The 228509-nt window shown below is 63.9% G+C and carries 218 protein-coding genes, 2 tRNA genes and 2 pseudogenes (2 of these 222 running past the window's edge); 101 read left to right on the forward strand and 121 right to left on the reverse strand.

Annotation, left to right across the window (positions count from 1 at the left end; genetic code table 11):
• Positions 1 to 994, forward strand: the 3' portion of a protein-coding gene (gene metH / locus EV687_RS03850; RefSeq protein WP_122226519.1) for a methionine synthase. It extends 1754 nt beyond the left edge of the window; 994 of the gene's 2748 nt are visible here — the last part of the coding sequence; its start codon lies off the left edge, out of view; the stop codon is at positions 992 to 994.
• A gap of 165 nt (positions 995 to 1159) precedes the next feature.
• Positions 1160 to 3349: a PhoX family protein gene (locus tag EV687_RS03855; RefSeq protein ID WP_122226520.1), complete on the forward strand. Its 2190-nt coding sequence runs from the start codon at positions 1160 to 1162 to the stop codon at positions 3347 to 3349.
• A gap of 237 nt (positions 3350 to 3586) precedes the next feature.
• On the opposite strand, the gene EV687_RS03860 is transcribed toward EV687_RS03855, so the two are convergent.
• The 9 genes from EV687_RS03860 to EV687_RS03900 form a co-directional block, all read right to left on the reverse strand.
• Positions 3587 to 4003, reverse strand: coding sequence for a F0F1 ATP synthase subunit epsilon (locus EV687_RS03860; protein ID WP_122226521.1), 417 nt, complete (start codon positions 4001 to 4003; stop codon positions 3587 to 3589).
• 70 nt (positions 4004 to 4073) lie between these two features.
• Positions 4074 to 5480 (reverse strand): F0F1 ATP synthase subunit beta, encoded by a 1407-nt coding sequence (gene atpD, locus EV687_RS03865; RefSeq protein WP_122226522.1) that lies wholly within the window; start codon positions 5478 to 5480, stop codon positions 4074 to 4076.
• Positions 5481 to 5505: 25 nt separating this feature from the next.
• The gene (gene atpG, locus EV687_RS03870) at positions 5506 to 6372 is read right to left on the reverse strand and encodes a F0F1 ATP synthase subunit gamma (RefSeq protein WP_122226523.1); all 867 of its coding nucleotides are present in this window, start codon (positions 6370 to 6372) and stop codon (positions 5506 to 5508) included.
• Positions 6373 to 6405: 33 nt separating this feature from the next.
• Positions 6406 to 7959 carry a F0F1 ATP synthase subunit alpha gene (atpA, locus tag EV687_RS03875; protein ID WP_122226524.1) on the reverse strand — a complete coding sequence of 518 codons (1554 nt, stop codon included), beginning with the start codon at positions 7957 to 7959 and terminating at the stop codon, positions 6406 to 6408.
• 43 nt (positions 7960 to 8002) lie between these two features.
• Positions 8003 to 8536 carry a F0F1 ATP synthase subunit delta gene (locus EV687_RS03880; RefSeq protein ID WP_122226525.1) on the reverse strand — a complete coding sequence of 178 codons (534 nt, stop codon included), beginning with the start codon at positions 8534 to 8536 and terminating at the stop codon, positions 8003 to 8005.
• A 14-nt stretch (positions 8537 to 8550) separates the two neighbouring features.
• Positions 8551 to 9021: a F0F1 ATP synthase subunit B gene (locus EV687_RS03885; protein ID WP_122226526.1), complete on the reverse strand. Its 471-nt coding sequence runs from the start codon at positions 9019 to 9021 to the stop codon at positions 8551 to 8553.
• A 33-nt stretch (positions 9022 to 9054) separates the two neighbouring features.
• Positions 9055 to 9309: a F0F1 ATP synthase subunit C gene (atpE, locus tag EV687_RS03890; protein ID WP_122227178.1), complete on the reverse strand. Its 255-nt coding sequence runs from the start codon at positions 9307 to 9309 to the stop codon at positions 9055 to 9057.
• A gap of 117 nt (positions 9310 to 9426) precedes the next feature.
• Positions 9427 to 10305 carry a F0F1 ATP synthase subunit A gene (gene atpB, locus EV687_RS03895; RefSeq protein WP_122226527.1) on the reverse strand — a complete coding sequence of 293 codons (879 nt, stop codon included), beginning with the start codon at positions 10303 to 10305 and terminating at the stop codon, positions 9427 to 9429.
• Positions 10306 to 10308: 3 nt separating this feature from the next.
• The gene (locus tag EV687_RS03900) at positions 10309 to 10797 is read right to left on the reverse strand and encodes an ATP synthase subunit I (protein WP_122226528.1); all 489 of its coding nucleotides are present in this window, start codon (positions 10795 to 10797) and stop codon (positions 10309 to 10311) included.
• Between the two features lie 261 nt (positions 10798 to 11058).
• On the opposite strand from EV687_RS03900, the gene EV687_RS03905 reads away from it, so the two are divergent.
• The 4 genes from EV687_RS03905 (at position 11059) to lipA (ending at position 14253) form a co-directional block, all read left to right on the forward strand.
• The gene (locus EV687_RS03905) at positions 11059 to 11367 is read left to right on the forward strand and encodes a YbeD family protein (RefSeq protein ID WP_122226529.1); all 309 of its coding nucleotides are present in this window, start codon (positions 11059 to 11061) and stop codon (positions 11365 to 11367) included.
• Positions 11368 to 11391: 24 nt separating this feature from the next.
• The gene (lplAB, locus tag EV687_RS03910; RefSeq protein ID WP_122226530.1) at positions 11392 to 12441 is read left to right on the forward strand and encodes a lipoate-protein ligase LplAB; all 1050 of its coding nucleotides are present in this window, start codon (positions 11392 to 11394) and stop codon (positions 12439 to 12441) included.
• Between the two features lie 73 nt (positions 12442 to 12514).
• Complete coding sequence (gene lipB, locus EV687_RS03915) at positions 12515 to 13210, forward strand: lipoyl(octanoyl) transferase LipB (protein WP_122226531.1); 696 nt, start codon at positions 12515 to 12517, stop codon at positions 13208 to 13210.
• A 47-nt stretch (positions 13211 to 13257) separates the two neighbouring features.
• A complete protein-coding gene (gene lipA, locus EV687_RS03920; protein ID WP_122226532.1) occupies positions 13258 to 14253 on the forward strand; it encodes a lipoyl synthase in 996 nt (331 codons plus the stop codon).
• Between the two features lie 102 nt (positions 14254 to 14355).
• On the opposite strand, the pseudogene EV687_RS03925 reads toward lipA, so the two are convergent.
• Positions 14356 to 14727, reverse strand: a pseudogene (locus EV687_RS03925) (imelysin family protein); the annotation flags it as partial.
• A gap of 338 nt (positions 14728 to 15065) precedes the next feature.
• Between EV687_RS03925 and EV687_RS03930 the strand changes: the two are divergent.
• Together EV687_RS03930 and EV687_RS03935 are read left to right on the forward strand one after the other, a co-directional pair.
• Entirely contained in the window at positions 15066 to 15401 is a 336-nt protein-coding gene (locus EV687_RS03930; protein ID WP_122226533.1) for a YegP family protein, read from the forward strand.
• A gap of 180 nt (positions 15402 to 15581) precedes the next feature.
• A complete protein-coding gene (locus EV687_RS03935; protein ID WP_122226534.1) occupies positions 15582 to 17330 on the forward strand; it encodes an alkaline phosphatase D family protein in 1749 nt (582 codons plus the stop codon).
• A 7-nt stretch (positions 17331 to 17337) separates the two neighbouring features.
• Here EV687_RS03935 and EV687_RS03940 read toward each other — a convergent pair whose 3' ends face one another.
• Positions 17338 to 17748 carry a thioredoxin family protein gene (locus EV687_RS03940; protein WP_162846539.1) on the reverse strand — a complete coding sequence of 137 codons (411 nt, stop codon included), beginning with the start codon at positions 17746 to 17748 and terminating at the stop codon, positions 17338 to 17340.
• A complete protein-coding gene (locus EV687_RS03945; protein WP_162846540.1) occupies positions 17741 to 20314 on the reverse strand; it encodes a DNA translocase FtsK in 2574 nt (857 codons plus the stop codon). The genes EV687_RS03940 and EV687_RS03945 overlap by 8 nt, the downstream gene beginning before the upstream one ends.
• Positions 20315 to 20551: 237 nt before the next feature.
• Between EV687_RS03945 and trxB the strand changes: the two genes are divergently transcribed.
• Positions 20552 to 21514, forward strand: a complete 963-nt coding sequence (gene trxB / locus EV687_RS03950; RefSeq protein ID WP_122226537.1) for a thioredoxin-disulfide reductase — start codon at positions 20552 to 20554, stop codon at positions 21512 to 21514.
• A gap of 145 nt (positions 21515 to 21659) precedes the next feature.
• On the forward strand, positions 21660 to 22316 hold the full coding sequence (nth, locus tag EV687_RS03955) for an endonuclease III (protein WP_122226538.1): 657 nt from the start codon (positions 21660 to 21662) through the stop codon (positions 22314 to 22316).
• Positions 22317 to 22377: 61 nt separating this feature from the next.
• Here the strand turns inward: nth and EV687_RS03960 are convergent, their stop codons facing one another.
• Positions 22378 to 23370, reverse strand: a complete 993-nt coding sequence (locus tag EV687_RS03960) for an AEC family transporter (protein WP_122227180.1) — start codon at positions 23368 to 23370, stop codon at positions 22378 to 22380.
• A gap of 211 nt (positions 23371 to 23581) precedes the next feature.
• Between EV687_RS03960 and recQ the strand changes: the two genes are divergently transcribed.
• The 5 genes from recQ (at position 23582) to EV687_RS03985 (ending at position 30346) form a co-directional block, all read left to right on the forward strand.
• Positions 23582 to 25462 (forward strand): DNA helicase RecQ, encoded by a 1881-nt coding sequence (gene recQ, locus EV687_RS03965; protein WP_242612456.1) that lies wholly within the window; start codon positions 23582 to 23584, stop codon positions 25460 to 25462.
• 196 nt (positions 25463 to 25658) lie between these two features.
• Positions 25659 to 26666 (forward strand): dioxygenase family protein, encoded by a 1008-nt coding sequence (locus EV687_RS03970; RefSeq protein ID WP_162846541.1) that lies wholly within the window; start codon positions 25659 to 25661, stop codon positions 26664 to 26666.
• A gap of 398 nt (positions 26667 to 27064) precedes the next feature.
• A complete protein-coding gene (locus tag EV687_RS03975; RefSeq protein WP_122226540.1) occupies positions 27065 to 27784 on the forward strand; it encodes a Crp/Fnr family transcriptional regulator in 720 nt (239 codons plus the stop codon).
• 70 nt (positions 27785 to 27854) lie between these two features.
• The gene (locus EV687_RS03980; RefSeq protein WP_122226541.1) at positions 27855 to 28946 is read left to right on the forward strand and encodes a phosphotransferase; all 1092 of its coding nucleotides are present in this window, start codon (positions 27855 to 27857) and stop codon (positions 28944 to 28946) included.
• A gap of 116 nt (positions 28947 to 29062) precedes the next feature.
• Complete coding sequence (locus EV687_RS03985; RefSeq protein WP_122226542.1) at positions 29063 to 30346, forward strand: acyl-CoA dehydrogenase family protein; 1284 nt, start codon at positions 29063 to 29065, stop codon at positions 30344 to 30346.
• On the opposite strand, the gene EV687_RS03990 is transcribed toward EV687_RS03985, so the two are convergent.
• The 6 genes from EV687_RS03990 to EV687_RS04015 form a co-directional block, all read right to left on the reverse strand.
• Entirely contained in the window at positions 30330 to 30917 is a 588-nt protein-coding gene (locus EV687_RS03990) for an ureidoglycolate lyase (RefSeq protein WP_122227184.1), read from the reverse strand. The two genes, EV687_RS03985 and EV687_RS03990, sit on opposite strands and share 17 nt — an antisense overlap.
• A 57-nt stretch (positions 30918 to 30974) precedes the next feature.
• Positions 30975 to 31712 (reverse strand): amino acid ABC transporter ATP-binding protein, encoded by a 738-nt coding sequence (locus tag EV687_RS03995; RefSeq protein WP_122226543.1) that lies wholly within the window; start codon positions 31710 to 31712, stop codon positions 30975 to 30977.
• Positions 31699 to 32352 carry an amino acid ABC transporter permease gene (locus EV687_RS04000; RefSeq protein ID WP_122226544.1) on the reverse strand — a complete coding sequence of 218 codons (654 nt, stop codon included), beginning with the start codon at positions 32350 to 32352 and terminating at the stop codon, positions 31699 to 31701. The genes EV687_RS03995 and EV687_RS04000 overlap by 14 nt, the downstream gene beginning before the upstream one ends.
• Positions 32349 to 33065, reverse strand: coding sequence for an amino acid ABC transporter permease (locus tag EV687_RS04005; RefSeq protein WP_122226545.1), 717 nt, complete (start codon positions 33063 to 33065; stop codon positions 32349 to 32351). Before EV687_RS04005 ends, EV687_RS04000 begins: the two co-directional genes overlap by 4 nt.
• A gap of 99 nt (positions 33066 to 33164) precedes the next feature.
• A complete protein-coding gene (locus tag EV687_RS04010) occupies positions 33165 to 33965 on the reverse strand; it encodes a transporter substrate-binding domain-containing protein (protein WP_122226546.1) in 801 nt (266 codons plus the stop codon).
• Between the two features lie 54 nt (positions 33966 to 34019).
• On the reverse strand, positions 34020 to 34748 hold the full coding sequence (locus tag EV687_RS04015) for a FadR/GntR family transcriptional regulator (RefSeq protein ID WP_122226547.1): 729 nt from the start codon (positions 34746 to 34748) through the stop codon (positions 34020 to 34022).
• 299 nt (positions 34749 to 35047) lie between these two features.
• Between EV687_RS04015 and trmL the strand changes: the two genes are divergently transcribed.
• Positions 35048 to 35530 carry a tRNA (uridine(34)/cytosine(34)/5-carboxymethylaminomethyluridine(34)-2'-O)-methyltransferase TrmL gene (gene trmL, locus EV687_RS04020; protein ID WP_122226548.1) on the forward strand — a complete coding sequence of 161 codons (483 nt, stop codon included), beginning with the start codon at positions 35048 to 35050 and terminating at the stop codon, positions 35528 to 35530.
• 85 nt (positions 35531 to 35615) lie between these two features.
• Here trmL and EV687_RS04025 read toward each other — a convergent pair whose 3' ends face one another.
• Positions 35616 to 36704 carry an endonuclease/exonuclease/phosphatase family protein gene (locus tag EV687_RS04025; RefSeq protein ID WP_122226549.1) on the reverse strand — a complete coding sequence of 363 codons (1089 nt, stop codon included), beginning with the start codon at positions 36702 to 36704 and terminating at the stop codon, positions 35616 to 35618.
• Between the two features lie 127 nt (positions 36705 to 36831).
• Here EV687_RS04025 and smc point away from each other — a divergent pair, with 127 nt between their 5' ends.
• Both smc and EV687_RS04035 read left to right on the forward strand, forming a co-directional pair.
• A complete protein-coding gene (smc, locus tag EV687_RS04030; RefSeq protein ID WP_122226550.1) occupies positions 36832 to 40371 on the forward strand; it encodes a chromosome segregation protein SMC in 3540 nt (1179 codons plus the stop codon).
• 37 nt (positions 40372 to 40408) lie between these two features.
• Positions 40409 to 40747 carry a hypothetical protein gene (locus tag EV687_RS04035; RefSeq protein WP_130466436.1) on the forward strand — a complete coding sequence of 113 codons (339 nt, stop codon included), beginning with the start codon at positions 40409 to 40411 and terminating at the stop codon, positions 40745 to 40747.
• A 115-nt stretch (positions 40748 to 40862) separates the two neighbouring features.
• Here EV687_RS04035 and EV687_RS04040 read toward each other — a convergent pair whose 3' ends face one another.
• The 3 genes from EV687_RS04040 to EV687_RS04050 form a co-directional block, all read right to left on the reverse strand.
• Positions 40863 to 41825 carry an alpha-E domain-containing protein gene (locus tag EV687_RS04040; RefSeq protein ID WP_122226552.1) on the reverse strand — a complete coding sequence of 321 codons (963 nt, stop codon included), beginning with the start codon at positions 41823 to 41825 and terminating at the stop codon, positions 40863 to 40865.
• 20 nt (positions 41826 to 41845) lie between these two features.
• On the reverse strand, positions 41846 to 43324 hold the full coding sequence (locus EV687_RS04045; RefSeq protein ID WP_122226553.1) for a circularly permuted type 2 ATP-grasp protein: 1479 nt from the start codon (positions 43322 to 43324) through the stop codon (positions 41846 to 41848).
• Between the two features lie 103 nt (positions 43325 to 43427).
• On the reverse strand, positions 43428 to 46106 hold the full coding sequence (locus tag EV687_RS04050) for a ComEC/Rec2 family competence protein (protein ID WP_122226554.1): 2679 nt from the start codon (positions 46104 to 46106) through the stop codon (positions 43428 to 43430).
• Positions 46107 to 46202: 96 nt separating this feature from the next.
• Between EV687_RS04050 and EV687_RS04055 the strand changes: the two genes are divergently transcribed.
• Entirely contained in the window at positions 46203 to 46661 is a 459-nt protein-coding gene (locus EV687_RS04055) for a RidA family protein (RefSeq protein WP_122226555.1), read from the forward strand.
• A 37-nt stretch (positions 46662 to 46698) separates the two neighbouring features.
• Here EV687_RS04055 and EV687_RS04060 read toward each other — a convergent pair whose 3' ends face one another.
• The 3 genes from EV687_RS04060 to EV687_RS04070 form a co-directional block, all read right to left on the reverse strand.
• Positions 46699 to 48372 carry an ABC transporter permease gene (locus EV687_RS04060; RefSeq protein ID WP_122226556.1) on the reverse strand — a complete coding sequence of 558 codons (1674 nt, stop codon included), beginning with the start codon at positions 48370 to 48372 and terminating at the stop codon, positions 46699 to 46701.
• Between the two features lie 90 nt (positions 48373 to 48462).
• On the reverse strand, positions 48463 to 49437 hold the full coding sequence (locus EV687_RS04065) for an ABC transporter substrate-binding protein (RefSeq protein ID WP_122227186.1): 975 nt from the start codon (positions 49435 to 49437) through the stop codon (positions 48463 to 48465).
• A gap of 161 nt (positions 49438 to 49598) precedes the next feature.
• A complete protein-coding gene (locus EV687_RS04070) occupies positions 49599 to 50741 on the reverse strand; it encodes an ABC transporter ATP-binding protein (protein WP_122226557.1) in 1143 nt (380 codons plus the stop codon).
• Positions 50742 to 50968: 227 nt separating this feature from the next.
• On the opposite strand from EV687_RS04070, the gene EV687_RS04075 reads away from it, so the two are divergent.
• The 3 genes from EV687_RS04075 (at position 50969) to EV687_RS04085 (ending at position 54610) form a co-directional block, all read left to right on the forward strand.
• Positions 50969 to 51226 carry a type B 50S ribosomal protein L31 gene (locus tag EV687_RS04075; RefSeq protein WP_122226558.1) on the forward strand — a complete coding sequence of 86 codons (258 nt, stop codon included), beginning with the start codon at positions 50969 to 50971 and terminating at the stop codon, positions 51224 to 51226.
• Positions 51227 to 51379: 153 nt separating this feature from the next.
• Positions 51380 to 53179 carry a hypothetical protein gene (locus EV687_RS04080; RefSeq protein ID WP_122226559.1) on the forward strand — a complete coding sequence of 600 codons (1800 nt, stop codon included), beginning with the start codon at positions 51380 to 51382 and terminating at the stop codon, positions 53177 to 53179.
• A 36-nt stretch (positions 53180 to 53215) separates the two neighbouring features.
• Entirely contained in the window at positions 53216 to 54610 is a 1395-nt protein-coding gene (locus tag EV687_RS04085) for an MATE family efflux transporter (RefSeq protein ID WP_242612457.1), read from the forward strand.
• Positions 54611 to 54661: 51 nt separating this feature from the next.
• Here EV687_RS04085 and EV687_RS19130 read toward each other — a convergent pair whose 3' ends face one another.
• The 7 genes from EV687_RS19130 to pstS form a co-directional block, all read right to left on the reverse strand.
• Entirely contained in the window at positions 54662 to 56176 is a 1515-nt protein-coding gene (locus EV687_RS19130) for an ATP-binding protein (protein ID WP_242612458.1), read from the reverse strand.
• A 110-nt stretch (positions 56177 to 56286) separates the two neighbouring features.
• Entirely contained in the window at positions 56287 to 57003 is a 717-nt protein-coding gene (gene phoB / locus EV687_RS04095) for a phosphate regulon transcriptional regulator PhoB (RefSeq protein ID WP_122226560.1), read from the reverse strand.
• 43 nt (positions 57004 to 57046) lie between these two features.
• On the reverse strand, positions 57047 to 57748 hold the full coding sequence (gene phoU, locus EV687_RS04100; RefSeq protein WP_122226561.1) for a phosphate signaling complex protein PhoU: 702 nt from the start codon (positions 57746 to 57748) through the stop codon (positions 57047 to 57049).
• A gap of 32 nt (positions 57749 to 57780) precedes the next feature.
• The gene (gene pstB / locus EV687_RS04105; protein ID WP_122226562.1) at positions 57781 to 58563 is read right to left on the reverse strand and encodes a phosphate ABC transporter ATP-binding protein PstB; all 783 of its coding nucleotides are present in this window, start codon (positions 58561 to 58563) and stop codon (positions 57781 to 57783) included.
• Positions 58564 to 58630: 67 nt separating this feature from the next.
• Entirely contained in the window at positions 58631 to 59521 is an 891-nt protein-coding gene (pstA, locus tag EV687_RS04110) for a phosphate ABC transporter permease PstA (protein WP_122226563.1), read from the reverse strand.
• On the reverse strand, positions 59518 to 60540 hold the full coding sequence (gene pstC, locus EV687_RS04115; RefSeq protein WP_122226564.1) for a phosphate ABC transporter permease PstC: 1023 nt from the start codon (positions 60538 to 60540) through the stop codon (positions 59518 to 59520). The genes pstA and pstC overlap by 4 nt, the downstream gene beginning before the upstream one ends.
• Before the next feature lie 305 nt (positions 60541 to 60845).
• Positions 60846 to 61886 (reverse strand): phosphate ABC transporter substrate-binding protein PstS, encoded by a 1041-nt coding sequence (pstS, locus tag EV687_RS04120; RefSeq protein ID WP_122226565.1) that lies wholly within the window; start codon positions 61884 to 61886, stop codon positions 60846 to 60848.
• Between the two features lie 549 nt (positions 61887 to 62435).
• Here pstS and iscR point away from each other — a divergent pair.
• From iscR to fdx, 7 genes are all read left to right on the forward strand, one after another.
• Positions 62436 to 62972: a Fe-S cluster assembly transcriptional regulator IscR gene (gene iscR / locus EV687_RS04125; RefSeq protein ID WP_122226566.1), complete on the forward strand. Its 537-nt coding sequence runs from the start codon at positions 62436 to 62438 to the stop codon at positions 62970 to 62972.
• A gap of 51 nt (positions 62973 to 63023) precedes the next feature.
• A complete protein-coding gene (locus EV687_RS04130; RefSeq protein WP_122226567.1) occupies positions 63024 to 64238 on the forward strand; it encodes an IscS subfamily cysteine desulfurase in 1215 nt (404 codons plus the stop codon).
• A 136-nt stretch (positions 64239 to 64374) separates the two neighbouring features.
• A complete protein-coding gene (iscU, locus tag EV687_RS04135; RefSeq protein WP_122226568.1) occupies positions 64375 to 64773 on the forward strand; it encodes a Fe-S cluster assembly scaffold IscU in 399 nt (132 codons plus the stop codon).
• Between the two features lie 136 nt (positions 64774 to 64909).
• A complete protein-coding gene (gene iscA, locus EV687_RS04140) occupies positions 64910 to 65233 on the forward strand; it encodes an iron-sulfur cluster assembly protein IscA (protein WP_122226569.1) in 324 nt (107 codons plus the stop codon).
• A 108-nt stretch (positions 65234 to 65341) separates the two neighbouring features.
• Positions 65342 to 65863, forward strand: a complete 522-nt coding sequence (hscB, locus tag EV687_RS04145) for a Fe-S protein assembly co-chaperone HscB (RefSeq protein ID WP_122226570.1) — start codon at positions 65342 to 65344, stop codon at positions 65861 to 65863.
• Positions 65864 to 65949: 86 nt separating this feature from the next.
• On the forward strand, positions 65950 to 67821 hold the full coding sequence (gene hscA / locus EV687_RS04150) for a Fe-S protein assembly chaperone HscA (protein ID WP_122226571.1): 1872 nt from the start codon (positions 65950 to 65952) through the stop codon (positions 67819 to 67821).
• 58 nt (positions 67822 to 67879) lie between these two features.
• The gene (gene fdx / locus EV687_RS04155; RefSeq protein WP_122226572.1) at positions 67880 to 68218 is read left to right on the forward strand and encodes an ISC system 2Fe-2S type ferredoxin; all 339 of its coding nucleotides are present in this window, start codon (positions 67880 to 67882) and stop codon (positions 68216 to 68218) included.
• A 50-nt stretch (positions 68219 to 68268) separates the two neighbouring features.
• Here the strand turns inward: fdx and EV687_RS04160 are convergent, their stop codons facing one another.
• On the reverse strand, positions 68269 to 69753 hold the full coding sequence (locus EV687_RS04160; RefSeq protein WP_122226573.1) for an NAD(P)H-hydrate dehydratase: 1485 nt from the start codon (positions 69751 to 69753) through the stop codon (positions 68269 to 68271).
• A gap of 143 nt (positions 69754 to 69896) precedes the next feature.
• On the opposite strand from EV687_RS04160, the gene EV687_RS04165 reads away from it, so the two are divergent.
• The 5 genes from EV687_RS04165 (at position 69897) to argF (ending at position 73994) form a co-directional block, all read left to right on the forward strand.
• Positions 69897 to 70463 carry a YggT family protein gene (locus EV687_RS04165; protein WP_122226574.1) on the forward strand — a complete coding sequence of 189 codons (567 nt, stop codon included), beginning with the start codon at positions 69897 to 69899 and terminating at the stop codon, positions 70461 to 70463.
• A 71-nt stretch (positions 70464 to 70534) separates the two neighbouring features.
• Positions 70535 to 70951, forward strand: coding sequence for a lactoylglutathione lyase (gene gloA, locus EV687_RS04170; protein ID WP_122226575.1), 417 nt, complete (start codon positions 70535 to 70537; stop codon positions 70949 to 70951).
• Between the two features lie 19 nt (positions 70952 to 70970).
• Positions 70971 to 71627: a pyridoxamine 5'-phosphate oxidase gene (gene pdxH / locus EV687_RS04175; RefSeq protein WP_207226372.1), complete on the forward strand. Its 657-nt coding sequence runs from the start codon at positions 70971 to 70973 to the stop codon at positions 71625 to 71627.
• A gap of 182 nt (positions 71628 to 71809) precedes the next feature.
• Positions 71810 to 73012: an aspartate aminotransferase family protein gene (locus tag EV687_RS04180; protein ID WP_122226577.1), complete on the forward strand. Its 1203-nt coding sequence runs from the start codon at positions 71810 to 71812 to the stop codon at positions 73010 to 73012.
• 49 nt (positions 73013 to 73061) lie between these two features.
• Positions 73062 to 73994, forward strand: coding sequence for an ornithine carbamoyltransferase (gene argF, locus EV687_RS04185; protein ID WP_122226578.1), 933 nt, complete (start codon positions 73062 to 73064; stop codon positions 73992 to 73994).
• A gap of 92 nt (positions 73995 to 74086) precedes the next feature.
• On the opposite strand, the gene cutA is transcribed toward argF, so the two are convergent.
• On the reverse strand, positions 74087 to 74416 hold the full coding sequence (gene cutA, locus EV687_RS04190) for a divalent-cation tolerance protein CutA (protein WP_162846542.1): 330 nt from the start codon (positions 74414 to 74416) through the stop codon (positions 74087 to 74089).
• A 252-nt stretch (positions 74417 to 74668) separates the two neighbouring features.
• Here cutA and EV687_RS04195 point away from each other — a divergent pair, with 252 nt between their 5' ends.
• The 4 genes from EV687_RS04195 to EV687_RS04210 are packed head-to-tail and all read left to right on the forward strand — an operon-like array spanning position 74669 to position 78722.
• Positions 74669 to 75961 (forward strand): MFS transporter, encoded by a 1293-nt coding sequence (locus EV687_RS04195; RefSeq protein WP_122226580.1) that lies wholly within the window; start codon positions 74669 to 74671, stop codon positions 75959 to 75961.
• A gap of 39 nt (positions 75962 to 76000) precedes the next feature.
• Positions 76001 to 76696, forward strand: a complete 696-nt coding sequence (locus EV687_RS04200) for an isochorismatase family protein (protein ID WP_122226581.1) — start codon at positions 76001 to 76003, stop codon at positions 76694 to 76696.
• On the forward strand, positions 76687 to 77448 hold the full coding sequence (locus EV687_RS04205; protein WP_122226582.1) for a 2,3-dihydro-2,3-dihydroxybenzoate dehydrogenase: 762 nt from the start codon (positions 76687 to 76689) through the stop codon (positions 77446 to 77448). The genes EV687_RS04200 and EV687_RS04205 overlap by 10 nt, the downstream gene beginning before the upstream one ends.
• Positions 77449 to 77468: 20 nt before the next feature.
• Positions 77469 to 78722 carry an isochorismate synthase gene (locus EV687_RS04210; protein WP_165392809.1) on the forward strand — a complete coding sequence of 418 codons (1254 nt, stop codon included), beginning with the start codon at positions 77469 to 77471 and terminating at the stop codon, positions 78720 to 78722.
• Positions 78723 to 78908: 186 nt separating this feature from the next.
• Here EV687_RS04210 and EV687_RS04215 read toward each other — a convergent pair whose 3' ends face one another.
• Both EV687_RS04215 and EV687_RS04220 read right to left on the reverse strand, forming a co-directional pair.
• A complete protein-coding gene (locus tag EV687_RS04215) occupies positions 78909 to 80423 on the reverse strand; it encodes a tripartite tricarboxylate transporter permease (RefSeq protein ID WP_122226584.1) in 1515 nt (504 codons plus the stop codon).
• Positions 80424 to 80441: 18 nt separating this feature from the next.
• A complete protein-coding gene (locus EV687_RS04220; RefSeq protein ID WP_122227192.1) occupies positions 80442 to 80933 on the reverse strand; it encodes a tripartite tricarboxylate transporter TctB family protein in 492 nt (163 codons plus the stop codon).
• Positions 80934 to 81202: 269 nt separating this feature from the next.
• Here EV687_RS04220 and EV687_RS04225 point away from each other — a divergent pair, with 269 nt between their 5' ends.
• On the forward strand, positions 81203 to 82546 hold the full coding sequence (locus tag EV687_RS04225) for a glycerate kinase type-2 family protein (protein ID WP_207226373.1): 1344 nt from the start codon (positions 81203 to 81205) through the stop codon (positions 82544 to 82546).
• Between the two features lie 193 nt (positions 82547 to 82739).
• On the forward strand, positions 82740 to 84890 hold the full coding sequence (locus EV687_RS04230) for a GGDEF domain-containing protein (RefSeq protein ID WP_162846544.1): 2151 nt from the start codon (positions 82740 to 82742) through the stop codon (positions 84888 to 84890).
• A 62-nt stretch (positions 84891 to 84952) separates the two neighbouring features.
• On the opposite strand, the gene EV687_RS04235 is transcribed toward EV687_RS04230, so the two are convergent.
• Positions 84953 to 85567 carry an isochorismatase family protein gene (locus EV687_RS04235; RefSeq protein WP_122226587.1) on the reverse strand — a complete coding sequence of 205 codons (615 nt, stop codon included), beginning with the start codon at positions 85565 to 85567 and terminating at the stop codon, positions 84953 to 84955.
• Positions 85568 to 86094: 527 nt separating this feature from the next.
• On the opposite strand from EV687_RS04235, the gene EV687_RS04240 reads away from it, so the two are divergent.
• Positions 86095 to 86532: a C40 family peptidase gene (locus tag EV687_RS04240; protein ID WP_122227194.1), complete on the forward strand. Its 438-nt coding sequence runs from the start codon at positions 86095 to 86097 to the stop codon at positions 86530 to 86532.
• Between the two features lie 131 nt (positions 86533 to 86663).
• Here EV687_RS04240 and phaR read toward each other — a convergent pair whose 3' ends face one another.
• The 3 genes from phaR to EV687_RS04255 form a co-directional block, all read right to left on the reverse strand.
• The gene (gene phaR, locus EV687_RS04245; RefSeq protein ID WP_122226588.1) at positions 86664 to 87230 is read right to left on the reverse strand and encodes a polyhydroxyalkanoate synthesis repressor PhaR; all 567 of its coding nucleotides are present in this window, start codon (positions 87228 to 87230) and stop codon (positions 86664 to 86666) included.
• A 249-nt stretch (positions 87231 to 87479) separates the two neighbouring features.
• The gene (locus EV687_RS04250) at positions 87480 to 87926 is read right to left on the reverse strand and encodes a gamma-butyrobetaine hydroxylase family protein (protein WP_122226589.1); all 447 of its coding nucleotides are present in this window, start codon (positions 87924 to 87926) and stop codon (positions 87480 to 87482) included.
• 16 nt (positions 87927 to 87942) lie between these two features.
• Positions 87943 to 88404 carry an HIT family protein gene (locus tag EV687_RS04255; RefSeq protein ID WP_242612460.1) on the reverse strand — a complete coding sequence of 154 codons (462 nt, stop codon included), beginning with the start codon at positions 88402 to 88404 and terminating at the stop codon, positions 87943 to 87945.
• Positions 88405 to 88568: 164 nt separating this feature from the next.
• Between EV687_RS04255 and tgt the strand changes: the two genes are divergently transcribed.
• On the forward strand, positions 88569 to 89741 hold the full coding sequence (tgt, locus tag EV687_RS04260) for a tRNA guanosine(34) transglycosylase Tgt (protein WP_122226591.1): 1173 nt from the start codon (positions 88569 to 88571) through the stop codon (positions 89739 to 89741).
• A 57-nt stretch (positions 89742 to 89798) separates the two neighbouring features.
• On the opposite strand, the gene EV687_RS04265 is transcribed toward tgt, so the two are convergent.
• The 8 genes from EV687_RS04265 to mltG all read right to left on the reverse strand — a co-directional run bounded on the left by EV687_RS04265 (position 89799) and on the right by mltG (position 97571).
• Positions 89799 to 90404, reverse strand: coding sequence for a hypothetical protein (locus EV687_RS04265; RefSeq protein ID WP_122226592.1), 606 nt, complete (start codon positions 90402 to 90404; stop codon positions 89799 to 89801).
• A gap of 79 nt (positions 90405 to 90483) precedes the next feature.
• Positions 90484 to 92478, reverse strand: coding sequence for a DNA topoisomerase IV subunit B (locus EV687_RS04270; protein ID WP_122226593.1), 1995 nt, complete (start codon positions 92476 to 92478; stop codon positions 90484 to 90486).
• Positions 92479 to 92540: 62 nt separating this feature from the next.
• Positions 92541 to 93326 carry an ankyrin repeat domain-containing protein gene (locus tag EV687_RS04275; protein ID WP_122226594.1) on the reverse strand — a complete coding sequence of 262 codons (786 nt, stop codon included), beginning with the start codon at positions 93324 to 93326 and terminating at the stop codon, positions 92541 to 92543.
• The gene (locus EV687_RS04280) at positions 93323 to 94129 is read right to left on the reverse strand and encodes a TatD family hydrolase (RefSeq protein ID WP_122226595.1); all 807 of its coding nucleotides are present in this window, start codon (positions 94127 to 94129) and stop codon (positions 93323 to 93325) included. Before EV687_RS04280 ends, EV687_RS04275 begins: the two co-directional genes overlap by 4 nt.
• Before the next feature lie 119 nt (positions 94130 to 94248).
• Positions 94249 to 94617: a PilZ domain-containing protein gene (locus tag EV687_RS04285; RefSeq protein WP_122226596.1), complete on the reverse strand. Its 369-nt coding sequence runs from the start codon at positions 94615 to 94617 to the stop codon at positions 94249 to 94251.
• Between the two features lie 35 nt (positions 94618 to 94652).
• Positions 94653 to 95714, reverse strand: coding sequence for a DNA polymerase III subunit delta' (locus EV687_RS04290; protein ID WP_122227196.1), 1062 nt, complete (start codon positions 95712 to 95714; stop codon positions 94653 to 94655).
• Between the two features lie 87 nt (positions 95715 to 95801).
• A complete protein-coding gene (gene tmk, locus EV687_RS04295) occupies positions 95802 to 96554 on the reverse strand; it encodes a dTMP kinase (protein ID WP_122226597.1) in 753 nt (250 codons plus the stop codon).
• A gap of 24 nt (positions 96555 to 96578) precedes the next feature.
• Positions 96579 to 97571, reverse strand: a complete 993-nt coding sequence (gene mltG / locus EV687_RS04300) for an endolytic transglycosylase MltG (protein WP_242612513.1) — start codon at positions 97569 to 97571, stop codon at positions 96579 to 96581.
• Between the two features lie 139 nt (positions 97572 to 97710).
• Here mltG and ygfZ point away from each other — a divergent pair, with 139 nt between their 5' ends.
• Together ygfZ and EV687_RS04310 are read left to right on the forward strand one after the other, a co-directional pair.
• Positions 97711 to 98751 (forward strand): CAF17-like 4Fe-4S cluster assembly/insertion protein YgfZ, encoded by a 1041-nt coding sequence (gene ygfZ, locus EV687_RS04305; protein ID WP_122226599.1) that lies wholly within the window; start codon positions 97711 to 97713, stop codon positions 98749 to 98751.
• A gap of 227 nt (positions 98752 to 98978) precedes the next feature.
• Positions 98979 to 100928 (forward strand): hypothetical protein, encoded by a 1950-nt coding sequence (locus EV687_RS04310; protein ID WP_130466437.1) that lies wholly within the window; start codon positions 98979 to 98981, stop codon positions 100926 to 100928.
• A gap of 34 nt (positions 100929 to 100962) precedes the next feature.
• On the opposite strand, the gene EV687_RS04315 is transcribed toward EV687_RS04310, so the two are convergent.
• Both EV687_RS04315 and EV687_RS04320 read right to left on the reverse strand, forming a co-directional pair.
• Positions 100963 to 101811, reverse strand: coding sequence for a SirB1 family protein (locus tag EV687_RS04315; RefSeq protein ID WP_122226601.1), 849 nt, complete (start codon positions 101809 to 101811; stop codon positions 100963 to 100965).
• 189 nt (positions 101812 to 102000) lie between these two features.
• Positions 102001 to 102888, reverse strand: a complete 888-nt coding sequence (locus tag EV687_RS04320) for a LysR family transcriptional regulator (RefSeq protein WP_122226602.1) — start codon at positions 102886 to 102888, stop codon at positions 102001 to 102003.
• Between the two features lie 142 nt (positions 102889 to 103030).
• Here EV687_RS04320 and EV687_RS04325 point away from each other — a divergent pair, with 142 nt between their 5' ends.
• A complete protein-coding gene (locus EV687_RS04325; protein ID WP_242612462.1) occupies positions 103031 to 104284 on the forward strand; it encodes an MFS transporter in 1254 nt (417 codons plus the stop codon).
• A 32-nt stretch (positions 104285 to 104316) separates the two neighbouring features.
• Here the strand turns inward: EV687_RS04325 and murJ are convergent, their stop codons facing one another.
• Both murJ and EV687_RS04335 read right to left on the reverse strand, forming a co-directional pair.
• Complete coding sequence (murJ, locus tag EV687_RS04330; protein ID WP_122226604.1) at positions 104317 to 105882, reverse strand: murein biosynthesis integral membrane protein MurJ; 1566 nt, start codon at positions 105880 to 105882, stop codon at positions 104317 to 104319.
• Positions 105883 to 106008: 126 nt separating this feature from the next.
• Positions 106009 to 106809, reverse strand: a complete 801-nt coding sequence (locus EV687_RS04335) for a TrmH family RNA methyltransferase (RefSeq protein ID WP_122226605.1) — start codon at positions 106807 to 106809, stop codon at positions 106009 to 106011.
• A gap of 234 nt (positions 106810 to 107043) precedes the next feature.
• On the opposite strand from EV687_RS04335, the gene EV687_RS04340 reads away from it, so the two are divergent.
• From EV687_RS04340 to EV687_RS04350, 3 genes are all read left to right on the forward strand, one after another.
• Positions 107044 to 107880, forward strand: coding sequence for a proteasome-type protease (locus EV687_RS04340; RefSeq protein ID WP_122226606.1), 837 nt, complete (start codon positions 107044 to 107046; stop codon positions 107878 to 107880).
• 24 nt (positions 107881 to 107904) lie between these two features.
• Positions 107905 to 108735, forward strand: a complete 831-nt coding sequence (locus EV687_RS04345) for an alpha/beta fold hydrolase (protein ID WP_122226607.1) — start codon at positions 107905 to 107907, stop codon at positions 108733 to 108735.
• 48 nt (positions 108736 to 108783) lie between these two features.
• A tRNA-Met gene (locus EV687_RS04350) sits at positions 108784 to 108860 on the forward strand.
• 117 nt (positions 108861 to 108977) lie between these two features.
• Here the strand turns inward: EV687_RS04350 and EV687_RS04355 are convergent.
• From EV687_RS04355 to EV687_RS04455, 22 genes are all read right to left on the reverse strand, one after another.
• Positions 108978 to 109451, reverse strand: coding sequence for a hypothetical protein (locus EV687_RS04355; RefSeq protein ID WP_122226608.1), 474 nt, complete (start codon positions 109449 to 109451; stop codon positions 108978 to 108980).
• Positions 109448 to 110083, reverse strand: coding sequence for a glycoside hydrolase family protein (locus EV687_RS04360; protein ID WP_122226609.1), 636 nt, complete (start codon positions 110081 to 110083; stop codon positions 109448 to 109450). Before EV687_RS04360 ends, EV687_RS04355 begins: the two co-directional genes overlap by 4 nt.
• Positions 110080 to 110385, reverse strand: a complete 306-nt coding sequence (locus EV687_RS04365) for a hypothetical protein (RefSeq protein ID WP_130466438.1) — start codon at positions 110383 to 110385, stop codon at positions 110080 to 110082. The genes EV687_RS04360 and EV687_RS04365 overlap by 4 nt, the downstream gene beginning before the upstream one ends.
• Before the next feature lie 100 nt (positions 110386 to 110485).
• A complete protein-coding gene (locus EV687_RS04370; protein ID WP_122226611.1) occupies positions 110486 to 112354 on the reverse strand; it encodes a hypothetical protein in 1869 nt (622 codons plus the stop codon).
• On the reverse strand, positions 112354 to 113508 hold the full coding sequence (locus EV687_RS19020; RefSeq protein ID WP_170164184.1) for a hypothetical protein: 1155 nt from the start codon (positions 113506 to 113508) through the stop codon (positions 112354 to 112356). Before EV687_RS19020 ends, EV687_RS04370 begins: the two co-directional genes overlap by 1 nt.
• On the reverse strand, positions 113501 to 116086 hold the full coding sequence (locus EV687_RS04380) for a hypothetical protein (RefSeq protein ID WP_122226612.1): 2586 nt from the start codon (positions 116084 to 116086) through the stop codon (positions 113501 to 113503). The genes EV687_RS19020 and EV687_RS04380 overlap by 8 nt, the downstream gene beginning before the upstream one ends.
• Complete coding sequence (locus EV687_RS04385; protein ID WP_122226613.1) at positions 116086 to 116676, reverse strand: hypothetical protein; 591 nt, start codon at positions 116674 to 116676, stop codon at positions 116086 to 116088. The genes EV687_RS04380 and EV687_RS04385 overlap by 1 nt, the downstream gene beginning before the upstream one ends.
• Positions 116677 to 116744: 68 nt before the next feature.
• Positions 116745 to 117932, reverse strand: coding sequence for a hypothetical protein (locus tag EV687_RS04390; RefSeq protein ID WP_122226614.1), 1188 nt, complete (start codon positions 117930 to 117932; stop codon positions 116745 to 116747).
• Positions 117914 to 120784, reverse strand: coding sequence for a hypothetical protein (locus EV687_RS04395; protein ID WP_122226615.1), 2871 nt, complete (start codon positions 120782 to 120784; stop codon positions 117914 to 117916). Before EV687_RS04395 ends, EV687_RS04390 begins: the two co-directional genes overlap by 19 nt.
• A 1-nt stretch (position 120785) precedes the next feature.
• Positions 120786 to 121145 carry a hypothetical protein gene (locus tag EV687_RS04400; RefSeq protein WP_122226616.1) on the reverse strand — a complete coding sequence of 120 codons (360 nt, stop codon included), beginning with the start codon at positions 121143 to 121145 and terminating at the stop codon, positions 120786 to 120788.
• A complete protein-coding gene (locus tag EV687_RS04405) occupies positions 121136 to 122101 on the reverse strand; it encodes a hypothetical protein (RefSeq protein WP_130466439.1) in 966 nt (321 codons plus the stop codon). Before EV687_RS04405 ends, EV687_RS04400 begins: the two co-directional genes overlap by 10 nt.
• Positions 122101 to 122727 carry a hypothetical protein gene (locus tag EV687_RS04410; protein ID WP_122226617.1) on the reverse strand — a complete coding sequence of 209 codons (627 nt, stop codon included), beginning with the start codon at positions 122725 to 122727 and terminating at the stop codon, positions 122101 to 122103. The genes EV687_RS04405 and EV687_RS04410 overlap by 1 nt, the downstream gene beginning before the upstream one ends.
• 4 nt (positions 122728 to 122731) lie before the next feature.
• Positions 122732 to 123139 (reverse strand): hypothetical protein, encoded by a 408-nt coding sequence (locus EV687_RS04415; protein WP_122226618.1) that lies wholly within the window; start codon positions 123137 to 123139, stop codon positions 122732 to 122734.
• A 68-nt stretch (positions 123140 to 123207) separates the two neighbouring features.
• Positions 123208 to 123660, reverse strand: coding sequence for a hypothetical protein (locus EV687_RS04420; RefSeq protein ID WP_122226619.1), 453 nt, complete (start codon positions 123658 to 123660; stop codon positions 123208 to 123210).
• Complete coding sequence (locus EV687_RS04425) at positions 123653 to 123850, reverse strand: hypothetical protein (protein WP_130466440.1); 198 nt, start codon at positions 123848 to 123850, stop codon at positions 123653 to 123655. Before EV687_RS04425 ends, EV687_RS04420 begins: the two co-directional genes overlap by 8 nt.
• Before the next feature lie 48 nt (positions 123851 to 123898).
• Entirely contained in the window at positions 123899 to 133963 is a 10065-nt protein-coding gene (locus EV687_RS04430) for a PLxRFG domain-containing protein (protein ID WP_130466441.1), read from the reverse strand.
• Positions 133964 to 134256: 293 nt separating this feature from the next.
• Positions 134257 to 134460, reverse strand: a complete 204-nt coding sequence (locus tag EV687_RS04435) for a hypothetical protein (protein WP_130466442.1) — start codon at positions 134458 to 134460, stop codon at positions 134257 to 134259.
• Positions 134461 to 134526: 66 nt separating this feature from the next.
• Positions 134527 to 135024, reverse strand: a complete 498-nt coding sequence (locus EV687_RS04440) for a hypothetical protein (RefSeq protein WP_130466443.1) — start codon at positions 135022 to 135024, stop codon at positions 134527 to 134529.
• 88 nt (positions 135025 to 135112) lie between these two features.
• Positions 135113 to 135562, reverse strand: a complete 450-nt coding sequence (locus EV687_RS04445) for a type II toxin-antitoxin system YafO family toxin (protein WP_122226624.1) — start codon at positions 135560 to 135562, stop codon at positions 135113 to 135115.
• Between the two features lie 11 nt (positions 135563 to 135573).
• On the reverse strand, positions 135574 to 136182 hold the full coding sequence (locus tag EV687_RS04450) for a hypothetical protein (protein ID WP_130466444.1): 609 nt from the start codon (positions 136180 to 136182) through the stop codon (positions 135574 to 135576).
• Positions 136183 to 136584: 402 nt separating this feature from the next.
• Positions 136585 to 136974 (reverse strand): hypothetical protein, encoded by a 390-nt coding sequence (locus EV687_RS18885; protein ID WP_147474983.1) that lies wholly within the window; start codon positions 136972 to 136974, stop codon positions 136585 to 136587.
• Positions 136975 to 137793 carry a hypothetical protein gene (locus EV687_RS04455; protein WP_122226625.1) on the reverse strand — a complete coding sequence of 273 codons (819 nt, stop codon included), beginning with the start codon at positions 137791 to 137793 and terminating at the stop codon, positions 136975 to 136977.
• On the opposite strand from EV687_RS04455, the gene EV687_RS04460 reads away from it, so the two are divergent.
• Positions 137792 to 138649, forward strand: a complete 858-nt coding sequence (locus tag EV687_RS04460) for a hypothetical protein (protein ID WP_122226626.1) — start codon at positions 137792 to 137794, stop codon at positions 138647 to 138649. The two genes, EV687_RS04455 and EV687_RS04460, sit on opposite strands and share 2 nt — an antisense overlap.
• On the opposite strand, the gene EV687_RS04465 is transcribed toward EV687_RS04460, so the two are convergent.
• From EV687_RS04465 to EV687_RS04545, 17 genes are all read right to left on the reverse strand, one after another.
• Positions 138646 to 140856, reverse strand: a complete 2211-nt coding sequence (locus EV687_RS04465) for a hypothetical protein (RefSeq protein WP_130466445.1) — start codon at positions 140854 to 140856, stop codon at positions 138646 to 138648. The genes EV687_RS04460 and EV687_RS04465 overlap by 4 nt on opposite strands.
• Positions 140857 to 140883: 27 nt before the next feature.
• On the reverse strand, positions 140884 to 141561 hold the full coding sequence (locus EV687_RS04470) for a phage adaptor protein (protein WP_122226629.1): 678 nt from the start codon (positions 141559 to 141561) through the stop codon (positions 140884 to 140886).
• Positions 141561 to 141971 carry a hypothetical protein gene (locus EV687_RS04475; RefSeq protein ID WP_122226630.1) on the reverse strand — a complete coding sequence of 137 codons (411 nt, stop codon included), beginning with the start codon at positions 141969 to 141971 and terminating at the stop codon, positions 141561 to 141563. The genes EV687_RS04470 and EV687_RS04475 overlap by 1 nt, the downstream gene beginning before the upstream one ends.
• Before the next feature lie 42 nt (positions 141972 to 142013).
• The gene (locus EV687_RS04480; RefSeq protein ID WP_122226631.1) at positions 142014 to 142493 is read right to left on the reverse strand and encodes a hypothetical protein; all 480 of its coding nucleotides are present in this window, start codon (positions 142491 to 142493) and stop codon (positions 142014 to 142016) included.
• Between the two features lie 72 nt (positions 142494 to 142565).
• Positions 142566 to 143867 (reverse strand): phage capsid family protein, encoded by a 1302-nt coding sequence (locus EV687_RS04485; RefSeq protein WP_122227202.1) that lies wholly within the window; start codon positions 143865 to 143867, stop codon positions 142566 to 142568.
• A gap of 61 nt (positions 143868 to 143928) precedes the next feature.
• A complete protein-coding gene (locus EV687_RS04490) occupies positions 143929 to 144924 on the reverse strand; it encodes a hypothetical protein (RefSeq protein ID WP_130466446.1) in 996 nt (331 codons plus the stop codon).
• 191 nt (positions 144925 to 145115) lie between these two features.
• Positions 145116 to 147365, reverse strand: a complete 2250-nt coding sequence (locus tag EV687_RS04495) for a portal protein (protein WP_242612463.1) — start codon at positions 147363 to 147365, stop codon at positions 145116 to 145118.
• 13 nt (positions 147366 to 147378) lie between these two features.
• Complete coding sequence (locus EV687_RS04500) at positions 147379 to 148689, reverse strand: phage terminase large subunit (RefSeq protein WP_122226634.1); 1311 nt, start codon at positions 148687 to 148689, stop codon at positions 147379 to 147381.
• The gene (locus EV687_RS04505) at positions 148686 to 149243 is read right to left on the reverse strand and encodes a helix-turn-helix domain-containing protein (protein ID WP_122226635.1); all 558 of its coding nucleotides are present in this window, start codon (positions 149241 to 149243) and stop codon (positions 148686 to 148688) included. Before EV687_RS04505 ends, EV687_RS04500 begins: the two co-directional genes overlap by 4 nt.
• Positions 149244 to 149450: 207 nt before the next feature.
• On the reverse strand, positions 149451 to 149978 hold the full coding sequence (locus EV687_RS04510) for a hypothetical protein (RefSeq protein ID WP_122226636.1): 528 nt from the start codon (positions 149976 to 149978) through the stop codon (positions 149451 to 149453).
• On the reverse strand, positions 149979 to 150599 hold the full coding sequence (locus EV687_RS04515; RefSeq protein WP_122226637.1) for a recombination protein NinG: 621 nt from the start codon (positions 150597 to 150599) through the stop codon (positions 149979 to 149981).
• The gene (locus tag EV687_RS04520) at positions 150539 to 150979 is read right to left on the reverse strand and encodes a recombination protein NinB (protein ID WP_122226638.1); all 441 of its coding nucleotides are present in this window, start codon (positions 150977 to 150979) and stop codon (positions 150539 to 150541) included. Before EV687_RS04520 ends, EV687_RS04515 begins: the two co-directional genes overlap by 61 nt.
• Entirely contained in the window at positions 150976 to 151695 is a 720-nt protein-coding gene (locus EV687_RS04525; protein WP_130466447.1) for a hypothetical protein, read from the reverse strand. Before EV687_RS04525 ends, EV687_RS04520 begins: the two co-directional genes overlap by 4 nt.
• A gap of 109 nt (positions 151696 to 151804) precedes the next feature.
• Positions 151805 to 152581: an ATP-binding protein gene (locus EV687_RS04530; protein WP_122226640.1), complete on the reverse strand. Its 777-nt coding sequence runs from the start codon at positions 152579 to 152581 to the stop codon at positions 151805 to 151807.
• Complete coding sequence (locus EV687_RS19025; protein ID WP_207226374.1) at positions 152578 to 153480, reverse strand: hypothetical protein; 903 nt, start codon at positions 153478 to 153480, stop codon at positions 152578 to 152580. Before EV687_RS19025 ends, EV687_RS04530 begins: the two co-directional genes overlap by 4 nt.
• 2 nt (positions 153481 to 153482) lie before the next feature.
• Positions 153483 to 154226, reverse strand: coding sequence for a hypothetical protein (locus EV687_RS04540; RefSeq protein ID WP_122226641.1), 744 nt, complete (start codon positions 154224 to 154226; stop codon positions 153483 to 153485).
• Positions 154223 to 154525: a hypothetical protein gene (locus EV687_RS04545; RefSeq protein WP_122226642.1), complete on the reverse strand. Its 303-nt coding sequence runs from the start codon at positions 154523 to 154525 to the stop codon at positions 154223 to 154225. Before EV687_RS04545 ends, EV687_RS04540 begins: the two co-directional genes overlap by 4 nt.
• A gap of 27 nt (positions 154526 to 154552) precedes the next feature.
• Here EV687_RS04545 and EV687_RS18890 point away from each other — a divergent pair, with 27 nt between their 5' ends.
• Positions 154553 to 154693 carry a hypothetical protein gene (locus tag EV687_RS18890; RefSeq protein ID WP_162846545.1) on the forward strand — a complete coding sequence of 47 codons (141 nt, stop codon included), beginning with the start codon at positions 154553 to 154555 and terminating at the stop codon, positions 154691 to 154693.
• Between the two features lie 217 nt (positions 154694 to 154910).
• Here the strand turns inward: EV687_RS18890 and EV687_RS04550 are convergent, their stop codons facing one another.
• Positions 154911 to 155477, reverse strand: coding sequence for a hypothetical protein (locus EV687_RS04550; RefSeq protein ID WP_130466448.1), 567 nt, complete (start codon positions 155475 to 155477; stop codon positions 154911 to 154913).
• A gap of 74 nt (positions 155478 to 155551) precedes the next feature.
• Between EV687_RS04550 and EV687_RS04555 the strand changes: the two genes are divergently transcribed.
• The gene (locus tag EV687_RS04555; protein WP_122226643.1) at positions 155552 to 155830 is read left to right on the forward strand and encodes a hypothetical protein; all 279 of its coding nucleotides are present in this window, start codon (positions 155552 to 155554) and stop codon (positions 155828 to 155830) included.
• Positions 155831 to 155889: 59 nt separating this feature from the next.
• On the opposite strand, the gene EV687_RS04560 is transcribed toward EV687_RS04555, so the two are convergent.
• Positions 155890 to 156132, reverse strand: coding sequence for a helix-turn-helix transcriptional regulator (locus EV687_RS04560; protein ID WP_122226644.1), 243 nt, complete (start codon positions 156130 to 156132; stop codon positions 155890 to 155892).
• Between the two features lie 82 nt (positions 156133 to 156214).
• Here EV687_RS04560 and EV687_RS04565 point away from each other — a divergent pair, with 82 nt between their 5' ends.
• The 4 genes from EV687_RS04565 (at position 156215) to EV687_RS04580 (ending at position 158543) form a co-directional block, all read left to right on the forward strand.
• Positions 156215 to 156964, forward strand: coding sequence for a S24 family peptidase (locus EV687_RS04565; RefSeq protein WP_122226645.1), 750 nt, complete (start codon positions 156215 to 156217; stop codon positions 156962 to 156964).
• A complete protein-coding gene (locus tag EV687_RS04570; RefSeq protein ID WP_122226646.1) occupies positions 156964 to 157404 on the forward strand; it encodes a thermonuclease family protein in 441 nt (146 codons plus the stop codon). The genes EV687_RS04565 and EV687_RS04570 overlap by 1 nt, the downstream gene beginning before the upstream one ends.
• 166 nt (positions 157405 to 157570) lie before the next feature.
• Positions 157571 to 158149 (forward strand): Panacea domain-containing protein, encoded by a 579-nt coding sequence (locus EV687_RS04575; RefSeq protein ID WP_122227204.1) that lies wholly within the window; start codon positions 157571 to 157573, stop codon positions 158147 to 158149.
• 91 nt (positions 158150 to 158240) lie between these two features.
• Positions 158241 to 158543, forward strand: a complete 303-nt coding sequence (locus tag EV687_RS04580) for a hypothetical protein (protein ID WP_122226647.1) — start codon at positions 158241 to 158243, stop codon at positions 158541 to 158543.
• Between the two features lie 99 nt (positions 158544 to 158642).
• Here the strand turns inward: EV687_RS04580 and EV687_RS04585 are convergent, their stop codons facing one another.
• Both EV687_RS04585 and EV687_RS04590 read right to left on the reverse strand, forming a co-directional pair.
• Entirely contained in the window at positions 158643 to 158843 is a 201-nt protein-coding gene (locus EV687_RS04585; protein WP_122226648.1) for a hypothetical protein, read from the reverse strand.
• A 430-nt stretch (positions 158844 to 159273) separates the two neighbouring features.
• Complete coding sequence (locus EV687_RS04590; protein ID WP_122226649.1) at positions 159274 to 159663, reverse strand: hypothetical protein; 390 nt, start codon at positions 159661 to 159663, stop codon at positions 159274 to 159276.
• On the opposite strand from EV687_RS04590, the gene EV687_RS04595 reads away from it, so the two are divergent.
• The 19 genes from EV687_RS04595 (at position 159662) to EV687_RS04670 (ending at position 171909) form a co-directional block, all read left to right on the forward strand.
• Entirely contained in the window at positions 159662 to 159853 is a 192-nt protein-coding gene (locus EV687_RS04595; protein ID WP_122226650.1) for a DUF1508 domain-containing protein, read from the forward strand. The genes EV687_RS04590 and EV687_RS04595 overlap by 2 nt on opposite strands.
• 189 nt (positions 159854 to 160042) lie before the next feature.
• On the forward strand, positions 160043 to 160531 hold the full coding sequence (locus EV687_RS04600) for an HNH endonuclease (protein WP_162846546.1): 489 nt from the start codon (positions 160043 to 160045) through the stop codon (positions 160529 to 160531).
• Positions 160532 to 161076: 545 nt separating this feature from the next.
• On the forward strand, positions 161077 to 161328 hold the full coding sequence (locus EV687_RS04605; protein WP_122226652.1) for a hypothetical protein: 252 nt from the start codon (positions 161077 to 161079) through the stop codon (positions 161326 to 161328).
• A 23-nt stretch (positions 161329 to 161351) separates the two neighbouring features.
• Positions 161352 to 161627, forward strand: coding sequence for a hypothetical protein (locus tag EV687_RS04610; protein ID WP_130466449.1), 276 nt, complete (start codon positions 161352 to 161354; stop codon positions 161625 to 161627).
• A gap of 180 nt (positions 161628 to 161807) precedes the next feature.
• Positions 161808 to 162137 (forward strand): hypothetical protein, encoded by a 330-nt coding sequence (locus EV687_RS04615; protein WP_130466450.1) that lies wholly within the window; start codon positions 161808 to 161810, stop codon positions 162135 to 162137.
• A 144-nt stretch (positions 162138 to 162281) separates the two neighbouring features.
• Positions 162282 to 162381: transfer RNA gene (locus EV687_RS18895), tRNA-Ile, on the forward strand.
• 292 nt (positions 162382 to 162673) lie between these two features.
• Complete coding sequence (locus EV687_RS04620) at positions 162674 to 163033, forward strand: hypothetical protein (RefSeq protein ID WP_122226655.1); 360 nt, start codon at positions 162674 to 162676, stop codon at positions 163031 to 163033.
• Between the two features lie 408 nt (positions 163034 to 163441).
• A complete protein-coding gene (locus EV687_RS04625) occupies positions 163442 to 163648 on the forward strand; it encodes a hypothetical protein (RefSeq protein WP_130466451.1) in 207 nt (68 codons plus the stop codon).
• The gene (locus tag EV687_RS04630) at positions 163645 to 163974 is read left to right on the forward strand and encodes a hypothetical protein (protein ID WP_130466452.1); all 330 of its coding nucleotides are present in this window, start codon (positions 163645 to 163647) and stop codon (positions 163972 to 163974) included. The genes EV687_RS04625 and EV687_RS04630 overlap by 4 nt, the downstream gene beginning before the upstream one ends.
• A gap of 12 nt (positions 163975 to 163986) precedes the next feature.
• Complete coding sequence (locus EV687_RS18900) at positions 163987 to 164139, forward strand: hypothetical protein (protein WP_162846547.1); 153 nt, start codon at positions 163987 to 163989, stop codon at positions 164137 to 164139.
• Positions 164136 to 164297, forward strand: a complete 162-nt coding sequence (locus tag EV687_RS18905) for a hypothetical protein (protein ID WP_162846548.1) — start codon at positions 164136 to 164138, stop codon at positions 164295 to 164297. Before EV687_RS18900 ends, EV687_RS18905 begins: the two co-directional genes overlap by 4 nt.
• Positions 164294 to 165751 carry a hypothetical protein gene (locus EV687_RS04635; RefSeq protein WP_130466453.1) on the forward strand — a complete coding sequence of 486 codons (1458 nt, stop codon included), beginning with the start codon at positions 164294 to 164296 and terminating at the stop codon, positions 165749 to 165751. Before EV687_RS18905 ends, EV687_RS04635 begins: the two co-directional genes overlap by 4 nt.
• A complete protein-coding gene (locus EV687_RS04640; protein ID WP_122226658.1) occupies positions 165748 to 166503 on the forward strand; it encodes a phosphoadenosine phosphosulfate reductase family protein in 756 nt (251 codons plus the stop codon). Before EV687_RS04635 ends, EV687_RS04640 begins: the two co-directional genes overlap by 4 nt.
• Positions 166491 to 167444, forward strand: a complete 954-nt coding sequence (locus EV687_RS04645; protein WP_242612465.1) for a dATP/dGTP pyrophosphohydrolase domain-containing protein — start codon at positions 166491 to 166493, stop codon at positions 167442 to 167444. Before EV687_RS04640 ends, EV687_RS04645 begins: the two co-directional genes overlap by 13 nt.
• Positions 167441 to 167863 (forward strand): hypothetical protein, encoded by a 423-nt coding sequence (locus EV687_RS04650; protein WP_122226659.1) that lies wholly within the window; start codon positions 167441 to 167443, stop codon positions 167861 to 167863. Before EV687_RS04645 ends, EV687_RS04650 begins: the two co-directional genes overlap by 4 nt.
• A 169-nt stretch (positions 167864 to 168032) precedes the next feature.
• Positions 168033 to 169004: a YqaJ viral recombinase family nuclease gene (locus EV687_RS04655; protein WP_162846549.1), complete on the forward strand. Its 972-nt coding sequence runs from the start codon at positions 168033 to 168035 to the stop codon at positions 169002 to 169004.
• A gap of 2 nt (positions 169005 to 169006) precedes the next feature.
• Positions 169007 to 169873 (forward strand): recombination protein RecT, encoded by an 867-nt coding sequence (gene recT, locus EV687_RS04660; protein ID WP_122226661.1) that lies wholly within the window; start codon positions 169007 to 169009, stop codon positions 169871 to 169873.
• Between the two features lie 80 nt (positions 169874 to 169953).
• Positions 169954 to 170847 carry a recombination-associated protein RdgC gene (locus EV687_RS04665; RefSeq protein WP_122226662.1) on the forward strand — a complete coding sequence of 298 codons (894 nt, stop codon included), beginning with the start codon at positions 169954 to 169956 and terminating at the stop codon, positions 170845 to 170847.
• A 57-nt stretch (positions 170848 to 170904) separates the two neighbouring features.
• Positions 170905 to 171909: a translocation/assembly module TamB domain-containing protein gene (locus EV687_RS04670; protein WP_207226375.1), complete on the forward strand. Its 1005-nt coding sequence runs from the start codon at positions 170905 to 170907 to the stop codon at positions 171907 to 171909.
• A gap of 20 nt (positions 171910 to 171929) precedes the next feature.
• Here the strand turns inward: EV687_RS04670 and EV687_RS18910 are convergent, their stop codons facing one another.
• Positions 171930 to 172067 (reverse strand): hypothetical protein, encoded by a 138-nt coding sequence (locus tag EV687_RS18910; protein WP_162846550.1) that lies wholly within the window; start codon positions 172065 to 172067, stop codon positions 171930 to 171932.
• 308 nt (positions 172068 to 172375) lie between these two features.
• Between EV687_RS18910 and EV687_RS04675 the strand changes: the two genes are divergently transcribed.
• The 9 genes and pseudogenes from EV687_RS04675 (at position 172376) to EV687_RS04720 (ending at position 178735) form a co-directional block, all read left to right on the forward strand.
• Positions 172376 to 172873: a class I SAM-dependent methyltransferase gene (locus tag EV687_RS04675; RefSeq protein WP_242612466.1), complete on the forward strand. Its 498-nt coding sequence runs from the start codon at positions 172376 to 172378 to the stop codon at positions 172871 to 172873.
• A gap of 28 nt (positions 172874 to 172901) precedes the next feature.
• A complete protein-coding gene (locus tag EV687_RS04680) occupies positions 172902 to 173828 on the forward strand; it encodes a UvrB/UvrC motif-containing protein (RefSeq protein WP_122226666.1) in 927 nt (308 codons plus the stop codon).
• A gap of 12 nt (positions 173829 to 173840) precedes the next feature.
• Positions 173841 to 174152: a DUF551 domain-containing protein gene (locus EV687_RS04685; protein ID WP_162846551.1), complete on the forward strand. Its 312-nt coding sequence runs from the start codon at positions 173841 to 173843 to the stop codon at positions 174150 to 174152.
• Positions 174153 to 174453: 301 nt separating this feature from the next.
• A complete protein-coding gene (locus EV687_RS04695) occupies positions 174454 to 174678 on the forward strand; it encodes a hypothetical protein (RefSeq protein ID WP_130466455.1) in 225 nt (74 codons plus the stop codon).
• A 59-nt stretch (positions 174679 to 174737) separates the two neighbouring features.
• Positions 174738 to 174947, forward strand: coding sequence for a DUF4224 domain-containing protein (locus EV687_RS04700; protein ID WP_122227208.1), 210 nt, complete (start codon positions 174738 to 174740; stop codon positions 174945 to 174947).
• A complete protein-coding gene (locus EV687_RS04705; RefSeq protein ID WP_122226670.1) occupies positions 174947 to 176041 on the forward strand; it encodes a tyrosine-type recombinase/integrase in 1095 nt (364 codons plus the stop codon). Before EV687_RS04700 ends, EV687_RS04705 begins: the two co-directional genes overlap by 1 nt.
• 802 nt (positions 176042 to 176843) lie before the next feature.
• Complete coding sequence (nrdF, locus tag EV687_RS04710) at positions 176844 to 177797, forward strand: class 1b ribonucleoside-diphosphate reductase subunit beta (RefSeq protein WP_122226671.1); 954 nt, start codon at positions 176844 to 176846, stop codon at positions 177795 to 177797.
• A gap of 120 nt (positions 177798 to 177917) precedes the next feature.
• A pseudogene (locus EV687_RS19325) lies at positions 177918 to 178064 on the forward strand (superoxide dismutase [Fe]); the annotation flags it as partial.
• Between the two features lie 143 nt (positions 178065 to 178207).
• The gene (locus EV687_RS04720) at positions 178208 to 178735 is read left to right on the forward strand and encodes a hypothetical protein (RefSeq protein WP_242612467.1); all 528 of its coding nucleotides are present in this window, start codon (positions 178208 to 178210) and stop codon (positions 178733 to 178735) included.
• 122 nt (positions 178736 to 178857) lie between these two features.
• Here the strand turns inward: EV687_RS04720 and bfr are convergent, their stop codons facing one another.
• Positions 178858 to 179337 carry a bacterioferritin gene (gene bfr, locus EV687_RS04725; RefSeq protein WP_122226672.1) on the reverse strand — a complete coding sequence of 160 codons (480 nt, stop codon included), beginning with the start codon at positions 179335 to 179337 and terminating at the stop codon, positions 178858 to 178860.
• Positions 179338 to 179721: 384 nt separating this feature from the next.
• Here bfr and dapD point away from each other — a divergent pair, with 384 nt between their 5' ends.
• The 4 genes from dapD (at position 179722) to prmB (ending at position 184181) form a co-directional block, all read left to right on the forward strand.
• Entirely contained in the window at positions 179722 to 180546 is an 825-nt protein-coding gene (dapD, locus tag EV687_RS04730; RefSeq protein ID WP_122226673.1) for a 2,3,4,5-tetrahydropyridine-2,6-dicarboxylate N-succinyltransferase, read from the forward strand.
• Positions 180547 to 180667: 121 nt separating this feature from the next.
• The gene (locus EV687_RS04735; protein WP_122226674.1) at positions 180668 to 181834 is read left to right on the forward strand and encodes a PilT/PilU family type 4a pilus ATPase; all 1167 of its coding nucleotides are present in this window, start codon (positions 180668 to 180670) and stop codon (positions 181832 to 181834) included.
• Between the two features lie 275 nt (positions 181835 to 182109).
• Positions 182110 to 183258, forward strand: a complete 1149-nt coding sequence (gene dapE, locus EV687_RS04740) for a succinyl-diaminopimelate desuccinylase (RefSeq protein ID WP_207226397.1) — start codon at positions 182110 to 182112, stop codon at positions 183256 to 183258.
• Between the two features lie 23 nt (positions 183259 to 183281).
• Positions 183282 to 184181, forward strand: coding sequence for a 50S ribosomal protein L3 N(5)-glutamine methyltransferase (prmB, locus tag EV687_RS04745; RefSeq protein WP_122226675.1), 900 nt, complete (start codon positions 183282 to 183284; stop codon positions 184179 to 184181).
• 59 nt (positions 184182 to 184240) lie between these two features.
• On the opposite strand, the gene EV687_RS04750 is transcribed toward prmB, so the two are convergent.
• Positions 184241 to 185632, reverse strand: coding sequence for a M23 family metallopeptidase (locus EV687_RS04750; RefSeq protein ID WP_242612468.1), 1392 nt, complete (start codon positions 185630 to 185632; stop codon positions 184241 to 184243).
• 313 nt (positions 185633 to 185945) lie between these two features.
• Between EV687_RS04750 and tyrS the strand changes: the two genes are divergently transcribed.
• Together tyrS and EV687_RS04760 are read left to right on the forward strand one after the other, a co-directional pair.
• Positions 185946 to 187157 (forward strand): tyrosine--tRNA ligase, encoded by a 1212-nt coding sequence (gene tyrS / locus EV687_RS04755; RefSeq protein ID WP_423201062.1) that lies wholly within the window; start codon positions 185946 to 185948, stop codon positions 187155 to 187157.
• A 15-nt stretch (positions 187158 to 187172) separates the two neighbouring features.
• Complete coding sequence (locus EV687_RS04760; protein ID WP_122226678.1) at positions 187173 to 187559, forward strand: nuclear transport factor 2 family protein; 387 nt, start codon at positions 187173 to 187175, stop codon at positions 187557 to 187559.
• A 163-nt stretch (positions 187560 to 187722) separates the two neighbouring features.
• Here EV687_RS04760 and serA read toward each other — a convergent pair whose 3' ends face one another.
• Positions 187723 to 188952, reverse strand: coding sequence for a phosphoglycerate dehydrogenase (gene serA / locus EV687_RS04765; protein WP_122226679.1), 1230 nt, complete (start codon positions 188950 to 188952; stop codon positions 187723 to 187725).
• A gap of 311 nt (positions 188953 to 189263) precedes the next feature.
• Between serA and ugpB the strand changes: the two genes are divergently transcribed.
• Positions 189264 to 190568 (forward strand): sn-glycerol-3-phosphate ABC transporter substrate-binding protein UgpB, encoded by a 1305-nt coding sequence (gene ugpB / locus EV687_RS04770; protein ID WP_122226680.1) that lies wholly within the window; start codon positions 189264 to 189266, stop codon positions 190566 to 190568.
• Positions 190569 to 190697: 129 nt separating this feature from the next.
• Here the strand turns inward: ugpB and EV687_RS04775 are convergent, their stop codons facing one another.
• On the reverse strand, positions 190698 to 191885 hold the full coding sequence (locus EV687_RS04775; protein WP_122226681.1) for an aminotransferase-like domain-containing protein: 1188 nt from the start codon (positions 191883 to 191885) through the stop codon (positions 190698 to 190700).
• Positions 191886 to 192047: 162 nt separating this feature from the next.
• On the opposite strand from EV687_RS04775, the gene panB reads away from it, so the two are divergent.
• Together panB and panC are read left to right on the forward strand one after the other, a co-directional pair.
• Positions 192048 to 192950, forward strand: a complete 903-nt coding sequence (gene panB, locus EV687_RS04780; RefSeq protein ID WP_122226682.1) for a 3-methyl-2-oxobutanoate hydroxymethyltransferase — start codon at positions 192048 to 192050, stop codon at positions 192948 to 192950.
• A gap of 125 nt (positions 192951 to 193075) precedes the next feature.
• On the forward strand, positions 193076 to 193912 hold the full coding sequence (panC, locus tag EV687_RS04785) for a pantoate--beta-alanine ligase (protein ID WP_122226683.1): 837 nt from the start codon (positions 193076 to 193078) through the stop codon (positions 193910 to 193912).
• Positions 193913 to 193951: 39 nt separating this feature from the next.
• Here the strand turns inward: panC and tolA are convergent, their stop codons facing one another.
• Genes tolA through ybgC form a run of 4 tightly spaced genes read right to left on the reverse strand, consistent with a single transcriptional unit; the run spans position 193952 to position 196674 of the window.
• The gene (gene tolA / locus EV687_RS04790) at positions 193952 to 195016 is read right to left on the reverse strand and encodes a cell envelope integrity protein TolA (RefSeq protein ID WP_122226684.1); all 1065 of its coding nucleotides are present in this window, start codon (positions 195014 to 195016) and stop codon (positions 193952 to 193954) included.
• A 47-nt stretch (positions 195017 to 195063) separates the two neighbouring features.
• Positions 195064 to 195504: an ExbD/TolR family protein gene (locus EV687_RS04795; RefSeq protein ID WP_122226685.1), complete on the reverse strand. Its 441-nt coding sequence runs from the start codon at positions 195502 to 195504 to the stop codon at positions 195064 to 195066.
• A gap of 34 nt (positions 195505 to 195538) precedes the next feature.
• Positions 195539 to 196240, reverse strand: a complete 702-nt coding sequence (tolQ, locus tag EV687_RS04800) for a protein TolQ (RefSeq protein WP_122226686.1) — start codon at positions 196238 to 196240, stop codon at positions 195539 to 195541.
• Positions 196237 to 196674, reverse strand: coding sequence for a tol-pal system-associated acyl-CoA thioesterase (ybgC, locus tag EV687_RS04805; protein ID WP_122227216.1), 438 nt, complete (start codon positions 196672 to 196674; stop codon positions 196237 to 196239). The genes tolQ and ybgC overlap by 4 nt, the downstream gene beginning before the upstream one ends.
• Before the next feature lie 229 nt (positions 196675 to 196903).
• On the opposite strand from ybgC, the gene purT reads away from it, so the two are divergent.
• Genes purT through EV687_RS04820 form a run of 3 tightly spaced genes read left to right on the forward strand, consistent with a single transcriptional unit; the run spans position 196904 to position 199909 of the window.
• Positions 196904 to 198136 carry a formate-dependent phosphoribosylglycinamide formyltransferase gene (purT, locus tag EV687_RS04810; RefSeq protein WP_122227218.1) on the forward strand — a complete coding sequence of 411 codons (1233 nt, stop codon included), beginning with the start codon at positions 196904 to 196906 and terminating at the stop codon, positions 198134 to 198136.
• 43 nt (positions 198137 to 198179) lie between these two features.
• Positions 198180 to 198953: a sterol desaturase family protein gene (locus tag EV687_RS04815; RefSeq protein WP_122226687.1), complete on the forward strand. Its 774-nt coding sequence runs from the start codon at positions 198180 to 198182 to the stop codon at positions 198951 to 198953.
• A complete protein-coding gene (locus EV687_RS04820; RefSeq protein WP_122226688.1) occupies positions 198950 to 199909 on the forward strand; it encodes a fatty acid desaturase in 960 nt (319 codons plus the stop codon). Before EV687_RS04815 ends, EV687_RS04820 begins: the two co-directional genes overlap by 4 nt.
• A gap of 37 nt (positions 199910 to 199946) precedes the next feature.
• Here the strand turns inward: EV687_RS04820 and EV687_RS04825 are convergent, their stop codons facing one another.
• Positions 199947 to 200867 (reverse strand): LysR family transcriptional regulator, encoded by a 921-nt coding sequence (locus EV687_RS04825; RefSeq protein ID WP_122226689.1) that lies wholly within the window; start codon positions 200865 to 200867, stop codon positions 199947 to 199949.
• A 134-nt stretch (positions 200868 to 201001) separates the two neighbouring features.
• Between EV687_RS04825 and EV687_RS04830 the strand changes: the two genes are divergently transcribed.
• The 3 genes from EV687_RS04830 to EV687_RS04840 all read left to right on the forward strand — a co-directional run bounded on the left by EV687_RS04830 (position 201002) and on the right by EV687_RS04840 (position 204368).
• Positions 201002 to 202096, forward strand: coding sequence for a tartrate dehydrogenase (locus tag EV687_RS04830; RefSeq protein ID WP_122226690.1), 1095 nt, complete (start codon positions 201002 to 201004; stop codon positions 202094 to 202096).
• 188 nt (positions 202097 to 202284) lie between these two features.
• Positions 202285 to 203280, forward strand: a complete 996-nt coding sequence (locus EV687_RS04835) for a tripartite tricarboxylate transporter substrate binding protein (protein WP_122226691.1) — start codon at positions 202285 to 202287, stop codon at positions 203278 to 203280.
• 62 nt (positions 203281 to 203342) lie between these two features.
• Positions 203343 to 204368: an alpha/beta fold hydrolase gene (locus EV687_RS04840; protein WP_122226692.1), complete on the forward strand. Its 1026-nt coding sequence runs from the start codon at positions 203343 to 203345 to the stop codon at positions 204366 to 204368.
• 118 nt (positions 204369 to 204486) lie between these two features.
• Here EV687_RS04840 and typA read toward each other — a convergent pair whose 3' ends face one another.
• The 6 genes from typA to rimP all read right to left on the reverse strand — a co-directional run bounded on the left by typA (position 204487) and on the right by rimP (position 212830).
• Positions 204487 to 206319 (reverse strand): translational GTPase TypA, encoded by a 1833-nt coding sequence (typA, locus tag EV687_RS04845; protein WP_122226693.1) that lies wholly within the window; start codon positions 206317 to 206319, stop codon positions 204487 to 204489.
• 54 nt (positions 206320 to 206373) lie between these two features.
• Positions 206374 to 207348, reverse strand: a complete 975-nt coding sequence (gene truB, locus EV687_RS04850) for a tRNA pseudouridine(55) synthase TruB (RefSeq protein ID WP_122226694.1) — start codon at positions 207346 to 207348, stop codon at positions 206374 to 206376.
• A 3-nt stretch (positions 207349 to 207351) separates the two neighbouring features.
• Positions 207352 to 207732 carry a 30S ribosome-binding factor RbfA gene (gene rbfA / locus EV687_RS04855; protein WP_122226695.1) on the reverse strand — a complete coding sequence of 127 codons (381 nt, stop codon included), beginning with the start codon at positions 207730 to 207732 and terminating at the stop codon, positions 207352 to 207354.
• 24 nt (positions 207733 to 207756) lie between these two features.
• Positions 207757 to 210600: a translation initiation factor IF-2 gene (gene infB / locus EV687_RS04860; protein ID WP_122226696.1), complete on the reverse strand. Its 2844-nt coding sequence runs from the start codon at positions 210598 to 210600 to the stop codon at positions 207757 to 207759.
• Positions 210601 to 210626: 26 nt separating this feature from the next.
• Positions 210627 to 212129 carry a transcription termination factor NusA gene (gene nusA / locus EV687_RS04865; RefSeq protein ID WP_122226697.1) on the reverse strand — a complete coding sequence of 501 codons (1503 nt, stop codon included), beginning with the start codon at positions 212127 to 212129 and terminating at the stop codon, positions 210627 to 210629.
• A gap of 86 nt (positions 212130 to 212215) precedes the next feature.
• Positions 212216 to 212830 (reverse strand): ribosome maturation factor RimP, encoded by a 615-nt coding sequence (rimP, locus tag EV687_RS04870; protein WP_122226698.1) that lies wholly within the window; start codon positions 212828 to 212830, stop codon positions 212216 to 212218.
• A 488-nt stretch (positions 212831 to 213318) separates the two neighbouring features.
• On the opposite strand from rimP, the gene EV687_RS04875 reads away from it, so the two are divergent.
• The gene (locus tag EV687_RS04875; RefSeq protein WP_122226699.1) at positions 213319 to 213978 is read left to right on the forward strand and encodes a DUF2889 domain-containing protein; all 660 of its coding nucleotides are present in this window, start codon (positions 213319 to 213321) and stop codon (positions 213976 to 213978) included.
• A 31-nt stretch (positions 213979 to 214009) separates the two neighbouring features.
• Here the strand turns inward: EV687_RS04875 and EV687_RS04880 are convergent, their stop codons facing one another.
• The 3 genes from EV687_RS04880 to EV687_RS04890 all read right to left on the reverse strand — a co-directional run bounded on the left by EV687_RS04880 (position 214010) and on the right by EV687_RS04890 (position 220405).
• Positions 214010 to 215248 (reverse strand): sugar transporter, encoded by a 1239-nt coding sequence (locus EV687_RS04880; protein ID WP_162846552.1) that lies wholly within the window; start codon positions 215246 to 215248, stop codon positions 214010 to 214012.
• A gap of 213 nt (positions 215249 to 215461) precedes the next feature.
• Positions 215462 to 218038 (reverse strand): cyanophycin synthetase, encoded by a 2577-nt coding sequence (cphA, locus tag EV687_RS04885; protein ID WP_122226701.1) that lies wholly within the window; start codon positions 218036 to 218038, stop codon positions 215462 to 215464.
• A 75-nt stretch (positions 218039 to 218113) separates the two neighbouring features.
• Positions 218114 to 220405, reverse strand: coding sequence for a cyanophycin synthetase (locus tag EV687_RS04890; RefSeq protein WP_122226702.1), 2292 nt, complete (start codon positions 220403 to 220405; stop codon positions 218114 to 218116).
• 291 nt (positions 220406 to 220696) lie between these two features.
• Between EV687_RS04890 and EV687_RS04895 the strand changes: the two genes are divergently transcribed.
• Complete coding sequence (locus EV687_RS04895; RefSeq protein ID WP_122227220.1) at positions 220697 to 223081, forward strand: cyanophycin metabolism-associated ABC transporter; 2385 nt, start codon at positions 220697 to 220699, stop codon at positions 223079 to 223081.
• The gene (locus EV687_RS04900; RefSeq protein WP_242612469.1) at positions 223078 to 223629 is read left to right on the forward strand and encodes a cyanophycin metabolism-associated DUF1854 family protein; all 552 of its coding nucleotides are present in this window, start codon (positions 223078 to 223080) and stop codon (positions 223627 to 223629) included. Before EV687_RS04895 ends, EV687_RS04900 begins: the two co-directional genes overlap by 4 nt.
• A gap of 91 nt (positions 223630 to 223720) precedes the next feature.
• Here EV687_RS04900 and hisC read toward each other — a convergent pair whose 3' ends face one another.
• From hisC to rimM, 6 genes are all read right to left on the reverse strand, one after another.
• Positions 223721 to 224806, reverse strand: coding sequence for a histidinol-phosphate transaminase (hisC, locus tag EV687_RS04905; protein WP_122226703.1), 1086 nt, complete (start codon positions 224804 to 224806; stop codon positions 223721 to 223723).
• A 143-nt stretch (positions 224807 to 224949) separates the two neighbouring features.
• A complete protein-coding gene (locus EV687_RS04910; RefSeq protein WP_122226704.1) occupies positions 224950 to 225984 on the reverse strand; it encodes a CobD/CbiB family protein in 1035 nt (344 codons plus the stop codon).
• 15 nt (positions 225985 to 225999) lie between these two features.
• On the reverse strand, positions 226000 to 226776 hold the full coding sequence (locus EV687_RS04915) for a CoA pyrophosphatase (RefSeq protein ID WP_122226705.1): 777 nt from the start codon (positions 226774 to 226776) through the stop codon (positions 226000 to 226002).
• 154 nt (positions 226777 to 226930) lie between these two features.
• A complete protein-coding gene (gene rplS / locus EV687_RS04920; protein WP_122226706.1) occupies positions 226931 to 227314 on the reverse strand; it encodes a 50S ribosomal protein L19 in 384 nt (127 codons plus the stop codon).
• A 127-nt stretch (positions 227315 to 227441) separates the two neighbouring features.
• The gene (trmD, locus tag EV687_RS04925; RefSeq protein WP_122226707.1) at positions 227442 to 228230 is read right to left on the reverse strand and encodes a tRNA (guanosine(37)-N1)-methyltransferase TrmD; all 789 of its coding nucleotides are present in this window, start codon (positions 228228 to 228230) and stop codon (positions 227442 to 227444) included.
• 121 nt (positions 228231 to 228351) lie between these two features.
• Positions 228352 to 228509 carry the end of a ribosome maturation factor RimM gene (gene rimM, locus EV687_RS04930; RefSeq protein WP_122226708.1) on the reverse strand. It continues 562 nt past the right edge of the window, so the window shows 158 of its 720 coding nt (coding positions 563–720); its start codon lies off the right edge, out of view; it ends in the stop codon at positions 228352 to 228354.

Below are 228509 nucleotides of genomic sequence, written 5' to 3' on the forward strand. Positions count from 1 at the left end.
GCTTGAGCTGTGGCCGCTGGCCAAGGCACGGGCCAACAAGACGCCGATCGACTGGCAGGCCTATCGGCCCACGGTGCCCCGCGCGCTGGGCCGGCGCATCTTCAGGAACCTTGATCTGGCCGAGTTGGAGCCCTTCATTGACTGGGGCCCGTTCTTCCAGACCTGGGACTTGGCTGGCCCCTTCCCCGCCATTCTGGAAGACGAAATCGTGGGCGAAGAAGCCACCCGGGTCTTTGCCGATGGCCAGGCCATGCTGCGCAGAATCATCGAAGGCCGCTGGCTCAAGGCCAGTGGCGTGGTCGGGCTGTACCCGGCCAACGTCGTGGGCGACGACGACATCGAGATCTATGCCGATGAATCGCGCGAGAAAGTGCTGATGACCTGGTATGGCCTGCGTCAGCAGGCCCCCAAGCAGGCCATCAATGGCGTGATGCGCCCGAGCCGCTGCCTTGCCGACTTCGTTGCGCCCAAGGCGTCCGGCGTGGCGGACTATGTCGGCCTGTTCGCCGTCACCGCCGGGCTCGACATGGAGAAGAAGGAGCAGGAATTCCAGCGCTCGCTGGACGACTACTCCGGCATCATGTTCAAGGCCCTGGCCGACCGCCTGGCGGAGGCCTTTGCCGAGTACCTGCACTGGCGCGTGCGCACCGACTTGTGGGGCTACGCCAGCGGCGAATCGCTCGGCAACGATGAGCTCATCGCCGAGAAGTACCAAGGCATCCGCCCTGCCCCGGGCTACCCCGCCTGCCCGGACCACAGTGCCAAGACACCGCTGTTCGAGACCCTGCAGGCCGGCGAGATCGGCATGAGCCTGACAGAGAGCCTGGCAATGTGGCCGGCGTCGAGCGTCAGCGGCTTCTACATCGCCCATCCCGAGAGCACCTATTTCACGCTCGGCAAGATCGGCGAGGACCAATTCCAGGACATAGTCCGGCGCCGCGGCATGGACGAGGCAAGCCTGCGGCAGCTGCTGGCACCGGTGCTGGCGGATTGAGATCGGGGCCGCGCCCGCTCGCGGTCCTTTTTGATTTCATATTCTCATTCATTTCATCGCTTCGTCATATTCGCTTCATACAGTGCGGCGCTGAGCATGCCGGGACTGGACACGCCAGCCCGCATGGTCCGTCGCAACGAAATGAACCACGAAGGAAGTAACACGATGACTGAGAAAGTCGCGCTTGGCATGCCTGCCATCGATCCGGACGAGATCGGCCACAACCGCACCGGGAACCTCTCCCTCAACGACATCGCCGCCGCCCGCATGAGCCGCCGCCGCCTGCTTGGCTGGGGTCTCGCCAGCGGCGGTGCCGCCCTGCTGGCCGCCTGTGGCGGCGACAGCGATGACGATGCCGTCACGCCCGTCAACCCCGATACGCCAAGCGGCCTCAAGCTCGGCTTCAATCCGGTTGCCAAGCACCTGAACGACGTGGTGACCGTGCCGGCCGGCTACACCGCCACCGTGTTGTATCGCCTCGGCGATCCGATTGCCAGCGACGTGGCGGCCTACCGCAACGACGGCTCCGATGACGCTCGCACATATGAGTACCGCGCCGGCGATCATCACGACGGCATGACCTTCTTCGGCATCGATGCTGCCGGCAAGTGGCACCCGAGCGCCAGCGACCGCGGACTGCTGGTGATGAACCACGAAGCCATCACGCCGATCTTCCTGCACCCCACGGGCCAGACCACCGAGGGCAGCGGTACCCAGGCGCGCCGCAGCAGCGCCGATGAGGTGCTGCGCGAGTTCTATCTGCATGGCGTCAGCGTGATCGAGGTGAGCAAGAACGCCTCCGGTCAATGGTCCTACGACCAGGCCTCGTTGTTCAACCGCCGCGTGCACACGCTGACCGAGATGAAGCTGTCCGGCCCGGTTGCCGGCACCGATCATGTCAGGACCAAGTACTCGCCCAACGGGGCCTATACCCGGGGCACCGTCAACAATTGCGCCAACGGCACCACGCCATGGGGTACCTACCTGACCTGCGAGGAAAACTGGGCCGGCTACTTCCGCCTGGTCAACAAGGATGGCCACGGCGCACGCGAACTGGCCAGCTTCGGCCGTTACGGCGTCAACGGCGCCGGCCGTGAACTGTGGGCCACCGTTGCCGACGAGGACCTGTACAACCGCTGGAATGCCGAGGTGCGTGGCGCCAGCGCCACGCAGGACTACCGCAACGGGCCATTCACCTATGGCTGGGTGGTCGAGATTGATCCGTTCAACCCGAACAGCACGCCCAAGAAGCGCACCGCGCTGGGCCGTTTCGGCCACGAGGGCGCGGCGCTGGGGCCGGTCGAGGCCGGCAAGCCGCTGGTCTGGTACATGGGCGACGACTCGCGCAGCGAATACCTGTACAAGTTCGTCTCCGACGCCGTCTGGGATCCGGCCGACATCGGAAAGGGCACGGCCGCCGGCGACAAGTACATGGACAAGGGCAGGCTCTACGTCGCCAGGTTCAATGAGGACGGCAGCGGCGAGTGGTTGCATCTGACGCTGGCCAACGCAGCCATCAGCGGCTACGCCGGCTACACCTTCGCCGACGAGGCCGACGTCTACATCAACGCGCGTTTCGCCGCCGACGCCTTGGGCGCCACCAAGATGGACCGCCCCGAGTGGACCTCCATCAACCCCAATACCGGGGACGTCTACCTGACGCTGACCAACAGCAACGCCAGCCATCGTCCGGTCGATGGCACCAATGCCGCCAACCCCCGCTCGTACAACGACCCGAAGGATGGCAAGGACCAGAAGGGCAACCCGAACGGCCACATCGTGCGCTTCGCCGATACCGGCAAGAATCCCGCCGCCACCAGCTTCCAGTGGGATGTGTACCTGTTCGGCGCGCGTTCGACCGCGCCGGAGAATGTCAACATATCGGCGCTGAGCGATGCCAACGACTTCTCCAGCCCCGATGGCCTGTGGTTCAGCGAAGCCAATCCCGGCCTGCTGTGGCTGGAAACCGACGACGGCGCCTATACCGACGTGACCAACTGCATGCTGCTGGCCGCGCTGCCCGGCGAGGTCGGCGATGGCAGTGCCGCAACCATCACCAACAGCGATGGCGAAAAGTCGGCCCAGCAGGCCACCTTCGTCGGCAAGCAGCCCGGCGACGAAGGCCTGCGCCGCTTCCTGGTCGGCCCGCTCGGCTGCGAGCTCACCGGTATTGCCGAATCCGGCGACGGCCGTGCGCTGTTCGTCAACATCCAGCATCCGGGCGAGGACACCGCCGACGCCGACATCGGTGATCCAAGCCAATTCCAAAGCCACTGGCCGGACGGCGGCAACAGTCGGCCGCGCTCGGCCACGCTGGTGATCACCCGCGACGACGGCGGTCCGGTCGGCCTCTGACCGGCTCGCGCCCGGCGCTCCGCCAACCATGCGCGGAGCTGAGAAAACAGTGGCCGCATGCGAAGGCATGCGGCCGCTTTCACATCAACAACGGACTGGCCTGTGCACAATGCCGCATCTCCGCCAGAAGGCCGGCACGTCCACGAGTTCTGCGATGAACCGAAAAAAAGCCGCGGCATCTGCATGCTGCGGCTTCTGGAATGGCGTTGCGGGTCGCGACCCGCGAGCGCCCTTGTGTCAGTGCTTGCGGCGATACTTGCGCAGCGCGGCAATCTGGGCAGCCAGCACGGCCAGCTCGGACTGGGCGGCAGCCAGATCGATCGAATCCTTGGCGTTGCGCAGCGCGTCCTCGGCGGCCTGCTTGGCCTTCTGCGCCTTTTCCTCATCCAGGTCGGAGCCTCGCACGGCAGTGTCCGACAGCACGGTCACGCAATCGGGCTGCACTTCCAGGATGCCACCGGCCACGAACACGAACTCCTCCGTGCCATCAGGCAGCTCGATGCGCACGGAACCCGGCTTGATGCGGGTGATCAGCGGGACATGGCGGGGCAGAATGCCCAGCTCGCCCGACTCGCCCGGCAGCGCCACGAACTTGGCCTCGCCAGAGAAAATCGATTCCTCGGCGCTGACCACATCGACGTGAATGGTGCTCATTGGCTTTCCTTCTCAATGGGGTGAATGGCAAGGCCGGGCGCCGCGGCGCATCCGGCCTGCCAACGGGGCATCAAGCCAGCTTCTTGGCCTTCTCGATGGCTTCGTCGATGGTGCCAACCATGTAGAACGCCTGCTCGGGCAGGTGATCCACTTCGCCGTTGGTGATCATCTTGAAGCCGCGGATGGTTTCCGACAGCGGCACATACTTGCCGGGTGCGCCGGTGAACACTTCGGCCACGTGGAACGGCTGCGACAGGAAACGCTGGATCTTGCGGGCGCGGGCCACCGTCAGCTTGTCTTCCGGTGCCAGTTCGTCCATACCCAGAATCGCGATGATGTCGCGCAGTTCCTTGTAGCGCTGCAGCGTGCCTTGCACCGAACGGGCCACCTGGTAGTGTTCCTCGCCGACCACGGCCGGGTCGAGCTGGCGGCTGGTCGAGTCGAGCGGATCGACGGCGGGATAGATACCCAGCGCAGCGATGTCACGCGAGAGTACCACCGTGGAGTCCAAGTGGGCGAAGGTGGTGGCAGGCGACGGGTCGGTCAAGTCATCGGCCGGCACGTACACGGCCTGGATCGAGGTGATCGAGCCGGTCTTGGTCGAGGTGATGCGCTCTTGCAACTTGCCCATTTCCTCGGCCAGCGTCGGCTGGTAGCCCACAGCCGACGGCATGCGGCCCAGCAGTGCCGAAACTTCGGTACCGGCCAGCGTGTAGCGGTAGATGTTGTCCACGAAGAACAGCACGTCACGGCCTTCGTCACGGAAGGACTCGGCGATGGTCAGGCCCGTGAGGGCCACGCGCAGACGGTTGCCCGGCGGCTCGTTCATCTGGCCGTAGACCATGGACACCTTCGATTCGGCCAGGTTCTCCTGGTTCACCACCTTGGCATCCGACATTTCATGGTAGAAGTCGTTGCCTTCGCGGGTACGCTCGCCCACGCCGGCGAACACCGACAGGCCCGAGTGCGCCTTGGCGATGTTGTTGATGAGCTCCATCATGTTGACGGTCTTGCCCACGCCGGCACCACCGAACAGGCCCACCTTGCCGCCCTTGGCGAACGGGCAGACCAAGTCAATCACCTTGATGCCGGTTTCCAGCAGTTCCTGCGACGGCGACAGCTCGTCATAGGCCGGGGCCTTGCGGTGGATCGAAGCGGTGTGCGCCTGGTCAACCGGGCCGCGCTCGTCGATCGGGTTGCCGAGCACGTCCATGATACGGCCCAGCGTGGCGGGACCGACTGGCACGGTGATCGGGTTGCCGGTGTTGACCACCGTCAGACCGCGACGCAGGCCGTCGGACGAACCCAGCGCGATGGTGCGCACCACGCCGTCGCCAAGCTGCTGCTGCACTTCCAGTGTCAGCGGCGAGCCTTCGAGCTTGAGCGCGTCATACACGTTCGGTACGGACCCATGGGCAAACTCCACGTCCACCACGGCGCCAATACACTGAACAATCTTTCCTTCTGCTTGAGCCATTTGTGTTCCCAATCAATCTATATGTTTAAACGGCGGCCGCACCGGCGACGATCTCGGAGAGCTCCGTGGTGATCGCTGCCTGACGTGTCTTGTTGTAGACGAGCTTGAGTTCGTTGATCACGTTGCCGGCATTGTCCGTGGCCGCCTTCATGGCCACCATGCGGGCCGACTGCTCGGAAGCCATGTTGTCGGCAACAGCCTGGTAGATCAGCGATTCGACGTAACGCACCAGCAATTCATCGATGACGGATTGGGCATCCGGCTCATAGATGTAGTCCCAGTCGTTCTTCTTGCCCGTGGTCTCCAGGTGCTGCGGCTGCAGCGGCAGCAACTGCTCGACCACCGCTTCCTGGCGCATGGTGTTGATGAAGCGGGTGTAGCTCAGGTACACCGCGCTGATCTCACCGGCCACATACGCATCGAGCAACACCTTGACCGGACCGATCAGGGCCTCCAGGCGCGGGGCATCGCCCAGGCCGGTGGCATTGGCCACCACGGTGGCGCCGATGCGGTTGAGAAAGCCCAGGCCCTTGTTGCCAATGGCCACGGCGCGCACCGCGTCACCCTTGCCCTGCAACTCGGTGATCTTGTTGGTGACGGCACGCAGCACGTTGGTGTTGAGGCCGCCGCACAGTCCCTTGTCGGTTGTCACCACAATCACGCCAGCGGCCTTGGCATCGTTCTCCACCATGAAGGGGTGGCGATACTCGGGGTTGGCTTCCGCCAAGTGGGCGGCGATGTTGCGGATCTTGTCGCTGTAGGGACGTGCAGCCTGCATGCGCTCCTGCGCCTTGCGCATCTTGGACGCGGCCACCATTTCCATGGCTTTGGTGATCTTCTTGGTGTTTTCCACCGATTTGATCTTGCCGCGTATTTCCTTTCCTGCTGCCATAGAAAACTCCTGTTAGTGACGCACTGCCCGCAATCAGGCGAACGACTTCTTGAAGGATTCGATGGCGGCGGTCAGTTCGGCTTCCGAGTCCTTGTCCAGCGCCTTTTTCTCCAGCAGCTTGTCCAGCAGCGCGCCGTAGGAAGTCTGCAGGTACTGGTGCAGGCCCTTTTCGAAGTCCAGCACGCGCTTGACGTCGATGTCGTCCAGATAGCCCTTGTTGACGGCGAACAGCGAAGCGCCCATCAGCGCGATGTTCAGCGGGCTGTACTGCGCCTGCTTGAGCAATTCGGTCACGCGGGCACCGCGGTCGAGCTGCTTGCGGGTTGCCTCGTCCAGATCGGAAGCGAACTGCGCGAAGGCCGCCAGTTCACGGTACTGCGCCAGATCGGTACGGATACCGCCCGAGAGGCTCTTGATCAGCTTGGTCTGGGCCGCACCACCGACGCGCGAGACCGAGATACCGGCGTTGATGGCGGGGCGGATACCGGCATTGAACAGGTTCGTTTCCAGGAAGATCTGGCCATCGGTGATCGAGATCACGTTGGTCGGCACGAAGGCGGAGACGTCACCGGCCTGGGTTTCGATGATCGGCAGCGCCGTCAGCGAACCGGTCTGGCCCTTGACCTCACCTTTGGTGAACTCTTCCACGTAGTGGGCGCTGACGCGGGCTGCACGCTCGAGCAGGCGTGAGTGCAGATAGAACACGTCGCCCGGGTAGGCTTCGCGGCCGGGCGGGCGGCGCAGCAGCAGCGAGACCTGGCGGTAGGCCACGGCCTGCTTGGACAGATCGTCATAAACGATCAGCGCGTCCTGGCCGCGATCGCGGAAGTATTCACCCATCGTGCAGCCGGAATAGGCCGACACGTACTGCATGGCGGCGGATTCGGAAGCCGTGGCGGCGACCACGATGGTGTAGTCCATCGCACCGGCCTGCTCCAGCGCCCGCACCACGTTCTTGATCGAGGAAGCCTTCTGGCCGATCGCCACGTAGATGCAGGTGACGCCCTGGCCCCTCTGGTTGATGATGGCGTCGATGGCGACGGCGGTCTTGCCGGTCTGGCGGTCGCCGATGATCAGCTCGCGCTGGCCACGGCCGATCGGCACCATCGCGTCAATGGACTTCAGGCCGGTCTGCAGCGGCTGGTCGACCGACTGGCGCGCGATCACGCCGGGCGCGACCTTTTCGATCACGTCGGTCAACTTGGCATCGATCGGCCCTTTGCCGTCGATCGGCTGGCCCAGCGCATTGACCACGCGGCCGATCAACTCGGGGCCCACGGGCACTTCCAGAATGCGACCCGTGCACTTGACGGTATTGCCTTCGGAGATGTGCTCGTAAGCCCCCAGGATCACGGCACCGACGGAATCGCGCTCGAGGTTCAGTGCCAGGCCGTAGGTGGGCTGGCCGCTGGCGTCGGCAGGGAATTCCAGCATTTCGCCTTGCATCACCTCGGAGAGGCCATGCACGCGCACGATACCGTCGGTCACGGAGACCACGGTGCCCTGGTTGCGCACGTCGGCACTGGATTCCAGGCCTTCGATGCGGCTTTTGATCAGCTCGGAAATTTCTGCGGGATTGAGTTGCATGACTCGTTCCTTGTTGCTGTTAGGGACCTGTGCCAACGCCTTGTCAGGCAGTTAGCGCAGTTTTCATTTGTTCCAAACGGGCTTTGACGGAGGTGTCGAGCTCCTCATCACCCACGACGACCCGGACTCCACCGATCAGCGACTCGTCCAGTTGCACGGACAGGTTCAGCTTGCGGCCAAAGCGCTTCTCGAGTGTTTGACGCAATCCGTCGAGTTCGGCGTCCGAAATGGGGTACGCGCTGTACACCACGGCATCGGCAGCACCTTCCCGGCCATTGACAAGGTCATGGAACTGGGCTGCTACCTGCGGCAAGGCAGGCAGGCGCCCATTATCGATGACGATGGACAGGAGGTTGCGCACGGTTGCCGGCAAGTCCGCCTTCACAGCCCCTGCAAACAGGTCCAGCAACTGCTGACGGCTGACATTGGGACTATTGGCAATACGCTCCACATCGGGGTCCGCCGCGATCAATGCAAAAGCATCGAGCCACTGCTGCGCAGCAGCCGCATCGGCACCCGAAGTCGCCTTGAACAATGCCTCGGCATAAGGACGGGCGATTGTGGCCAGTTCTGCCATAAGTAAGCCCCCTCTTACAGTTCGGTTTTCAGACGATTGAGCAAATCGGCATGCACTTGGGCATTGACTTCGCGGCGCAGGATCTGTTCGGCACCACTGACGGCCAATACGGCCACCTGGTCACGCAGTGCCTCGCGGGCCTGCACCAGTTGCTGCTGGGCGTCGGCGTGCGCAGTGGCGACGATCTTGTCGGCTTCCACGTTGGCACGGCTCTTTGCTTCGTCGATGATGGCCTGGGCACGGCGCTCGGCATCGGCCAGCAGCGACGCGGTCTCGTTGCGAGATGCGGTCAGTTGCTGCTCGACGCGCTGATTCGCAGCGGCCAGCTCGGTCTTGGCCTTGTCGGCAGCGGCAAGACCATCGGCGATTTTCTGCGCCCTTTCATCCAGAGCCTTGGCGATCGGCGGCCACACGAATTTCATCGTGAACCACACCAGGATCAGAAAGACAATGGCCTGAAAGAACAGTGTTGAGTTGATATTCACGGCAACACCTTTCTTGCGTGGCGTTGAACGGAATCAGGCGAGGCCGGCGATGAAGGGGTTTGCGAATGCGAACAGCAGAGCAATGGCCACACCGATCAGGAAGGCGGCGTCGATCAGACCGGCCAGAATGAACATCTTGGTTTGCAGGTCGTTGATCAGCTCAGGCTGGCGTGCGGAAGACTCGAGGAACTTGCCGCCCATCAAGGCGATACCGATCGAAGCACCGATAGCGCCCAGACCGACGATCAGACCACAAGCCAGAGCGACCAAGCCGTTGATGTTGCCGATGATTTCCATGATTTATCCTTCAGTTAGTGGAGGTTGAAAAGAAAAGGGAAAGGGAAAAACGAAACCAGTGCCGCTGGCGGCCGGCCTGCCAGCCGCCAGCAAAAGGAAGAGCAGTGATCAGTGCGCGCTGTGCGCCTGACCCAGATAGATCAACGCCAGCATCATGAAGATGAATGCCTGCAGCGTGATCACCAGAATGTGGAAGATGGCCCAGATGGTACCGGCAACGACATGACCGACACCCAAAAGCGCGCCGCCAAACGAGAGTGCCGCATAGCCACCCATCAGCGCAATCAGCATGAACACCAGTTCACCAGCATACATGTTGCCGAAGAGCCGCATGCCGTGCGAAACCGTCTTGGAGACATATTCGATGATCTGCATCACCAGGTTCACAATGCCCAGGATGAAGGCAAAGATCGGATTCTTGCTGGTGCCGAACGGCGCCGTCACCAGTTCATGCGCCCAGCCGCCCACACCCTTGATCTTGACCGAGTAGTACAGGCACAGCAGCAGCACCGCGAACGAAAGGCCAAAGGTGGTGGAGAGGTCCGCCGTCGGCACGACACGCAGATAGGCATGATGCGGATCGCCACCAGCCGCCTCGTGCGCCTTGCCCCACAGATGTGGCAACAGATCGACTGGAATCAGGTCCATCGCGTTCATCACGAAGATCCAGAGAAACACCGTCAATGCCAGTGGAGCAATGAACTTGCGACTCTCGGCACTGTGGATGTTGGCCTTGGCCTGACCGTCGACCATCTCGACCAACAGCTCGACTGCGGCCTGGAAGCGCCCCGGCACACCGGGCGTGGCCTTGCGGGCCGCGCGCCACAGCACGAACAGCACCAGCGCGCCGAGAATCAGGCCGATGACGATCGAATCGATGTTGACGACGGAAAAGTCGACGATGAATCCCTGCTTGACATTGGTCCAGTTCTGCAAGTGGTGGACGATGTACTCGCTGGGGGTTGGTCCTTCTGCTCCTGCTGCCATAAGTCAACTCTTCTTCAAATCAGCCTGCACACTTCCGGAACGCGCCAGCCAGAGCGGCGCAATCCAGTACATATTGATTGTGACGATCACCCCAGCCAGCAACGCCAGCCAGACAACCTCACCCAAGACCACCGGCGCCAGCAACAACAGCATGACGCTCAGCATCAGTTTCACGAACTCCCAGACCACCAGCGCGGCAAGCGAATGCCCGCGCACGATGGCCATTGCAAACGGGAACGCTGGCAAGACAATGGCCAGCACACCATACGCAACGGACAGCGGCGCCGCGGAACTTTCCGCCAGCGACCAAGTCAGCATTACAGCCAGCCAGCCTGCCATGCACTGCCAGAGCAGCACCCGCGACGGAGAGACAGCCCGATGCCGCGACCGCCATGCTGCTGCCTGCCGCGCATCCAGCGGAGCCGGATGCGCTTCGTCGTCCTGCTCCTCATCACCAAGCCAAGGATCCCGGTCATTGTCACTGGTCACCATGGCTTCCGAAAGCGTTCAAGCAAAGTTTACAAACCTCGGCATTATAGGGGGGTTTTCCCGGCCTCCAGCAACAATGGCGTGCGATCTCGGCGGACTTTCCGCCCAACGCTTTGGCCCGCCCTGCCCGGCCACGGGGATCGGCCACCAGCGGTCGTGCGCCGCAACCGCGCGGGGCATCGCGGGGCATAATCGATGCATCTGATCATCAATGGCTGCAGGATGCTTCCTCGGAAGGGGGCCTTGCAGCACGGAGACTTCCGCATGTCGAACATCCCCTCTGCGCCCAACACGCCACCTGAGCCCGCCTCGCGCCAGGACACGCTGATCGAATACCCCAGTGCCTTTCCCATCAAGGCCATGGGACTCAAGCATGACGACCTCGTGCCCGTCGTCACCGGCATTGCCCGCAAGCACGACCCGTTCTTCGACGACGCCACCATCGAGCTGCGTGAAAGCCAGACCGGCAAGTACCTGGGCGTGACCATTACCATCACCGCCACCAGCCGCGAGCAGCTCGATGCCATCTACCGCGAGCTCTCCAGCCACGAACTGATTCAGGTCGTGCTCTGACCCACATTGCCGGAGTGATCCACCATGCATGGTGAATACAAGGTTCGTGGCGGCAAGCTGGTCGTCGTCGATCTGGACGTCATGGATGGCCGCCTGCGGAACGTGCAGGTGGCCGGTGACTTTTTCCTGGAGCCACCCGAGGCGCTGGAGGACATCCGCGCCGCACTCGAAGGCCAGCCCGCCGGCGCGAGCGTGGCCGAACTGGTGAGCAGCATCGAGACCGGGCTGCGACCGGACGCCGCGTTGATCGGCTTCAGCGCCGAGGCAGTGGCAATCGCCACACGCCGCGCCCAGGGGCTGGAGCGGGGCTGGCGCGACCTGGACTGGCAGATCATCGAGGCCCCGCCACTCTCCCCGGCCATGCATCTGGCGCTCGACCAGGTGCTCGGCACCGAGGTGGCGGCCGGCCGGCGCGCGCCGACACTGCGTTTTTGGGAATGGCAGTCGCCGGCCATCATCCTCGGCACCTTCCAGTCGCTGATGAACGAGGTGGACCTGCCCGCAGCCGAGCGGCTGGGCGTCGAGGTGGTGCGCCGCATCACCGGTGGTGGCGCCATGTTCGTCGAACCCGGTTCGGCCGTGACCTATTCGCTCTATGCGCCCGGAGAACTGGTCAAAGGCATGAGCTTCGCCGAATCCTACGCGTTTCTCGATCAGTGGGTATTGCAAGCGCTGCAGTCGCTGGGCATCGATGCCAGCTACAAGCCGCTCAACGACATCACCAGCCCCAAGGGCAAGATCGGCGGTGCCGCCCAGAAACGCTTTGCCGGTGGTGCGGTGCTGCATCACGTCACCATGTCCTATGACATGGACGCCGAGAAAATGGTCCAGGTACTGCGCATCGGCCGTGAAAAGCTCAGCGACAAAGGCACGGCCAGTGCCGTCAAGCGGGTTGACCCGCTGCGCAGCCAGACCGGCCTGCCGCGCGCCGAGGTGATCGCCCGCATGAAGCAGACGTTCATCGCACTCCATGGCGGCAGTGCCGGCAACATCACTGCCGAGGAATTCGCGGCTGCCGAGCAGCTGGTGTCCGAGAAGTTCAAGACCGAGGCCTGGCTTCGCCACGTGCCCTGATCCTGACAGCCCGCGCCAGTTGCACGGCTTTGGTGCACTGCAACCGTCACTGGAGCCCTTCCCCAACCCATCCATGCAAATCCGTTTTCTCGGCACCGCCGACTACGCCGATACCATCACGGCCATGCAGCGCTTCACGGCCGGTCGCGATCCCTCCACCGAGGATGAGCTGTGGCTTTGCCAGCACCCGCCCGTCTACACCCAGGGCGTGGCTGGCCGCGCCGAACATCTGCTCGATGCGAATGCGGGCATTCCGGTCGTGGCCACCAACCGGGGCGGCCAGATCACCTACCACGGCCCCGGCCAGGTGGTGGCTTACCCCTTGATCGACCTGCAGCGGACCGGATATCTTGTCAAGGAATACGTATTCCGGCTGGAGGAAGCCGTCATCCGCACACTGGCCCAGTGGCAAGTGGTCGGCCACCGCGTGGCCGGTGCGCCGGGCATCTACGTGCGGCCGACCGATCCGTTCAGCCACGCCATGTTGGCCCAGCGTCCACAGCGGCGCCTGCCGGGCAGCCCGCCGCCACAGCCGGTATTCGACGGCCTGGGCAAGATCGCCGCGTTGGGCATCAAGGTGCAGCGCCACTGCACCTACCATGGGCTGGCGCTCAATGTGGACATGGATCTGCAGCCCTATACGCACATCAATCCTTGCGGCTATGCCGGACTGCAAACGGTCGATCTCACTACAATAGGCGTGGTCATCGACTGGCAGCAGGCTGCCGAGGCGCTCGCAGAGGAGCTGGCGCGTCGGCTTGTCCCCTGACGGACCGGCGATTTTCACCCCACCCGAAGAGCGAAACACCACCATCCATGAGTACGACGCCAGTTGTCCGCGACGCCGCCCCCGCCGCCAGCTACGACCCCACCGCCAAGCAGAAGGCCGCCGCCAAGCTCTCCCGCATTCCTGTCAAGGTGGTGCAGACCGAAGCCTTGAAGAAGCCCGAGTGGATCCGTGTCAAGGCCGGCTCCCCCACCACGCGCTTCTACGAGATCAAGCAGATTCTGCGCGAGCACAATCTGCACACGGTCTGCGAGGAAGCCAGCTGCCCGAACATCGGCGAGTGTTTCGGCAAAGGCACGGCAACCTTCATGATCATGGGCGACAAGTGCACGCGCCGCTGCCCGTTCTGCGACGTCGGCCACGGCCGGCCCGACCCGCTCGACGTCGATGAACCCCTCAATCTCGCCAAGACGATTGCCGCCCTCAAGCTCAGATACGTGGTCATCACCAGTGTGGACCGCGACGACCTGCGCGATGGCGGCAGCGGTCACTATGTCGAATGCATCCAGCGCACCCGCGAACTCTCGCCACAGACGCAGATCGAGATCCTGGTGCCCGACTTCCGCGGCCGTGACGACCGCGCGCTGAACATCCTCAAAGCCGCCCCGCCGGACGTGATGAACCACAACCTGGAGACCGTGCCTCGGCTCTACAAGCAGGCGCGTCCCGGCTCGGATTACCAGTTCAGCCTGAACCTGCTGAAGAAATTCAAGGAGCTGCACCCGACGGTGCCGACCAAGAGCGGCCTGATGGTCGGCCTGGGCGAGACCGACGAGGAAATCCTGGAAGTCATGCGCGACATGCGCGCGCACCACATCGACATGCTGACCATCGGCCAGTATCTCTCGCCCTCCAACAGCCACCTGCCGGTGCAGCGCTACGTGCACCCGGATACCTTCCGCATGTTCGAGGAGGAAGCCTACAAGATGGGCTTCACGCACGCCGCCGTCGGCGCGCTGGTGCGCAGTTCGTACCACGCCGACAAGCAGGCCGAAGCCGCTGGCGTGCCTGTCAGCCATCAATAGCAGAGAACGCAACGGCGAGCTCAGATGATGGGCACTGACACCGCAGCCACGCGCGGTGAAGGGCGACGCCCAGTGTATTCAGACTCCGGCCGCCCAGGCCTCGAAATAGGCATTGGCGTCGGACTCGGGGCCATACGATGCATCGACGTAGTCGATCATGCCTTCATCCAGCGGCCAGGAATTGACCTTGCCCTCCAAGCCGTCCACCAGCGGGTTGCCGAAGCGGAACACCTCGGCCTGCTGCTAGAGTACGCGCGCTGCCAACAAGGCCTGGCGCGCTGCGGCCAGCGTGGCCTCGCTCGGTTTGGCGATCAGCGCGGCGATGGCCTTGTCCAGCACTTGCGCAGTCCTGAGAGAATCCTCGTAGCCGGCCTGGGCCATGTCCGCGTAGGTAGCCACGACCGCTTCAGCGGAGGCACTGGCATGGGCGTTCAGAAAGGCCACGCAGGCAAGCGCGGCTGCGGTGAAGAGCATAGGGAATTGCATGCGAACGCCGGAAGTTGACGGCGCAAGGCCTTGCCAGCCGGGACCATGTGGCGCAGTGGTAGTCGCCCGTCACTGGGCATGCAGCCCAAAAGACAAGATTGGCAATGACAATCCCTTCCATTCATGAAAAATGCTCCGGCCCAGCGCGTCTTTGGCCCAGCGCATTCGTGCCTCTGCCCCTTTCTTCATGGCTGAGTCGTCCCGCCCATGGTCTTTTTGGCGCTATGCTTGGCCCTGCCGCCTGTCAAGCCAAGCCAGGCGTGGCCACACGGCCAGCGGCTGGCGCAGGTGGGCTTTTGTCCATCCAACGCAAAGGAAGCTGCAGCATGAGTGGGAAATTCGAACTGAAGAAGACCGACAGCGGCAAGTACCGCTTCAATCTCAAGGCCAGCAATGGCCAGGTCATCCTGACCAGCCAAAACTATGAGGGCAAGGCTGGCGCCCTGAACGGCATCGAGTCGGTGCGCACCAATGCACCACTGGACGCGCGTTATGACCGCAAGACCAATGTCAAGGACGAACCCTACTTCAACCTGCTGGCCGGCAACAGCCAGGTCATTGGCACCAGCGAATCCTATTCCAGCAAGGCGGCGCTGGAAAACGGCATCGAATCGGTCAAGAAGCATGCACCGGACGCCACCCTGGCCGACCTGACGACCTGACGACCTGACGACCTCACCGCTGGAACGCCTGAGCGCCTGAATGCCAGGCCAGCGGCCTGGCCCGTTGGCGCGGCCGAAGGCTTGCCATCGCGAATCCGTCAAGCGCCTGTCATCTTCGAAACCTACAGTGCGCGGGCACCCATGGGCCCAGCCAGGGCCTGCCCCACCAAGGATTCCACGATGACAAGGCCTTTTCGCAGCCGCCGCGATTTCATCATCCGCATCGGCTCCATTTCCGCAACGCTTGCCGCCGGAGGCGTACTCTCCGCCTGTGGCGGCGACGATGACAATGCCCCGGGCACCAGCCCGGATGATGGCTCCAGCCCCAACGAGCCCGTGCGCTTCGACTATGGAGTCGCCAGCGGCGACCCGCTGGCCGATCGCGTGATTCTCTGGACCCATGCCAAATACGGCAGCCTTGACACCGCGTCGGATGAGGTTGCGCTGACCTGGGAGGTCGCCACCGACCCGGCCTTCGGCAGCCTCGTGGCCTCCGGCGAGACACTGGCCAGCGCCGCCACCGGCTTCACCGCCAAGGTGGACGCCACCGGTCTGCAAGCGGGCCGCCAGTACTACTATCGCTTCCGCGCCGGCCAGCACGTCTCGGCCGTGGGCCTGACACGCACCCTGCCTGCGGCGGGGATCGAGCGCGTCAGCCTGGCCGTCTTCAGTTGCTCGAACTACCCGGCCGGCTACTTTCATGCCTATGCAGAGGCACTCAAGACCGGCGCCGAATACGCCGTGCACCTGGGTGACTACATTTATGAATACGCGGCTGGTGGCTACGCCTCGGGCGATGCCCAGGCACTGGACCGCGTGGTCGATCCCGCCCACGAAATCATCAGCCTGGATGACTACCGCCGCCGCTATGCGCAGTACCGCAGCGATCCGGACCTCAAGCAGATGCATGCTGCCATCCCGATGATTGCCATCTGGGATGATCACGAAATCGCCAATGACACCTGGCGCGAAGGAGCCGAAAACCACGACGAAAGCACCGAAGGTGTGTTCGCCGAACGCGTGGGAGCCGCACTGCAGGCCTACCATGAGTGGCTGCCGATCCGCACCGATGCCTCGAGCGATCTGCAGAAGATCTGGCGCAGCTTCGATTTCGGCGACCTGCTGTCACTGCACATGCTGGAAACCCGCGTCAGCGGCCGCGACCAGCAAATCGCCATCAGCGAGCTGGCCAACCCGGCCACCGCGGCCGCCGCAACAGCCCAACTGAGCGCCACCGATCGGCAGATGCTCGGCAGCGCGCAGCAACAGTGGTTGACCCGGCAACTGGCGCAGTCGGGCGCCACCTGGCAAGTGCTGGGCCAGCAGGTGTTGATGGCCCGCATGCAGTTCCCCGTTTCCATCCTGCAGCACCTCAATGCCGACAGCCTGACACCTGATGCCCAGCAGGCCGCGCTACAGGCCATCGAAGCCTACCTGACCGCCAAGGCCACTGCAGCGCAAGCCCCCCAACTGCTGACCGAGCAGCAACAGGCCCTGCTCGATACCAGCCTCAACCCCCTGCTGGGCTACAACCTCGACGCCTGGGACGGCTACCCGGTGGCACGCGAGACGCTGCTGCAGACCGCACGGCAGTTGGGCAAGCAACTGGTGGTCCTCGCCGGCGACACCCACAACGCCTGGCACAGCGATCTGACACTGCTCGATGGCACCAAGGTCGGCGAGGAGTTCGCCACCACCAGCGTCAGTTCACCCGGCTTCGAGGAATACCTCAGCGGCTTTGCTCCGGAGCAGATCCAGCAGGTCTTCCTGGGCGTGGTCGATACGCTGAAATACCTCAACAGCCACCAGCGCGGCTTTCTGCTGATGGAGTTCACGCAGCAGTCCACCACCGGCCACTGGTACATGCTCGATACCGTCAAATCCCGTGATTACACGGTGACGCTGGAGCGCTCGGCCAGCCTCGCTTGAAGCCTGCCTACGCAGCCTTGCCGAAAGCCAGCGCACACAGGCGCTGCCAATGTGGTTGCTCGGCCAGCGCCGCAGCGTCAGAGCCGGAATGCGAGTCCGCCGCATCGGCCAACATGCGCTGCAGCACCGCCGGCTGCGGCAGGATGGCGCCCCAAAACAGCAGCTGGTCGCCACGGCCGAAGGCGACGGTCGGGAAGGTGTCGATGTCGATCTCGCCGAGGGCGTCGGAGACATCCGGGTCTTCCACGTCAAGCCAGGCAGCCTGCAGCCGCGGGTGTTCGGCCGCGAGGCGGCGAAAGGCCGGCTCGAACTCGCGGCACACGCCGCACCAGGCGGCGCACAGGCCAATCAGGCGCAGCGGCGCCTCGTTGCCCCAGGCGTCGGCAGCCGGCGCCGCATTCAGGCCTGCATCATTCACGGCCTGGCACCAGGATGTCGCGCTGGCCGTTGCTGGTGAGCGCACTGACGAGACCGGCTTTCTCCATGTCTTCGAGCAACCGCGCCGAGCGGTTGTAGCCGATGCGCAGCTTGCGCTGCACGTAAGAGATGCTGGCCTTGCGGTCCTTGAGCACCACCTCGACGGCCTGGTCGTACATCGGGTCCTTCTCGCCACCGCCGCTGCCGGCCGGCGTGCCTTCGAAGTCCACCGCCCAGTCGCTTTCGTTCTCGCTGCTGACGCCATCGAGCACGCCGTCGATGTAGTCGGCCTCGCCCATGCTCTGCTTGATGAACTCGACGACGCGGTGCACCTCGTCGTCACTGACGAAGGCGCCGTGCACGCGCACCGGCAGGCCGGTGCCGCCTTTCATGTAGAGCATGTCGCCCATGCCGAGCAGGGCTTCCGCGCCCATCTGGTCGAGGATGGTGCGGCTGTCGATCTTGCTGGAGACCTGGAAGGCGATGCGCGTGGGCACGTTGGCCTTGATGAGGCCGGTGATCACGTCCACGCTGGGGCGCTGGGTGGCGAGGATCAGGTGGATGCCGGCGGCGCGCGCCTTTTGCGCCAGGCGGGCGATCAGCTCCTCGATCTTCTTGCCGACCACCATCATCAGGTCGGCCAGCTCGTCGATGACGATGACGATGTGCGGCAGCGGCTCCAGCGGCTCGGGCTCCTCGGGCGTCAGGCTGAAAGGGTTGCCGATGCGCTCGCCGGCCTCGTTGGCGGCCTTGATCTTGGCGTTGAAACCGGCCAGGTTGCGCACGCCCAGCTTGCTCATGAGTTTGTAGCGGCGCTCCATCTCGGCGACGCACCAGTTGAGGCCGTGCGCGGCCTGCTTCATGTCGGTGACGACCGGGCACAACAGGTGCGGAATGCCTTCGTAGACCGACATTTCCAGCATCTTCGGGTCGATCATCAGGAGGCGCACCTCGCTCGGATCGGCCTTGAAGAGGATGGAGACGATCATGGCGTTGATGCCCACCGACTTGCCCGAGCCGGTGGTGCCTGCCACCAGGCAGTGCGGCATCTTGGCGAGGTCGGCCACCACCGGGTTGCCGATGATGTCCTTGCCCAGGCCGAGCGCCAGCTTGGAGCGCTCGTCCTCGTAGACGGCCGAAGAGAGGATTTCCTTGAGCTGGATGGACTGGCGCCGCGCGTTGGGCAGCTCCAGCGCCATGTAGTTCTTGCCGGGGATGGTCTCGATCACGCGGATCGACATCAGCGAGAGCGAGCGCGCCAAGTCCTTGGAGAGGTTGACGATCTGCGAGCCTTTGACACCCACGGCCGGCTCGATCTCGTAGCGCGTGACCACCGGGCCGGGCTGGGCCTCGACCACGCGCACCTCGACGCCGAAGTCCTTGAGCTTCTTCTCGATCAGACGGCTGGTCATCTCCAGCGTCTCGGGCGTCACCGTCTCCTGCTTGGGCGCCACCGGGTCGAGCAGCTGCACCGAGGGCAACGCGCCATTCTTGGCATCGTCGAACAAATGCTTCTGGCGCTTGACCGGGGTGGTGACCAGCGCCGTCTCGTTGGGCTTGCCCGGCAGCGGGTCATCCCATACCGGCTCCATGCGCTGCTCGGGCGGCAGCGAGGCCAGCGTCTTGCCCGGCGGCGGCTCCTCATCCCAGGGCAGCGCTTCGCTCTCGCGGTAAGTGGGCGGCGGGCCCTTGGGTTCATCACCCCGATCCAGCGTGGGCTCCGGTGGCATTGGCGCAGCCGTCATCGGCGGCAAGTGCTCTTCCGGCATGGCTTGGTGCGCCGCAGCTTCATCGTCGAGCAGCGCCTCGCGCGTGAGCACCACATCCTGCAAGCCCTGCTGCTGCTCGCGCTCGCGCTGGGCGCGGCGGCCGGCACGGGCATCGCGCACGCGCTCACGCATGAGGCGGACACGGTCAACCCACTTTTCCACCCAGGCGCCGCAGCGCTCGGCCACCCGGCCCCACGAGAAACCCAGCACCCATGAGAATGCCAGCAGCGCGATCACGATGGCCACCACCGTCGAGCCCGTGTAACCCAGCCAGCGCACCACCAGCGGCGCCGCCCAGTAACCCAGCACGCCGCCGGAATGCCCTGGCAGCAGCGCCTCATAGCGGTACAGGCGCGTCCACTCCAGCACCGCGCAGGCGCACAACAGGATCACCACGCTCAGCAGCCACCAGATGCGCCGCGTCCACAGCCGGGCCATCAACAGGCGGCCATCGGGCCGGGGCTGGTTCTTGCCCTGCAGCCAGCCACGAAAGGCCCACCACCAAAGCAGCGCCAGCGCCGCCGCCAGCACCCAGACGGTGTGCCCCAGCAGGAAATAGCTGATGTCGGCCCAGTAGGCGCCCAGGCGCCCCAGCCAGTTGTGCACGCCCTGCCCGCTCCCGGCGCCCGAAGACGACCAGGCCGGATCCTGCGGCGCATAGCTGAGCAGCGCCGACACCCAGGCCAGCCAGACGACCAGGGTGGCGAACAGCAGCACATCCTGGCCAAAGCGGCTGAAGAAGCCCTGCGGCGTCAGCGGCGCCGCAGAATTGAAGGTATTACTCGAAGAAGAACGCATGGTTGGTCGATCAGCCCTCGCCAGCAGCCGCATGTGGCGCCCGGCGCGGGGAGTGGGGCGCGAGGGACGGCGCGCGCCCGATACACATGTCCGCCAGCGGTGATTTGCCGGCCCGCCATGTTGGCGGGGCCCCGACTTCTTACAATGCTGTGGTGCAGCACCGCCGGACGGTCAGCGCCCGATTATCGCCCAGGCTGCCTGCCTGCGCCATCCGATTGCCAAACAGGTTGAAAAAACATGAGCACATCCAATACATTACATGCCAAAGTTCTGATTCTGGGTTCAGGCCCTGCCGGCTACACCGCCGCCATCTATGCGGCGCGTGCCAATCTGGAGCCGGTGCTCATCACCGGCATGGCCCAGGGTGGCCAGCTGACCACCACCACCGAGGTGGACAACTGGCCAGCCGACCCGCTGGGCGTGCAAGGGCCGGAACTGATGGAGCGCTTCCTCAAGCATGCCGAGCGCTTCCAGACCCGCATCATCTTCGACCACGTCAACCAGGTCGATCTCTCCAAGCGCCCCTTCACACTCACCGGCGACAGCGGCACCTACACGGCCGACAGCCTGATCCTTGCCACTGGCGCCTCGGCCCGCTACCTCGGCCTGGCCTCGGAAGAGAGCTTCATGGGCCGGGGCGTGTCGGCCTGCGCGACCTGCGACGGCTTCTTCTACCGCGGCCAGGAAGTGGCCGTGGTCGGCGGCGGCAACACTGCCGTGGAAGAGGCGCTGTACCTCTCCAACATCGCCAGCAAAGTCACGCTGATCCACCGCCGCGACAAGTTCCGCGCCGAGCCCATCATGATCGACAAGCTGATGGAGAAGGTGCAGGCCGGCAAGATCGTGCTCAAGCTCCACAGCGTGCTCGACGAGGTGCTCGGCGACGACTCGGGCGTGACGGGCGTGCGCATCCGCCATGTGCAGGATGGCAGCACCGAGGACATCCCGCTGCAGGGCACCTTCATCGCCATCGGGCACACGCCCAACACCGAGATCTTCCAGGGCCAGCTCGACATGAAGGATGGCTACATCCTCACGCGCGGCGGCCATCACGGCTTTGCCACGCAAACCAGCGTGCCCGGCGTGTTTGCCGCTGGCGACGTGCAGGACAACGTCTACCGCCAGGCCATCACCAGCGCCGGCACCGGCTGCATGGCGGCACTCGACGCCCAGCGCTTCCTGGAGCAGAACGAGGACTGATTCCCGGACGCTCCCAAAAGGGACAGCACCCCGCCGGGCGGGCCGCTGTCCCTTTTGCCTTTGAGCGTGCGCCCTATCCACATCCAGGCAGCTGTTCACATTCAAGGCTGTTGCACCAGAGGGTGCAGTGCCACCACGGGCCACGATGAAAAAAAGCGACATAGCCCCCTTCTTCGCCGCGCTGCAGGCGGCCAACCCGGATCCGAAGACCGAGCTGGAATACGGCAACTACTTCCAGCTGCTCGCGGCCGTGCTGCTGTCGGCCCAGGCCACCGATGCCGGCGTCAACAAGGCCACGCGCAAGCTGTTTCCGGTGGCCGGCACGCCCCAGGCCGTGCTGGACCTGGGTCTCGATGGGCTGGAGGGCTACATCAAGACCATCGGTCTCTACCGCACCAAGGCCAGGAACCTGCTGGCCACCTGCCGGATTCTGGTCGACCAGTATGGCGGCGACATCCCGCGCACCCGCGAGGAACTCGAACAACTGCCAGGCGTGGGCCGCAAGACCGCCAACGTGGTGCTCAACGTCGCCTTTGGCGAGCCCACCATGGCGGTGGATACGCATATCTTCCGCGTCGGCAACCGCACCGGCCTGGCACCCGGCAAGACGCCGCTGGCCGTCGAGCAGGCACTGCTCAAGCGCGTACCCAAGGAATACGCCGTGCATGCCCACCACTGGCTGATCCTGCTGGGCCGCTATGTCTGCCAGGCCCGCAAGCCGCGCTGCTGGGAATGCCGTGTCAGCCAGTGGTGCGACTACCAGCCCAAGACGCCGGCACCGGGCTCGCAAACGCCGCGCTGAAGCAAGGTCCGGCGCATTCGCTGCGCCTGGCGCCTGATGCTCCATGCCGCCGGACAGGGGTTCAGGCCCCGCTGCGCACCCAGGCCACCAGCGCCGAGACGGTCAGCACCGATGCCACCGTCGAGATCAGGATCGTGCGCGCGGCCACCGTGCCGTCACGGCCATACAGGTCCGCCAGCATGTAGGGGCCCGTGCCGGTCGGCAATGCCGCGAGGATGGTGGCCATCTGCGCCTGCGGCAAAGGCAGGCGGAACACGTGCGCGGCCAACAGCCAGGTCAACAAGGGCTGCAGCAGCAACTTCACCGCCACCAGCATCCATACCATGCTGCGCGCAGGCGCCGAGACGGCCGCAGTCTCCGTTGCCACCGCGGTTTCGGTCTGGCGCATGTGCTGGGCAAGAAAAAGGCCCAGGCTCACCAGCGCGCAGGGGCTGGCCGCGGCGGCCAGCAAGCCCAGGAATGCCGTGCCGGCCGCCGGCAGGCGTCCGCCCAGCGCCGCCACCGCCACACCGGCGAGGGGCGCCAGGATCAGCGGATTGCGCAGCAGCGCACCGCCCACCTTCCACACCAGCATCCAGGCTCCGCTCTGCTGTGCGGCCTGCCGCTGGCGCGCCAGCTCGATGAGCAAGATCGCACAGGCGAACATCACGCAGACCACCAATACAGTCATGATGGTGGTGGGCACCAGCGCCGCATCGCCAAACAGCAGCAGCATCAACGGAAAGCCCATATAGCCGCTGTTCGGGTAAGCGCCGGTGAGCGCATCCATGGTGGCGCCAGCCAGATCGCCGCCGCGCCACCATTGCACCGCAGCCACCAGCGCAAACAAGCCCAGGCCGCCCAGCGCCACGGTGGCGATGAAGCCGGGCTGGTACAGCGCCTGCCAGTCGGCTTGCGCCATTGCCAGGAACAGCATGGCCGGCAGGGCCAGCCAGACCACGAAGCGGTTGAGCTCCGACGCCGCAGCCGGTCCGAGCACATCCAGGCGCCGGCACACGACGCCCGCCAGAATCAGGCCGAACACCGGGAAGATGATGGAAATCGTATCGGACATGGTGAAGATGGGGCATGGCATGCGGCTGGCCATGCCGGGTCGCTGCCATTCTGCCCGCAAACCCGGCGCCCGGCATGGCCGCGCTGTCGCCCCGGCGGCGCGGTTGCCGGGCATGACCACCGCCATGCAACGGTCCCGCCTTCGCCCGGCGGCAGCGGCACACAGGGGATAATGCCGGCTGTTATCCATCACCGCAGACCCATCCTCCCCCGTGCAAGGCTCCTCCCTGGCTCTCGACATCCTGCAGCAAACCTTTGGCTATCCGCAGTTTCGCGGCCTGCAAGCGGACATCGTGGCCAACGCCATCGCCGGCCAGGACGCGCTGGTGCTCATGCCCACCGGCGGCGGCAAGTCGCTGTGCTACCAGATTCCGGCGATTGCGCGCCAGCGCATGGGCCATGGCCTCTCCATCGTGGTCTCGCCGCTGATCGCCCTGATGCATGACCAGGTGCGCGCGCTGCACGAAGTCGGCGTGGCGGCCGACTACCTGAACTCCGCCCTGACAATGGAGGAAAGCCGTGCCGTCGAGACACGTGCCTGGCGCGGCGAGACCACGCTGCTCTACGCCGCTCCCGAGCGCATCAACACGCCGCGCTTCCTCGACTTCCTCGACGCCCTGCACCAGCGTGGCCAGCTGGCCCTGTTCGCCATCGACGAGGCGCATTGCGTGAGTCAATGGGGCCACGATTTCCGCCCCGAATACCGGCAGCTGACGCTGCTGCACGAGCGCTACGCCGGTGTGCCGCGCCTGGCGCTGACGGCCACCGCCGATGCCATCACCCGCGCCGACATCATCGAGCGGCTGCAGCTGCAGGAAGCCCGCGTTTTCGTCAGCAGTTTCGACCGCCCCAACATCCGCTACCAGATCGTCGAGAAGACCGATGCGCGCAAGCAGCTGCTGCGCTTCATCGAGGACGAGCACGACGGCGACGCCGGCATCGTCTACTGCCAGAGCCGCAAGAAGGTCGAGGAAACGGCCGAATGGCTGTGCATGCAGGGCGTCAACGCCCTGCCCTACCACGCCGGCCTCTCGGCCGAAGAGCGCCAGCGCAACCAGGACCGTTTCCTGCGCGAGGACGGGCTGGTGATGACCGCCACCATCGCCTTCGGCATGGGCATCGACAAGCCCGACGTGCGCTTCGTCGCCCATCTGGACATGCCCAAGAACATCGAAGGCTACTACCAGGAGACCGGCCGCGCCGGCCGCGACGGCCAGCCCGCCGATGCCTGGATGGCCTATGGCCTGGCCGACGTGGTCAACCAGCGCCGCATGATCGACGACCCGCACAGCCCCGCCAGCGCCGAGTACCGCCAGGTCATGCGCAGCAAGCTCGACGCGCTGCTGACCATGGCCGAGGCACCCGACTGCCGGCGCCAGCGCCTGCTGGCCTACTTTGGCGAGCAGTCTGCCCCTTGCGGTAATTGCGACAACTGCCTGAACCCGCCGCAGACCTGGGATGCCACCGAGGCCGCGCGCAAGCTGCTCAGCTGCGTCTGGCGCGTGCAACAGAAAAGCGGCATCGGCTTTGGCGCCGCGCACATCATCGACATCCTGCGCGGCAAGGCCACCGACAAGGTGCACCAGCACGAGCACGCGCGCCTGTCCACCTTCGGCATCGGCGCCGATCTCTCCGAACAGCAGTGGCGCAGCGTGCTGCGGCAGCTGCTGGCGCTCGATGCCGTGCAGACCGATGCCGAGGCCTTCAACACGCTGCGGCTGGGCCCGGCAGCGCGCGACATCCTGGCCGGCCAGCGCCCCATCCATTTGCGCCAGGCCGCGCCGCGGCAGGAGCGCGGCAGCCGGCGGCCAACACGTCCGGCTTCCGGCCGGCCAGCCGACCAGGCCGCGCAGGCGCTGGACGCCGCCGCCAGCGCGCGCCTGGCCGATCTCAAGGCCTGGCGGGCCGAAGTCGCGCGCGAACACAGCCTGCCGGCCTATGTGATCTTTCACGACAGCACCCTCGTGGCCATCGCCGCGCACAACCCGCAAAGCCTGGACGAGCTGCAGCACATACAGGGCATCGGCGCGAAAAAGCTCGATGCCTATGGCGAGGAAGTGCTGCGCGTATGCAGCATCCCCCGCCACCAGTAAGGCGCGCCGCCAATCGAAGCGGCCCGGCCCATCCACGTTTTTCCTCGCGGGGGTGGCGGCTTCACATACCGCCAGCGGCATCTTCATCGCAGCTTTGCATGCGCGCCTTACCATCGGGCCGGTGGCCGCCCGCTGCCGGCGTGCCAGCCGTTTTCACCGCCAGGGCCGCGCAGCAATCTGCGCGGCAGCAATCGCCATGAAGCAATTCCGAAACCTCCCCCACACCAACGCGGCGCCCAGCGCTCCAGCACCGGCCGCCGCACCCGGCCGGCAGGCCCTCACCAGCCGGCGCGGCCTGCTGCAACTGGCCGGGGGCGCGCTGCTCGCGGCGCAGCTGGGTGCTTGCCGCAGCAGCGTCACTGCCGCGCCAGCAACAGTCACGCCAGCAACACCGGCCGGCGCGCCGGGCCCATGGGCCGGCGGAGGCACCCGCAGCATCGGAGCGGGGACGCGTTTCCCCAATCCTTTCGGCGCTTCGCTGCAAGGCGCCTGCCACCTCACCTGCATGACCACCATCGGTCCCTGCCACACCGAGTCGCCGGAACGCGAGGACATCAGCGACGGCTGGGACGGCATTCCGCTGCGCCTGGCATTGCGGGTGGTCGATGCGCGGTGCCAGCCGCTGGCCGGCGCGCTGGTCGAGGTCTGGCACACCAACTACACCGGCGGCTATTCGGGCGAGATCATGCGCATGTGCAACAACAGCGCCGACGACCTGGACAAGCGTTTTTTCCGCGGCTACCAGCGCAGCAATGCCGACGGCGTCGTGCACTTCAACACCTGCTATCCCGGCTGGTACAGCAGCCGGGCCGTGCACATCCACCTGCGTGTGCAACTGGGCGACTACCTGGCCGATGACCGCGCCCCCAGCAGCGTGATCACGCAACTGCTGTTCAGCGATGCGCTCAATGCCGATGTCTTCGGCCAGCATCCGCTCTACCAGGGCTTCGGCCAGCCGGACACCACGCTGGACACCGACAACGTGGTCGGCGGCGAAACCGACAAGCAGCCCTATCTCTTCGATGTGCAGCGCATGGACGATGGCGTGATGTTCGCCCACAAGACGCTGGTGGTGCGCCGATCAGCCGACGAGCCGGTGTGCGAGGCCAGGGGAGCGCATGGCGGCGGCCCCGCCGGACCGGGCGGCCCTGGAAGATCGATGGGGCGCGGTCATCGCCCCCCGCCCGGCTTCCAGGCGCCCTGAGGGCCTGTTTACGCGCTTTTCGCGATCCCTGTGGCCTGTTGACGCGACCTGGCCATCGATCCCGATCGGCCCCTGCTGAACAACGGCAGGGGCCGACTCCGCTGCCTGCCAGAGGTCAGCCCAGGCCAGGCCTGCGCGGCGGCAGCCGGCCCGGATGGGGAACCAGCAGAGCGCAGGAGCACGAAGGGCAGCGCGCGCGTGAGCGGTTCGTCCTTGCCTTATCATGGCTGCCGACAAGAACACCAAAAAACCGCCATGCCAATGGAGACAAACCCCCGGCCCATGCCTTGACCATGCCGTTTGCGCCACCCGGCGCGCCTCCGCGCCGCCGCCATGGTGCCTGGCACCGACGCGAAAACCCTTCTCCCTTCATCATCCAGTCACTCAAAAGACACGCCATGGACGAACCGATTCTTACCATGCAGGAACGTGAAGCGATCAATGCCGGTCGCTGGTTCAGCACACTCTCACCCTCACTGCGGCACGACATACTGCGATGCGCTTACGTCAAACGGTACAAGGACGGCGGACTGATCTGCGCGCGTGGCGACACGCCCGAGGAATGGATCGCCTGCGCCAAGGGCGCGGTGCGCGTGAGCTCGACCTCGCTGACTGGCAAGCAGATCACGCTGACCTATGTCGAGCCGGGCATCTGGTTCGGCGACGTGGCACTGCTCGATGGCGACAAGCGCACCCACGATGCGTACGCGCATGGCGAGACCACCGTGGTGTGCGTCTCCAAGAGCGATTTCTTCAAGATCCTCGAAACCCACGTCGAGTTCTACCAGGCCATTCTGCGCCTGCACGCGCGGCGCATCCGGGGCCTGTACGGGCTGGTCGAGGACCTCAACACCCTGCCGCTGCGCGCGCGGCTGGCCAAGCAGCTGCTGCATCTGGCGCGCAGCTACGGGATTGCCGATCTGGCCGGGGGTGGGCACATCCGCATCGGCCTGCAACTGGCCCAGGAGGAGCTGGCCCAGTTGCTGGGCGCCTCGCGCCAGCGCGTCAACCAGGAGCTCAAGGGCATGGAGCGCGAGGCCATCATCAGCATCGAGCCCGGCGGACTGGTCATTCTCAAGCGGGACGCCTTGCTGCGCATATCGGAGGCGGCCGACTAGCGGCCGACCGCCGCGACACATACGCCAGGGCTCCCTCGCACCCCATGCAAACACAAGGAGACCCTGGCAAATGAGTGAATTCGAGCATTTCATCGGCACGCGCGAAGTCAGCGCCCAGCACGCCTTCGACGTGCCCGCCCTCGCCACCTGGATGCAGCAGCACGTGGACGGCTTTGCCGGTCCGCTCACGGTGGAGATGTTCAAGGGCGGCCAGTCCAATCCCACCTACAAGCTCATCACGCCGCAGCGCAGCTACGTGATGCGCTCCAAACCCGGCCCGCAGGCCAAGCTGCTGCCTTCTGCGCATGCCATCGAGCGCGAATTCGCGGTGATGCGCGGCCTAGCCGGCACCGATGTGCCGGTGCCACGCATGGACGCGCTGTGCGAGGACGAATCGGTCATCGGCCGTGCCTTCTACATCATGGAGTTCAAGGCCGGCCGCGTGCTGTGGGACCAGGCCCTGCCCGGTTTCACCAACCAGGAGCGGCGCGCCATCTACCTGGAGATGAACCGCGTCATCGCCGCGCTGCACACGGTCGACTACAAGGCGCGCGGGCTGGAGAACTACGGCAAGCCCGGCAACTACTTCGAGCGCCAGATCGGCCGCTGGAGCAAGCAGTATCGCGCCTCCGTCACCCGCCCCATCGAGGCCATGGATCGGCTGATGGAATGGCTGCCCGACAACATCCCCGCCTCGGCCCGTGACGAGAGCCTGAGTTCCATCGTGCATGGCGACTTCCGCCTCGACAACCTGATGTTCGACAACTCCGCGCCGCACGCCATCGCCGTGCTCGACTGGGAGCTCTCGACCATCGGCCACCCGTTCGCCGACTTCAGCTACCACTGCATGAGCTGGCACATTCCCAGCGGCGTGTTCCGCGGCATTTCCGACCTGGACTGGGCCAGCCTCGGCATCCCGAGCGAGGATGAATACATCCGGCTCTACTGCCAGCGCACCGGCTTTGCCACCGCGGAAGAGCTCAAGGCCGACTGGAACTTCTACCTGGCCTACAACATGTTCCGCCTCGCCGCCATCCTGCAGGGCATCGCCAAGCGTGCCGAGGAAGGCCTCGCCAGCAGCGCCCGCGCCCGGGCGCAGGGCGAAAACGCCCGCCCCCTCGCCGAAATGGCCTGGGCACAGGCCCAGCAACGCAGACGCTGAAGGCATCCAAGGCCCGCCTTCTTCCCATCCTTCCAGCCCATGCCGGCCCCCCGGCCGGCCGGCTGGCCACCTACCCACCGCGCACCGCCAGAACACACCACCAAGAGGAGCACACCATGGATTTCGACTATTCGCCCAAAACCAAGGGGCTGCAGCAACGCCTGCAGCGCTTCATGGACGAACACATCTACCCGAACGAGAAAGCCTACAAGGAGGAACTCGAAGCCAATACCGCCGCCGGCAGGCGCTGGACGCCGCTGCAGACCATCGAAAATCTCAAGCCCAAGGCCAAGGAGCAGGGTCTCTGGAACCTCTTTCTGCCGGTAGACACTGCCGAGCAGTCGGGCTACAGCGGCGCGGGCCTGACCAACCAGGAATACGCGCCCCTGGCCGAAATCATGGGCCGCGTGACCTGGGCCAGCGAGGTCTTCAACTGTTCCGCTCCCGATACCGGCAACATGGAGACACTGGCGCGCTATGGCAGCGACACCATCAAGGGCCGCTGGCTGAGGCCGCTGCTCGAGGGCGAAATCCGCTCGGCCTTTGCCATGACCGAGCCGGCCGTGGCCTCCAGCGACGCCACCAACATCGAGACCCGCATCGAGCGCCAGGGAGACGAATACGTCATCAATGGCCGCAAATGGTGGATCTCCGGCGCCGGCGACCCCCGCTGCGCCGTCTACATCACCATGGGCAAGAGCGACCCCGAGGCGCCGCGCCATTCCCAGCAAAGCATGATCGTGGTGCCTGCCGACACCCAGGGCATCACCGTGGTGCGCCCACTCAATGTGCTCGGCTATGACGATGCGCCGCACGGCCACATGGAAATCCTCTTCGAGAACGTGCGCGTGCCGGCCGACAACATCCTGCTGGGCGAGGGCCGCGGCTTCGAGATCGCGCAGGGACGCCTGGGGCCGGGCCGCATCCACCACTGCATGCGCCTCATCGGCCAGGCCGAGCGCGCCCTGGAATACCTGTGCCGCCGTGCCTTGAGCCGCACCGCTTTCGGCAAGACCATCGCGCAGCAAACCGTCACCCAGGAGCGCATCGCCGAGGCGCGCTGCCGCATCGACATGGCGCGCCTGCTCACGCTCAAGGCCGCCTGGATGATGGACAACGCGGGCAACAAGGTCGCCAAGACCGAGATCGCCATGATCAAGGTGGTTGCCCCCGGCATGGCCTGCCAGGTGATCGACTGGGCCATGCAGGTGCATGGCGGCGGCGGCATGTGCGACGACTTTCCGCTGGCCTACTCCTACGCCAACGCCCGCACGCTGCGCTTTGCCGACGGCCCTGACGAGGTGCACCGCAACGCCATCGCCAAGTGGGAGCTGGGCAAGTACACCGAGACGCCGCAGGGCTCCAGGGCCTACGATCCGCCGGTCACGCGCGGCTGCTGAAGCCGGCCTGGCAACGCAGTTGCCAGGCGCGGATGTCGACCACCTCGCAATCGACCGGCGCCTGGCTGCTCGTCGCCACACGGTCGACGATCAGCCAGGTGCCCTCCTGCAGGGCGCGCAGCGGGTGGTGCCAGGTGCCAGGCGCCAGATTGATGCCCTGCAAACCGTCGCTGACGAAGGCCTGCAAGTGCTTTGGCCGCAGGGCATCGCCAGCAAGGCCTGCCGGGGCGACGATCACCAGGAACGGCAGGCGCTGCCCCATGGGCACGAAGGCCTGCGAGCCCAGCAGATGGCGCTCCATTTCCTCCAGCGGCTGCTCCCATGGCGCGGCCTGGGCGGCAAAAAGACTGATGGCAAGGCGCCCGTCACCATGGCCATCGGCATGGGCGAGCGGCTGCGCGACATCGTGAAAACGCAGGCAGCTCCCGCCATTGATCGGATGGCCAGGGTGGCCCCGGCTCTCGATCACCTGGCCAAAAGGAGCAAAACTTGCCGCCTCCAGCGGCCGCACGACCAGCCGCAAGGCGTCGGTGCCCGGCCCCGGCCCGGGCGATGGTGCGATTGCCAACATGGGTTCCTTTTCTGGTACGGGCATTTGCCGCATCTGCTCCATTGATGTTCCGTTGGATTACTGGACCGAGCCGAGAAAGGCCGCCAGCTCCGGCGTCTGCGGCGCGCGGAACAATTCCTTGGCATTGCCATTCTCGTGAATACGCCCCTGGTGCATGAACACCAACCGGCTACCGACGTCGCGCGCGAAGCGCATCTCATGCGTGACCATGATCAGCGTCATGCCCTCGACGGCCAGCTTCTGCACCACCGCCAGCACTTCATTGACCAGCTCCGGATCGAGCGCCGAGGTGATTTCATCGCACAACAGCACGCTCGGCTGCATGGCCAGCGCCCGGGCAATCGCCACGCGCTGCTGCTGGCCGCCGCTGAGCTGGTCGGGATAGGCATCATACTTGTCTGCCAGCCCCACCTTGTTGAGCATCTCGCGCGCGATGTCGTTCGCCTCCCGCCGCGGCGTCTTCTTGACCACCGTGGGCGCCAGCGCGACGTTCTGGCCGGCCGTCAGGTGCGGGAACAGGTTGAACTGCTGGAACACCATGCCCACCTTCAGGCGCAGCGCCCGCAGTTGCTGGGGCATGGCGGTGTCGGGCTTGAGCACGGCGCCATCGACGACGATCTGGCCGTCGTTGATGGACTCCAGCCCGTTGATGGTGCGCAGCAGCGTGCTCTTGCCCGAACCGCTGCGCCCGATCATCGAGACCACCTCGCCGGGCTCGACCACCAGGTCGATACCCTTGAGAACGTGGTTGTCACCATAGTATTTGTGCAGGGCACAGACATCAACGAGCGGCATAGAGTTTCTTCTCCAGGTGTTTGGCGTACAGCGACAGGGGATAGCAAAGAATGAAGTAGCCCAGGGCCACCAGCCCATAGATCAGGAACGGTTGGAAGGTGGCGTTGGCCAGCATGGAGCCGATCTTGGTCAGCTCGCTGAAGCCGATGATGGAGGCCACGGCGGTGCCCTTGATGATCTGCACCGAGAAGCCCACCGTGGGCGCGACCGACAGGCGCAGCGCCTGGGGCAGCACGACGTGGCGCATCTGCTGGAAATAGCCCATGGCGAGGCTGGCCGAGGCCTCCCACTGGCCCTTGGGGATGGCCTGCACGCAACCGCGCCAGACCTCGGCCAGATAGGCACTGGTGTAGAGCGTCAACCCCAGCGCGGCGGCGATCCATGGCGAGATGTCCAGCCCCAGCAGCGGCAGGCCGAAGAAGATCAGGAACAGCTGCATCAGCAGCGGCGTGTTCTGGAACAGCTCGATCCAACCCACCGCCAGCTTCTGCAGCAGCCGGTTCTTCCCCACACGGGCAAACAGCACCACCAGTCCCATCGCACCACCGAGCACAAAGGCCAGCAGCGACAGGCGCAGGGTCGCCCACAGGCCCTGGCCCAGGGCCGAGAGCAAGGCGGGCCAGTTGAGATCGGCGATCATGCTTGACCTCCCTTGACGAGGCCTGCGACGGCCGTTGGTTTCGGACGGCTCGGGCGATTGACCACCCAGCGCCGCCCCACCCACAGAAGCAGCTGGCGCAGCAGCAGCGCCAGCGCGAAGTACATCAGCGTGACGATGATGTAGGTCTCCAGCGCGCGGAAGTTGCGGGACTGGATGAAGTTGGCCGCGAAAGTCAGGTCCTCCGTGGCGATCTGCGAAACCACCGCCGAGCCCAGCATGACGATGATGATCTGGCTGGTCAGCGCCGGCCAGACCTTCTGCAGCGCCGGCCGCAGCACCACGTGCAGGAAGATGGACAGCCGGCCCATCGCCAGCGCCGAAGCCGCCTCGATCTGGCCGCGCGGCGTCTCCTTGATGCCGGCGCGCACGATCTCGGTGATGTAGGCACCGAGATTGATGACCACCGTCAGCACGCTGGCCTGCCACTCATTGATCTGCACGCCCAGCGACGGCAGGCCGAAGAAGATGAACAGCAACTGCACCAGGAATGGCGTGTTGCGGATCACCTCCACGTAAATGCTGAAAAACCAGCTCAGCGGTGCAATGCGCCAGGCGCGGCAGACGCCGCCGAGCACGCCGATGGCGCCGCCGGCGAGCGCGCCGATGGCGGTCAGCGCCAGCGTCACGCCGGCGCCCTGCAGCAGCGTGCCGCTGTACTCGAACACGGCGGGAAAATCGAACTGATAGGCCATGGGAGGATCCGTTGTCGAAGGCCATCAGGGCATGCGCAAGCCCTGATGGCGGAGGGGCGGTAAGACGGGCCTGGTCCGCACTGCGGGCCAGGCCAAAAATCAGAGCGAAGCAGGCAGCTCCATCTGCATCCACTTGACCGACATCGCATTGAGGCGCCCGTCGGCCTTGGCCTTGTCGATGATGCTGTTGAGCTTCTCGACCAGCGCGCCTTCGCCCTTGGCCACGCCGATGAAGCAAGGCGTGTCCTCGACGGCGAACTTGACGTCAAAGTCGCGCTGCTTGCTCTTCTCGCGCACCGCATTGGCGACGATGTTGCCCAGCGTCACCAGCTCGACCTGACCGCTCAGGTAGGACGTGGCGGTGGAATTGTTGTCCTCGTAGCGGCGGATCGTGGCGTCCTTGGGCGCCAGCGCTGTCAGCGCCAGATCCTCGGTGGAGCCGCGCGTGACGCCAATCGTCTTGCCTGCCAGGTCGGCGGGGCCGCTGATGGCCACGTTGGCGGGCCCATAGACGCTCTTGGGAAACGGCACATAGGCCTTGGTGAAGTCGATCACCTTCTCGCGTTCGGCGTTCTTGCCCAGCGAGGAGATCACGATGTCGGCCTTGCTGGTGGTCAGGTAGGGAATGCGGTTGGTGCTGGTCACCGGCACCAGCTCGACCTTGACGCCCAGCTCCTGGCCGACCAGATTGGCCATGTCGATGTCATAGCCCTGCAGCTTGAGATCGGAGCCGAGCGAGCCGAAGGGCGGGAAGTCCTGCGGGATCGCCACGCGGATCACACCGGCTTTCTGCACTTTTTCGAGCACATCGGCATGGACACCGGCCATCATGCCGATGGACGCGCAGGCAGCCAATGCCTGCAGGGCCAGGCGACGGGACAACAGGGAAGAACGGGACATGGAACAACTCCTTGGGTTGGCGGGAAAAAACGGATCGGCACCAATGCCTGGGCACTAGGCACCGGAAGTGCAAAGCCAGGGCGTGTCTTCGACGCCGGCTGGTCGATCAAGGCGGCTGCGGCGCGCCGCCGACAACAGGTGATCGCGCATCAGCGATGCCGCTGCCATCTCGTCGCGGGCCACGATGGCCTGCACGATCGCGGCATGTTCATCGGCCGGCGCCTGCTGCAACTCCAGTTGCGTGAAGGGCAATTGCAGGCTGTAGTGGATGGCTGCATCCAGCTGCGCAAACAGGCCCTGCAGCGCCGGGTTGCCCGATTGCTGTGACAGCAGGCGGTGAAACCGCAAGTCCATCCTGGCGGCCGTCTGCAAGTCGTGCTGCGCCAGTGCGGCGACAAAGGCGCTTTGCACATCCTCCAGTTCGGCATGCGCCGCCGCCGTGCAGTGGCGCGCCGCCAGAGCCGCCCAGGCGGGCTCGACCACCAGACGCAGCTCGATCAATTGCGCGGGGCTGAGATTGAGCGTCTGCCCGGGCAGCGTGAAGGCCTTGAGCGGCTGCGACATGCTCTGCCCGGCGCCGCGCACCCGCATGCCCTTGCCGGGCAGCACCTGCATCAGGCCGAGTGTCTCGAGCATCGAGAGCGCCTCGCGCAGCGACGCCCTGCTGATTTCCAGTTCCTCGGCAAGCTGCCGCTGGGACGGCAACAGGCTGCCCGCGGGGTACTCCCCGGAGAAGATGCGTTGCTGCAAGGTGAATGCAGCAGTGTTGGCAAGGCGCGTCATGGCAATCTGAAGATGCTTGGTTTCTGGTCTGACCGGTCTGACCAGTCGATGCCAACCATCAAGCACAAACCATGCCACCCAGACTCACAGCGGAGGATGGGCTATGGTGCTCCTTCTTTCCGTCCAATCATGGTGCATCCCAAACAGGCATTTCCCATGCCTGCACCATTTGAAGGAAAATCGCGCACCGTCCCGGCACCAGGGCATGACGCCGCCATCCCCCCATCCACGTTCATGCGCCTCGACAGGCCGTAGACTCCGCCTCTCATGCGGGCAGCTGCCTGCGCATTGCACACGCCATGTTCAACATCGTCCTGGTCCACCCCGAGATCCCGCCCAACACGGGCAACGTCATCCGCCTCAGCGCCAACACCGGTTGCCAGCTGCACCTGATCGAGCCGCTGGGCTTCTCGATGGAAGACCGGCACATGCGTCGCGCCGGACTCGACTACCACGAATACGCCACGCTGCTGCGCCACGCCAGCTGGGAGGCCTTTCTGCAGAACCAGCGGCCCGATCCCACGCGCCTGTTCGCGATGACCACGCGCGGCAGCCGCAATCTGTTCGAGGTCGCCTTCCAGCCCGGCGACTGGCTGGTGTTCGGCTCCGAGACCCAGGGCCTGCCCGCTGCGCTGCGCGACTCCTTTGCCGCTGCGCAGCGGCTGCGCTTGCCGATGCGCGCCGGTCAGCGCAGCCTCAATCTCTCGAACGCCGTGGCCGTCACCGTCTTCGAGGCCTGGCGCCAGAACGGCTTCACGGACGGCCTGGGAGCGTGTTCATAGTCTTGCCACGCAGCCGCATGGCTGCGCCATGCCCTTCGGGTGCAACAGCAAGCGCGCCGAGACGCCGAGACCGTGAACAACGCTCTCACACCGATGCCGTAGGCTCGGGCACGTCCCCGGCGCTGGCGCCTTCCTCGGCCAGCAATTCGCGCGCTTCGGCCCGGTCGGCCGCATCAGCCTGCAAGCCTTGCTGCTGCGCGGCATTCGAGGGGTGGTACTGCAGTTCGATCAGCACCGGAAAATGGTCGGAGCCCATCGCCGGCAGGCGGGCGATGCGCACCAGCTCGAAATCGTCGCTGTGGAAGAAATGGTCAAGCGGCCAGCGCGCAAACCAGTACCTGGCGTGAAAGCTGTTGACCATGCCGCGCCCGACACGCGGGTCGAGCAACCCGCTGATCCGGCGGAACAGCCGCGTGGTCGGCGACCAGGCAACGTCATTGAGGTCACCGGCCACCACCACCGGCCCCGTCTCGCTTTCGAGGCTTTTGGCGACCATCAGCAGTTCCACATCCCGTTCGGTCGATTCATCGTTCTCGGTCGGGCTCGGCGGCGCCGGGTGCAGAAAGTGCAGGCGCACCCGCAGGTTCTCACGCAACTGCAGACTGGCATGCATGGAGGGAATGTCCGGTTCGACCAGATATTCGATTCGCGCCTCGTGCAGTGGCAAGCGCGAATACACGTGCATGCCATAGAGGTTGTCCAACGGACAGGCGATGCGGTAGGGGTAGTCGACCTCCAGCGGGGCCAGCTGGGCCTGCCACCAGGCATCGGTCTCCAGCGTCACCAGCACATCGGGCCGGTACTGGCGCACCTGCTCCAGCAGCGCATCGGCATGGCGGTTGGTCATCAGCACGTTGGCCGCCAGCATGCGCAGCCGCGGCCCATCGTCGCCGGCATCGGCCCAGCGCACCTCCGACCGCCACAGCCGCGTGTAGGGCAGAATCCACCAGCACTGGTAGAGCAGGCAGGCCAGCGCTGCACCGGCAGCCAGCCAGGCTGGTGGCCGCGAAAAGTCCAGTACCAGGCCCTGCCCAAGCAGCGCCAGCGCCAGCAGTACCGCCAGTTGCGCGCGCGGAAAGTCCCACACCCGCACCCACCATGCACGCGCCTTGAACCAGGGCAGCACGGTCAGCAAGGCCAGCAAGGCGGTCAACACATAAAGAAGGGTTTGCATCAGGCCGTATTGTCATCGGTTTGTGCTTCCCCGATACAGGGGCACGGGAAGTATTGCGCCAGAGGCTTTTCCATTAACATTGGCGGCTTTGGCTGGGCTTCGGCCAACCCTTTCCCAGATCATTTCCGTGCGCCTCAACTCCATCAAGCTCGCCGGCTTCAAGTCCTTTGCCGAACCGACCACCTTCCTGCTGCCCGGGCAGATGGTGGGGGTGGTCGGCCCCAATGGCTGCGGCAAATCCAACATCATGGATGCGGTGCGCTGGGTGCTGGGCGAATCCAAGGCCAGCGAACTGCGCGGCGAGTCGATGCAGGACGTGATCTTCAGCGGCACCACCAGCCGCAAGCCCGCCAGCCGCGCCAGCGTCGAACTGGTGTTCGACAACAGCGGCCAGCGCGCCGGCGGCCAGTGGGGCCAGTACGGCGAGATCGCCGTCAAGCGCATACTCTCCCGCGAGGGCGGCAGCAGCTACCACATCAACGGCCAGCAGGTGCGCCGCAAGGACGTGCAGGACGTGTTCCTCGGCACCGGCCTGGGCCCGCGCGCCTATGCCATCATCGGCCAGGGCACGATCAGCCGCATCATCGAATCCAAGCCGGAGGAACTGCGCCTGTTCCTCGAGGAAGCGGCCGGCGTCTCCAAATACAAGGAGCGCCGCAAGGAAACCGAAGCGCGTCTGGCCGACACCCGCGAGAACCTCACCCGCATCGAGGACATTCTGCGCGAGCTCACCAGCAACCTGGGCAAGCTCGAAGCGCAGGCCGAGGTGGCCGCACGTTACACCGACATGCAGGCGCGCCTGCACCTGGCCCAGCAGCAGCTGTGGCTGCTGCGCCAGCAGAAGGCCGCCGGCGAACTGGAACAGGCTCGCCAGCAGGGCCAGCAGGCCGTCGATGGGCTGCAGGCCAAGGCCGCCGAGATCGAAACGGCCACCGCCAGCCTCGAAGAGCTGCGCCAGCAACACTACGCCGCGGGCGAAGCCGTGAACGACGCGCAGGGCGCGCTCTATGAAGCCAGCGCCGAGGTCGGCAAGCTCGAGGCCGAGATCCGCTTCGAGCTCGAAGGCAAGCAGCGCGCCGAAAAGCGCAGCCAGGCGCTGGCACAGCAGCTGGCGCAGTGGGAAAGCACCTCGCGCCAGTCCAGCGAAGGGCTGGCCTCCCTCGAAGGCGACGACGCCAGCGCGTTGGAGCGCAGCGAGATCCTTGCCGCCCAGGTGGAAGAACAGGCCGGGCAGCTTCCCGAGCTGGAACAGGCCTGGCGCGACGCCCGCGAGCGCGCCGAGCAGGCCCGCCAGCAGGTGCAGCAGACCCAGCAGCAGTTCCAGGTGCTGGCCGCCGAGCAGCGCGGCGTGGCCGAACGCAAGCAGCAACTGCAGATGCGCATGGAGCGCATCCAGCAGGAACGGCAGGGCCTGCAGCAGGTCGACGAAGCCCGTCTGGCAGAGCTCGAACAATCCCTCGAAGCCGCCCGCGAGGAGGCCGAGTTCGCCCAGGCCGAATGGGTCGAGCTGGACCAGAGCATCCCGCAGCTCGACGATGAGCGCCGCGCCGCCCAGGAGGCCGTGCAGCAAAGCGCCGGCCGCCTCGCCAGCCTGGAAGCGCGCCTGGCTGCGCTGCGCGCGCTGCAGGAGAAGGTGCAGGCCGACGGCAAGCTCGCGCCCTGGCTGACCGCGCAGGGCCTGGCCGACTTCGAGCAACTGTGGAAGCGCCTGCAGGTCGAGGCCGGCTGGGAACAGGCCGCCGAGGCGGCACTGCGCGAGCGCATGGCCGCCCTGCCCGTCTCGCGGCTCGACCATGTGCGCGGCTTTGCCGGCGCCGAAACGCGCCCCCCCACCAAGCTGGTGTTCTATGCCGAATCCGAAGTGGCCGCCGGTACCGATGCGACCGCGTTGGCCCATCCCGCGCTCGGGCTGCCCGCGCTGGCCAGCCGGATTCGCTGCGCCGATGCGCGCCTGCAGGCCATCGTGGCCGACTGGCTGCACGGCTGCTACAGCGCCGATGCGCTCGATGAAGCACTGGCCGCACGCGGCCAGCTGCGCGAGGGCGAACAAATCCTGCTCGCGCAAGGCCACAGCGTCACCCGCCACAGCCTGGGTTTCTATGCCGAGGACAGCGAGCAGGCCGGCCTGCTCGCGCGCGCGCAGGAAATCGAGATCCTGCAGGGCGAATGCGAGGCCCAGACCGCCATCGTCCAGGATGGCCGCGCCACGCTGGCCCAGGCCGAGGCCGCCTACCAGCATGCCGCCAGCGCCATCCAGCAAAAGCGCAACGCTGCCGACCAGGCCCAGAAACAGGCCCATGCACTGCAGGTGGAGGTGATGCGGCGCGCCCAGGAGGCCGAGCAGGTGCGCACCGCCAACGCCCGGCTTGAGGGCGACTGGCAGGAGATGCAGCAGTCGCTCGAGGAACTGGAGGAGCGCAGCATCGCCGCCGAAGCGCGCTTCGAGGAGCTGGATACCCAGCTCGCCGAACTGCAGGGCCAGCAAATGGAGGCCGACGAGCAGGCCGACGCTGCCGAACGCCGCCTCAACGAGGCACGCGAGCAACTGCGCCAGCTCGAGCGGCAGTTGCAGGAATCGCAGTTCGGCCAGCAAAGCATCCAGCATCGCCGCCAGGAACTGCAGCGCAACCTGTTCACTGCCGACCAGCAGCTGCAGGCCCTGCAGAGCGAGCTGGAAGCCGCGCAGGCCGAGGTGGCCCGCTACGCCGAGACCGGCGCGCTCGACGGGCTGGAGGAAGCCGAGGCCCGGAAGATCGCGCGCGAGGACGCCTTGCGCGCGGCACGCCAGCACTATGACGAGCTGGGGCGCCAGTTGCGCGCCGGCGAGGAGGCGCGCATGCAGCTCGAGCGCACACTCGAGCCGATGCGCCAGCACATCACCGAGCTGCGCCTGGCCGAGCAGGCCGCGCAGCTGGCCTGGCAGCAGTTCGAGGACCTGCTGCTCGAGGCCGAAGCCGACAAGGAGGCGGTGGCCGCCAGCATTGCCGGGCATGGCGTCAAGCTCGAGGGCCTGCAGGCCGAGATCGATCGCACGCAGCGCCAGATCGATGCACTCGGCCCGGTGAACCTGGCCGCGCTGCAGGAGCTGGGCGAAGCGCGCGAGCGCAAGGACTACCTCGACGCGCAGGCCAGCGACCTGAACCAGGCCATGCAGACGCTCGAGGACGCCATCCGCACCATCGACGCCGAAACCCGCGAGCTGCTCAAAAACACCTTCGAGACCGTCAACCGGCACTTCGGCGAGATGTTCCCCGAGCTGTTCGGCGGCGGCCAGGCCCGGCTCATCATGACCGGCGACGAGATCCTCGATGCCGGCGTGCAGGTCATGGCGCAACCGCCGGGCAAGCGCAACCAGACCATTCACCTGCTCTCGGGCGGCGAGAAGGCCCTCACCGCCATCGCGCTGGTGTTCGCGATTTTCCAGCTCAATCCCGCGCCCTTCTGCCTGCTCGACGAGGTCGATGCGCCGCTCGATGACTCCAACACCGAGCGCTATGCGCGCCTGGTCAAGCGCATGAGCGCGCACACGCAGTTCCTCTACATCAGCCACAACAAGATCGCCATGGAGATGGCCGGCCAGCTCATCGGCGTGACCATGCAGGAGCGCGGCGTCTCGCGCATCGTCGCCGTCGACATGCAGGAGGCACTCAGCCTGGCCGACAGCTGAGCGGCGCCCCGCCTCGCGGCCATCGTTTCACATGCCCATGCCCGCCGAGTCCACCGATACCTCAGCACCGCAACGCGGCATCCGTCCGCGGCGACCCTGGCTGGCTTGGCTGGCCGGGCTGTCGGTCAGCATCGCCATGCTGGCCCTGCCGCTGGCAATCTGGCTGTGGTTTTCGCCCAGTGGCGGAGGCTTCTGGTCCGGCATGGGTGGCGCGCTGGCCATCCTGGTGGCAGGTGTGGCCAACATCATCTGCCTGCTGCTCAACGCCGGCTATGCCATCGCCGCTGCGCAGCGCCCGACCTGGCTGGCGGCGCTGCTGGCCGTGCAGGCCGTGCTGGCCTCGTGGTTCCTGCTGGCGCTGGCCGGCGTGCTTTGAGAACGGCGGATCTCCCCTGAAAAAGAATCATGGCTGCGTCCCGCAAAGGTCGCAGCCATGATTTCCAGAGCCATCCCAAGGATGCGGCAGCACGCCCTCGCGCGCCGCATCTCCATCAATGCACCAGGAAGTCCTTGCTGACACCGGCGCCAAGGTCATTGACGCGTTCGAGGAACTGCACCAGAAAGGCGTGCAGGCCATTGGCCAGGATTTCATCGATGGTGCTGTACTGCAGGTCCGCCAGCAAGCGCCCGGCGCGGCGCTGGGTCTTGGCCGAGTGGTCGTTGGCAATGCTCTCGAGATTGCGCACTACTTCGGTCAGGCAGGCCAGCAGCGAACGCGGCATGTCGCTGCGCAGGATCAGCAGCTCGGCAATGCGCTTGGGGCTGACCACGTCCCGATACACCTGGCGATAGATCTCGAAGGCCGAGACGCTTCGCAGCAACGCCACCCAGTGGTAGTACTCCTGCATCTGGCTGCGCGGCTGCAGCTCCTGGGCGCTGCGGCCGGTGCTGCTCTCGAGCGCGTGGAACTTCACGTCGAGCAGCCGTGCGGTGTTGTCGGCACGTTCGAGGAAGGTGCCCAGCCGCAGAAAGTGGAAGGCCTCGTTCTGCAGCATGGTGCCCAGCGCCACGCCGCGCGAGAGGTGCGAGCGGTATTTGACCCACTCGAAGAAGCGGCCCGGGTCACGCTTGAAGCCGGAGGGGTCGCGCACCAGGCGCCCGAGCTCCAGCCAGCTCATGTTGTGGCTTTCCCAAACCTCGGTGGTCAGCGCGCCGCGCACGGCGCGGGCATTCTCACGGGCCTCGCGCAGGCAGGAATAGATCGATGAAGGGTTGAGCGGGTCCAACACCATGAAGTCCAGCACCTGCTCGGGCGTGATCTTGCCGTAGCGGCTGGTGTAGTCGTCCTGCAGCTCGCTGATGGACAGAATGCCCATCCAGCCCTGCAGCATGGCATCGCGCGACTGCGGCAGCAAGGCCGTGTCGAGGTTGACGTTGAGCATGCGCGCGGTGTTCTCGGCGCGCTCAACGTAGCGGGACATCCAGAAAATATGGTCAGCGGTACTCGATAGCATGTTCTTTTCTCCTCACGGTTTCATTGTTGCAGGTCGTACCACTGATGTTCCTGCTGGGCGCTGGGCCAGTCTTCGAGCACCCAGGTGTCCTTGGTGCCGCCGCCCTGCGAGGAATTGACCACCAGCGAGCCATTCTTGAGGGCCACGCGGGTCAGGCCGCCGGCGACGATGCGCACCGATTTGCCGCTGAGCACGAAGGGCCGCAGGTCGATGTGGCGCGGCGCCACGCCGCTTTCCACGTAAGTCGGGCAGCTCGAGAGGCTCAGCGTGGGCTGGGCGATGTAACCGCTGGGGTTGTGCTTGAGCGCCGCGCGGAAGCGCTCGATCTCCTCGCGGCTGGCCTGCGGGCCGATCAGCATGCCGTAGCCGCCGGCGCCATGCACTTCCTTGACGACCAGTTCCTCCAGGTGCGCCAGCACATAGGCCAGATCGTCGGGCTTGCGGCACAGCCAGGTCGGCACGTTCTTGAGGATGGGCTCCTCGCCCAGGTAGAAGCGGATCATCTCCGGCACGTAGGGGTAGACTGACTTGTCGTCGGCCACGCCGGTGCCCACCGCGTTGCAGATGCAGACATTGCCGGCCCGGTAGGCCTCCATGAGCCCGGGCGCGCCCAGCATCGAGTCGGGGCGGAACACCTGCGGGTCGATGAAGTCGTCGTCGACCCGGCGGTAGATCACATCGATGCGCTGCAGCCCGCGCGTGGTGCGCATGTAGACGAACTTGTCCTGCACCACCAGATCCTGGCCCTGCACCAGCTCCACCCCCATCTGCTGCGCCAGGAAGGCGTGCTCGAAGTAGGCGCTGTTGTACATGCCCGGGGTGAGCACCACCACCGTCGGGTCGGGATTGCTGTCGCCGGCGCAGTCGCGCAGCGTCTCCAGCAGCAGGTCGGGATAATGCGCCACCGGCGCGATGGCGTGGCCGCTGAAGAGTTCGGGGAAGAGCCGCATCATCATCTTGCGGTTCTCCAGCATGTAGCTCACGCCGCTGGGCACGCGCAGGTTGTCCTCGAGCACGTAGTAATCCCCATCGCCGGCGCGCACGATGTCGATGCCGGAAATGTGCGAATACACCTGGTTGGCCACGTCCACGCCCTGCATCTGCGGCCGGTACTGGGTGTTGTCGAGCACCAGCTCCCTCGGGATCACCCCGGCGCGGATGATGTCCTGCCCGTGGTAGACGTCATGCAGGAAGCGGTTGAGCGCGGTCACGCGCTGCACCAGGCCGCGTTCCATGCGCTGCCACTCGTGGGCGGGAATGATGCGGGGGATCAGGTCGAACGGAATCAGCCGCTCGGTGCCGGCGCCGTTTTCATCCTTCTCGCCATACACCGCGAAGGTGATGCCGACCTGTCGGAAGATGACTTCGGCTTCCTCATGCCGCAAACGCATATCCTCACTCGTCTTGCCGGCGAGCCAACTGGCATAGGTCTGGTAATGCTCGCGCGGCGCCGCCTGCTCGATCGGCAGGGATTGGTACATCTCATCAAAAATTGTCATGTGAATGCCTTTGCTTTCCCGGGTTCCGGTCTGATCAATCTAGCAAATAGCTCGCCAGTATTTGTCAATCAAATGCAAGCGCATCTGGCAGCCAGCACTTGTTTCAACGGTGCCAGTATCGCCTGCTGCGCACCCGCTCGCACAACAGCCCATCAGGCTGTGCCGATTGCCATTCGGATGCACCACATTGGGGTGTCGCAAAAAACGCCGAACCAGCCTCACCATATCGGTGCGCCACGGCCTCGGCCGGGTGTCCAAACGGGTTGCGGTGCCCCGCCTGGGCCACTGCGAAGCGCGCGCCGACCGCGTCGATGAAGCGCCGCGAGGACGAGCCTCCGCTGCCATGGTGCGGCACCAGCAGCCAGTGGGCTGCCAGCGCCGGTCGCTGCAGATCCCACAAATCCAGTTCCTCGGTGCGGCCGATGTCGCCCGTCAGCAGCGCTGTCACGCCATGGCGCGAGCTTACCCGCAGCACGCAGCTCAGGGAATTGGTTGAAACACGGGGAGCCGGCCTGCCCAGAAGCACCTGCGCAGGCATGGGTCCGGCCGCTTCACTTTGCGCCAGCAGCCACGCCGGTGGGTGCAGAAACTCGAAGCGCACGCCGTCGCGCTCCCAGGACTGGCCGGCCTGGCAGTGCATCCAGGAGCGCCAGGGCGGCGGCGAAAGCCCCTCCGATGCCGGCCGGTTCAACCGGTCCGCACCAAACGAGGCCAGCACCTCGGTGCCGGCAAAAGTCCGCAGCACGTCCCAGGCACCGCCCACATGGTCATCATCGCCATGGCTGAGCACCAGCACATCCGGCCGCAGCCCCTGCGCCTGCATAACGGGCACGATCACCCGCTCGCCCGCATTCCCGTAGGCACCGTAGCGCGGCCCCGCGTCATAGAGCAATACATGTCGGTGCGTCTGCACCAATACGGCGCCACCCTGGCCCACATCCAGCGCCAACACTCGGAATTCGCCCTCCTTCGGTGCAACGGGGCGCCACAACAAGGCCACCACCAGACATGGCAGCCCCAATACCCGCCATGGCAGCGGTACCCGTACCGTGAGCAACACGGCGCCAGCCGCCCCCAGCAAGGCCAGCGACCAAGGAATCTGCGGTGCCCGCCATGCCGCCAGCGGCCACTGCGCCAGCCACTCCAACCATCCGCCCAGCCACTGCATCAACTGCGCGGCCACCAGCCAGGCAGGCCCCAGCAGCACCCCCAGCATGGCCAGTGGCGTCACCAGCAGGGTCACGACCGGAATGGCCACCAGGTTGGCCAGCAACCCCACCACCGACACCTGGCCGAACAAGGCCAGCGTCAAGGGCGCCAACACCAACGTCAGACGCCACTGCAATTGCCAAAGCTGCCTGGCCCCGGCCCGCAGCCGGCGGCTGCCCAGGGCCAGGCTGCGGCGCCAGCCCCCGGCATCGGCTCCATCAGTCGCACCGCTCGCATCGGGCACATGGCTCGCATTGGGCGCGCGCGCCTCACTGGTCGCGTTGGCACGCCCGTCGGCCGGGCCAGCCAGCACCAGCAGGACGGCCACCGCCACGAAGCTCAGCCAGAAGCCCGGTTGCTGCAAGGCCCAGGGATCGATGGCCAGCACCACCACGGCCGCCGCGGCCAGACTGGCATGCCAGGGCCAGCGCAGGCCGGCGCTGCGCAGCAGCACCCAGGCCGTCAGCATCCAGATGGTGCGCTGTGCCGGCACGCCCCAGCCACTGAACACGGCATAGGCCGCCGCCAGCGTCAACCCTCCCCACATGGCCGCCACCGGCAACGGCACCCACAGCATGAGCCGGCCCGAGCGACGCCACAACCACCCCACGGCCTGCATGGCCAGCCAGGCGAACATGGTCACATGCAGGCCCGATATGGCCATCAGATGCGCCACGCCGGTAATGCGGAACACCTCCCAGTCCTGCTGGTCAATGGCGCGCTGCTCACCCGTCACCAGCGCGGCGATCACACCGGCACTGCGGCGCCAGGGCGAGCTGTCGCCGTGACCATCCAGGTACGTCTCGATGCGATCGCGCACCTGCTGCCTGTAGCGTTCGAGCCGAAAGCGCCCGGAATCTCCCAGCCATTGCGGCGTCCAGCCCCCGGCCGCGTCATCCGGCGACGCCACCCGCACATAGGCCGTGGCCTGCACGCCCTGCTCCCACAGCCAGCGCTCATAATCGAACGCCAGCGGATTGAGACTGCCGCTGGGCTGGCGCAAGCGCAGCGGCAAGCGCCAGCGGTCGCCAGCCTGCAGTTGCGGCAGCGCCTGGCGGACCTGCTGCCGCACGGCATGCATGGCTTGCGCGTCCTGTAGCGCCTGTGGCCCCTGCCGAAAGCGCTCGGCAGTCGGCACGGCATACCAGCTGAGTTCGATGCGTGGCGGCAAGCGCAGCGGCCTGCCATCGCGCGTTTGCGCCGATTCGACGGCCAGGCGCAGCCGCTGCGCATCGGGCTGCAGACGCGGCATGGCCGCCACGACGCCGATGACCAGCGCGTCACTGCCATCGAGCGCGTCCGGCAGTGCATCGCGTGCAAACCAGCATGCACGCAGGCCTGGCCAGGCAAAGAAGAACAGCAGCACCAGCAGCCAGAGCAGCCCGCGCCCAGCGCCACGCCAGCACTGCGCACCAGCCTGCCATCGGCGCAGCAGCACCAGCAGGCACGGCAGCACCAGCAGTGCCACCGCCAGCAAACCGGCGTAGGCCTGCCAGGGCCACAGCCGAGCCTGCTGCAACTGCAGCGCCACACCAGCCACTGCCGCCAGTGCCAGGGCCACTCCACTACCCATTCACTGCATCCCTCCCGCATCTGCTGCCGCCCGTCCGGACTGCCGGCATCGCGTATATCATCGACCGCACCCCCATCCATTTGAAGGAGTTTTTCCATGAGTGTCTATGACAGGCTCGAAACCCTGGGCATCGAACTGCCCGCCGTTGCCACACCGGCAGCAGCCTACGTCATGTATGTGCAGACTGGCAATCTGGTCTTCCTGAGCGGCCACATCTCGAAGAAGAATGGCGCCGTCTGGGCCGGCCAGCTCGGCAAGGAGCTCGACACCGCCGAAGGCCATGCCGCTGCACGCGCTGCCGCCGTCGACCTGCTGGCCACGCTGCAGGCGGCCACCGGCGGCAATCTGAACCGCGTCAAGCGCATTGTCAAGGTGCTCAGCCTGGTCAACTCCAGCCCCGACTTCACCGAACACCATCTCGTCACCAATGGCGCCAGCGAACTGCTGGCTGAAGTCTTTGGCGAAAAGGGCGCGCATGCCCGCAGCGCCTTCGGCGTGGCGCAATTGCCACTGGGCGCCGCCGTGGAGGTTGAGTTGATCGCCGAAATCGAGTGAGCTCAGGGCCTGCTGACGATCTTTTCCCGAAACAGGCTCACGCCAAGGCCCGGCGGCGGCGCTCGGACAGCACGCTCAGGCCATGCGCCCCGGCCACCAGCAAGCAGGTGATGGCGATCGTCAGCAGGCTCATCGCCATGCCCTGGCCAACCGAGCCCTGGTCGAACTGGCGCCAGATGAACAGCGAGACGGTCTGCGATCCCGTCGGCGCCAGCAGCAGTGAGGCCACCAGTTCGCGCGAGGCGATCGCGAACACCAGCAGCATGGCCGCGCCAACGCTGGGTGCCAGCAAGGGCAGTACGATGCGGCGCAGCGTGACCCAGAACCCTGCCCCATGCACGAAGGCGCTGGCCTCCAGGTTGGTGCCGATCTGGCGCAGCGCCGCATGGGCATAGCGCACCGGGTACGGCAGCAGCAGGCAGGCATAGGCTAGCAGCAGGATCATCCAGGTGTTGTAGGGCGTGAACGGCAGCCAGGGCTGGTTCCAGGCCAGAATCAGCCCCACGGCCACGACAATGCCCGGCATGGCATTGGGCAGAATGCTCAGCGCATCCAGCAACGCCGCCGCGCGGCCCGGCACCCGCAGCACCGCATAGGCCAGGATGGCGCCAAACAGCCCGGTCAGCAGGGCTGCGCCAATCGCCAGTGAAAAACTGAAGGCCAGCGCCGACAGCGCCTGCGAGCCCTGCCCGAACAGCTCCGTGAAGTGCCGCAGCGACAGGTTCTCCAGTGTCAGCCCGCCCGAGAGCGTGCCCGTGAAGGCCGTCGCGGCAATCGCCAGCAGTGGTGCCGCCGTGGCCACCAGCGCCACCAGCAAAAACAGCGCGCACACCGGCCAGCGCCAGGCGCCCAGCGGCCGCGGCGACACATCGGCGGGCTTGCCGGTCTGGGTGGCATAGTCGCGCCCGGCCGTCAGCCAGCGCTGCGTCACAAAAGCTGTCAGCGCCAGCAGCATCAGAATGACCGACAGCAGCGCAGCGCCAGGCAGGTCGATCGGCCAGTCGGAAAAACGCCGTTCAATGCCGGTGACCAGCACGAAGAACCCGGCATTCGAGGCCAGCACCGCCGGCGTGCCATATTCCTCGATGCTGGCCGCGAACACCAGCAGCAGGCTGGCGGCCAGTGCCGGCAGGGTCAGCGGCAGCGTGACGCGCACGAAGGCGCGCCACGGGCTGGCGCCAAAAATGCGCGCCACATCGGCCAGGCGCACACCCTGGCTGGCCACGGCGCGCGAGACCGCGAAATACACCGCCGGAAACAGGTTGAGCGCCATGACCAGCACCACCCCGGCAAAGGAGAACAGCAACGGCGCCAGATGAAAGCCCGCCAGTTGCTGACCGAAGCCACTGGGCTGCAGCAGCAGAATCCAGCCCATCGCCGCGATGTAGGGCGGCACCATGAAGGGCACCAGAAAGGCCAGATCCCAGAGCCGTTGCCCGGGCACCTGGAAGAGGCCGCGCAGCACGCCCAGTGGCGCACCGATGAGCGCCGCCAGCACCACCACTGCGAGCCCGAGCTTGACCGTGTTGCCCGTCAACTCCAGCACCGCGCCCTCGCCCAGCGTTTGCCCCAGATGCGCCAGCGGCGTGGCCAGCGAGCCCTGCGCCAGTTGCGGGAACACCGCCTGCAGCAGCACGAACAACAGGGGCACGCCCACCAGCAGCGCCAGGCCGCCACTGCACAGCCCGATCAGCCAACGGGAAGAAACCATCCTCGCAACCGCCTTTCAATCAGAACCCGGCAAGCGGTGCAGACCGACCTGCATCCGCCTGCCCGGGCCCTTGGCCTCCAATGGCCTCGCTCACTTGCGCAGGAACAGTTCGGAGAAGCGCTTGAGCAGCGCATCGCGACCGGCCCGCTCGGCCTCGTCCGCCGTCGGCAGGGCCTGGATCTCGGCCAGCGGGGGGCGCTGGGCCGCGACATCGGTGCGGGCCGGAATCAGGAAGGTCTTGGCCACCAGTTGCTGCCCCTGCTCGGACAGCACGTAGTCGACGAATCGCCGGGCCTCGTCCTGCTGGCGCGAGCCCTTGAGGATCATCATCGGCCGCGCCGCCACCACCGTGCCGCTGCTGGGGAAGATGATCTCGATCTTCTCGCCCTTGCTCTGGGCCCCGTAGGTGATGTAATCGACCGCGCCGAACACCGCCGCCTTGGCGCCCTGCAGCACCGGGTTGAGCGCCTGCGCATTGGCACCGGCGATGTTCATGCCATTGGCCTTGAGCTCGCCGAACAGGCGCCAAGCCTGCGCGCCATGTGCGGCCTCCAGCCCCGAGAGCAGTTCCAGCGCCGTGCCGGACTGGCTGGGATCGGGCATGTTCACCTTGCCTGCAAACGCCGGGCTGGCCAGATCGCCCCAGTCGGCGGGCCGGGGCGTGCCGCTGGCCGGATTCCAGGCAATCGCCAGGGCCGAGAGGCCCTGCGCCACATAGCCGGGCGCCTTGTAGGCAGCGGGCACCGAGGCGGCGTTCGGGCTCTGGTAGTTCAGCAGCCAGCCGCGCTGCTCCAGATCGACGGCACTGTCCCACGAAGCCGAGATGACGACATCGGCGTGAGGATTGGCCGCCTCGGCCTCCAGACGGGCCATGACCTTGCCGGTGGTGCCCTGGAAATAATCCACCTTGATGCCGCTTTCGGCCTCGAAACCGGCCGCGAGATCCTTGATCAGCCCTTCCGGCCCGGCCGTGTAGACCGTCAGCGCAAAACTGGCCCCCGAAGAGGCGGCCAGGCCAATAAGCGCCAAGGCCTTGGCGATGTTGGATTGGATGAAGCGGGGCATGTGTTTCCTTTGGTTGGGTGCAGGTTTGAACAAGAAAAGAATGTTGCTGGGGCGCAGGGACAGAAACAGGAATGTGGATGCGACGGGCGGGTGACCGCCGCAGTCCTGCCCCTCGACCATGCCTGATCGGTGTGCCAGCGCCGGAGATTGGTGCCTCGGCGCTAGGGCCGGTCATCCGCCGCGAACCAGCGCAGCTGTGCGGGGTCCAGACACAGGCCCACCATGCCCGCGCGCAGTTGCAGGCGCTCGCGCACCGTCGTCTGCAGACGCTCGCCACTGCTGAGTTCAAGCTGCGTGCGAAACCCACCACCGCTGTATTGCTGCGCGACGACCTGCGCCGCCAGGGGGGCCGAGCCGGCATCCTGCAGACGGATGGCGGTCTGCGGCACCAGCAAAAGGCCGGGTGAGCCGGTGGCACCGGCCCCTGGCCTGCGATTGGCGCCGGTTTGCTGCGCCATCGACAGCGGCCATGGCAGGCGGGCCGGCTGGCCATCGATGGATTGCGCCCGCATGTGCATGCCATCGGCGTCGCACCGGGCATCGACCAGCGCGCCGAGCTTGAGAAAACGCGCCACTTCCAGGCTGGCCGGCTCGCTCCACAACGTCTGCGGACTGGTCCGCTGCGCAATGCGGCCGCGGAGCATCACCGCCACCTCGTCGGCCATGGCGCAGGCTTCTTCATGATCGTGGGTCACATACACGGCCGTGGTGCCCAGCTCGCGCAGCAGTTCGGCAATGTCGGTGCACAGGCTCTCGCGCAAATCGCGATCCAGATTGGAGAGCGGTTCGTCGAACAGCAGCAGTGCCGGTTGCGCGACGATGGCGCGCGCCAGCGCCACACGCTGCTGTTGGCCGCCCGAAAGTGCCGCGGGCGTGCGGCTGCCCAGCCCAACCAGACCCACGCGCTCGAGCACCTGCCCAACCCTGGCGTCGATCTCGCGCGGCTCGATGCGCTGCATCTGCAATGCAAAGGCAATGTTGTCCTGCACACTCATGTGCGGCCACAGGGCATAGTCCTGAAACACCATGCCCAGGCGCCGCTTCTGCGGAGGCTCGCAGACGCTCGCACTGGCCACCAGGCGGCCATCGAAATGGATGCTGCCGGCGCTGGGACGGTCCAACCCCGCCAGCAGTTTGAGAAGAGTCGACTTGCCGCAGCCCGACGGCCCCAGCAAGGCCAGCACACGCCCTGGCGGCAAGGCAAAATCCACCCCGGCAAGTGCCTGGAAGTCGCCGAAGCGGCGCCCCAGTGCCTGCACGGTCACCGACACGCCAGCGGCGCTTTGCGAGGAGAAGTCCTTCATGATGGGCCGCGATGCTATTGCCGGCTTGTTTCAGATGCATGACAGCGCTCGCACGCATGCCTTGACAATGCGCTGGTGGGCCGCCAGCCCGCACACTTGGCATTCCTGCAAAACCGTGGGATAATCTTTTGTTTTCTGCGCTAAGTGCTGCGGCAATGGGTGCTGCATGTGGCTGGCGCGAGGCACTTGCCCTCGATTCCAAGCAAGCAAAGAGAAACAGCAGCGCCATGAAAGAAGGCATCCACCCCGAATACCGCGAAATCCTGTTCGTGGATCTCTCCAACGGTTTCAAGTTCGTGACCCGCTCCACCGTCGCCACCAAAGAAACCGGCACCACCGAAGACGGCCGTGAGCTGCCGCTCTTCAAGCTCGATACCTCCAGCGAGTCGCATCCCTTCTACACCGGCACTCAAAAGTCGGTGGACAACATGGGTGGTCGCGTCGAGAAGTTCCGCAACCGCTACAGCAAGACGGCCAGCAAGTAAGCCCCGCCACCGTCGCCAGCAAGCAGCCCGGTTCGCGCCGCGCTGCTTTTTTGTTGCCACAATAGCGGCCTGCCAGGCGCGGCACGGCTGCGGCAACGGTCCCCGCCGCCCTGCCACCCATCCATCCCGATTGTCTCTTCTGGGTCTCAACGCGTGAAGTTTCCCTCCCCCGCCCTCGTCAGCCAGTCCGCCGTGCGGCGCCTGCCCCGGCCACTGCTCTGGCTGCTGTGTGTGCTCTATGTGCTGGCGGGTTTTATCGGGCGCCACCCCTGGAAGAACGAGGACGTGCTGGCCTATGGCTTCATGCAGGCACTCGCTCAGGGCAAGACGCGCTGGCTGTCACCCGAACTGCTGGGCCTGCCGCTCGAGCCCGCCAGCAGTCTGCTGCCGATCTGGCTGGGAGCGGCAGCGCTGCAGTTGCGGCCGCAATGGCTCGACCCCGAGCTGGCGGTGCGCATCCCCTTCATGCTGCTGGTGTTGCTCTCCTTCATGCTGGTCTGGTGGGCCACCTATTTCCTGGCACGCACCCGCGATGCCCAGCCCGTGCCCTTTGCCTTTGGTGGCGAGGCCAGCCCGGTGGACTATGGACGCGCCATCGCCGATGGCAGCGTGCTCGCGCTGATTGCCTGCCTGGGTTTTGCCCAGTTCTCGCACGAGACCACCGCCAGCGTGGTGCTGCTGGCCGGCGCCAGCCACCTGCTGCTGGCCTTTGCCATGGGCTTTTACCATCCGCGCCAGGCTCTGCTGGCACTGCTGACCGGCAGTGCCCTGCTGGTCCTCAGCGGCGGCATGCAGTGGCTGGCCATCATGGGCATCGGCGCCGCGCTGCTGAGCTGGTGGATGCAGATCAGCCACCCTTTCGATGAGCTGCCGGGGCGGCGCCCGCACGCGGCCACCCAGACCAACCCGGTCCCGGCGCGATGGCATGCCTGGCCGCTGATGGCCAGCATCGCCGTACTGCTGAGCCTGCTCGCCGGCCATGCCGCAGGGCTGTGGCACGGGCTGCTGCAGTGGCCGGATGCGAACCTGGACCAGTGGCGCAGCCGGCTGCGCCTGCTGGTCTGGTTTGGCTGGCCGGTCTGGCCACTGTGCCTGTGGGCGCTGTGGCGCTGGCGCAGGCAGATCTTCAATCGCACGCCCAGCCTGCACCTGGTGCTGCCCGGCTGGCTCGGTCTGGTGGCACTGCTGGGCAGCCTGGGCCTGTATGGCTCCAGCGTCGACCGGGCCCTTTTCATCGGACTGCCGATGGCCGCGACGCTGGCGGCGTTCGCTCTGCCCACCATGCGCCGCAGCGTCTCCTCGCTGATCGACTGGTTCACGCTGATCTTCTTCACGGTCTGCGGCATCACCATCTGGGTGGTGTGGACCGCCACGCAAACCGGCGTGCCGGCCAAACCCGCTGCCAATGTGGCCAGGCTGGCCCCGGAATACGTGCCGCAATTCTCCTGGCTGGCCTTTCTGGTGGCCGCGGCGATCACCATCGCCTGGCTGGCGGTGGTGGTCTGGCGCACCGGCCGGCACCGCTCGGCACTGTGGAAGAGCCTGGTGCTGCCCGCCAGCGGCGCCACCTGGTGCCTGGTGCTGGTGATGAGCCTGTGGCTGCCCATGCTGGACTATGGCCGCAGCTACCAGCCGCAGATCGACAAGCTCGCCGAACACGTTCCTGCTGACGTGACCTGCATCCAGCCCCATGGCCTGCGCGGCCCGCAACTGGCCGCCTTCAGCGCGCAGACCGACTGGCCATTGCGGCCCCAGTCCGACACCGTGCAGGCTCCCGGCCAATGCACCATGAGCATGGTCGCGGCCGACCAGCTCTGGCGTCATGCGCCGCAACTGCTCGCGCGGGGCTGGCAGCAGCTGGTGCGCGTGGAGCGCCCAACCAGCCAGGAAGCCATCGTGCTGTTCGTGCCCGCTGCGGCAGGGGCCACCCCGGCTGCGGCGGCGACGCCTTGATGGCGCGCTGAACGGGCCCTGTTCAAGGACACCGCGTTGCCGGACGCCCCCCCTCCAGGCCTATCCGCCCGGTCCGAGCCCGCCTGGATCGCCCGCCAGACCGCCACCGTGCTGGTCGGCCAGTTGGCCACCATGGCGTACAGCATCACCGACACCATCGTCGCCGGCCGCCATTCGGTGGAGGCCCAGGCGGCATTGTCGGTGGCTGCGGCCGTCTTCATCAGTGTCTACATCAGCCTGCTGGCGGCCATCCAGGCACTGCAGCCGGTCTGGTCCGAACTGCTCGGTGCCGGCCGCACTGCCTCGGTCGGCGCCTCGGTGCGCCAAAGCCTGTATCTGCTGGCTGCCTTCTCGGCGCTCGGCATCGCGCTGCTGCTCTCGGCGCGCCATCTGCTGGGCTTCTTTGAGGTGCCCCGCAGTCTCCATGCGGATGTGGCGCGCTACCTGACGATTCTCGCCGCAGCCTTGCCGGTAGCGCTGGGCTACCGCGTCTTCAGCACGCTCAGCCAGGCGATCGGCATGGCACACCTGGTGACCTGGCTGCAACTGGCGGGCCTGGCCATCAAGATTCCGCTCTCGATCCTGCTGACCCAGGGGCATGGCGACTGGCCAGGGCTGGGCATTGCCGGCTGCGCCTGGGCAACCCTGGTGGTGCATGTCAGCCTGCTGGTACTGGCGCTCACGCTGTTGCTGCGCCACCGGCGCTACCAGCGCCTGCGGCTGTGGCGGCGTCCCGAGGCGTTCGACTGGCCAGCCCAGCGGCATTTCATGCGGCTGGCGATTCCAGCCGGCCTCGCCGCCGCTGTCGAGATCACCTCGTTCGCGCTGATGGCCCTGCTGATCGCGCGCCAGGGCGAAGTGGCCGCCTCGGCCCACCAGATCGCCAGCAACTTCGCCGGCATCGCCTACATGTTCCCGTTGTCACTGGCGATCGCCAGCAGCGCACGGGTGAGCTACTGGCGCGGCGCCGGCCGCGAGGCACTGGCCCAGCGCCTGGCACGGCGCTGCCTGGGCTTCTCGGTGCTGATGTCCATCGCTGTGGCGGCCACTTTGCTGGTGGCGCGCGGGTCGCTGACGGCGCACTACACCGACGATGCCGCCGTGCACGCCCTCAGCAGCGCACTGCTGCCATGGATCGGCATCTACCATCTCGCCGACAGCCTGCAGCTGATGTGCATCTTTCTGCTGCGCTGCTGGCGTGTCACCCTCGCACCTTTGCTGATCTACCCGGTGATGCTGTGGGGCTTCGGCGTGGCCGGCGGCTACTGGCTGGCCTATCACGGCCTGGCCGGCTGGCCGGCCCAGCAGGCACCCTGGCCATTCTGGGCCGCCAGCGCGCTGGGCCTGGCCATCACCGCCGCGCTGCTGACGGGCCTGCTGCGCATGGTACTGCGGCTGCACCATCCGAAGGGCGCCCTCGCCGCTGGCTGAGCCTGCCCCTCCCCCACCAATCAGCGGGAGTCGTCGTTGGTTGAGCTGTTGTCAAGCCGCCAGCATGCGCTCGCGGCGCTGGCGCTCGGCCTCCTTGGCCTGCAGCATGACCACGGTTTGCAGGCGTGCCGCCGGGAGCTCGATGCGGAAGGTCGATCCTTTGCCGAGCACACTCTCGATCACCAGGCGGCCGCCATGGCGCTGTGTGACATGCTTGACGATGGCCAGGCCCAAACCGGTTCCGCCAGTCTCGCGCGAACGGCTGCGATCGACGCGGTAGAAGCGCTCGGTAAGCCGCGGCAGGTGCTCGGCGGCAATGCCTGGACCACTGTCCTGCACCGCGAAACTGGCACTGCCATCGGCATGCCATTGCCACAGCAGGGTAATGACACCACCGGCCGGCGTGTAGCGCACCGCATTGGCCACCAGATTCGAGAATGCGCTGTGGATTTCCTTGTCGAAGGCAGCCAGCCGCCCCATCGAGGCCGGCCAGGCGCTGACCGGCAACGGCTGGAGTGCGGAAGCAGATTCGCCGCCGGTCGCCGACTCGGCGGCATTCTCATCCTGTTTGCGGCCAGACGGCGCGGCCAGTTCCTGCCACTGGCCCTGCTCATCGCCGTAACGCACGTGAATCGCATGCACGGCAACGTTGCGCCCAGGCGCCAGCGCCGCCGACAGTTCATAGGCCTCATCGCGGCAGCGCAGCAGCAGGTTCTTGACATCCACAAATTCGCTCAGGCTCGGCAAAGGGCTGCCTTCGAGGCGCGAGAGCGTCAGCAGATCCTCGACCAGCACCTGCATGCGGCGGGCCTGCTTGTCCATCATTCCGTAGTAGCGCTGCTGCTCGGCAGGCGCCAGCGGCAGCGTTTGCAGGGTCTCGACCAGGCCAGAGAAAATGGTCAGGGGTGTGCGGATCTCGTGTGAGACATTGGCAATGAAATCGCGCCGCATCGCATCCGCCTTTTGCACGTGCGTGATGTCCCGCGAGAGCAGCAGTCGCTTGCCATCGCCATAGCCGAAGATCTGCACGGCCAGACGCAGGCGCCCGAGTGCCTTGGAGACATCGAGGATGCGACTGTCCATCTCCAGACTCTGGCTGAAGTCACCCACCGTGCAGTAGCTGGTGAAATCAGGGTCGCGCACCAGCAGCAGAAGCACCTTGCCCATGTCGCGCTGCTCGTCGAGGCCCAGGTGCTCGGCGGCCATGCCATTGAGCCACTCGATTTTCCATTCATGGTCGAGCAGCACGACGCCGTTGGGCGAGGCCTGCAAGGCCATGCGGATCTCGTCCAGGTAGCGGCGCAGCTTTTCTTCCTGGTACTGGTGGCGGCGCTGCTGCTTGCGCCAGAAATACTGCAGGTTGGCCCAGATGCCGATGAAGCGCCGCGGCTCGGCCGACTCCTGCTTGCTCCAGTGGAAGAAGCGCATGCCTTGCCAAGCGTAAATGAACCACCATGCCCAAGCCCCCAGCAAGGCGCCGGCGAGTGCATGCAGCCAAGTGCCGCCCCACCACCACAGCAGGGCTGCGCCGATCACCTGCGATAAACCGAAGGCCAGCCAGTACATGGAAACAATGTTAGTACAAAAAGCCACGGCAAGGCCGACCGGATGCATGCCCCCACGGTGGACCACCCGCCACGAAGGGACAGCATCGCGCGGCTTGCGGCTTAGGCTTGCTACTGCGGGGAAGACGCCTTGGCTGCCACCGTGGGATTGGCCGTGAATCGGTAACCCACGCCACGCACGGTCTCGACCATGGCGCCAGCCATGTTCAGGGCCTCGCGCAGGCGCTTGATGTGCACATCCACCGTGCGTTCCTCGATGAAGACATGGTCACCCCATACCTTGTCGAGCAGCGAGGCGCGCGTATGCACGCGCTCGGGATGCTGCATCAGGAAGTTGAGCAGCTTGAACTCGGTGGGCCCCATCTTCAGCGGCTGCCCCGCCAGCAGCACCCGATGAGCCGAGGTATCGAGGTGCAGATTGCCGATCTGCACGGCGTCACCCGCCTGTTCGGGCGCACGGCGGCGCAGCACCGCGCGGATGCGCGCGAGCAGTTCCTGAATGGAAAACGGCTTGGTGAGGTAGTCGTCCGCCCCGGCGTCGAGACCGGCGACCTTGTCGGGTTCGTCGCCGCGCGCGGTCAGCATCAGGATGGGAATGGTCCTGGTGCGTGCCTGGCTGCGCCACTTGCGCGCCAGCACCAGGCCGCTCTGGCCCGGCAGCATCCAGTCGAGCAGGATGACATCGGGGAGGATGTTGTCGAGCTCGCGCTGGGCCGCCTCGCCGTTGTCCACACAAATGGGCTCGTAGCCGTAATGGCGAAGATTGACGGCGATCAGCTCGCTGATGCCTTCCTCGTCTTCGACGACCAGTACACGGGGACCACTCATGGCTGCTGCGACTCCTTTTCTTGCGTGAGGTGGACGGCGTGCGTCACTGCACCGCCGACTCGACGTTTTCCAGCGACGTGTGGCGCACGTCCTTGCCCTTGACCATGAAGACGATCAGCTCGGCCAGGTTCTTGCAATGGTCGCCGATGCGCTCGATCGACTTGGCCAGGAACAGCAGCTCCATGCTCAGCGAGATCTTGCGCGGGTCCTCCATCATGTAGGTCACCAGCTTGCGGGTATAGCCCTCGAACTCGCGGTCGATGGCATCGTCCTGCTTGAGGATGTCGACCACGCTGGAGACGTCCATGCGGGCGAAGGCATCGAGCGCGCGGCGCAGCTGCGTGGCGGCCAGTTCGCCCGAATAGCGCAGATCGATCACCGGCAGGTTGCGCGGCGCGCCGTCGTCGATGATGGTCTTGATGATGCGGCCCATCTTGTTGGCCTCATCGCCGATGCGCTCGAGATTCGAGGTCGCCTTGGAGATGGCGATCAGCATGCGCAAGTCCTTGGCGGTGGGCTGGCGCGTGGCGATGATGGTCGAGAGTTCCGCATCGATTTCGACGTCGAGCTCGTTGACGCGCTCTTCGAGGCGCTCGATCAGGCTGATCGTATGGGCATCGTAATTCGTCAGGGCATCGATGGCGTACTTGATCTGGGATTCGACCAGGCCGCCCATTTCCATGATGCGTGTCGAGATGGCAGTGAGTTCCGCCTCGAACTGGGATGACAGGTGTTTGTCGGGCATTGCGTGCTCCAATCTTGTTGGTGTGTGCCGGCTCAGCCGAAGCGGCCGGTAATGTAGTCTTCCGTTTCCTTGCGCTGCGGCTTGACGAACAGGTCCTTGGTCGGGCCGAACTCGATCAGGTCGCCCAGGTACATGTAGGCCGTGTAGTCGCTCACCCGCGCGGCCTGCTGCATGTTGTGGGTCACGATGGCCACGGTGTACTCATCCTTGAGTTCCTCGATCAGCTCCTCGATCTTGGCAGTCGAGAGCGGGTCCAGCGCCGAGCAGGGCTCGTCGAGCAGCAGCACCTCCGGCATCACCGCGACGCCGCGCGCAATGCACAGACGCTGCTGCTGGCCGCCCGACAGGCCCGAGCCGCTCTGGTGCAGCTTGTCTTTGACCTCGTTCCACAGCGCAGCCTTGCGCAGCGCGCTCTCGACGCGGTCGTCCATCTCCGACTTGGAGAGGCGCTCGAACAGGCGGACGCCGAAAGCCACGTTGTCATAGACCGACATCGGGAACGGCGTGGGCTTCTGGAACACCATGCCGACGCGCGCACGCACCAGCGCCACGTCCAAGTCCCTGGAGAGCAGATTGTCGCCATCGAGCATGATCTCTCCCTCGGCGCGCTGTTCCGGGTACAGCTCGTACATGCGGTTGAAGGTGCGCAGCAGGGTGGACTTGCCGCAGCCCGACGGGCCGATGAAGGCCGTGACTTTCTTCTCCGGGATTTCCAGCGAGATGTTCTTGAGCGCGTGGAACTTGCCATAGTAGAAGTTCAGGTTCTTCACGGCGATCTTGGCCGGCTCGGCAGGCTTGATGGTTGCAGTGGTCATGAGAGGTTTCCTTGGCGTTTGGCGCGCCGCCGTTGCGGACGGCACGCCCGATGGGTTGATGTTCGGTTTACTTCTGCCGTGTGAAATAGCGCGCCAGAATGTTCAGGCCCAGCACCGCCAGCGTGATGATGAAGACACCGGCCCAAGCCAGCTCCTGCCAGTTCTCGTAGGGACTCATGGCGAACTGGAAGATCACCACCGGCAGGCTGGCCATCGGCTGCGACATGTCAGTGCTCCAGAACTGGTTGTTGAGCGCCGTGAACAGCAACGGCGCCGTCTCGCCCGAGATACGGGCCACCGCCAACAAGATGCCGGTGATCACGCCGGCCTTGGCCGCACGCAAGGTCACCATCATCACAACCTTCCACTTGGGCGTGCCCAGCGCGTAGGCCGCCTCGCGCAACCCGTTGGGCACCAGCATCAGCATGTTCTCGGTGGTGCGCAGCACCACCGGAATCACGATCAGCCCCAGCGCCGCCGCCCCCGCATAGGCCGAGAAGCTCTTGAACTGGGTCACGATGACGGCATAGACGAACAGGCCGATCACGATGCTCGGCGCCGACAACAGGATGTCGTTGACGAAGCGCGTCAGCGATGCGAGCGGCCCCTTGGGGTTGAATTCCGCCAGGCAAACGCCCGCCAGGATGCCGATGGGCGTGGCCACGAAAGTCGCCAGCAGCACCATCACGAAGGAGCCGTACAGTGCATTGGCCAAGCCGCCGAAGTCATTGGGCGCCGGGGTCGATTGGGTGAAAATGGTGGCGCTCAGGCCGCCCACCCCCAGACGAATGGTCTCCCACAGTATCCACAGCAGCCAGAACACGCCGAAGACCATGGCCGCCATCGACAAGGTGATGGCAATCGCGTTGATGCGCTTGCGCCTGGCGAACAGGCTCTGGCGCTCCTGCTGCTTCTCCTGGCGCGCCAGCAGCGCCGCCGAAGTGCTGGTCTGGTTCATGATTTCTTCCCCTCATTTTTCTGCAGGCGCAGCAGCATCAGCTTGGAGAGCGTCAGCACCACGAACGTGATGAAGAACAGCAGCAGGCCGAGATAGAACAGCGAGGCCTGGTGCAGGCCCTCGCCCGCCTCGGCGAACTCATTGGCCAACGTCGAGGTGATGCTGCTGGCCGCCTCGAACAGCGAAGCCGAGTTGAGCTGGCTGACGTTGCCGATCACGAAGGTGACAGCCATGGTCTCGCCCAGCGCGCGCCCCAGGCCGAGCATGATGCCGCCAACCACGCCGGCCTTGGTGTAGGGCAGCACGACCTTCCACATCACTTCCCAGGTGGTCGAGCCCAACCCATAGGCCGATTCCTTGAGCAGCGCCGGCGTGACCTCGAAGACGTCGCGCATCACCGAAGCGATGTACGGAATGATCATGATCGCCAGGATGATGCCGGCCGGCAGAATACCGATACCCATCGGCACGCCGCTGACCAGTGCACCGAGCACTGGCACATTGCCGAATATGGCCTGCAGCGGCTGCTGGAAGTACTTGACCAGAATCGGTCCGAACACCATCAGGCCCCACATGCCGTAGACGATGGAAGGCACCGCCGCCAGCAACTCGATGGCCGTGCCCAGCGGACGCTTGAGCCAGTTTGGCGACAGCTCGGTGAGGAAAAGTGCAATACCGAAGCTCACCGGCACCGCAATCAGCAGGGCGATGAAAGAAGTCATCAGCGTGCCGTAGATCATCGCCAGGCCGCCGTACTGGTCGAGCACCGGATCCCATTCGGCATTGAAGATGAAGCCCAGCCCGAACTCATTGATCGAGGGCCAGGCCGAGATGAACAGCGACACCATGATGCCCAGCAGCAGGCCCAGCGTCAGCAATGCGGCGCCACGGGCCAGCAGCGTGAACAGAATGTCGGCGGCCTTGCTGGTCTTGCGTTCCGGCGGACCGCTTTGCCCGCCGCTGGCACGCGGTCTCGGCGCCGCGCGTTCAGGCGCCTGGATGGAGGATTGCACAGTCATGGCATCAGACACGGCGATTCCTTTGATGGACGAAAAAACGATGGGTCAGAATCATGGGATACGCGCCGCTCGGGCACTTTCATCTCTGGTGAAAACGTGAATATTCCGGGGAACGGCACACGCCATGCGGCATGACCTCCCGCTTGCGGCATGCTGCCCGGACGGAATCCGGGCGCAGCCATGGCGGCGCATATCGGCATTGTGCGACATGCTAAAAATCCCGCCCCACATGCAAGAGGCGATCGGCCGGCGACATGCAGCTTGCCGCACCAGCCGATCGCCCCTCCTCCCTCAAACACTCACACTCAGTTCCACTTGATGGCGTTGCCCGAAGCATCCTTGATGTCGGTCGACCATTCCTTGCGGATCAGGTCCTTGACGCTATCGGGCAGCGAGACGTAGTCGAGATCGGCAGCGGTCTTGTCGCCCGTCTTGTAGGCCCAGTCGAAGAACTTCAGCGTGGCCGCAGCCTTCTGGGCATTGTCCTGCTTGGCATGCACCAGGATGTAGGTGGTGGTGGTGATCGGCCAGGCTTCGGCACCAGGCTTGTTGTTCAGAATCTGGTAGAACGTATTGCTCCAGTCGGCACCAGCAGCGGCAGCCTTGAAGCTGGCTTCACTCGGATGCACGAAGTTGCCATCCTTGTTCTGCAGCTGGGCGTAGGAAATCTTGTTCTGCTTGGCGTAGGCGTATTCCACGTAGCCGATCGAGCTGGGCAGGCGGCTGACGAACGCTGCCACACCTTCATTGCCCTTGCCGCCCGCACCGGTAGGCCACTTGACGGCCGTACCCTCGCCCACTTCCTTCTGCCATTCTTCGCTGATCTGGCTCAGATAGTTGGTGAAGCCAAAGGTCGTGCCAGAGCCGTCGGCGCGGCGCACCACGGCGATCAGGTCATTGGGCAGGCTCACGTCGGGGTTGAGGGCCTTGATGGCCTCGTCGTCCCAGTTGGTGATCTTGCCCAGATAGATGTTGGCCAGCACTTGGCCGCTCAGGCGCAGCTGACCAGGCTGAATGCCCTGGATGTTCACCACCGGCACGATGCCGCCGACCACGGTCGGGAACTGCACCAGGCCCTTTTCGGCCAGCGCATCATCCTTGAGCGGCGCATCCGAAGCACCGAAATCGACCGTCTTGGCTTCGATCTGACGCAGACCGGCACCCGAACCCACCGACTGATAGTTGATGCGCACGCTGGTTTCCTTCTGGTAATCAGCGGCCCACTTGGAATACAACGGGGCCGGGAAGCTGGCGCCAGCACCGTTGACATCCTGCGCCATGGCGGCAGCGGCCACACCCATGGCCATCACGGAAGCGGCCACTGCACGAAAAACGAATTTGCTCATCGGTATCCTCTATGAAGGTTGGTCATCGAACAGAGCGGACTTTAAGAAGTCTTTGTGACAGCTGCATGACATAGCAATCGATCCGCAAAATTTTCTGCTCCGCCACCATTTCATGCCGCCCAACGGCGACATGGCCTCCATCGCTGCCAAAGATTTTCCTCGCCCGGCCCGTGCCAATAGCCACCCCTGCACGCCCGCCCCATGCCCTGTGAGGCGGAGCATGACAGCCCGCAACGCGGCACATTGAGACCCACCCGCCGACCGGCAGGCAATACCCGATCAAAAAGCTGGGAACTTATGACCCTGATGAAAACTCAACCATGCACTCACCGAACAAACTCATGTTAGATCAAACACTTATTACCCGACAATTTTGATTGGGAATGTGTTATAATCCGGGTAAACACTGTGTCGTGCTTCCATTCATTGACGTTCATCAACGTTGCATGCTGTCTCGGAATGGCGACTATAGGTGAGGTCGGCGCCTTCAAGGTTTGCACCCCTTCCTGGAAGGTGTTTCTTTCAAAAATGCAATAAAGGAACCCCGCCATGCGACTCACGACAAAAGGCCGCTTTGCTGTCACAGCCATGATCGATCTGGCGCTGCGCGAAGGCAGCGGTCCCGTCACACTGGCGGCCATCAGTCAGCGCCAGCAGATTTCGCTCTCCTACCTTGAGCAGCTCTTTGGCAAACTGCGCCGCCATCAACTGGTCGAATCCACCCGTGGGCCTGGCGGCGGCTACACGCTGGCCCGCAAGGCCGAAGATATCACCGTGGCCGACATCATCGTGTCGGTGGACGAGCCCATCGATGCCACCCATTGCGGCGGCAAGGAAAACTGCCTGGGCGACGGCCAGCGCTGTATGACCCACGACCTGTGGACCGCGCTGAACCAGCGCATGGTCGAGTTTCTCGATTCCGTCACGCTCAAGAAGATGGTGGACGAACAACTCGCCAAGGGTGTGCAGATCGAAGATCGCTCGCCGGCGCGGCGCACTATCTCTTCGGCTCCGGTGGTCAAACCTATCCGAGTCAACGCCCCCAATTCCGTGTTCGCCCTGGGTGGCGCGTTCGCCAAACCCTGAATTCCGCGGCAACCCTGGGCTGCTATCGTTTCCTTCAACAACAATCCCCATATGACCCCACATCTGCCCATCTATTTCGACTATGGCGCCACAACGCCTGTTGACCCGCGCGTGGTCGATGCGATGATTCCCTGGCTGCGCGAGCACTTCGGCAACCCGGCCTCGCGCAGTCATGCCTGGGGATGGGAAGCGGAAGAAGCCGTCGAGACCGCCCGCAAGCAGGTTGCCGACCTGATCGGCGCCGACCCGCGCGAGATAGTCTGGACCAGCGGTGCCACCGAATCGGACAACTTGGCCATCAAGGGTGCCGCCCACTTCTACAAAAGCAAGGGCAAGCACCTCATCACCGTCAGGACCGAGCACAAGGCCGTGCTCGACACCATGCGCGAGATGGAGCGCCAGGGCTACGAAGTCACCTATTTGGACGTGCAGGAGAACGGCCTGCTCGACCTCGGCGTGCTCGAAGCGGCATTTCGCCCCGACACCTCGCTGCTCTCGGTGATGGCCGTCAACAACGAGATCGGCGTCATCCAGGACCTGGAGACCATCGGCAACATGTGCCGCGAGCGCGGCATCATCTTCCACGTCGATGCGGCGCAGGCCACTGGCAAGATCGACATCGACCTCAAAACCCTGCCGGTCGACCTGATGAGCCTGGCCTCGCACAAGACCTACGGACCCAAGGGCATCGGCGCACTCTATGTGCGCCGCAAACCGCGCGTGCGCATCGAGGCGCAGATGCACGGCGGCGGCCACGAGCGCGGCATGCGCTCGGGCACCTTGCCCACGCACCAGATCGTCGGCATGGGCGAAGCCTACCGCATCGCCCGCGAGGAGATGGCCAAGGACCGCGCCCACGCCAAGCGCCTGCAGCAGCGCCTGATCGACGGCCTCTCGGACATTGAGCAGGTCTTCATCAACGGCGACCTGGAGCGCCGCGTGCCGCACAACCTCAACATCAGCTTCAATTATGTCGAGGGAGAATCGCTGATCATGGGCACCAAGGGCATTGCCGTCTCCTCCGGTTCGGCCTGTACCTCGGCCAGCCTCGAGCCCAGCTACGTGCTGCGTGCACTCGGCCGCAGCGACGAGCTGGCGCACAGCAGCCTGCGCATGACCTTCGGCCGCTTCACCACCGACGAGGAAGTGGATTACGCCATCAAGACCATCCGCGAGAATGTCGATCGGCTGCGTGAGCTCAGCCCACTTTGGGAGATGTACAAGGACGGCGTGGACATCAGTTCCATCCAGTGGGCTGCCCACTGAGGCAGCGCCGCGGCAATCAGGCCAGGCGACATGCCGGAATGGCATGTGGCGCCAGCGGTCCGAGGTTGGAAAAATTTGAAATTCGGGAGCAGCAGCCCCACCTGCTGCAACAGCATGAAAAGGCAAGGAGCTTGATATGGCTTATTCAGAAAAAGTGATCGACCACTATGAAAACCCCCGCAACGTTGGCTCATTCGACAAGAGCGACGAGTCGGTCGGCACCGGCATGGTCGGTGCGCCAGCCTGCGGCGACGTGATGAAGCTGCAGATCAAGGTCAACCCTTCGACCGGCGTCATCGAGGACGCCCGCTTCAAGACCTATGGCTGCGGCTCGGCGATTGCCTCCTCGTCACTGGTGACCGAATGGGTCAAGGGCAAGACGCTCGACGAAGCCGCCGCACTGAAGAACAGCGTGATCGCCGAGGAGCTCGCGCTGCCGCCGGTCAAGGTGCACTGCTCGATTCTGGCTGAGGACGCCATCAAGGCCGCGGTGCAGGATTACCGCACCAAGCAGCAGCAGACCGAAGCCGCCTGACGGCGAATGCGTGCCCGTCATGCCGTCCTCCCTCCTGCCGTGCACGCACGGCAGGTCATGGTGGTCGCAGCCTTCTTGCGCGTCCGGGGCCAAGCGCCAGCCCCGTTTCGTTGAATTTTCCAGGAGTTGCAAGTCCATGGCCATTACCCTGACAGAAGCCGCCGCCAAACATGTGAACCGTTACCTCAGCCGACGTGGCAAGGGGGTCGGGGTGCGCCTGGGCGTCAAGACTACGGGTTGCTCTGGCCTCGCCTACAAGCTGGAATATGTGGACGAGGTCGACGACAACGATCTGGTATTCGAAAACCACGGCATCAAGCTGTTGATCGACCCCAAGAGCATGGCCTACCTGGATGGCACCGAGCTCGACTTCGTGCGTGAAGGCCTCAGCGAGGGCTTTCGCTTCAACAACCCCAACGAGCGTGACCGCTGCGGCTGCGGCGAGAGCTTTCGCATCTGATTCCGACGCCGGCCCTGCCCTTGTGCAGCTGCTGGCCGGGATTCTTCCCTCGGCCCTCTCCTGGCCGGCCCATGCGCCGCGGTCCTGTCGCCGCGGCTTTGTTTTGCTATGAATCTCCAATCCGACGACTTTGAACTGCTGGGCCTTGTGCAACGCTTCGCGTTGGACGAGAGCGAATTGGCCGCGCGCTGGAAAGCCTTGCAGGCGCAGGTGCATCCGGACCGCTTCGCCAGTGGTAGCGCGGCGGAGAAGCGCATGGCCATGCAATGGTCGGTGCGCATCAACGAGGCCTATCAGCGCCTGCGTAAGCCGCTGAGCCGGGCCACCTACCTGTGCGAGCTGCATGGCAGCCCGATCGGCGCGGAAGACAACACCAGCATGCCACGCCAGTTCCTGATGCAGCAGATGGAATGGCTCGAAGCGCTCGATGATGCCCAGAACGAACAGGACGTGGCGCCACTGGAGCAGGAGGTCGAAGCGGCCCGCCAGACCACCGTCCGCGAAGTGGCCCGCCTGCTTGATGAATCTGGCGACTGGGCGCAGGCGGCCGAACAGATCCGGGCCTGGATGTTCCTCGATCGCTTCCAGCAACGGGTGCATGCACGCCGCCAGCAGCTCGCTGACCACTGAAGATGGGCGGACAGCTGACGCGCAGCCAGCGTCATTGCCCCGCGCCGAATTAGGACCGACACGATTTTGACCGGAAAGAGCCAACCATGGCATTGATGCAGATCGCCGAACCCAACCAGAGTCTCAACCCGCACCAGTTCAAGCTGGCGGTGGGCATCGATCTCGGGACCACCCATTCGCTGGTGGCCGCGGTGCGCAACGGCGTTGCCGAGTGTCTGCCCGATGCGCAGGGACGCGTGCTGCTGCCCTCGGCCGTGCACTACCGCGCAGACGGCGGCCGCGATATCGGCCATGCCGCACTCGACGCCGCGCCGGCCGACGCGGGCAACACCGTGGTCTCGGCCAAGCGCCTGATCGGCCGAGGCCTTTCCGACATTGCCAATGCCGGCCAGTTGCCCTACACGCTGCGCGAGCAGACCGGGGAAGACCAGCGCATCAACCTGGCCATCGAGACCTGCGCCGGCGTCAAGACGCCGGTCGAGGTCAGCGCCGAGATCCTCGCGACGCTGCGCCAGCGTGCCGAGGACAGCTTCGATGCCGACCTCTTCGGCGCGGTGGTCACCGTGCCGGCCTATTTCGACGACGCCCAGCGGCAGGCCACCAAGGACGCCATCCGCCTGGCCGGCATCCACCTGTTGCGCCTCATCAACGAGCCCACGGCGGCGGCCATCGCCTATGGGCTAGACAATGCTTCCGAAGGTGTCTACCTGGTCTACGACCTCGGTGGCGGCACCTTCGATGCCTCCATCCTGCGCCTGAGCAAGGGGGTCTTCGAAGTCATTGCCACCGGCGGCGATTCGGCCCTGGGCGGCGATGACGTCGATGCCCGCATCGTCGATTGGGCATGCGAACAACTGGGCCTGCGCCCCGACAGCAGCACCGAGAAGGCCTTGGCGCTGCGTGCTGCGCGCCGTGCCAAGGAAGCACTGGCCCAGCAACCCAGTGCGCCGTTGCCGGTGCAGTGGGGCGGGAAAGAGCAGGCCCTGACGCTGGGGCGCACGCAGCTGGACAGTCTGGCTGGGCCGCTGATCGAGCGCACGCTGGCCGTGCTGCGCCAGACCCTGGCGGATGCGCAACTGACACCGCGGGACATCCAGGGTGTCGTGATGGTGGGCGGTTCGACCCGCATGCTGGCCGTACAGCAAGCCGTCACGGCGATGTTCGGCCGCGCGCCGCTCACCAACCTGAACCCGGACGAGGTCGTGGCGCTGGGCGCGGCCATCCAGGCCAACCAGCTCGCCGGCAACCCGCGTGGCGACGATGTGCTGTTGCTGGATGTGGTGCCGCTGTCGCTGGGCCTGGAGATCATGGGCGGCATGACCGAGCGCATCATCGGACGCAATGAAACCATTCCGGTCGCCAAGGCGCAGGACTTCACCACCTACCAGGACGGCCAGACCGCGCTGGCCATCCATGTGGTGCAGGGCGAGCGCGACATGGTGGCCGACAACCGCAGCCTGGCGCGCTTCGAGTTGCGCGGCATCCCGCCGATGGCCGCTGGCGCCGCGCGCATCCGCGTCACCTTCACGGTCGATGCCGACGGCCTGCTGAGCGTGGCTGCGCGCGAGCTGACCTCCGGGGTCGAGGCCAGCGTGCAGGTCAAACCCTCCTACGGCCTGGGCGACGCCGAGATCGAGCGCATGCTGCGCGAGAGCTTCGCCTCCGCGCAGCATGACATGCAGGCACGCGCACTGGCCGAAGCGCGTGTCGATGCGCAGCGATTGGTGCTCTCCACCCGGTCGGCGCTGGAGAATGATGGCGACCTGCTCGATGCACCGGCCCGGCAGGCCATCGAGGCGCTGGTCGCGCGCGTGCAGGCGAGCATCCACGCCGGCGACGCCGCCAGCATCGAGGCGGCCACCAAAGCCCTGGCCGATGGCACCGAAGGCTTTGCCGCCGACCGCATGAACCGCAGCATCCAGCAGGCATTGGCCGGCCAGAACGTGCAGAGCATGTAAGCGGCACCACAGCACGAATCCCCTTGCGCACACGCCCGCCCAACCCAACATTCACACCATGCCCAAAATCACCGTACTCCCCAATGCCGATCTGGCCCCCAATGGCGCGGAAATCGAGGTCGCACCCGGCACCTCCGTGTGCGAAGCACTGCTGGAAAATGGCATCGAGATCGAGCACGCCTGCGACATGAGCTGCGCCTGCACGACCTGCCACGTCATCGTGCGCAAAGGCTATGACTCGCTGGGTGAACCAGAGGAAGCCGAGGAAGACCTGCTCGACAAGGCCTGGGGCCTGGAGCCGCATTCTCGCCTGAGCTGCCAGGCCATCGTCTCCCGCGATGACCTGACGGTCGAGATACCGAAATACACCATCAACCACGCCAAGGAAAACCACTGAGGACCTGCAAGACAGGCAAGGTTATCCGCGACAGGGCCGGACGCGATGCGTCATGCGCCGTGCCAGACAGGTTGTTGCGCCTGCTCCCGCAGCACGCCTGCCAGCGCCGGCAGCAAATCATCGGCCACCATGCCGGCACCAGCACGGCGGGCCGCCTGACCATGCTGCCAGACCGCCGCGCAGGCGGCCTCGAAGGCCGGCATGCCCTGCGCCAGCAGGCCCGCGGCCATGCCGGCCAGCACATCGCCGGTGCCGCCGGTGGCCAGCCAGGGCGGCGCATCGCCATTGATGGCCAGGCGCCCATCGGGCGCGGCAATCACCGTATCGGCCCCCTTGAGAATCACCACGGCCTGCGCCTGGCGGGCCGCCGCGCTGGCACGCCGGAGCTTGTCGCCATGCATCGTGAAGAGACGGGCGAACTCCCCTTCGTGCGGAGTCAGGATGGCATCCCCGCGGCCTTGTGACAGCGCTTCGAAAAGCTGCGGCGGCGTATCCTGGAACACCGTCAGCGCATCGGCGTCGAGCACCGCCGACTTGCCCGCGCGCAGGCTGTCAAGCACCGCCTGGCGCGTGGCCAGCGCCACGCCGGCTCCGGGGCCGATCACACAGACATTGCGGCGCACATCGGCAAGCAGGCGCTCGAAACCGGTTTCGTCCTCGATCGCCTGCACCATGCAGCTTTGCAGATTCTGGGCATAGATGGCGTGGCTTTGCACCGGGGCCGCCAGGGTCACGAGCCCCGCACCAATACGCTGCGCCGCCTGTGCGCTCATGCGGGCCGCGCCGGTGAGCACGGCACCGCCCAACACCAATACATGGCCGCGGTTGTATTTATGCCCCAGCGCGGCCGGATGCGGATAATGAGCCTGCCACAGGGCGGGCGTGTTGCGCCAGGTCCGCAGCGCAATGGCATCGAGCACCTCGGGCGGAATGCCGATGTCGGCCAGCACGAGCTGGCCGCACAGCGCCCGGCCCGGGTATAGCCAGTGACCCGGCTTGTGCCGAAAAAAAGTCACCGTCACTGCGGCAGCAGCGGCCTTTCCCAGTACCGCACCGCTGGCGCCGTCGAGCCCGCTGGGAACATCAACCGCGCAGATCGGCAGTCGGCTCTGCGCCATCGCCTCGACCAACTGCAGGGCCGCGCCATCGAGCGGCCGGTCCAGTCCGGCGCCAAAGAGTGCATCGACCAGCAAATCGAAATCGGCCGGCCGGAATTCGGCCACCGCCTGCACCGCACCTGTCCACTGCGTGGCCGCCCAGGCCGCATCGCCGCGCAGCTTGCCGGTCTCGCCCAGCAGGAACAGGCTGACCGGCCAGCCCAATGCCTGCAGGCATTGGGCCGCCACGAAACCATCGCCGCCATTGTTGCCCGGCCCGCACAGCACGGCCACGCGGCAAGGCTGCCAGCGCCGGGCTACCGCACGCGCGACCGCCTCACCAGCCGCCTGCATCAGCCGCGTGCCAGCGATGCCGGCAGCGATCGCGGCGCGGTCCGCCTGGCCCATCTGGGCGGGAGTGAGGAGTTCCTGGGACATCGGAGGCTGAAGAAAGAGTAGATGGAAGGGATGGCGGGCAAGCCCCACCCGCAAGACCTGGCAGCAGGACGGGCCTTCATCATTCTTCTGCAAAGACCGCGCGCTGCCTTCTGATGCCGAGCCTCGGGTAAGATCGCCCGTGTATGCTATACGACATCGTCTCCTTTCTGCTGCAGATCTTCGTCAGCGTCTTCGCTGGCGCCTGCCTGTTGCGCGTGCACATGCAGGCCGAGCGTGTGAGCTTTGCCAACCCGCTTGGCCAGGTCGTGCTGCTGCTGACCAACTGGCTGGTGCAGCCGGTACGCCGCGTGGTGCGTGCCAATGGCCGCTGGGACTGGGTGGGCCTGCTGCTCGCCTACGCCTTGCTGCTGGTGCAATGCGTGCTGCTGCTCCTGCTGGCCGGCGCCTGGCCGGGGTTGTCCATTGCGCCGATCTGGGCCTTCTTCGCGTTGCTGCGACTGGCGCTGTCGCTGGCCATGGCCATCGTGCTGGTCCATGTCGTGCTCTCCTGGATCCAGCCAGGCGGCTGGCTGCACGGTCTCACCGGCCAGCTGTGCCGGCCCTGGCTGGCAGGGCTGCGACGGATGCTGCCGACGGCCGGTGGCATCGATTTGTCGCCATTGGTGTTGCTGTTGCTGCTGCAAGTGGCGCAGATCATGCTGCAGCACATCCAGGCGGACATGCTGAGCCTTACCCTGCCGCGTCTGTGAACGACCCGGCTGCCATCAGGCCCACCGGGCGCAGGCCATTGCCGCATTGACCACCCATCAAGGACCCCCACATGCAATTTCTTCACACCATGCTGCGCGTTGGCAACCTGCAACGCTCGATCGATTTCTACACCAAGGTGCTGGGCATGGAGCTGCTGCGCACCTCCGAGAACCCGGAGTACCAGTACTCGCTGGCTTTCCTTGGCTACGGCGGCGGCAACCCCGCGCAGGCGGAGCTGGAGCTGACCTACAACTGGGGCACCGAGTCCTATGATCTGGGCACGGCCTACGGACACGTCGCCATTGGCGTGCCGGATGCCTACGCGGCCTGCGAGAAGATCCGTGCCGCCGGCGGCAAGGTCACGCGCGAGGCCGGCCCGGTCAAGGGCGGCACCACCGTCATTGCCTTCGTCGAGGATCCCGACGGCTACAAGATCGAACTGATCGAACGTGCCGATGCTGCAGCCACAGGCACCGGCCTGCGCTGAACCACCAAGGGCCACTGCCATGAGCCACGACATCGACCTTGCCGCCATGCGCGTGAACTACACGCGCGATGTACTGCTGGAGGACCAGGTCCCCGCCGATCCGCAGCGTTTGTTCGACACCTGGCTGGAGCAGGCCGTCGCCAGCGAAATGCCCGAGCCCAATGCAATGACGCTGGCCACCGTCGGCAGCGACCTGCGCCCGAGCACGCGCATCGTACTGCTCAAGGAAAGCGATGCGCTGGGGCTGGTGTGGTACACCAACTACCAGAGTCGCAAGGGCATCGAGCTGGCGGGCAATCCGCAGGCTGCGCTGCAGTTCCACTGGGTCGATTTGCAGCGGGTGGTGCGCGTCGAGGGGCGCGTCGAGAAAGTCTCGGCCGAGGAAAGCGATGCCTACTTCGCCGTGCGACCGCTCGACTCGCGCCTGGGTGCCTGGGCCAGCCCGCAAAGCCAGCCCATTGCCGGCCGCGCGGCGCTGGAGGCAGCCTTCGAGCAGGTGCGTCAGACTTTGCCCGACGCGCGGAACCCGGCCCGGCCCGCGCATTGGGGCGGCTACCGGCTGATTCCCGAGACCTGGGAATTCTGGCAGGGCCGCGCCAGCCGGCTGCATGACCGTATCCGGTACCACCGCAGCACCGGCGCCCCGGACTGGCAGATCACCCGCCTGGCGCCTTGACCTCCCTCCCGCCGCATGTATGGCGGCACGACGGGAGACGGCATGGCCCCGCCTTGCCGCATGAAAAAACTGCCGCACTGCCACACGGGCACCATGCAGGCGTCCTAGAATCGACGGTTTCCCCCCTCAACCGACCTCGGCCGCACCGCGCCGGCCGGGGGTCAATGGATTGGAGCCTTTCCATGAGCGCATCGCAAGCAGTTGCTTCTTCCCACGTCATGAACACCTATGGGCGCGTGAACATCGCGCTCTCGCACGGCCAGGGCGTGCGCGTGTGGGACACGGGCGGCCGCGAATACCTCGATGCCCTGAGCGGAATCGCCGTCAACACGCTGGGCCACAACCATCCGCGGCTGGTGCCAGCGCTGCAGGAGCAGATCGGCAAGATCATCCACAGCTCCAACTACTACCATGTGCCGGGCCAGGAACAGCTCGCGGCCAAGCTGGTCGAGCTCTCGGGTCTGAGCAACGCCTTCTTCTGCAATTCGGGCCTGGAGGCGAACGAAGCGGCGCTGAAACTCGCGCGCAAGCTCGGCAACGACCGCGGCTACCGGGATCCCAAGGTGGTGGTCTGCGAACACGCCTTTCACGGCCGCTCCATCGCCACGCTCTCAGCCACCGGCAACCCGAAGATCCACGCCGGCTTCTATCCGCTGCTGGGCGGCTTCATCCGTGTGCCGCTCAATGATTTCGAGGGCCTGCTGCGCGCCGTCGAGAACGAGTCCGAGGTGGCGGCGGTGTTCTTCGAGGTCATCCAGGGCGAAGGTGGCATCCACCCGGCCCGCATGGAATACCTCAAGCAGGTGCGCGCGCTGTGCGACGAGCGCGACTGGCTGATGATGGTCGACGAAGTGCAGTGCGGCATGGGCCGCACCGGCAAGTGGTTTGCCCACCAGTGGGCCGGCATCCGCCCGGACGTGATGGCGCTGGCCAAGGGCCTCGCCTCGGGCGTGCCGGTTGGCGCGGTGGTGGCCGGCCCGAAGGCTGCCAACATCTTCCAGCCCGGCAACCACGGCACGACTTTCGGCGGCAATCCGCTGGCGATGCGCGCGGCGGTCGAGACCATCCGCATCATCGAGGAAGACCGTCTGCTGGAGAACGCCCAGCGCGTCGGCGCCCACCTGCACCAGCGCTTGCGCGAGCACCTGGGTCATTTGCCCGGCTTCGTCGAGATCCGCGGCGAAGGCCTGATGCTTGGCGTCGAACTTGACCGCCCCTGCGGCGCACTGATCCAGCAGGCCGCCGATGCCGGCCTGCTCATCAGCGTCACCGCCGATCGCGTGGTGCGGCTGCTGCCGGCGCTGATCTTCACCGAGGCCGATGCCGACGAGCTGGTCCAGCGCCTGGCACCGGTGATCGAGGCCTTTCTGGCCACCCCGAACTGACGCCGCGGCGGCCATGCGTGCCGCCCGACACCCGCAAAGGAATCACCGCATGAGCACCATCAAGCACTACCTGCAGTTCAACGACTTCAGCGCCGACGAATACGCCTACCTGCTGCAGCGCGCGGCCACGCTCAAGAAGATGTTCAAGAGCTACGAGAAGCACCAGACGCTCTCGGACCGCACGCTGGCCATGATCTTCGAGAAGGCCAGCACCCGCACGCGCGTGAGCTTCGAGGCGGGCATGTACCAGCTCGGCGGCTATGTGGTGCACCTGACCACCAACGACAGCCAGCTCGGCCGCGCCGAACCCATCGCCGACAGCGCCCGCGTGATCAGCCGCATGGTCGATATCGTGATGATCCGCACCTTCGAGCAGGCCAAAATCGAGACCTTCGCCGAATACTCGCGCGTGCCGGTCATCAATGGCCTGACCAACGAGTTCCACCCCTGCCAGATCCTCGCCGACATCTTCACCTTCATCGAAAACCGCGGCCCGATCCAGGGCAAGACGGTAGCCTGGGTGGGCGACGGCAACAACATGGCCAATACTTGGCTGCAGGCGGCGCAGCTGCTCGACTTCAAGCTGCACATCAGCGCCCCCAGCGGCTACGAGCTCGACGAAAAGCTGGCGCTGGGCGGCAAGGCCGACCCGCAGCACTTCCAGACCTTTGCCAACCCGCACGATGCCTGCCGCGGCGCCGATCTCGTCACCACCGATGTGTGGACCAGCATGGGCTATGAGGAAGAGAACGCCAAGCGCCAGAAGGCCTTTGCGGACTGGAAGGTCGACACCGAGATGATGGCGCTGGCCCAGCCCGATGCCCTCTTCATGCATTGCCTGCCGGCGCACCGCGGCGAGGAGGTCGATGCCGACGTCATCGACGGGCCGCAATCGGTCGTCTGGGACGAGGCGGAAAACCGCATGCACGTGCAGAAGGCCTTGATGGAATACCTGCTGATCGGCCGCCAGCCGCAGGCCTGAAGTTCCCCGGCAATCAGCGGCCAACGCTGCATGGGCCTGCTCGCGCAGGTCCATGCCTTTTGCGCCGTCCGCCCCCTTCCCGATTTTCTTTGCTATTGACTGCTGCCTGCATCGGCCACGGAGTCCGCCACCCAGGCCGCAAACGGCGCATGCGCATATTGGGTGGCCAGCGCGTAGATGGCCGGCAATTCGTAAGGGTGCTGCGCCAGCAGCCATGTCTGCAGCGCCGCGTAACCAGCATCGCTGGTCTTGAAAAGCAGGCGGTACTCACCCTCCTGCACCACCCCTCCCTGCCACACGTAACAGCTCTGAATCGGCTCGAACTGCGCGCAGGCCGCCAGCCGTTGCGCGATGGCGCCACTGGCCAGACGTTCGGCATCGGCCTGCGTGGCGACGGTGGTCAGGACGGTCAGGAAATGCATCGCGGCACCTTCAGAGAATGTTTGCAAGCCCATGCACGGGATACCGGTGTGGCCATCGGCAGATCCAGCCCATCTGAACGAATGTAAAGAGTTATCATTCTACCGCTGCATCCAGCATCCGATGTCGCAGGCACAGAAGCGGCATGTGAAGCTGAATGCGGCGCGCGCCTTGCGCACCGCTGCAGGCGCTATCGGCCCGCGGGCCGGCGGTCGCCCTGCTGCCGTTGATGCCACCACAGGATTCTTCATTCAATGAGACACCCCCCTCCGAAAGCCTTTCGCCTGCTGCCGCTGCTGGCTGCGGCGCTGGTCGGCACCATGGCCATGATGGCCTATGTGGCCATTATCGGCCCGCTGGTGCGGCGCCTTGGCGTCTCCGAACTGGTGGCCGGTGTCTCGATGGCCATCGGCGGCGTCTTCTGGATGCTGATGGCGCGCTGGTGGGGACGGCTGAGCGACCGGCGCGGACGCAAGCGGGTGCTGCTCATCGGGCTGGGCGTGTTCGGGCTGACGTACCTGGCACTGGCCGTGTTCGTGGATGCGGCGCTGCGCCAGCCGCTGCCGGCCCTGTGGGTTGCCGTGGTGCTGATCGCGACGCGCTCGGTGATCGGCGCCTTCTATGCGGCCGTGCCTCCGACGGCGGCCGCCACCATCGCCGACAATGTCGCGCCCGAAGGCCGGCATGCCGCCATGGCCAAGCTTGGTTCGGCCAACGCGCTGGGCATGGTGGCCGGCCCGGCCATCATCAGCCAGGTCAGCGCCCAGGGTCTGGAATGGGGGTTCTACGCCACGGCCATGCTGCCATTGCTGGGTTTTGCCTGCATCGCACTGTGGCTACCGGCACAGATACCGGTGGCGGCCACAGCATCTGCCAAGCCACTCCAGCCGTCCATGCCGGCACCACGGCCCGGCGTCCCGGGCCGGGCCGCTCCCATGGCACTGTGGGACCGGCGCCTGCGGCCTGCCGTGCTCACCGCCTTCATCGCCATGATGTCGGTGGCCGTCGCCCAGGTCTCGGTCGGCTTTTTCGCCATGGACCGGCTGGGCCTGGACGAAACCGGCGGCGCGCGCGCGGCCGGCCATGCCCTGGCCTGCGTTGGCGTGGCGCTGATGCTCTCGCAACAGTTCGTGATCCGCCTGCCGCACATCGCCCTGCCCCACTGGGTGCTGGCGGGAGCATTGATCTCGGCCGGCGGCTTTGCCAGCGTCTTTCTGGCCCACAGCCTGCCTGGCCTGCTGCTGGCTTATGCGGTCGGAGCCTTCGGCATGGGCTTCATCTTCCCGTCGTTCCAGGCCATGGCGGCCAATGCCGTCGCCGCCCATGAACAGGGCGCCGCCGCTGGCAATGTGTCCGCCGCACAAGGCCTGGGCATGGTACTGGGGCCGCTGATCGGCACCGGTCTCTACCAGTTGGCGCCCGTTGCCCCTTACCTGTGGATTGCCGCAGCGCTGTTGCTGCTGGCCATCTCGACACTGGCCTCCGGCGCCGCCCGGCCGCATGCCGCCGGGCCCGACCAGGCCCAGCCCCAAACGCCCAGGCCCTGAAAGCCTGTTCACAACACCGTACCGCGTGCTTTTCCATTCATGGCACTGCCCACCATCGCCTCCTATCCGCTGCCGTCGCAGGCCGAATTGCCCATGCCCCGCCATGCCTGGCAGTTGCAGCCCTCGCGGGCGGCCCTGCTGGTGCATGACATGCAGCAGTATTTCCTCGCCCCCTATCCACAGGACGCCGAGCCGCTCCGCCCCGTCATGGCCCATGTGGCCGCGCTGCTGGCACAATGCCGCGCAGCGAACATCCCCGTGTTCTACACCGCGCAGAAGGGCAACCAGGAGCGCTGCGACCGCGGTCTGCAGGCCGTCCTCTGGGGGCCGGGCATGCGGGCCACGGCCGAACATGAGGACATCGCCCCGCCGCTGCAACCGCAGCAGGGCGATCATGTGCTGGTCAAGCACCGCTACAGCGCCTTCCAGCGCAGCAACCTGGCGCAAATGCTGCGGGTGCGCGGGCGTGACCAATTGATGATCTGCGGCGTGTACGCCCATATCGGCTGCCTGCTGACCGCGGCCGAAGCCTTCCAGCAGGACATCGAACCTTTTCTGCTGGCCGACGCGCTGGCCGATTTCAGCCGCGAGCAGCACCTGCAGGCGCTGCGCTGGGCCGCTGCCACCGGCATCACCCCGCTGCTGACGATGCAGGCCCTGCAGGCGCTGGGAGCAGACAACGCGCAACCGGCCCAAACCAACACCCCCCTATCGCCATCGTCATCATGCAATTGACCGGATTCGACCAGAAAATCGCCTTCGTCACCGGCGCCGCCGGCGGCATTGGCCAGGCCATCGTGGACCTGCTGCTGCAGGCTGGCAGCACCGTCGTCGCCACCGACCTGCATGCCCCTGCGCCCAGACCGCACGCGCAGTTGCATCCTCATGCGCTTGATGTCCGCGACGCCGTGCAGGTCGATGCCCTGGTGGCACGCATCGAGGCGGAGCTCGGTCCCATAGAGATGGGCATCAACGTCGCCGGCGTGCTCTCGGACACCGCGGTGGCGCAGACCTCGGATGCGCAATGGCGGCAGGTGTTCGCCGTCAACTGCGATGGCGTCTTCCATGTCTCGCGCGCGCTGGCGCGCGTCATGCAGCCGCGCCGCAGTGGCCGCCTCGTCACCGTGGGCTCCAATGCCGCCGGCATTCCGCGCCACGCCATGGCGGCCTACGCCGCTTCCAAGGCCGCGGCGACCATGTTTACCCGCTGCCTGGGGCTGGAACTGGCGCCACATGGCATTCGCTGCAACATCGTCGCGCCGGGCTCGACGCTCACCCCGATGCAGACCGGCATGTGGGCGGATGCCGATGGCGCCCAGCGCGTCATCGCCGGTATTCCCGAGCTGTACAAGAGCGGCATTCCACTCCAGAAGCTGGCCACGCCCGAGGACGTGGCCAACGCGGTGATGTTCATGCTCTCCGAGCAGGCCGGCCACATCACCATGAGTGACCTGTACGTCGACGGCGGCGCCACGCTGCGCGGCTGACCCCATCAATGGGCATACCCATGCATCAGGCCTTGGATCGCCCGCCCCAGGCCAACGCCACCCCAGCGGCCCAGATGGCGGACTGGCCCGCGCAAGCCTTCGTGCTGCACGGCCCGAACGAGCGGCTGGCCACGGCCGGCCTCGCGCAAGTGCTGTACGAGGGCAGCACCATCGACCTGGCGGATCGATCCGGCCAGTTGCTCGATGCCCTGCGCGCTCAACCGCAGGCGCCGGCGCTGCTGGTCGGCGGCCTGCCATTCGACCGTGCGAAGCCCTGCCACCTGTTCCAGCCGCAGCGCCGCCTGCCGCCAACCGGCTGGCGGCCAACCGCCGCCAAAGCAGAACCGGCCTTGTCCTGGCGCATCGAGGCCCAACCCACACGGACCCGATATGCCCGAATGGTGCGCGAGGCCGCCGAGGTGCTGCGGCATCCCGACCACCGGGCCCTGCGCAAGATCGTGCTGGCACGCAGCCTGCTGACACAAGCATCCGGGCCGATTTCCGCCGCACGGCTGCTGGAGCGGCTGACGGGCGATCAGGCCGTCACCGGCTACGCCTTGCCACTGCCAGCCCCCCAGGCCGGCAGCATCAGCAGTGCCGGCACCGCCGCGCCCTACCTCGTCGGCGCAACGCCCGAGCTGCTGTTGACGCGCCGGGGTCCGGTCATTGCCTCCCAGCCGCTGGCAGGCTCGTCCCGCCGCCTGCCCAACCAGGTGGCCGACGCCGAGGCCAGGGAACACCTGCAGCAATCGGCCAAGGACGTGCGCGAACACCGCGTCGTGGTCGAGACCATTGCCGACATGCTCGCGCCCTGCTGCCGAAACCTGCAGGTACCCAAGGTCCCGGCCATCCACGCCACCGCCAGCATGTGGCACCTGGGCACGCGCATCGAAGGCCAGCTCAAACACCCGGAGGACCTCGCCACCACCTCCAGCCTGGCCTTGGCCGCGCGCCTGCAGCCCACTCCGGCACTGTGCGGCGCACCGCGCGAAGAGGCGCTGCAATGGATCCGACAGCACGAGACGGTGCCCCGCGGCTTCTTCGGCGGGGCCGTCGGATGGTGCGACGCCGAGGGTGATGGAAGCTGGTACGTGGCCATCCGCTGCGCCCACATCGAAGGCGAGAGCGCGCGCCTTTTCGCCGGTGCCGGCATCATGGCCGATTCCGACCCCGAACAGGAGGCGGCCGAAACACGGGCCAAGTTCAATGCGATGATCGACGCGCTCGATCTCGCGGCCGCACTGCAACTGCTGGAGCGCCAGGCGCCATTGTGAGCTGACCGCGGCGGGGCTGGCACGGCTCTCGCCCCATGACGGCACGCACCGGTGCCCCATCCCTCAGCTCAGCCAATCCACAGAAATCCGGTCGACTCCAAAGCAAACGGCCTTGGCTGCCATGCAGCTCAAGGCCGTTTGCTTTACCGCTGGGGGAGCGCCATCGTTTGCGCTCGCGGTTGTCGGTCAATCCTCGACGAAGGCTTCCTCGCGCTTACTGCGGATCGATGGCAGCAGCACAACGATCAGCAACAGCAATGCCGCGCCCAGCAAGCCTGCGGAAATCTTGCGTTCGAGCAGCACCATCCAGTCACCGCGCGAGAGCAGCAGCGCACGGCGCAGGTACTCTTCCATCATCGGCCCCAGGATGAAGCCCAGCAGCAGCGGTGCCGGCTCGGCGCCGAGCTTGTGGAACACATAGCCGATGAAGCCGAAGATACCCACCATCCAGATGTCGAAGGAGTTGTTATTGGTGGTGTAGACCCCCAGCGCGCAGAACAGCACGATGGAAGGGAACAGCCATCGGTAGGGCACCGTCAGCAGCTTGATCCACACGCCGATCATCGGCAGGTTCAGGATGATCAGCATGGCGTTGCCGATCCACATCGAGGCGATCAGGCCCCAAAACAGCTCGGGGTTGGAGGTCATCACCTCGGGGCCCGGCTGGATGTTGTGGATGGTCATCGCGCCCACCATCAGTGCCATCACCGCATTGGGCGGGATACCCAGCGTCAGCAGCGGGATGAAGGAGGTCTGCGAGCCGGCGTTGTTGGCCGACTCGGGCGCCGCGACACCGCGGATGTTGCCCTGGCCGAATGGCTCTTCGCCCGGATGCAGCTTGGTCTTCTTCTCGAGCGTGTAGGCTGCGAACGACGAGAGCAGCGCCCCGCCGCCTGGCAGGATGCCGAGTACCGAGCCCAGTGTCGTGCCGCGCAGAATGGCCGGCATCATGCGCTTGAAGTCCTGCTTGCTGGGCATCAGGCCCGTCACCTTGGCGGTGACGATGTCGCGGTTTTCCGCCGGCCGGCCGAGGTTGGCGATGATCTCGCCATAACCGAACACGCCCATGGCGATCACCACGAAGTCGATGCCGTCGGTCAGCTCGGGAATGTTGAAGGAATAGCGCGCCACGCCCGAATTGATGTCGGTGCCCACCATGCCCAGCAGCAGGCCCAGCACGATCATCGCGATCGCCTTGAGCAGCGAGCCAGAGGCCAGCACCACCGCGCCGATCAGGCCCAGCACCATCAACGAGAAGTACTCGGCCGGACCGAACATGAAGGCCACTTCGGTCAGCGGCGCGGCAAACGCGGCCAGCACGAGCGTGCCGAAGCAGCCGGCGATGAAGGAGCCGATGCCGGCAGCCGCCAGTGCCGGTCCGGCCCGTCCCTTCTTGGCCATCTGGTGGCCGTCGATCACCGTCACCACCGACGAGGATTCACCGGGCAGGTTGACCAGAATCGCCGTGGTCGAGCCGCCGTACTGGGCTCCATAGTAGATGCCGGCAAGCATGATCAGCGCCGAGACCGGCTCCAGCCCGTAGGTGATGGGCAGCAGCATGGCGATCGTCGGCACCGGCCCCAGGCCCGGCAGCACGCCGATCAGGGTGCCCAGCAAACAGCCGATCAACGCATACAGCAGGTTCTGGTAACTCACCGCAACGCTGAAGCCCAGCGCCAGGTGTTCAAACATTTCCGTCATGTGAGTCTCTCCCCCCTATCAGCCGACGAAGCTGGGCCAGACCGGCAAAACCAGGCTCAGGCTCTTGATGAATACCAGATAGCTGCCCACGGCCAGCACCGTGGCCAGGCCCAGCGCGCCCTTGATAGAGAACTCGGGGCTCGCCAGGCTGGCGATGATGGTCAGCGCATAGATTGCCACGATCAGGCCCATCGACGGGATGCCGACACTCGGCAGCCCCACCAGCAGCACGCCGAAGGCGAAGTTCGCTGCCAGGATGAAGAACAGCGGCTTCCACACCCAGCGCCCGATCGGATCCCCATCGGGTGGCGGATTGCGACGGATGATCGAGGTCAGCACGATCAGCCCCCCCAGCACCGCCAGCAGGATGCCCAGCAACAACGGAAAATAACCCGGCCCCATGCGTGCGGCCGTGCCCACCGTGTAATTGGTGGCACCGACCGCGAACGCGATGCCGATGGCCATGAACATCAGACCCGAGAAGAAGTCTTTCTGGCTTTTAATCAACACGAACAGATCTCCCAAAAAACCAAGGGGCTATTGTGCATTGCGATGCACATCCGCCTCACAAGGTAAGCCCTAATAGCGCGGCTCTTTTTTCGACTGTCGTTTGCATTACAATCGCGCCCCCTTTTCGGGGGCACCTGGCCGGAATCCGTGGACGGATGTGTTCCCCGGACTGGCAAAACCTTGGGTACGATGCGGGGCACAAGACACCCGAAGCCAGCGCAAGGCTGCGTCAGCGGCGTGCACCATCGGACACCCCTCGACATCAGGCAATGCCAACCCCCATTCTCAAGACCATGAACTGGCAAGACCAACCCGAAGCCTTTCTGCGCAGCCTGTTCGAGCGCGCCGTCGCCTCCGCCCAGCCGATGCTCGGCCTTCGCTCGCTGCTGCCGGAGGCACCGCCGGCAGGCAAGACCATCGTGCTGGGTGCCGGCAAGGCCGCCGGAGCCATGGCGCACGCATTCGAACTGGCAGTGCAGCAGCGCTGGCCGGCCGGCAGCCACGTCGAAGGCATCGTCGTGACCCGTTACGGCCACCAGCCGCCCCGCCCCGCGGAGCTGCCGCCGCAGCCGCGCATCGAAATTCTGGAGGCGGCCCACCCCGTGCCAGACGCCAACAGCGAAGCCGCCGCCCGCCGCATTCTCGCACTGGCCGCACAGGCCGGCCCGGATGACCTGGTGGTCTACCTGCTCTCGGGCGGCGGATCGGCGCTGCTGGCCTTGCCCGCCGACGGCATCGACATGGCGCTGAAACAGCACATCACCGGCCAGCTGCTGCAATCTGGCGCCCCCATCGAGGTCATCAACTGCGTGCGCAAGCACCTCTCGGGCATCAAGGGTGGCCGGCTCGCCCAGGCCAGTGCCACGGCCCGGCGCCTGACGATTGCCATCAGCGACGTGCCCGGCGATGACTTATCGGTTATCGCCAGCGGCCCCACGGTGCCCGATGCCAGCAACTGCGCCGAGGCACTGGCCTGGATCGATCACTACGGCATCGGCATTCCCGAGTCCCTGCGCGAGCGGCTGCAAAGTGCGACGCTGGAGACCCCGAAACCCGGCGAGCCGCTGTTCCAGCACGACCGTCACCTGCTGATGGCCACGCCCGCGCAAGCCCTGCGCGCAGCAGCCGAACTGGCCGAGGAACACGGTCTGCCCGCCTTCATCCTGAGTGACCGGCTGGAGGGCGAATCATCCGCCATGGGCCGCTGGCACGCCCAGGTCGCCCATGCCGTGCAGGCCGGCAACAGCAGCCTGCAGGCGCCCTGTGTGCTGCTCAGCGGTGGAGAGACCACCGTGACCATCACCCGAACCGATGTCCGTGCACAAGGCGGCCGTGCGATGGAATTCTGCATGGGCCTGGCCCGCGGCTTGCAGGGCGCCGCCGGCATTTGGGGCCTGGCAGCGGACACCGATGGCATCGATGGCATCAGCGATGCCGCCGGCGCACAGGTCACCCCCAGCACGCTGGAGCGGGCCCGTGCCGCCGGGCTCGACCTGCCCACCCACATGCATGCACACGATGGCCACGGATTCTTTGACGCGCTCGGCGATCTGGTGCGCACCGGCCCTACACACACCAATGTGAACGACTTCCGCGCCATTCTCATCGTCTGAGCGCATTCGAAGCTCCAGTCAGCGGGCACGGAAGCTGTCCACGGCAGCGGCAGCTTCCTGCCAGAGGCGGCCCTGCCGCGCCATGCAGGAAACTGCTGATAGGGTTGGCACGACTCACGGGCCAGCGAGCGGCTGCTTAACATGGCAGCGGGCAGGCGGATCATCGCCTGCCTTCCAACCGCTTGGTCCTGCCGTGAAAAACGCCCGCCCGCGCGACCGCCTGCAGCACGCTCTGCACCTTCTGCCGCATGCCAGCCTGCTCTGGCTGGCTGCCTTGCTGGCCGTGGCACTGGCATTGAGCGCGGCCATCACGCTGCTGGCGATCCAGAGCACCGATGCGTCGCAGGCACAGCGGTGGCAGCAACGGCAGCAGGCCCAGCTGCAGGGCATGGCCACCATGCTGGGCCGGCACCTGGAGCGGCAGTTGAGGCTTCTGCAGGCATTCAGCCAATCGCTGGATGCGGACGCGCTGGACGACCCGCTCGCCCTCAAAAGCTGGGCACACCAGACCGCGCGGCCGGCCAGCCATCTCTTCGACGCGCTGTGGATCAGCCCGAGACCGGGCAGCACCCACGCATCTGCGGCCCTGCTGTTGCAACATGGCAAAAGCCTGCAGGACGTGACCCTTCCAGCCGCCATGGCCAGGCCAGTGGCACTGGCACTCGCGTCCGGCCAGGCGCTGATGACCGACATCGTGACGGCCGACGCCGACGCTCCCCTCATCCTGATGGTCAGCCCGGTGCTGGACGGCGAAGGCCTGCCCCGCGGCGTTCTTGCCGCCCGCTTCAACCCCGCTGCGCTGGGTCTTTCCCCCGGTGAAGGTTCGTTCCCGCCGTTGTTGCCCCAATTGCCGCTGGCATCACAGCGATTCATGGTGCTGAGCCGCAACGGTGCCGTCCTGGCACAGAACGCAGGACCTCGCATTGAGGGGTCGGGCCAGCCCATGCTGCAGGCAGAGGCGGCCGTCAGCCAGACCGGCAGCGTGGCGGACATTCCGGGCAGCCCGTGGCGACTCGCCGTCGAACCACCCCAAAACCCTGGGGAGTTGACGGACGAAGCCAGCGCCGTATCTCGCCGGCAGTGGCTGATCGGCGGGTTTGCCCTGGCGGCCATACTGCTTGGCACGATTCTGCTGTGGTGGCTGTGGCCGCTGTCCCGCATGCTGCACCGGCAAGCCAACGCCGCGTCCAAAAACCAGACCGCCATCCCGGCCGCGGGCCGGACAGCCAGCTCTGCCATGCCCTCCCCGGCCCACCATCGCAGCAGGCCCTGGCAGGCACTGCACCAGTTGGCCGAACATCAGCGCTACTGGCAGCAATCTCAGGCCCAGTTGGCGCGCCTGCGGACCGCACAGCAGCGCCAATGCCGCCAGTTCACGCAGTTGCTGGAGCAATCCGCGGCCTGCCTGGCCATCGTGCGCGCCGGCAACATCGAACACCTCAGTGCGGGCGGTGCCCAACTGCTCGGCCTCGCACGCGGACAGGGCCGGGGCCTGCCCGTGGCCATGCGGCTGGCACATCCGCACGCGTTCGACCGGCTGCGCAGCCAGATGGAGGGCGCGCTGTGGCAGCGCGGCGTTTTCACAACTGCCGTGCTGGTGTGCCAGAACAATGGCGCGGCATTGCCGCTGCTGGCCGAGATTCGCCCACTGGAGCCGCATGGGCAGACGCTCCCGCAGGCGCGGCTGCTGGTGCATGCCGAACCGCTTGCGCCGGCCTACCGGCGACTGGCCGGCAGCGACGCGGCGCCGGCCCCGGATGCCGGCGCCATGCTACTGGACGAACTCAGCCTGTTTCCGGTGCTGGCGCGCTGGCAGGCGTTGATGGAAGCGCGCCTGACGGCCTGGTCGGCCACCGCGGCGCACGGGACTTCCGCAGAAGCGCCACAGCCAGCCGCGCCCGGCCACCTGCTGCACGTGGATGTTGACGGCTTCTCCATCCTCTGCCAGAGCGGCGGACAAGCGCTGGGCAACGAGGCGCTGCGCTGCCTCGCCAGCGTCCTGACCGATCTGCTGGCCTACCACCTGCCCGGCCAGGCACTGCCGGCCCGCATTGCGCGCGACAGCTTCGTACTGGCCTGTTTTGACTGCGATGCCGAAGCGGCACACCGGCTCGCCCGGCACATTCAGGAAGAAGCCAGCCGCACGCAGGCCAGCTACCTGGGTCAGCCCATCGCATTGAGCGTGAGCATCGGCATCGCAGCCATGCCAACCCAGGCGGACGCACTGGCCGACAGCCTGCATGCGGCCGACCTGGCCTGCTATGCGGCAACAAGCCGTGGCGGCAAGGGCATCAGCAAGGCATCAGCGGAACACCGGCAACGTTCGCCGCAAGGGCGACGCTGAAAACCGGCACGCGGCCCGGGGCGGGCCAGCCCATTTGCTCAAATGTTCAATTGTTCAATTGCTCACTTGACCAGTTCAAGCATGCGCTTGAATTCGGGCTGCTCGGCGCTGCGACACCACTCGAACGCCACCATCTCGGTCGTCACCAACTCGGCGCCGGCAGCGGCCAGACGATCGAACGCCGCATCGCGGTTGCGCTCGGTGCGCGAACTGCAGGCATCGGTGACCACCCAGACCTCCCATTCCTCCTCCGCCAGCAGGCCCAGTGCCGTCTGCAGCAGACACACATGGGCCTCGCAGCCGGCGATCAGGATCTGCTCGCGCGCCGGCTGAGCCTGCTGGCGCGGCTTCTGCAGATGCCTGGGCAGGCTGCGGGCATTGCCTTGTGGTGCCTGTGCAGCCGGTTTGCGCAGCAGTTCCGACAGACCGGGCTCCTCGAAGGCACCGAAATGCATCTTGCCCACCGTCTGCTGGCACAAGGCCTTGAGCGCGGCATCGTTCTCGCCCAGCCTGGCAGGATTCTGCTCGGTGCCCCAGCAAGGCACCTTGAACAGCGCGGCCAGCTGTGCCAGCCGGCGGGCATTCTCCAGCACCCAGGCACCTTCGTGGATGACCGGCATCAGGCGTTCCTGGTAATCGACCAGCACGAGCTGGGACTGTTCGGCACTCAACAGCATAGGGAATGACTCCAAAACCTCATTGACAACTGCGCGCATGGTAGCCGCAAATCCCTGGCAGGAACGGGACGTCAAGGTGATGGCGGCATGATCGGGACGAAATGGCTCGGGCAGCGCTTCTGCAGGCATCTGCAGACAGATTGGTTCTTAAGAACTTTCAAATACACGTTTTTTTGCTATATTCGGGGCTGGCGTGTTCGGCACAGCCGACATGGACGATAAAAATCAACAATTTATCAGATACACCTCATCCTGATCTTTGTTTACAGACGGTCACCATCGCCGCCATGAGACTCTTTTCGCTTATGGAAACGCCACCCGCTTCATCACCAGCCCATCCCGCCGGTCCGCGTGCGCGCCACTGGGATATCCGGCTTGCCGGCGCATGCATTGCGCTGTGCCTGGTCCATGCCGGGGCCTGGGCCCAATCCGAACCGGCCGACCCGCTGGAACACTTTCTCGGCAATCTGAATCACGCCGATCCCTCCGTCCTGTATTCGCAGCCGCGCCTCACCTTCGCCAGGGAGATGGCGCTTCCAGCACCGGCCACGCCAACGGCGACAGTCGAAGAGCATGTGCGCACCTTGTCCGAGGTGGTGTTGACCGCCATGGGTTACCTGGACAAGCCCTACCGCTATGGCGGCCACTCGATGAACGAGGGCTTCGACTGCAGCGGCTTCGTGGTTTCGCTGTTCCAGCGCGCCACTGGCCAGACACTGCCGCGCACCGCGGCCGAGCAGGCCCGCGCCACCCGCACCATCAACAAGCAGGAGCTGATTCCGGGCGATCTGGTGTTCTTCAATACCATGCGCCGGCAATACAGTCATGTCGGCATCTACGTCGGCGATGGCCGCTTCATCCACTCGCCGCGCGCGGGCTCGAAGATCCGCGTCGAGCGCATGGACACCAGCTACTGGCAAAAGCGGTTCAATGGCGCGCGCCGCGTCGTCGCCGCCGAGGGCTGAAAAGCGCGCACCGCTACTAACGTCTGGCCGCAGAGCCGCGCCTGGCACACCTGACGGACACGTCAAAGGCCTTGCCAAGGCAACCCCGGCAAGGCCTTTTTTCCGGCTCGGCCGGCCGGCTCCAAACCTGTTCAGCCCTTGGGCTTGAGCCCGAAGAGCTGCATGAACTGCTCGGTCTGCTGGCGCACCTGATCCTGCATCTGCTCCTGCATTTTCGTGAGGGCCTGGCGGGACTGCTCGGTGTAGTTTTCCATCACGTTGGGCAAGACCGGATTGCCGAAGGCCGCGAACCGGCTCCAGATCTCGGGCGGCATCTGGCGGCTTTGCTCGGCCCATTGCGCCTGCATCTCAGCCATGGCCTGGATGTTCTTCTCGATGTAGGCGCCCATGAAACCTTGCATGGTGTGGCCATAGAAGCGGATCAGGTTGGCCAGCACGGCCTCGGTGAAGATCGGCGTTCCGGCCGCCTCTTCTTCCAGGATGATCTGCAGCAGGATGCTGCGGGTCAGGTCCTCGCCGCTCTTGGCATCGACCACTACCACCGGCTCATGCTCCATGACGAGCTGTTTGACGTCTGCCAGCGTGATGTAGCAGGAATTGGCCAGGTCGTACAGACGCCGGTTCGGGTACTTCTTGATGACCCGCCCTTGCGGGGCGCCAGCATGGGCGGCGGTGTCGGCATTTTTACGAGTGGCCATTCAGACAAGCTCCAGCGGATAGATCGGTATCGGACTCCAACGATTGTATCGGCCGCCATCCGCCTCGCAGGCAGGACAAACCCTCTTGCCCTGACCGATGCAAGAGCCTGTTCACGCTCTTTTCGAGCGACATGCAGGCGATCAGAATGCCGTGGGCAAGGCGCCCCCGTCGCCACCCAGACGGGCCGTCTGGGCAACGCCGGCAAAACGTGACTCTCGAAAAGAACGTGAACAGGTTCCAGGAATCGCTCAGCCGTGGCACGCGCCGCCGCCACAGCCGCAGCTTCCGGCGGTGGTGGTCATGGCCACGGCATCGTGATCGGCGGCGTCGCGGCTCGCGCCGGCTGCAGCGAGCCGTGCTTCGTAGTCGGCCCACCACTGTGTCTGGTTGCGGCCCATCTCATAGAGATAGTCCCAGCTGTAAATGCCGCTCTTGTGGCCATCGCTGAAATGCGGCTGAACCGCGTAATGCCCGACCGGCTCGACGGCCAGTATCTCGACCTGCCGCTTGCCGGTCTGCAGCACGCGCTGGCTCGGGTCATGCCCTTGCACCTCGGCGGAGGGGGAGTAGACGCGCAGCAATTCGAACGGCAGTATGAAGGTCTCGCCGGTCGAGAAGCGCACTTCCAGCGTGCGCGAGGTGCCGTGCACCGTCAGGGCCAGCGGCGTGGGGGTTTGCGGGGTCAGTCCAGCCATGGGGAATCCTTGTGTGTCAGAGCCTGTTCGGTTGCGACCAGTCGATGCCCTGCAGGCGGCTGGTGATTTGCCGCTCCACCTCGGGCAGGCGCGCGTGCAGCCACTGCACGCGCTCGGGCGGCAGGTCCTGCGCCGGTGTGTGCGGCGGCGCCCAGACCGGCGCGGGGAAATGGCCATCCCAGTCGAAACGGGCGACCACATGCCAGTGCATATGCGGCACCACGTTGCCGAGCGTGGCCAGATTGACCTTGCGCGGCTGCAGCACTTCGCGCAACGCCTGTTCGACCGCACCGACGGCGCGCATGCACAGCAGTTGCCGGGCCTCGTCGAGGTCCGTCCACTCGGCCACGTGCGCGTTCCAGACCACGCGGTAGAAAGCCTCCAGGCCCGGCTCCTGGGCATGGATGACGCGCAGCCATGTGTTGCGCCAGATTTCCCGCCCGCCAGGAGCCAGGCACAGCGGGCAGTCGGAGCGCACGGATGCGGGCGATGCAGACGATTGCGTCGATGGGACCGATTCAGCGGGGGGCAAGGATGATGGGGTCGGCATATGAAAAAGGGCTCCGCGGCCGCGCAGTGGGCAACCGCCAGCATGCATGATAATGGCGCGTTTTGCCCGCAACGCTACGATGGCCCGACTTCATGCTGCAATTTGAGCTTCTCGCAACCGATTCCTCCAGCCACGCCCGCCGCGGCACCCTGACGCTCAATCACGGGCAGGTGCAGACGCCGATCTTCATGCCGGTGGGCACCTATGGCACCGTCAAGGGCGTGATGCCGCGCAGCCTCGAGGAAATGGGCGCGCAGATCATCCTGGGCAACACCTTCCACCTGTGGATGCGCCCGGGCCTGGACGTGATGGGCGGCTTCGGCGGACTGCACGGCTTCGAGCAGTGGCACAAGCCGATCCTCACCGACAGCGGCGGCTTCCAGGTCTGGAGCCTGGGCGACATGCGCAAGATCACCGAGGAAGGCGTGCATTTCGCCTCGCCCGTCAACGGCGACAAGCTCTTCATGTCGCCCGAAGTGAGCATGCAGATCCAGACCGTGCTCAACTCCGACATCGTGATGCAGCTCGACGAGTGCACGCCCTACGAGACCAAGGGCCACATCACCACCGAGGACGAGGCCAGGCGCTCGATGGAGATGAGCATCCGCTGGGCCCGCCGCAGCAAGGCCGAGTTCGAGCGCCTGGGCAATCCCAACGCGCTCTTCGGCATCGTGCAGGGCGGCATGTTCGAGCACCTGCGCGAGGAGTCGCTGCAGCAGTTGCTGGAGCTCGATTTCCCCGGCTACGCGGTCGGCGGCGTCAGCGTCGGCGAGCCCAAGGACGAAATGCGCCGCATCATGGCCCACACGCCGCACCGCCTGCCCCGGCACAAGCCGCGCTATCTGATGGGCGTGGGCACGCCCGAGGATCTGGTCGAGGGCGTGGCCTGCGGCGTCGACATGTTCGACTGCGTGATGCCCACGCGCAATGCCCGCAACGGCACCGTCTTCACGCGCTACGGCGACCTCAAGCTGCGCAACGCCCGCCACAAGAGCGACCACCAGCCGCTCGACGCCACCTGCACCTGCCATGCCTGCGCCGGCACCAGCGGCGTGGCCTGGGCCGATGGCGGGCGCGGCGGCTTCTCGCGCGCCTACCTGCATCACCTCGACCGCTGCGGCGAGATGCTCGGGCCGATGCTCACCACCATCCACAACCTGCACTACTACCTGAACCTGATGCGGGAGATCCGCGCCGCGCTCGACGCCGGGCGCTTCGGCGAATTCCGCCAGCGTTTCGCCAGCGATCGCGCCCGCGGCGTCTGAATACCGGCCCTGGACATCGGGCCCGGCCACACCACGGTGCGGCCAAGATGCCCGCACTCAACTCGCCAGCCAGCGGCGGTAGGCCTCGCGCGTGGCCGGAGTGACCGATTCCAGCACCTTCTGGTGGCCGACCTTGTGCCGGGCCTGCAGGCGCGCATCGGCCACCAGGCGCGACTTGCAGAACCAGTGGCAGCTGTGCTGGAGCAGAAACAGCTCGGCGCTGAGGTGGAAGGCGCGCTCCTTGGCATCCCAGCCGGCGGTGTTCTCCACCGCGCCGCGGATGCCTTCGGCATGCAGTGCCAGCAGCGGCCGGAAATCGCGCGTGGCCGCGGGGAGCACGCGCTCGATCCATGGCACGCAGATCAGCCAGCGGCTGATGCGGGTCTCGTCCGCATCCTCGCGGCCGATGGCCTCGGCCAGCCGCGCCACCTGCGCCGCCACGGCGCGCTCGGCGGCCGCAAAGGTCTCCCAGATCTGCTGCTGGCGCACCGGATCATCCTCATGCAGGGCGCGCAGATAGCCCTGTGTGAGCGTCTCCATGTGGCGCTCGACCTGCATGCCGCTCAGGTGCCGGCCCAGAAAGGCGATGCGGCCAGCCTGGTAGCGCGCGCGCAGTGCCTGCCACGCCAGCCAGAGCACCAGCAATATGAACATCAGTTCCATGATTCACCTCGCGGCCGGCGCCACGCTCCTGCGATGGGCTGCGACGCTGCCGGTGCGGCGTGGCCAGGCGCGTCCGGACTCACACATCCAATTCCACGTCGTCGCCATGCAGCTCCATCAGCTCGCGGCGCGCCGCCGCCTCGCCCTTGCCCATCAGTTGGGTGATGAAGCCCTCGGTCTGCGCAAAACTGAACAGGCCGAGCTGCACCTGCAGCAGATGGCGCGTGTCGGGGTTCAGGGTGGTCTCCCACAGCTGCTCGGCATTCATCTCGCCCAGGCCCTTGAAGCGGCCGATGCTCCAGGAGCCCTCGCGCACGCCATCCTTGCGCAGCTTCTCCAGCGTGCTGGTCAGCTCCTGCTCGCTGAGCACATACAGCTTGGCAGCCGGTTTCTTGCCGCGCGCGGGCACACTGACGCTGTAGAGCGGCGGCTGCGCCACATAGACGTGGCCAGTCTCGATGAGCCGGGGGAAATGGCGGAAGAACAGCGTCAGCAGCAGCACCTGGATGTGCGCGCCATCCACGTCGGCATCGCTGAGGATGCAGATCTTGCCGTAGCGCAGGCCGGAGAGATCCACCGTCTCACCGGGGCCGTGCGGGTCGACGCCGATGGCCACCGCGATGTCGTGGATCTCGTTGTTGGCAAACAGCCGGTCGCGGTCGACCTCCCAGGTATTGAGCACCTTGCCGCGCAGCGGCAGGATGGCCTGGGTTTCCTTGTTGCGGCCCATCTTGGCGCTGCCGCCGGCAGAATCGCCTTCGACCAGAAACACCTCGTTGTAGGCCGTGTCGCGGCTCTCGCAGTCGGTGAGCTTGCCGGGCAGCACTGCCACGCCCGAGCCCTTGCGCTTCTCGACCTTCTGGCCGGCGCGCTGGCGCGTCTGCGCGGCCTTGATGGCCAGCTCGGCAATGCGCTTGCCGTATTCGACGTGCTGGTTCAGCCACAGCTCCAGCGCCGGCCGCACGAAACTCGAGACCAGCCGCACGGCATCGCGCGAATTGAGCTTTTCCTTGATCTGGCCCTGGAACTGCGGATCGAGGATCTTGGCCGAGAGCACGTAGCTGGCACGCGAGAATACATCCTCGGGCATCAGCTTGACACCCTTGGGCAGCAACGCATGCATCTCGATGAAGCCCTTGACGGCCTGGAACAGACCGTCGCGCAAGCCGCTGTCGTGCGTGCCGCCGGCGGTGGTCGGAATCAGGTTGACGTAGCTCTCGCGCACCGGCTGGCCGTCCTCGGTGAAGGCCACGCACCAGGCCGCGCCCTCGCCGACGGCAAAACTGTCGTTGTGCCTGTCGGCAAAGCCCTCGCCCTCGAAGAGCGGGATCACCGGGTCGGCCGGCAACGCCTGCGAGAGGTAGTCGGTCAGGCCACCCTTGTACTGCCAGCTCTGGGTCTGCCGCGTCTTCTCGTTGGTGAGCGTCACCGCCACGCCGGGCATCAGCACCGCCTTGCTACGCAGCAGGTGGGTGAGCTCGGCCATGGGCAGCGCCATCGATTCAAAGTATTTGGCATCGGGCCAGACCCGCACCGTGGTGCCCTGGCGGCGCTCGCCACTTTCGGCCTTGCGCACCACCAGCGGTTCGATCACCTCGCCGCCGTTGCCGAACACCAGGCGCGCCACCTGCCCATCGCGGTAGATGGTCACGTCCAGACGCGTGGCCAGCGCATTCGTCACCGACACGCCCACGCCGTGCAGGCCACCGGAGAAACTGTAGGCGCCACCCGAATCCTTGTCGAACTTGCCACCGGCGTGCAGGCGCGTGAACACCAGCTCGACCACCGGCGCCTGCTCCTCGGGATGCAGGCCGAACGGAATGCCGCGCCCCTCGTCCTCGACGCTCACCGAACCGTCGGCATGCAGCGTGAAGCGGATCTTCTTGCCGAAACCGGCCAGCGCCTCGTCGGCGGCGTTGTCAAGCACTTCCTGAATGATGTGCAGCGGGTTGTCCGTGCGGGTGTACATGCCCGGCCGCTGCTTGACAGGCTCCAGCCCCTTGAGGACGCGGATGGAGCCTTCCGAATAGCCATTGCTGCCACTACCGGCAGGCTGTTTCGTGTGTGTTGCCATGGCGGGCAATTGTAGAGGGGTTCGGTCGCGCCGCGCCCAGCCGGCGCCACTCCCTCCGGGCCTCAGCGAACCCAGGGCGAGCTTGCGCCCTGACCGCTTTGACCGCCCGGTGCGCTGTCCTGGCGGCGCGCCTGCACCTGGCGGGCATACCGGGCAATCTCGTCGGCCAGCCGGTCGCGGCCTGCTTGGCGGGCGAAATCCTCGGCGGACAGTCCCAACTGGTTGCGCATCAGCGGATCGGCGCCGGCCTGCATCAGCAGGCGCGCCACCTCATTGCTGCCATAGTGCGTGGCCATCATCAGCGGCGTGGTGCGGTTGGGCGATTCGGCATCGATGAAGGCATGGCGCTCGAGCAGCAGCTCGGCAATCGCCCGCTGGTCATCGCTGTCCCCCGATGCGGCGTAGTGCAGCGGTGTCCAGCCGGGCTTGTTGACATGCGCGCCCTGGCGGATCAGCCGCCGCACGGCATCGAGATCGCCGCGGATGGCGGCGATCATCAGCGGACTCTCGTCCTGCCCGTTGCGGAATTCGACATCGGTGGCGGGCGAGGCCATCAGCGCGTCGAACACATCATCGCTGCCCAGTTGCAGCGCCAGCGTCATCGGGGTCTGGCCGGTCTCGGGATCACGCACGTTCACATCCACGCCTTGCTCGATGAGCCGCCGCGTCACGCGCGCATGATTGCGCTTGACCGAGGTGAACAACTCTTCCAGCCTGCCATCGGCAGCCCGTTGCGCCAGCGCGGCCTGCCACGGCGCCGTGCCCAGCAGGCCCAGCGCCAGCAGCGCGCCCAGCAGGTCGCGGCGCGGCAGCGACCCGCCAGCCTGGCGTCGCTCGTCCTGGCTCATGCGCGAACTCCCTTGAACAAGTTGTCGAAATTGCGGCTGGTGGCCGCGCCCACCTCGGCCACATCAATGCCACGCAGTTCGGCGATGTGCTCGGCCACGTGCGCCACGTAGGACGGATTGTTGGTCTTGCCGCGATAAGGCACGGGCGCCAGGTAGGGGCTGTCGGTCTCGATCAGCATGCGATCGAGCGGCACGAACTGCGCGACCTGCTTGAGCGCGCGGGCATTCTTGAAGGTGACGATACCCGAAAACGAGATGTAATAACCCATCTCCAGTACCTGGCGGGCCACGGCCTCGTCCTCGACGAAGCAGTGGAACACGCCGCCGGCGCGGTTGCCAGGGCCGTTCTCGCCCTCCTCGCGCAGAATCTCCAGCGTGGCCTCGGCCGAATCGCGCGTGTGGATCACCAGCGGCTTGCCCAGCTCGCGCGCCGCGCGGATGTGGATGCGAAAGCGCTCGCGTTGCCATTCCATGTCGGCGATGCTGCGGCCGCCCTTGCGGCCGGCCATGTCGTAGTAGTCCAGCCCGGTCTCGCCAATGCCCACGACCTTCTCGCGCCTGCCAAGCTCCAGCAGGATGGCGAGATCGGCCTCGCGCACGCCCTCGTTGTCGGGGTGCACGCCCACCGTGCACCAGAAGTTGTCGTACTGCAGCGCCAGGCCGTGGACGGTGTCGAACTCCTCGAGCGTGGTGCTGATGCACAGCGCGCGGTCGACCCGGGCAGCCTGCATAGCTGCGCGGATCGGCTCGACCTCGCCGAGCAGTTCGGGAAAGTTCAGGTGGCAATGTGAATCGGTGAACATGGCAAAAACGAATTCAGGCCGGTGCCGGATATGCCCGGAACCGGCCATGCAGGCATCGGGCCGCCCTCAGAACCTGTTGACGGCGGCGGCACTGGCAGCCGCCGCCTCGGGGCGCCACTTTATACCGTGTGGGTGGCACGCTCGGAATTGAGCGAGGAACCGAGGCGGTTCTCGATCTTGGTACGCAGTTCGGAGGACTTCTCGTCGGCCGGAAATCGCACGCCCACGCCCTGCGTGCGGCCGGCCGCACCGGCCGGGGTGATCCAGGCCACGGTGCCGGCAATCGCATACTTTTTCGGATCGTCGGGCAGGCTGAGCATGACGAAGACGCTGTCGCCCATGCGGTACTCGCGCTCGGTCGGCACGAAGATGCCGCCTTCCTTGAACAGCGGAATATAGGACGCGTACAGCGCGGCCTTTTCCTTGATGTTGAGCTGGATGACGCTGGGGCGCGCCGCGCGGGCAGAGTCTTCGACGGGGATGTTCATGGTAACTTGATGCAAAAATCAATACACAAGGTGAATCAATGCCGCAAGTTTAGGGCACTGCGTGCCTGGTCCACAAGCGCCGTGATCATCAGATCGGCGGAAAACGGGTGCTCACTGGTGCGCGCCGCCTGCAGCAGCGCGGCCGACCATTGGCCCAGCCGGTCCAGCGCACGGCGGCGCTCCGGCGCCAACGCATCGGACGCGGCGGCCGGCAACAACGGCTGCAGCGCCTCGGCAGGAAAGAACCGGGGCGCTGCACCCACCGCCTGCGCCATCAGGTCATGACAGAGTTTGAGCAGCACGCCAATGGCCTGGCTCGGGCTGGCATCGGCCAGCATGCCGGCCTGGCCATGCGAGAGCTGGCGCGGCAATGCCTCCCACTGGCTGGGCTGCCAGCCCGCCCGGGCCAGTGCCAGCGCATCGGCCGGGCGGCCGCCGGCGACCCGGATGGCCTGGCGCGCCTGCGCCGCATCCAGGCCTTGGGCCGCCAGCCAGTCGGCCGCCTCATCGGGCTGCGGCCAGGCCATGCTCCAGCTGTGGCAGCGGCTGCGGATGGTCGGCAGCAAACGGTGCGAGGCATCGGTGGCAAGGACGAAGCGGGTGTCGCCCGGCGGCTCCTCCAGCGTCTTGAGCAGCGCATTAGCGGTGAAGGCGTTCATGTTCTCGGCCGGATAGACCAGTACCACCTTGCCGCGCCCGCGCGCATTGGTGCGCTGGGAGAAGGCGATCATCTGGCGCATCGCCTCGATGCGGATTTCCCGGCTGGGCTTGCGCTTGCTGTCGCCCGTCTCGGCCTCGGCGCCGCTCCAGCCCCATTCGAGCTGCAGCGCCTCGGGCAGCAGCACGCACAGGTCCGGGTGGGTGTGCACGTCCACTGCGTGGCAACTCTCACACTGGTTGCAGGCCGGCGCCGCTGGCGCATCGCTGGCGCGGCCTTCACACAGCATGGCCTTGGCCACTTGTAGCGCCAGCTCGAACTGACCCAGCCCCGAGGCCCCCTGCAGCAGCAGGGCATGGCCTTGCTGCTGCAGCAGCGCATCGAGCTGGCGCCGCAGCCAGGGCATGGCGTGAACGGAATGAGAGGAGGATGTCGTCATGGTCAAGGCGCTATTGTTCCACAGCGCCATGGCACTGCGCCGCGGCGGGAGCGCCGCACGGGCGGGCTTCGACCAGCGCGCCGCCAGTCAATGCCCTGGCAGTCCATGCGGCGCCAAATACCCCCGCGCACGCAGGGCCTCCAGCACCTGGGCGCCGACCTGGGCGCGCTCTGCACCGGCGTCGATGCGCACGAAGCGCTGTGGTGCCTGCTGGGCGCGACGGGCATAGCCGGCGGCCACACGTTCGAAGAAGCTGCGTGCCTCGGCTTCGAAGCGGTCGGGCGTGCGCGCCTGCTGCAGGCGCTCGGCGGCCACGGCGGGCGGCACATCGAACCACAGCGTGCAATCGGGCTGCAGGCAGCCGCCTGGCGGCACCACGGCATGCCAGGGCGGCACGGCCGTTTGCCCTTCCCCGGCCTCCCGCGTATCCGCGCCCTGCACCCAGGCCTCGAGCTGCTCGAGCATCGGCCAGGCCACGCCGCGCCCCGCACCTTGATAGGCGAAGGTGGCATCGGTGAAGCGGTCGCACAACACCGTGGTGCCGGCGGCCAGCGCCGGCACGATGACCTGCTGCAGGTGGTGCCGCCGCGCCGCAAAGGCCAGCAGGGTTTCGGCCACGGCATCCATGCTTTCGTGCAGCAGCAGCGCGCGGATCTGCTCGGCCAGCGGCGTGCCGCCGGGTTCGCGCGTGAGCAGCACCTCGGCACCGGCGCCGCGCAGCGCCCCGGCCATGGCCTCGATGTGCGAGGACTTGCCCGCGCCATCGATACCCTCGACGGTGATGAACCAGCCACGCCGGGTCTGTGCCAGCTTCCGGTCTTGCGATGGGGATGGGTGCATGGATGAAACCGGTGCGCAGCCGCATCAGCGGCCGCGAATGTATTGGTTGACGGCCCGGTTGTGTTCCTGCAACGTGTCGCTGAACTGGCTGGTGCCGTCGCCCCGCGCAACGAAGTACAGCGCAGTGGTCTTCTCCGGCTGCACCGCCGCCAGCAGCGAGGCCTTGCCCGGCATGGCGATCGGCGTGGGCGGCAGGCCCGCGCGGGTGTATGTGTTCCAGGGTGAATCGGTGTCGAGATGGCGGCGCCGCAGGCGGCCATCGAAATCCTCGCCTAGGCCGTAGATGACGGTCGGGTCGGTCTGCAACAGCATGCCTCTTCTGATGCGGTTGATGAAGACGCCGGCAATGCGGCCACGGTCGGTGTGCAGGCCGGTTTCCTTCTCGACGATGCTCGCCAGGATCAAGGCCTCGTCGGGCGACTTGAGCGGCAGGTTGCGGTCGCGCTGGCTCCAGGCCGCCTCGAGCATGCGGTCCATCGCTTCCATGGCCTGGCGCAGGATCGCCAGGTCGCTGCTGCCCCGCGCAAACATGTAGGTGTCGGGGAAGAAGCGGCCTTCCGGATGCACGCCCTCGCGGCCGAGCCGCGCCATGATCTGCGCGTCGTTCAACTCGGCGGTCTCGTGCGTGATGGGCATCTGGGCCAGCAGCGCACGCAGCTGGCGGAAGTTCCAGCCTTCGACGATGGTCATCGGCAGCAGGCTTTGCTCGCCCTTGACCAGCCGCTCAATCACCCGGCGCGGCGTCACGCCGCTCTCGAACTCATAATAACCGGCCTTGACCTGTACTCCCTCGCCCGACACGCGCAGCCAGGCATGCAGCAGTTCGGGCGGCACCCGCAGCACGCCGCTGTCGTGCAACTGCTGCGCCACGCCGCGCACCGGGGTGCCGCGCGCAATGTCGACCTCCGCCGGCTTGGCGGCGATCTGCAGCGGCTGGCCCCACCACCACACGGCATAGCCGGCGGCAGCGCCTGCCAATAACAGCAAGAAAAAAACGAAATACAGGAGCTTGCGCAGCAAGATGGGGCTTCCTCTGATAAAACCTTGGACACCATGCCCATCCAGGCCGTGTCTTCCAAAAACTGGCCGACGATAGCACACAATGCCCCGCCGCAAGCCTGCCCCGGCGGGGCCCGATACCCTTCCCTTCATTGCCATGACCCCAACCCCTTCCGCACTCGCCAATGCCATCGCGCCCATCCACGAGCTGGGCGTGCTGCTCTGCAGCGGCCCGGATGCCCGCAGCTTCCTGCACGGGCAGCTCACCAACGACTTCCTGCTGCTGGACCACACCCAGGCGCGGCTCGCTGCCTTCCTCAGCGCCAAGGGCCGCATGCAGGCCAGCTTCATCGGCATCCGCCACGGCGAGGCCGACGTGCTGCTGCTCGTGCACCGCAGCGTGCTGGCGGCGGTGCAAAAGCGGCTATCGATGTTCGTGCTGCGGGCCAAGGCCAAGCTCAGCGATGCCAGTGCGGACTGGCAGCTGCAGGCGCTGTTCGGTGATGCCGTCCGCGCCCAGGTTGGCGCAGCACTGGCACCCTGGCAATTGCAGGCGGCGGCCGATGGCAGCCTCGCCATCGGGCTTTACCCGGCCGCGGGCCTGCCGCGCGCGCTGCGGCTGCGCCCGGCCGCAACTGACGCAGCCAAGAGTGGCACCGACGGCGCCACCAGCGTGCCCGAAGCCGCCTGGCAGTGGAGCGAAGTCGCCAGCGGCGTGGCCACCATCAGCGCTCCGGTGGTGGACCTGCTGGTGCCGCAGATGCTCAACTACGAATCGATCGGCGGCATCAACTTCAAGAAGGGCTGCTACCCCGGCCAGGAAGTGGTGGCCCGCAGCCAGTTCCGCGGTGCCATCAAGCGCCGCGCACTGCTGGCCCGGGGCGCCGCGGCTGCGCTGCCGCAGCCGGGCGACGAAGTCTTCGGTGCCGGCGATGACGAACAGCCCTGCGGCCTGGTCGTACAGGTCGCGGCGCACTGGCCGGCCGACACCGACGCCAACGGCCTCACGCGCTTTGACGCCATCGTCTCGCTGCAGACCGCCCATGCCGGCGAGGCCCTGCACATTCGCCCGGCCGCTGCCGGCATGCCGCCAGATGGGGCTGCGCCTGCAGCATCTGCCGCGCATGGCGCACATGCCGCAACGCCGGTGGCAATCGACGTCCACGCCGCGCCCTATCCTTTGCTGGACGACATCTGAGACGCTTTTTCACGACCTTCTGACGGGCCGCGTTGTCCACCCCGAAGAGGCGTCCGATCGGACCTCCGAGGGCGGCTTGGCCGACCGCACTTTGACCTCCTGCCGAGACACATGAAAAGATCGTAAGCAGATTCTGACGGGTTGTGGCCGCGTGGCGGGGCGTCGATACAATCGCCACGGCTTCCCCCACCCGATCCGGCCATCGGCCATTGCCAGGAGACTTCGCCGTGACCTCTGCCGTGCGCGCACCCCGCCGTCCATCCATCCCGCTGACCGCATGGGGTCTTGCTACCGCCGTGGCGTTGGCGGCGGGCTGCTCTTCCAGCGACGACAACGCCCCCCTCGCCTATGCGCCGGCCGAAAGCATCTACATCGCGGCCAATCTGGCGCCACTCAGCGATGGCGGCGTGCAACTGGTGGAAACCCTGTTCCAGCCTTTGGTGCCGATGCTGCTCAGCTTCAATGAACTGATCGCCGCCGATGCGGACAGGATCGACAGCGAGAAGGACCTGCGTATCAAGGCTTTCCTACGCTACCTGCAGAAAACCAGCGATGCCGAGGGTCTGGCCGGCTTCGGCATCGACCTGAAGGCCCTCTACGCACTGTACGAAATCGAGCTGCGCCCGGTGCTGCGTGTGAGCCTGCAGAATCCCGACAAGCTGCGCAAACTGATGGCGGAGCTGGAAAAGGCCGCCGGTCGGTCTTTCCCGGTGCAGCAACACGGCACCATCAGCTACTGGAGCGTGCCACTCAAGGAGAACCTGAGTGACAGCGATGCCGCCGCCTTGCTCGAAGGGACCGACAACCTGCGCGAGGCGCTGCCGGGTGAGCTGCTGACGCCAGAGGACCGCCAGGCCCTGGCGGACAGCGACCCGCATCTGCTGATCGCCATCGCCAGCGAGCATCTGGTCGTCGCGCTCGACACCCGTGACGGCAAGGTGCCGCTCGACACGCTGCTGGGCGTGCAAAAACCCAAGCACTCGATGCTCAAGGCCGGCACGCTGGAGACCATCAACAAACAATACGGCCTCGCGCCCTACGGCACTTTCTGGCTCGACAGCCAGCGCCTGCTGCCGCTGCTCGGTTTGGGTCCGGACGCCGAACTGGCCCGCACACGCAGCCTGCTCAAGGAACCGCTCGATACGGCCTGTGCCCAGGAGATCACCGCACTGGCCGGTAAAGTGCCAGGGATGCTCAGCGGCTACAGCAACATCAATGCCACCCGGGCCCAGCTGCGCACCACCCTGCTGCTGGAGCCGCTGTTGCGCGAAGACTTCAGGCCCGTGCTGGCCCCCTTGGCCGGCACCCAGCCACCTGGGGCCGGCATCGAGCTGGGCGGCTCGCTGCGTCTGGACCGGCTCGCCGGTTTCATCCAGAAGCAGGTCAGTGCCATCCAGGCCAAGCCTTTCCAATGCGATCAGCTGCAGTTCATCAATGCGACCGCCGCCTCGCCGCGCCTCGCCAAAACCCTGGCGCCGCTCTACATGGGCGGCAGCGTCGGCACCGGCATCTACGTCCGCATGACCGGCCTCGACACCTCCGGCAGCACACCACTGCCGGAAGGCATGGTGCTGTGGTCGGCGGACAATCCGCAGGCCCTGTTGAGCTATCTGACGCTGGCCGAGCCAAGCCTGGCGACGCTGCGTCTGCAGCCGGGCGAGCTTCCCAAGGCGCTGGCGGCCGAGCAGTTCGAAAGCATTTTCGACTCCCCGCAACCCATGCCGATGTGGGTGGCCATGGGCCCCCACTGGCTCGGACTTGCCGCAGGCGAGAGTGCCCGCAATGGCCTTGCCCAACTCCAGCAGGACACCGGCACCATGCGCGAGCCGCTGCTGTTCACCCGCTACAGCGGCACACTGCTGGCCGACACCCTGCATACCTTCAGTGCAACCTTGCTGGAGGAACTTCGTGAGGAGCGCGCAAACGCCCACGACCACGACGACCACGCGCGCGCGGATGGCGATGTGGAGGAAGATGGCGCCGAGGATCTGGAAGAGCCGACCGGGCAAGAACGGCTGGCCGAGCAGCGCGCCAATCAATGGCTGCAATCCTTTTTCGACGCCAGTGAAGCATTCCTGCGCAACATCGACTCGCTCAGCAGCGAACTCACGCTGGGCGAATACGGACTGGAGCAGTACGACAGCCTGACGCTGCGCCCTCAGCCGAAAAAACCGTAGAGCCCCCGTTCACGATCTTTTCGTGCGCGGACTCTCAGCTCAGCGTCCGCAGGTCGCGCAGCTTCTGCGCAACCTGCTGCGTATCCGAGGCATCGCGGGCATGGTCCAGATAGGTCTCGAAATCCGCCATCGCCTGTTGCGTGTGCTCGAGTTCCAGATGGGCCCAGCCACGGTCGCGCAGCTCCGCCCAATCCTGCGGCAACAGCACCACGAGGCGCTGCTGCACCGCCAGCAGGCGCTGCGCATCGTGCTGGGTGCGGTAGATTTCCTTGAGGTTGCGCAGCATGCGGGCAATGATCTCGCGCGGCCTGGCGCTTTGCAGGAACATCGCCAGTGGCACCACGTCGTCGCTGACGAGGCTCAGGCGCGGAATCTGCGATTGCAGCTGTTCGGTCAGCTCCTCGCTGGAGAAGGACTTGCCCGTCAGCGGGTCCAGCACCACCTGCCCTTGCGCCAGCAGCACCTTGAGCATGAAATGCCCGGGAAAAGACACCCCGTGCGCATCCAGGCCGATACCGCGCGCCAGCTCCAGCCACAGCAGACCCACCGAGATGGGGATGCCACGGCGGCTTTGCAGCACCGCGTGCAGAAAGCTGTTCTCCGGGTCGTAGTAATCGTTGCGATTGACCGAGAAGCCCAATTCGCCATAGAAGAAGCGGTTGAGCAGGCGGATGCGCTCGAGCACCGAAGCCGACCGGTCGCAGCGCCTGCGCAGCCGCGACTGCAGGCTCTCGACAGCCAGCAGCGGCTCTTGCAGGTCCAGTTCCGGGTATTCGTCCTGCGCCAGACTGATGGCCGTCTCCAGCAAGGGCAGTTCATCATCGGACTGCACCAGACTGGCGAAATACTCCAGCGGCGTGGGAGCGTGCAGGTTCAGCAGCATGCGTTCATCGTTGTTCAGGATCGCGATGCAATCCAGTGTAGCAGCGCGCCAATGCCAATGCCCCGGGGTCAGAACCTGCCCAAGGCGTTCGAAGTTCGATCGTCTGCTTGACCAACAACCCGCGCAGCGGCAACTCCCCCGCACCGCAGCCAGGAATCCCTGTTTGTTGCCGAAGTGGTTCCTGTGCGGTCAGAGCGGAAACAGCTTCTGCGCGATGAAGTCGACGAACGCCCTGATCCTGGGCGAGAGGTGACGGCTCGATGGCCACAGCACATGGAAAATCATGCATTCCTGGTTGTAGTCATCCAGCACCGTGACCAGGCTGCCTTGCTGCAGTTGGCGCCGTACCGCGATTTCCGGAATGCAGGCGATGCCCAGCCCCTGTTCGGCAAAGCAAACCTGCGGGTCAAGGGTGTTGGTCACCATGCTGGCGGGCAAGCCGATGGCAGGCATGTCGGCGGAGCGCCCGAGCGGCCAGATGTCCAGCCTGCCAGTGCTGGGAAAACGATAGAGCAGGCATGCATGGCGAGCCAGATCCTCCGGCGTGTGCGGGGTTCCCGCGCGCCGGAAATAGGCCGGCGCGCCGACGATCACCTTGCGGCACGAACCGATGCGGCGCGCCATCAGCCGGGAGTCGCTGGGCGCACCGGAACGGATGACCGCATCGAAGCCCTCCTCGATGACATCCACCAGGCGATCCGAATAGTCGATATCCAGCTCGATGGCCGGGTATAACCGCTTGAATTCGGCCAATCCGGGCATGAACTGCGTGCCGATCGACGGCAGACTGATGCGCAGCTTGCCGTGTGGTTCGGCCTGCGTTTGCTGCAGTTCCGCTTCGGCCGACTCCACCTCGCACAGGATGCGGCGACAACGCTCCAGAAACAGTGTGCCTTCGGGCGTCAACTTGATGGTGCGGGTGGAGCGATGGAAGAGCCGCACGCCAAGACGTTCTTCCAGGCGTGCAATGGCTTTACTGACGGCAGAAGCCGAAATGCCGAGTTGCTGCCCGGCCGCAGTGAAACTGCGCGCCTCGCCCACGCGAACGAAGAGGTTCAGCGCTCCCAGATTGTCCATGCCCACCCTCGATTGATGACAAATCAGTCATATGTATTTGGAACTGTAGCCTGTTTTTCATTTGTCCATGCCTTCGCATACTGCGAGACACACCCAGACGCGCCAACCGGTCGCGCGGTGACAGATGATGAAAAGGTTGAGAATGACGACGACGAATGCCGCGCCCCAAAACGCGGAACGACTGCCACTGGCCGCCTTGCTGGCCTTGGCGATGACGGGCTTCCTGGCGCTGCTGACGGAGACGCTGCCAGCCGGCATGCTGTCGCAGATCAGCCAGGGCGTGGGCGTATCGGAAGCGCTCGCGGGCCAGTTCGTCACCCTCTATGCGTTGGGAGCGCTGGTCGCTGCCATCCCGCTGACAGCGGCGACGCTGGGCTGGCGCCGCCGGCCGCTGCTGATCGCTGCATTGCTGGCGTTGCTGGTCTTCAACACGCTCACGGCCCTGACGTCCAGCTATGGCGTGGCCCTGGGCGCACGCTTTCTGGCAGGCATGGCGACGGGCCTGATCTGGGGCATGCTGGCGGGTTACGCGCGGCGCATGGCGCCCGGGCACCTCAAGGGGCGCGCGCTGGCGATAGCGGGGCTTGGCGCACCGTTGGCGCTGTCGCTGGGTGTGCCGTTGGGCTCCCTGCTGGGCGCCACCCTGGGCTGGCGCAGCGCGTTCGCAGCCGTGTCGCTGCTGACGCTGGGGGTCATGGCCTGGATTTTCCTGAAAGTGCCGGACTATCCGGGTCAGACTGCCCGCCAGCGCGCTCCGGTGCGCCGGGTTTTCATGACGCCCGGCGTGCGCCCGGTGCTGGCGGTTCTCGTACTGTGGGTGCTGGCGCACAATATTCTCTACACCTATGTCATGCCCTTTCTGGCACCTGCCGGCCTGTCCCACAGGGTCGATCTGGTGCTGCTGGTCTTCGGCGTGGCGTCGCTGCTCGGCATCTGGCTCACGGGCCTGCTGATCGACCGCATGCTGCACCGGCTCGTGCTGCTCAGTCTGACCGGCTTCGCCGCGGCTGCCCTGCTGCTGGGCCTTGCGGGAGCCCAGCCCGCGGCCATTTATCTGGCAGTTGCGGTGTGGGGATTGACCTTCGGCGGTTCACCAACCCTGTTGCAAACCGCATCGGCCGAAGCGGCGGGTTCCGGCGCGGACGTCGCGCAATCCATCCTGGTCACGGCATGGAACAGCGCCATCGCGGCGGGTGGCATCGTTGGCGGCATGCTGCTGGAGACGGCGGGTGTCGGCGCATTCCCCTGGGTATTGCTGGCGCTGCTGCTCACCGGCCTGGCCATCGCCTGGGCATCGCGTACGCATGGATTTCCGACCAAACCGCGCAGCGCATTGAATGGACGGCATCACGCCGCCAACGATAGCGCCCGCCAGCGAGCGAATGGCAAGGGATGAGCGTGACCCATGAAAGGATCATGAACAGGTTTTCAGCGCCCCAGCAAGGCCCGGATGTTCAGGCGCGCCGCCAGCAAAACGCCAAAGTAGCCCAGTGCCGCCACCACCAGCATGCCACCCAGCAGCAGCACACGCTGCATCGGCGTGTGCTGCAGCGCCAGCCAGTCCTGCGACTGGCGCGCCCACAACAACCACAGTGCCAGCACGATCAGGCCGGCGAGCACCTGAAAACCGAAACGCAACCAGCCCGGCTGCGGCCGGTAGGCGCGCCGGCGCATCAGGCCCACCAGCAGCCACAGCGCGTTGACCAGCGCACCCAGGCCAATCGAGAGCGCCAGCCCGGCATGGCCGAGCCAGGGCACCAGCACGATGTTGAGCAACTGCGTCAGCACCAGCACCACCACCGCCACCCGGACCGGTGTACGCATGTCCTGACTGGCGTAGTAGCCCGGCGCCAGCACCTTGATGGCCACCAAGCCCAGCAGGCCGGCGCCATAGCCCGTCAGCGCAACCGCGATCTGCCGCACGTCATGCGACTGCAGCGCCCCATAGTGAAACAGCGTGGCCACCAGGGGCATGGCAAAGAACATCAGGCCAATGGCGCAAGGCAGTGCAAACACCACCACCATGCGCAGGCCCCAGTCCAGCATGGCCGAGTACTGGTCGGCCTCTCCCGAGGCCTTGGCGGCCGAGAGCTGCGGCGTCAGCACCACGCCCAGCGCCACCCCCAGCAAGGCGGTGGGAAACTCCATCAACCGGTCGGCATAGAACAGCCAGGTCACGCTGCCGGCTTGCAGGTGCGAGGCAATCTGCGTGTTGATCATCAGCGAGATCTGCGCCACACCCACCCCCAGCAGCGCCGGCCCCATCAGACTCAGGATGCGGCGCACCCCACTGTCACGCCACGCCTCGCGCAGCACGGCCGGACGCCAGCCGATGCGCGGCAACAGACCGGTGTGGCGCAGCGCCGGCACCTGGATGCCCAATTGCAACACGCCGCCGAGCATCACGCCAGCGGCCATCGCGTAGATCGGCTCGATGCCGTGGCGGCCGAACCAGGGCGCCAGCAGCACCGCCGCGCCGATCATCGCCACATTGAGCAGCACCGGCGTGAATGCCGGCACCATGTAGCGCCGCCAGGTATTGAGAATGCCCGCCGACAACGCCACCAGCGACATGCAGCCGATGTAGGGGAACATCCAGCGCGTCATCAGCGTCGCCGCCTCGAAAGCCGCGGGCTGCCGCTCCAGCCCGCTCGCCAGCAGCCACACCAGCAGCGGCGCGGCCAGCACGCCCAGCGCACTGAAGACCAGCAGCACCCAGAACAGCACGGTGGCAACGCGGTCGATCAGCCGTTGCGTCGCTTCATCCCCCTGCTGCGCTCGGGTGGCGGCCAGCACCGGCACGAAGGCTTGGCTGAACGCGCCTTCGGCAAACAGGCGGCGAAACAGGTTGGGAATGCGAAAGGCCACATTGAACGCATCGGTGAGCGCGCTGGCGCCGAAGAAGGTGGCCATCAGCAGATCGCGCACCAGCCCCGTCACGCGCGAGAACAGCGTCAGGATGGAAACCGTGGAAGCAGCTTTGAAGAGGGACACGGGATGGATGCGAAGCAAAAGGCCTGCGGCCTGTCCAGGAAACGGCCGCTTGAGAACCGCCGGGAAAGCGCGGATGGCAGCCAGGCATTGTATGCAGCTGCATGCCGCCTGTAAGGCTTGTATGGCTTATATGGCTTGTATGGTCGGCAACTGCGCAACCGCACTCGCATGCAGGCAGATGGCTGCGGCCGCCGCCACATTGAGCGACTCCTGCCCGCCCGGCTGGGCAATGCGCACCGGCGTGTGCGGCAGGGCCTGCAGCGCCGCGCCAACGCCCTGCCCCTCGTGGCCCAGGATCCAGGCGCAGGGCCATGGCAGGCGGCTCTGGTGCAGGTACTCACCGTCGTGCGAGCTGGTCAGCAGAAACGGCACCGCAAGGCTCCCCACCTCTTCGGCTCCGACCTGCTCGACCAGATGCAGGCTGAAATGCGCCCCCATGCCGGCGCGCACCACCTTGGGCGACCACAGTCCCGCCGTGCCCTGCATGGCCGCCACCTGCCGAAAACCGAAGGCCGCCGCACTGCGCAGAATGGCGCCGACGTTGCCGGCATCCTGCAGACGGTCCAGCACCACCGTGGGTACGCCCTGGAGCAAGCCGGGGTTGCCCGGCCATTGCAGCACATAGGCGAGTCCGGCCGGACTCTCAAGCGCACTGATATCGGCAAACAGGCGCTCCGGCACCACCACCACCGGCGCCCCCGGTACCTGCCAGTGCGCGCCCTGCCCCGACTGCCACACGGCATCGCTGACCACCAGCGTCGCCACCGCCCAGCCGGCTTGCCGCGCCATGCCGCACAGGTGTTCGCCTTCCAGCCACATCTGGCCCTGCTTGCGGTAGGCGTGGCTGTCCTGGGCCAGACGCCGCCAGGACTTGAGACTGGTATTGTCGCGCGATGAAATATGGAGGATCTGGGAGAATGCGGACATGACGCTTTCAGCGAAAAACGACGGTCTACCAGCCATCCATGGCGAGCAGCCCGCAAAGCCGGCATTGTGGCATGCCCATCCGCCTCCGCTCCGGCCGGTCACGCCGACATCCGAGGCCCCGCCTCCCCTCTCGCCATACCCGCACCGTATGCAGATGCATCGGTTTCGGCCGTTCAGCGCTACACTTTGATGCCTGTCTTTCCGCACTTGCCGCATCTGCCGCATCTTTCAGCCATGACCTACTGCGTCGCCATCAAGATCCACGCCGGACTGGTTTTCCTCTCCGACTCGCGCACCAATGCCGGGCTGGACAACATCAGCTCGTTCCGCAAGATGGTCATCTACGAGAACACTGGCGAGCGCTTCATGACGCTGCTCTCGGCGGGCAACCTCAGCATCACGCAGACCATCCGCGAGTTGCTGCAGACCCAGCAAATCGAGGATTCCAACACCGGCAAGCCCATCACCATCTGGACGGCCCCGAGCATGTTCGAGGCGGCCCGCATCCTGGGCGCGGCAGTGCGCCACCTGCATGAGCGCGAAGGCAATGAACTGCGCCAGGCCGGCATCGACTTCAACGTCTCCTTCCTGTTCGGCGGTCAGATCAAGGGCGAGGCACCGCGCCTCTTCCAAGTCTATGCCGCGGGCAATTTCATCGAGGCGACCACCGAGACGCCCTTCTTCCAGATCGGCGAATTCAAGTACGGCAAACCCGTGCTCGACCGGGTGCTGGAGGAAAACCTGCCGCTGGGCGAAGCCGCCAAATGCGCACTGGTCTCGATGGACAGCACGCTCAAGTCCAACCTCTCGGTCGGCATGCCGCTGGACCTCGTGGTCTACACCCGCGACAGCCTCACCGCCGGGCGCGTGGTCTGCATCGACGAAGACAACACCTACTTCCGCCGCCTGCGCAAGAGCTGGGGCGAAAAGCTGCGCCAGATCTTCGACGAAATCGAGGATCCCGACTGGAGCGATACCGCCCCCACCACCGAGAAGATCGGCGCCTGGGATCAGGCCCCCAACGTCCAGCCACTGCGCAAGATCGGCACGCCGCAGGAAAAGCTGGTCTGACCCCACCGCCGCGCCGCATTCGCCATGCCGCTGATCCTCTTCTCGCATGCCAACGGCTTTCCGGCCGGCACCTACCGCCGGCTGTTCGAGGCATTGCGAGAGCGCGGCTTCACCGTCGAAGCCATCGATCGTTTCGGTCATGATGCGCGCTACCCCGTCACCAGCAACTGGCCGCATCTGAGCCGCCAATTGTGTGACTTCGCCGAGGCGCAGGCCGCCCGGCATGGCCAGCCGGCGTTCTTCGTCGGCCATTCCCTGGGCGGCTATCTCAGCCTGATGGCCGCCAGCCAGGCGCCAACCCTCTGCCGCGGCGTGGTGTTGCTGGACTCGCCCGTGCTGGCCGGCTGGCGCGCCGCCGGCATCCATGCCGCCAAGCATACGGCGCTGGTGCGCCGCATCTCCCCCGGCCAATTCAGCCACAAGCGCCGCAACTGGTGGCCCAGCCGCGAGGACGCACTGGCGCATTTCCAGCGCAAGCCGAATTTCGCGCGCTGGCATCCGGAGGTGCTGCAGGACTACATCCGGCACGGCCTGGCCGACGCCGATACGGGCAGCATCCTCTATTTCGACCGGGAGGTGGAAACCGCCATCTACAACACGCTCGCCCACAATCTGGGGCCGCTGCTGCGGCGCCAGCCGCTGCAATGCCCCTGCGTCTTCATTGGCGGACACCAGTCGCGCGAGCTGCGGCAGATCGGCATCGGCCACACCCGGCGCATCACCCACGGCCGCATCATGATGCTGGATGGCAGCCACCTATTCCCGATGGAGCACCCGGACGCCACCATCTCCGCCATTGAAGCGGCCATCCTGGACATGGACGCGTCGACAACACGCGCAACTCAAAAAATTTAGCAAGCATCTCGAAAAATTCGGAAAAACATTGCTATACTGCTGGGCTTTGGCGCATTAGCTCAGCTGGTTAGAGCGACGGAATCATAATCCGCAGGTCCCCTGTTCGAATCAGGGATGCGCCACCAGAAATATCAAAATGTTGCATGTAAAGAGCATGCAACATTTTTTTGTTTTGCGGAACAGTATTCCGCAAACAAATCATCCACCGCTCTGTCGCAACACCGCCGCAGCCGCGCCTGTCCTCAATCCGTCGTCGGCCACGCGGCCAAAACCTTCTTCAGTTCGACAGCGAGCTCTCCAGCTGCTGCTGCCACTCCTTGATATTCCGCGCTGCACTGAGCGAGTAGTCCGGCTGCAGCAACTGCGAATTCACGCTGGGCCTCGCCGGAAACCTGGGACAGACGCTCGCGGACGAGTGTGGTGCTGTCGCGCAGGCTGACATAAGCATCCCAAGCGTTGCGCTCACCAGCACGCGCGGCCGCCAGGTCACGCTGGGCTTGTTCGATTGCGGCATCCTTGATCTCCTGCATCCGGTTCTGTTCGTCCAGGGCGGTCTCGCGCTGCTCGGCCAGGGCCTGGGCATGCTCCCTCTCGATGCGCTCGATCCGGGTCTGCGCTTCCGCCACGCGCGCATCCGCCTTTGCTGTTGCCAGCCATGCGCCCAATGCGATACCGACAGCGGCGCAAGCAACACAAGCGGGCAGCAACACCTTCATGGATCGATCCTCCAATCGGCGCACATCTCACCATTCGCTTCGCCGCGCACGACAAGGCCGGGCAGCACCGTCGAAACACCGTTGACCGTGCCCCGGTTCCATCGCGGGTTCTCGCGGCAGGCACCGACCAGATCGCCCGCATTGGCCTTGCGCAGCATCGTGCTGGCACTGAAATTGCCCTCACCTTTGTTCCAGATGAAATCAATGAAGGTCGCCTGCACAAAAGGATCGTAGGTCGGCCAATAGATCAGCCGAGACTGGGCGAACGCCTCCACCCGCAGGTAGCGAGCCTTCTCCAGCCGGTAGCAATCGGCGGGCGAGTAGTACCGGCCAGACACCACACCTGCGCCGGTCACACCGTTGCAGACCGTCAGCGGCCGGCCCTTGCCATTGGTGTCCACATAGGGCCTGCCGTAGTGCTCGCCACTGCTCTCGTAGTAGCGGCCCATGACCATGGCCAGCTTGACGGCGAGCGACGTTGACGTATCGGCTGCAACGGCCGTCACGTACTGGTCGCGCATAGCTTCATCGGTGGTCTTGGAAGCCCAGTACGTGCCGCCGCCAGTGATGCCAACGGCGACCACCAGAGCGGCGAGGCGTGTTGCCAGCCATGCTGGAACCTTCGAGGTCATAGCTTCCCCCAGCCCGTTCCCTGGAGATCCTGACCGGCAGCCGCGCGAGCCGCGTCGATCCTGGCCTGCCGGCGCCATTTCCAGACGAGATGCGCAAGCTGCGCGACAACATAGATGATCGACACCAAGGTCAACCAGGCCGAGAGCGGCCATCCAAGCACAGCCGTGCCAGCCGAAGCCGTCAGTCCAGGAGCCGTCTGGTATGCCGCCTGCGTCAGGTCTTGTTTCTGCTGCGCGCTCAGGCATTCATGGATGCCCAGTAAAGCGAGCAGTGGTGCAATACAGCGTTTGACGAAGTTCATCTGTGCTCTCTCGTAAAAGAGCACTCCTGCGCCCTTGATGAGGGGCAGTGTCGAAGGAACAGAGGCCAATGCCCAACCCTATACAGGGCAGGGTCGGCCGTCAGCGTTCGTAGCTGTAGTTGTCGCTCCGCCCCCAAGAGCCAGACTGCGATCCGGAGCCGGACACTCCAGCGGAGATGTTGATTGCCGACATAGCGCCAGCTACAAGCTGCGCCGTGAACTGACCAGCCGAGCGAGCCGCCTCCATGGCAAGCTGAGCAGTCTGAATTGCGTGCTGCATCTTGGCATTGAACTCGCTGATCTGCATCTCTGAGTAGGCGATGTTTGTGCGGGTCTGCATGTCCGCAAACCGCTGGTTCATTTCCGCTTGGGACACATTGACCGCGGCCCCGGCACGCCATGCGTCGCTCTCTGTTTGAAATGCCTGCAAGGCATATTGAGCCTCACGAAGCACAGCATCAACCTTCGCGCGCCACACTTCAGCATCCGCTTGGTATTCCGCCAGTAGCACGCGCGCCCCCTCCATCTGCAACTGCTTGCCTTTGATCTTGATGTCAGCCTTGTTGGCGATGGCTTGCACAGTCGTGGCGTACGCCCTCGACTGCGCCTCAAACATGTTGGCCTTCGCTGCTTCCGCACGCACCTGCGAATCGAAGGCATCGAATCGGACCTTCTCCGCGTTGACCCTTTCCGCATAGGCTTGCACGTCCGCGCGGTAGCCTTGGAATTGTGCTTCGACCACATCGGCCTTGACTTTTGCCCCTTCCATGAGCGCCCGGAAGGTGGAGACCGACTGCTCGACTGCGATGAACTTCGCTTTGAAGACCTCCACTTCGTTGGCGTTGTGCGACTGCACAGCCTGCGCTCTGGTGCGCCACACCTCCAGCGTCGCCAGCGCCCGATCCAGTCGCAGACGGAACGCCTCTCGCATGGCGTCAAAGCCCTGAATCCGGGCATTGAAGAGCGCGACTTGTGAATTGAACACTTGGATCTGCGCCTCCGCGCCAAAGCGCGCGACCTCAAAGAGGCGCTTGGTCGTGTTCTCGTGCAGGTTCTGCAGCAGCTGTTCGGTGGCAATTCCGCGTTCAACTGCAAAGCGGATGTTCTCGATCTCCCACTTCGCCGCCTCAATCAGGATGTCGCGGTTCAACTCTGCTGCCTGCGCTCGCCCCTGCTCCTTGGCAACATTGATCTGCTTGACTAGCATTCCCGGCGGCATTGAGAAGCCGCGCGCGGCAAATGCCGAAACCGACTCATGCACAGCGCGGCGGGTTTCTGCGCTGATGCGATCGCGGCTGCGGCTAAAAAGCGCATCTTCAACATGGGCCGGCAGACCGGTGCCGCCCTGCATGTAGCGCTTGACCCATGCCACCAGATCATCCAACAGTTCACTCTCGTACTGCGGCTCCCGCCAGTCGATAAAGACATTCGGCACAGCGAAATCCACACTTGGCGGATTGCCGTTGAAATCATCCAGCAACGGGAAATCGAAGTCGGGGATGTCTCGCAACTGGCCGATTGTCGGCAGATCGATCACGGGCGCCGCAGGAATTGACACATCCGTATCGACCGCCGGCCTCGACGGTGCCGCGGGAAGATTCATCGCCGGTGCATTTGGCACCTGCAAGGTTGGCTGAACCGGGGCATCAGGGAGAGGGTCCATAGCCACCTGATCCAGGTCGGATAGCAAATGATCGATCATCGGGCGTGCAGGATCGGCCGGCAGCGCAACCGACGCCGCCGAGAACTTAGGCTGCGGGTCGAGTTTCACTGCTGCATCGGGAATAGTAGGCGCAGCCGGGCGGGTTGGAGCAGCCACCGTGCCAACGCGGATGCCCGATAGATCCTCCAACACCTTCCGCAGTTCAGAAGACCAGTCCTGCAGGTCACTATTCATCCGCGATCGTTGATCCTGCACCACTTCCATGGCCAGGCCCATTGCAGCCAACTCCGGGTATTGAGATGCCATCAGATTCTCCGCTTCGTCGCGTCTGCGACGACGTACAAGTCGTTGATATGTGCGCGCTCGCCGACGAGTTCCAGCGCGAACGTGAAGTGACGGCCACGCAGGCCGCGACCAAACTTAAAGCGGCCATTTGTCAGTGCAGCGGCCGGCTCACCATCGAGCGGATAGGTCCAGGACTGCGCGACAGATCCGCCTTGCGTCTGTGTGACCGTCATTACCGCCGAGCCATCGAGTTCGTATTCCAGATAGGCGTACATCGGGTGGGTCAGACCACCTTGACCAACGTCCATCTTCCCGGTTGTCAATTTCGCACGAATGATCTCGTCCCCACCGCGCAGCGCCCAAACGCCGTCTGAGCCGGTCGCGAAAGCCACCCCATCGACCACGGCGATCGAGTCGAACGGATACTGGTCATACTGAGACATCGCCCATCCGTCAGCTGCGGCTGTCCACGCCGTTCCGGCGCCGGCGCGCGCGGGGATGAAGTCCTGCACATACACGCTGTCCAGAACGTGCGAGGTGGCGCTGTAGCCAGCCCTGGTCACATCCCTCGCAAGCGCCCTCTCTGTGACTCGGCCGGCCACAGCAGCTCGAGCGGCAGAGATCTCACGAACCGCGACAGACTCAACCGTCCTCGCAGTTGCCGCCAATCGTCCGCGCGCGTGGTCTGACACCAACGCATCGTCAGCAACACGATAGGTGACAGCCGATAACGTGCGATCGTGCACCAAGGTCCTGTCCGTCCTTCGCACGCCAACGCCAACCTGCACGACCGCATCACGCACCCGAAGCGCATCAACGGAGCGGCCAGTCCAACCGGCGCGTGATGCGTCGGCAACGGCAACCACCTCGGCGAGCCGGACACCAATGGCCGAACGCAACGGCGCATCGACAACCCGCACCCGATCCGCCAAACGCGTTGAGCGATCAGCACCGCCTGCAAAGCGGTCCAGCACCCGCACGACATCGCCCAGGCGACAGCTCGCGGAAGCTCGCCAAACCTCACTCACGCCAACGCTATCCGCAATCCGCTCACCTTTGGTCGGCCGCAAAACATCACGCACCCTTACCGTGTCCGACAGGCGATTGGCACGACCGGTGCGCCACAACTCGCTCACCGTAATGATGTCGATGTACCTCTCCTGCGCGTCACTCATGGATCACCCCGATAAAAAAGGGCATGCTGCGAATGCCATGAAACCTCGTGTGCCCACGGCGCGCACCGCCTTCACTGGTGACCTCGTATGTGATGTCGCCCAAACAGTTGCGCGTGGCATCTTCTCGAAAGCTGGCACCTGGTATACCGGGCGTCGGGGATTGTTCGCGGTACTTTTGGATGCTGACTTTCTGGCGAACAGTCATCACACCACGCTGCTCCCACTCCACGTCCCCAATGTTTGGTTCATCTGGCGGCGTGGTAGTGCTCGTGCTGTGCGTCCTGATCTTGGGATCTGACCCGCCTCCGTAGGGGCCCGTCTCCGTCCCCAATGACCATCCATACCTTGCCGTTGGACCATTCAGAATGGATTGCGCCCATGACGTAACTTCTCCTAAGCCAGGGCCCCAACTGCCGCTGTCTGCGAAATCCGAGCAAGACGACGCACCGAATCGCTCGTCAACAATTCGGTACTCTGTAGGCTTGTTGCTGTACCAATTGCCTCGGATCGCATAGGAATTAGGATCGGAAATCCAGCTCCACTTCAGTTCATCACTGACAACCGTTCTGCCGTTATTCCACTTCGCGTGCGCGAACAGCAACGCATTACGGCTTAAAAATGGCACGCAAGCACCGAGCCCGATCGATTGCCCGTCATATACGGTCTTTATCGTCGTCCTTGTGCTGTAGTAGCGGTAGCGGAATACGCCGCCTGTGGAAAGGCCTGACCAAACCGGATAGGGGAATAAAATTCTTGGGATACTGTCATATCCAAGGTCCATGCCAACAACATCGGTGACCGTCACATTGCTGTTGGGCAACGTCTCACGGTAGTCAAAGTCGCTGGAGTACAAACCTCCCTTGGCACTGGATGAAGCGATAGCGCTGGTCTTGCTCCAACTGCCAACGATCATGCAGTCCTCGTAATTGGACTGTTCCGCCGTGCTGTATGTCCGGTTGTCGTCTGAAAATTGCTTTACCACCTTCAGGCTGTCACCGCTGTAGTAGCCGAAAAAGATCGTGTCCCATCGGTCTGGATAGCCAGCCAGCTTGCCCCGCTCGATTGGCGCAACGATGTCAACACACCCTCCGCTGCTCGGCTCTGGCACTTTGAAGCTGATGCCTGGAATGTAGGGTCCAGATGCCACCCGCGCAACCCCGCCGGCCACGTCGGCTATTGGCGAAAGCTCACGGTTTCGCCAGTAATTGACCTCACTTTCCACCAGGGTCGTCTGGTAGATGCGCAGGGACAACTCCTCTGCTGGCGTACGGTAGATCTTGTAGAGGATCGCATCACGCTCCGCAGCAGCATCCCCTAGGCCATTGACGATTGTGTTCGTGTAGCTGGCCAATTGCCCGGATGTCTGCGTGTTCAGATCCATCAGCGCCTGCGGCATCTTGCCGTCGAATCGTGTCGCTCCAATCCGCAGGCTCAACTTGTAGCCATTGGCGTAGACCATCCCCTCGCCACTCACCTCATCTGAAAACCTCGCCTCAAGGCAGGTGTTGTAGCCCTCTCGTCCATGGTCTGCAAACGACCATCCGCAGGCACCGTAGAGCGCATAGTGCGAGTAGAAGTCGCCGACATCGGCGATCTTCACAATGCCGCCTGCCCGCACCCATGCCGCGAACACCGAGCTCGACTGCGGGAAATCTTCGCCGCTTGGCATGCCGCCAAACATATCCAGCAGCGTCACGATCTCAGCGTCGCCAACCGCCTCGACATAGGCCCGGAATGCCGTCGTCGTCGTCAGCGGCACCATCGGCAGCGGCATCGCATAGACGCCGGCCGCGTTAACCCTGATGAGCCAGGGCTTGCCGTCGTCGCCGAATGTCAGTCCGTGCGATCGTGAATGGTGGAAGTCGTACTGGATTTGCCCATCGGCAGATGGCTGCCCGAAAAATCCAGGTAGCACCACTCCATTAATGGCCTTTTGCGCATCCCTCAGATACTCGCGAGGCACATCCATCACCGCGGTCTCATACCTGGCATAAGGATCACTGGTCGCCACACTGACATCCTGGCGACCATACCCAGCCACACATTGCACGAGCGCCTGCATGGCGCCCGAATACCAACTCGGATGCTGTGCGTGGTACTGCGTGTAGACAAATCCTTCACCCGAACCGAGGGGCTTGAGGGACTGGAAAGCCGGGCCGTACTCAATGGTGAAGCGCTCCAGCGCCAGCAAGCCAGGCGCCGCACTGTTCGCCTCGTACTGGTGCAACCGACGCCTGCAGGCGCTGGTCAGCGCCAGTTGGAGTTTTTCGCCTTGCCGGACGATGGGGGTGGTCGGCACACCACTGAACAACATCGGCACATACCCACCATTGCGGACCACCGATCTCGCTGATGATGGACAGGATCCCTCGCGCACCACCACCTTGAAAACGCCGCCCATGTCATGCAAGACGGCCACGCGACCACTTGGCAGCACCCTGCGCCACCGCAGCGCCTCCAGATCGGAGACGTGCTTGAAATTGGTGAGGCGCCTCGTAAGATAGGCTACAGCTGCGGCATCGTCGGCAGACAGGTCCGAATCTTCTACGAAGCGCCCATACGGGCGCAGCGCGTGCATCAGACGGTCATTTCAAGGCGATAGCCAACCCGGAACGTGTTGCCATTCTGGAAGGTATAGGGGGCGTCGTAGAGCGTTGCCGACACCAGGACGCCAGTAGTAGCCCCCTTCGCCGAAGCCGTCAGCAACGCCGAGCCGGTCACGTTCACCGTCGCCGATGTGGCGAATGTCACTTCGACCTCGCTCGCGTAATTGTCGATGTGCGTGTCTGCGGAGGCATTCGTGGATGTCCACGGAATGCGCGTGGCCAAGGTGTAGCCCTCGCTCGAGCTGACGATCTCGCCGGCAACCGATGCGAAGTTGGAGGCTGCCCAGTTCGATGCCGGCGCGGTAGAGCCGGAAAACAGCGCCACGAAATAGCCGGCCGGCTTCGGCGTGGAGCCAAGAGCCACGTTCAGCAGATGCAGCAGCCCCTCCTTGGTTACCAGGTTGCGCGATGACTGAACAATGCCATCCACCGTCGGCGTGTAGAGCCCCGCCACCTTCACGGACTCGCGCGGGAACACAAGACCAGAATCGGTTATATCAAACCGGTCTGCCAGCGTAGAGGCAAGCAGATCGCGGGCGAGGTTTTTCTGAATGTTGAGCATGATCGCTCCAAGGCGAACCCGTCGCCAGCGGGACGCACTCCTGCGCATCCGTAAATGGTGGTGAAATGCTATCCCAGCACCGTCAATATCCTTTCACCCCATACAGTGGACGCGCCGGCCGAGGCGCGAATACCGGCGATGCTCTTGCGATGAATCTCGACAACCTGCCCGTCAGCCGTGCCAATCACATAACCGTTCTCCGCAAGCCATAGCGCCGCCTGCGACCCTCCAGCCACCTCCCCCAGCAGTTCGGCATCAAGCAATATGGCGCTCCCATACACCGGAGCCTTGGCGCCTCGTCGAAGCACCTGCAGATCGTCAGGCTGCGATCCTGAGAGAAAGAGCACATGATCGACTTGGCCAACCCACAAGCCGCCCTCGACTGCCACCACAAAGGTGATCCGTTGCGGGAACTGCACGAAGTCATGCCGCCGATCATGGAGGTGCCATGCCATCGGATGAGAGAACGACAGCACCCGATTCGTTGCCGTCACGAGCCTGCCCTTCCAATGTCCAAGGAATCGCCCTGCCGGCATGGCGTCCAGGTGCTGGAACTCTGGTGCCCCGCCAAGCAGTGGCATCGCCACAATGTCCACCGAGTCACCATTCACGGCGTGATCCCCGGCATGCAGCAGCACACGGCTTCCCGGTTTGGTCATGTAGAGCCTCGCCATCGTGATCGACGGATCAATGGAATATGGCATGCCGACGGTCAGCCCGCCGCCGTCTTGCAACGCGGCATAAGCGACCTCGGACACCGAGGATTCGAGTGAGCCGCGCAGCCAAGATATGGCCACGCCATAGTCCCCTGACTCCAGCGCTCCGCCCGTCCGGACCAGCGCCGGCATGCCTGGCGTCTCTATAGGCAGTCTTGTGGCGGCCTGACCATCGAATGTGAAAATGCCATCCACTCCAGCAACCGCCACGCGCCCATTGAGTACGCAATGGCTTGCCCAACCGCCCCCCAAGTCCGCCAGTTCGACGCAGCTCCAATCGTCGGGGTCGATTTTCACCCAAGCGGTCCCAAGCATCCCGAATAGGTCGCCGTGCAGATGGCTATACCACAGGTGCTTGTATGGCGTGCTCGTGACCATCTTGACTTGCCCGCGCATGTGCAGGCGTCCTGTATCCGTGATGTCAAAGTTGAGGGCCTCACGCACGAAAACAGTCGGATCATCCCCGCCGCGCACCAGTGCCGCGTCATCCTCTGATCGGTTGTTGATGCCGGCCAGCGGCATCAGCCTGGTATTTGCCATACGAATGGACTCCTTGACATATCCCCATTGCCATCGGGATTGATGAACTGCGCCCGGTTTTGCACATCGGGAAAGCCCAATTCTTGGGTATCGAACCCATCAGCCCACAACCCCATAGAGGGCACCGGAGGCTGCGAAGTGCCTTCAACGCGCATCCGATCGGCAAACCGCGTCAGGTCATACTCCATCAAGAGGTTGTCGTTTCCACCCAATCGATACTCACGCACCCGGTACGATATCCATGGCTCCCCAATGGCTGAGTTATCCCACCCATTAAATGTTGGGTTGTCCGGCGCCCCAACCCACAGGCGCTGTCGCATGAACCGGGGGCCGCTGCCCGACACCCCCATGCCCATAGAGTCCCACCCCTGGAGACTGCGAGCGCGGTGGTAGTTGTCGCACTCAGTGTCTGTGCCAACCATAAGAGAATCCCAACCCTTTGGCGTCGCCTTGGTCACCAGGTCAGCCGGGAAGGCAACCGTCGGCCTGCCGAACAGCAGGACATCCGGGCTATCCCACTGCTCAATCACCTTGTCACCACCGAGCACCTCAAGCACACCCATCCTGCGATGCGTAAATCCATCCGGATACAGGTAGTTCGTGGCATTGAAGATAGCGGCATTGCCAAGCCGGCTCGACGCAAACCCTGTTAGATGCATCGGTGGTGGCGGGAAATGGCTCAACCGCGGATTGCCAAAAACCTCGCCCGGCTTTCGATCTCCCCCATCGCTGTTGACGTAGTGCAGATACCGAGGCTCGTGGTTTGCTATCGCCTGCGAAGGCGCCTCCATCACCGCGTAGACGGTATGCGGATTCACCCTCATTTTGGGTGGCTCAAAGACCTCTCCGATTGGAAACGGCCCTGCATAGATCGTTCGAACCTTGTTCTCGATGAAGGGTGCACCGAAGTTTCCAGGCCCTGCAATGGAATCGGGCAGGATGGCGTTGTCAAAGAACTCCGACTGGCCAATTGCCATCGAGTCCCAACCCTTGATGTCGAAGCTCCGCACATTGAAGGCAGGATCTGGCACGTCCTCGTGGAACCAGCCCGATGGCCGAATCCACTTCGTCGGATCTGGTGGCGGCACGTAGTCGTTGTAGATGCGCGCCTTGTCGCCAACCACCATCGAATGGATGCCCAACGTCCTGAAACTCTTGGTGCGGTCTGCGATGTGCGATCGGCCGAACAACTGCATGTCGGCGCCATCGACGCCGATGATTCGCCATTGCGTGCGAACAAACGCATTTCCAAACTCGTTTGATTCCCTCCCTCTGGTGCGCAGCTCAGGTGTCAGGTTCTTGACGAATGGATCGCCAAACCAATCGCCCTGTTTTGTCCAGCGCGGCGCTATGACGTTGAACCGCTCATAGACATAGTGGCGATTACCGGCTGGCGGCTCCACACCAAACGGCTCCAGGTAACGGGTGTTGAGTTTGACCAGCGGGAGATCGACCTGGGGCGGCTCAATAGAATTACGCCGCTCAACCTCCAATGTGCGCACCCTGTCAGCCAGAAACGCCGCCCCAAACTCCTGCGAGTCCCAATTGCCAAGCCAGCGGAAATAGCGCCGATTGCTCTCAACATGGGCCCAGCCAAACGCCTGGCTATCCCGCCCGAGAGACTCCACCAGCCGGGCATTGTTGTAGATGCGGCTCCACCGCGTCAGGATCTGGCTGTCCCAACCATCAAAGTGCAACTCCTGCACGGCGCCGGCAACGAATGCGCGACCGAAGGACTGTGAATCCCAGGAAGACCGCTCCAACAGACGCGCATTGTTATAGAGCAGGGTGTACCCGTAGCGGGCAGCGTCGAATCCATAGATGCCCAGGTCTCGGTTGCGATTGGTGACCAGTGTCCACTCGGCCGCCGGGAAGTCACCAGCCATCCCACCCAGTCCATCATCGCGCTGCGTGATGACTTGGGTTTGGTTGAACACCTCCTGGCGCCCGAAGCGGTATGCTTCCTCGCCGTGCGAAAGCCATCCAGGAGGCCGCACGTAGGAGATGTAGTTCGAGACATTGCCAAGCCCGAATGTATCGCTGCGCCAGCCATCCACAATCTGCACCTGGCTTGGCGGCTTGATCGTCGTACCGAACGTCTGTGAATCCCACCCCTGCGCAAACAAGTAGCGCGTGGGCGCCACTACCAAATTGCCAACCACTAGCGAATGGATACCACTTGGCGTGAGGTAGCGTGGTGAATGGCTCAACCAGGCCGCAGAACCGTAGCGTGCCGAATTGATCCCGGCCGGAGCGAGTGCACGCACCCCATGCGACAGTGTGACCGCACCATAACGCGCTGAATTGATGCCTGGCGGCGACGGGTAGAACTCCCGGTGCGAAACCGCTGGTCTGCCGTACAGGTTTCTCGGGTTGATGTTCCCGGCATAGAGGAACTGGTTGTAGTTGTAGATCGTTGGCGCGCCAAACGCCTGCCAGTCTCGTCCCTGCCATAACAGGGATCTCTCCCAGTTGGAGATTTCAGGCAAACCCACAACACCACTTGCCCAACCAGATGGCCAGATGTCCTGTGGCTTCGTGAGCGCAGCGGAACCCACCGCGCCATTCGACCACCCAAGCGGGTGCAGCAAACGAGCGTTGTTGGTGATCGCGTGACCGCCGGTCGCCAGACTCCCCCAGCCGACCGCCAGAAGGTAGCGGGTGAACAACTGAAGGTCATGGTTCGCAATCGAGGAAGACGCCCAGCCGCCCGGGAAGACATACTGATCCTCCCCAACAGGTCCATCGCCGGCACCAAAATTGAGTGCGATCCGGTCCCCGTGCGGCGGCGTGTATGGTCCGCTGAAATTCAGCGCAACATAGTCCCCATCCGGTGGCGTGTAGTCGGCCATCTCATACCTTCGGCGCGACGTTCGATGCAATCACGTCATTGCGTTCGGCCTTGCGCGCCACCACGTCATAGCGCATATTGGCGCTCAGGCCGGTGACTTCCCAGACGCCCGAAGGGGCAGACACCGTTGAGCGCAAAAGCAGCCCATCTAGGGCCTGACTCTCTGACCGCACCAGCACACGCACCGTCGCAGACGTTGGCACCCCTTCGTCAGTGGTGATCCCATCAGGGAATGAACCCGCGAGGTAGCCGCTGCCGGTGGCCAGGATCAGTCGATCGCGGCGCGCCAACGAACGCAGATTGGCGCGCTCCAGGGCATAACGCACTGGCAGCCACAGGACAGACTCGAAACTCACTGCCATTCGAAAATCCAGCCAAAGGTCTGGGAGGCGGGATAGATCGCGTGCGGCACTTCGGGAAGATAAGGGCGTTCTTCTCCGATGAAATCGAGATTCACCAAACTCATCGCATTTACAGTAGCTGCGGGGATAGTGAACGCCTTCTGCATTGCGACAATTCCACCGGTGCCCATATAGTAGATGGGCGACACGACAGCCGAAGTATTCTCAAAAGCCCCGCCATCTCCTCCTTGGCGATTGTATCCATCCTCCGAGCTGGTGGCAGAAGATCCAATTGACGAGCCAATAATTCCTGGCGCTGCGTAATCGGTATTGGATGCATATCCAGATGGAAGCATCGTATCCATAAGCGCGGCGAATCCTGTGTCATTAGATCCATCGGCCTTCTGTTTTCGCTCGACATGAAGAAATACGGCTGAACGCTCCAGCATTGGATTGACAATTTTTCTCACAACAGCATGAGCACCAAAAATCAAGGTCAAAGAGTCCCCTCGATAGTTAGCAAAATTACCTTTATTGTATGAATCATCGCCACCAAATGAATGGGCACTTGAGGTTGTACCACTGGCCCCACCAATACCTGCCGATAGCAGACTCGCGCCAATCGCGCCTCCTGAAGAGGAAACACCCGCCGATACGCGAGTTTGCACAAAGTACCGAAAATTTTGAGATGACGATTGAGCTGCGCCATATGAACCACCTACAACCCGGAAACTGACTGTCACCGGGTCAAGTGTCTGCCGCCCATCATTGAAGGAAAATGCCAACCATGGCGAATACCCACCAGAAGAAGATGCATCAGGAATCTGCGTCACATCACCATCAACATCAAATCCCCCGACAATGGATTCCTTCGTCAAACCGGCAGAAATAAGCAGCGCATTCAGGTCTTGCATTACCTGCAATGCTTGTTCTTTGGTGGAATTCAAAGCTGTTGTATTTGATGTTGCGATGGACATTATTTAACTTCCTTCAAACTCCCCAACGGCGTCTCAGCCGGCCAATAGCCTTTGGCATCAAACCATTCCGCATATTGCTGGAAGAAATCCGCCTCTTTCTTGGACTTGCTGGCTTGCTCAACGTAGGCAATGGCGTGCTCCAGCGAGTTCTTGCCATCCGCATTGGGAGTCATTTCCTCCGCAAACAACTGAAACGATGGAAGCGTCACAACGCGCTCCCAGTCAATGCCGCTCTTGCTCGCTCCCATGCCGAAGCCGATCCCGTTGATGCCAGAGATCGTCACGCGCTGAGCCGGCGGCTTCGTAGCCAAACACTCTGGCGCCACCGCGGCATCCGATTGCAGGATCAGATCCTGCAGCGGCGCCGGAAACTTCGGTCGATAATCATCCGCGGTCAATGCGGCTGGAGCAGCACTGCAGTCGGCACATGGCGCCGGTCCGTCTGCCGTGACGTGCTGCACGGCTGAAGTGAATGTCGTGGTGCACGCCAGCGACGCCACGGTGCCATCCTGGCAGCGTATGGAGAAGGCACCATCGACACCAACCAGAACGCTCTCCAACACACGTCCCTGCAGCGCATCAGTCAGGGCCCGCGAGACATCGATCGTCGATTGCGATGATTGCATGCCCTCACACCCGGAAAATCTTGTTCACGCCAGAATCCCACACGCAAATGATGTCCCCTCCGTTGGGGGTGATCGGCAGGCCCGTCGCGGTGTCGATGATGCAGATCAACGGGCTGGTCGCTTCGGTGCCGGTGTCCGCATAAATCACAATCGCTTCGATGGAGGCTCCGGACACGCTGGTGAACGTGCAATCAGCAGCGTCAGCCGCTCCGTTGGTCGTGGTCTTCGTGGTCAGCGTCACTGGCGTGGTAACGCGCGCCGATGAGGCGATGTCGGAGTAGAACTCATGCACCTCAGTCTGTGGGGTGTAGGCTCCGGTATCGACCAGCACCACTTTGATGGTGTCCGTCAGCCAATTGAACTGACCTTCAAGAAAGCGCTGACGCGCCTTCGCATAGAGTGTGTTTGCCATCGCCTGTTCTCCAGTTGGCAACGGCGCACTCCTGCGCGCCGATTAGGTTCTCTTGCTCGGCCACCCGCCTACAACGGATAGGCCGCAGCCATTGGCGAATCGGCAATGACGTGCTGGTCGCCCTGCGCGTGGCCCTGCCGGAAGCGGTTTTCGCGGCCGTCAATGCCATCCTGCACACGCTGCAGCAAGGCATCATCGGTCGCCAACTTGCGACGGTACATCCGTATGTCTTTGATCAATTGCGGAAGTCGCTCGCGCAGTCTGGGCATCGTGGTGTCCACCAACGAGCCATCCTTGAGCACAAGCAACACCGGCTCATTGCTCGTTTGCCAACGCATATCCTCCGGGTCGGCCAGCAGGAAATCACCACACTGGTGCCACCAATAGGCCGTCTTGCGGATATCCGCCACCGCAATCCTGCGCATCTTGATCTGCAGGACGATGTACTTGGATACCCGGTCCTCATCGGGAAGACCGGAGGTCTGTACACGCAACTGGTCAAGGATCTTCTGCTTATTCATGCGGCTTCACCTGGGGTGGGCTCAGATGGCTGCTGCGCAGTTGCTCGGGGTTTCGTACCTGGACGGACTCATCCACGATCACCACCAACCTGGCAACGGATCCGGACTTCTTCTCCAGCAGGACAAGGGCGGCGCCGACTTCGAGCGCTTCCCCCGCCTTCAAGTTGATGCAATGCTTGCGTTTGGCCATGGCGAGAGTGTTCCCGCCATAGTGCATCTGGCCTAACCCTATACAGGGTCAGCCGACCTCTCTCGCCATCTCCTGCATTTGCTGACGCAATGCCTTGGGCGACGTGTCTGCAATTCGCTGCGTACGATCCTTCCCCATTTCCCTCACCCGCTTCCAGATGTCGGGCATGCGGATCACGATCGGCTGCTCAGGGTTGTTGCTGTTCCAGGCATCCAGCCGTGCGCGCACACGGCGAAGCGCCGCATCATCCTTGCGGAACAAGGCGTCCGCCCACTGCGCACGGATCTCACTGCTGGTCTGGGTATAGAACGACTTGCTGCGTTGCATGAAGCTGTTGGCCTCTTGCACTTGGGCAACACTGCGCGGCTGAAAGCCGGCAGCCTTGCTGATCGCTTCGGTCAAAGTCGTGTCGATCACCTTGTAGCCATTGGTGTCCTTGTACATGCCGCTGACAGCCATGTCAGCTCCCTTTGCTGCATTGCGCACCGCTGTCGGCGACATTTCCAGCGCGGCGCCGCCAAGATCGCCGGTCAGCATTTTGCGAGAGGCCCCGAAGAAACGAGCCGCCAGGTCGCCAGCTGGCCCCACCACCTCCATCAGGTCGCGCTCGCGACTTTGCTTAGTCAGCAACAACCCAGTGCCCGGCAGGAGATTGCCCATGCCCAGCCGGCCGGACACGTCGATCGGTGCGCCTGGAATGCCAGAGAAGCCGGTGTCCACAAACTCGGCGAACTCCTTGCCCAAGACATTCTCCAGCGCCTTCTTGCGCCACTGCTTGGTGCTGATGTTGTATCCCATCAGTTGACCAGCACCATCAATCAGATCCTCGGCATCTTCCATAAAGGGCAGACCACCGGCGCCACCCATCAGCAGCAGCATGGCCATTGCCCAGGCAACGGCGCGCTTTCCCTCTGGACCGCCCTGCGTCCACATGCGATGCATCAGCTCGAGATAGCTCACGCTGTAGGTTTTGAAGGTCATCAGCGTTCCACCGACTGCGCCGCGCGCCCAGCGCATTTTGTTGGCCTTCGAGTACAGGAACTGCGTCTCCAGCACCGCCTGGCGCGCGAACTCGGCGGGATCGGCCATCTTTTGATCCTTGGCGATCCGGTATGCAGCAATGAACGTGCTGCGCCGGTTGAACTGCTCGGCCAGCGCAAACGGTTGCCCCCATGCCACCTTAGTGCGCTCCCAAGCATTCGCCGCAGCGGCCCTAGCGTTCCCCATCCTTGTTCCATCCCCGGAACGCAGCGAACCCGTGCCACGCGCCTGCGCCATGAGCTGGTGGATTTCCTGCGGAGAAACCACGCCATCTTCCTCGGCGCGCTTGAGCGCATTGGCCAGATCTGTCTCGTAGCTACCCTTGCCAGCCATCTCCCTGAGTGCCCTGGCAAGTTGCGCGCCGGCCTTGTGCATGCCGCCATACTGCGAAAGCCACGGCATCGTCACAGCAAACGGCTGCGTCATGTTGACAAAGGCTGACGCCACTGAGCCTCCGAGATACTGCGCAAACAGCATGCCCCGCACCGCCTGACCTTCTTCCTGCGGATCGCGGATGTAGTTACGCAGGCCCATCGCAACATCCTTCAGTTCGCCCTGCTCCTTCGGAATGTCGTTGATGGCCTTGTCCATGCCGCCCGCATTCAGTCCGCCTGCCGCCTGCCGGGCATTGCTGTAAATGAATGACGAGAGCACACGACCTACGTCCTCGCTGTAGCCTGCGATCCCCTTTCGATGGACTAGGCGCTTGAGGGCACTGTGGTTGTTCTTTGTCAGCTTCAGGTATTCTTGGAACACCTTGTCGCGTGCGTCACCACCTTCCTCGCTCAAGCCCAGCATGTTGCCGAACAGCTCGAGCGACTCTGGCGTGATGCCAGAGAACAACTTGTACGCCTCCTGGCTCATTGTCCCCTGCTCGATCGTAGCGCGCGGGAAGGCTTGGCGCATCTGTATCACCGCCAAGTTTGCCTCGCGCTTGCTCTCGTACATGCCGAAATACTGGCGCTCGCCGTCGCCATCGACCACATCGACGGTATATCGGCCGAAGCGCGACAGCGGAGCATAGCCAGCGTCCATCAGTTCGCGCGCCTTGGTGGCGCGGTCCACGACTGCGTGATAAAGCTCCATCAGCCTGTCGGACTCCCCCTCCCTGGCCTTGGCCTCGTCATGCAGCGTGGAGGTCAGCAAGTCCATAGCATCCTGCAGTGTCGGCGCATCGAGAACCACATCGCGGAGCGCTTCGAACTCTTCGCCAAGAACCCGGAGCATGTCGGCGCGCGCCGTCACATCGATAGACCGATCAATCGCCGCCCGCGCCTCGCGGTACAAGCTGACTTGCTGGTCATTGAGCTTGAACAGCGACTTCAATTCGGCATCCGACCAGACGATGCCGGCCTTGAGAACTTGGCTCTGGAAGCGTGAATCGATCAGGCTCTCGTACCGATCCGTCGGCAGTCCTTGCCACATTCGCAGTACGCCTGCATCGATGCGTCCTGCCCGCAACATCATCTGGCCTTTCTCCTGCGCAGAAAGGTTCGCATACTTCTTCTGGAGGTCATCGACCAGTGCCGGCGAACCATCCTCATCTCGTCCCCACATCAAAGTGCCCTCGAACAGCGGCTTTGCAACCGCTTTGTTGTCGGTGGAGCTCACCGGCTTCTTGGCCAGATCACGGAGCGAATCGACGCGAGGCACGAGACGTGGCGCGAAGTCGGCCGCATCATTGGCCAGCATGCTGACGTCATCCAGGAACCTCTGTGCCGTCTCAAAAACAGGTTTGAAGGCCGGCGTGCGTTCAGCCAGATTGCGCATCGTGCCAACAGTCTTGTCCCAGATGCTGACCTTTCCAGGATGGCTCAGAGTCAGGTGGATCTGATCCAGCGCCTTGGTCTTAATTTCGCTCAGGCTTGCACGGCTGTATGCAACATCGCCGCCATACCTCCCCGCCTCGATCCCTTTGACAATCTGCTCACGCGTAACTACACTGGCAGCGCTGATGGAATCACGGCGCAAGGCAAATGTGGCCGGAGCCGCCACAGCCGAAGCCCTGGCCGAAGCGATTGCTTTTCCTAGGGCTTCATTGTTTTTGGCATATATGCGGCCTTTCGCGTTCACCACGTCTCTGGCCATGCGATGCTGCCCCGTCGAGTCCGGGTGATCATGTATAGGCGTCACAGTGTGAATCCTGCCACCCGGATCGATACTCACACCAACCGCGATTGGCTCGCTACGCGCTGTCTTCGCCTCAACAAAAACCCGCAGGCCACCATCCTTGTGAGGGATGATGAAAAGAGGATCGGCCAGCAGCAAAGGCAGGTTCTCGAAGACATGTTCCGGCACATCAGGGTGCTTTGACAGGATGGCCCTCAGGTACGTCCTTGGCAATACCAGCTTGGACGCCTTGGCACCCATCGAACGCAATACTGCCGGTGTCAGCATGCTAGGCTCTGGAGCTTGTGCGTTCTTGCCAGCGGCCTCCAGAGACGCTTTCCATCGGCCTACCGCCCGTCTCCCTGCATCCGCGATGCTGCTGTCGGGCCCGCTTTCCCGGCTGTACGCCAATGCGGACGGCTGGAAGGCCGGGCCGAACTGCGGGAAAAGACTCACATTGCCTTGGCGTACGACCGCGCCGCGCGTTGCTGCAATGACCTGCAGCGCCTGAGCGTTGGTCGCCCCTTCCATCCAATCCGCCAGGTTGGAGAAGCCCATGTTGCGGATGAAGCGCTGCAATTCAGCCAGGAACTGCTTGATCCAGCCGACATTCGGATTGGCGCCGGCAAGATCGGCTAAGGCTTCCTCGACAGAGAGCTGATGCATGCGCTGCAACGCCTGAACTCGACCAAAACCCCGATCCGTCAGATCCTGGACCATCTCGGCTCCGAACGCCTCGCGCCACTCCTTGGCTACCTGCGCCAGGTTCGCATTGCGCTGCGCCAGCTTGTGCATCATGTTCGAATACGCGGCCCCGTACTTTGGCACCTTGCGCGACAACCCAATGTGCAGCAGTTCGTGCCACAGCACAAATTCCGCTTCCGCCAAGCTGTGCAGATTCTCTGCGATCAGCGTCACGTCCTTGCCGCCAACCGCAATGCCCCGGATGTTCGCCGGAATTCCTGGCTTGCCGTACTTCTCCCGAGCGTCTGCCACTGTGGCAACGACTTCGACGGGCACGCTCAGGTGTCGGCCGATCCTCTGGACGGCTTGCTCGATCTGCCGCTGCAATTCAATGCGCCGTTTCCCCTGCGCAGACAGCCGATCGCGTGCAATTGCGGCCGCCGCGCGCATCCGATCGGAGACAGCCTGTGACGATTGGCTGAAAGCTGTATCGTCTGATCCATCCACGCCGGCGGGTTTCTCGATCACAACCAACCGCGCATTCACGGCCGTATTGACGGGGAGCGCCGGATCCATAAAGCTGTTTTCCGGCAGGCTCTCAACGACAGCCCCGCGCTCATCCAACCATGCGCGGAACTCGTCTGCCGCCTTGCTGCGGCGGAAAAACGAACCTTCGCCGATGATGGCCACCACCCGACCACCCGAACGCAACAGGTCGTAGGCATGTCTCACATGCTCCACATCCCGCCCCTTCGAGAACGGCGGATTCATGATGATGCGGTCATAACCGCTGTCCGTGCCGCGCTTTTCCACACCCACCAGGTCATCGCGATCAACCCAACGGGCATTGCGAGCATCCGGCTGGCCATCCGCGGCCAGCGGCTGAAAACCAACGCGCTCGCTACCTAAACCACCAGAACCGCGCATCACACCCAGCGTACCGTCCGTATCCCGGAACACATCGCCATAGGTAAAACCTTCGCGGGGATGCAGAGCCGTGAAGTCATCGCCCACCACGCGATACCCCTTGGCCTCCAACAGATCCCGACGCTCGCCAGACAACTCCACTACATCCGGCTCGATGCCGGCCTTGTCGCGGATGGCATCGGCAATATGCCCCATACCGGCAGACGGCTCCAGCACGGCCATCCCCGGTTCGATCCCTGCCGCCTCCAGCATCGTGTCAACCACGGCCTCGCTAGTCGGGAAGAAATCCAGCCCATCGTCGCGCCGGCCAATCATGGAGCGTTCCATCTCCTTGATCTTGTCCGGCGTCGCCATCGCCTCCTGCAAGCTGGCGAACTCCCGCAACGCAGAGCGGTATTCGCTGGCTGTCATGATGCCCATGCCTTCGAGCCGCTTGCGTTTGTCATGCGAGGCCTCAAGAGCCCACGGCACCGCCACCTTGTTGCCAGCACGACGGCCCAGCGCCTGCACCAACTCAGCACCGAACTCCGCACTCAAGCTGATACGCTTGTCGCCATCGCCCTGCCAGATGCCCAGCTTCATGGCCTCGCCTGGTGCCAACACGATGCGGTTCTGCCCGCGCTTGACCGGCAGAACAATGGCGCGCCCCACCAGCCCAGACTTGCGAATCGCCCGCTCAGCCGCTTCCCGGCTGGCGTATTCCGCCAACTGGTCGCCGCGTCCAAAGCGGCTGATGCCGCTCAGATTCTCCTTGGCCCAATCCGTGTAGGCTTCGGTTACATCATCAGCCACCTTCTCCAGCCGCGCACCCAGCTTCTTCAGGCCATCCACCTCTAGCATCTGGCGCGCCATGCTGGCCAAGTCCGAACGCATCGCCGCATAGCTCGGAAAATCGGCAAAATCCACTGTCTGCGCGTCCACAGGCTCGCCCTGATGCTTGAGCTGGTCGGCATAGCTCGGGTACTTCGCCCGGATCTGCGCATCCTTGGCATTGCGCAACTCCCGCGCCAGCAACTCAACCTGCACCTTCTGCCGCACCGCATCCAGAAACTTCACGCGGCCATCCTCAATGGCCTTGGCCAGATTGTTCATCGTTCCGGCCAGCGCCTTGTCCGCGCGCGCCGCCGCCTCCGCGCTGGCAGCCATGCGCGCGCGCCTGTCGGTATTGGCCTTTCGTGGCGCATCCAGCGCCTGCTGCGCGCGCTCATCCAGTGCCTGCGCCATCGTCCTCAGACGCTGCACCGCCGACTGGCTGCGGTCATCCGCAAACGCATCCTGCCGCGCCTGCGCCACTGCCTGGGCATCCGCCGCATCGCCAGCCACCAGCTTGCTGAACGCCTGCGCCAACTCCCGCGCCTTGAACTGGAAGCCCGGCACCGCGCCATTGCCACGGAACTTGCTGTACCAGCCCCCTAGGCGCTTGGCCGACGCATTCAATGTATCGTAGTCCTCGCGGCTCACGCGCTCGCCCAACTGCACAACGAACAAGTCATAACCATCGCGGGTATGTTTGGTCTCCACAATGCTGCCGGTCGTAGCCTGCCCAGCAGTGCCAACGCCCAGCGTGCGCGCATTCGCCTTGGCTTTCTCCCGCGCCGCCTTCGTGCTCTCGGCATCCAGTTCGTCATAGCGGATGCGCTGTTCAGGCTCCAAGCGCATGAAAGCCTCTTGCCGCGTATCGCCACGCTCAATGTAATGCCGCATCAAGGAACGGAAGTCCGCCAACGTCTGCGGGTTCTTGATGGCTTCCACTTGAGCCGCCATTCGCGCCTTCGATTCCTCCAGCGCCTGCTTGCGCTCCTGGGCAAACTGCTGCAAGCGCGTTTCATCCACCGCATCCACCAGGCGCTGCACAGCCTTCTGGTAGCTGTCTCGCGCAATGCCATAGGAAAAGGATTGGCCCAGCGCGTACTCCCCAATCATCTCGCGGTACGAAGCGTCGATGATGGTTGCCTTCTTCTCATTGGCGTACCGGGCGCGGAAGTACGGGCCAATGCTCTCCAGCAACTGCGTCTTGGTCTTGGCGGCAAGCTCCGACTTGATAGCCTCGGCCTGGCTGTTGACTTGAGAGAACGACTTTTTGAAGTCTTCGACGCTTGCCTCGCCTTTACGCACTCGCTCCATCATGGCGACATGTAGATCGGTCAAAGGCGTCTTGCTTTGAGGCATAGATATTTGCTCTGCAGGCTCCGGCGAGCGCCTCTTGTTCGTCTCGACTTCTTGCTCCGTCTCCAAGGCGTCGGCCCGCGCAGCATCAAATGCTTTAGTTGCATCATCCTGCAGCATCGGTGCCACCTTTTCCCGCACAGCCTGCGGAATGTTGGCCCAGCGCTTTTGCGCATGCTTGAGGGCGAAAATTCCCGCGACCCCGGCCTGCTTCATCAGCCGTTCACGCTCACTCAGGTTCTTTTCCGTCCAAGCCTGCTCGGTCGCCCTCTCCTGCTCCGCGACACGCGACCGGCGCGCGCGCAGCCTTTCTGGAACACTCCGTGGTTCGCGCAGCTCTGCGGCAGATTCAGGAGTGTCTGCCTTGGCCGCTCCAAGCTTCTGCTCCTCCTCCGTTGTTGCGCCGGTTTGCGATGCCTGGCTCTCTGCGGACGCCAAACGAGCCTTCGCCTCGGCCATCTTTGCCAGTACCCCACGCGGTTTCTTTTTGGCCGGCGCCGTCGGCTCTTCTGGCGTTGTCATCTGCTGCGCGCTGGGTGAATCCTTCACCGCCTGCAATGCCTGCGCAACAGGTGCATCAAGAACGATGGCCTTCACCGGCCTGCCATCCTCGGCAGCCGCCACGGCTTGATGGTGGCCATCAATGATGTGCCCGTCGTTCGACACGATCACGGCGCGGTCGCCTATGGCGGTCTTGGCCTCCTGAACTTTGGACGGCGAATATTCGGCCTGCGTCGGCTTGAGCGATGCAGCATCTACCATCGTTGTCTCATGGTCGATACCTTGCGCATTCAGGTGCCTGACCAAGCCGCCATGGGACTGCGTTGGCACTTGCGGCATAACGCTACGCGGCACCCCAAGCGTCCCCGACTCAGCGGAGAATTGCTGCATGTCTGTAGGCTGCTCCTTGGCCGCCGGGCTGATCGCATCAGCCAGCTTCTGCTGAATGGCCCCGTTCAGCCTTTCCCAGGTAGCGCTGTGCAGGTTCCGCTGCACGATGGGTTTTGCGTCAATGCGCTTGGCCAGTTCCTGGCGCTCGGCGGCAGGCATTCGCGTCCAAGCTGCCCCGGCGATTTCAAGACGTTGGGCGCGCTGCTCAGAGCCTTCTCCTTGCGCTTGAGCCGACGCGCTGCTCGGCGCTGCTGCTTGCGCGCCAGGGTTCGCAGTAAGGGCGGCGCCATCGGTCAGCCCTTGCTCTGGTTTTGCTTGCGCTGCTCTTGCTTGCGCTGGTTGCGGGTCGCCTTGGATGGCTTGATCGGCTTGAGGGCCATTCGGTACTCCTTGTGGTTGCTGTGTGCCATGCGACACATTGATGTTTGCCGGCACGGCGCTGGCGTCTTCACTCACTCTGGCAAAGCCCGAATCCAGGCCTGCCGGCGCGTCCGGCGCATCCAATTCGTCCCGCAACTCAGCTTGAAGTGCCGCTTCTTCCCGCTCAGTGCGGCGGCGGGACAGTTCTTGTGCCAGTTGCAGGCGCACGGACCTATCCTGGGCGCCTTGGAAGGCCGCAGAAAGCTGTTCATCGGACATCCCAACCAGAGCGGGATCCCCGACCACCTCACCAGTCGCAGCATCCACTCCCTCGGGTGCCGCTTTACGGCCCTCTTGCTTGCCTTTGGGCCGCGCATCCTCTGCGGCCTCGACGGCTTGCGCCAGCGCGGCCTGCTGCTGCACTTGGTCTGATGCTCCGGTGTCTACGGCCGTCGCCGCAGCGGCCGATAGGGAGCCATCGGCCGGGCTCAGGCCCATCTGCTCAGATTTTTTGCGCGAAACTTGCGTCGTGAATCCATCCCCCTCAACCGTGTAGGAATCAGGAGGAGGCAAAGCAAGTGGCCGATCATCGGCAATGCGCAAGGCGCCGGTATCCCACTCACGCGGCGCCATGTCTACGCCATCGAGGGTTGGCTGTGCACCAAGCTCGGAAGTCATGCCCGCCGTCATGTCCTCTCGGCCAACATCAAGCCCCTGCGGGCCCTGCGGCGCCTCAGGCTGAACTGAGTTGCCGTCTTCGAGCTGCAGCGCATTTGCAGCGGCATCCTGCCAACCCCTGACCCATTGCGCCTTCTGCGCGACGCTTACAAGATCCGATGGCGGCTGCATCGGCTGGCCCGCGGCAAAAGCTGCAGCGCCCATACCTTGGGGTGTTGCGGGCTGCTCGGACTCGTCGCCAGATGTGCTGCGGCGCGGGTCTATCATCCCTCGGTATCCCGCCGCGCCCGCACCCATCGCACTGCCGGTTAAGGTGCCCATCACAATGGCCGCGTCAACGTCCTCATGCCATGGCTTGTCCAGCGCGATGTTCTGCAATATCTGCTCAGAGACGGACTGCGGCAATTCTTCAAGCAGACCTTCAGTGATCGCACCTTCAATGACCTGCCTTGAAATGCTCTTGGCTTGTTGCTGCACCAACGGATTAGCTGCCACCGCAGCAGCCTCATCCGCAAACTGCTTACGCACACCAGGAGAACCCTGCGCCACCATCGTGTCTACATCGCCGATGCCGAGGCGATTAGCCAGTCGTCCAGATGCAGCTCCAATGACACCCGTCAAAGCGCCCGTTCCAAGCGCTGCGGATGACTGTACAGGCGTCAGCAGGCCGTCATCGGTTTCTTGCCTGATCTGCTCTGCCGCGGCACCCGCTCCTGCCACGCCTTCTCCAGCCGCGCCAGCCAGCGCGGCTCCTTTTGCCCCCATCTGACCCAAGCGCGTAGCAGTCATCAGCCCTCGCGCCGCAACACCGCCTGCGCCCATCGCGCCAAGAGACTCCCCGACTCCTTCGAGAATGATGCTAGGGTTCTCGATTGCAGCCTTCGCTTTACCAACGAACCCTTCGGCTTCGTCGAACTTTCGATGCGCCTCGCGAGACTGGTCGGACTTGATGTTCTCGTTGACGAACTGTTTCGCTTCCTTGAAACGCAAGCCTGCCTTGTCTTCCAGGAACTTGCCGGCGCGCCCGCCGGTGGGAATGTCGGCCAGGCCCACGACCAGTTCGGGGACGCTGATTGCGGCATTGAGCGCCGTTCCAGCTACGTCGCGGGCAAAGCCGGTGATGCCGCGGCCATCTGTTTCGATCCCCATCTCTGAATCTGAGAAGTACCGTTTTTGCGGCGCGGTTGACGGCGTTGAAGCGCCAATTCCCATCTCTTCATCGCTGAAGTACTTCTTCGGAGTGTTCTGTTCGCTCATGCCCGCCAGCATCGCTGGGCGGGGGAGGAACGACAAACCCTATGCAGGGTTGTTGTCAGCTACGATCTACACTCATGAACAGACGTGACATTTCCCACAGAGCGGCTTTCGAGACGAATAGCTTGGCGCACAACAAGCTGCTCGCTGAGCGCACCGATCAGGTGGGTCGGGAAGCCCGTGCATACCTATACGAGATGGAGGTCAATAGGCAAGAGTCGGATGCAAAGCAACGAGATGCGCGCGAGATGGAAACACTGAAGTTGGCTCGGCGTGCCAATATGATCGCCATCATCTCAGTGGTCGTCGCTGTGCTCGCCTCCATCGTTGCCGCCTTCAAGTAGCTCCCTTTGGGCCGTTTTCGCTACCTGCACAGCCAACGCAGCAAAGAGGGCTGGGTACTTTTGGAAGTGTTCGCCGTTAGCCTGCGCCCAGGCCAGGGCAATCTGACTAGCCAGTATCCCCGGCTCATCCGTTTGAGTGGTGTTCTGTTCGCTCATGCGGGCAGTGTCTTGCCTGCCCGATCAAGTGCCTAACCCTATGCGGGGCTGGCTGGGCCACGATGTTCATCTCATTAACTTTTTGAAACAGGATGATCTATGGCCACCCCAGCCCTCCAATTCAGTCAGTCGTTGACGCCATGCTTGCTGAGATGACGGGTCCACTGGTACACCGGCTTGACCGGAAATACTGACCGCCATCATCGCTTTAGCAGCCATCTCGGAAGCATCGTCGGCGCCGCCTCGGCTCTGCAGTTCAGCCCGCGCAGTCTTCGCCACCTGGTCGCGTGCCTGCAACTCAGATTGAATCGATCGCTCAAACGATTGCAGAGCTGCAGCCCTTGTTACTTCATCAGGCCAACAAGCCCTAGTTGCCAAGGCGGCCGCCGCATCCAGCTTCTCGGAGTAAGCCTGCTCGCATAACCGCTTCGATTCAGCGGCCTCCGCAGGCGTGCGACTGCACAGCCAGTTTCGCAGCCAAACGCGCGGGTTCCACTTGTCAGGGATCGACCAACAAGCCTTCGCTGCGCCGGTGGTGGTGCTTGGAGTGTTCTGTTCAGTCATACCCCCAATGCTGCCGAGATGTGGCGAAATGTCGCAGCCCTATGCAGGGCAACTTCAAATGGGCGCAAAAAAGCCCGCTCTGGGCGGGCTAACAAGAGCCAAAAATAAAATCTTCAGCAAGCTTTGCATAGCAGTTCATCCTATTCCTGTCCTCCTTATTTGTCATCATCAACATGTGATGCGCGCCTGGATCATCTGCTATATCAATCAAAAGAAACCGATTATCTCCGTCTTGCACGTAGTGCAAGTAACGATCGCTTGTCCTCTTGGACGATGCCTTTTTTTCTTGGTATCGCCTAAATTGCAGTTCCCACGCCAACCTTTTATGAGAATCGGTCGGGATAAGATGGCAGTGGCGCAGAACGTTCGGCTGGCCATTTACAGGCGGCTTAACAGTTCCTGAATCTTTACCAAATACCAGGGACTCGCACTCTCTTGATGGATCTGACTTCCACCAAGTGAACTGCCTGACAAGTTGCGCAACAGCGTCCTTAGACAGCTTTCCTTTAAGGTCGCTTGAGACCTCCACGAAGAGCATAAAATCAGCCTTCAGGCGCGACGAACCATGAAGGAGGAAGATGCCCCCTCCATCTCATCCATCATGCGCTCCACGCCTAACGCCGCATCTTGCCCTTGTATTTCGCTGATTTGCTCGTGCAAATAGTTAGATGGCACAGTTTCAATAACATTTAAAACTGATGCAAATGCATATTTCAACAACTCGATATTTTTTTTAATTATCAAGAGCCCAGGTATTTTTGATTCTAACGACCTGCGAACATCACGACTAGATGAGGAATAACGCTGAACAGCACTATCAAATTCATCTTCCAGTTCAAGCAATCTGTCGAATATAGACTCAACGGCTGGCGCAATTGTTTTTCTAGAGGGTTGATCTAGATTTATCAGAATAACTTCCAGCTTTCTTGTTTCCCTAACCGCTTCGATCCCTTGTTCCTCAAACCTGCGTTGCACCAATGTTCCTGCCGCCCTCTCGTTGACTCCAGATAGGAGCCCCTGCACGTATGCAGACACGGCGGTGGTGACCTCCAGCGCCTGCTCAACAGGCGAAGCCGGTCCATGATCAATCACTGCGCTCATTTCTTTGGTCAACTTTGGTAGAGGTTCATGCTCTCTTGGATCGAGCACTAGGTTCATGGTAGCAGGCTTGCCAAATCTACGGAACAGAGCTGGTTCATATCCGTCAGAATCATGCAACAATTAGTCACATGCAGATATCCCTGTCACCCTTCGACCCCCTTCGCTTCGGCATCCACCTGCCCTGACGCAGGAAAGGCGGCTGCGATTTCTAAGCTGCCTGTGCGGCAGTGAACCTGCGATCTCGGTTCTGGAGCACGACATCAGTTTTCTGAGCTGCCTACGCGGCAGTGAACGCCCAAATGCGCCACGTCGTGGCAGGCTCGCTTTTCTGAGCTGCCTACGCGGCAGTGAACGTGATCTACTTGACCTCATCGAGTCCTTGATGTTTCTGAGCTGCCTGTGCGGCAACGGGTTGCGCGTGATAGGCTCTAGTTCACTGCCGCACAGGCAGCTCAGAAATCACTGAGACCTCACAATTGCCAAGAGTCTCGCAACATCCGCCACTGCCTGACGCGCGGCGACATCATCAACGCCGCTCATCTGCAGCAGGTAATCTGCATCAACACGTCTATTCTTAAGCCCTGCCAAGACAAAGCCAATCTTACGAGAAGCCCTCTTTTGCTCTGCAGAGCACGCTTGATCAGGGCTCTTCAATCGATCGATCAACCGCTTGTGCGTGCCTCCTGATCCGCCCTCTCTACCAACGGCCGGCAATGACGACTCATACTGAATGGAGGCGTGGTAACCACTGTAGTAGGCACGGCTAACACTTGATCGATGCGCTGTCTCTGATGGCTGTTTCGATAGCTCGATCGCCAAATCCAAGATCGTCTCAGGCGTTGTAGACATTCAGTTGATCCCTGCAAAACCGACAGTGAGCCCATCCACATCCAGGCAGCGCTCGACGATCCTGTCAGCCAACTCCCACGTCATGCTCGACGCTTCATCAACGGATGCAGTCACACGGTACTCGATGTGCAACGCTCCTTGCTGCGTGTCGTCTTCAGTGCCTGGGGGGATGATGAATTGCATCATCCCGCGCGTGCGGTGATGCCCATGCTTTTCCAGCACAACCCCTGCTTCGTCAATGAGGCGGATGATCTGTTCGTCAGATATCTGCAGCCGGTCCAGGATGGAAACGACTTTCATAGCGACTGGAATCATGGTTGCCCCCTTGATGGCGATGTTCTCAGCCTTCGCCTGTTCTACAAATCTCAACACCGCACGATGAGCACCAACCAGCATGAGCTGTTCAACAGAACGATGCAGTGGCCTAGTTGGGTGTGGAAATACATACCTTAGCATTTCGTGTGCCTTACTTGCTTGCAAGACCCTGGCGCTGAAGAAAAATTTGCCGTAGCCTGCTTCCTGTGCATGTCCGTTGGCCTCAATGTTGCCAATCGTCCGAATGACAGCTTCGCGGTTGCCAAGAAGGCTTTCCAGGTCACAAGTAATCAGATCCGCCGACAAGGTGTCCGTTTTCCTCAATTTCTCGATTCCCTTGCGGATCAAACGCTCCTCAAACCTACTGACCTCATCCCGTTCCTGCAATGCGGTCAGCCGCTCGGCAAGACGGTCGGTTTCGTTTTGTGGAACAGGTGAGGACATTTGAGTTGGGGGCTGAAGGAATGTTCTATCATAAATCATGCCATACACAATTTGTTGCATGAAACGCCTTCTCCTCATAGCTGCTTTTGTCGCTCCTCTTTCCGGCTTCGCTGGGTCAGGGGCCAACTACGCAGAATGCCTGCTGGAGACGATGCCGGGCACCACCAACGCGCAAGGATTCGGTGCGGGCTTGCGGCTGTGCCAGCAAGCACACCCGGATGGCTACTTTGTCATCGAGCGTGGATCAGGGAAGGGCCTGTTCGGGCCAAAGTCAGGCGATGCCTGCACGGTGGCGAAGAGCCGCGGCACAACTTGGGCGCCTGCGGCGGCCGCAATCAATCAGGCTTGTCAGTGCCTGTATAGCGATGGTCGAAGTGCGGAACTGTGCGACAACAGCGTACGCACGGCAGCACAACTGGTTGACCCGCTTGAGCACATCAAACGCCACGGCTATGACAATGTCCGCCGCGGCTCCGGCAATGAAACCGGCACCATGTACAGCATCAACGAGAAGGCCGAACCGCGCCGCGTCTCAGAGCTGACGCACACAATTTCCCGGCTTGACCAAGCCAAAGGGGCAGCGGAGATTTGTACCTATTTCGGCAACCAGGGCATGGCCGCGTCGGGTGCAACGTCCTTGCGTTTGGCGGCATCAGGCTACCGTGGCGATGTGATCGCATGCTCATTGCAGTACACGGCAAAATCGGGAGAAAAAAGTCCTCAGATCATCTTCTATCGTGAAAATGGGAGTGAGATGTACATGTACACCGTCACTCCCATCCGCTACCTCACAGATGAAGAGGCAGGTTTCTCCGGTAGCGCTCAATCTGAGCAAGGGAATAGGAGGGCGAATCCGGGCAGTCAGAAGCGGTACTACACAGATGAGGAGATGGGGATACCGCCGACGCCGCCTTAAGTCAGCTCCCACCCATCACTTGTCCACCGTGCGGCCTGGCCATTTGGCATTGCGTAAATCGTCCCTATCTGTCTCTCTCCGACTCTGGCAGGCAGCTGCGCAACCGCCTGCTGCCCTCCCCCGCCCTCAACACGCTCCACCTGTCCGGTCCGCTGGTTGTAGCGGATCACACTACCCTCGGTTGTTGATCCGTCCTGGTTCTTTGTCTGCGGCGTGACTTGCACGCGCCAATCGCTACCGTCCGCCCGGCCGAACACGTCGGGATACTGCTGCACGAGCGACTGCCGTTCCTCTGGCGCGGCAGAGTCGTAGCGAGCGAGGATGCTGGCCCGTCGCTGAGCTTGACCGATTTCAAGATCACGCAAGCGCCCTGCATCCGTCGCCTCCCCCTCTTTCAATGCCAATTCCCGGCTGTTGATAGCACTACGCCCACTCTCACGCATGTTCTCCGCGGAGATTTCGGCGGCTGACTGCTGAGACCGCGCCAGTCGATCGGCGTCTGCTGTGCGAGCCTCGGCACCCAGCCGCTCTGTTTGACTCTCCGCTCCAACCTGGGTGCGATAGACCTCTGCAAGCGCGGCTCGCTGCGAACGGGTCAAGCTGCTGTCATTCGAAAGTGAGTCGAGAACCCTTTTCCTCGCCGCCTGTGCGTTGCGATTCTCAGGGTCAAAGCCGAAGGCGGCCGGGGTTCTCCGACCACCCGAAGCCATAGCTGTTTGCGGCACCCCGCCGGATACCGCGCCAACTCTCTGAAGCGCGTCAATATCGCCGCGGGCCGCAGCCGCATCCTGCGCAGCCTTGACCTGCTGATATGCCGATGGTAAGCCCCGAGCGGATCCCATTGCAGAAGCGGCAACGGTGTCCACTCGACCGAATCCGCTGCCACGGATGCCAGCACCAGGTAGAGCCTGCCCGTCTGCGCCGGTGTACGAAACCGGCCCACTCACATCCGTGCCGCTGAATGCCATACTGCCATCAGGCTTACGCACCATCTGCACGCGACCCTGCGGGTTGTCAGCCGCGACCTGAGCGTTGGTTTTACCGGTTCGGCTGTCGGCCTCGTAGGCTACGGGAGAATTGCCCTGTGACTGCCGTGGCGCGGGGGGGGTCGGCTGCGCAAGCTCCGGCGACGCGACAGTATTCAGCGATGGATTCGCATAACGACCGGCGGTTGAGAGGCCGGAGACGCCCAAGAGCCCCTGAGACTCCGTGTTGACTCTTCCCGCGAGGCCCGTCTGTTGCGCCGCCGCTGTGCGCGTCGGCCCTGCTCCCGTCGCGTTATATGCAGGCGGAGGGGTGCTGGTCACACGCGGATTGGTCTGAGCCTCAACCTCTGGACGAAACGGCCGCACGCTTGCATTGCGCTGTCTCGGCAGCATAGCCGCACGAGCTTCTGCCGCACTCTGTGCGCCATTGGCGGAATAGTCTGCGCCCCACGCTGCCCGGCTCTGGGCGGTTTCAGCCTGCTGCTGCCGCGCCAGACCTTGCCGGTAATCGCGCTGGGTAGTTGGAGTCGTCAGACCTTGGTTGCTGCGTTCATTCTCATCAACCACGCCTCCACTGGCCAATTGCTGGCGCGGTTCATCCGGAATCCATCGGCCAGGAAAGCCACCAACGCGGCCACCATGCGCGAAGAACTGCTGCGGCTCTTTCTTTTGCTGCACGAATCGCTCAAACCTCTCCGCATTAAAGCCAAGGCGCGGCTCTTCGGCAGGCTTTGGCGGCTTGCCAAGCCCTCGCGGCACATGCGTCTGGTCCTTCATCTGCTCAAGTGCCTTCACGCCCACGCCATGCACCTGCTCAGGCGAGAGAACATGCTCACCGTTGCTCAGTGCCACCGGCACATTCTTGCGCGGAAACAGGCCGCGCGGGCGCAAATGCTCCGGCAATTCGGGAGCTGGCGCGCGCGGCTTAGGGAACAGGCCGCGCGGCATGGCCACGCCGGGAATCTCAACAGGCGGCGGTGGCGGGCGATTCTCAGGCGGCAATCCACGGGGCGGCTCGACGCCCATCGCGACCAGATTCTCATGACCCATCTTGTCGGTAGAGTCGGCGGGCATCACAAACGAGCCCTCGGGAAGATCGGTGCGCACGCTGTCCGAGGTACTGGTGCCGGGTCCGACAACGGGTCCGCGCTTTGGGAACAGCCCGCGCGGCTGGTGCATCTGCTCCCACTGCTCTTGGTCTTTGATGTTAAATCCGTGCATATGGCAAAAGTCCCTTTGTCGCGTGACTCACGCGAGGATTGAAACGTTCTGGTGCACCACGTCCTCTCGGGTGATGCGGCGCATGTCGCTGTCTGGCAGCGGGCCGAAGTAGCGCGTGAAAGCAGCCTCGGCATTGATCGATCGCTGGGGGTCGAACACCTCAGTGTCAGGAATGCTGAACGCCTGGTGCAGGACCCACTGGATCAAATGCACATGACTGGCCTGGTGAATCTCTGGCTCGTCGCTGGGCTGATCCAGCCTGCGCAATGGCAGTCGGTACGCTTCGATCTCCAGCACCTCGCCATCCACCAACTTGCCTACCAGCGTCAGCGTGGTTTCGTCCTGCAGCGCCCAGATGGCCGGGCAGTCCATTGCACGCCAATCCCGCGCGTGCTGGTCCAGCCACTCAGGCGCCTTGATCGCCACACGTCGCACATCGCGGCGCGGGTGGTCAGGCGCCGGCTGAATCTGCAGCGAGATGATTTCATAGAGGGCCGGATGCAGAGGGTACGCCTGCTGCCCGGCCAGCAGATCAATTCTGCAGACAGCAGGAGTTGTGGTATCGCGCAGCAAGCGGCCACGAACGGACGCCTGATCCTGCGCATCGTTGAACCAATCCGTCAGCTCCGCATCGCTCCAGAAATACGGCTCGACCTTGTCGTTTGCCAGCGTACGAAACCGGCGAATCAGTTCAGAAAGGGTCATCAGATCACCCCATGCGCTTCCACGAGGTTCTGCACCTCGATGCGCAGCGTGCCGACGGCCTTGCGCTTGTCCAACTCGACCTCATAGCGCTTGGCGTAGGCCTCAAGAGCGGCTTTATCCATGCTCTCGATCTCGGCCAGCACACCAGCGAGCAGATCGGCCTGTTGCTTGGCCTCGGCCTCTGCCGCTTCTTGCGCCGCCTTGGCCTGTTGGACTTCGGCGTCCTCTTGCTTGGCTGCAGGGTCGGCCTGTTGCTTGGCCTCGGCAGGCTGGAACTCCGCAAAGCGCAGTAGCATCTTCGCGTCAAGCTCCGGCACCAGCTTGGCATCGCCTGGCGCCCAGACATTGCGCAGCTTCGTCGCGTCGCGGTAGGGCTTGCGCCCGGTGTATTGGATCTTGATGAAATTCATGAATGCCTCCTGCGGCCAGCCGGTCGCCCGGCCAGCCTGTTCTTAGTTGACGCCTTCGGCAATACCGAAGATGACAACCTCGACCTCGGACGCCTTGGCGTTGTCTGCGCCGGCCAATGTCAACGTCAGGTAGGCATCCTTCTTCAGGACCACCGTGCCGTTGGCCGTCGCATTGCGCAGGCGCGCAGCGGCGGACAGCACCAGCCCGGTGCCAAAGTAGTCATCGTCTTGTGGTGCAGCGGTGTCGTCCTTGCCGTCCACATAGGCGAAGCCCAGCTTTCCTGTGACGCTGGCCGTCAGGCCAACCTTGACCAGCACCTGGCTGTCCACGAAACGGAAACCCGCTGGCAGGATGCCGATGCGGATCACATCGCCTTGGGCCGCCGCAGCCGTGGAGTCGGAGTTGAGAACCGCGCCAGCGGCATTGGTAGCCAGCAGATAGCGCAGCGCGGACAGGTTGCCCCAGGGAGTAGAGCCCAGCGACACACCTGCGTCCTTGATCGTCTTGGTAATGGTTGCCATGTCGGCCTCCGTAGAAATGCGTTGAAATGAATTGAGTGGAAAACAGCAGGGCCGAAGCCCTGCGTGTGCCGCTTAGGCGGTGCGCTCGCCAGGGATGATCTTCACCGCCGTGTCGATCGCGATTGCGCCGTGGTCGGTGATGTGCTTGACGCCGTTGCCTTGATCCACCGCCCAGCGCACTTTGCTCGAGCCCTGGATGGCGCCGATCAGCAGTTCGCGCTTGTCGTCGTGGTCAAACGTCTTCTCTTTCCAGAAGAACGGCATGCCACCGTGGCCGCTGGCCGCGAAGGCTTGCGCAACCGCCTGGCCGCCCAGCAGGATGGCGCGATCCACTGCGTGCGTGGTGCCAAACGAAGCTGGGACAGTCGCCACGCTTTCAGTCTCGCTGGTGAACGACGCCGCATAGCGGATTTCGTCGCCGGCGTAGAAGCGGATCGGCTTGGGCATCTTGCAGATCAGCACACCGTTCCACAGCCCCACCTCGCCCAGGAACAGCGGATGCTGCTTGGCCTTGGCTGCGCGATTCATCGCCGCGACCTGGAGCTGGCGGAATTGCGGATCAGCGGCGAACGCGTGGTACTGCGCAGGCGATACCAGCAGGCAGCGCAGCGGCGAGTCCTCGGCCACGATGTCACCGGGGATCTTCACCGCGGGCGGTGGCAGCTGGATGGATTCGATGGTGGTACGGATGCCATCCACCACGTCCATGCTCAGCACATCGGTCGTCTGCAGGCCAATCTCACCGCCGGCGACGCTGACAGGCGCCACGCCGTGCGTGCCATCGGCCAGGTAGTGGCGGTTCTTGGTCGGCGCCAGCACCGGGTTGACCAGGAATTCCGCAAACTGCGGATGGTCAGCGGTAGGTACACGCCACTCGATGCCAGTCTGGAAGCCGCGCGCGCCAGCCATGTGCACCAGTAGCGATTGATCCAGGAACGCATCCATCACGCTTTGAGCCACCGGGCGGCCCAGCTTGCGGAAATCCACCACCGAGCGCAGACCAGTCATGGTGTCGCCCAGATCCACCGGAAGACGTGCTTGGTTCACGCGGACACGCGCCTGATCGTATGTCAAACCAGTGCCCTTGCCCTCGGCCATGCGGCTGCCCATGATCGGGTATGCGCCGAACGGCTGCAAGAACTGGAACTCAACCTCGTCGCCTTTGCCGCGCGACAGGTCAACCGTTTTGACGATTGGCATGTCTGCCGTGGTCTGCTTGCGGATGGTCTCGGAGGCACCTCCTTCACCCTTGGGCAAGGTGCCAGACAGGCGACCCAACGTCGAATTGCGCTGCATGGACTGCGCGAACAGCCCTGCAGCCTGAACATACATGGCCTTCTCGGAAGCGGCGGCCACGACGGTTTTATTGGTCATGATGACCTCCTTCAATTGGATTGCGTGGGCGACTCATCAAAAAGTGGCCCGGTTGATTTGGTTAGACCGCGTTCATCACGCGTTCGAGTTGCTCCGGCGTCATGCCCGCCATGCGATCCAGCAGTGATGCGGGGTTCTCTGCTGATTCCAGCGTCTGCTGCACCACGTCCGTGTGCGGCGCCCCGGCAACGTCAGAGAGAGAATTGGGGACATACTTTGGCACCTCCGGCGCCTTGGGCTTGTCCTGCGTTACGGGCTTGTGCTGGGCCTTGAATGTGTCCAGTACCTCCACGATTTCCGCAGCCGATCCATTGCCCACCGTACTCTCCACGCTTGAGCGCATGAACGACGGCAGCGATTTCAGCCATGCGGCGTACTCTGCGGACTGAACAATCTCGTGCGCATCTGCGTGTTTGCTCAGGATGGCCTGCTGATGCGCTTGCTCTGCGGTTTGATGCTGCTGATTCGCATAGGGCGTCAACGCCTGCTCCTGCTCGGACTTGAGCCGCTGGAACAGCCGCTCTTCCGCCTGGGCGGCAAGCATTCGCATCCCGTTGGCCATAGCCTCTGCAGAGAAATCGCCGAACAGCGAAACATCCGCGCCACTTTCGATAGCCCCCTGAACAGACTCCAGCGTCTTGTCTGCACTGGTCTGTGCTTGGCCGGCATCCGCTCTGGCCTGCGCTTGGTCTTGCGCCTGGGCGATATTGGCCTGCTGCTTCGCGCTCAGCTCGGCAAGTTGCTGCTCGAGCGCCTGAGCGCGGGCTTCGGCCTGCTGGGCACGATCACGAGCCTCAACCAGCTTTTCGTAGGGGATCGTGTACGTACCAGACTTGCTGGCGATGGGCGCGCCTTCGGGCGCGTCATCCGACTCGCCGCCATTGCCCGTGCCATTGCCTTCGTCCTGCTTTCGCTCGGACTGCTGGCCTTGCTGGGCACCGCCTTGCTGCTGCTCTGGCTCTTTGGCGTCTCCAGCGCCCTGCTCACCATCCAGCGACAGTTCACCGTTTTCTGCCTGCGCCAACAGCGCTGCAGCTTCCTGAGGGGTCAAACTCATGCTCACTCCGCACCGGACATCCATCCGGTCAAGCGCAAGCGATCGAGCGGAAGGCCGGCACCGAAGCCGCCACCCGTCACACTCTCCTGCCGCGGGAAATGCCATCTCGCATTACGAGATGGTCAACTTCTCCAAACGTTGTGCGTATGGATTGGCAGCAGTGTTTAGCGGTCGGCTTGAAACTCAAAACCCTATACGGGGTCGGCCGCGATGTTGTCCTCAATCCGCTGCGTTTCGATCCCATCCATGCCCCGCCCTGGCTCTTGCGGCACCGGCGGGAATGCTGGGCTGGTGTTCTGCGGAACATCTGCGGCCGCGCCGCCAAGTCCAGACTGCGGTTCCAGCGGCGCGGCCGCAGGCACCGGGAAATCCGGGTCATCTCCATCCGGCGTCGGTCTCTGGTAGCCACTGGACTGCATGATGACGTCAGCGATAGGCGCGATCATCGGCATCTGCGCGATCTGTGCGCCGGCCTGCATGGCGCTGTAGCTGGCCTGCACACCGGTCTGCACCTGTTGGGCGGCCATCAACTTCTCGCGCGCGGCAATCTCACGCTCTCGCAGAGCCAGTTCACGCTCCTTCAAGTCGTGCATCAGTTCCTGCTTGACCTGCTCCCTGATCTGCTCAGGGTCAGCTTGCGCTGTCGCCTGCTGGATCGCCTGCACAACCTGCTCTTTGCGCGGCAGGTCCATCAAATCGACCATGAACGGCATCATCACCTGTTGCACGGTAGGCGGCAACGCCTTGACCGCCTCGCTCAGCGCGTTCAGTTGCTGCGCTCGGAACCCGCTCGATGACGGAACATCCTCCAGCGCAACCATCAGCTTCGTGCGATTGATGTCGTTGCTCAGGTACTCAATGCCTGTCTGCGGATCCACCTCGGGATGGTTAATGACCACGGTGCGTGGCGGGTCGAGCACGTCGCCTTCGATCACAATGACCTGCTCTTGCTTGCCCATGTCTTCGATGATCAGCGCCATCAGCAACTCGCCCACCAGCGTACGGCTGTCCTTGAACCCATCCATCAGGTCGGCCAGCGAGATTTCCGACTGCTCAAGCTGTGTCTGCTCCTGCAAACCGCTCGTCGCAGTGCCCTTCTGCCCCTGGAACGACGCCGTGATGCCCGAGACGCGCTGCACCGCCTCGCGACTGTCCGTCATCAACTGGAACTGCTGGGCGTTGAGCTGGAAGTCTCGGTGCACCTCGAACCGCGCGCCCTGCTTGGCCATGTGCTGTTCATCCAACACGATGTCCGCACTGGCGCGGGCAATCTGCTGGCGGAACTGCGCATCACTCATCGCCACCGCACCCTTGGTTCGCTCCGTACGCACCGATGCCATACCCCAGCGCAGCTTGGCAGTCGTCGCATTCAGGTTGTCCTGCGGAAAAATCATGTCCCGCACCAACCCATACGGGATGCCGGTCATGTCCTCGCGGTAACCCCAAACCGGCACGTAGGGGAAATGCTGGTGCGAGTACGGGGTCGGGCCGTCATGCAGGCAGTGCGGCCCAATCCAGAACGCCCGGCGCATGCGCGCAACGATCTGCTCCTGCAACCTGCCGCGCCCAATCGCCAGCGCAGCTTGGTGCAACTCATTGGCTTCGTCAAACTCGACCGCCCGGCCATCGCGCATCACCAACATCACAACCGGAACCCAGCGGCGATACCAAACCTCGGTTATTGCGACTGTCTGATTTTCCTCGTTGTACCAGTTGTCCTCGTGAACCGTCCAGGCGCGCTCAGCCTCTGCGGCTGCCAGCAGGCCAGTGGACTGGCCGCCCTCCAGCATCTCGCCCACGTTATCCGCAATCCACTTATCCATCGACCGCATGATCACGTCGCGATGCCCAGGGAACAACTGCGCCGCTTTTGTACGATCCACCCAACGGCGGCGGTAGAGCCAGCGCGCATCGGCAAGGTCTGGCTCCTGGCACTTCATGTCCCACCAGATTTCGTTGCGGTGGATATAGCGGCAACGAAAAGGAAACTCCAGCGAATTAGGAGGGCGCGCCACTTCAACCCAGCCCAACCCCACTGTCACTGCAGCGCGAAACGCCTGCGACAGCGCTCGATCTGCTTTCGAGTGGCGCTCGGCTTGATTGAGGCGGAAATTGATCGCGTCCGCCACATCCTGGCCACCCGGCTCGCCATCAGGTGTCACGCGCCAATCCGTGCGCGTTTTCGCCTCATAGCCGCACACCGCGGCGATTGCAGGTGTGATGATGTTCTCCTTGGCTGGCGGGATGCCCAGCTCGGCCTGCTTTCTCAGCAGGTCGGTCGATAGCTGGTTGCCGTCGGCGTAGTCCGCTTCCTTGTCCGCATTCACGCGCCAGGGTGGCTGGTTGATCGCCTCGCGCACGATGGCGGCGAACTCGTTGAGCGTTAATGGCGTGTCTGCGCCATCCTGTACCTCATGTTCATCAAGGATGTTGGTTGTCATGTCCATGGTTGCCTCACATGCGCCAGTCGTCAGGCGGCGGTGGTTCGTAGGTATGCGTTGTCGGGGCCTCATGCGCCACAGCCATCAGCCCAAAAGCATCTGCCCCGTGTGACGCCCAGTCGTGGTTCGGGCCAAGGCCAATACCTCGGTTCTGATCCCGCTTCTCGTGATACCAACCCAGCGCTGCGCGACCAGGTTCGGTGGCAACCTCGTCGAACCACATACTTGGGAACAGCCTGCGCGCCGCCTCGATGCGCTGTTTTGCTGCGCCAGCGCCTTGGTTTGGCACCGTCGTCACCGTGTAACCTGCAGCCTGAAAAGCGCCTTCAAACGTCATTGGTTGAATGCGGTCATGCGTCAATCCATCATGGGGCAACCAGATTTGCAGCCTGTCTGGCGTGTAGCCTCGCTCGCGCATCCACTCAAGGTGCGTAGCCAGGGGCTGGCCAACTGCCTCGTAGTAATCGAGCACGCGGATTTGCAAGCCCACAAACTGCGCAATCCAGACAGCAAACGCATCTGCCCGCGCCCCAGTTCCGCCCAGGTCGATGAAGCCTCGCAACGCCATCAACGGGTCGGCGGTGACAGCACCAATGCGCCCTTGCTCCTTTGCCTTGGCAAGATACTTGGCGTAGTAGGCCCCCTCAAGCACCGTGGCGTACTCGCCATCCCAAACATGCGGATACTGCTCCGGCCGCTCTTCCATATCGCGCTGGCGCGCGCGCTCAAGGATCGCAGGAAAGCGCGGGTTGTCGCGCCAGTTCAGCTCCACTACCTTTGTTCTCGGATCTTTGGTTGCGCGAAAACGCTTTTCTACTGGTGCAGTACGCCGTAGTGGGTTCCATGTAACCCACAGCTCTGCACTCCAATCGTCACCTTCTTCTCGCAGCGTTGGAATCAACGTTGACCACGCTAAATCGGTGACGGGCTCTGCCTCATCAACCCAGCACAGAAGGATGCGGCCTTTCGATTTGATGCTGGCAATGTTTCGATCCAGGCCAGCAAACGCAAAGCTGATCCGCCCATCGCGGCTTTTGATGTACTTGTCTCCGATCTCGTAGTACGCCGCCAGGAACGGTTCATCCTCGATCGCACGCTTGCACTCCTCTAAAGATGAATCCTCCAGGGAGTTCATAAATTGTCGCGCACACACCAGAATTCCCTTGATTCCGCGCTGGCCGAACCGATACCCAGCGACAGCCACCATCTTTGCGAAACTTCGCGTCTTAGCGCTTCCGCGACCGCCATAGGCGCCACGGAAGTCTGCCTCACCCTCGAAAACAGGGATCAGCTTTGCTGGCAGCGTGATCTTCACCTTGCTCATTTCATCGCCACCAGTTCAATAATGCGTGGTGCTTCTGGCGCCGGCGGCTCATTGAGCTTCGTTACCGCTTCCTTATTCGCAGCCAGCAGGTTGAGTGCGATGCTGCTGGACTCGTTGGCAAGCTTCGTGAGCGCTGCAACGCCCTTCATCGCCTCCAGGCTCTCACGGTTTAGCGGGTCTGCGTCATCGACCTTTGAAACTTCTGCATGCGCCAGGGCGCTCAACCGGTGCGCAGTAGCCGACCCGTACTCAGCAGCGCTGGCCAGATGCTGGCTAATTCTTGTCAGGCTGCTTGTGAGCGTCTGGAACTGTGCCTGCATAACTGGCGGCATAGCTTCGACGATCCTAGTGATTTCCTTGCTCTTAGCGTCAGCCGCAACCTTTTGCTCTGCCAATTTCCGAATCTCGGACTTTTTCGGACTTATTTTTCTCCGGATCGCCGCTTCATCAATTCCGAACTCACGCGCGAGAGCGCTTACCGACTCTCCATCTACAAAGTGCCGGCGTTCAACCTCATCCCATTGCTCTGGTGTCAGGCGAGATTTTCGGCCCATGACTCGAACTCCTTTCTGACCTGAGAGATCGTGGCGAATGGTGCGTATTGGATGACCTGCACACCAGCGGCAGCGCAGGCCACATCGTTTCTGGATTGCAGGAAGTTGCACGCAACCTGAAAAAGTTGCTGTGCATCTGTCAGTTTCGATTTGCGTCCCATCCCATGAGTGTCTGGATGGCGCGATCAGACTCAAAACCCTATGCTGTTATTTCTCCAGTAAGTCTGGTTGAGTGCGTATGTGCTTCCGCAGCGCTTTGATCTCGCGCGCCTGGGCTTCAACCGATGCAGCCAGCTCTGTCGCAACGAGCAGATGGGCCTTCGTACTCTCGATTACGCGCACATCCTCCACAAACCCGCCCAACGCTCGCGCCAATCTGCGCGCTTCGCTTGGAGTCATGGTTAGCAGTTCATCGCCGAGTTCCACCTTGATCCAGCCGTCCGATTGGATCGTGCATGAGAGAGCGCGCGGCTCTGGAAATACCTCGACCAGCTCATAGACGCCACGGATCAAACGCTTGAGCCGGCCATCATCGACCAGGCTACGCAGGCGGTCGTCAACGATTGATAGCTTCAGGCTCGATGCCTCCGCAACCGTTTCCCGTGTGGCGATCTGGTCGGCCTCGCGTAGATCTCGCACAGCGTCATAAACTCGCTGCGTGCTACTGATTCGGTTGCGCATCGAACCTGTGTCGTGCGAGTGGGCGGTCTGTGCTTCCAGCGTGCTGTTATTCATTCATTGCTCCATCAGTCGTTTCAGTGCACGCACCTTTGCGCGGTATATGTCTCGAATCTCGATCAGTTCGTCGCGAGTCCATTTCTTGACCCTGTTATCGGCTTCCAGAGCCTCGACGGCAGCAAGGCCAATCCTGGCTATCAGGCCGATGCGGTAATCGACGGCATTTCCGGCCAGCCACTGGTTATCCTTTTTCGATTGGGCGTGACAGTTTCTTTCGTTAAATCGGAGATGCGGCGCGGCACCGACGCTTCTGTAGTGCCCGGCGTCTACCCCATTGCCGGACCAATCGAGCGGCCGACCACTGGATATGCACGCATATCCCGCGAGCCTGTCCCGAAGACGGATGAATGCGTTGAACTCCCGCTGGGCCTCGGCTTTGAGGACCGGAAGGGTCTTGATGGCCTCCTTGCGCGTCCTGATCTTTGCGCGCTCCAGGGCCTTTTCCTGCTTGACCTGCTTTGCCGCGCATCGAGGACTGCATACCTTCTGGCCCATGCGAGCGGGAGCGAACAACTTCGAGCAGATGGGGCATGGCCGGGCCTTGGGCTGTGATGGCTTCACGCTTCCCACCCTTCTGGCGCCGGATCGGTGAACACCACTCCGTTTTTCACTCCCCATGAGTAGATGTAGTCCAGCAGGTCAGCGCATTCCGCCTTGGTCAAGGTGCTGGTGCGCTGGTACAGCACGTCAAACCCCTGACCGTCGATAGCTGGCACCATCTCCACCCCTTGCGCCTTTGCGCGGCACCATGCAGCGGCGAGCAGACGTTTCCACTCCTCGACCGTCCAGCGCTTACCGCCCCACTCTTTCTGCCGAGCGATGTCTGCAATGGATGCGTGCAGACGGGCGTTCTGCTCCAGAGAGCGCGTCAGCGGCCTGACCTCGACGAGCATCGGCCGGCCGGCCATCACGTTTGCCTTTGCAAACTGCCAGGCTCGCTGCATCACCGGGTAGCCTTGCACCGCGTCGCGGACGGTGAATGTCTGTCGGTCGCTCATGCAGCCTTCCTCCCATCGATCAGCCCTTGAAACGGACTCGCCGTGTAGGTCTTCCAGGTTCGACCGCTGCGCACCTGCGAGATCGTGGACTGCGGAATGCCACCCAACTCTTTGGACAACTCGCGCAGGCTCTTATCGCTTGCACGGATGTGGGCAACCATCGACTCGTCCAACATGGATCCGCGGCGCTTCGCCATCGCCGTCTTCCAACGCTGCGACATCGGCTTTGCGTGCCCCTTGAGCTTCGCCGAGCGCGTGACCTGGACCAGGTGATCCGGCTCCAGGCACTTCGGATTGCCGCACGTCGTCTCGATGAAATGCGAGCCCGGAAGAGGCGTGCCGGCTGAAACCTCGTGGATCAGCTTGCGAAGCGAAACAGACCTGCCGAGATACCGACCAATGGGATAACCATCATCCGAGACGTTCTTGCCGGACCACAACATGCAGCCGTCCACTGTCGGCACGCAGTCCTCGAGCGTGCGCCGCACGAACTGCTCGACGGGCTCCTGCCATCCGGCCAGCGCGAACCGTCGGGATACGCCAATCGAAACGACAGAAACCGCGCCCTCACGCATCAACTCATCAACCACAGCACGGGCTCGCGCCACGGTCGGCGGCGACTTGCTGCCAGCAATGTCAGTGATCCGCTTCGGGCCGTCAGCCAGCATCGCCAAGACTGAAGCCCTGCTGTAGTGCAGTTTGCGTTTTCCGCTCATCGACCACCCCACAGACCAGCCACGACAGACCACACGCCAACCGCAAGCAGGCCGACAAATGCCAGCGCATTCACCGCGATCAGCCACCACCCAATGATTTCCGCAAAGCTCATGCAGCGGTCCTCCGGTGGCTCTCCCATGTGAACGGGACAACTGCACCGCCATCCTCACGAATACGGTCCATGACCCGCTCCCCGACGAAATCTCGCACTTCATCGAGTGACAGGTTCGACAGCATGATCGTCGGCTTGCGCAGCTCGTAGCGCTCGTTCAGGATGTCGAACAGGATGTTCTTCTCAAACTCCGATCCGAACTGAACTCCGACTTCATCAAGGATCAGAAGGTCCGGAAACACCATAGACTCGATCACCTGAGACTCCGATGGACCGCCGTTACGCCCCCATGAGTCCTTGACCAGACGCACAGCCCTGAGCACCGTCGTGAACAGCACCTTTGCGCCATGACTCCGCATGGCATGCAGACCGATGGCCGTGGCCAGGTGGGTTTTCCCTGTCCCTGGCTTACCCAGAAAGAGCGCACAGCGCCCCGTAGCAGTCACGCCCTCGAAGCTCTCGGCGTACTCGCGGGCAAACGCCACTGCGGCCTTCTGCTCCGGGGTGCGGGCCACATAGCCATCGATGGTGCGATCGTGGAACCTCGGCGGGATGCCCGCTCGATCGAGCTTGGCTTGCCATCTTTGAGCCGCCATCTTCTCGTTGTGCGCACGCTGCGTCGCTTCGTCTTGCGCCTTCCTCTCGGATTCGCACGTCGGGCACCCAAGCCACGCATTGCGCAGATAGCACCGGCTCATGTACTCGCCGTGCACATCGCAATGCGCCGTTTTTTCCTTCGGCGGGTTGTGCACTAAGCCGTCCAGATAGCTCATACCAGCATCACTCCTTCGCCATAATTTTTGGATTCGAAGTCATCACGCTTCGGGACCTTTCGCTTTGCCGCACCTCCGGGCGGCGGCATGGCGGCGGCGAGCCACTCAAGCGGCTGCAGAGGTTTCTCGCGGAAGCATTCGCGGAGCTTGTTGATGAGGGCCTCGTCTCCGTAGGCCTTGCGCAGTCCTCCGAGGAAAGATCTGGCCTGACGGTCTGGCGTGCCGGCATTGGTCAGCAGTGGGACCCCATAGCCGAAAATGATTTCGTTCGGGTCCGTCAACTTTGGCGGCTCGCCGCCCGTACCGATAGGTACGGAATATGGAGACGGAGACGGAGACGGAGACGGAGACGGAGACGGAGACGGAGACGGAGACGGAGACGGAGACGGGGCAGTGCCAGAATCTGCTACTAGCGTGCCACTGGCACTTTCGGGCACTGCCACATGAGTGCCAGTGGCACTTTCTGGCACTTTGCTGGCTTCCTCAACTGGTGCCGCGCCGATGCGTTCGGCATATTCGGGCATGCGCCTGGCAGCCTCGTTGCGTCCGTACTGTTTGCACAACGCGGCCCAACGGGACTTTTCCGATCTGGCTTCAGATCCTGCTGCCCATGGGTTGTGGTCCTCCCAGTCGTGGATGGATCTGCACATCTCTTGTCCGTCGAGAAATCCAACCTCAACCATGGCACAAACGAACGCGCCGTCCTCGCCGTCCCAATCGACGGCGAGCTCAATATCCTCGTCTGACAAGCCGGATAGATCGCCGTCAGGCCGATTGGCTGACGCCCACAGGAACAGGTAGATGCATGCGAGTACGCCGTCAGCCTTGAGTCGGCGTTTCAGCTTCTTGGTTTTTGGGTGCGATGGAAGTGCCACCGAGATTCGTGCGTCGGTAGCCATGCTCATGCCACCTCAGAAAAAAAATCGCACAGTTCAATGCCAAACACAGCAGCCCACGCGCCGGCCGGCCATGCTTTCACAGTTCCGTACCGCGGGTCCTGGACTTCGGCGGGCTTGATTCCGTACTGCTTGCACCATCGGCGCAATTCGACATAGGCGTTCTTTGCGAACCTGCTGTTCGTGGCCCGCTCCACTGCGATGATCGTGGCATGCCGAGTGTTGTGGCCAAGCTCATGCTGCAGTCGCGTCGCTTCACGCTTTGCCGCAGCGGCAGTTGCCATGGCAGTTGCTTCTCGCCGACTTCCAATTAGCGCCTTGGTCCGAATGGCTTCATCGCGCTCAAGTGCCAGCGCCTCATTACGATCAGCCATGTCTGCAGCAAGGCGCAAAGCTTCTGACAATGTCTGCGGGATCTTTGGCGCCAGCGCAGCCTCGAGCGCAGACATACGATCGAAAACCTTAGCCTGCAGCTCGTAGCTGTAGCTCATTGCCATCAAGCACGCTTCGCGCTTTGGAAAGCTATAGATCGAGCGCGAGCGCACCGCGTTGTTCACTGTGTAGGAAGCGGTTCCAAGGAATTTTGGGGCGGCTTCGCCCAACACCTTTGGAACCTTGCCCATGAAACTGTCATGACGTAGCTCGGCTTCATCCTCGCCGCGCTGGCTGTTGATGAACTCGACCAGCTCCAGGCTAGTCATGGTTACGGCTGCAGCACCGCCGCCAGCAATACTGATGATGCTGGTCATACCCCAACTCCTTCAGGCTCCTCAGCCTTTTTTTGTCCAGAACTGAACCAGTTCCTGGCCAGCGGTGAGGCTTTCTTTTTGAGCACCGCGGCCTGATGATTGGCTTTCACCTCACTCATCGTGACGCCCTCGAAATACAGCAGCAAGATGTCTCGGATGACCTCAGATTCGCCAGTCCCAAGCTCTCGAGCCAGGTCTTCAACCCGGTCTTTCAGCAAGTCCGGAACGCTGGTCTTGAGCGTGTGACTGTTTTTGCCAAGTGGACTCGACATAGGCCGTGAGAACAAAAAATCAGTCATAAGCGACAACCCCAGAAAGAAATCAAAATGGACAAAGACTTGGAGCTTGTGCGTGCCTGGTGCGCGTACTGGATTGCCGGAGCAAGCCACGACAGCGCCTACTGGGCGCTGACCGACCTGCTTGGGCCTCAAACCAGCGAGCGGCTGGCACGACAAGGACTGCTGTGATCGTGGCCGAAAAGGACGCGAAAAATAAGGCCAGCAGCTGCTGGCCCCAGCCAGACTTGGCGGCGAAGGGGGCCTTCCTACAATGACGATTCCACTCAATCACCATAGGAAGGGCCTTTGCCATGAAAAAAATCCTGTTCACATACGACCTGAACAAGGACTCGCCGTCAGACAAATGGGGGCGGGTTCGAGAAGCCATCATTCGAAAATTCCCCACTCATTGGTGCAGGTTGACCACGACATGGATCGTGGAAACGCAGCTATCGGCAGTACAGATGCGGGACTGGCTGGCCACGCTTCTGGACTCCAACGACGAACTGTTTGTCGTGGACATCACCGGCTCCGATGCTGCCTGGCTCGGGATCGACGCCAAAGGCGCGACATGGTTGCGCGAAGTGCTCAACCGCTGATCCACGTCTGGCAGGCCCAGCGCGGCTCTTATCAGCCATGCATCGCGCTCGCCGCAAACGATGACCGCGTCGCCCCGCAACAAGCTCCCAATGTTTTCGGAGCTCAATGGCGTGCCTGCTGGCAATGTGATTTGCGTGAGCATCTCTCCGCCCTCCTTTCCTGTGCCTGGTTGCCAAGTGCGCAAAGCAGCCTTGGCGGAATCGATAGCCGCAAGAACACCGCGCACATCCATCTGCCACGATGTTTCAGGCGACAGTTGCAAGTCCGGCCTGTCGGTCAACGTGCAGCCGCCGATGAACGCGAAGTCGCGCTCGCAAAGGCCAAGCGCGTGCAGTGCGAGCTGCACTGGAGTCATTGGTGGCAGCTCATGCATCTACGCACTCCTTTTGCTGGGAGAGCTCGGGCCAGATCTGCAACCGGTAGATATCAAGAAAATTGAAAGTGCACATGAGCAATTCACAGCAAAAAATCAACGAGGCGGTCATTGCGACCCTCCAGAGGCATGAGGCAGAGTTGCAGGCGATGAAGGCGCTTGCCGCCGCACTGGTGGCGACGCATCCGGATCATCCAAAACTCCTGGACAGCTATCTGGAGCAAATGGATGCAATAGCCGACGCTCTAGATTCCGACGCAATCCCTCGGTATCGAGCAGCCATCCATTTTTTTCAAGCACTGATGCTCGCGCCCGCGCCGGGCGACCAACTGCGTCCAGCAGAGCCAGACTAGCCGCCGCCGCAGAACGCTCCAAAGCCTGCAGCGCCACAATGGCCTGTTCGTTGGTCATATCACACCCCCTCTACTGCTTGTTTGGCGGGCTCGGGCAGGGGTTGCAGCCCGTAGAGCTGGTCTAGGGACAAATCCAACCCAAGTGGACGGAGCGATGCAACCAGCCTCTTCGCGGTCTCGATGGATGGTGACGCTTCACCCCTCTCGAATTGCCCTATCGCACCTTGAGTGCATCCAGCAAGGCGAGCCAGATCTACTTGGGTCAAACCAAGGGTCGAACGAATAGATTTGATGGTGCTCATGCCTTGATAGTAGCATTGCTGCTTCTATTTTGCAACAGCACTGCTATTTTGATTTTCTAAGTAGTTGCACTACTGTTGCACCATGTCAAAACGCAAGGTCACACCCGAGACTCTGGAAGAGTCGGCAAAGCTCAGGACTCTTTGGGATCAGCGCAAGCTAAAGCTGGGTCTAAAGCAAGACACCTTCGGTGAGACGTACAAGGTTGGAAACCAAAGCGCTGTTGGTCAGTTTTTGCGGGGCGTCACACCTATTAGCCTGAAGGCCGCCATTGGATTTGCAAAAGGCCTTCAATGCGAAATTTCCGACTTCAGTCCTCGCCTAGCTGCGCAAGCAAGCGAAATTGCGTCTGCCGTCGATGCATCGATGATCGACGTAGGGCCTCAAGGTGATCCACCTGAATCTTCTGAAGAGCGTCCAAAGCTTCGTCGCTATAGAGTGAAGTTCTCCAACGGAGTAGGCGTCGGAATCGAAGAGGACAGCGAGATGCCACTGGTCGAGTTCGATGCATCTGTACTACGAGATTTCGATGTAACACCGAGAACAGGCGTGGTGGTTGGATACACAGGAGACAGCAATTCGCCAACCATTCCAGACGGCGGCGGTCTTGCCGTTGTTCTCCTAGAGGCAGAAGCACGTATCCGCACCGGCAGATTTCACGCCTTCCGGCTCGGGAATGATTTGCTTTTCAAGCGCCTGATGAGGCTTCCAGACGGATCTCTGCTGGCTACATCAGACAATCCAAAGTACCCGCCGATCGTGATCGACAAGAAGCGCAAGTCTGAGTTCGACCTCATCGGATACCTACGTGGAATTTGCATCAAGATTGACTGATGCCCCTCCCCCTCCTACTCTGCCTAGTTGTCGGCATAGCCGACGGCGACACGCTGACGGCCCGCTGCGGAGAGCCAGGTGCTTATGAGCAGGTGCGCGTGAGGATCAGTGCGATCGATGCTCCAGAGAGCAAACAGCCGTTTGGCACCGTGTCTCGACAATCGCTGGCAGGGCTCTGCCACCAGCAGGAAGCCAAGATCACCGACCGCGGGCGCGACCGCTACAAGCGCATGATCGCCGACGTTGAGTGCCAGGGCCAGGACGTGGCGTTGTACCAGGTGCGGCTGGGCATGGCCTGGGTGTACGACCAGTATGCCAAGGGCTATGCGTGGCTCTACCCGCATCAAGAGGATGCAAAGGCCAACAGGCGTGGCCTTTGGGTTGATCTTGACGGCGGCACGCCTCCAGTAGCGCCTTGGGAGTGGAGGAGGAAGAAATGATCCACCCTTCACATCGCTAAGAGCGCGCTCGCACACTGCCAAGACTCCGTGGCGCGCATTCAGGCATTGAAAAGTAGTCGAAAAATTAACATCCAAAAACCAACGGTGCTTTTTTGATATCGGAAATTGGTGGCAACTAGTGGGAATTGGTGTGACAATCGCGCGCATGACGAACCCATCACTGTTCAACGAGAAGCGCACAGCTCAAGCTGCAGCCTTCCTGCTGCACCGTGCTGGCGGTCGCCTGCCTCTATTGAAGCTCATGAAGCTGATGTATCTGGCAGAACGCGAGTCACTGAAGGAATATGGTGAACCCATCACCGGTGACAAACTCGTCGCGATGCCGCACGGCCCAGTGCTGTCAATCACGTACAACTTGATGAACGGCGCCCTTGATAGCCAACAAGGCGGTTGGGAGTCTTGGATGGAAGATCGAGCCGGCCACGATGTTGCTTTGCGTGACGAAAGCAGAATCCGCTCGCCTGAACAGGATCTGCTTGAGCTCAGCCAAAGTGACTTGGATGTGCTGCAGGGCGTTTGGGAGAAGTTCGGGCACATGAGCAAGTGGGACATTCGGGACTACACCCATCATGGCGGTTGTCCAGAATGGGAAGACCCCAACGGCTCAAGCCGTCCTATCCCTATGACAACGCTTTTCAAGGCGCTGGGGTATTCTGAAGAAGGTGTCCGCTCGGCCATCGAGCACTTGCGCGAGCGCGAGAATCTTGGGCATGCCTTCGGCTGAAGTACCGTGGACATGCCAGCAGGGGTCTTGCTTGCTGGTTCCATCCGGTCCGGACAACAGGAGCCACCTCTTCACGATTGCGCTCGGACCTATGAAGATCGAGGGCTACGGCCCCCACGATCAAGTTCTGATGGTCAGCGTCACCAGCGTAAAACCTGGCTTAAAGTACGACGATGCTTGTCTATTGAAGGCTGGTGATCACCCCTTTATCCGGCACGATAGCTATGTCTACTATCGTGATCCCCGGATAGAGTTGGCCAGCAAAGTCACAGAAAATGTACAGATAGGGCAGTGGGTCGCCAGAGAACCCTGCAATGCGCAGGTAATGGCTCGCGTCTTGGATGGCTTCCAACGCTCAAGGCTGCTGCCAAGGTACGTGAAGAATTTGCTTTGACCAGATAAGAACACCATCTCAACCAGCCCGCCCCGAGCGGGCTTTTTCATGCCTGGCCGGAATTGCTTGCCCAGGACCTCGTGAATCTGCATGGGAACGTCAGTCCTTAGCCTCCGGGTTCTGGATCAGCCAGGCCTTGCGCCGCAGCTGTCGCCCAACCTCTGACATCCGCGTTGCCACGCGCTCAAGACGTGCGGCCTGCTGCAACATCTCTACCAGGTCGGATGTTGCCTCGTCGGCCTGCAGCGCCCTCTCGTACTCCAGCAGCTCATTTGCCCATGCGACAAGTGCCGATCGCATGCGACGGTCCACCTCTGTCGATGACGGCCGCGTTGGCTCTGGCGGCGTAGGCGGTGTGTTGATATGACCGAATGACATCTACCAATGATGCCACCCGCTTAGCTCAAATACCGTAGGAGCCCGCCCTGCCTTGGGCTACGATGGATGTTCCCCAACACCATCGCCAAGGAGGGCGAGTATGAACGTCTGGTACAAACTTGATCTTGGCAATGGCATGGATGCCTTGCCCAAAACGCACGAAGTGGAGCGCGAGTTCACGTCACTGTTCCTACTCAACAGTTCGCGACCAACAGGGGCAATGTTGTTCTCCCGGTATGACCTGGAGCGCGACAACGTAGAACTATTCTTCAATCCACAAGCCGCAGACATTGCCGTCCGGCACAACGCGAAACCCTGCGATAAACCAACCCCGAACGCGTACCGTATCAGCTTACTGTGCGCCGATAGTGATGGCGGCCTGCTTGCGAATTTCCCCAGCCAGAGCGCACCATAGAGGAAACGCCCTGTTCTCCACAACCGTTCCCAAAGGGAAGCCTTCAACAACACCGTTGAGGTAGAGCTTCCACACTTCGCCGCTTTGGGACCGCAGCTCGAACAGCAATTCGTTATCTAACATCACATCCTCCACACCCGCACCTGCGGGCTTTTTTGCGCCATTCTCCTCATCTGCTGAGTGGAGCTCTCCAATGAACTGCGCTGACGCCATCGCCAACGCACGCTTCTTTGCTTCCTCAGCGGAGGATGCAACAATATGAAACACGAAGCTAGAGCCTTCGTACTTGTACTCAAACCCGTAAGTTTTCAGAGAGGAATCATTCATGGCAACAGTCACCTATCCGTGCTACATCGAAAGAAAAGACAATCAGGGCCAGTGGTACTGGATCTACTACGCAAGCAACGGCAAGGCCATTGCCCGCAGCAGCGAGAGCTACCACAATCACTCGGACTGCACTCACTCCATAACCCTGATCAAAGGCTCGTCCAGTCACCCGACCTTCTACTACGACTGACCGGGAGCCATCCCACCAGCCACCAAGCCGCCCACGGGCGGCTTTTTTGCGCCCTGTTGGGCGATGAGGGGGATTATCGCGCAAAAAGTAGCGTTGCTGTTGACAAAACAAAGAAGCATTGCTACTATCCACCCATTGACACACGAACCCCAGCAGACGGATGTGGAAGCTGGAGCAAAGGACGATGGCATGGGCAACAACACGACGATCAGCAGAGCACAGCTTCTTGAGGTGCTGCACTACGACCAAGAGACGGGCATCTTTTCTTGGGCAAAAAGCATTGCAACCAAAGTCAAGACAGGCTCCATTGCCGGCCACATCTCTGCCGATCAGTACCAGAGGATCGTCATCTTCGGACGGAAATATCTCGCCCACCGCCTTGCGTGGCTCTATGTGCACGGCGAATGGCCAGATGGACAGATTGACCACATCAACCGACAGAAGAACGACAACCGGTTGGCCAATTTGCGGTGCGTGAGTTGTCTGAAGAACCAGCACAACAAGGGCGCATACGCCAACAACAAGAGCGGCACTCCGGGTGTGCATTGGCACACGAGAGATCAACGCTGGCGCGCCGTGATCGGGGTCAACGGACGGCGAGTACGACTCGGATCGTACATAGATCGTTCTGCAGCAGAAGCGGCTTACCAGCAGGCAAAGGCTGTCTATCACGCTTGACTGGATTCTTCCCGACAGCCCTTAGTGAGGGCTGTCGAGAGGAATTCCTCTGCCAACACACCGGCCTCGACGGATTGCTGAAAGGGCCTTGATAGCGAAGGGCATCGCAGGTGTGGCCAGTACCCGGAATGTTTCCGAAGGGCTGGCACGGTGTCATGGGTGGATGTGCATCGCCAGGTCTACCGCCAGGGTCTTTAACAACCAATCCCCGCGGATCAGTCGTCAAGCATTTCTTGACAACTGGCAGCGACCGGCCACTCGGCCGGCACGTAGTGGGGCGCATGCCGGTAGCGCAGTCGTAGCTGACATACCCGGATGAGGCTGACCAGGGCCAACAACAGCAACCGGTCAACGGCGGGTATCACGGCGGTCGTGCTCTATCCCGTTGCTCCCTTGTGAGGGCTGCATGCCGGCAACACAGCCGGAAGAAATGCAAGAACACACGCATCGCAGCCCTGAGTCGTAGATGGGCCGCCAACCCGGAGCGCATCCGGGGTAATTCCAAAGCCTCGCGGGTCGGGGTTTCGCAATTACAGGAGGTTGAGATGACCAGAGAAGACATCCGTGAAATCAACGCATCGGCGCGCCGCGCATTCGGCGCTGACATCAGCATCATGGTTGCGCGTTGCAAGGCCTGGGGCAACGACGACAACTGCATCCTGGTGCAAGGAGAACGCCACCACGATGCAACTGCGGGTTTTGCCAGGACGGCGCGCGGCGCAAAGATCACGGCCGACCAGTCGCCGGGGTTCATGGGCTCGCCCGCTCGGACATACAGCAAGGTCGTGTGGGCATGACTCGTCAATACGGACGGCCTGATGTGAGCTACGAAACGTGGTACTCGGACTGGATGAAGATGCTGGCCAAGCAGCATACAAGAGAGGAGCTGGAGCGATTGCTATATGGCGCCAGGCACGACGTGCAGAAAGCGGCGCAGCAACACATTCGAGCCGTGCAGAAATCGCACTCAATGGGCGGCAACTCGATGGCAAGGGCACATGGGCGAAACAGAGTAGAGGCAAGTGGCGAGACCGCAATTGCGATCACGGGCGCCATCGAAATACACGAGCTTTTCCCCGAGCATGCAAAACAGTAAAGCGCCGCGAAACGCTGTCTAAACACGACTGCGGCTGACTCCGGGGTACAGGCTTGGCGTTGTGGCCCGCAAATGTCAAGGTGCGCTGACCTGCCAGCGAGGGCATCAAACCAGGGCGCATTCGGGGTCAAACCAGAGCATCGGGAGCCGGTGCTGCGGTTTGATCAACAGGAGGACAGCATGAACAACGCACAAGAAATCTACCGTCACAACCACAGAGGAATCCGCGCGCTTGCTCGCCACGAAGCGCTCCCTGAGAAGCGGAGCAAATGCATCCAAGAGGCGTGCGCTTCCCGATTGTTCTGGGACGGCGACAAATACAGCCGGCCTGCCCATCCTGCTGCACGCGCTGCACGGCAAGCGCTCATAGATCGGACCTGCCGCATCGATTGGGTACAGAGAGTGCTGGATGTGTTCGGTGCAAAAACTGACCCGGCCGTACTCAAGGCCGCGTGCGTACTGCGGCGCGCGTCGTACGGAGCCTACAGAAACGGCCGGCTTCCTGCCTGACTCCAACCTGAGCACACCAGGCAACCAAGACCCGACCTGCGCGGGTGTGCGCAGCAGGGCCATCAAGAGTGCGGATTGGTTGAAAACCGTGAGGCAAAAAGGCTACGGCCCGATTGAAGCCGCAGTAATCCAGTCCGCACCCTTGATGGTATAGCTCAGTGGACAGAGCGCCCTATATGTGGGAGACGGGAGAAAGGCCCGTGCGGCTGCAGCCGTGGCGCCGGTTCGAGTCCGGCCACCATCAACCCAAACCAAGGGCGCACGCCCGGAAGTCACGTCCAGCAGGAGCCTGGAGCTGGAGAGCGTCACCGGCAAGAATTAGACGGCCAGACAGGAGAAATCCTGCGTCTGCAAGCGGTTGCTGGTAAGCCGATCTTGCCCCCTACCATGCGGAGTTATCAGACGCGAACCACCGAGCGCAGGACATGGGATGAACACACCGGGCGCCCGGTGCTGTGGTGACAGGCCGGAGAGACGGCCACCTAACACCGAAGCGAGAGCGCCCCCGCAAGGGGAATACACTGGAGGAATTGACTATGCAAACCACCATCGATGCCATTCGTGATGCGCACGCCGCCACGATGCGCGCCATCCATCAGGCTAATCGCGACTTCGGCAACAGCGGGGGAATCGCTGTAATGCTGCACCGACTACAAGAGGCAGGCTTGGAGCTAAAAGCGGCGGAGAACCAAGCCGTCCGAGCGAAGTCCCGGCGCGACCTACTCGCTTCTCATCCAACACAGACCCCCGAATATTGGGAGCGTCTGGCCTTAGATGAGCGAGCATTCGCGGAAAGTGACCGTCTCATGCGAACTGGATCGGTTGAATCGATCGAACTGCACATTAAAAACGCAGAGCAATACGAAGCGAAAGCAAAGGATTTGCGCGCTGCCTGACATGCCGGCTCTGGTGGGGGGAGAGTGAATGACGCCGGGCGGCAACCGGCACGAGCAGCGGCAATACACGATACGCCAGCATGAGCCGAGGGTTCAGTCCACAGGCAAGCAACAGTGCATTCTCATTCGTGTGACATCTCGGAGAGACGGGCTTTTTCGAGTGTGATTTGTTGGGCGGAATGCCGTAGCCGGTGAGGCGTGGAAACAATCGGGCGGATACATCCTAGGCGGGGATTAGGTTCGCCGCTGCTATGAAAACATGGGCCAGCCCAGTGCTGGTGTAGCGCCCAGCACGCCCACCAAATCGCATTCAAGTATCTATTCACGCTGACCAGTTCCACATAGGGACGAGAGCGCGAAGTATCTATTCATCAAGCCCCACATGGGGCTTTTTTCATGGGGAAAGAAATGCAATTCACAGACTTCTTGCGTGACAGTGCCCGATCTTTCCACTGGAAAGTGGGTTGCATCGATGGCTATGCCGGGCTGGTCTTTGTCCCGCAATGGCCCATCGGATCAGCAGAGTGCGACGCACAGCGAGCAGGACACCAGCACGGCGCCGAGATGCTGCGCCGCGAGGTTGATGCTGGCATCGATCAGTTGGTGGCTGCATGAATACATACCCCGACTGGATGACCGGCGACGACCTCGCCGTCGAGGCAGAGCGGCGCGAGACGGCCGCTGCAGACCGTGATACTGCACTCGACCGCCGCGCCGAAACCCTGCTGGGGATCGACTGGTCACGCCCGATCTACCGCGACGGCCCGAGCATCGAAGAGCTGACAACTTGCATGCCGGACGACTACTACGCGGCATGCAACCGCATCAACGCGGCAGTGCTCAACGACGAGTCGCCAGACCCAACAGACAAACACGCCGCCCGGCAGATGCTGCTGGACGAGATCAAAAACCAACTGACCGCCCAAGAGGCGGTTTTTTAATGGGAGAGCGACATGGATAAGACCATCGACCGCATGCGCACCTACGGCGGGTCGTTTGCCAAGGCCATCGCAGAGGCCTGGATTCGCGCTGACGCGATCAACAAAGAGCGGCTGCAGGATGCGTTCCCGGAGCTGTTCGAGAGCTATGCCATGGAGGGCGCATGACAGCGATCAAAACCCTGGCGCTGGTCATTGCCGGCGCTCTTGTGCTCATCGCTGCTGCGTGTACGGCGCAGGGCGATGCTGCTGCTCAGGATGTTGTCGCGGCTCTTGTTGTCGAGGCGGAGAGCGGAAAGTGGGAAGAAGGAAGGGACACCAAATGACCAACAAACAAGCACCAGCAGCACCCAAAGTGCCGAGTGGCTGGCCGACCGACGATGATGTCCGAGACGCTTACAAAGACGCGTTCGACCTCACGCCGGCCGGTAGCATTTGGGCGAACCTAGGCGTACTGGCAGAAGCACTGCGCCAACGTTTTCCAATCGCAGTAGCAGAGGCGGCGCCGCAGCCTGCGGGAGAGTCGGCCAATGTCGTCTACCGCTGGCGTGCGATGGACAACTCGGGATTCTGCTACGGCGGCAATCCGCCTGACGATCTGCCGCAGAGCGCATGCCTGACCGCCTACTACCGACAACCCGACCAATTTCGCGCGGCCCTGTTCGAGATCAGCGCCACTGGCAACATGACGGCCACGCCGAAGCAATTCGCCCGGCATCTGCAAAAGATCGCGCGGGATGCACTGGCCGGCGCTGCTGTAGAGCGGCCTGCGGGAGAGTATCCGCCGCTGCCCGACCTGAGCGCAGACAGCGAAATAATGCTGGAGATCGTGCACTTGCACGAAGTGCCCAACAGCAACGTCGCACGAATCCACTTCGCCGCAGAACGAGGAATCAGCCATTTGCTGCGCGCCTACGTCGATGCAGACCGCGCAGCGCGTGGGCAGGCTCACCCCCCGAGCGGCGGCGCGCTCCCCACTTGGGAAGAGGTGCGCCACTGGCTTGCGCTGTTTGTTGCGGGAGCAACCAGTAAGGCTCCAAAAGACTGGTACAACGCGCTGGACCAAATTTTCTGCGACGACGCGCCGCTGGGCGCATGGCGCAGGGCGATGGATGCTGGGCAAGCTCAACCTGTGGGCGGGGATGATGGGTTGCCAATCGAGCTGCGGGGCATCCAAGAGACGGTGGCCGAGGGTCGCGGCGTCTGGCGCTCTTGCTCAGGTTGCCACGAACTGGACGAAGGCCACGATACCGGCCCTCGTAGCAAAGTGTTCGGCTGCGCCCTCGGCGTTGGCTGCTCTGAATGCGGCGGCATCGGTGCAGTCTGGGATACGACCGACTACGGCGCGATGGGCGATGCGCTGGCCGACAGCATGGCCAAGCCCCAACCATCCGGTAGCGGCGCTGATGGTCTGGATGCAGCGGTGGACAAAGCGTGGTCGCGGTTCCAGTCGGCTATTGCGCCGACCGACGATGAACTGGAGGAGTTCGCAGCGCGCTACGCGGATGAGCAGGGCTGCATCCATGGTGACTCGCATGCGGACATGGCCAGGGCGCTACTCGACGAGTTTGCAAAACGGCATCTGTTTGCATCCCCCGACGACACTCAGCCCCAGCCAGCCGGGAATGCCGGAGAGTTGTTGAGCGATGCGGCCATTGAAACGCTGGCAAAGCAGTACGACTGCCACAGCGCGCCAGGGTTTAAGGGGTTTGCACAGGAAGTAGCTCGTCGTGCCGCTCTCGCTGCAAAGCCAGCCGCTCACCAGGTGGAACAGAAATGATCAGGGCCGTCGTTCCGGTAAGTGGCGGCAAAGATAGCCAAGCCGCACTCAAACTGGCTGTTGGTCAATTCGGCGTTGAGAACATCGTTGGTTTGTTCTGCGACACGCAGAACGAACACCCGATCACATATGCACACATCGAGCGCCTACGCACTCTCTACGGGGCCCTGCGGATCGACACAGTATGCGCAGGGTCCGTTGAAGAAAAGTGCATCAAGTACGGACGCTTCCCCGGCGGCGGTGCACGGTTCTGCACCGACGAACTCAAGATCGTGCCGACGAAGAAGTATTGCAAGGCTCTTGCCGAGTCTCTGGGGCACGGCTTTGAAGTCTGGTACGGCATGCGCTCGAAAGAAAGCCCGGAGCGCCAGCGCCGATATGCGGGCAAGGTCTGCGACGAGTTGTATGCGCCGCATGAAGTCCTGCCGAGCAAGTACCCAAAGTACCTCGCCGCGCTGGGCGTGATGTTCCGGCTCGCAGTGCTGGACTGGACCGACGCGGACGTAATGGCATTCCTCGAGGGCCAGCACAACCCGCTCTACGACGCTGGATTTCCCCGTGTCGGCTGCTTCCCCTGTGGCGCGTCGGGGGACCGATGGAAGGAGAAAGCCTTCCAGCACGACGATTTTGGCAAGCAGCAATACATCAGGGTCCAAGACATCGGCCGCCGCATTGGCAAGTCGATCTGGACATCTAAGGGCGGTCAGGCTCGGAATCAAGAATTCGAAGGATGCAATCTATGCGAGATTTGAAAAACGACACTCCACAGGTGGAAGGAGGGGCAGAGCCGATCAAGATCATGCGCTGGAACCCGCTTCCAGGCCTCGGCGGCATGAACCCAGCAGCGAACGGGCTGTACGTGCGCTACGAGGATCACGCCGCCGCTCTCGCCGCCCAGGGCCAGGAGGTCCAGATCAATCAAGCTGTCGACAAGGCATGGGATCACTTCGAGGCCGTGATGGACAAGGGCACGTACTTGCCGCCACCTGGCATCCATGCCGCAGTCCACTACGCAGGATTCCTGCGCCGCTTGGCACACAAGCAAACAGAGCCGACGAAGGCCGGAGCTATCGCCAATGCGGCCAGCATGATCGATGTGCTGCTGCAGGAGACGCGCCGGCTGCATCGGGAGCTGATCGACGCCCAGGGCCGGGAGGCAGAGCCGAGACCCTTCGACTTCGCGGCCCACCTAGCCCGCCAAGCCGAATTCAGTGCCCGCACCTTCGGCCCTGGTCAGCGCACGCAAGGCGTGTGCGACCACATCCGCAAAGAGTTGCGCGAAATTGAAGCCGCCCCCGATGACTTGTCCGAGTGGATCGACGTTGCCATCCTCGCCCTCGACGGCGCGTGGCGCATCGGGGCTACGCCCACCGAAATCATCGCGGCGATGGTCGCCAAGCAGACCAAGAACGAAGGCCGCCGTTGGCCCGATTGGCACACGGCTGACCCCAGCAAGGCCATCGAGCACGACCGGGGCGACGAACACTTGCCCAGCGCCCAGGCTGATGCGGACAAGCGGGATGCGCAGCGGTATCGCTGGCTGCGCGACGGAACCATCGATGAGGATGGAAACATCAACGACGAAATCCACGTCGCGGTTGATAGCCCGGAATGGCCCAATCAGTGGGCGCTTGTTGCTCAAGACCTTGACGCCGCTATCGACGCCGCCCTCAAGAAAGGCGGTGCAGCATGAGCCGCTACCTGATCGCTCACATCGGCCACACGACCCGATCACACGAACACATCCACTGGTGGCGGCCCGACAGCCGTGGATACACGTTCAGCATCGAGCATGCTGGCCTCTATAGTGAGTTCGAGGCGCGCGCGATCTGCCGTCACGGCACTTGCATTGCGGTGCTCAAAGAGCACGTCGAAAAGCTGGCGCGCAGCACCCCTTACTACCGGCGCAGCGACGGCAATCTCGAGCCGCTCTACGACCTCGCAAGACCGGGCGTTGTCCCGAACGGCAAGGTCGAATGGGTGGCCATTATGGCTGCACGCATGGACTGCGGCAGAGTCGATAAGCCGACGCCGCGCACGGCGAGTAAGGCCCGCGCGATCTACCTGCCGGGCTTGCCGGCCCGCAATGAAAAGGAAGGCAGTACCGCATGAAACCCATCCGAAGCACAGCCCCGCCCTACTCCCTGCAGAGCCCGGCTTTCCGCTACACCCCGGCAGACCGGACGGACATCAGGGAAACATTCAGACGAATCCGGCAGACAAGCATGCCGATGTTCAAACAGGCCCGCCAGTGAGCGGGCTTTTTGTTGGAGAAATAGCAGTGAACGGAATCATAAGAGATGAGCTGCAGACCATTGAACAAGGCCATGACCGATCGAAGTTTCTCGGTGGCAGCGACATTGCGGCGGTCCTTGGCCTGAGCCCATGGAAAACGCCTGTGGATCTGTGGCGGGACAAGACGACGCCGCGATCCGAGGGTCAGAGGAAGCGAGTCTTCGCCCGCGGCATTCGCTGGGAGTCCGTCGTTGCAGAAATGCTGGTCGAGCGCCTGAAGGCCGACGGTCACACGGTTGAAATCGTAGGAACAAACAACCGCTATCGTGACCAAGAGCACACCTTCATGGCGGCCGAGATCGACTTCGAGATCAAGCTCGATGGAGAGGAAGAGATCACCAATGTCGAACTGAAAACCGTGCATCCTTTCAAGATGCGCGAGTGGGGCGACTCGGACAGCGACGACATACCGGTGCACTACACAGCGCAGGTCATGCACGGACTGGGCGTCACTGGACGCCGCAAGGCCATCCTCGCAGCTCTGTTTGGTGCTGACGAGCTACGCGCCTATCCAGTCGATCGAGACGATGAGACCGTCCAGGCCTTACGACAACGCGGAGCCACTTTCTGGCGCGATCACGTTCTGACCGGAATACCGCCAGAGCCGATCAACATCACTGACACCGAGAAGCTGTTCGGGGACGACGGCGCAGAGAGCATGCCCGCTGATCCGATGCTGACGGAATGGCTCATGCGCATGCGCGCAATTCGTGCAGAAATCAAAGCCCGCGAGGCTGAGTACGAAGCTCTGGAATTCCAGACTCGACGCGCCATGGGATCCACAACACACGTCCTCATGCCGAACGGCAAGACGGCGGCCGAATGGAAAAAACGCAGTGGATCCTTCCTGGATCAGGCCGCACTCAAGGAAGCTCACCCAAAGCTGGTGAAGGAATTCACTCGCAAATGGGACAAGCGCGTGTTCACGCTCAAATCGTTTGACACCGAAGGAATCTAACCATGTCCACACAAGCACTCAAAGCCGCGGCGACCGGCGCCGTAGCAACCGCGAAGCCGCAGACGCTGGCGACGCTCATTACTGCCGACAGCATGAAAAAGCAGTTTGCAGCAGCACTGCCAAAGCACATGACGCCCGATCGCTTCACCCGCGTCGCGCTGACCGAGCTTCGGAAGGTTCCAAAGTTGATGCAGGCCGACCCGCAGTCATTCATGGGCGCCATCATGCAGTGCGCACAGTTGGGTATCGAGCCTGGCGGCGCGCTGGGGCACGCCTACCTGCTACCGTTCGAAAACCGACGCACTGGCAAAACCGAGGTGCAGTTCATCCTCGGATACAAGGGGATGATCGACCTGGCACGACGCAGTGGGAAGATCGTCAGCATCGAGGCACGCGCCGTCTACGAGCGCGATGAATTCAGCGTCACCTTCGGACTCAACCCAGACCTGCAGCACAACCCTGCATGGGAAGACGCAGAGCGCGGCGATCTGCGCGCGGTCTACGCAGTTGCGAAACTCCAAGGAGGGGGCGTGCAATTCGAGGTCATGGGCCGAGCAGAAGTCGAGCGGATCATGCGCGAATCTCAGGGATGGAAAGCGGCAGAAGCCACTGCCCGCAAGTACAACCGGGAGCCCAATTCTCCATGGCATACGCACTTCGATGAGATGGCCAAGAAGACCGTGCTGCGCCGGCTGTTCAAGTACCTCCCTGTGAGCGTCGAGTACGTTGAGGCTCAGGAGCGCGAAGACCGCGACAGCATGATGGCCGACATTGAGTTGCCGGCAGATGCCGTCTATGAAGTGCCGAGCGAACAGCAAGAGGCCATCGAAGCGCAACCAACCGTCGAATCACAGGAAGAGCCGGCATGATCGCCACTGATGGCGGAAGCCATCTTGTAGCAGCACACAGCCCGCAATCGCGGGCTTTTCTTTTGTCTCCAGAGGAAACCATGTTCCAAAACCTGCTGATCTACCGCCTGCCCGAGAACTGGCAGGCCGACCTGACGGACGCCGAAGGCGCCCTCGCGAAGAGCCCCTTCGTGCCCTGCTCGGCCACGCAGGAGAAATCCTCCGGCTGGGTGCCGCCGCGCGGTGATGCCCATGGCCCGCTGGTCGAGTCCATCGACGGACAATGGATTCTGCGCTTCGCCACCGAGACCAAGATCCTGCCGGCCTCGGTGGTCGAGAGCAAGGTCGACGAGAAGGTCCAGCGCATCGAGGCCGAGAGCGGCCGCAAGTCCGGCAAGAAGGAGCGCCGCGACCTCAAGGACGAGGCTCGCCTGGAGTTGCTGCCCATGGCCTTCACCAAGCGCCAGGGCACCTGGGTGTGGATCGACCAGGCCGGCCACTGGCTGGTCATCGATGCCGGCAGCCAGGGCCGCGCCGACGAGATCATCACGGCACTGGTCGAGCAATTGCCGGGCTTCGCCCCGCGCCTGCTGCAGACCGAGCAGACACCGGCGGCCGCCATGGCCGACTGGCTGAGCGAACAGGCGGCGCCCGGCAGATTCTCGCTGGACAACGAATGCGAGTTGAAAAGCACCGACGAGACGCGCGCCGCCGTGCGCTATGCGCGCCATGCACTGGAGATCGAGGAGATCCGCCAGCACATCCAGGCCGGCAAGCGCCCAACCCGTCTTGGCATGGGCTGGAGCGATCGTGCCAGCTTCGTGCTGACCGAGGCGCTGCAGGTCAAGAAACTGGCGTTCTCGGATGCCGTGTTTGAGGGCAAGAGCGATGGCGACGACCACTTCGACGCCGACGTGGCGCTCACCACCGGCGAGTTGCGCCTGCTGTTGCCGCAGCTGATCGAGGCGCTGGGTGGCGAGATGCCGCTGCAATAAGCACGCCACTGATACCAACACCCAGCGCCCATGAGGCGCTATTTTTGTGAGAACAACATGTCCAAGAAATACGAATTCGTACCAGGCGACGAAATCACTATCGCGCCCGGTCGCACTGTAAAGCGGATCCGCGCGCTGGTTGCGATCGCGACACTCGGCATAGTGCCTGGCGATCTTGGCGGATACGTTGAGTCGGAGGCCAATTTGGCGCAGGTGTCCGGCAATGCGTGGGTGTCCGGCGATGCGCAGGTGTCCGGCGATGCGTGGGTGTCCGGCAATGCGCAGGTGTACGGCGATGCGTGGGTGTCCGGCAATGCGCAGGTGTACGGCGATGCGCGGGTGTCCGGCAATGCGCAGGTGTCCGGCAATGCGTGGGTGTCCGGCAATGCGCAGGTGTACGGCGATGCGCGGGTGTCCGGCAATGCGCAGGTGTCCGGCAATGCGCAGGTGTACGGCGATGCGCGGGTGTCCGGCAATGCGTGGGTGTCCGGCAATGCGTGGGTGTCCGGCAATGCGCAGGTGTCCGGCAATGCGCAGGTGTCCGGCAATGCGCAGGTGTCCGGCAATGCGCAGGTGTCCGGCAATGCGCAGGTGTACGGCGATGCGCGGGTGTCCGGCAATGCGCAGGTGTACGGCAATGCGTGGGTGTCCGGCAATGCGTGGGTGTCCGGCAATGCGTGGGTGTCCGGCGATGCGCAGGTGTCCGGCGATGCGCGGGTGTCCGGCAATGCGCAGGTGTCCGGCAATGCGCAGGTGTCCGGCAATGCGTGGGTGTCCGGCGATGCGCAGGTGTCCGGCAGAGGCCTCATCTTTTGGGCCTCGATTGTCGGCACCGAAAACGGCACGCTGACGGTCTACAACGCCAAGGACGACACGCTGCTCGTCACGCGGGGATGCTTTTCCGGCACGGTAGATGAGTTCCTGGCGAAATCAGCCAAGGTGCACGATGATCGGATCAAGCGCGAGTATCAGTTGCTGATCGAGGTTGCAGCATCGCGGATCGAAGCGGCGCTCGCCGAAACGGCAAAGCCGGAGGACGCGGATACAGCAAAGTCGCGTTGAAAACGAATTGGAAATTGCCATCAGCCAATAGCGCCCTTGAGGCGCTTTTTTTCATGGAGCAACATATGACCAAGATCAGCAAATCCAAGCAGTTGCAACTCGATCGTCAGCAGCGCCGCGAGGCCCGCGACAAGAAGCGAGCAGAGGATGCGGCGCAACTCGATCGCCTGAAGAATCGAGTCGCAGAAATGTCAAAGCGCCCCCCCCCCAGAGCTTGCGGCATGGGGGTCTGTGCGAACGCAGGCGTTTGTAAAGGCCCTCACGCTCGCGCAGCACAAAGCATCGCTAAAGACGATCAAGCCTGGCCGTCTCGCGGAGTTTGTCGCCACGGTCGATCAAATCGGATCGCTACCGCTGTCGCGCTGCCACGAGATCGCTCGGCTCAGCGACACGGCGGCCCATCTGCATGCACCGGAGTGATGCCATGGTTGCAAGCGTGCTAGATCCATGCTGCGGAGGACGGATGATGTGGTTTGACCCCTCTGACCAGCGCTGCCTTTTTGGCGATGTGCGTGACGAGACAGTCAGCGTCACTGACCGTTCGCACCAGGAAGATGGCAAGCGCGTCATCGAGGTTCATCCTGATGTGCGGTTCGACTTCCGGGGAATGCCGTTCGACGACGAAACCTTCCATCTCGTTGTGTTCGATCCGCCGCATCTTGTCCGGGCGGGCAGGCGCAGTTGGATGGCAGCCAAGTACGGAAAACTCGGCGCGGACTGGCGCGACGACATGCGTCAGGGATTCGCCGAATGCTTCCGCGTGCTCAGGCCGCACGGCGTGCTGATCTTCAAGTGGAACGAAACGCAGGTGCCAGTTGCGCAGGTTCTTTCCTGTACGAGTGAGAAGCCCCTTTTCGGTCACCGCTCAGGGAAGCGCAGCGGAACGCACTGGATGACATTCATAAAAGGGTCCGCTATCAAGCGCACTCCACCAGCACCACAACCAACAACCAGCCCGGCATGACCGGGCCTTTTCATATGCGGAGGACTGCATGACCCAAACACCAAAAGGCCAGATCGCACGCGAGGGCCGTGTCTGCTTCCAAGATGCCAGCGTCTCAGTGTGGGAGGAAGGCTTAGCCGAAGCGAGAAATTCTGGCGGAATCAAAGGCGCTGACGCTTGGGAACTGGCTTTCAAACGCCAGGTGTTCGCACGCATCATCCAAACGCTCAACAAGATCGGCTGGACCGTGGCGCCTTGGGAGGATGCGCCAAAGTACCGCGCCATCGCTCTCTCATATCGCTCATGCCACAAGGGCGACCTGAAAGGCGAACTGTCGATCAGTGGACGCCACATCGAATTCAAGATGTGGCAGGACGTGACCCCTTCTGAGAACCGCAACGGGGGCCGCTACGACTTCCACAAGGAAGCGCGCATGCCCTACCTATTGAGGCTGGAGATGGAGCGCACGCGCCGGCGGATTCGCGACTACCTGTGCAACGTGTTCTCGGGCTACCACTTCGATCCGCCGCGCGACCCGCCGATGGGACTGATGGGTCTCACGGCCGATGAAACGGCTCGCCATAACCGGATGACCTGTGGTCACTACAGGCCCGCGCTGGACCGCGCCGAAATCAGCATGGCTTCCAACGCCATCGCCGCCGACGGGGGGACCATCGAGCATGGTTCACAGGTTTGGGCGCTGGACCCCAAGGGCCGCGTGATCACCGGGACGGCGTACCACTACCTCAACAGCACATGGCAAATCGTCACCGGCCGCTATGGCCTGACGCATTGCTTCACGCATGAGATTTTCACCGGCCGGCCCGAAGGCCTGCGCGTGAAGCGCAACGAGCGCGCGCGCCGCAAGCGCCTGGAGGGCGAGCTGGCCAAGGCCATCAAGGCCATGAACTACGAACGCGCCGCCGTGCTGCGCGACATCCTTTATCCCGACGGCCAGCACCTGAAAGCCGCATGAATGGACCCCGTCATGACCGACACACAACAACCCGAGGCGCTGAGCTGCGCTGAAACGCTTGATCTGCTTGCGAAATGTGATGACATCGCGATCCTGCAGGAGAGGATTGATGCAGCCAGACATCAGCGCTGGCTGCCTATTGGTACTGCCCCAAAAACCAAAGACATAGTGATTGCAACAGACGGCACCAAGGTCTATCAATCACGGCGAGATGTACATGCCAATAGCAGCCGGAACAGGTACAAGAGTGCAGGCGGGGCATACATCATTGCAACCCACTGGATGCCTCTACCAGACCCGCCATCGGCAAACGATCCTGCATAAATCCAACCAGATTAAGCACCATATTCGAGACATTGTGGTGCTTTTCTATAAACAACGTACTGAATATGAGTCTTTACTACAAATCAAAGGCATCCATCGCGGTGACTCACTTGCCGACCGGCATCAGTGAGCACGCTGACGGGTATCGGAGCCAGCACGCAAACCGTGATGCCTGCCTGGTCAGGATCAAGAGCAAATTGGCATTGAGCGCCACGCATCCTCTGCCCATGCGGGCATCGTACGAACTGCCCAGCAACGAGCAATGTCCGGACGATCTCACACAGCACAGAAGGTACGCAAAATGACGGTCATGACACACGAGCAGCAGATCCGGCTGATAGCCGCGGAAACCATGGGAGTGCCGGTCTCTGAGGTCAGCGACGATACGCAGATCACCGACTGGCGCCACATGACCATCATCAACGACGAGACGTGCATCGCGCTGCAGATCAACATCAGCGCGTCAGATGCTGCGCAATGCCGCACCGTCGGTGACTACATCGCGCTGGTGCGCGGTAAGCGCTGAGCATATCAGGATCAATCAGGCCGCCCACATGGGGCGGCTTTTTCATGGAGGGATTGGAGATGGCAGCATTTCTGACTGCAGATGAAGTCGCCACACTCACCGGGCGAAAATCAAAAAGTAAGCAGATTGAATGGCTGCGCCAGCAAGGTGTGCCGTTTCGAGTCACTGCGACAGGGCATCCTGCTGTTTTGTGGTCAGCCGTTGACGCTACTGCCAAAGTACAGGCGCCAGTTGCTACTTGGTCTCCTCGCGTCCTGGAGCATATCTGATGGGCAGAAAGCCAACCCGCTGGACGAACTTGCCAACCGGCATGCGTGCTCGGCCGCGCGGCAAGAAAATCCATTACTACCTAGACACAGGATCCAAGCCGCGCCGGGAGATCCCTCTTGGCTCCAACTACATCATGGCAGTGGCCAAGTGGGCCGAACTGACTGCGAAGCCAGTACCTGTGCGCGGCACATTCGTAGAGGTTTGGGATAAGTACAAGAAACTGAAGCTACCCGACAAAGCCCCTCGAACGCAGAAAGACAACCTCGCCGAAGTGGAATACCTGCTGCGGTTCTTCGGCAATCCGCCCGCCCCGCTGGATAGCATCGAGCCGGTGCACATCCGCCAGTACATGCGCTGGCGGTGCGGCCTTGCCAAGAAGGATGCCGAGGCAAAGAACGAGCTGCGTCGCAAGCAAGGCAGGCCACTCATGGAGATCCCTGCCAATATCGGTCATGTTCGTGCCAACAGGGAAAAGGCGCTGTTCTCACACGTCTGGAACTTTGCGCGAGAAGAAGGCTATACCAAACAGCCCAATCCCTGCGCAGGGATCACAGGCTACCGTGAAGAGGGCCGGGACGTTTATGTTGACGACGACCTGATGGATCGGGTGATGGCGGTTGCTGGCAAGCCTTTGCAGTTTGCGCTGCGCCTAGCTGAAATCACTGGTCAAAGGCCTGCTGACGTGCTTCGCATGTCCGAGGCGGACATCGCGGGCGGATTCCTAAACGTCAAGCAGGGCAAGACAAAGGCCAAGCTGAGGATAGCGATTCAAGGCGAACTGGCCACACTGCTAACAGAGATCCAAGCATACAAGAAAAGCCACCAAGTGCACGCATTAGCCATACTTGTGAGTGAAACAGGTCAACCCATGACCTATAACGCACTGCGGAACCGATTCGATGCCGCTCGGGACCGCGCTGGTATTGACAAGGGATCATTCCAGTTCCGAGATCTCCGAGCAAAGGCTGCTACCGATGCGGATGACGTCGCTGACATCAAGACCGCGCAGGCTATGCTTGGTCACACGACTGAGGCAATGACGGCACACTACATCCGCCATCGCGTCGGGAAAAAGGTGAAACCAATCCGCTAAAAACCTGTTCCGCAAATTCACTCAAAAAGGAAATATCCATTGGAGAAATATGCCAATACGTCCATGTTATGCGGAACAGAAAGATACTATAAAGTATTGATTTACAACATTTTCATCGCGGAATCATAATCCGCAGGTCCCCTGTTCGAATCAGGGATGCGCCACCAAAAATCAAGGGCTTGCAGGTCATTCTGCAAGCCCTTTTGTCATTGTTTGCGCCATGGCATTTTCGAAGCGCCCGGGGCCGGCAATGAGGCGCCTCTCGCGCCGGACTTGGCCTTCTCAGCGGCAGCGGCCTGGCCCGCCTGCTGTAGGCCCCGGCCAGCGTTTTCGCGGCCGAGGCTGACGTGCCGTCTCGCCGTACGCCCGCTTCCGGCCGGATGTAGATACGCCCACACTCCTTGTTGCAGCAGGACGGGTGCCGCAAGGGCGATGGCCATGGTTGCCGGTGCGCGCATGGTGCCCGGTGGGGAAGGCTTGCAGGACCTCCGACACCGACCAAGCTGCCGGTAGCCACCGGGCCGCCGATTTCATTGCACCGATCCCGCAACGGCCCGGCACTGGCCCATGAGCGATGGTCAGTGGGCAATCCTTTTCCCCGGTCCAGCCAGGCCGCTTGCATGAGCATAGGCACGCGCCAGATCGAAGCAAGAGGCCAGCCAGCACCTCTGCGCGGATGCAATGCGACAGTTCCGGAAGCCCCATGGAAACATCGCCCTTGCCATGAATAAATATAGTAATTGCTATACTTTGACTGGAAACCCATTCCATGACACAAGGCGCAGGCCTCCTCCATATAAACATGACACTGACGCGCGCAATCAACTGGAACCGGATCGAAGATCCCATGGACCTCGACATGTGGAACCGTGTGACCGGCAACTTCTGGCTGCCGGAGAAGGTTCCGCTCTCCAATGACCTGCCTTCATGGGCAACCCTGACCGAACAGGAGAGGCATACCACCATCCGCATCTTCACTGGCCTGACCATGCTCGACACGGTGCAATCGTCGGTGGGCGCGCCGCGCATGATCGCGGATGCACTGACGCAGCACGAAGAGGCGGTATTCGCCAACTTCACCTTCATGGAAGCCGTGCACGCCCGCAGTTACAGCTCGATTTTCTCGACACTATGCAGCACCCAGGAAATAGACGACGCCTTTCGCTGGAGCGAGGAGAACCCCCGCTTGCAGGAAAAGGCCGGCATCATCGAGCGCGCCTACCGGGGCGACGATCCGCTCAAGGTCAAGATCCTGTCGGTGCTGATGGAATCGTATCTGTTCTACAGCGGCTTCTTCTGCCCGTTTCGCTGGTCCAGCAAGGGCCGGCTAACCAATACCGCCGATCTGATCCGCCTGATCCTGCGCGACGAAGTCTGCCACGGCTATTACATCGGCTACAAGTTCCAGAAGGGCTACGCCAGCGAGGGCGCGCAACGACAGGCATCGCTGCGGCAGTTCACCCACGACACGCTGCATGAACTCATGGAGAACGAGTACCGCTACGCGGCCGACCTGTACGACCCGCTGGGCTGGACCGAGGACGTCAAGCACTACATGCACTACAACGCCAACAAGGCCTTGATGAACCTGGGGTTCGATGCGCCATACCCCAAGGAGCGCTGCAAGGTGCCTGCGGAAATCCTCGCGGCGCTCGATCCCAGTGCCAACGAGAATCACGACTTCTTCTCCGGTTCTGGATCTTCCTATGTCATCGGCAAGGCGGAACTGACCGCCGACGAGGACTGGAATTTCTGAAGGGTCGTGCCGGGCCGGCCACGCCCTTCCCGCGCCCGCATGGCGCCACCCGCCATGCGCTCCCAGGGTGGCAGGCGCAGCGCGCCGCAAATGCGACAACAAGCAGACAAAGCCCTCACGGTGAAACACGAACTCCCTGCATCGCCCTACCCCAGGACCGCCCTCGCCCCGCACGTGAGCGAGGAGAGCATGGACTACCACTACGGCAAGCACCACCAGACCTATGTGAGCAATCTCAACCAGCTGCTGCCCGGCACCGAATTCGAGATTCGCCATGCCGGCCCCTACACAACGATGCGCCCGCGTCCGACACCGGCACGGCGTACCCACGCATCGCCAGCGCAGGCGGCGGCGCCTAGACTCCTAGACAGGCTTTCAAGCTGTTCCCTGAAACCTTCTGGAGAAAAACGATGAAGCATTCACAGCACAAGCGCTGGACCATCATGGCCGCCATTGCCGGCTCGGCACTGGCGCTGACCGCCTGCGGAGACGGCGGCGGCAACGACGATGATCCCGAACCATCCGATGATCTGGGCGTGCTCACCGTCAGCGCTGCGAGCGCCGACGGCTACAACGGCATCTATGGCAATGGCAATATCGGCCTCACGGACGTGGAGCGCAACGACCCGGTCATCAGTGACAAGCCTGAAGTCTGCGCATTCAATTTCGACCGCGCCGACAAGGTCGGCGACGGCACCAAGACGGCCGAGGGCGATCTGCGCTACCGGCCCGATACCAGCACCATCTACGAAGCCTATGTCACCATTGCCGACAAGAAGTTCAGCAGCGATGACTGGGATAGCACCACCAAGGTCGATCGCGATGGCAACAGGGTTGTCTTCGACGGCTCGCAGCTCAAGGCCACCGATGACAGCGGCATCAGCCTGACGCTGCATGGCGCCATTCCGCTACCGGGCAATCGCCCTGAAGGCTGCTGAGTGGGCCACGAAGAAGGGCCGTGTGATGCAAGCGCGTCACACGGCCCTTCTTCGCGTGGTGGTTGCTTTCGGCGACAACAGGCACTTTCGGGCCTGTTGTCGCCTGCCGCGATCTGCTTGAATCAGTGCGATTCCTCACCCATCTGTGCCTGCAGATAGTTGGGCAGGCCCATTTTCTCGATCAACGCGAGCTGGGTCTCGAGGAAGTCGATGCGCTCCTCAGCCTCGTCGAGCATTCCTTGCAGCAGATCGCGCGAGACATAGTCGAGCACCCGTTCGCACTGCGCAATGCCACTCTTGAGCGCACGCTGCGAATCCAGCTCCAGCGCCAGGTCGCAGGCGAGCAGTTCGGGCACATCCTCACCGATACGCAGCTTGCCCAGATCCTGCAGATTGGGCAGGCCATCGAGCAGGAAGATGCGCTCCATCAATGCATCGGCTTCCTTCATGGCCTTGATGGAAGCCTTGTATTCGCGGTGGCCAAGCTGGCCGAACCCCCAATGCTGCAGCATGCGGTAATGCACGAATGTCTGGTTGATGCCGGTGAGCAGGATCTTGAGTTCCGCCTGCAAATGGGTCATGACCTGAGCGTCGCCAATCATGGGGATTCCTTGTGTGATTCTTATGGGAAGGGGGGCGCGCACCGCGCCCTGCGATCCATGCGCGCAACGGTATTGCATCGCAGCTTCGCATTGTTGCCGCTTGGGCCGCGGCAGGCAATCGACGCCACTGCATGTCCCTGCCAGGACGGTTTTGTTGCGCGTGATATTCAGAAGCGTTTGGAATCTTCCTGCCAGCCCCTGGAGACTGTTGTGGGCCGCCCCACCCGGTGCCATGTCCTGGCCTGCCAAGGTCCCGATACTCGCTTACACTCGACCGATTCCCTGTTTCAGCAACCCCGTGCCTGGCGGCAGGCCAGGTGGCCAGTCCTTGCCTGTGCCACCCGCCCAGTGGCCCGGCACAGCACTTTCCACTGACTCACCTCCATGACCCAAGCCCTGCAAAGCCTGATCGAAAACGCCTGGGAAGAGCGCGCCGCCTTCTCCCCAACCTCCGCCCCCGCCGATGTCCGCGATGCCGTCGAGCAAGTCATCTCCCAGCTCGACAGCGGCGCGCTGCGCGTGGCAAGCCGCAATGGCGTGGGAGACTGGACCGTGCACCAGTGGATCAAGAAGGCCGTGCTGCTGTCCTTCCGCCTGCGCGACAACGAGGTGATCGAGGCCGGCCAGCTCGGCTTCTACGACAAGGTGCCGACCAAGTTCTCCGGCATGTCCCAACAGGAACTGGCCGCCACTGGCGTGCGCGTGGTGCCACCGGCCGTCGCGCGCCGCGGCAGCTTCATTGCCAAGGGCGCGATCCTGATGCCCTCCTACACCAACATCGGCGCCTACGTCGACGAAGGCACCATGGTCGATACCTGGGCCACCGTCGGCTCCTGCGCCCAGGTCGGCAAGAACGTGCACCTCTCCGGCGGCGTCGGTCTCGGCGGCGTGCTCGAACCTCTGCAGGCCAACCCGACCATCATCGAGGACAACTGCTTCATCGGCGCCCGCTCGGAAATCGTCGAAGGCGTGATCGTCGAGGAGAACTCCGTCATCTCGATGGGCGTCTACATCGGCCAGAGCACGCCGATCTACGACCGCACCACGGGCGAGATCAGCTACGGCCGAGTGCCCGCCGGCTCGGTGGTCATCAGCGGCTCCCTGCCCAAGGACGGCGGCAAGTACGGCCTGTATGCGGCCATCATCGTCAAGCGCGTCGATGCGCAGACCCGCGCCAAGACCAGCCTGAACGAGTTGTTGCGCGCCTGACCAGGGCAGCAGCCATGGGGGCCACGCCCGCCGTGAACATGGCTGCCGCTTTGTGAGTTGCCAGCAAGGTGGTACATTTGGCGCCATAACCATTCATTTTGTTACAAAGCCGGGATCGATCATGCCAGCCATGGAACGTTTACTGCGCCTGATGGCGGACAACAAGGCCTCCGACCTCTATCTGTCCGCCCATGCGCCGGTGATGATCAGGGTGCGGGGTGAGACACTTCCCGTCAACAGCCAGCTGCTGGCACCGGAGGCGCCGCTCAAGCTGCTCGCCGAGGTCGTCACGGCCGAACAGATCGGCCTGCTCGAGCGCACCGGCGAGCTCAACATGGGCGTGCCGCTCGAAGGCGTTGGCCGCTTCCGCATCAGCGCCATGCGCCAGCGCGGCAGCTACGCCTTGGTGGCACGCTTCATCCCCAGCGAGATACCCGAACTCGCCAGCCTGCGCCTGCCACCCGTGCTCGAGGAGCTGGCGCTGGAGCGGCGTGGCCTGATCCTGCTGGTGGGCTCGACCGGCTCCGGCAAGAGCACCACCATCGCCTCGATGATGGACCTGCGCAACAAACGCCAGAGCGGCCACATCCTGACGATCGAGGACCCGATCGAATACCAGTTCACCAACCGGCGCTGCGTCGTCAACCAGCGCGAGGTGGGTGCGGATACGGCATCGCTCGAAATCGGCCTCAAGAACGCGCTGCGCCAAGCTCCGGACGTGATCCAGATCGGCGAAATCCGTGACCGTGCCACCATGTCCGCGGCGCTGGCCTATGCGCAGTCGGGCCATTTGTGCATTTCCACGCTGCACGCCAACAACAGCTACCACGCCCTCAATCGCATTCTGAGCTTCTACCCGGTCGAGGTGCGCCCGACCATGCTCGGCGACCTCTCGGCTGCGCTCAAGGCGATCATCTCGCAGCGCCTGCTGCGCGGCCTCGACGGCGAGCGCATTCCGGCCACCGAAGTGCTGCTCAACACCAAGCTGATCTCCGAACTGATCGAGAAGGGCGACTTCTCCGCCATCCGTGACGCCATGCAGCAATCGATGAGCGAGGGCTCGCAGACCTTCGAGGAGTCGCTCGCCTTCATGATTTCCGAAGGCCTGGTCGATCGCAAGGAAGGCTTTGCCGCCGCCGACTCCCCCACCAACCTGATGTGGCGCCTGCAGAACGACTTTGCCATGGCCGCCAATGCCGCCAAAGCCCGCGTGCAAGCCACCGAGCAGGAAAACGACGAGCCTTCATTCACCGAGTTCAGCCTGGACGTGCACGAAGAACAAGCCTGAGCATGGCCCCTCCGCGGGCATCACCGCATCTCGGTAACAGCCGCAGGCTCAACCACAGGGATCCTGTCGGCAGGCCCTAAAATGCCCGGTTCAGGCCGCACCGCGACCAGCAGCATGGCCGACGCGCCGGCCCCCTGCCGCCATCTCTCACCACCCTGAATTTGCCCGGACATTTCGCCGCATGGCCGCCGCCTCCGGTGCCCAGTCTGCCGGCAACGGAGTCACCCGTGACAACCATCACCGCCAACACCGCCCACAGCCGGGCCGCACAGGATTTGTTGCAGGCCCTCATTGCCAAGGCCTCCATCACACCGGACGACGCCGGCTGCACCCTGCTGCTGCAGGAGCGGCTGCAGGCGCTCGGCTTTGCCTGCGAAATCCTCGCCGCCGGCCCTCAGGATGCCCGCGTCACCAACCTCTGGGCCACCCGCAACGGTGCCAGTGCCAACGCCCCCACGCTGGTGTTCGCCGGCCACACCGATGTGGTGCCCACCGGCCCGCTGGCCGAATGGCAGAGCCCGCCATTCGCGCCCACCGTGCGCGATGGCCGGCTCTATGGCCGCGGCGCCAGCGACATGAAAGGTTCGATTGCGGCCTTCATCGTGGCGCTCGAGCAATTCCTGGCCAAACACCCCAGCCCCGAGCTGCGCGTGGCGCTGCTTCTGACCAGTGACGAGGAAGGCCCGGCCACGCACGGCACCGTGCATGTGGTCGAAACCCTGCGCGTGCGCGGCGAGCGGCTGGACTACTGCATCGTCGGCGAGCCCACGGCGGTAGCGCGCACCGGCGACATGATCAAGAACGGCCGACGCGGCAGCCTGGGCGCACGACTGACGGTGCGCGGCATTCAAGGCCACATTGCCTACCCGCATCTGGCTCGCAACCCGATCCACCAGGCCCTGCCGGCACTGGCCGAACTCGCCGCCACCGAATGGGACCGCGGCAACGCCTACTTTCCACCCACCAGCTGGCAGATCAGCAACATCCACGCCGGCGCCGGCGCCACCAATGTGATTCCCGGGGAACTCGTGGTGGACTTCAACTTCCGCTTCAGCACCGAGTCCCCCCACGCCAGCCTGCGCGAGCGCGCCGAGGCGGTGCTGGACCGGCACGGCCTCGACTACCGGATCGACTGGAACCTCAGCGGCGAACCGTTTCTGACCCCGCCGGGCACGCTGGTACAGGCCGTACAGCAGGCCATCGCTGCGGAAACCGGGCTGAGCCCCGAACTCTCGACCACAGGCGGCACCAGCGACGGCCGCTTCATCGCGCGCATCTGCCCGCAGGTCATCGAGCTGGGCCCGCCCAACGACAGCATCCACAAGGTCAACGAAAGCATCGCGCTAACCGATCTGGATGCGCTCACCGCCATCTACCTGCGCACCCTCGAAAACCTCTGCGTCGCCAAAGACACTGGGGCCTGAATCCCGGCTCGGAGCCCCGTACCATGACATCCTCCGCCACCATACCCCCGGTTCTCGCACTGGTCGAACAAGCTGCCGCCCGCCTCGAAGCGGCCGGCGTGCAGTTCGGCCATGGCACCGACAACGCCTTCGACGAGGCCGCCTGGCTGGTGCTGTGGAGCCTGGGGCTGCCGCTCGATGCCGACCTGCACGACGACACCCTGCCCGCCCCCAGTGGTGCGGACCGGCACAAGGCCCTGGCACTGGTCGAGGCGCGCATCGCCAGCCGCAAGCCGGCCGCCTACCTCACCGGCGAGGCCTGGCTGCATGGCGTGCCCTTTTACGTGGACGAGCGTGCCATCGTGCCGCGCAGCCTGATCGCCGAACCCATCGTCGATGCCTCGCTCGACACCTGGCTGAGCGCCTCGACCCAGCGGGTGCTCGACCTGTGCACCGGCAATGGCAGCCTGGCCGTGCTGGCGGCCCTAGCCTGGCCCGAGGTCCACGTCGACGCGGTGGACATCTCCACCGACGCCCTGGCGGTGGCAGCCATCAATGTGCAACGACACGGCCTGGCACAACGCATCCGCCTGATCGAATCCGATGGCCTGGCAGGGCTGGCCGGCCAGCGCTACGACCTGATTCTCTGCAATCCACCCTACGTCAACAGCCAAAGCATGGCAGCACTGCCGGCCGAGTACCGCGCCGAGCCCGGTCTGGCGCTCGCCGGCGGGAGCGACGGCATGGATTTCATCCGCCCGCTGCTGCAGAACGCGGCCGGCTTCATGAACGATGGTGCCGTTCTGGTGCTGGAGATCGGCCACGAGCGCGCCCATTTCGAACACGCCTTTCCAAGGCTGCCGGTGATATGGCTGGAGACAGCGGCGGGGTCGGATCAGGTCCTGCTGATCGAAAAAACCGCGCTGAACACCATGCGTGCCTGAACAAAAAAAACCGGGCTGCAACAGCAGCCCGGCCTCGTCCTTCTGCCGTCAATCCAGGATCACTCGGCGCTCGCCTGCATCATCAGCGGTGCCACCTCGAACTTGGCGCGCATGCTGGCAGCCAGTTGGTCGAAGCGCTCGCGGGTGGCCTTGGCGATCGGCGCGGCGGCCGCACTCTGCTGGGCGATGATCTGCGGATCCTTGAATTCACCGTTGACGCGGAACTCGAAATGCAGGTGTGGTCCGGTGGACATGCCGGTGGAACCGACGGCACCGATCACTTCACCCTGAGCGATACGGTCGCCGGTCTTGACATCGCGGCGGCTCATATGGGCATAGACGGTGACCTTCTTGTCGCCATGGTCGACGAATACCACGTTGCCGTAGCCATTGTTCCAGCCGGAGAACTGCACCACGCCCTCGCCCACCGTGCGGATCGGCGTGCCGGTGCGGGCCGCGTAGTCGATGCCATTGTGGTTACGCCAAGTCTTCTTGATCGGATGGAAGCGGCTGCCGAAATTGCTGGAGACGCGCGAGAACTCCAGCGGCGATGCCAGGAAGGCGCGGCGCAGGTTGGAGCCGTCGAGCGCATAGTAGGCGCCCTTGTCATTCTCGTTCTCCTGGAACCACAGCGCCTGGTGCGCCTTGCCCTTGTTGACGAACTCGGCGCTGAGCACGCGGCCGGCGCGCAACGGCTCACCATCGGCTTCCAGCGTTTCATAGACCACCGTGAAGGTGTCGCCCTTGCGCAGATCCTTGCGGAAATCCACCTCGGTGGAGAAGATCTCGGCCAGTTGCACCGCCACATGATCGGGCACATTGGCGGCGTCGGTGGAGCCGAACAGCGAGCTCTCGATCACACCGCTGGCCAGCCGCGTGGATTTGCTCAGTTCGGCTTTCTCGATGCGGGCGGAAAAGCCCTCACCGTCTTCGGCGCGCTCGACCACCAGGCGCTGGAACATGCCGCTGTTGTCATTCGTCCAGCGCGCCGTCAGGCGTTGCAGCTCGTGGCTGGCGCTGGCTTCGATGGTCACGAAGCGGCCCGGCCGGCCCCACAGGTTTTGATGGGTAACGGCATTGGTGCGCAGAAATGCGGCGGCAGCGGGATCGGCCACGCCGAGGCGCTGCAACAGGCTCTCGGCCGTGTCGCCGGTGCTCAGGCGGTCCGTGCGGTGCAGAACGAAATCATGCTCGGGCACCAGATTGACCAGCGACTGGCCCGACGCCAGCGATTGCACCGGCTGCTCGAGCAGGCGCTGGTAAATGACTTCTTCAGATGCCTGCATGTTGGCCACGGCGAAAGCACCGCCGCCGCCAAGCAGCAACAGGCCACAGACAGCAGCCATCAGGCGTTTGGAGCCACCTCCGGAGGAAGTGAGGGATGAAGAGTCGACCCCGTTCGCATGCGGGAGGGGGGCGGCGCCATTGGGTTCGAGCTGCTCGTTCGACAAGGGTCTGTTCCTGGCTGGCAAAAAAGAAGCCCAGTTGTTCGAGCTCCTGGGTAATCCAGCGCACAATGCGGCCTTCTCTGACACAACCGGCAGACGAAGGCAGGCACAATTTCAGTGTGCACGACCCGCTCGAATCAATGGGTATTCAACGCTCACGGTACTTGCCAATGCGTCAAGCTTGGTTTGGAAGCCCGAAGTTCAAAAGAAGCTTCAGATTCCATACAATAAGCCCGTGAAAACAAACGCAGTATATCGGAATTGACGGTACTGCCAAGCGTTTTATATCCTCATGAATGCATCAAATATTGACAATTTGCCGCTAACTCCTGCCATCGAGGAGGCCTTGGCCGTCTCGCTGCGCGGCACCGACGAGTTGCTGCCGCAGGAGGACTGGATCAAGAAACTCCAGCGAGCCGAGGCCACCGGCACGCCGCTGCGCATCAAGCTGGGCCTGGATCCAACCGCGCCCGACATCCACCTCGGCCACACCGTGGTGCTGAACAAGATGCGCCAGCTGCAGGATCTGGGCCACCAGGTCATCTTCCTGATCGGCGACTTCACCACGCTGATCGGAGACCCCTCGGGCCGCAACACCACACGCCCTCCCTTGAGCGCCGAGCAGATCAAGGCCAATGCCGAAACCTACTACACCCAGGCTTCCAAGGTGCTGGATCCGACCCGCACCGAGGTACGCTACAACAGCGAATGGTGTGACCAGCTTGGCGCGCGCGGCATGATCGAGCTGGCGGCCAAGTACACCGTGGCACGCATGATGGAGCGCAACGATTTCCACCAGCGCTTCCAGGATGGCAGCTCGATCAGCCTGCACGAATTCCTTTACCCGCTGCTGCAGGGCTATGACTCGGTGGCCCTGAAGTCGGACCTGGAAATGGGCGGCACTGACCAGAAGTTCAATCTGATGATGGGTCGCCACCTGCAGCAGGAATGGGGTCAGGAGCCGCAATGCGTGCTGACCATGCCGCTGCTGGTCGGACTGGACGGCGTGCACAAGATGTCCAAGTCCAAGAACAATTACATCGGCATCACCGAGGACGCCAACACCATGTTCGCCAAGGTGCTGTCGATCTCCGACGCGCTGATGTGGGACTGGTATCCGCTGCTGTCCTTTCGCCCGCTGGCCGAGATCGAGGTCTTGCGGGCCGAGGTGGCGCAAGGCCGCAATCCCAAGGACATCAAGGTGCTGCTGGCCAAGGAAATCACGGCACGCTTTCACTCGGCGCAGGCCGCCGATGCGGCCGAACAGGACTTCGTCAACCGCAGCAAGGGCGGCATTCCTGACGACATTCCGGAAATCACGCTCGGCGGCGCCCCGCTGGGCATTGGCGCGCTGCTCAAATCGGCGGGCCTGACGGCGTCGACCGGCGAAGCCAACCGGCTGATCGATGGTCATGGCGTGCGCATCGACGGCGGTACTGTCGGCGACCGCACGCTCAAGCTTTCGGCCGGCACCTATGTGGTGCAAGTCGGCAAGCGCAAGTTCGCACGGGTGACACTGCTTGCCTGAGGCGGGATTGCTGACATGACCGACATTCGCTCCGCACTGGAGGATCTTCTCAACCGTCAGGACATCCCGCTGGAGGAGGCGCTCGAACGCCATTTCAGCCCCGACTACCGGCAACGTACCAATGGGCAATGGGACGACCGCGCAGCCTTCGTACGCCACGTCCGCAAGCTCCGCGAAGTCGTGGCAAGGGCGCGCATCGAGGTGCTCGATGAGTTGCGCAACGGCACAAGCTATGCCGATCGCCACCGCGTCCATGTCACCAAGCGCGATGGTTCGGAAGTTGTGCAGGAGGTCTACCTGTTTGGCGAAGTGGATGCGGCCGGACGCTTCTTGCGCATCGAGGAAACCACGCTGATGCTGTCCGGCGCTGAAGCCGACCGCGACATCGGCAGCGCGAAATGATCTGCGCCAGGCAGCGCATCTGCGGCATGCGCCTGTAACGACACTCCGTGGATGGGGGGGCCCACAACCGTTCCCCATGAAAAAGCCGGCTGCAGTGCCGGCTTTTTCATGGACCTCGCGGCATGTATCACGCGCACATGCGTGACGCACCGCGCAGGTCAGATCAGAACAACACGCGCGTGCGGATCGTGCCCGGCACGTGGGCGAGCTGGTCCTTGACCTTGCCGGCGGTGCCGGCCTCGACGTCGATCACCACGTAGCCGACGGCATCGTCGGTCTGCAGGAACTGCGCCGCCACATTGATCTTGGCGTCCGAGAAGATCTGGTTGATCGCCGACATCACGCCCGGCACGTTCTTGTGGATGTGCAGGATGCGGTCGCGCCCCGGATGCGCCGGCAGCGCCGCTTCGGGGAAATTCACCGAGGTGGTGGTGGTGCCGTTGTCCGAATACTTGACGAGCTTCTCGGCCACTTCGAGGCCGATGTTGGCCTGCGCCTCCATCGTCGAGCCGCCAACATGCGGGGTGATGATGACGTTGTCCAGCCCCCGCAACGGCGACTGGAACTCATCCTTGTTCGAACGCGGCTCGACCGGGAAAACGTCGATGGCCGCGCCCAGCAGTTTCTTGGCCTTGATGGCCTCGGCCAGCGGCTCGATTTCCACCACCGTGCCGCGCGAGGCGTTGATCAGGATCGCGCCCGGCTTCATGGCGGCAATTTCCTTGGCGCCAATCATCCACTTGGTCGAGGCCAGTTCCGGCACGTGCAGCGTGACGATATCACTTTGCGCCAGCAGGTCCTGCAGGCTGCCCACCTGGTGCGCATTGCCCAGCGGCAGCTTGGTGACCACGTCATAGAAGATCACGTGCATGCCCAGCGATTCGGCCAGCACCGACAGCTGCGAGCCGATCGAACCGTAGCCGACGATACCCAGTGTCTTGCCACGCGTCTCATAGGAATTGGTAGCCGACTTGAGCCAGCCGCCACGGTGCGCCACCGCATTCTTCTCGGGGATGCCGCGCAGCAGCAGGATGGCTTCGCCAAGCACCAGCTCGGCCACCGAGCGGGTGTTCGAATACGGCGCATTGAAGACCGCGATGCCCTTCTGGCGCGCGGCTTCGAGGTCGATCTGGTTGGTGCCAATGCAAAATGCCCCCACCGCCACGAGCTTGTGAGCGGCTTCGAACACATCGGCCGTCAGCTGCGTGCGCGAACGGATGCCGACAAAGTGCACATCGGCGATCTTCTGCTTGATATCTTCGGGCGGCAGCGCGCCAGGCAGGGCCTCCACATTGGTGTAGCCGGCCTGCTTGAGCACCTCGATGGCCGAGGGATGGATGCCCTCGAGCAGCAGGAACTTGATCTTGTTCTTGTCGAGCGATGTCTTGGTCATGATGATTGGCAAAAAAATAAAGGCCCTGGGCGGCAGGGCACGGCAGAAACAACAAATGACAATTGACGGCAGGCCGTGATGGTAGCACCAACCCCTGCGCCATGCTGGGGAATCCACCTAGGCTGAATCGACATTCATGATGGGATCGCAAGGGCCATGCGCGCGCCCCAAAGCCGGGGGGCGAGAACGGATGCCGGGTTATCCAGACATTTTTCTGTCATGAATCTGTCTTACCATTCGATTTGACCTCGGGCCTGACCTTGTTCAACCAGATACCTATAAACAACCTACAAACTACGTACGGAGCATTCATGAAACTGCGTCAACTGACCTTGGCGGCTGCCGCCGCCCTCGCCTTTGGCAGCGCCCATGCGCAAACCGAGATCCAGTGGTGGCACTCGATGTCCGCCGCGCTGGGCGACTGGGTCAACGACCTGGCCAAGCAGTACAACGAAAGCCAGAGCGAATACCGCATCGTGCCCACCTACAAGGGCAAGTACGACGAATCGATGACAGCTGCCATCGCGGCCTTCCGGGCCGGTAACGCGCCGCACATCCTGCAGGTCTTCGAAGTGGGCACGGCGACCATGATGGCGGCCAAGGGCGCCACGGTGCCGGTCGGCAAGGTGCTCGAGGATGCAGGCTATCCTTTCAATCCGGACGCCTACATCTCGGCCGTGACGGGCTATTACACCGCGCCCAATGGCCAGATGCTGAGCTACCCGCTCAACAGTTCGACCACCATCTTCTATTACAACAAGGACGCTTTCAAGGCCGCCGGTCTCGACCCGGAACAGGCGCCCAAGACCTGGCCCGAAGTGTTCGAGGCCGCCACCAAGCTCAAGGAAAGCGGCCACAAGTGCCCTCTGACCACCAGCTGGATCAGCTGGACACAGTTGGAGAGCTTCTCGCTGTGGCACAACACCCTGTTTGCCACCGAGAACAATGGCTTTGATGGCACCGGTGCGAGACTGGTCGTCAACACGCCGCTGCACCTGCGCCACTTCGAGAACCTGGCCAAGGCCGCCAACGAAGGCTCCTTCGTCTACAAGGGCCGCGCGAACGAGCCCGATGCCGCCTTCCCGTCCGGCGAATGCGCGATGATCACCGGCTCCTCGGGCCTGTATGCGCGCGTCAGCAAAGAGGCCCGATTCAACTATGGCATCTCCACGCTGCCCTACTACCCCGACGTCGAGGGCGCGCCGCAGAACACTGCCATCGGCGGCGCCAGCCTGTGGGTAATGGCCGGCAAGAACGAGAAGGAGTACAAGGGCGTGGCCGACTTCTTCAATTTCCTCTCGACTGCCAAGATCCAGGCCGCCAGCCACCAGCGCACAGGCTATCTGCCCGTGACCACTGCCGCCTACGAGCTGACCGAGCAGTCGGGCTTCTACAAGGAACATCCCGGCACCGACGTCGCCGTCACGCAGATGATCCGCAAGACCACCGACAAGTCGCGCGGCATCCGCCTGGGCAATTTCGTGCAGATCCGCACCATCGCCGACGAGGAAACCGAGCAGATCTGGGCTGGCCGCAAAAGCGCCAAGGATGCGCTCGACGCCATCGTCAAGCGCGGCAACGAGCAGCTCGAACGCTTCGAGCGCGCCAATCGCTGATCGCCCAACCCGCGCGCCCACTTGGCGCGCGGCAACGATGATGACGTGCCTGCGTGCAGGCCATCATGCCAAAAGCCCGGCAAGTCATCCCTGCCGGGCTTTTTGCACATGGGGCATATCGAATCCCGTTCAGAGTGCCCGTGCCAGCCGCTGCACCCCTTCGATGATCTTTTCGTCCGGTACCGTCGCATAGCTCATGCGGAAGGTGGCCGGATCGGGCTCGGTGGCGTAGAACGGCAGGCCGGGCACCACCGCCACACCCTGCTCGATGCCGCGCCGCACGAAGGCCGCCGCATCACCCGAACGGCCGCCCGCACCCGTCAGCCGTGCCCAGATGAACATGCCCCCGCGCGGCGGCGTGAATGCCAATGCCTCGCCCAGTTCGGCACGCAAGCGTTCCATCATCAGCCGCGCGCGCTCGGCATAGACCTGCTGCACATTCGTCAATGTGGCGGCCAACCGCCCCGTCTGCAGGTACTCGCTGGCGGTGACCTGGGCCAGCATGCTCGAATTCGCGTCGCTGAACTGCTTGCACATCACCGCATTGGCCAGCAGGGCAGCCGGTGCCACCATCCAGCCCAGCCGCAGGCCGGGCGAGAGAATCTTGCTGAAGCTGCCGCAATAGACCAGCCAATCCCGGCTGCCCGGCACCGTCGCGCTCAGCGCCAGCAGCGTGGCCGGCGGCAGCTCGTCGAAATACAGCTCTCCGTAGGGGTTGTCCTCGACCACCACGACGCGGTGCTGCGCCGCCAACTCCAGCACCCGGCGGCGGCGCGCCAGCGGCAGCAGCGAGCCACTGGGATTGCCGAACGTGGGAATGAGATAAACCAGCCTGGGCCGATGCTCGGCAATCAGCCGCTCGAGGGCATCGACCTGCACGCCATCACCGTCGGTGGGCACGGAGATCACCTCGGCCCCGTACAGGCGAAAGCACTGGATGGTGGCCAGAAAGGTCGGTCCTTCCACCAGCACCTTGTCGCCGGGCGAAAGCAGCGTCTTGCCCAGCAGGTCCAGCGCCTGCTGGCTGCCGGTGGTCACCAGCACGTCGGCAGGCGCCACTTGCGCGCCCTGCTCGTGCAGGCGGCTGGTAATCTGCTCGCGCAGCGGCTGGTAGCCCTCGGTCGGCCCGTATTGCAGGCTGGCGGCCGGTTGCTCAAGCACAGCCTTGCGCGCCGCCTCGGCCAGCCCTTCGCGATCGAACAGCGCGGCGTCGGGAAAGCCGCCGGCAAAGCTGATGATGCCGGGCGTGCCCAGCAGTTTGAATATTTCGCGGATCGCAGATGTCTCGACGTTCTGCAGGCGCTTGGCAAATTGCATGCTCGTTTCCATGTGATTCAGGTCTGCTGCGGGCTGTCCCGCACCGGGCAGGAAGCGCGATCATATCCCTGCCGGCCTTGCGTCGCGGACAAGGTGACGACAAAATGCCGTGCCAGCCGATCCGCACCACCACCGACAAGAAATCAGGAGACATCCGGCACCATGACGCAACACAGCAGCCCGCCCCCGGTATCCGAATCCAGTGCAGCCAGTCCCTACGGCACATTGCCCCCGGCCGCCCAGCCGGCCCAGCGCAAGCCCGTGAGCCTGCCGCGCCTGCTGGAGATGCATGCACGCGGCGAGAAAATCGCCATGCTGACCGCCTATGACGCCACCTTCGCGGCCATGGCCGACAGCGCCGGCGTCGATTGCATCCTGGTCGGCGACTCGCTGGGCATGGTCTGCCAGGGGCGCCACAGCACGGTGGGCGTGTCGCTGCAGGAGATGTGCTACCACACCGCCTGCGTCGCCCGTGGCGTGCGGCGCGTGCAGGGCACCACCTGGGTGATCGCCGACCTGCCCTTCGGCAGCTACCAGCAATCGCCCGAGCAGGCACTGCAAAGCGCCGTGCAGCTGATGGAGGCCGGTGCCCACATGGTCAAGCTCGAGGGAGGTGGCTGGACCGCGCCGATCACCGCCTTCCTGACCGCGCGCGGCATCCCGGTCTGCGCCCACCTCGGCCTGACTCCCCAGACCGTGCATGCGCTAGGCGGCTACCGCGTGCAGGGCCGAGGCGACCATGCTGCCCAGATCCTGCGCCAGCAGGCCCTCGAGCTGGCCGATGCCGGCGCGCGCCTGCTGGTGCTCGAGATGGTGCCCGCCGTGCTGGCCGCCGAACTGACGCGCCAATTGCCGCACTGCGCCACCATCGGCATCGGTGCCGGGGCCGGCACCGCCGGCCAGGTGCTGGTGCTGCACGACATGCTGGGCATGAACATCGGCCGCATGCCGCGTTTCGTGCGCAACTTCATGGCCGGCCAGGACAGCATTGCCGGTGCCATGGGCGCCTATGTGCAGGCCGTCAAGCAGGGGCAGTTCCCCGTCGACGCCGAGCATGCCTGGTAACTGATTGCCGCTCCAATTGGCCGCTGGCGGCCCTGCTGCCATGCCGCGAATACCTGAACATCCCACGGATCCCCGCGCGCCCCGACACATTCCGATTTCCGCGTTTCCGCGTTTCCGAACCACACATGCAAGTCATTCATCACATCCCTGCGCTGCGCCAGGCGCTCGCTGCCCAGCCCCAGCCACGCGTGCTGGTGCCCACCATGGGCAATCTGCACGAAGGCCATCTGTCGCTGGTGCGCCAAGCCCGGGCCCTCGGCGGCACCACGGTCGCAAGCATCTTCGTCAACCGCCTGCAGTTCCTGCCTCACGAGGATTTCGACACCTATCCGCGCACGCTGGAGGCCGACTGCGACAAGCTGCGCAGCGCCGGCTGTGACATCGTCTTCGCGCCCAGCGAGGCCGAACTGTATCCCGAGCCGCAAACCTACCGGGTGCAGCCCGACCCGGCGCTGGCCGACCTCCTCGAGGGAGCGTTTCGCCCCGGGTTCTTCACCGGCGTGTGCACGGTGGTGATGAAGCTCTTCCAATGCGTGCAGCCCAGTCATGCGGTGTTCGGGCAGAAGGACTACCAGCAGCTGGAAGTGATCCGCCGCATGGTGCGCCAGTTCGCCATGCCCATCGAGATCGTCGCCGGCGCCACCTGCCGCGCAGGCGATGGCCTGGCGCTGTCATCGCGCAACCAGTACCTCGATCCGGCCGCCCGCCAGGCCGCCGTGCAGCTGTCCCAGGCGCTGCGCTCACTGGCTACCCAGGTGCAGCAGGGCGCGCGCGATTTCCGCTCGCTGGAGGAATCGGCCATGGCGCAACTAGGTCGAGAGGGCTGGGAGCCCGATTACCTGACGGTGCGCCGGCGTGACACATTGCTGCCACCCGCTGCGGATGGCCTACTGCCGCCACTGGTGGCACTGGGTGCGGCGCGCATCGGCGGTGCGCGGCTGATCGACAATCTGGAGTTCTGAAACCCGCTGATTGCCACGGCAAGGCGCCGCGGCAGTGCGTCAGTCGTTCGGCCGGAAGCCGATGGTCAGCTGCGAGGGCACGCGGCCATCGGTGTCGCGCGGCAGTTTCTGCGTCTTGTCGATGGCACGCAGCACCGCTTCGTCCCAGGCCGGATTGCCACTGGAGCGGGTGATGCGGCGGCTGATGATGGTGCCATCGGCAGCAGCGCGCACATCGACCTCGGCGCGTGGATTGCCGGCAATCGCCTGCGGATAGACGATGTTCGGACGGATGGCCGCCACCACCCTGCCCGCATAGCCACCCGATGGCCCGGCGCTGCGCTGCGCATTGCCGGTAGCGCTGGGGCCGCCGGTGGCACCGGCCAGTCCCTGGATGCGGGCCAGCTCCTGCTGACGGCGCTGCTCGGCCTCGCGCGCTTCCTGCGCTTCGCGTTTCTTGCGCTCTTCGTCGCGCTTCTTCTTCTCCTCGGCCTCCTTCTGCTTGCGCTCCTCTTCCAGGCGCAGACGTTCGGCCTCGTCCTTCTTCTTTTGCTCCTCGAGTTTTTTCTGCCCCTCGAGCTTCTTCTGCTCTTCGAGTTTCTTCTGATCCTCCTGCCGCTTCTTTTCCTCGGCTTCCTTCTTCTTGCGCTCTTCCTCCTTGCGGGCCTCTTCCTTGCGCAATTCCTCCTGGCGCTTCTGTTCTTCCAGGCGTTTCTGCTCGGCTTCCTGCGCCTGACGGCGGCGCTCGGCCTCCTGTTCCTTCTTGCGCTCGGCTTCGAGCGCGATTTCCGGATCGGGTGCGGGTGGTGGCGGAGGTGGCGGGGGCGGCTCCGGGGCAGGTGGAGGAGGCGGAGGCGGTGGTTCCGGTGCGGGCGCGGGAGCCGGCGGCGCGGGTGGAGGCGGCGGCTCCGGCGAGACCGCGCGGGGAGCGGCCTGTTGCGGCAGGCTGGACCAGAGCTCGGCCTCGACGGCGGCCGAGTCGCTGTGGCGTTTCCAGTTCGCGCCAATCACCATGATGCCGATCAGGCCGGCATGCACCAGCACCGCCAGGGCCACGGCGCGCAGGCGCATCGGTGGCTTGGGCGGTGTCAGCGGGATTTCGTGCAATCGCGGGGATGGAGGCATGGCTTGCGGGTATGCGGTCTGGGCACAGCGAGACGGGGAGGAACGGCCTACTTCTTGTTCAGCAGGAAGGCGACGCGCTTGGCCCCGGCCTGATGCAGGGCATCGAGCGCGCCCGTCACGTACTCATAATGCGCGGCCTTGTCGCCGACGATGACGATGGCCACCTGCTCGGGCGGGCGGCCCTGCTGGATCTGCTCTTCCTGCCATTGCACGGCCAGTTCGCCGAGCTGCTCCAGATCGGTGCCGCGGGTTTCGTTGCCGACCTTCCATTCGAGCTTGCCGTCCTTGTCGACCAGCACCTGGGCGATCACCGGCGGCGCCTCGCCTGCTGCCCCGGAGGTAGGCGCGTTGATGACGCCGGGGGTGATCATCGGCGCCGTGACCATGAAGATGATCAACAGCACCAGCATCACATCGATGAAGGGCACCATGTTGATTTCGTTCATGGTGCGGCGGCGGGTGCCTTTGCGTGCGGACAGAGCTGCCATGGCGTGCGTCCTTTTCGTGCTCGGTGCTGCTTGCTCAGTGGCTGGCCGCGCCGCCCTGGCTGGCGTTGAGGTTGCGCTGCAGGATGTTGGTGAACTCGTCGCCGAAGGTCTCCATGCGGATGGCGGTGCGGTCGATCTCGCGCGAAAAGCGGTTGTAGGCAATCACGGCCGGAATCGCGGCAAAGAGACCCATCGCGGTAGCCACCAAGGCCTCGGCAATGCCCGGCGCCACGGTGGCCAGCGAGATCTGCTCCATGCCGGCAAAGCCGGTGAAGGCGTGCATGATGCCCCAGACGGTGCCAAAGAGGCCCACGTACGGCGCGATCGAGCCAACCGTGCCGAGGAAGGAGAGGCCGTTCTCGATCTGGTCCATCTCGCGGTTGAAGCTGGCCATCATGGCGCGGCGCGCGCCGTCGAGCAGCGTCTCGGCGTGGTTGATGTGGCGCTCGCGCAGCTTGTGGTACTCGCGCATGCCGCTGGCGAACATCCGCTCGAGCGGACCGGCGTTGCGGGCATTCTGCACAGCGGCGGTATAAAGGTCGTTGAGGCTGGCGCCGGACCAGAAATCCTCTTCAAACTCGCGGTTGAGCCCGCGCACCTGCTTGAGGCCGATGGACTTGCGGAAGATCACCGTCCAGCTGGCGATCGAGCCCAGCACCAGAATCAGCATAACGGCCTGCACCACCCAACTGGCGTTGAGGATCAGGTGCGCAATGGACATGTCTTGAGCGTTCATGAAGAGAGTTTTTCGAGGATGTAATCTGGAATCCGGCTGGGACGCATGGTCTCTGCACCGACCCAGCCGATGCGCACCTGCGCGTCGCACAGAGGCACATTGCCCCGTGGGTCGATGCGCAGCACCTGCTGCAGCATTGTCAGCGAAGCCCGCCCCGCGCTTTGCAAACCCGCGGTAACAAGCAATTCATCGTCCAGTCGGGCAGGAGCGAGGTAGCGCAGCGACATCCCGGTTACGACAAACATGCCGCCCGATTGTTCCCGCAACTGGCGCTGGCCGAGACCCAGCGCACGCAGCCAGTCGGAACGCGCGCGCTCCATGAACTTGACGTAATTGGCGTGGTAGACGATGCCGCCGGCATCGGTATCCTCCCAATACACCCGCAGGCGCAAGCCGAATGGCGCCTGTGTGTCGTCAGTGGTGTGGTCAGCCATGCCGGTCAACTTGCCTGAAGGGAAATGCCTGTCGCCGCGCCCGATCCGGGGATCAGCGGATCGGCCTGGACCGCCCCGCTGCGCGCGGTGCATGTGGTACATGCGGTGCGTTGCCGCGATTGTAGTGATTCCCGCGAACCCGGCGACAAACAAAACCGGCCAAGCCCGATGCGTGCATTACCATGTCGCTCTTTCTTCGACTCTATGACAGAACAAGGACGGGATGGTCATGACGACTCTGGGCACCCCCCTGGCGCCCCACGCCACGCGCGTGATGCTGCTGGGCAGCGGCGAATTGGGCAAGGAAGTGGTGATCGAACTGCAGCGCCTGGGCGTGGAAACCATTGCGGTGGACCGCTATGCGCACGCGCCGGCGCAGCAGGTCGCGCATCACGCCGTCACCCTCGCCATGACCGACCCGCAGGCCCTGCGCGCGCTGATCGAACGCGAGCGCCCGGCGCTGGTGGTGCCTGAGATCGAGGCCATTGCCACCCCGGTGCTCGAAGCGCTCGAGGCCGCCGGCACCGTGCGGGTGATCCCCACGGCCCGCGCCGCGCGCCTGACGATGGACCGCGAGGGCATCCGCCGCCTGGCGGCCGAAACACTGGGTCTGCCCACCAGTCCCTACCAATTCTGCAGTTCGCTGGAAGAACTGCGCGCGGCCATCGACGGCCAGGACGGACAGTCCGGCATCGGCTACCCATGCATCGTCAAGCCGGTGATGAGCAGTTCGGGCAAGGGCCAGAGCCGCATCGACGGCTCCGCCGACATCGCGCACGCCTGGCAATACGCCATGGACGGCGGGCGCGTCAGCCATGGCCGCGTGATCGTCGAGGGCTTCATCGACTTCGACTACGAGATCACCCAGCTGACCGTGCGTGCCAAAGGCGCCGGAGGCACCATTGAGACCCACTTCTGCGAGCCCATCGGCCATATCCAGCAAAGCGGCGACTATGTCGAGAGCTGGCAACCCCACCCGATGAGCGCGGCGGCGCGCCAGGAGGCGCAGCGCATCGCCCAGGCCGTCACCGACGATCTGGGCGGCCAGGGCCTGTTCGGCGTCGAACTGTTCGTCAAGGGCGACCAGGTCTGGTTCAGCGAAGTCAGCCCCCGCCCGCACGACACCGGCATGGTGACCATGGCAACGCAATGGCAGAGCGAGTTCGAGTTGCATGCGCGTGCCATCCTCGGCCTGCCAGTCGACACCACGCTGCAATCGCCTGGCGCCAGCGCCGTGATCTATGGCGGCGTCGATGCCGAGGACATCGTTTTTGCCGATATCGAAAAGGCTCTGGCGGTACCGCAAACCAGCCTGCGCCTCTTCGGCAAGCCCGAAAGCTTCGTCAAGCGCCGCATGGGCGTGGCCCTGGCCCGCCATGATGATCTGGGCATTGCCCGCGAGCGGGCCAAGGAAGCGGCCAGCCGCGTGCGCCCGGGCAAGCCGCCCGAAGATGCACGCTGAGCGCGAAGGCCGCACGCCATCTGAGCGGATGTAAAAGACCAGCATGCCCCCAGCAGCAGGCACCGGATCCCTCACCGCAGCGCAATGGTTCACGGCGCTTTCGGCCTGGGAAGTCATGGCGCTGGGCCTGGTGTTCTTCAGCCTGCTGTATGTCGGGGGTGGTGTGCTGATGGGCGCGCTGACCAGTGGCCTGGCGCGCCTGGGTCGCGGCCACACGCTCGATGAACGGCCCCTGACGCGCGCCCAGCTGCATGCCGAATGGCGCCAGTCGTTCCATTCGATCCTGATCTTCGGCACCGGCATGATCGTGCCATGGGGCTTCGTGCAAGTCGGCTGGGCCCAGTTTGCCGAACAGGCCGGCGCGCTGCGCATGGCACTGGAGGTGGCGGTGCTGATGATCTGGAACGACGTTCATTTCTGGATCAACCACCGCCTGCTGCACACCCGTGCGCTGATGCGCTTCCACCGCGACCACCACCGCTCGGTGCGCACCACCCCCTGGTCCACCTACAGTTTCCATCCGGTGGAGGCGTTGATGCTGGGCAACGTCATCCTGCTGCCGATGGTGGTGCATGACTTCCACTTCTGGTCGCTCGCGGCCGTGCCGGTGCTGAGCCTGCTGCTCAATGTGGTGGGGCATTCGAACTACGAGTTCTTTCCCTCAGTCTCCGACACCCATCCGCTGGCGGCCAGCCGCCGCCACCACCTGCACCATCATCGCCCGCAGGGCAACTTCGGCTTTGCGCTGGCCTTCATGGACCGGCTCATGCATACCAGCGCGGCGTCCCGCTCCGATACCCGCCACCGCGTGCCATGACGGCATCGACATGGGCATCGCCCTCGCGGACAAGACGGGCCGGATGGACCGGCCTCCCGCGCCTGCGGCATGGGCGGGACTGGCAGTCCATCGCCTACCTGCTGGCATTGCCGCTGCTGGTGGCCTGGCAATGGTGGCAGGGCTGGCACCCGGTGCCGTATGCGCTGGTGCTGTTCCTGACACTGGGCACCGGCGTGATCCACCACAACCACACGCATGCGCGCATGTGGCATGGCCGCTGGGCCAACCGCCTCACCGACTACTGGCTGACCCTGTTGCAGGGCCACCCGACCTTTGTGTTCTGGCCCGCGCATGTGGCCAACCACCATCGTTTTCGCCACGGCCCATGCGATGCCACCCGCACCTACCGCTTTGGCGGCGACCACAACCATCTGTGGGGCTACCTGAGCCATCCGGTGCTGGCGGCCTGGGTGCTCTACCCCCTCTTCATCGGCTGGCTGGGGCGGCTCAGACGCCGCTGGCCCGGGGCATTCCACTACTGCATGGGCCAGTATGCGCTGTGGCTGGGCAGCTGGGCGCTGCTGCTGGCGATCGACTGGCAGAAGGCGCTCGTGCTGGTGATCGTGCCGCAACTGCATGGCCTGCACTGGCTGCTGGCCACCAACTACCTGCAGCATGCCCATGCCGATGGCCGTCCCGTCAGCCGCAGCCAGCGCCTCGCTCCGCATGCGCCGCTCAACTACGCGCGCAATTTCGAGGGCCTGGTCAATCCGCTGCTCTTCAACATCGGCCTGCATACGGCCCACCACGAACACCCGCACGCGCACTGGTCCGAGCTCGTCCGGCTGCACCGGCAGCACTACCAACATCGCGTCGACCCGGCCCTGAGCGAGCGCGGGCTGCTGCGGTACATGCTGCGCGTCTTCGTGCTCGGCATCGTGTGGCCACCCGCGCGCAGCCGGCCGCAGATGCCAACGGGATTCATGCCCGAATGAGGCGCTTGCACTGCTTTCGCCTGGGCCACCGCACCACTCACGACGGCAGCCAGTGCGCCAGTGGATGTTCACGAAACGCCCGCTGGAGAAATTCCACGCAGACGCGCACTTTGGCCGAGGTGGTCAGGCGCGACGGATACACCGCCCAGATATTGGCCTCCTGCCGCCATTGCGGCAGCACCACCTGCAGTTCGCCACGCTCGATCAGCGGCCCGACATCCCAGCTCGAGCGCAGGATCACACCGCGACCGTCCACCGCCCATTGCACGGCCACTTCGCCATGATTGGTCGAAAGCGGCCCGCGCACCTTCACCACTTGCTCCTCCGCACCCGCGCGCAACCGCCAGACGCCAAAGGGATGATCGCGTTCCTTGATCACCAGACAGTCGTGGCCCGACAGCTCGGCAAGACTGCGCGGCTCGCCACGTCGCTCCAGGTAAGCGGGCGAGGCACACAGCACCCGATGATTGCGTGCCAGCGGCCTGGCAATCAGATGGGGCGCGATCTCGTCACCCACCCTCACATCGAGATCGAAGCCTTCGCTGGCGACATCCACCAACCGATCGAATACTTCCAGACGCAACTGCAGCCGAGGGTACTGCTCGGCCATGCGCGAGAGCAACGGCGCGACGACATTCCGGCCAAAGCCGAAGCTGCTGCTGATGCGCAGGCTGCCAGCTGGAATGGCACGTGTGATGGCCGTCTCCTGCAGCAGTTGCTCGACGTCATCGAGCACGCGCTGCGCCCAGTGAAAGACCCGCTCGCCGTCCTCCGTCACATGCACTGACCGGGTCGTGCGATGCAGCAGCTTCACGCCCAACTGCTGCTCCAGCAGGCGAATACGCTTGCTCACATACCCCGAGGAAACCCGCAATTCTTCGGCAGCAGCCACAAAGCTCGTCAGGCGCGCAACCACGATGAACACTCGCAAATCGTCGTTGGATGGAAGATTAATCACGATTCGTGCGCAATATTTTCACAAAATGAATATTGTATTTGAAGTGTGCACGAACAAGAATCCATCCATCACGCACTGCGGTCGAGCCCCAGCGGCTCTGCCCTCCCCCCGAGATCATCAGAGGAGTTATCAACATGTCCCAGAACCGCCGCTACCGCGTCGCCGCCATCGCCGGCGATGGCATTGGCAAGGAAGTCATGCCCCAGGGGCTGGCCGTCACGCAACTGGCCGCACAGCGCTTTGGCATCGACGTCGAGTTCGTGCACATCGGCTGGGCCAGTTGCGACTACTACGCCGAACACGGAAAAATGATGCCCGACGACTGGAAGGCCCAGCTACAGGACCTGGATGCCATCTATTTCGGCGCCGTCGGCTGGCCTGCCACCGTTCCGGACCATGTGTCACTGTGGGGCTCGCTGCTGAAGTTCCGGCGTGAATTCGACCAGTACGTCAATCTGCGACCGGTGCGCCTGTTCGAAGGGGTACCAGGCCCCCTGGCCAACCGGCAGCCCGGTGACATCGACTATCTGGTGGTGCGCGAGAACACCGAAGGTGAATACACCTCGGTAGGCGGCCTCATGTTCGAGGGCACCGAGCGCGAAATCGTCATCCAGGAATCCGTGTACTCGCGGCACGGCACGGACCGCGTATTGCGCTACGCCTACGAACTGGCCCAGAAGCGGCCACGGCAGAAACTCACCGTAGCAACGAAGTCCAATGGCATCGCCATCAGCATGCCGTGGTGGGACAGCCGCGCAGATGCCATCGGCAAGGACTATCCGCAAGTGCAGGTCGACAAACAGCACATCGACATTCTCTCGGCGCGCTTCGTGCTGCAGCCGCAGCGTTTCGACGTGGTGGTGGCCTCCAACCTGTTCGGCGACATTCTCTCGGACCTGGGCCCCGCCACCACTGGCACCATCGGCCTGGCCCCGTCGGCCAATCTGAACCCCGATCGCCGGTTTCCGTCACTGTTCGAGCCCGTGCACGGTTCGGCACCGGACATCTACGGCCAGGGCATCGCCAACCCCATCGCCATGATCTGGTCTGGCGCACTGATGCTGGACTTTCTCACCGAAGGCCAAGGCCAGGGCCGGGCCGCCCACGACGCCATCGTGCAGGCGATCGAGCATGCGCTGGCACAGGGGCCGCGCACACCGGACCTGGGCGGCTCGGCAAGCACCGCCGAGCTGGGCCAGGCCATCGCACAGCGCCTGCAGGCTGGCTGAGAACCTGCTCACGATCTTTTCGAGGGTCACGCAGGCGGCCAAAAGTGCAGAGGGCAAGGGGCGGGGGCAACGCCACCCGATGCGTTTTTCAACTCCGGCCCTTCGGGTTGCCCACGAAAAGATCGTGAACAGGTCCGGCCGCCTGATTCCAGCCGCAAACGGACAACAAAGACAAACAGGAGACAAACATGAACCATTTCCCCAACCTGCATCCGCGCCGCCAACTGCTGCTGGCCGCAGCCAGCGCCGGGCTGGTATCCCTGCTGCCACGGCCAGGCCGGGCCGCGCTGCCATACCCGAGCAAGCCGATCAAACTGGTCGTCGGTATCGCCGCCGGCAGTACCACCGATTTGCTGGCGCGCGTGGCAGCGCGCCATCTTTCGGATGCGCTCGGTCAGTCGGTCGTCATCGAGAACCGCCCCGGGGCCGGTGGCACCCTGGGCGTCAGCTCGGTTGCGACTGCCGCCGCCGATGGCCATACCTTGCTGTTCGTGAGCTCTTCGCTCCCCACCTTCCCCTACTTCTACAGCGGCCTGCGCTTCGATCCGCTCAAGAGCTTCGTCTATGCCGGCGGGCTGGCCCAGGGCGGCATGGTGATGCTGACACGCCCCGATGCGCCCTGGCAGAACCTGGCGGATTTGATCGCCTACGCGAAATCCAGACCAGCCGAGGCGGTCAGCTATGCGTCTGCCGGCGTGGGCAGCATCGCCTACCTGTACTCGGAGTTGTTCGGGCACCTCACGGGTCTGCAATTTCTGCATGTGCCTTACCAAAGCTCCGCAGCGGCACTCGCCGACCTGCTGTCGGGCCAGGTGGATTTCGTCTTCGATGGCACCACCACCGCTCTGCCCCAGGTCCAATCGGGCCGCACGCGCGCCCTGGCATACTCGGACAGCCGCCGCACGCCCTTCCTGCCGCAAGTGCCAACCATGCAGGAGGCTGGGGCGCCGGAGTTTTCACAGCGCACCTGGTTCGGCCTGGCTGCGCCAGCGAGCACCGATGCCGCCATCATCGAGAAGATTTCCCGGGCCGCGCAGGCCTTCACCGCTTCGCCAACCTACCAGAAGGAACTCGCCGACGCCGCGCATGAGCCCCTGACGATGACGGCTGCTCCATTCCAGCAATTGATCGAGAACGACACCAGCATGTGGGGCGACGTCATCGCGAAGATTCGCAGGGCATGATGCCAAGATTCCTTCAACCATGCCCGGTGACGGCTCATTCCATAATTTCCTCCTGCTGAAACATGACGACCACTGAGTTTGCTTCCATCGGTGCGCTGCGCCTGACCTCGGGAACGGTGTTGCCCGACGTGGTCATCGCCTACAGCCGGTATGGCACGCTGGCGCCCGATGGCCGCAACGCCATCGTCGTCACGCATGGCTATACCGCCAATCACGGCCTGCTGGCGCAAGGCAGCGGGGTCGCCGAAGGTGCCTGGGCCGGGCTGATCGGACCAGGCAGGCCACTGGATCCGCAGCGCTATTGCATCCTTTGCCCGAACATGCTGGGCTCTTGCTACGGCAGCACCGGACCAACCAGCATGGATCCCGACAGCGGCCGGCCGTATGGCGCCGATTTCCCCGACATCACATTCCACGACATCGTTGCATCACAGCGCCAGTGGCTCGATGCGCTCGGGGTGCGCCACCTGCGCGCCGTGATGGGTCCCTCGCTCGGTGGATTTCAGGCATTGCAATGGGCGGTCGATCATCCGGACTTCGTCGACTGCGTCGGCGCCATCGTCTCCGGCCCCTGCTTGCCAGCCAGCCCGGCCATGTCGCTGCCGGCGCTGCAGCAGGCGCTCGACATCGGCCGCGCCGCCGATGACGGCGAGATGGACGCCAAAGCGGCCATGAACGAGGCCCTGCGCCGCATTCGCCTGCAGACACTTGCAAGCTACGGCATGCCGCAGGTGCTGGCCGCGCAAGGTGTGCCTGCGGATATGCTGGGCCGCAGACTCGAGCAGATGGCAGCGGCCTGGGCCGAAAGCTTCTCGCCACACAGCCTGGTGGTGCTGCTCAAGGCGGCCCAGGCTTTCGATGTCCGGCCCCAACTTGCATCGGTGCGTGCCGAGGTCCTGCATGTGGTCGCGTCCAGCGACACCCTGTTCCCGCCCGACGAAGCCGTGCACCGGCAAATGCAGCGCATCCAGGGGCGGCTGCGCCATCAGGTTCTGCAGACAGAGCTGGGCCATTCCAGCTCCGGCCCATTGCATGCCCAATGGGGGCCGGGCCTGCGGGACATGCTCGCAACAGCCCCGTCCGCATAGGCTCCTCGGCGCGCCCCCTCGCCGCAGCACTGGTCCTCCACAAACAAGAAACCGGTGCCGCAGAATCCTGCAGCACCGGTTTGCTCAAGGGCACTCAAGGATGAGGCCCCGAATCACATCACGCCAGCGCCGAGTTCTTCGCACGCTTGCGCTCGTGCTCCTTCAGATGGCGCTTGCGCAGGCGGATCGACTGCGGGGTGATCTCGACCAGTTCGTCGTCGTCGATGAATTCCACCGCATACTCCAGCGACATGTCGATAGGCGGGGTGATCTTGATGGCGTCTTCCTTGCCGCTGACGCGGAAGTTGGTCAGCTGCTTGGTGCGCGTGGCGTTGACCACCAGATCGTTGTCGCGGCTGTGGATGCCGACGATCATGCCCTCGTACACCGGATCGCCGGCCTTGACGAACATGCGGCCACGGTCGTCGAGCTTGCCCAGCGCGTAGGTGAAGATTTCACCATCGTCCATCGAGATCAGCACGCCGTTCTTGCGCCCGCCGATCTCGCCCTTGTGCGGCTCGTAGCCGTCGAAGATGTTGGCGATCAGGCCCGAACCACGCGTGAGGTTGAGGAATTCGTTGGTGAAGCCGATCAGGCCGCGCGCCGGAATGCGGTACTCGAGGCGCACGCGGCCACGACCGTCCGGCTCCATGTTGACCAGCTCGCCCTTGCGCTCGCCAAGGGCCTGCATCACGCCGCCCTGGTGGCCTTCCTCGATGTCGGCGGTGACCAGCTCGATCGGCTCGCAGATTTCACCGTTGATCTCGCGGAACACCACGCGCGGCTTGGAGACGGCCAACTCATAGCCTTCGCGGCGCATTTCCTCAAGCAGAATGGTCAAGTGGAGTTCGCCGCGGCCGGAGACCTCGAAGACGCCGTCCTCGTCGGTTTCCTTGACGCGCAGCGCCACGTTCGAACGCAGTTCCTTCTGCAGGCGGTCCCAGATCTGGCGGCTGGTGACGAACTTGCCTTCACGGCCAGCCAGCGGGCTGGTGTTGACGCAGAAGTTCATGGTCAGCGTCGGCTCGTCGATCTTGAGCATTGGCAGCGGCTGCGGATTGACCGGATCGGTGATGGTCTCGCCGATGCCAATGTTCTCGATACCATTGACCAGCACGATTTCGCTGGGGCCGGCTTCGCTGGCCTGCACGCGGTCCAGGCCCTGGAAGGTCAGCACCTGGTTGATGCGGCCCTTGTAGGTCTCGCCATCGGTGCCCTGGGCCACCAGCACTTCCATGCCCGGGCGGATGGTGCCCTGCTTGATGCGGCCAACACCGATACGGCCAACGAAAGTGGAGTAATCCAGCGCCGAGACCTGCAGCTGCAGCGGCGCACTGGCGTCGCCCTGCACCGAGGGCACGTGCTGGAGGACGGTGTCGAACAGCGGCGACATGTCCGTACCCCAGGTCTCACCGGGCTCGCCCTCTTCGAGCGAAGCCCAGCCGTTGATGCCGGAGGCGTAGACCACCGGGAAGTCGAGTTGCTCGTCGGTCGCGCCGAGCTTGTCGAACAGGTCGAAAGCGGCGTTGATGACCTTGTCCGGATCGGCGCCGGGCTTGTCCACCTTGTTGACCACGACGATGGGCTTGAGGCCCAGTGCCAGTGCCTTCTTGGTGACGAAGCGGGTCTGCGGCATCGGGCCTTCCTGCGCATCGATCAGCAGCACCACGCCATCGACCATCGACAGCGCGCGTTCGACCTCGCCGCCGAAGTCCGCGTGGCCCGGGGTATCGACGATGTTAATGTGCGTGCCCTTCCAGGTCACGGCACAGTTCTTGGCCAGGATGGTGATGCCGCGCTCGCGCTCGATGGCGTGGTTGTCCATCACGGTGTCGACGACTTTCTCATGGTCGGCGAAGGTGCCGCTCTGGCGCAGCAGCTGGTCCACCATCGTGGTCTTGCCATGGTCGACGTGGGCGATGATGGCGATATTGCGAATTTCTTTGGTCATGGTTGCTAGGGCTTGGGAAAACGGTTGGGGGGTGTATCGGACATCAAGCAATGATCAGGCCACCGCCGCGCGGGCTTCATGGAACTGCAGCAATGCCTGCTGGATTTCGGGAGGACTGAGCAGCCGGTCGGCAATCAGCTCGCCCTGCTGCACATGGGCCACGCCCAGCAGCGCCTCGGGCTGCTCGCCGAACACGGCGACCGCTGCGGCATCGGGCCAGTCGCCACGGCGGCGCATGCCGCTGAGGAACCGGCCCGCCTCATCCGGAGGCAGCACGATGCGTGGATGCTCGTGCAGCAAGATTTCCACTGGATGAAGCATGCGCAGCCGGGCGGCATCATCGAGCGCCTCGAGCTGGTCGAGGGTGATGGCCTGCGCGACATGCAGGTTGCCGGTCTCGACGCGTCGCAGCATCGTCAGATGACCACCGCAGCCCAGGGCTTCGCCGATGTCCTCGCCGAGGGTGCGGATGTAGGTGCCCTTGCTGCAGCGCACGCGCAGGTCGACGAAGGGCTCCGCGCCGCCGAGTTCAAAACCCAGCAACTCCAGGTCGTGGATAAGCACCTGGCGCGCCGCACGCTCGACGGTCTCGCCGTCGCGGGCGTACTCATAGAGCGCCTTGCCGTCCTTCTTGAGCGCGCTGTGCATCGGCGGCACCTGTGCGATCGGACCGGTAAAGTCGTCGAGTACCTGCACCAGCTGCCCCACCGTGCAGGCCACCGGCCGCTCGCGCAGCACCTCGCCTTCCGCATCCGCGGTGCTGGTCGTCACACCCAGGCGCACACGCGTCTCGTAGGTCTTGTCGGCCTCGAGCTGCAACTGGCTGAACTTGGTGGCCGCGCCAAAGCACAAGGGCAGGATGCCGCTGGCAAGCGGATCGAGCGTGCCGGTATGGCCCGCCTTTTCGGCGCGCAGCAGCCACTTGGCCTTTTGCAAGGCCTGGTTGCTGGAGAGTCCCAGCGGCTTGTCGAGCAGCAACACCCCGTGCACAGGGCGCCGCTGCACCCTGACACGGGTAGGCGCTGTCATGGCTTACTCCGTCTCTTCCTTGCCGCGCGAATCGACGGCCTTGGCGATCAGCGCGTTCATGTCGGCCGCGCGCTCGGGCGTGCGGTCGAAGATGAAGTGCAGCGTCGGCACGGTGTGGATCGACAGGCGCTTGAAAAGGCCATTGCGCAGGAAACCCGCAGCCTGGTTGAGCGCCTCCAGGGTTTCCTCCGCATTGCCGACCAGCACGCTGACATAGACCTTGGCGTGGGCATAGTCGGGCGTGACCTCCACGCTCTGGATGGTCGCCATGCCCACGCGCGGGTCCTTGAGCTCGCGCGCAATCAACTCGCTCAGATCGCGCTGGATCTGATCGGCCACGCGGTAGCCGCGGTTGAAGGACGGGGTGTTGCGTCGTGTCGCCATCGTGGTGTCGTTCGCCTGCGCCGCTTACAGCGTGCGGGCAATCTCCTTGATGTCAAAGAATTCGAGCTGGTCGCCCTCACGGATGTCCGTGTAGTTCTTCAGCTTGATACCGCATTCGAAGCCCTCACGCACTTCCTTGACGTCTTCCTTGATGCGGCGCAGCGAATCGACTTCACCCGTGTAGATGACCACGTTGTCGCGCAGCAGGCGGAAGTGCGAACTGCGCGTGACGAAGCCCGAGGTGACGTAGGAGCCCGCCACCGTACCAATCTTCGAAGCGACGAAGACGGTGCGGATGTCGGCCGTACCGGTGACTTCCTCACGCTGCTCCGGAGCCAGCAGGCCCGACATGGCGGTCTTGAGCTCGTCGACGGCGTCGTAGATGATGCCGTAGTAGCGGATGTCCACGTCATTGGCCTCAGCCAGCTTGCGCGCGCCGGCATCGGCCCGCACGTTGAAGCCGATGATGATGCCGCCGGAGGCGATCGCCAGGTTGACATCCGACTCGCTGATGCCGCCCACGCCCGAATACACCACCTGCACCCGCACCTCTTCGGTCGAGAGCTTGAGCAGCGATTGCGACAGCGCTTCCTGCGAGCCCTGCACGTCGGCCTTGATGAGAATCGGCAGGGTCTTGACCTCGCCGGCCGTCATGTCGGCAAACATGTTCTCCAGCTTGGCGGCCTGTTGCTTGGCCAGCTTGGTGTTGCGGAAGCGACCGGCACGGTAGGTGGCGATTTCGCGCGCACGGCGCTCGTCGTTCATCACCATGAAATCGTCACCCGCCTGCGGCACCTCGGTTAGACCCTGGATTTCCACCGGGATCGACGGGCCCGCCGCATCGGTGCGCTGGCCGTTCTCGTCAGTCATGGCGCGCACGCGGCCATAGGTCTGGCCGGCCAGCACCACGTCGCCGACCTTGAGCGTGCCGGACTGCACCAGCACGGTGGCAACCGGGCCGCGGCCCTTGTCGAGCTGGGCCTCGATCACCAGGCCCTTGGCCATGGCATCGACCGGAGCCTTGAGCTCCAGCACTTCGGCCTGCAGCAGCACGTTCTCGAGCAACTCGTCGATGCCCTGACCGGTCTTGGAAGAGACCGCGATGAAGGGCGACTCGCCGCCGTATTCCTCCGGCACGACTTCCTCGCCCACCAGTTCCTGCTTGACGCGATCGGGGTTGGCATCGGGCTTGTCGGCCTTGGTGATGGCCACCACGATGGGCACCTTGGCCGCCTTGGCGTGCTTGATGGCTTCCTTGGTCTGCGGCATCACGCCGTCATCGGCCGCCACCACCAGGATGACGATGTCGGTGGCTTGCGCACCACGGGCACGCATCGCCGTGAAGGCCTCGTGACCCGGGGTGTCGAGGAAGGAGACGATGCCGCGCGGCGTCTTCACATGGTAGGCGCCAATGTGCTGGGTGATGCCGCCGGCCTCGCCCGAGGCGACCTTGGTGCGGCGGATGTAATCCAGCAGCGAGGTCTTGCCGTGATCCACGTGGCCCATGACGGTGACCACCGGCGCGCGCGGCAGTTGCTCGGCCTGGTACTGGATGGCCTCGTCCTCGGTGAAGGCTTCCGGGTCGTCCAGTTGCGCCTGGATCGCCTTGTGGCCCATTTCCTCGACCACGATCATGGCCGTATCCTGATCCAGCGGCTGGTTGATGGTCACCATCTGGCCCATCTTCATCAGCGCCTTGATCACCTCGGAAGCCTTGATGGCCATCTTGTGCGCCAGTTCGGCCACCGTGATGGTCTCGGGCACGTGCACGTCGAGCACGCGCACTTCCTGCGGCGCCGCTTCCTGATGGCGGGACTGGCCACGCTGGTTGCGGTCGTTGCCACGGCGGCCCTTGGGGCCGGCGCGCCAATTGCTGCCGCCACGGCCCGCGCCACCGGTATCGCCGCGGGTCTTGATTTCCTTCTTCTTGCCGTCGTCGGCCGTCCAGCTCGAGGACAGGTCCGAAGATTTGATTTCCTTGGCCTTGCGCCCGCCTGCGGGCGCGGCCGTGCCGGTCGCGACCTTCTTCTTGTCGCCACTGTCGGCCGGCTTGGTGAGGGTGCCCTTCTTCGCGTCGGCGGCAGGCTCCTCGGGCTTCTTGGCCACCAGCACCTTGCGCGGTGCGGACATCATCGAACGGATCGCGGCGGCCTCGGCCTCGGCCTTGCGGCGGCGGTCCTCCAGATCGGCGGCGCGCTTGGCCTCCTCGGCAGAACGCTGCTGGGCTTCGGCCTCGGCCTTGCGGCGGGCTTCGTCCTGCTCCTTGGCGCGTTGCTCGGCTTCGGCCTTCTGCTCCTGCACGGTCTGCTGCTTCTGCTGCGCTTCGCGCGCCTTCTTCTCAGCCTCCTGCTGGGCATAGGCGGCGGCGCGCTGGTCGGCTTCGCGCTCCTTGCGCTCGCGTTCCTGGCGCTCGGAGCTTTCGCGGGCCAGATCCTCCTCCTGGCGGCGCAGCAATTCGGCGTTGCGGCGGGCCTCGGCCTCGCGGCGCTCCAGATCCTGCTGCTGGGCCTGCTCGGCGGCCGTCTCGGCCACTTCGGCGGCGGGCGCAGCGGCTGCCGGCACCTCATCGCGCTTGACGAAGGTGCGCTTTTTGCGGGTCACCACATTGATGGTGCGCGCCTTGCCGGTCGCGTCGGCCTGCTTGATCTCGCTGGTCGAGCGCTTGGTCAGGGTGATCTTGCTGCGCTCGCCGCCCTCGGCATGGCCGTGCGTGCTGCGCAGGTAGGTGAGGTAATGCTGCTTGTCGACATCGCTGATGGCGTCGTCCACCGAAGCTTTTTCGATGCCTGCGGCCTTGAGCTGGCGCAGCACGGCTTGCGCGTCCTGCTTGAGCTCGGTGGCAAATTCGGTAATGGTGCTATTGGACATAAATCTGTTCTCTACCTCCCTGACTCTCAGGCCTCGGACCCGGCGGCATCGCCATCGAACCAGTGTTCACGCGCTTTCATGATCAACGCCGTGGCGGCGGCCTCATCGAGGCCGGTCATCTCCACCAGTTCGTCGGTGGCCAGATCGGCCAGGTCATCCAGGCTCAGCACCTGCTTGTCCGCCAGCTTGGCGAGCAGTTCGGCATTGATGCCTTCCAGGTCGCGCAGGTCCTGCGATACCTGGGCCACGCTTTGCTCACGGGCGATTTCCTGCGTCAGCAGCGCATCCTTGGCACGGGCGCGCAGCTCATTGACGGTATCCTCGTCAAGCGTCTCGATCTCCAGCAATTCCTGCAGCGGCACATAGGCCACCTCTTCCAGCGTGGTAAAGCCTTCCTCGATGAGGATGTCGGCGATTTCCTGGTCCACGTCGAGCTTGCTCATGAACAGCGCGCGGATCTGGTTGTCCTCGCTGGCCTGCTTCTCGGCGGATTCGGCCGCGTCCATGATGTTGATCTTCCAGCCCGTGAGGTCGGAGGCCAGGCGCACGTTCTGGCCGCCCCGGCCAATCGCGATAGCGAGATTATCCTCGTCCACCACCACATCCATGGCGTGTTTTTCCTCATCGACCAGGATGGACTGCACGTTGGCGGGCGCCAGCGCACCGATGACGAACTGCGCCGGGTCTTCCGACCACAGCACGATGTCCACGCGCTCGCCGGCCAGTTCATTGGTCACCGCATTGACCCGGGTGCCGCGCACGCCCACGCAGGTGCCGATCGGGTCGATGCGCTTGTCGTGCGAGAGCACGGCGATCTTGGCGCGCGAGCCGGCATCGCGGGCGCAGGACTTGACTTCCAGCAGGCCCTGCTCGATCTCGGGCACCTCGTTGCGGAACAACTCGACCATGAACTCCGGCGCCGTGCGCGAGAGCAGGATGGGGGCGCCGCGCAGCGTCGCATCGACCTCGGTAATGATGGCGCGCACGCGGTCGCCATTGCGCAGGTTTTCCTTCGGAATCATCTCGGTGCGGCGCAGCCGGCCCTCGACGCGCCCGCTCTCGACGATGGCGTCACCGCCCTTGTCGATGCGCTTGATGGTGCCGGTGAAGATCTTGTCGCCACGCGAGAGGAAGTCGTTGAGCAGCATTTCGCGCTCGGCCTCGCGGATCTTCTGCAGGATGACCTGCTTGGCCGCCATCGCGCCAATGCGGCCGATGGGGATGGACTCGACCGGCTCCTCGAGGTAGTCGCCGACCTGGACGTCCGCACGCAGATCCTGCGCATCCATCAGCAGTTCTTCCGCATCGGGGTTTTGCAGACCCGCGTCGTCGGGCACCACCAGCCAGCGGCGCACCGTATGGTAGTCGCCGGTCTCGCGATCGATGACGACGCGGATGTCCACGTCCTCCTTGTACAAACGCTTGGTGGCCTGTGCCAGCGCCGATTCGATGGCACTGAAAACCACATCACGTTCTACGTTCTTCTCCAGCGAAATGGCATCCACCAGCATCAACAGTTCGCGATTCATGCAACGATACTCCTGAGAATCTTTCTTGATCGAGTTGTCCGATTCAAATCCACCTGCCACCAGGCCCCGGCCTCGAGGCCGCGGGCTCAGCCGCGCGCCTTGCGGCCCTTGAAATCCACGATGGGCGCCAGCCGCACTTCCTTGACTTCGTCGAGCGTGAAGCCAAGCGCCTGGGCCGGTGGTGGTACATATTTCTTGCTGACCTTCTGGCCCGGCTTGCGCACCGGCTCATCGGTCCAGACGATCTGCCAGCCGCCCTCCTCGGCCGACTCCAGCACGCCACGGAAACGCTTGCGATTGGCGTTGACCTGGCCCTGCGCGGCAGCACCAATGGGCGCCAGCAGGGTCACATCCACCACCTCGCCGGCAAAGCGGCGCAAATCCGTTTCATTGCGCAGCAGCCGGTCGATGCCCGGCGAGGACACCTCGAGACGGGCGTAATCGGCCCCCTCGACCTCCAGGGCAAACTGCAGCTGGCGCGTGACGGTCTCGCAGTCCTCGACGGTGAGCACGCGCGGCGGCAAGACTGCCGCCGCGGGCTGCACCTCCTCATCGGCGTGCGCATCCTGCACCGCTTCCAGGGCCGGCTGCCAGGGCACATCGATCGTCACACGCAGCAAACCGCCAGCGGAGCGCTCGAGCTCCACCAGTTCATATCCCAGACCGGTCACGATCTGCTCCACCACCTGCTGCAATGCCAATCGACACCCCTTTACGCCATCGGAAGCCGACGCCGGCCCCAGGGCCCGCGCACCAGCTTCCACACAAACACAAACAACCCGCAGGCGCACGCCCCGGGTTGAATGCATCGTCTGTCAAGACACCCCAGCCCCGCGCCCGCAGGGAATTCGCCAATAAAAAAGGGCGGTTGATGATCCGCCCGATTGGTCGAAATTGATTCGGCAGTCATTGTAATCGAAGTTGCCGCCCTGCGCAAAGACTGCAGCAGGCATCCATGCCATTCCCGCCGCCGCGAGACATGGCGCTTGCCGGCACAATCGCGCTGGCAAGTAGTGCTGGTAAATCACGCTGGCAGTCACTGTGGCAATCGTCCTGGTGACAGCGGCGAACGATGCGTTGCCGCATCATGGCGACAATGCATGCCCGATACCGGCGCCATCTTCTGATGGATCGCAGCAGTCGGTCTCCAGCCAGACCCACAAGCCCAATCCGTTTTCTCCCCACGCCAATGCCATTGCCTCCACCCGCCGCACGCCGGCCGGCACATACCCGCACCACCGCCTTCCGAGGCTACCAGCGCGACGATGGACTCTGGGACATCGAAGCCGAGATGCAGGACACCAAGCCTTTCGCCTTTGCCCTCAACAACGGCCGCGAACTGGCGCCGAACGAGGCGATCCACCATATGCACATCCGCGTCACGGTCGACGAACAGCTGGTGGTGCGCGACATCGCCACCGTCATGGGCAGCTTCCCGCACGGCCAGTGCGCCGAGGCGGACCGGCACATGCGCCGCATGATCGGCAGCACCATGGGCAAAGGCTGGCGCAAGAGCATCGACCGGCACCTGGGCGGCGTCGAGGGCTGCACACACATGCGCGAGTTGCTCTACAACATGGCCACCGCGGCCTTCCAGACCATCGCACCCCAGGTGCTGGCACGCTGGCACGGCGCCGATGCCGGGGCGCAGACACTGCCACCGCCGCCACACCTGGGCGCCTGCATGACCTGGGATTTCAATGGCCCCGCCGTCGAGCAGATCTACCCGATGTACTTCGAGTGGCCGTTGCGCCAGGACAACACCGCCGCACCAGGCACCCCGCCCTCCGGGCGGCACCAGGCACCGGCGGAGTCAACGCCAGCCGTCGCCGTGCCCGAAGCCGACTGAACACTCCCCTGCCGGTGCGACCGCGAAAGAGTCAGTCCCCGTCCTGCAGGCGGCCCTGCGCAAAGCCGCTGCGGTAATGCCACAGTGCAAACACGCACCAGAGCAGCCCCACCGTGCCGAGCACGCCGCCGATCACGCCCACATACTGCATGCCCAGGTGCACGCTGACCTGGTTGCCCAACAGCGCTCCCGCACCGATGCCGATGTTGTAGATGCCAGAGAAAAGCGCCATGGCCACGTCCGTGGCATCGCTGGCCAGTCCCAGTACCCGCGCCTGCATGGCCAGCCCGAATGCCAGGATGGCCGCACCCCAGACCACCGACAGCCCCAGCAGCGACACCTCGTGCCGGGACATGGGCAGCAGCAACCACAGACAGACCATCACCAGGCCGATCGAGCCGACCAAGAAGACCGAGGGCTTTGCCTGCCCCTTCCAGCCGAACAGCACGCTGCCGAGCATGCCCGCACCGCCGAAGAACAGCAGCACCACGGTGGTGACATGGCTGCTCATGTTGGCAACGCCCTGCACGAAGGGCTCGATGTAGCTGTATGCGGTGAAATGGGCGGTCACCACCAGCACCGTCAGCACATACAGGCTCACCAGCGCAGGGCGACGCACCAGCAGCGGCAGGCTGGCGATCGAACCACTGTTATGACTGGGCAGCAGAGGCAGCAGCCGCATCAGGCAAACAAGCACCAGCGCGGCCACCACGCCGATGGCCAGGAAGGTCATGCGCCAGCCCAGCACCTCGCCGACCACCCGCCCGAGAGGGATGCCCAGCACCATGGCGATGGAGGTGCCGGTTGCCAGCAATCCCAGTGCCTTGCCTTTCCTGCCATGTGGAGCGATACGCACCGCCAGCGAGGCCGTGATCGACCAGAAGATCGCATGCGCGAACGCAATGCCGATGCGCCCGAGCACCAGAATGGTGAAATTGGGTGCCGCCGCGGCCACACCATGGCTGACGATGAACAGCAGGAACACCCCGGCCAGCAGCCTGCGCCGCTCCATCGCGCGGGTGGCCAGCATCAGCGGCAAAGACATCAGCGCCACCACCCAGGCATAGATGGTGATCATCAGGCCGACATGTTCGGTCGGCATCGCAAAGGTCTGGCCAATGTCGCTGAGCAACCCCACCGGCACGAACTCGGTGGTGTTGAAAATGAAGGCCGCCAGGGCCAGCACGATCACGCCAAGCCAGGCGCGCAGATGTTCGTCGCGGGGCGGCATGGCCGGCGCGGGAGAGGTCGAAGAGGATGAGGAGGACATAGGAGGGAGACCACGAAAAAAGGCGCCGCACGGCCAGGGTCTGTCTCAATCATCCAGGTCCCGGTGCCGCCGACGCCGCTGAGTGCGATTCACGCACGAGCCGCACTCTATCAGAACAGTGATGACAACGTTCGGTCATCCGACAGCCGGCGCGAATGCATCGGCTGCATCGGCTCCGGAGCCCGGCCGCTCACCGGCTGGTCACGGGCCGCATCAATGCTGCCGCGCCAGTTGCTGCAGGTGCTCCAGCGCCAACTCGACCTGGTCGATCAGCACCAGGCAGAAATCACCCGGCTGCAGGCGGGCGATGGCCTGGTCGATCGCGGCGATCTCTCCATGCACCTCGTCGATGCGCCGCACGCGCCGCGTGGCCGCATCGGCGCCTTCGAAGCCCTGGCGCAGCAGCGCGAGCACCTCGCCATCGGCGCGGCCGCGCTGGCAGGCGTCCTGGTAGAGGATGGCCTCGTCGAAGGCGGGTGCGAGAATCGCCGTCTGCGCGCGAATGTCTTCGTCGCGCCGGTCACCGGCGCCACTGATGACCAGCACGCGCTTGCCCGCCGGCGTGGCTTCGACCACTTGCACCAACGCGCGCATGGCGTCCGGGTTGTGCCCGTAGTCGGCCACCACGGTGGCGCCACGGATCTGCAGGGTGTTGAAGCGGCCAGGCGCATTGTCGGCGCTGGCCGAGAAGCTGGCCAGGCCCCGGCGAATAGTCTCGGTCGGCAGGCCCAGGCCCCAGGCGGCGGCGACGGCCGCCATGACGTTCTGCACCTGGAAGGCCACGCGGCCACCCTGGGTCACCGGAATCTCGGCCAGCGCGATGCTGTCGCGCCACGAGCCTTCGCTGGCGACGATGGCATCGCCTTCGACATAGACGCTGCGGCGGCCCTGGGAGCGGTGCGCCGCCAGCACGGGGTGGTGCTTGTCCAGCGCAAAGTAGATGACCTGCCCCGGCGTGGTGCTGGCCATGGCGGCCACCAGCGGGTCTTCGGCGTTGAGCACTGCATAGCCGCGCGGCGAGACGTTGCGCACCGTCACGCCCTTGACCTGCGCCAGTTCTTCTGCGGTGTGGATGTGATTGAGGCCAAGGTGATCGCCCGCGCCGATGTTGGTGACCACCGCCACCTGGCTCTGGTCGAAGCCCAGCCCTTCGCGCAGGATGCCGCCGCGCGCGACCTCCAGCACCGCCGCATCCACCTCCGGATGGAACAGCACGTTGCGGGCGCTGCGCGGGCCGCTGCAGTCGCCGCTCTCGATCAACTTGCCGTTGATGTAGATGCCATCCGTATTGGTCATGCCGGTGACGAGACCGTGGGCAATCAGCATGTGCGCCAGCAGGCGCGAAGTGGTGGTCTTGCCATTGGTGCCGGTGACGCTGACGATCGGAATGCGGCCATCGTTGCCCCTCTCGAACAGCATGTCCACCACGTATTTGCCGATCGGGCGCGGCTGTCCATAGGACGGCGCCAGGTGCATGCGCAAGCCCGGCGCGGCGTTGACCTCGACCACGCCGCCGGCCTGCTCCTCCAGGGGCCTCTCGACGCTCTCGCACACCACGTCGACGCCGCAGATGTCCAGCCCCACCATCTGGGCAGCGGCAATCGCGCTGGCCGCCACGGCCGGATGCACGGTCTCGGTCACGTCGGTGGCCGAGCCACCGGTGCTCAGGTTGGCGTTGTGGCGCAGCACCACCTTCTGACCCTCGGCCGGCACGGCCTCGGGCGAGAGGCCCTGCAGTTGCAGTTGGCCCAACGCGATATCGTCGAGCCGGATGCGCGTGAGCGAGGTGGCATGGCCGTCGCTGCGGCGCGGATCGAGATTGACCAGCTCGACCAGTTCGCGCACGCTGTGCTGGCCGTCACCGATGACCTGCGGCGGCTCGCGCCGGGCCGCGGCGGCCAGACGGTCACCGACCACCAACAGACGGTAGTCCTGGCCGGGCAGGTATTTCTCCACCATCACCGTGCCGTAGCGGGCTGCGGCCTGGTAGGCGCGGTCCAGTTCCTCGCGGCTCTGGATGTTGACGGTGACACCTTTGCCCTGGTTGCCGTCCTGCGGCTTGGCCACCACCGGCAGGCCCACCTCCTGTGCCGCCACCCAGGCGTCCTCGGGCGAGGCCACCGGCCGGCCCAGCGGCACCGGCACGCCGGCGGCCTGCAGCAGTTTGCGGGTGAGCTGCTTGTCCTGCGCGATCGATTCGGCCACGGTGCTGGTGGCATCGACCTCGGCGGCCTGGATGCGGCGCTGGCGCGAGCCCCAGCCGAACTGCACCAGCGAGCCGCGTGTGAGGCGCCGGCAGGGGATGCCGCGGGCCGCCGCGGCCTGCACGATGGCCCCGGTGCTCGGTCCCAGGCGCTCATGCTCGTCGAGTTCGCGCAGTGCCGCAATCGCCGCGGCCGCGCCAAAGGGCTGGCCCGCCAGCGTGGCGCGAATCAGGTTTTCTGCCTGCTGCAGGGCCTGGCGGCCTACCGCCTCCTCGCCATATTCGACCAGCACCTGGTAGAGGCCCGGCTCACGGGTCGCCACGGTGCGCGAAAAATCAACCTTGGCGCCAGCCTCCTGCTGCAGCACCAGGGCAGCAAACTGCAGCACGTGCGCCAGCGTGGCGGCACCGCCTGCTTCGCTGCCCGGCGTGCCGATGGCCGCGAAGGACTGGCGCAACTGCGCGACGAAGCCCGGCAGGTGGCTGATGTCGCATTCCTGCGGCATGCACTGCACGAGCGCCAGCATGGCGGTCTTGCGGGTCCAGAGATTGGGGCCGCGCAAGGCGCGGATGCGGATGATTTCCATGGTGATCGGACTCTTGAATACGGTCGTCGTTGCAAAGCGGGGCCGGGCTTTTTGGGACTGGCCCGCTTCCATGCCTCAATGTGCAGCTGCGGCTGCGGAAAATGCGGCGGTGGAGGCCACGACAGCGCCCAGGCCGGGCAATGCCTGACTGAAAGTGCGGATGCCGGCCACCACCAGCTCGGGCGCGATCTCCATGGCCCAGCCGGCGGCGATGGCCGCCAGCAACTGGTCCGGCTGCAGGTCCTGCTCGGCCGCCTGCATGCACAGGCCGGGCCAGTCGGCCAGCGTGCTGCTGTCGCGCTCGGTCCACAGCTCGACGCTGTCGCCGCGCGCCACCACCCAGCGAACATGGGTGCGACTGTCGCCATCGGGCGGCTGCAGTTCCTGCCAGGCCTCGAAAGGCGCGGCGCTGCTGGCATAGAAAATCACGCTGCCATCGCTCAGGCCGCAGAGCTCGGCCACCTGCGCATCGTCGGCGTTGAGAATCGCCAGCCCGCTGGGCAACACCACATCGACCTGGGTGCGCAGCACCCGCGTCATCTGCTCGCGCTGCTGGATGTCGTATTCGCCCAGGCGCTCGCAGCCATCCATGTCGGTGACCAGGCCGATGTGGCAGCGGTCATAGGCCAGGCCGTCCTGCAGGATGCTGCGCGGCCCGTTCTCGATCACCGCCACCTGGATCTGCTGGTTCATCAGCAGGCGATTGCCGGCCTCCCAGTTGTCGCTCTCGCGCCGGTCCACCAGGCGTTTTTCCAGGAAGATGCCCTGGCGGCAGGCCACCCCGGTGTGGCGGCCCGAGAGGTGCAGCAGCCAGCCCACCAGCCTGGCGATGCCGGTGGTGCCGTGCCGGCCGGCGATGCCGATGATGGGGATGCGGCCCGAGAGGTCGGCGCCATCCTGCGCAGCAGGCGCCGGAAACAGGTATTCGACGATGGCCTGGCCGACCGGCTGGGGCGAGCCCACGGCGGGCTTGAGATGCATCAGCAGGCCCGGACCGGCATTGACCTCGATCACCGCCCCGCCCTGCTCGCCAAGCGGCCTGGCAATGTCCTCGGCCATCACGTCCACGCCGGCGATGTCCAGCCCCACCACCTTGGCGGCCAGCGCGGCGGCCTCGGCAGTCTCGGGATGGACCTCGTCGGTGCAGTCGATCACCAGGTTGCTGCTGCGCTGGATCAGCACCAGCTTGCCGCTGGGCGGCACGCTCTCGGGCGCGAGGTCCTGGCGACGCAACTCGTGCAGCACATCGGTTCCATGCACATCGATGCGGCCGAGCCGGAAACCGGTGTCAGCTTCACCACCGACGCTGGCGGCTGGCGCCTGGCGGCGCGGGTCCTGGTTGATCTGGCTCTCCACCAGCTCGGCCACGCTGTGCAGGCCGTCGCCAGTGACCTGCAGCGATTCACTGCGCGCCGCCGCCACCACCTGCCCGCCCACCACCAGCAGGCGGTGTTCGTTGCCTGGCACCATGCGCTCGACCATCACCTCGTAGCCATGCGGCTCGGCCGCCGCCCACGCCGCCTCGACCTCGGCCTGGCTGCTCAGGTTGACGAACACGCCACGGTTGCGCGAGGAATCCGATGGCTTGACAACCACCGGAAGGCCAATGTCCTGTGCAGCCTCCCAGGCCTCGCCGGGGCTGCCGGCGACCTGCCACTCCGGCACCGGCACGCCGCAGAGCTGGATCAGCGACTTGGTCAGATCCTTGTCACTGGCAATGCCCTCGGCAATCGCGCCGGTGTTGGCGGTCTCGGTGGTCCAGATGCGCTTTTGCGCCGAGCCATAGCCCAGCTGCACCAGGTTGCCATCGTTGAGGCGCATGGCGGGGATGCGCCGCTCGAACGCGGCATCGACGATGGCGGCCGTGCTCGGGCCGAGGTAGCGCTCCTCGATGACCTTGCGGATCGCCGCAACCGCCTGCGCCACGTCAAAAGGCTGGTCGTTAATGGCCGCCATGATGAGACGGTGGCCCTGCACCAGCGCGGCACGGGCGACCTGCTCGTCCTTGGCGCGGAACACCATGCGGTAGACGCCGTGCCTGGAGGTGCTGCGCGTCTGCCCGAAGGCGGTGGGCATGCCCGCGAGGTTCAGCAACTCGATGATGATGTGCTCGAGGATGTGGCCGCACCAGGTGCCCTCGTCCAGGCGCATCAGAAAGCCACCACGCTCGCCCACGCCACAGTGGTGTTCGATCAGATCCGGCAGCCAGGCCTTGAGGCGCTCGGCAAAACCGGGAATCCGGTTGGAGGGGTATTCCTCCAGCTCGCCCAGGTCCAGCCAGACCTCCAGCACCTCGCGGTAGGTCCAGATGCTGGGGCCGCGCAGGTAATTCACGCGCAACAGGGCGATGTCGTTGAATGTGGGCATAAAGGCAAAGCAATGAATGGAAAGTTCCGCTCCTGGCCTGTGGGCCATGGCTCTCCGCAGCGCTGCCGGGAGCCTGAAACGGTACGGGATTCTGTCACGTCCGCGGTGGTGCGTCGGCCATGCCGGACGCCGCCAGAGGGGAGTGCTTCGGCATGTGGTCAACAGAAAGCGGCCGTGGCGCGTTGGGACTGGGGTGCGCCTTGTGCGGCATCTGCCTGCCGATCCGGCCCATGATGGCCGCCAGCGGCACCAACCAGCGGCAGAATGCGGGCATATGGCAACTTCTCCGACATGACATCCAGACTCCCCCAACACCAACAACACCCGCCCGGCGACGAGCCCTTGCAGCCAGGCAAGAACGGACCGGATGGCCCATCGACCGCCCCCTGGCCGCCACTGCCGCTGCATCCCGGTGAAAACGTGCTGTGCGCACTGGCGGTTGACCTGGACAGCGATCTGCATTTCCTGCCCGGCCGCCTGGTGCTCGGCACCGAGGCCTTGTACGCCTGGCAGCAAGGCGCGGACGGCTGGCTGCGCACCCCGCTCGACCATCGCCACGAAATCCGCTTTGCCGAGCATGCCGGCCTGGTGACGCTGAGCCTGCACGACGCCGATGCACGGCTGGCAGTCTGGCACCTGACACAGCAGGGCAGCATCCAGGCGCAACGCTTGGTCGAATGCTTCCGGGCACATTTCCAGCAAGATCCGCAAAGCGCCATCCGCGTGCAGGACATGAGCACCTGCGCGGTCTGCGGCGCGGCGCTGCCGCTCGATGACTCGCACTGCCAGGCCTGCTCCGAAAAGGAGCTGGAGGCCCCCGTCTCCAGCCGCGTGCTGCTGCGCCTGACGCGCTTTGCCCGGCCCTACAAGTGGCTGGTGCTGCTGGGCTTCGTCCTCACGCTCGCCTCGACGGCCGCGACCCTGGTGCCGCCCTACCTGACCATCCCGCTGATGGATGACATCCTGATCCCGAGCCAGGCCGGCCAGCCTGTCGACATGGGGCTGGTGCGCCACTACCTGGGCCTCTTGCTGCTCTCGGCGCTGGTGGCCTGGGTGCTGGGCTGGAGCCGAACCTACGTACTATCGCTGGTCTCCGAGCGCATCGGCATGGATCTGCGCACCACCACCTTCAACCACCTGATGGGCCTGTCGCTGGACTATTTCGGCCGGCGCCGCACCGGCGACCTGATCGCCCGCATCGGCTCGGAGACCGAGAAGATCAACACCTTCCTTTCGGTCAACGCGCTGGACTTCGCCACCGACGTGATCATGATCGCCATGACCGCGGCCATCCTGATCTCGATCGACCCGACGCTGGCCATGGCAGCGCTGGTGCCGCTGCCCTTCATCCTGTTCCTGATCCAGCGCGTGCGCGCCCGCCTGAAGATCGGCTTCGAGCGCGCCGCCCGCGTATGGTCACAGGTCACCAACGTGCTGGCCGATGCCATCCCTGGCGTGCGCGTGGTCAAGGCCTTCGCGCAGGAGTCGCGCGAACAGCAGCGCTTTGGCGATGCCAACCAGAACAACTTCCAGGCCAACGACCGCGTCAATCGCACCTGGGCCCTGTTCTCGCCGAGCGTTTCGCTGCTGACCGAGGTCGGCACCCTGGTGGTGTGGGCCTTCGGCATCTGGCTTGTGGCGGACAACAACATCACCGTCGGCGTGCTCACGGCCTTCATCGCCTACATCGGGCGCTTCTACACGCGCCTGGATGCCATGAGCCGCATCGTCAACAGCACCCAGCGCGCCGCCGCCGGCGCCAAGCGCATCTTCGACATCCTCGACCAGGTCTCCACCGTGCCCGAACCGGCCCGGCCGGTGCCGATGAACGACGTGCATGGCCGCATCTCGCTGCGCAACCTGGGCTTTCGCTACGGCAGCCGCAGCGTGCTGCGCGGCGTCAACCTGGACATCCAGCCCGGCGAGATGATCGGTCTGGTCGGCCACAGTGGCTCGGGAAAGTCCACGCTGGTCAACCTGATCTGCCGCTTCCATGACGCCAGCGAAGGCGCCATCCTGTGCGACGGCGTGGACATCCGCCAGATCGGCGTGGCCGACTACCACCGCCACATCGGCCTGGTGCTGCAGGAACCCTTCCTGTTCTTCGGCACCGTGGCCGAGAACATCGCCTACGGCCGCCCCGATGCCACGCGCGAGCAGATCATCGCCGCCGCACGAGCCGCCCATGCGCACGACTTCATCCTGCGCCTGCCGCAGGGCTACGACTCGCTGGTGGGCGAGCGCGGCCAGAGCCTTTCGGGCGGCGAGCGCCAGCGCATCAGCATCGCCCGCGCGCTGCTGATCGACCCACGCATCCTCATCATGGACGAGGCGACCTCAGCCGTCGACACCGAGACCGAGAAGGAAATCCAGAAGGCGCTGGACAACCTGGTCCAGGGCCGCACCACGATCGCCGTGGCGCACCGCCTCTCGACGCTGCGCAAGGCCAATCGCCTGGTGGTAATGGACCGCGGCGAGATCGTCGAAGTTGGCGGTCATCAGGAGCTGCTGGACAAGCGCGGCGCCTACTGGCGCCTCTACCAGGCGCAGCAGCGCAAGACCGATGGTCAGGATGAGGCAGCCGCCGCCCCGCCGTCCCATGGCGACAATGGCAGTGAGAATCGGCCGCAGGCAGGCACAGCGGTGCTTGCGCATGCCGAGGAGGAATCCACATGACCCCCAAGCTCCCACCCCCTGCCGCACGCGATGTCGACAAGCAGTTCATGCCCGAGCATGTCGCCATGCTGGACGCGAGCTGCCCGCCGCAGCAGATCGGCTACAACAGCCATGGCCAGCTCACCTGGCGCGATGCCTGCGGCACGCCCATACCCATCCAGCCGGTGGCCGCCTTCGTGCTGAGCGCGCCGCGCCGGCACATCTCGCTGGTCGACGCGCAGGGGCGCGAGCGCGCCTACATTCCGCAGCTCGATGCCCTGCCCGCACCGTGCCGCCAGGCCATCGAGACCAGCCTGGCGCTGCGTGAATTCGTGCCCACCATCACCGTCATCCATGCCGTCAGCAGCTTTGCCACGCCCAGCACCTGGAGCGTCGAGACCGACCATGGCCCCACGCAACTGGTGCTGCAGAGCGAGGACGACATCCGCCGGCTCGGCGCCGAGGGTCAAGCGCTGCGCATCACCGACAAGAACAGCCTGCAATACCAGATTCCGGATATCGCACGGCTGCCCAAGGCCTCGCGTCGGCTGCTGGCGCGCTTCATCTGACGGCAGCGCTGCGGCCCAGTAGCCAGCGCAGCGCCGTCCATCGATAAGCGATTGAGTGATCCGGCCATCCGGCGAACCGGCAATCCAGGGCTCAGCCCAGCAAGGCATCCAATGCGCCGAACAGCGCCTGGTTCTGCGCCTCGGTCCCCACCGTGATGCGCAAAAAGTCACGGATGCGCGGGTTGCTGCCGAAATGCCGCACCAGCACGGCCCGCTCGCGCAGGCCCCGGAAGATCTCCGCACCGGCCCGCTCGGCATGGCGCGCAAACACGAAGTTGGCCGCCGATGGCAACACCTCGAAGCCGCGCTGCTGCAGCCCGGCCACCAGCGCCTCGCGCGTGGCGATGATGCGCGCCGTGGTGTCCCGGAAGTACGCCACATCCTCGTAGGCCGCCTTGGCACCGGCCTGTGCCAGGCGCCCCAGCGGGTAGGAGTTGAAGCTGTCCTTGACGCGCGTGAGCGCCTCGATCAGTTGCGGGTGACCGGCCGCAAAGCCCACCCGCAGCCCGGCCAGCGAACGCGACTTCGACAGCGTGTGCACCACCAGCAGGTTGGGATGGCGCTGCAGCAGCGCCAGCGCGCTGTCGCCGCCGAAGTCCACGTAAGCCTCGTCGACCAGCACCACCTGCTCACTGAAGTGTTGCAGCAGCCGCTCGACCTGCGCCAGCGGCAGCGCAATACCGGTGGGTGCATTCGGATTGGCGATCACCACGCCAGCCACCGAGCGCGCCGGCAGCGCCAGGTAGTCGTCCACCCCCACCTGCCAGTCCTGGCGTAGCGGCACCAGCTGTGCCTGTATGCCGAACAGGTTGCAATAGACCTTGTAGAAGCTGTAGCTGATGTCGGGCATCAGCAGCGGCGCGCCGCCGCGCTGGAAGAAAGCCCGAAAGGCGTGCGCCAGCACCTCGTCCGAGCCGTTGCCGAGGAACAGCTGCTCGGACGTAAGGCCGTGCGCCGCATGGTGGCTGGCGATGGCCTGGCGCAAGGCCTGCGACTGCGGGTCCGGATAGAGTTGCAGGCCATGCACACTGGCCTCGGCAATGGCCGCCAGCGCCTGTGGCGATGGGCCATACGGGTTCTCGTTGGTGTTGAGCTTGACCAGATTGGCCATGCGCGGTTGCTCGCCCGGCACATAGGGCTCGAGCACATCCAGGCCATCGCTCCAGAAGGTCGTCATCGCGTTCAAGGTCCTCTTTGGAAAGGAAAGGCAAATGCCGCAGCTGGTTGCCCGGCTTTGCCCGGCGCGTGCGATGCATTGGCTTGCCGGGGTCTGCGGCAAGCGCGATTATCGGTCTGAACCCGCCACGCCCAGCGCAAAAATCACAGCACGGCCGACAGCAGCAGCACCATGGTGAGCAGCCCGCCCCACAGCAGCAGCGCCCGCCAGATCAGCGTCGCCAGATCGTGCAGGGCCTGCACGTCTAGCACATCCTTCGCCTCGCTGTCGTCCAGCGCGTCGTCGATGCGCTCGGTGGCACTCAGGCGCACCAATGCCCCCAACGCGCCCAGTGCACCCAGGCCCGGCCACTCGAACGCAGCGCGCGGCAAGCCCATGGCCGCCACCGCCGCGCCGAGCAGTGCACCTTCGGCATCGTCGGGACTGCTGGCACGGTGGGCGCGCCAGGCACCCAGGGCCTCCTCGAAACGTCCGACAGCAGCAAACACCAGGGCCGAGCAACGCACCGGCACGGCATCGACCACCGCCCAGGCCTGGCGCGCCAGGCGGTTGAGGGCGGGGCTGGCGCGCGCTTCCGCGGCCCGGCCTGGATAGGTCTCCGACCACTGGCGATAGGCATACTCGGCGCAGCGCAGCAGCACCGCACCGGCCGGCCCCAGGCCCAGCGGGGCGAGCAGGCCAAATGCCGCAAACACACCGAACACGTGGCGGTGCATGTACAGCAACGAGACCTTGATGGTCTGCGCCACCAGCGCCTCGCCCCTCAAGCGGCGCAGCATCCATGGCGCGGCCGGCTGGCCGGGCCGCAGCAGTTGCTGCCATTCCAGCAGCGCAGCAGCGGCCTGCCCCTCGTCCCCCATGCTCAGGGCATTGCGGATGCGCGTGAAATGCAGGCTGAAGGAGCGAAAGCCCAATGTGGCCGCCAGCACGCCCACCGTCCACACGAAGGCAGCGAACCAGCCCAGCCAAGCCAGCAGCAGCGCGTACACCAGCCAGGACAGCAACGCCGGCCCTGCCGCCACCAGCGCCCACAGCAAGGCGGCCTGCCAGCCGGCACCGGCGTCGAGGCTGCGCCGCAGCACCACCATCAGGTGCCGCAAACTGCGCGCGATGCTGCGTGGCCCCTCCAGCGGCCGCAGCTGCTCGAGCAACAAGGCAAAAAAGATGGCCAGAACCATGTCTCGGAGGTCCGTTCAATCCATCGTTGAATCCAGCGGCGGCATCGCAGCTGGCCGAGGCGCCTGCATGAACCGGTAGAAATTGCGCAGGATACTGGCTGTCGCGCCCCAGATGTAGCGCTCGCCGCCAGCAGCATCCTGGTATGGCATCGACAGCCACTCACGCGACACCTCGCCCTGGCGATAGCGCTGGTGACGGTGATTGGCCGGGTTGAGCAGGTAAGCCAACGGCACCTCGAAGATGTCATCCACCTCGCCGGGATTGGCGTGCAGCGCCAGGCCCGGCGGCACCAGGCCAACCACCGGCACGACCTCGAAGCCCGAACCCGTCACATAGCTGGGAAGCTCGCCGAGCACTTCGACGCGCCGGGGCGCCAGGCCAATCTCCTCTTGCGCTTCGCGCAGCGCGGCCGCCTCGGCACTGACATCGCCCGGGTCGATGCGGCCGCCCGGAAAGGCAATCTGCCCCGAGTGCTTGCGCAGGGCCGCGGCGCGCTGCGTCAGCAGCACCGTCGGCTGCGCATGCCCGACGATGGGCACCAGCACAGCCGCACGCACGGGCGTGATGCGCATGCCAGCACCAGCACTGCTCTCATTCACCCATTCCGGCGTCCAGACCGGCCGGCTGGCAAAGCGCGCGCGCAACGCAGCCAGGGTCTGTTCGGCACCTGGTACCACCGGCAGTGCATCATCGACCGCCACCACCGGCACATCCTGCGGGCGAAAGCCCACAGGCAGCACCAGCGGCGATGGATGGGCTCTGGAGGATGAATCGCTGGACTGTTCGCTCATGGCTTGTGATTCTGGCATGTTCCGCCGCAGGCTGTATCACCCACCAGACGGAGCCGTGCAGGGAACCTGCCCGCATCCCGCAGACACAAAAAAGCCGCCAGCATGGTGGCTGGCGGCCTTGGCTGTGCGCCCAGAACCCGGGCAACGCGGCAATTTATGCGGCGTTGCTGGTCTTGACGCGCGAAGGCAGCTTTTCCTTGATGCGGGCCGACTTGCCACTGCGCTCACGCAGGTAGTACAGTTTGGCGCGGCGCACATCGCCACGGCGCTTGACCACGATGCCGGCGATCAGCGGGCTGTAGGTCTGGAAGGTGCGCTCGACACCTTCGCCGCTGGAGATCTTGCGCACCGTGAAGGCACTGTTGAGGCCGCGGTTGCGCTTGGCGATCACCACACCTTCGTAGGCCTGCACGCGCTTGCGGCTGCCTTCGACCACGTTGACGCTGACGATCACGGTATCGCCAGGGGAGAAATCGGGGATCTCCTTGTTCAGGCGGGCAATTTCCTCGGCTTCGAGGATTTGAATCAGATTGCTCATCTTTCGTCCTGTCAGATCGTGCCCGGGTTGGTTGTTGCCACAAGCGGCTCTCGGAGCCTGTCCAAGGTTTCTTAAACAGGCTGTTGTCCCAGGGTAGAGGATCAAAGCCCACCATTATAGCGTACTGTCAGCCGGTCTGACCAGGATTTTCTGCCGGCGGACTCTCGGCCAGATAGCGCTCATCGGCACGGTCGAGCCAGCCCTGCTGCCTGGCCTGCTGCAGCAGCTCGGGGCGCTGGCGTGCCGTCAGCGCCAGGCTCTGCTGGCGGCGCCAGCGGGCAATACGGGCATGATCGCCACTGGTGAGCACCGCAGGCACCGACCGGCCCTGCCAGACCTCGGGGCGGGTGTAATGCGGGCAGTCGAGCAGGCCCGAGATGGCCGGGTTGAAACTGTCCTGCGCATGGCTTTGCGCATCGTGCAACACGGCCGGCTGCAGGCGCAGCACTGCATCGAGGAAAACCGCCGCGGCCACCTCACCACCCGAGAGCACGAAATCCCCCAGGCTGATCTGCTGGTCGACATGGGCATCGATGAAGCGCTGGTCCACCCCCTCGTAACGCCCGCACAGCAAGATGGCACCGGCTGGCGCCCCGGCCTGCCGCGCCACCAGCGCATGCGAGAGCACCTGCCCGACGGGCGAGAAGAACAGCAGTGGCGCGGCCTGCGGTGGCGGCTCAGCACGCTCCTCACGGATGGCCTGCAGGCAGCGTGCCAACGGCTCGGCCAGCATCACCATGCCCGGACCGCCTCCGAATGGACGGTCGTCAACACGGCGATAAGCACCCTCGGCAAAGTCGCGCGGATTCCAGAAACGCACCTGCACACCAGCCGCGCTGGTGGCACGGCGGTTGACGCCATGCTCCAGATAAGGAGCGATCAGTTCCGGAAACAGGGTGATGATGTCAAAACGCATGGGTCGGGCCCGAATGTCTCACAAACCGCCGCCAATCCATCCTGGGAAAGCAGCGCCCCTGCCGCAGCCAAACCGGGCCGCCGGCCTGGTGGCGCGTACCTGCGAACCGCCGATCATTCGATCAGTAATCGGGCTGCCAATCCACGCGGATCAGCCGCGCAGCCGGATCGACCCCATCGACATAGGCCTCGACGAACGGGATCAGCCGCTCGGTCATGCCGGCCTCCTCCTGCTGCTGAACCACCAGCACCGACTGCGGGCCGTTGGAGAGCATATCCT

Origin of the sequence: Corticibacter populi (genome assembly GCF_004217315.1) — a bacterium.
GTDB classification, from domain to species: domain Bacteria; phylum Pseudomonadota; class Gammaproteobacteria; order Burkholderiales; family Burkholderiaceae_C; genus Lampropedia; species Lampropedia populi.

Bases quoted from the DNA above. Each gene is read 5' to 3' on its own strand.
- EV687_RS03855 (WP_122226520.1), top strand. From the start codon at position 1,160: ATGACTGAGAAAGTCGCGCTTGGCATGCCTGCCATCGATCCGGACGAG.
- EV687_RS03860 (WP_122226521.1), bottom strand. From the start codon at position 4,003: ATGAGCACCATTCACGTCGATGTGGTCAGCGCCGAGGAATCGATTTTC.
- atpD (WP_122226522.1), bottom strand. From the start codon at position 5,480: ATGGCTCAAGCAGAAGGAAAGATTGTTCAGTGTATTGGCGCCGTGGTG.
- atpG (WP_122226523.1), bottom strand. From the start codon at position 6,372: ATGGCAGCAGGAAAGGAAATACGCGGCAAGATCAAATCGGTGGAAAAC.
- atpA (WP_122226524.1), bottom strand. From the start codon at position 7,959: ATGCAACTCAATCCCGCAGAAATTTCCGAGCTGATCAAAAGCCGCATC.
- EV687_RS03880 (WP_122226525.1), bottom strand. From the start codon at position 8,536: ATGGCAGAACTGGCCACAATCGCCCGTCCTTATGCCGAGGCATTGTTC.
- atpB (WP_122226527.1), bottom strand. From the start codon at position 10,305: ATGGCAGCAGGAGCAGAAGGACCAACCCCCAGCGAGTACATCGTCCAC.
- EV687_RS03900 (WP_122226528.1), bottom strand. From the start codon at position 10,797: ATGGTGACCAGTGACAATGACCGGGATCCTTGGCTTGGTGATGAGGAG.
- EV687_RS03905 (WP_122226529.1), top strand. From the start codon at position 11,059: ATGTCGAACATCCCCTCTGCGCCCAACACGCCACCTGAGCCCGCCTCG.
- lplAB (WP_122226530.1), top strand. From the start codon at position 11,392: ATGCATGGTGAATACAAGGTTCGTGGCGGCAAGCTGGTCGTCGTCGAT.
- lipB (WP_122226531.1), top strand. From the start codon at position 12,515: ATGCAAATCCGTTTTCTCGGCACCGCCGACTACGCCGATACCATCACG.
- lipA (WP_122226532.1), top strand. From the start codon at position 13,258: ATGAGTACGACGCCAGTTGTCCGCGACGCCGCCCCCGCCGCCAGCTAC.
- EV687_RS03930 (WP_122226533.1), top strand. From the start codon at position 15,066: ATGAGTGGGAAATTCGAACTGAAGAAGACCGACAGCGGCAAGTACCGC.
- EV687_RS03935 (WP_122226534.1), top strand. From the start codon at position 15,582: ATGACAAGGCCTTTTCGCAGCCGCCGCGATTTCATCATCCGCATCGGC.
- EV687_RS03945 (WP_162846540.1), bottom strand. From the start codon at position 20,314: ATGCGTTCTTCTTCGAGTAATACCTTCAATTCTGCGGCGCCGCTGACG.
- trxB (WP_122226537.1), top strand. From the start codon at position 20,552: ATGAGCACATCCAATACATTACATGCCAAAGTTCTGATTCTGGGTTCA.
- nth (WP_122226538.1), top strand. From the start codon at position 21,660: ATGAAAAAAAGCGACATAGCCCCCTTCTTCGCCGCGCTGCAGGCGGCC.
- EV687_RS03960 (WP_122227180.1), bottom strand. From the start codon at position 23,370: ATGTCCGATACGATTTCCATCATCTTCCCGGTGTTCGGCCTGATTCTG.
- EV687_RS03970 (WP_162846541.1), top strand. From the start codon at position 25,659: ATGAAGCAATTCCGAAACCTCCCCCACACCAACGCGGCGCCCAGCGCT.
- EV687_RS03975 (WP_122226540.1), top strand. From the start codon at position 27,065: ATGGACGAACCGATTCTTACCATGCAGGAACGTGAAGCGATCAATGCC.
- EV687_RS03980 (WP_122226541.1), top strand. From the start codon at position 27,855: ATGAGTGAATTCGAGCATTTCATCGGCACGCGCGAAGTCAGCGCCCAG.
- EV687_RS03985 (WP_122226542.1), top strand. From the start codon at position 29,063: ATGGATTTCGACTATTCGCCCAAAACCAAGGGGCTGCAGCAACGCCTG.
- EV687_RS03990 (WP_122227184.1), bottom strand. From the start codon at position 30,917: ATGTTGGCAATCGCACCATCGCCCGGGCCGGGGCCGGGCACCGACGCC.
- EV687_RS03995 (WP_122226543.1), bottom strand. From the start codon at position 31,712: ATGCCGCTCGTTGATGTCTGTGCCCTGCACAAATACTATGGTGACAAC.
- EV687_RS04000 (WP_122226544.1), bottom strand. From the start codon at position 32,352: ATGATCGCCGATCTCAACTGGCCCGCCTTGCTCTCGGCCCTGGGCCAG.
- EV687_RS04005 (WP_122226545.1), bottom strand. From the start codon at position 33,065: ATGGCCTATCAGTTCGATTTTCCCGCCGTGTTCGAGTACAGCGGCACG.
- EV687_RS04010 (WP_122226546.1), bottom strand. From the start codon at position 33,965: ATGTCCCGTTCTTCCCTGTTGTCCCGTCGCCTGGCCCTGCAGGCATTG.
- EV687_RS04015 (WP_122226547.1), bottom strand. From the start codon at position 34,748: ATGACGCGCCTTGCCAACACTGCTGCATTCACCTTGCAGCAACGCATC.
- trmL (WP_122226548.1), top strand. From the start codon at position 35,048: ATGTTCAACATCGTCCTGGTCCACCCCGAGATCCCGCCCAACACGGGC.
- EV687_RS04025 (WP_122226549.1), bottom strand. From the start codon at position 36,704: ATGCAAACCCTTCTTTATGTGTTGACCGCCTTGCTGGCCTTGCTGACC.
- EV687_RS04035 (WP_130466436.1), top strand. From the start codon at position 40,409: ATGCCCGCCGAGTCCACCGATACCTCAGCACCGCAACGCGGCATCCGT.
- EV687_RS04040 (WP_122226552.1), bottom strand. From the start codon at position 41,825: ATGCTATCGAGTACCGCTGACCATATTTTCTGGATGTCCCGCTACGTT.
- EV687_RS04045 (WP_122226553.1), bottom strand. From the start codon at position 43,324: ATGACAATTTTTGATGAGATGTACCAATCCCTGCCGATCGAGCAGGCG.
- EV687_RS04050 (WP_122226554.1), bottom strand. From the start codon at position 46,106: ATGGGTAGTGGAGTGGCCCTGGCACTGGCGGCAGTGGCTGGTGTGGCG.
- EV687_RS04055 (WP_122226555.1), top strand. From the start codon at position 46,203: ATGAGTGTCTATGACAGGCTCGAAACCCTGGGCATCGAACTGCCCGCC.
- EV687_RS04060 (WP_122226556.1), bottom strand. From the start codon at position 48,372: ATGGTTTCTTCCCGTTGGCTGATCGGGCTGTGCAGTGGCGGCCTGGCG.
- EV687_RS04065 (WP_122227186.1), bottom strand. From the start codon at position 49,437: ATGCCCCGCTTCATCCAATCCAACATCGCCAAGGCCTTGGCGCTTATT.
- EV687_RS04070 (WP_122226557.1), bottom strand. From the start codon at position 50,741: ATGAAGGACTTCTCCTCGCAAAGCGCCGCTGGCGTGTCGGTGACCGTG.
- EV687_RS04075 (WP_122226558.1), top strand. From the start codon at position 50,969: ATGAAAGAAGGCATCCACCCCGAATACCGCGAAATCCTGTTCGTGGAT.
- EV687_RS19130 (WP_242612458.1), bottom strand. From the start codon at position 56,176: ATGTACTGGCTGGCCTTCGGTTTATCGCAGGTGATCGGCGCAGCCCTG.
- phoB (WP_122226560.1), bottom strand. From the start codon at position 57,003: ATGAGTGGTCCCCGTGTACTGGTCGTCGAAGACGAGGAAGGCATCAGC.
- phoU (WP_122226561.1), bottom strand. From the start codon at position 57,748: ATGCCCGACAAACACCTGTCATCCCAGTTCGAGGCGGAACTCACTGCC.
- pstB (WP_122226562.1), bottom strand. From the start codon at position 58,563: ATGACCACTGCAACCATCAAGCCTGCCGAGCCGGCCAAGATCGCCGTG.
- pstA (WP_122226563.1), bottom strand. From the start codon at position 59,521: ATGAACCAGACCAGCACTTCGGCGGCGCTGCTGGCGCGCCAGGAGAAG.
- pstC (WP_122226564.1), bottom strand. From the start codon at position 60,540: ATGACTGTGCAATCCTCCATCCAGGCGCCTGAACGCGCGGCGCCGAGA.
- pstS (WP_122226565.1), bottom strand. From the start codon at position 61,886: ATGAGCAAATTCGTTTTTCGTGCAGTGGCCGCTTCCGTGATGGCCATG.
- iscR (WP_122226566.1), top strand. From the start codon at position 62,436: ATGCGACTCACGACAAAAGGCCGCTTTGCTGTCACAGCCATGATCGAT.
- EV687_RS04130 (WP_122226567.1), top strand. From the start codon at position 63,024: ATGACCCCACATCTGCCCATCTATTTCGACTATGGCGCCACAACGCCT.
- iscU (WP_122226568.1), top strand. From the start codon at position 64,375: ATGGCTTATTCAGAAAAAGTGATCGACCACTATGAAAACCCCCGCAAC.
- iscA (WP_122226569.1), top strand. From the start codon at position 64,910: ATGGCCATTACCCTGACAGAAGCCGCCGCCAAACATGTGAACCGTTAC.
- hscB (WP_122226570.1), top strand. From the start codon at position 65,342: ATGAATCTCCAATCCGACGACTTTGAACTGCTGGGCCTTGTGCAACGC.
- hscA (WP_122226571.1), top strand. From the start codon at position 65,950: ATGGCATTGATGCAGATCGCCGAACCCAACCAGAGTCTCAACCCGCAC.
- fdx (WP_122226572.1), top strand. From the start codon at position 67,880: ATGCCCAAAATCACCGTACTCCCCAATGCCGATCTGGCCCCCAATGGC.
- EV687_RS04160 (WP_122226573.1), bottom strand. From the start codon at position 69,753: ATGTCCCAGGAACTCCTCACTCCCGCCCAGATGGGCCAGGCGGACCGC.
- EV687_RS04165 (WP_122226574.1), top strand. From the start codon at position 69,897: ATGCTATACGACATCGTCTCCTTTCTGCTGCAGATCTTCGTCAGCGTC.
- gloA (WP_122226575.1), top strand. From the start codon at position 70,535: ATGCAATTTCTTCACACCATGCTGCGCGTTGGCAACCTGCAACGCTCG.
- pdxH (WP_207226372.1), top strand. From the start codon at position 70,971: ATGAGCCACGACATCGACCTTGCCGCCATGCGCGTGAACTACACGCGC.
- EV687_RS04180 (WP_122226577.1), top strand. From the start codon at position 71,810: ATGAGCGCATCGCAAGCAGTTGCTTCTTCCCACGTCATGAACACCTAT.
- argF (WP_122226578.1), top strand. From the start codon at position 73,062: ATGAGCACCATCAAGCACTACCTGCAGTTCAACGACTTCAGCGCCGAC.
- cutA (WP_162846542.1), bottom strand. From the start codon at position 74,416: ATGCATTTCCTGACCGTCCTGACCACCGTCGCCACGCAGGCCGATGCC.
- EV687_RS04195 (WP_122226580.1), top strand. From the start codon at position 74,669: ATGAGACACCCCCCTCCGAAAGCCTTTCGCCTGCTGCCGCTGCTGGCT.
- EV687_RS04200 (WP_122226581.1), top strand. From the start codon at position 76,001: ATGGCACTGCCCACCATCGCCTCCTATCCGCTGCCGTCGCAGGCCGAA.
- EV687_RS04205 (WP_122226582.1), top strand. From the start codon at position 76,687: ATGCAATTGACCGGATTCGACCAGAAAATCGCCTTCGTCACCGGCGCC.
- EV687_RS04210 (WP_165392809.1), top strand. From the start codon at position 77,469: ATGCATCAGGCCTTGGATCGCCCGCCCCAGGCCAACGCCACCCCAGCG.
- EV687_RS04215 (WP_122226584.1), bottom strand. From the start codon at position 80,423: ATGACGGAAATGTTTGAACACCTGGCGCTGGGCTTCAGCGTTGCGGTG.
- EV687_RS04225 (WP_207226373.1), top strand. From the start codon at position 81,203: ATGCCAACCCCCATTCTCAAGACCATGAACTGGCAAGACCAACCCGAA.
- EV687_RS04235 (WP_122226587.1), bottom strand. From the start codon at position 85,567: ATGCTGTTGAGTGCCGAACAGTCCCAGCTCGTGCTGGTCGATTACCAG.
- EV687_RS04240 (WP_122227194.1), top strand. From the start codon at position 86,095: ATGGCGCTTCCAGCACCGGCCACGCCAACGGCGACAGTCGAAGAGCAT.
- phaR (WP_122226588.1), bottom strand. From the start codon at position 87,230: ATGGCCACTCGTAAAAATGCCGACACCGCCGCCCATGCTGGCGCCCCG.
- EV687_RS04250 (WP_122226589.1), bottom strand. From the start codon at position 87,926: ATGGCTGGACTGACCCCGCAAACCCCCACGCCGCTGGCCCTGACGGTG.
- tgt (WP_122226591.1), top strand. From the start codon at position 88,569: ATGCTGCAATTTGAGCTTCTCGCAACCGATTCCTCCAGCCACGCCCGC.
- EV687_RS04265 (WP_122226592.1), bottom strand. From the start codon at position 90,404: ATGGAACTGATGTTCATATTGCTGGTGCTCTGGCTGGCGTGGCAGGCA.
- EV687_RS04270 (WP_122226593.1), bottom strand. From the start codon at position 92,478: ATGGCAACACACACGAAACAGCCTGCCGGTAGTGGCAGCAATGGCTAT.
- EV687_RS04275 (WP_122226594.1), bottom strand. From the start codon at position 93,326: ATGAGCCAGGACGAGCGACGCCAGGCTGGCGGGTCGCTGCCGCGCCGC.
- EV687_RS04280 (WP_122226595.1), bottom strand. From the start codon at position 94,129: ATGTTCACCGATTCACATTGCCACCTGAACTTTCCCGAACTGCTCGGC.
- EV687_RS04285 (WP_122226596.1), bottom strand. From the start codon at position 94,617: ATGAACATCCCCGTCGAAGACTCTGCCCGCGCGGCGCGCCCCAGCGTC.
- EV687_RS04290 (WP_122227196.1), bottom strand. From the start codon at position 95,714: ATGACGACATCCTCCTCTCATTCCGTTCACGCCATGCCCTGGCTGCGG.
- tmk (WP_122226597.1), bottom strand. From the start codon at position 96,554: ATGCACCCATCCCCATCGCAAGACCGGAAGCTGGCACAGACCCGGCGT.
- ygfZ (WP_122226599.1), top strand. From the start codon at position 97,711: ATGACCCCAACCCCTTCCGCACTCGCCAATGCCATCGCGCCCATCCAC.
- EV687_RS04315 (WP_122226601.1), bottom strand. From the start codon at position 101,811: ATGCTGCTGAACCTGCACGCTCCCACGCCGCTGGAGTATTTCGCCAGT.
- EV687_RS04320 (WP_122226602.1), bottom strand. From the start codon at position 102,888: ATGGACAATCTGGGAGCGCTGAACCTCTTCGTTCGCGTGGGCGAGGCG.
- EV687_RS04325 (WP_242612462.1), top strand. From the start codon at position 103,031: ATGACGACGACGAATGCCGCGCCCCAAAACGCGGAACGACTGCCACTG.
- EV687_RS04335 (WP_122226605.1), bottom strand. From the start codon at position 106,809: ATGTCCGCATTCTCCCAGATCCTCCATATTTCATCGCGCGACAATACC.
- EV687_RS04340 (WP_122226606.1), top strand. From the start codon at position 107,044: ATGACCTACTGCGTCGCCATCAAGATCCACGCCGGACTGGTTTTCCTC.
- EV687_RS04345 (WP_122226607.1), top strand. From the start codon at position 107,905: ATGCCGCTGATCCTCTTCTCGCATGCCAACGGCTTTCCGGCCGGCACC.
- EV687_RS04355 (WP_122226608.1), bottom strand. From the start codon at position 109,451: ATGAAGGTGTTGCTGCCCGCTTGTGTTGCTTGCGCCGCTGTCGGTATC.
- EV687_RS04360 (WP_122226609.1), bottom strand. From the start codon at position 110,083: ATGACCTCGAAGGTTCCAGCATGGCTGGCAACACGCCTCGCCGCTCTG.
- EV687_RS04365 (WP_130466438.1), bottom strand. From the start codon at position 110,385: ATGAACTTCGTCAAACGCTGTATTGCACCACTGCTCGCTTTACTGGGC.
- EV687_RS04370 (WP_122226611.1), bottom strand. From the start codon at position 112,354: ATGGCATCTCAATACCCGGAGTTGGCTGCAATGGGCCTGGCCATGGAA.
- EV687_RS19020 (WP_170164184.1), bottom strand. From the start codon at position 113,508: ATGAGTGACGCGCAGGAGAGGTACATCGACATCATTACGGTGAGCGAG.
- EV687_RS04380 (WP_122226612.1), bottom strand. From the start codon at position 116,086: ATGCACGCGCTGCGCCCGTATGGGCGCTTCGTAGAAGATTCGGACCTG.
- EV687_RS04385 (WP_122226613.1), bottom strand. From the start codon at position 116,676: ATGCTCAACATTCAGAAAAACCTCGCCCGCGATCTGCTTGCCTCTACG.
- EV687_RS04390 (WP_122226614.1), bottom strand. From the start codon at position 117,932: ATGGCAAATACCAGGCTGATGCCGCTGGCCGGCATCAACAACCGATCA.
- EV687_RS04395 (WP_122226615.1), bottom strand. From the start codon at position 120,784: ATGGCCGACTACACGCCACCGGATGGGGACTATGTTGCGCTGAATTTC.
- EV687_RS04400 (WP_122226616.1), bottom strand. From the start codon at position 121,145: ATGGCAGTGAGTTTCGAGTCTGTCCTGTGGCTGCCAGTGCGTTATGCC.
- EV687_RS04405 (WP_130466439.1), bottom strand. From the start codon at position 122,101: ATGTCCATCGCAACATCAAATACAACAGCTTTGAATTCCACCAAAGAA.
- EV687_RS04410 (WP_122226617.1), bottom strand. From the start codon at position 122,727: ATGCAATCATCGCAATCGACGATCGATGTCTCGCGGGCCCTGACTGAT.
- EV687_RS04415 (WP_122226618.1), bottom strand. From the start codon at position 123,139: ATGGCAAACACACTCTATGCGAAGGCGCGTCAGCGCTTTCTTGAAGGT.
- EV687_RS04420 (WP_122226619.1), bottom strand. From the start codon at position 123,660: ATGAATAAGCAGAAGATCCTTGACCAGTTGCGTGTACAGACCTCCGGT.
- EV687_RS04425 (WP_130466440.1), bottom strand. From the start codon at position 123,850: ATGGCCAAACGCAAGCATTGCATCAACTTGAAGGCGGGGGAAGCGCTC.
- EV687_RS04430 (WP_130466441.1), bottom strand. From the start codon at position 133,963: ATGAGCGAACAGAACACTCCGAAGAAGTACTTCAGCGATGAAGAGATG.
- EV687_RS04435 (WP_130466442.1), bottom strand. From the start codon at position 134,460: ATGAGCGAACAGAACACCACTCAAACGGATGAGCCGGGGATACTGGCT.
- EV687_RS04440 (WP_130466443.1), bottom strand. From the start codon at position 135,024: ATGACTGAACAGAACACTCCAAGCACCACCACCGGCGCAGCGAAGGCT.
- EV687_RS04445 (WP_122226624.1), bottom strand. From the start codon at position 135,562: ATGCTCTTCGTGGAGGTCTCAAGCGACCTTAAAGGAAAGCTGTCTAAG.
- EV687_RS04450 (WP_130466444.1), bottom strand. From the start codon at position 136,182: ATGAACCTAGTGCTCGATCCAAGAGAGCATGAACCTCTACCAAAGTTG.
- EV687_RS18885 (WP_147474983.1), bottom strand. From the start codon at position 136,974: ATGTCTACAACGCCTGAGACGATCTTGGATTTGGCGATCGAGCTATCG.
- EV687_RS04460 (WP_122226626.1), top strand. From the start codon at position 137,792: ATGAAACGCCTTCTCCTCATAGCTGCTTTTGTCGCTCCTCTTTCCGGC.
- EV687_RS04455 (WP_122226625.1), bottom strand. From the start codon at position 137,793: ATGCAACAAATTGTGTATGGCATGATTTATGATAGAACATTCCTTCAG.
- EV687_RS04465 (WP_130466445.1), bottom strand. From the start codon at position 140,856: ATGCACGGATTTAACATCAAAGACCAAGAGCAGTGGGAGCAGATGCAC.
- EV687_RS04470 (WP_122226629.1), bottom strand. From the start codon at position 141,561: ATGACCCTTTCTGAACTGATTCGCCGGTTTCGTACGCTGGCAAACGAC.
- EV687_RS04475 (WP_122226630.1), bottom strand. From the start codon at position 141,971: ATGAATTTCATCAAGATCCAATACACCGGGCGCAAGCCCTACCGCGAC.
- EV687_RS04480 (WP_122226631.1), bottom strand. From the start codon at position 142,493: ATGGCAACCATTACCAAGACGATCAAGGACGCAGGTGTGTCGCTGGGC.
- EV687_RS04485 (WP_122227202.1), bottom strand. From the start codon at position 143,867: ATGACCAATAAAACCGTCGTGGCCGCCGCTTCCGAGAAGGCCATGTAT.
- EV687_RS04490 (WP_130466446.1), bottom strand. From the start codon at position 144,924: ATGAGTTTGACCCCTCAGGAAGCTGCAGCGCTGTTGGCGCAGGCAGAA.
- EV687_RS04495 (WP_242612463.1), bottom strand. From the start codon at position 147,365: ATGACAACCAACATCCTTGATGAACATGAGGTACAGGATGGCGCAGAC.
- EV687_RS04500 (WP_122226634.1), bottom strand. From the start codon at position 148,689: ATGAGCAAGGTGAAGATCACGCTGCCAGCAAAGCTGATCCCTGTTTTC.
- EV687_RS04505 (WP_122226635.1), bottom strand. From the start codon at position 149,243: ATGGGCCGAAAATCTCGCCTGACACCAGAGCAATGGGATGAGGTTGAA.
- EV687_RS04510 (WP_122226636.1), bottom strand. From the start codon at position 149,978: ATGAATAACAGCACGCTGGAAGCACAGACCGCCCACTCGCACGACACA.
- EV687_RS04515 (WP_122226637.1), bottom strand. From the start codon at position 150,599: ATGGGGAGTGAAAAACGGAGTGGTGTTCACCGATCCGGCGCCAGAAGG.
- EV687_RS04520 (WP_122226638.1), bottom strand. From the start codon at position 150,979: ATGAGCGACCGACAGACATTCACCGTCCGCGACGCGGTGCAAGGCTAC.
- EV687_RS04525 (WP_130466447.1), bottom strand. From the start codon at position 151,695: ATGAGCGGAAAACGCAAACTGCACTACAGCAGGGCTTCAGTCTTGGCG.
- EV687_RS04530 (WP_122226640.1), bottom strand. From the start codon at position 152,581: ATGAGCTATCTGGACGGCTTAGTGCACAACCCGCCGAAGGAAAAAACG.
- EV687_RS19025 (WP_207226374.1), bottom strand. From the start codon at position 153,480: ATGGCTACCGACGCACGAATCTCGGTGGCACTTCCATCGCACCCAAAA.
- EV687_RS04540 (WP_122226641.1), bottom strand. From the start codon at position 154,226: ATGACCAGCATCATCAGTATTGCTGGCGGCGGTGCTGCAGCCGTAACC.
- EV687_RS04545 (WP_122226642.1), bottom strand. From the start codon at position 154,525: ATGACTGATTTTTTGTTCTCACGGCCTATGTCGAGTCCACTTGGCAAA.
- EV687_RS18890 (WP_162846545.1), top strand. From the start codon at position 154,553: ATGGACAAAGACTTGGAGCTTGTGCGTGCCTGGTGCGCGTACTGGATT.
- EV687_RS04550 (WP_130466448.1), bottom strand. From the start codon at position 155,477: ATGCATGAGCTGCCACCAATGACTCCAGTGCAGCTCGCACTGCACGCG.
- EV687_RS04555 (WP_122226643.1), top strand. From the start codon at position 155,552: ATGAGCAATTCACAGCAAAAAATCAACGAGGCGGTCATTGCGACCCTC.
- EV687_RS04560 (WP_122226644.1), bottom strand. From the start codon at position 156,132: ATGAGCACCATCAAATCTATTCGTTCGACCCTTGGTTTGACCCAAGTA.
- EV687_RS04565 (WP_122226645.1), top strand. From the start codon at position 156,215: ATGTCAAAACGCAAGGTCACACCCGAGACTCTGGAAGAGTCGGCAAAG.
- EV687_RS04570 (WP_122226646.1), top strand. From the start codon at position 156,964: ATGCCCCTCCCCCTCCTACTCTGCCTAGTTGTCGGCATAGCCGACGGC.
- EV687_RS04575 (WP_122227204.1), top strand. From the start codon at position 157,571: ATGACGAACCCATCACTGTTCAACGAGAAGCGCACAGCTCAAGCTGCA.
- EV687_RS04580 (WP_122226647.1), top strand. From the start codon at position 158,241: ATGAAGATCGAGGGCTACGGCCCCCACGATCAAGTTCTGATGGTCAGC.
- EV687_RS04585 (WP_122226648.1), bottom strand. From the start codon at position 158,843: ATGCGATCGGCACTTGTCGCATGGGCAAATGAGCTGCTGGAGTACGAG.
- EV687_RS04595 (WP_122226650.1), top strand. From the start codon at position 159,662: ATGGCAACAGTCACCTATCCGTGCTACATCGAAAGAAAAGACAATCAG.
- EV687_RS04590 (WP_122226649.1), bottom strand. From the start codon at position 159,663: ATGAATGATTCCTCTCTGAAAACTTACGGGTTTGAGTACAAGTACGAA.
- EV687_RS04600 (WP_162846546.1), top strand. From the start codon at position 160,043: ATGGGCAACAACACGACGATCAGCAGAGCACAGCTTCTTGAGGTGCTG.
- EV687_RS04605 (WP_122226652.1), top strand. From the start codon at position 161,077: ATGACCAGAGAAGACATCCGTGAAATCAACGCATCGGCGCGCCGCGCA.
- EV687_RS04615 (WP_130466450.1), top strand. From the start codon at position 161,808: ATGAACAACGCACAAGAAATCTACCGTCACAACCACAGAGGAATCCGC.
- EV687_RS04620 (WP_122226655.1), top strand. From the start codon at position 162,674: ATGCAAACCACCATCGATGCCATTCGTGATGCGCACGCCGCCACGATG.
- EV687_RS04625 (WP_130466451.1), top strand. From the start codon at position 163,442: ATGCAATTCACAGACTTCTTGCGTGACAGTGCCCGATCTTTCCACTGG.
- EV687_RS04630 (WP_130466452.1), top strand. From the start codon at position 163,645: ATGAATACATACCCCGACTGGATGACCGGCGACGACCTCGCCGTCGAG.
- EV687_RS18900 (WP_162846547.1), top strand. From the start codon at position 163,987: ATGGATAAGACCATCGACCGCATGCGCACCTACGGCGGGTCGTTTGCC.
- EV687_RS18905 (WP_162846548.1), top strand. From the start codon at position 164,136: ATGACAGCGATCAAAACCCTGGCGCTGGTCATTGCCGGCGCTCTTGTG.
- EV687_RS04635 (WP_130466453.1), top strand. From the start codon at position 164,294: ATGACCAACAAACAAGCACCAGCAGCACCCAAAGTGCCGAGTGGCTGG.
- EV687_RS04640 (WP_122226658.1), top strand. From the start codon at position 165,748: ATGATCAGGGCCGTCGTTCCGGTAAGTGGCGGCAAAGATAGCCAAGCC.
- EV687_RS04645 (WP_242612465.1), top strand. From the start codon at position 166,491: ATGCGAGATTTGAAAAACGACACTCCACAGGTGGAAGGAGGGGCAGAG.
- EV687_RS04650 (WP_122226659.1), top strand. From the start codon at position 167,441: ATGAGCCGCTACCTGATCGCTCACATCGGCCACACGACCCGATCACAC.
- recT (WP_122226661.1), top strand. From the start codon at position 169,007: ATGTCCACACAAGCACTCAAAGCCGCGGCGACCGGCGCCGTAGCAACC.
- EV687_RS04665 (WP_122226662.1), top strand. From the start codon at position 169,954: ATGTTCCAAAACCTGCTGATCTACCGCCTGCCCGAGAACTGGCAGGCC.
- EV687_RS04670 (WP_207226375.1), top strand. From the start codon at position 170,905: ATGTCCAAGAAATACGAATTCGTACCAGGCGACGAAATCACTATCGCG.
- EV687_RS04675 (WP_242612466.1), top strand. From the start codon at position 172,376: ATGTGGTTTGACCCCTCTGACCAGCGCTGCCTTTTTGGCGATGTGCGT.
- EV687_RS04680 (WP_122226666.1), top strand. From the start codon at position 172,902: ATGACCCAAACACCAAAAGGCCAGATCGCACGCGAGGGCCGTGTCTGC.
- EV687_RS04685 (WP_162846551.1), top strand. From the start codon at position 173,841: ATGACCGACACACAACAACCCGAGGCGCTGAGCTGCGCTGAAACGCTT.
- EV687_RS04695 (WP_130466455.1), top strand. From the start codon at position 174,454: ATGACGGTCATGACACACGAGCAGCAGATCCGGCTGATAGCCGCGGAA.
- EV687_RS04700 (WP_122227208.1), top strand. From the start codon at position 174,738: ATGGCAGCATTTCTGACTGCAGATGAAGTCGCCACACTCACCGGGCGA.
- EV687_RS04705 (WP_122226670.1), top strand. From the start codon at position 174,947: ATGGGCAGAAAGCCAACCCGCTGGACGAACTTGCCAACCGGCATGCGT.
- nrdF (WP_122226671.1), top strand. From the start codon at position 176,844: ATGACACTGACGCGCGCAATCAACTGGAACCGGATCGAAGATCCCATG.
- EV687_RS04720 (WP_242612467.1), top strand. From the start codon at position 178,208: ATGAAGCATTCACAGCACAAGCGCTGGACCATCATGGCCGCCATTGCC.
- bfr (WP_122226672.1), bottom strand. From the start codon at position 179,337: ATGATTGGCGACGCTCAGGTCATGACCCATTTGCAGGCGGAACTCAAG.
- dapD (WP_122226673.1), top strand. From the start codon at position 179,722: ATGACCCAAGCCCTGCAAAGCCTGATCGAAAACGCCTGGGAAGAGCGC.
- EV687_RS04735 (WP_122226674.1), top strand. From the start codon at position 180,668: ATGCCAGCCATGGAACGTTTACTGCGCCTGATGGCGGACAACAAGGCC.
- prmB (WP_122226675.1), top strand. From the start codon at position 183,282: ATGACATCCTCCGCCACCATACCCCCGGTTCTCGCACTGGTCGAACAA.
- EV687_RS04760 (WP_122226678.1), top strand. From the start codon at position 187,173: ATGACCGACATTCGCTCCGCACTGGAGGATCTTCTCAACCGTCAGGAC.
- serA (WP_122226679.1), bottom strand. From the start codon at position 188,952: ATGACCAAGACATCGCTCGACAAGAACAAGATCAAGTTCCTGCTGCTC.
- ugpB (WP_122226680.1), top strand. From the start codon at position 189,264: ATGAAACTGCGTCAACTGACCTTGGCGGCTGCCGCCGCCCTCGCCTTT.
- EV687_RS04775 (WP_122226681.1), bottom strand. From the start codon at position 191,885: ATGCAATTTGCCAAGCGCCTGCAGAACGTCGAGACATCTGCGATCCGC.
- panB (WP_122226682.1), top strand. From the start codon at position 192,048: ATGACGCAACACAGCAGCCCGCCCCCGGTATCCGAATCCAGTGCAGCC.
- panC (WP_122226683.1), top strand. From the start codon at position 193,076: ATGCAAGTCATTCATCACATCCCTGCGCTGCGCCAGGCGCTCGCTGCC.
- tolA (WP_122226684.1), bottom strand. From the start codon at position 195,016: ATGCCTCCATCCCCGCGATTGCACGAAATCCCGCTGACACCGCCCAAG.
- EV687_RS04795 (WP_122226685.1), bottom strand. From the start codon at position 195,504: ATGGCAGCTCTGTCCGCACGCAAAGGCACCCGCCGCCGCACCATGAAC.
- tolQ (WP_122226686.1), bottom strand. From the start codon at position 196,240: ATGAACGCTCAAGACATGTCCATTGCGCACCTGATCCTCAACGCCAGT.
- ybgC (WP_122227216.1), bottom strand. From the start codon at position 196,674: ATGGCTGACCACACCACTGACGACACACAGGCGCCATTCGGCTTGCGC.
- purT (WP_122227218.1), top strand. From the start codon at position 196,904: ATGACGACTCTGGGCACCCCCCTGGCGCCCCACGCCACGCGCGTGATG.
- EV687_RS04815 (WP_122226687.1), top strand. From the start codon at position 198,180: ATGCCCCCAGCAGCAGGCACCGGATCCCTCACCGCAGCGCAATGGTTC.
- EV687_RS04820 (WP_122226688.1), top strand. From the start codon at position 198,950: ATGACGGCATCGACATGGGCATCGCCCTCGCGGACAAGACGGGCCGGA.
- EV687_RS04830 (WP_122226690.1), top strand. From the start codon at position 201,002: ATGTCCCAGAACCGCCGCTACCGCGTCGCCGCCATCGCCGGCGATGGC.
- EV687_RS04835 (WP_122226691.1), top strand. From the start codon at position 202,285: ATGAACCATTTCCCCAACCTGCATCCGCGCCGCCAACTGCTGCTGGCC.
- EV687_RS04840 (WP_122226692.1), top strand. From the start codon at position 203,343: ATGACGACCACTGAGTTTGCTTCCATCGGTGCGCTGCGCCTGACCTCG.
- typA (WP_122226693.1), bottom strand. From the start codon at position 206,319: ATGACCAAAGAAATTCGCAATATCGCCATCATCGCCCACGTCGACCAT.
- truB (WP_122226694.1), bottom strand. From the start codon at position 207,348: ATGACAGCGCCTACCCGTGTCAGGGTGCAGCGGCGCCCTGTGCACGGG.
- rbfA (WP_122226695.1), bottom strand. From the start codon at position 207,732: ATGGCGACACGACGCAACACCCCGTCCTTCAACCGCGGCTACCGCGTG.
- infB (WP_122226696.1), bottom strand. From the start codon at position 210,600: ATGTCCAATAGCACCATTACCGAATTTGCCACCGAGCTCAAGCAGGAC.
- nusA (WP_122226697.1), bottom strand. From the start codon at position 212,129: ATGAATCGCGAACTGTTGATGCTGGTGGATGCCATTTCGCTGGAGAAG.
- EV687_RS04875 (WP_122226699.1), top strand. From the start codon at position 213,319: ATGCCATTGCCTCCACCCGCCGCACGCCGGCCGGCACATACCCGCACC.
- EV687_RS04880 (WP_162846552.1), bottom strand. From the start codon at position 215,248: ATGTCCTCCTCATCCTCTTCGACCTCTCCCGCGCCGGCCATGCCGCCC.
- cphA (WP_122226701.1), bottom strand. From the start codon at position 218,038: ATGGAAATCATCCGCATCCGCGCCTTGCGCGGCCCCAATCTCTGGACC.
- EV687_RS04890 (WP_122226702.1), bottom strand. From the start codon at position 220,405: ATGCCCACATTCAACGACATCGCCCTGTTGCGCGTGAATTACCTGCGC.
- EV687_RS04895 (WP_122227220.1), top strand. From the start codon at position 220,697: ATGACATCCAGACTCCCCCAACACCAACAACACCCGCCCGGCGACGAG.
- EV687_RS04900 (WP_242612469.1), top strand. From the start codon at position 223,078: ATGACCCCCAAGCTCCCACCCCCTGCCGCACGCGATGTCGACAAGCAG.
- hisC (WP_122226703.1), bottom strand. From the start codon at position 224,806: ATGACGACCTTCTGGAGCGATGGCCTGGATGTGCTCGAGCCCTATGTG.
- EV687_RS04910 (WP_122226704.1), bottom strand. From the start codon at position 225,984: ATGGTTCTGGCCATCTTTTTTGCCTTGTTGCTCGAGCAGCTGCGGCCG.
- EV687_RS04915 (WP_122226705.1), bottom strand. From the start codon at position 226,776: ATGAGCGAACAGTCCAGCGATTCATCCTCCAGAGCCCATCCATCGCCG.
- rplS (WP_122226706.1), bottom strand. From the start codon at position 227,314: ATGAGCAATCTGATTCAAATCCTCGAAGCCGAGGAAATTGCCCGCCTG.
- trmD (WP_122226707.1), bottom strand. From the start codon at position 228,230: ATGCGTTTTGACATCATCACCCTGTTTCCGGAACTGATCGCTCCTTAT.